At 63.5% G+C, this 162,182-nt stretch carries 163 protein-coding genes, 1 tRNA gene, 1 other RNA gene, 2 pseudogenes and 1 riboswitch (1 of these 168 cut by a window edge); of the genes and pseudogenes, 99 read left to right on the top strand and 68 right to left on the bottom strand.

Annotated elements, in window-relative coordinates; all coding sequences use genetic code 11:
- From BLS48_RS15625 to BLS48_RS15585, 8 genes are all read left to right on the top strand, one after another.
- A partial coding sequence (locus BLS48_RS15625) for an efflux transporter outer membrane subunit (RefSeq protein ID WP_143019434.1) occupies nucleotides 1-917 on the top strand: 917 nt, incomplete at its 5' end.
- 32 nt (nucleotides 918-949) lie between these two features.
- Complete coding sequence (locus tag BLS48_RS15620; RefSeq protein ID WP_091578912.1) at nucleotides 950-1,423, top strand: Ros/MucR family transcriptional regulator; 474 nt, start codon at nucleotides 950-952, stop codon at nucleotides 1,421-1,423.
- A gap of 190 nt (nucleotides 1,424-1,613) precedes the next feature.
- Complete coding sequence (locus BLS48_RS15615) at nucleotides 1,614-2,828, top strand: patatin-like phospholipase family protein (RefSeq protein ID WP_091578910.1); 1,215 nt, start codon at nucleotides 1,614-1,616, stop codon at nucleotides 2,826-2,828.
- Nucleotides 2,829-3,173: 345 nt separating this feature from the next.
- The gene (locus tag BLS48_RS15610) at nucleotides 3,174-4,694 is read left to right on the top strand and encodes a type II and III secretion system protein family protein (RefSeq protein WP_091578909.1); all 1,521 of its coding nucleotides are present in this window, start codon (nucleotides 3,174-3,176) and stop codon (nucleotides 4,692-4,694) included.
- A gap of 412 nt (nucleotides 4,695-5,106) precedes the next feature.
- Nucleotides 5,107-5,583, top strand: coding sequence for an invasion associated locus B family protein (locus BLS48_RS15605; protein WP_167365093.1), 477 nt, complete (start codon nucleotides 5,107-5,109; stop codon nucleotides 5,581-5,583).
- Between the two features lie 369 nt (nucleotides 5,584-5,952).
- A complete protein-coding gene (locus tag BLS48_RS15600; RefSeq protein WP_091578906.1) occupies nucleotides 5,953-6,486 on the top strand; it encodes a Ros/MucR family transcriptional regulator in 534 nt (177 codons plus the stop codon).
- Nucleotides 6,487-7,442: 956 nt separating this feature from the next.
- On the top strand, nucleotides 7,443-8,237 hold the full coding sequence (locus tag BLS48_RS35940; RefSeq protein WP_208604622.1) for an antitoxin Xre/MbcA/ParS-like domain-containing protein: 795 nt from the start codon (nucleotides 7,443-7,445) through the stop codon (nucleotides 8,235-8,237).
- Nucleotides 8,238-9,050: 813 nt separating this feature from the next.
- Nucleotides 9,051-10,151: a porin gene (locus tag BLS48_RS15585; RefSeq protein ID WP_091578903.1), complete on the top strand. Its 1,101-nt coding sequence runs from the start codon at nucleotides 9,051-9,053 to the stop codon at nucleotides 10,149-10,151.
- 382 nt (nucleotides 10,152-10,533) lie between these two features.
- Here the strand turns inward: BLS48_RS15585 and BLS48_RS15575 are convergent.
- Nucleotides 10,534-10,623: transfer RNA gene (locus tag BLS48_RS15575), tRNA-Ser, on the bottom strand.
- Nucleotides 10,624-11,085: 462 nt separating this feature from the next.
- On the opposite strand from BLS48_RS15575, the gene BLS48_RS15570 reads away from it, so the two are divergent.
- The 4 genes from BLS48_RS15570 (at nucleotide 11,086) to BLS48_RS15555 (ending at nucleotide 13,367) form a co-directional block, all read left to right on the top strand.
- Complete coding sequence (locus BLS48_RS15570) at nucleotides 11,086-11,745, top strand: 50S ribosomal protein L21 (protein WP_091578961.1); 660 nt, start codon at nucleotides 11,086-11,088, stop codon at nucleotides 11,743-11,745.
- A gap of 96 nt (nucleotides 11,746-11,841) precedes the next feature.
- Nucleotides 11,842-12,111 carry a 50S ribosomal protein L27 gene (gene rpmA, locus BLS48_RS15565; RefSeq protein WP_091578900.1) on the top strand — a complete coding sequence of 90 codons (270 nt, stop codon included), beginning with the start codon at nucleotides 11,842-11,844 and terminating at the stop codon, nucleotides 12,109-12,111.
- A gap of 120 nt (nucleotides 12,112-12,231) precedes the next feature.
- Entirely contained in the window at nucleotides 12,232-12,819 is a 588-nt protein-coding gene (locus tag BLS48_RS15560) for a GNAT family N-acetyltransferase (protein ID WP_167365092.1), read from the top strand.
- Nucleotides 12,820-12,839: 20 nt separating this feature from the next.
- Nucleotides 12,840-13,367, top strand: coding sequence for a GNAT family N-acetyltransferase (locus BLS48_RS15555; RefSeq protein ID WP_091578897.1), 528 nt, complete (start codon nucleotides 12,840-12,842; stop codon nucleotides 13,365-13,367).
- A 7-nt stretch (nucleotides 13,368-13,374) separates the two neighbouring features.
- Here the strand turns inward: BLS48_RS15555 and BLS48_RS15550 are convergent, their stop codons facing one another.
- Nucleotides 13,375-14,244 carry an endonuclease/exonuclease/phosphatase family protein gene (locus BLS48_RS15550; protein ID WP_091578895.1) on the bottom strand — a complete coding sequence of 290 codons (870 nt, stop codon included), beginning with the start codon at nucleotides 14,242-14,244 and terminating at the stop codon, nucleotides 13,375-13,377.
- 131 nt (nucleotides 14,245-14,375) lie between these two features.
- Between BLS48_RS15550 and obgE the strand changes: the two genes are divergently transcribed.
- From obgE to BLS48_RS15525, 5 genes are all read left to right on the top strand, one after another.
- A complete protein-coding gene (gene obgE, locus BLS48_RS15545; RefSeq protein WP_091578893.1) occupies nucleotides 14,376-15,407 on the top strand; it encodes a GTPase ObgE in 1,032 nt (343 codons plus the stop codon).
- Nucleotides 15,408-15,410: 3 nt separating this feature from the next.
- Nucleotides 15,411-16,586, top strand: coding sequence for a glutamate 5-kinase (gene proB / locus BLS48_RS15540; protein WP_091578891.1), 1,176 nt, complete (start codon nucleotides 15,411-15,413; stop codon nucleotides 16,584-16,586).
- 3 nt (nucleotides 16,587-16,589) lie between these two features.
- Nucleotides 16,590-17,876 (top strand): glutamate-5-semialdehyde dehydrogenase, encoded by a 1,287-nt coding sequence (locus BLS48_RS15535; RefSeq protein ID WP_091578889.1) that lies wholly within the window; start codon nucleotides 16,590-16,592, stop codon nucleotides 17,874-17,876.
- Nucleotides 17,877-18,075: 199 nt separating this feature from the next.
- Nucleotides 18,076-18,663: a nicotinate-nucleotide adenylyltransferase gene (locus BLS48_RS15530; RefSeq protein ID WP_091578887.1), complete on the top strand. Its 588-nt coding sequence runs from the start codon at nucleotides 18,076-18,078 to the stop codon at nucleotides 18,661-18,663.
- Between the two features lie 103 nt (nucleotides 18,664-18,766).
- Nucleotides 18,767-20,056 carry an MFS transporter gene (locus tag BLS48_RS15525; protein ID WP_091578885.1) on the top strand — a complete coding sequence of 430 codons (1,290 nt, stop codon included), beginning with the start codon at nucleotides 18,767-18,769 and terminating at the stop codon, nucleotides 20,054-20,056.
- Here BLS48_RS15525 and BLS48_RS15520 read toward each other — a convergent pair whose 3' ends face one another.
- Nucleotides 20,057-20,908 carry a mechanosensitive ion channel family protein gene (locus BLS48_RS15520; protein ID WP_091578884.1) on the bottom strand — a complete coding sequence of 284 codons (852 nt, stop codon included), beginning with the start codon at nucleotides 20,906-20,908 and terminating at the stop codon, nucleotides 20,057-20,059.
- Between the two features lie 242 nt (nucleotides 20,909-21,150).
- On the opposite strand from BLS48_RS15520, the gene rsfS reads away from it, so the two are divergent.
- From rsfS to BLS48_RS15465, 10 genes are all read left to right on the top strand, one after another.
- Nucleotides 21,151-21,528, top strand: a complete 378-nt coding sequence (rsfS, locus tag BLS48_RS15515) for a ribosome silencing factor (protein WP_091578959.1) — start codon at nucleotides 21,151-21,153, stop codon at nucleotides 21,526-21,528.
- Between the two features lie 85 nt (nucleotides 21,529-21,613).
- Entirely contained in the window at nucleotides 21,614-22,096 is a 483-nt protein-coding gene (gene rlmH, locus BLS48_RS15505; RefSeq protein WP_091578882.1) for a 23S rRNA (pseudouridine(1915)-N(3))-methyltransferase RlmH, read from the top strand.
- A 125-nt stretch (nucleotides 22,097-22,221) separates the two neighbouring features.
- Entirely contained in the window at nucleotides 22,222-23,559 is a 1,338-nt protein-coding gene (locus tag BLS48_RS15500; RefSeq protein ID WP_091578881.1) for a murein hydrolase activator EnvC family protein, read from the top strand.
- Nucleotides 23,560-24,891, top strand: coding sequence for a S41 family peptidase (locus BLS48_RS15495; protein WP_167365099.1), 1,332 nt, complete (start codon nucleotides 23,560-23,562; stop codon nucleotides 24,889-24,891).
- A gap of 276 nt (nucleotides 24,892-25,167) precedes the next feature.
- Nucleotides 25,168-26,349 carry a divergent polysaccharide deacetylase family protein gene (locus BLS48_RS15490; RefSeq protein WP_091578958.1) on the top strand — a complete coding sequence of 394 codons (1,182 nt, stop codon included), beginning with the start codon at nucleotides 25,168-25,170 and terminating at the stop codon, nucleotides 26,347-26,349.
- A gap of 38 nt (nucleotides 26,350-26,387) precedes the next feature.
- The gene (locus BLS48_RS15485; protein ID WP_091578877.1) at nucleotides 26,388-26,909 is read left to right on the top strand and encodes an RNA pyrophosphohydrolase; all 522 of its coding nucleotides are present in this window, start codon (nucleotides 26,388-26,390) and stop codon (nucleotides 26,907-26,909) included.
- A gap of 191 nt (nucleotides 26,910-27,100) precedes the next feature.
- Entirely contained in the window at nucleotides 27,101-28,240 is a 1,140-nt protein-coding gene (gene alr / locus BLS48_RS15480; protein WP_091578876.1) for an alanine racemase, read from the top strand.
- Between the two features lie 274 nt (nucleotides 28,241-28,514).
- Nucleotides 28,515-28,937, top strand: coding sequence for a nucleoside diphosphate kinase regulator (gene rnk / locus BLS48_RS15475; protein ID WP_091578956.1), 423 nt, complete (start codon nucleotides 28,515-28,517; stop codon nucleotides 28,935-28,937).
- A gap of 14 nt (nucleotides 28,938-28,951) precedes the next feature.
- Complete coding sequence (locus tag BLS48_RS15470) at nucleotides 28,952-29,494, top strand: GreA/GreB family elongation factor (protein WP_167365091.1); 543 nt, start codon at nucleotides 28,952-28,954, stop codon at nucleotides 29,492-29,494.
- Nucleotides 29,495-29,615: 121 nt separating this feature from the next.
- Nucleotides 29,616-30,872 carry a D-amino acid dehydrogenase gene (locus BLS48_RS15465; protein WP_091578954.1) on the top strand — a complete coding sequence of 419 codons (1,257 nt, stop codon included), beginning with the start codon at nucleotides 29,616-29,618 and terminating at the stop codon, nucleotides 30,870-30,872.
- 22 nt (nucleotides 30,873-30,894) lie between these two features.
- Here the strand turns inward: BLS48_RS15465 and BLS48_RS15460 are convergent, their stop codons facing one another.
- The 3 genes from BLS48_RS15460 to BLS48_RS15450 form a co-directional block, all read right to left on the bottom strand.
- Nucleotides 30,895-33,051 carry a phospholipase D-like domain-containing protein gene (locus tag BLS48_RS15460; protein ID WP_091578873.1) on the bottom strand — a complete coding sequence of 719 codons (2,157 nt, stop codon included), beginning with the start codon at nucleotides 33,049-33,051 and terminating at the stop codon, nucleotides 30,895-30,897.
- Complete coding sequence (locus BLS48_RS15455; protein ID WP_091578871.1) at nucleotides 33,048-33,491, bottom strand: phospholipase A2 family protein; 444 nt, start codon at nucleotides 33,489-33,491, stop codon at nucleotides 33,048-33,050. The genes BLS48_RS15460 and BLS48_RS15455 overlap by 4 nt, the downstream gene beginning before the upstream one ends.
- A gap of 121 nt (nucleotides 33,492-33,612) precedes the next feature.
- Nucleotides 33,613-34,494 carry a LysR family transcriptional regulator gene (locus BLS48_RS15450; protein WP_091578870.1) on the bottom strand — a complete coding sequence of 294 codons (882 nt, stop codon included), beginning with the start codon at nucleotides 34,492-34,494 and terminating at the stop codon, nucleotides 33,613-33,615.
- Between the two features lie 194 nt (nucleotides 34,495-34,688).
- Here BLS48_RS15450 and BLS48_RS15445 point away from each other — a divergent pair, with 194 nt between their 5' ends.
- A complete protein-coding gene (locus tag BLS48_RS15445) occupies nucleotides 34,689-36,185 on the top strand; it encodes a CoA-acylating methylmalonate-semialdehyde dehydrogenase (RefSeq protein WP_091578868.1) in 1,497 nt (498 codons plus the stop codon).
- 66 nt (nucleotides 36,186-36,251) lie between these two features.
- On the opposite strand, the gene BLS48_RS15440 is transcribed toward BLS48_RS15445, so the two are convergent.
- Nucleotides 36,252-37,052 carry an SDR family oxidoreductase gene (locus tag BLS48_RS15440; protein WP_091578867.1) on the bottom strand — a complete coding sequence of 267 codons (801 nt, stop codon included), beginning with the start codon at nucleotides 37,050-37,052 and terminating at the stop codon, nucleotides 36,252-36,254.
- A complete protein-coding gene (locus BLS48_RS15435) occupies nucleotides 37,049-37,378 on the bottom strand; it encodes a nuclear transport factor 2 family protein (protein WP_091578953.1) in 330 nt (109 codons plus the stop codon). Before BLS48_RS15435 ends, BLS48_RS15440 begins: the two co-directional genes overlap by 4 nt.
- A gap of 78 nt (nucleotides 37,379-37,456) precedes the next feature.
- On the opposite strand from BLS48_RS15435, the gene BLS48_RS15430 reads away from it, so the two are divergent.
- Together BLS48_RS15430 and BLS48_RS15425 are read left to right on the top strand one after the other, a co-directional pair.
- Nucleotides 37,457-37,834 (top strand): winged helix-turn-helix transcriptional regulator, encoded by a 378-nt coding sequence (locus tag BLS48_RS15430; protein WP_091578865.1) that lies wholly within the window; start codon nucleotides 37,457-37,459, stop codon nucleotides 37,832-37,834.
- A gap of 230 nt (nucleotides 37,835-38,064) precedes the next feature.
- Nucleotides 38,065-38,382, top strand: coding sequence for a hypothetical protein (locus BLS48_RS15425; protein ID WP_091578863.1), 318 nt, complete (start codon nucleotides 38,065-38,067; stop codon nucleotides 38,380-38,382).
- Between the two features lie 9 nt (nucleotides 38,383-38,391).
- Here BLS48_RS15425 and BLS48_RS15420 read toward each other — a convergent pair whose 3' ends face one another.
- Nucleotides 38,392-39,042, bottom strand: a complete 651-nt coding sequence (locus tag BLS48_RS15420) for a GntR family transcriptional regulator (RefSeq protein ID WP_167365090.1) — start codon at nucleotides 39,040-39,042, stop codon at nucleotides 38,392-38,394.
- Nucleotides 39,043-39,153: 111 nt separating this feature from the next.
- Here BLS48_RS15420 and BLS48_RS15415 point away from each other — a divergent pair, with 111 nt between their 5' ends.
- The 3 genes from BLS48_RS15415 to BLS48_RS15405 all read left to right on the top strand — a co-directional run bounded on the left by BLS48_RS15415 (nucleotide 39,154) and on the right by BLS48_RS15405 (nucleotide 42,391).
- A complete protein-coding gene (locus BLS48_RS15415) occupies nucleotides 39,154-40,047 on the top strand; it encodes a dihydrodipicolinate synthase family protein (protein WP_091578860.1) in 894 nt (297 codons plus the stop codon).
- Nucleotides 40,048-40,115: 68 nt separating this feature from the next.
- Nucleotides 40,116-41,372, top strand: a complete 1,257-nt coding sequence (locus BLS48_RS15410; protein WP_091578859.1) for an NAD(P)/FAD-dependent oxidoreductase — start codon at nucleotides 40,116-40,118, stop codon at nucleotides 41,370-41,372.
- Nucleotides 41,373-41,389: 17 nt separating this feature from the next.
- Nucleotides 41,390-42,391, top strand: coding sequence for a 4-hydroxyproline epimerase (locus BLS48_RS15405; protein ID WP_091578857.1), 1,002 nt, complete (start codon nucleotides 41,390-41,392; stop codon nucleotides 42,389-42,391).
- A 10-nt stretch (nucleotides 42,392-42,401) separates the two neighbouring features.
- Here BLS48_RS15405 and BLS48_RS15400 read toward each other — a convergent pair whose 3' ends face one another.
- Nucleotides 42,402-43,301: a LysR substrate-binding domain-containing protein gene (locus BLS48_RS15400; RefSeq protein ID WP_091578856.1), complete on the bottom strand. Its 900-nt coding sequence runs from the start codon at nucleotides 43,299-43,301 to the stop codon at nucleotides 42,402-42,404.
- 127 nt (nucleotides 43,302-43,428) lie between these two features.
- On the opposite strand from BLS48_RS15400, the gene BLS48_RS15395 reads away from it, so the two are divergent.
- The 12 genes and pseudogenes from BLS48_RS15395 to BLS48_RS15340 all read left to right on the top strand — a co-directional run bounded on the left by BLS48_RS15395 (nucleotide 43,429) and on the right by BLS48_RS15340 (nucleotide 55,575).
- Nucleotides 43,429-43,815 carry an ectoine synthase gene (locus BLS48_RS15395; protein ID WP_091578951.1) on the top strand — a complete coding sequence of 129 codons (387 nt, stop codon included), beginning with the start codon at nucleotides 43,429-43,431 and terminating at the stop codon, nucleotides 43,813-43,815.
- A 12-nt stretch (nucleotides 43,816-43,827) separates the two neighbouring features.
- Nucleotides 43,828-43,926: pseudogene (locus tag BLS48_RS15390) on the top strand (proline racemase family protein); the annotation flags it as partial.
- A gap of 334 nt (nucleotides 43,927-44,260) precedes the next feature.
- Nucleotides 44,261-45,163, top strand: coding sequence for a branched-chain amino acid ABC transporter permease (locus BLS48_RS15385; RefSeq protein ID WP_091578854.1), 903 nt, complete (start codon nucleotides 44,261-44,263; stop codon nucleotides 45,161-45,163).
- Between the two features lie 4 nt (nucleotides 45,164-45,167).
- Complete coding sequence (gene livM, locus BLS48_RS15380) at nucleotides 45,168-46,562, top strand: high-affinity branched-chain amino acid ABC transporter permease LivM (protein WP_091578853.1); 1,395 nt, start codon at nucleotides 45,168-45,170, stop codon at nucleotides 46,560-46,562.
- On the top strand, nucleotides 46,562-48,103 hold the full coding sequence (locus BLS48_RS15375; RefSeq protein WP_091578851.1) for an ATP-binding cassette domain-containing protein: 1,542 nt from the start codon (nucleotides 46,562-46,564) through the stop codon (nucleotides 48,101-48,103). The genes livM and BLS48_RS15375 overlap by 1 nt, the downstream gene beginning before the upstream one ends.
- Nucleotides 48,103-48,831 carry an ABC transporter ATP-binding protein gene (locus BLS48_RS15370; RefSeq protein ID WP_091578849.1) on the top strand — a complete coding sequence of 243 codons (729 nt, stop codon included), beginning with the start codon at nucleotides 48,103-48,105 and terminating at the stop codon, nucleotides 48,829-48,831. The genes BLS48_RS15375 and BLS48_RS15370 overlap by 1 nt, the downstream gene beginning before the upstream one ends.
- Nucleotides 48,832-48,849: 18 nt before the next feature.
- A complete protein-coding gene (locus BLS48_RS15365) occupies nucleotides 48,850-49,197 on the top strand; it encodes a DUF6867 family protein (RefSeq protein ID WP_091578847.1) in 348 nt (115 codons plus the stop codon).
- Nucleotides 49,198-49,334: 137 nt separating this feature from the next.
- Nucleotides 49,335-50,453 (top strand): branched-chain amino acid ABC transporter substrate-binding protein, encoded by a 1,119-nt coding sequence (locus BLS48_RS15360; protein ID WP_091578846.1) that lies wholly within the window; start codon nucleotides 49,335-49,337, stop codon nucleotides 50,451-50,453.
- A 298-nt stretch (nucleotides 50,454-50,751) separates the two neighbouring features.
- Nucleotides 50,752-54,210 (top strand): pyruvate carboxylase, encoded by a 3,459-nt coding sequence (gene pyc / locus BLS48_RS15355; RefSeq protein ID WP_091578844.1) that lies wholly within the window; start codon nucleotides 50,752-50,754, stop codon nucleotides 54,208-54,210.
- A gap of 160 nt (nucleotides 54,211-54,370) precedes the next feature.
- On the top strand, nucleotides 54,371-54,631 hold the full coding sequence (locus BLS48_RS15350) for a DUF2312 domain-containing protein (RefSeq protein WP_027027312.1): 261 nt from the start codon (nucleotides 54,371-54,373) through the stop codon (nucleotides 54,629-54,631).
- A 196-nt stretch (nucleotides 54,632-54,827) separates the two neighbouring features.
- Nucleotides 54,828-55,268, top strand: coding sequence for a hypothetical protein (locus tag BLS48_RS15345; RefSeq protein ID WP_091578843.1), 441 nt, complete (start codon nucleotides 54,828-54,830; stop codon nucleotides 55,266-55,268).
- Between the two features lie 7 nt (nucleotides 55,269-55,275).
- A complete protein-coding gene (locus BLS48_RS15340; RefSeq protein ID WP_091578841.1) occupies nucleotides 55,276-55,575 on the top strand; it encodes a hypothetical protein in 300 nt (99 codons plus the stop codon).
- Nucleotides 55,576-55,654: 79 nt separating this feature from the next.
- On the opposite strand, the gene msrB is transcribed toward BLS48_RS15340, so the two are convergent.
- The 4 genes from msrB to BLS48_RS15320 form a co-directional block, all read right to left on the bottom strand.
- Nucleotides 55,655-56,059: a peptide-methionine (R)-S-oxide reductase MsrB gene (msrB, locus tag BLS48_RS15335; RefSeq protein WP_013529102.1), complete on the bottom strand. Its 405-nt coding sequence runs from the start codon at nucleotides 56,057-56,059 to the stop codon at nucleotides 55,655-55,657.
- Between the two features lie 98 nt (nucleotides 56,060-56,157).
- Nucleotides 56,158-57,348 carry a vWA domain-containing protein gene (locus tag BLS48_RS15330; RefSeq protein ID WP_091578839.1) on the bottom strand — a complete coding sequence of 397 codons (1,191 nt, stop codon included), beginning with the start codon at nucleotides 57,346-57,348 and terminating at the stop codon, nucleotides 56,158-56,160.
- Between the two features lie 7 nt (nucleotides 57,349-57,355).
- A complete protein-coding gene (locus tag BLS48_RS15325) occupies nucleotides 57,356-57,802 on the bottom strand; it encodes a GNAT family N-acetyltransferase (protein WP_091578838.1) in 447 nt (148 codons plus the stop codon).
- A gap of 77 nt (nucleotides 57,803-57,879) precedes the next feature.
- On the bottom strand, nucleotides 57,880-58,719 hold the full coding sequence (locus BLS48_RS15320) for an AAA family ATPase (RefSeq protein ID WP_091578836.1): 840 nt from the start codon (nucleotides 58,717-58,719) through the stop codon (nucleotides 57,880-57,882).
- A gap of 146 nt (nucleotides 58,720-58,865) precedes the next feature.
- On the opposite strand from BLS48_RS15320, the gene ssrS reads away from it, so the two are divergent.
- From ssrS to BLS48_RS15300, 4 genes are all read left to right on the top strand, one after another.
- Nucleotides 58,866-59,021, top strand: a non-coding RNA gene (gene ssrS, locus BLS48_RS15315) — 6S RNA.
- Between the two features lie 96 nt (nucleotides 59,022-59,117).
- Entirely contained in the window at nucleotides 59,118-59,705 is a 588-nt protein-coding gene (locus BLS48_RS15310; RefSeq protein ID WP_091578835.1) for a 5-formyltetrahydrofolate cyclo-ligase, read from the top strand.
- Between the two features lie 71 nt (nucleotides 59,706-59,776).
- On the top strand, nucleotides 59,777-60,601 hold the full coding sequence (locus BLS48_RS15305; protein WP_091578833.1) for a TIGR00282 family metallophosphoesterase: 825 nt from the start codon (nucleotides 59,777-59,779) through the stop codon (nucleotides 60,599-60,601).
- A 77-nt stretch (nucleotides 60,602-60,678) separates the two neighbouring features.
- Nucleotides 60,679-61,446 carry a TerC family protein gene (locus BLS48_RS15300; protein WP_091578831.1) on the top strand — a complete coding sequence of 256 codons (768 nt, stop codon included), beginning with the start codon at nucleotides 60,679-60,681 and terminating at the stop codon, nucleotides 61,444-61,446.
- 21 nt (nucleotides 61,447-61,467) lie between these two features.
- On the opposite strand, the gene BLS48_RS15295 is transcribed toward BLS48_RS15300, so the two are convergent.
- From BLS48_RS15295 to BLS48_RS15285, 3 genes are all read right to left on the bottom strand, one after another.
- Nucleotides 61,468-61,935 carry an SRPBCC family protein gene (locus BLS48_RS15295; protein WP_091578829.1) on the bottom strand — a complete coding sequence of 156 codons (468 nt, stop codon included), beginning with the start codon at nucleotides 61,933-61,935 and terminating at the stop codon, nucleotides 61,468-61,470.
- Nucleotides 61,936-62,015: 80 nt separating this feature from the next.
- The gene (locus tag BLS48_RS15290) at nucleotides 62,016-62,408 is read right to left on the bottom strand and encodes a VOC family protein (RefSeq protein WP_091578828.1); all 393 of its coding nucleotides are present in this window, start codon (nucleotides 62,406-62,408) and stop codon (nucleotides 62,016-62,018) included.
- A 17-nt stretch (nucleotides 62,409-62,425) separates the two neighbouring features.
- Entirely contained in the window at nucleotides 62,426-62,908 is a 483-nt protein-coding gene (locus BLS48_RS15285) for an SRPBCC domain-containing protein (RefSeq protein WP_091578826.1), read from the bottom strand.
- A gap of 51 nt (nucleotides 62,909-62,959) precedes the next feature.
- On the opposite strand from BLS48_RS15285, the gene BLS48_RS15280 reads away from it, so the two are divergent.
- The 3 genes from BLS48_RS15280 to BLS48_RS15270 all read left to right on the top strand — a co-directional run bounded on the left by BLS48_RS15280 (nucleotide 62,960) and on the right by BLS48_RS15270 (nucleotide 64,594).
- Nucleotides 62,960-63,283 carry an ArsR/SmtB family transcription factor gene (locus tag BLS48_RS15280; RefSeq protein ID WP_091578825.1) on the top strand — a complete coding sequence of 108 codons (324 nt, stop codon included), beginning with the start codon at nucleotides 62,960-62,962 and terminating at the stop codon, nucleotides 63,281-63,283.
- A gap of 211 nt (nucleotides 63,284-63,494) precedes the next feature.
- A complete protein-coding gene (locus BLS48_RS15275) occupies nucleotides 63,495-64,244 on the top strand; it encodes a YebC/PmpR family DNA-binding transcriptional regulator (RefSeq protein WP_091578823.1) in 750 nt (249 codons plus the stop codon).
- A gap of 17 nt (nucleotides 64,245-64,261) precedes the next feature.
- Nucleotides 64,262-64,594 (top strand): Rdx family protein, encoded by a 333-nt coding sequence (locus BLS48_RS15270; RefSeq protein WP_091578950.1) that lies wholly within the window; start codon nucleotides 64,262-64,264, stop codon nucleotides 64,592-64,594.
- 183 nt (nucleotides 64,595-64,777) lie between these two features.
- Here the strand turns inward: BLS48_RS15270 and BLS48_RS15265 are convergent, their stop codons facing one another.
- Nucleotides 64,778-65,257, bottom strand: a complete 480-nt coding sequence (locus tag BLS48_RS15265; protein WP_208604621.1) for an anthrone oxygenase family protein — start codon at nucleotides 65,255-65,257, stop codon at nucleotides 64,778-64,780.
- Between the two features lie 133 nt (nucleotides 65,258-65,390).
- Between BLS48_RS15265 and BLS48_RS15260 the strand changes: the two genes are divergently transcribed.
- Complete coding sequence (locus tag BLS48_RS15260; protein ID WP_091578821.1) at nucleotides 65,391-66,020, top strand: TetR/AcrR family transcriptional regulator; 630 nt, start codon at nucleotides 65,391-65,393, stop codon at nucleotides 66,018-66,020.
- Between the two features lie 143 nt (nucleotides 66,021-66,163).
- Here the strand turns inward: BLS48_RS15260 and rpmE are convergent, their stop codons facing one another.
- Nucleotides 66,164-66,385 carry a 50S ribosomal protein L31 gene (gene rpmE, locus BLS48_RS15255; RefSeq protein ID WP_006327661.1) on the bottom strand — a complete coding sequence of 74 codons (222 nt, stop codon included), beginning with the start codon at nucleotides 66,383-66,385 and terminating at the stop codon, nucleotides 66,164-66,166.
- 202 nt (nucleotides 66,386-66,587) lie between these two features.
- Here rpmE and BLS48_RS15250 point away from each other — a divergent pair, with 202 nt between their 5' ends.
- On the top strand, nucleotides 66,588-68,390 hold the full coding sequence (locus BLS48_RS15250; RefSeq protein WP_091578820.1) for an ABC transporter transmembrane domain-containing protein: 1,803 nt from the start codon (nucleotides 66,588-66,590) through the stop codon (nucleotides 68,388-68,390).
- 36 nt (nucleotides 68,391-68,426) lie between these two features.
- Here BLS48_RS15250 and BLS48_RS15245 read toward each other — a convergent pair whose 3' ends face one another.
- Entirely contained in the window at nucleotides 68,427-69,914 is a 1,488-nt protein-coding gene (locus tag BLS48_RS15245; RefSeq protein ID WP_091578818.1) for a carboxypeptidase M32, read from the bottom strand.
- A 141-nt stretch (nucleotides 69,915-70,055) separates the two neighbouring features.
- Between BLS48_RS15245 and BLS48_RS15240 the strand changes: the two genes are divergently transcribed.
- Nucleotides 70,056-70,409 (top strand): DUF1304 domain-containing protein, encoded by a 354-nt coding sequence (locus BLS48_RS15240; protein WP_091578816.1) that lies wholly within the window; start codon nucleotides 70,056-70,058, stop codon nucleotides 70,407-70,409.
- Nucleotides 70,410-70,570: 161 nt separating this feature from the next.
- On the opposite strand, the gene BLS48_RS15235 is transcribed toward BLS48_RS15240, so the two are convergent.
- The 7 genes from BLS48_RS15235 to BLS48_RS15205 all read right to left on the bottom strand — a co-directional run bounded on the left by BLS48_RS15235 (nucleotide 70,571) and on the right by BLS48_RS15205 (nucleotide 76,756).
- On the bottom strand, nucleotides 70,571-71,005 hold the full coding sequence (locus tag BLS48_RS15235) for a hypothetical protein (protein ID WP_091578814.1): 435 nt from the start codon (nucleotides 71,003-71,005) through the stop codon (nucleotides 70,571-70,573).
- Between the two features lie 239 nt (nucleotides 71,006-71,244).
- On the bottom strand, nucleotides 71,245-72,276 hold the full coding sequence (locus tag BLS48_RS15230) for a peptidoglycan -binding protein (RefSeq protein ID WP_091578812.1): 1,032 nt from the start codon (nucleotides 72,274-72,276) through the stop codon (nucleotides 71,245-71,247).
- A 1-nt stretch (nucleotide 72,277) separates the two neighbouring features.
- Nucleotides 72,278-73,303, bottom strand: coding sequence for a MotA/TolQ/ExbB proton channel family protein (locus BLS48_RS15225; protein WP_091578810.1), 1,026 nt, complete (start codon nucleotides 73,301-73,303; stop codon nucleotides 72,278-72,280).
- A gap of 160 nt (nucleotides 73,304-73,463) precedes the next feature.
- Nucleotides 73,464-74,150: a PAQR family membrane homeostasis protein TrhA gene (gene trhA / locus BLS48_RS15220; protein WP_091578808.1), complete on the bottom strand. Its 687-nt coding sequence runs from the start codon at nucleotides 74,148-74,150 to the stop codon at nucleotides 73,464-73,466.
- A gap of 104 nt (nucleotides 74,151-74,254) precedes the next feature.
- Nucleotides 74,255-75,055, bottom strand: coding sequence for an inositol monophosphatase family protein (locus BLS48_RS15215; RefSeq protein ID WP_091578806.1), 801 nt, complete (start codon nucleotides 75,053-75,055; stop codon nucleotides 74,255-74,257).
- A gap of 86 nt (nucleotides 75,056-75,141) precedes the next feature.
- Nucleotides 75,142-75,708: an elongation factor P gene (gene efp, locus BLS48_RS15210; protein WP_091578946.1), complete on the bottom strand. Its 567-nt coding sequence runs from the start codon at nucleotides 75,706-75,708 to the stop codon at nucleotides 75,142-75,144.
- Nucleotides 75,709-75,895: 187 nt separating this feature from the next.
- Nucleotides 75,896-76,756 carry a LysR family transcriptional regulator gene (locus BLS48_RS15205; protein WP_091578804.1) on the bottom strand — a complete coding sequence of 287 codons (861 nt, stop codon included), beginning with the start codon at nucleotides 76,754-76,756 and terminating at the stop codon, nucleotides 75,896-75,898.
- 101 nt (nucleotides 76,757-76,857) lie between these two features.
- Between BLS48_RS15205 and BLS48_RS15200 the strand changes: the two genes are divergently transcribed.
- Nucleotides 76,858-77,874, top strand: coding sequence for a zinc-dependent alcohol dehydrogenase family protein (locus BLS48_RS15200; RefSeq protein WP_091578802.1), 1,017 nt, complete (start codon nucleotides 76,858-76,860; stop codon nucleotides 77,872-77,874).
- 15 nt (nucleotides 77,875-77,889) lie between these two features.
- On the opposite strand, the gene BLS48_RS15195 is transcribed toward BLS48_RS15200, so the two are convergent.
- The 3 genes from BLS48_RS15195 to BLS48_RS15185 all read right to left on the bottom strand — a co-directional run bounded on the left by BLS48_RS15195 (nucleotide 77,890) and on the right by BLS48_RS15185 (nucleotide 80,618).
- Nucleotides 77,890-78,885 (bottom strand): tetratricopeptide repeat protein, encoded by a 996-nt coding sequence (locus BLS48_RS15195; RefSeq protein WP_425284691.1) that lies wholly within the window; start codon nucleotides 78,883-78,885, stop codon nucleotides 77,890-77,892.
- A gap of 46 nt (nucleotides 78,886-78,931) precedes the next feature.
- Complete coding sequence (locus tag BLS48_RS15190) at nucleotides 78,932-79,579, bottom strand: thiamine phosphate synthase (RefSeq protein ID WP_091578798.1); 648 nt, start codon at nucleotides 79,577-79,579, stop codon at nucleotides 78,932-78,934.
- A 133-nt stretch (nucleotides 79,580-79,712) separates the two neighbouring features.
- A complete protein-coding gene (locus BLS48_RS15185) occupies nucleotides 79,713-80,618 on the bottom strand; it encodes a DMT family transporter (protein ID WP_091578796.1) in 906 nt (301 codons plus the stop codon).
- Nucleotides 80,619-80,750: 132 nt separating this feature from the next.
- Between BLS48_RS15185 and BLS48_RS15180 the strand changes: the two genes are divergently transcribed.
- Together BLS48_RS15180 and BLS48_RS15175 are read left to right on the top strand one after the other, a co-directional pair.
- A complete protein-coding gene (locus BLS48_RS15180; protein WP_091578795.1) occupies nucleotides 80,751-81,230 on the top strand; it encodes an Lrp/AsnC family transcriptional regulator in 480 nt (159 codons plus the stop codon).
- Nucleotides 81,231-81,371: 141 nt separating this feature from the next.
- On the top strand, nucleotides 81,372-82,142 hold the full coding sequence (locus tag BLS48_RS15175; protein WP_091578793.1) for a sulfite exporter TauE/SafE family protein: 771 nt from the start codon (nucleotides 81,372-81,374) through the stop codon (nucleotides 82,140-82,142).
- Between the two features lie 43 nt (nucleotides 82,143-82,185).
- Here the strand turns inward: BLS48_RS15175 and BLS48_RS15170 are convergent, their stop codons facing one another.
- On the bottom strand, nucleotides 82,186-82,737 hold the full coding sequence (locus BLS48_RS15170; RefSeq protein WP_091578792.1) for a DUF2269 family protein: 552 nt from the start codon (nucleotides 82,735-82,737) through the stop codon (nucleotides 82,186-82,188).
- A gap of 334 nt (nucleotides 82,738-83,071) precedes the next feature.
- On the opposite strand from BLS48_RS15170, the gene BLS48_RS15165 reads away from it, so the two are divergent.
- The 6 genes and pseudogenes from BLS48_RS15165 to BLS48_RS36190 form a co-directional block, all read left to right on the top strand.
- A complete protein-coding gene (locus tag BLS48_RS15165) occupies nucleotides 83,072-83,452 on the top strand; it encodes a hypothetical protein (RefSeq protein ID WP_091578790.1) in 381 nt (126 codons plus the stop codon).
- Nucleotides 83,453-83,977: 525 nt separating this feature from the next.
- Nucleotides 83,978-84,511, top strand: coding sequence for a protease adaptor protein RcdA (gene rcdA / locus BLS48_RS15160; RefSeq protein WP_091578788.1), 534 nt, complete (start codon nucleotides 83,978-83,980; stop codon nucleotides 84,509-84,511).
- Nucleotides 84,512-84,728: 217 nt separating this feature from the next.
- Nucleotides 84,729-85,238, top strand: coding sequence for a crossover junction endodeoxyribonuclease RuvC (ruvC, locus tag BLS48_RS15155; protein ID WP_091578787.1), 510 nt, complete (start codon nucleotides 84,729-84,731; stop codon nucleotides 85,236-85,238).
- Nucleotides 85,239-85,251: 13 nt separating this feature from the next.
- Nucleotides 85,252-85,872: a Holliday junction branch migration protein RuvA gene (gene ruvA, locus BLS48_RS15150; protein WP_091578785.1), complete on the top strand. Its 621-nt coding sequence runs from the start codon at nucleotides 85,252-85,254 to the stop codon at nucleotides 85,870-85,872.
- A gap of 43 nt (nucleotides 85,873-85,915) precedes the next feature.
- A complete protein-coding gene (ruvB, locus tag BLS48_RS15145) occupies nucleotides 85,916-86,953 on the top strand; it encodes a Holliday junction branch migration DNA helicase RuvB (protein WP_091578944.1) in 1,038 nt (345 codons plus the stop codon).
- Between the two features lie 88 nt (nucleotides 86,954-87,041).
- Nucleotides 87,042-87,167 (top strand): annotated as a pseudogene (locus BLS48_RS36190) (metallophosphoesterase); the annotation flags it as partial.
- Between the two features lie 19 nt (nucleotides 87,168-87,186).
- On the opposite strand, the gene BLS48_RS15135 reads toward BLS48_RS36190, so the two are convergent.
- Nucleotides 87,187-88,437: a glycoside hydrolase family 5 protein gene (locus BLS48_RS15135; RefSeq protein ID WP_091578942.1), complete on the bottom strand. Its 1,251-nt coding sequence runs from the start codon at nucleotides 88,435-88,437 to the stop codon at nucleotides 87,187-87,189.
- 57 nt (nucleotides 88,438-88,494) lie between these two features.
- Here BLS48_RS15135 and ybgC point away from each other — a divergent pair, with 57 nt between their 5' ends.
- The 9 genes from ybgC to ftsH all read left to right on the top strand — a co-directional run bounded on the left by ybgC (nucleotide 88,495) and on the right by ftsH (nucleotide 98,504).
- Complete coding sequence (ybgC, locus tag BLS48_RS15130; protein WP_091578782.1) at nucleotides 88,495-88,965, top strand: tol-pal system-associated acyl-CoA thioesterase; 471 nt, start codon at nucleotides 88,495-88,497, stop codon at nucleotides 88,963-88,965.
- 318 nt (nucleotides 88,966-89,283) lie between these two features.
- A complete protein-coding gene (tolQ, locus tag BLS48_RS15125; RefSeq protein WP_091578781.1) occupies nucleotides 89,284-89,994 on the top strand; it encodes a protein TolQ in 711 nt (236 codons plus the stop codon).
- A 12-nt stretch (nucleotides 89,995-90,006) separates the two neighbouring features.
- Complete coding sequence (tolR, locus tag BLS48_RS15120; RefSeq protein WP_091578780.1) at nucleotides 90,007-90,459, top strand: protein TolR; 453 nt, start codon at nucleotides 90,007-90,009, stop codon at nucleotides 90,457-90,459.
- A gap of 7 nt (nucleotides 90,460-90,466) precedes the next feature.
- Entirely contained in the window at nucleotides 90,467-91,624 is a 1,158-nt protein-coding gene (locus tag BLS48_RS15115; protein ID WP_091578778.1) for an energy transducer TonB family protein, read from the top strand.
- Nucleotides 91,625-91,664: 40 nt separating this feature from the next.
- Complete coding sequence (gene tolB, locus BLS48_RS15110) at nucleotides 91,665-92,975, top strand: Tol-Pal system beta propeller repeat protein TolB (protein WP_091578777.1); 1,311 nt, start codon at nucleotides 91,665-91,667, stop codon at nucleotides 92,973-92,975.
- Nucleotides 92,976-93,219: 244 nt separating this feature from the next.
- The gene (pal, locus tag BLS48_RS15105) at nucleotides 93,220-93,726 is read left to right on the top strand and encodes a peptidoglycan-associated lipoprotein Pal (protein WP_091578775.1); all 507 of its coding nucleotides are present in this window, start codon (nucleotides 93,220-93,222) and stop codon (nucleotides 93,724-93,726) included.
- 224 nt (nucleotides 93,727-93,950) lie between these two features.
- Nucleotides 93,951-95,057: a tol-pal system protein YbgF gene (gene ybgF / locus BLS48_RS15100; RefSeq protein WP_091578774.1), complete on the top strand. Its 1,107-nt coding sequence runs from the start codon at nucleotides 93,951-93,953 to the stop codon at nucleotides 95,055-95,057.
- On the top strand, nucleotides 95,057-96,451 hold the full coding sequence (gene tilS / locus BLS48_RS15095) for a tRNA lysidine(34) synthetase TilS (RefSeq protein ID WP_091578772.1): 1,395 nt from the start codon (nucleotides 95,057-95,059) through the stop codon (nucleotides 96,449-96,451). The genes ybgF and tilS overlap by 1 nt, the downstream gene beginning before the upstream one ends.
- A 124-nt stretch (nucleotides 96,452-96,575) precedes the next feature.
- Entirely contained in the window at nucleotides 96,576-98,504 is a 1,929-nt protein-coding gene (gene ftsH, locus BLS48_RS15090; protein ID WP_091578771.1) for an ATP-dependent zinc metalloprotease FtsH, read from the top strand.
- A 440-nt stretch (nucleotides 98,505-98,944) separates the two neighbouring features.
- On the opposite strand, the gene BLS48_RS15085 is transcribed toward ftsH, so the two are convergent.
- Nucleotides 98,945-99,808 carry a hypothetical protein gene (locus tag BLS48_RS15085; RefSeq protein WP_091578769.1) on the bottom strand — a complete coding sequence of 288 codons (864 nt, stop codon included), beginning with the start codon at nucleotides 99,806-99,808 and terminating at the stop codon, nucleotides 98,945-98,947.
- Between the two features lie 367 nt (nucleotides 99,809-100,175).
- On the opposite strand from BLS48_RS15085, the gene glmM reads away from it, so the two are divergent.
- From glmM to serA, 5 genes are all read left to right on the top strand, one after another.
- A complete protein-coding gene (gene glmM, locus BLS48_RS15080) occupies nucleotides 100,176-101,528 on the top strand; it encodes a phosphoglucosamine mutase (RefSeq protein ID WP_091578768.1) in 1,353 nt (450 codons plus the stop codon).
- A gap of 238 nt (nucleotides 101,529-101,766) precedes the next feature.
- Complete coding sequence (locus BLS48_RS15075; RefSeq protein ID WP_091578766.1) at nucleotides 101,767-102,612, top strand: outer membrane protein; 846 nt, start codon at nucleotides 101,767-101,769, stop codon at nucleotides 102,610-102,612.
- A gap of 209 nt (nucleotides 102,613-102,821) precedes the next feature.
- On the top strand, nucleotides 102,822-103,589 hold the full coding sequence (locus tag BLS48_RS15070) for an outer membrane protein (RefSeq protein WP_091578764.1): 768 nt from the start codon (nucleotides 102,822-102,824) through the stop codon (nucleotides 103,587-103,589).
- 198 nt (nucleotides 103,590-103,787) lie between these two features.
- Complete coding sequence (locus BLS48_RS15065) at nucleotides 103,788-104,963, top strand: phosphoserine transaminase (protein WP_091578762.1); 1,176 nt, start codon at nucleotides 103,788-103,790, stop codon at nucleotides 104,961-104,963.
- A 70-nt stretch (nucleotides 104,964-105,033) separates the two neighbouring features.
- Entirely contained in the window at nucleotides 105,034-106,635 is a 1,602-nt protein-coding gene (gene serA / locus BLS48_RS15060) for a phosphoglycerate dehydrogenase (protein WP_091578941.1), read from the top strand.
- 55 nt (nucleotides 106,636-106,690) lie between these two features.
- Here serA and BLS48_RS15055 read toward each other — a convergent pair whose 3' ends face one another.
- Nucleotides 106,691-107,602 (bottom strand): DMT family transporter, encoded by a 912-nt coding sequence (locus BLS48_RS15055; protein WP_091578760.1) that lies wholly within the window; start codon nucleotides 107,600-107,602, stop codon nucleotides 106,691-106,693.
- Nucleotides 107,603-107,814: 212 nt separating this feature from the next.
- On the opposite strand from BLS48_RS15055, the gene BLS48_RS15050 reads away from it, so the two are divergent.
- Nucleotides 107,815-109,113, top strand: a complete 1,299-nt coding sequence (locus BLS48_RS15050) for an adenylosuccinate synthase (protein ID WP_091578758.1) — start codon at nucleotides 107,815-107,817, stop codon at nucleotides 109,111-109,113.
- 75 nt (nucleotides 109,114-109,188) lie between these two features.
- Nucleotides 109,189-110,844 (top strand): hypothetical protein, encoded by a 1,656-nt coding sequence (locus tag BLS48_RS15045; RefSeq protein ID WP_091578756.1) that lies wholly within the window; start codon nucleotides 109,189-109,191, stop codon nucleotides 110,842-110,844.
- Between the two features lie 76 nt (nucleotides 110,845-110,920).
- Here BLS48_RS15045 and BLS48_RS15040 read toward each other — a convergent pair whose 3' ends face one another.
- The 3 genes from BLS48_RS15040 to BLS48_RS15030 are packed head-to-tail and all read right to left on the bottom strand — an operon-like array spanning nucleotide 110,921 to nucleotide 113,685.
- Complete coding sequence (locus BLS48_RS15040; protein ID WP_091578754.1) at nucleotides 110,921-111,163, bottom strand: type II toxin-antitoxin system CcdA family antitoxin; 243 nt, start codon at nucleotides 111,161-111,163, stop codon at nucleotides 110,921-110,923.
- Between the two features lie 55 nt (nucleotides 111,164-111,218).
- Nucleotides 111,219-113,039: an ABC-F family ATP-binding cassette domain-containing protein gene (locus BLS48_RS15035; RefSeq protein WP_091578753.1), complete on the bottom strand. Its 1,821-nt coding sequence runs from the start codon at nucleotides 113,037-113,039 to the stop codon at nucleotides 111,219-111,221.
- 1 nt (nucleotide 113,040) lies between these two features.
- A complete protein-coding gene (locus BLS48_RS15030; protein WP_091578751.1) occupies nucleotides 113,041-113,685 on the bottom strand; it encodes a thiamine diphosphokinase in 645 nt (214 codons plus the stop codon).
- Between the two features lie 88 nt (nucleotides 113,686-113,773).
- Nucleotides 113,774-113,889: riboswitch (TPP riboswitch) on the top strand.
- Nucleotides 113,890-113,932: 43 nt separating this feature from the next.
- On the opposite strand from BLS48_RS15030, the gene thiB reads away from it, so the two are divergent.
- The 4 genes from thiB (at nucleotide 113,933) to BLS48_RS15010 (ending at nucleotide 119,212) form a co-directional block, all read left to right on the top strand.
- Complete coding sequence (gene thiB / locus BLS48_RS15025; RefSeq protein WP_091578749.1) at nucleotides 113,933-114,931, top strand: thiamine ABC transporter substrate binding subunit; 999 nt, start codon at nucleotides 113,933-113,935, stop codon at nucleotides 114,929-114,931.
- Nucleotides 114,932-115,112: 181 nt separating this feature from the next.
- Nucleotides 115,113-116,708 (top strand): thiamine/thiamine pyrophosphate ABC transporter permease, encoded by a 1,596-nt coding sequence (thiP, locus tag BLS48_RS15020; RefSeq protein WP_091578939.1) that lies wholly within the window; start codon nucleotides 115,113-115,115, stop codon nucleotides 116,706-116,708.
- On the top strand, nucleotides 116,701-117,483 hold the full coding sequence (gene thiQ / locus BLS48_RS15015) for a thiamine ABC transporter ATP-binding protein (protein ID WP_091578748.1): 783 nt from the start codon (nucleotides 116,701-116,703) through the stop codon (nucleotides 117,481-117,483). Before thiP ends, thiQ begins: the two co-directional genes overlap by 8 nt.
- A gap of 259 nt (nucleotides 117,484-117,742) precedes the next feature.
- Nucleotides 117,743-119,212, top strand: a complete 1,470-nt coding sequence (locus BLS48_RS15010) for a M48 family metalloprotease (protein WP_091578746.1) — start codon at nucleotides 117,743-117,745, stop codon at nucleotides 119,210-119,212.
- A gap of 43 nt (nucleotides 119,213-119,255) precedes the next feature.
- Here the strand turns inward: BLS48_RS15010 and BLS48_RS15005 are convergent, their stop codons facing one another.
- Entirely contained in the window at nucleotides 119,256-120,119 is an 864-nt protein-coding gene (locus BLS48_RS15005; RefSeq protein WP_091578744.1) for an RNA polymerase factor sigma-32, read from the bottom strand.
- A 327-nt stretch (nucleotides 120,120-120,446) separates the two neighbouring features.
- Here BLS48_RS15005 and BLS48_RS15000 point away from each other — a divergent pair, with 327 nt between their 5' ends.
- From BLS48_RS15000 to BLS48_RS14990, 3 genes are all read left to right on the top strand, one after another.
- Nucleotides 120,447-121,220, top strand: a complete 774-nt coding sequence (locus BLS48_RS15000; RefSeq protein ID WP_091578743.1) for an amino acid ABC transporter substrate-binding protein — start codon at nucleotides 120,447-120,449, stop codon at nucleotides 121,218-121,220.
- Between the two features lie 155 nt (nucleotides 121,221-121,375).
- Complete coding sequence (locus tag BLS48_RS14995) at nucleotides 121,376-122,056, top strand: amino acid ABC transporter permease (RefSeq protein ID WP_091578741.1); 681 nt, start codon at nucleotides 121,376-121,378, stop codon at nucleotides 122,054-122,056.
- On the top strand, nucleotides 122,053-122,826 hold the full coding sequence (locus tag BLS48_RS14990; protein WP_091578739.1) for an amino acid ABC transporter ATP-binding protein: 774 nt from the start codon (nucleotides 122,053-122,055) through the stop codon (nucleotides 122,824-122,826). The genes BLS48_RS14995 and BLS48_RS14990 overlap by 4 nt, the downstream gene beginning before the upstream one ends.
- 82 nt (nucleotides 122,827-122,908) lie before the next feature.
- On the opposite strand, the gene BLS48_RS14985 is transcribed toward BLS48_RS14990, so the two are convergent.
- The 7 genes from BLS48_RS14985 to BLS48_RS14960 form a co-directional block, all read right to left on the bottom strand.
- Entirely contained in the window at nucleotides 122,909-123,490 is a 582-nt protein-coding gene (locus tag BLS48_RS14985; RefSeq protein ID WP_006327799.1) for a CarD family transcriptional regulator, read from the bottom strand.
- 370 nt (nucleotides 123,491-123,860) lie between these two features.
- Nucleotides 123,861-124,199, bottom strand: coding sequence for a ferredoxin FdxA (gene fdxA / locus BLS48_RS14980; RefSeq protein ID WP_091578737.1), 339 nt, complete (start codon nucleotides 124,197-124,199; stop codon nucleotides 123,861-123,863).
- Nucleotides 124,196-124,432 (bottom strand): hypothetical protein, encoded by a 237-nt coding sequence (locus BLS48_RS34975; RefSeq protein ID WP_143019433.1) that lies wholly within the window; start codon nucleotides 124,430-124,432, stop codon nucleotides 124,196-124,198. Before BLS48_RS34975 ends, fdxA begins: the two co-directional genes overlap by 4 nt.
- A 3-nt stretch (nucleotides 124,433-124,435) precedes the next feature.
- Nucleotides 124,436-124,834, bottom strand: a complete 399-nt coding sequence (locus BLS48_RS14975; RefSeq protein ID WP_091578736.1) for an RNA-binding S4 domain-containing protein — start codon at nucleotides 124,832-124,834, stop codon at nucleotides 124,436-124,438.
- Nucleotides 124,835-124,849: 15 nt separating this feature from the next.
- Complete coding sequence (locus BLS48_RS14970) at nucleotides 124,850-128,269, bottom strand: helicase-related protein (protein WP_091578734.1); 3,420 nt, start codon at nucleotides 128,267-128,269, stop codon at nucleotides 124,850-124,852.
- A gap of 723 nt (nucleotides 128,270-128,992) precedes the next feature.
- Entirely contained in the window at nucleotides 128,993-129,718 is a 726-nt protein-coding gene (gene phbB, locus BLS48_RS14965; RefSeq protein WP_091578732.1) for an acetoacetyl-CoA reductase, read from the bottom strand.
- 193 nt (nucleotides 129,719-129,911) lie between these two features.
- Nucleotides 129,912-131,090, bottom strand: a complete 1,179-nt coding sequence (locus BLS48_RS14960; RefSeq protein WP_091578730.1) for an acetyl-CoA C-acetyltransferase — start codon at nucleotides 131,088-131,090, stop codon at nucleotides 129,912-129,914.
- Nucleotides 131,091-131,125: 35 nt separating this feature from the next.
- On the opposite strand from BLS48_RS14960, the gene BLS48_RS34970 reads away from it, so the two are divergent.
- Nucleotides 131,126-131,305, top strand: a complete 180-nt coding sequence (locus tag BLS48_RS34970; protein WP_143019432.1) for a hypothetical protein — start codon at nucleotides 131,126-131,128, stop codon at nucleotides 131,303-131,305.
- 83 nt (nucleotides 131,306-131,388) lie between these two features.
- Complete coding sequence (gene phaR, locus BLS48_RS14955) at nucleotides 131,389-132,000, top strand: polyhydroxyalkanoate synthesis repressor PhaR (protein WP_091578938.1); 612 nt, start codon at nucleotides 131,389-131,391, stop codon at nucleotides 131,998-132,000.
- A gap of 51 nt (nucleotides 132,001-132,051) precedes the next feature.
- Here phaR and BLS48_RS14950 read toward each other — a convergent pair whose 3' ends face one another.
- Nucleotides 132,052-133,191 (bottom strand): citrate synthase, encoded by a 1,140-nt coding sequence (locus BLS48_RS14950; protein ID WP_091578936.1) that lies wholly within the window; start codon nucleotides 133,189-133,191, stop codon nucleotides 132,052-132,054.
- A gap of 97 nt (nucleotides 133,192-133,288) precedes the next feature.
- Here BLS48_RS14950 and BLS48_RS14945 point away from each other — a divergent pair, with 97 nt between their 5' ends.
- The 3 genes from BLS48_RS14945 (at nucleotide 133,289) to BLS48_RS14935 (ending at nucleotide 136,606) form a co-directional block, all read left to right on the top strand.
- Nucleotides 133,289-134,377: a citrate synthase/methylcitrate synthase gene (locus BLS48_RS14945; RefSeq protein WP_091578729.1), complete on the top strand. Its 1,089-nt coding sequence runs from the start codon at nucleotides 133,289-133,291 to the stop codon at nucleotides 134,375-134,377.
- 225 nt (nucleotides 134,378-134,602) lie between these two features.
- Nucleotides 134,603-135,385: a 3-hydroxybutyrate dehydrogenase gene (locus tag BLS48_RS14940; RefSeq protein ID WP_091578727.1), complete on the top strand. Its 783-nt coding sequence runs from the start codon at nucleotides 134,603-134,605 to the stop codon at nucleotides 135,383-135,385.
- A gap of 90 nt (nucleotides 135,386-135,475) precedes the next feature.
- Nucleotides 135,476-136,606 (top strand): patatin-like phospholipase family protein, encoded by a 1,131-nt coding sequence (locus BLS48_RS14935; protein ID WP_091578726.1) that lies wholly within the window; start codon nucleotides 135,476-135,478, stop codon nucleotides 136,604-136,606.
- Between the two features lie 312 nt (nucleotides 136,607-136,918).
- Here the strand turns inward: BLS48_RS14935 and BLS48_RS34965 are convergent, their stop codons facing one another.
- Complete coding sequence (locus BLS48_RS34965; RefSeq protein WP_143019431.1) at nucleotides 136,919-137,311, bottom strand: hypothetical protein; 393 nt, start codon at nucleotides 137,309-137,311, stop codon at nucleotides 136,919-136,921.
- Nucleotides 137,312-137,402: 91 nt separating this feature from the next.
- On the opposite strand from BLS48_RS34965, the gene BLS48_RS14930 reads away from it, so the two are divergent.
- The 3 genes from BLS48_RS14930 to BLS48_RS14920 all read left to right on the top strand — a co-directional run bounded on the left by BLS48_RS14930 (nucleotide 137,403) and on the right by BLS48_RS14920 (nucleotide 142,111).
- The gene (locus tag BLS48_RS14930) at nucleotides 137,403-138,578 is read left to right on the top strand and encodes an efflux RND transporter periplasmic adaptor subunit (protein WP_091578724.1); all 1,176 of its coding nucleotides are present in this window, start codon (nucleotides 137,403-137,405) and stop codon (nucleotides 138,576-138,578) included.
- Between the two features lie 79 nt (nucleotides 138,579-138,657).
- Nucleotides 138,658-141,831: an efflux RND transporter permease subunit gene (locus BLS48_RS14925; protein WP_091578723.1), complete on the top strand. Its 3,174-nt coding sequence runs from the start codon at nucleotides 138,658-138,660 to the stop codon at nucleotides 141,829-141,831.
- A 121-nt stretch (nucleotides 141,832-141,952) separates the two neighbouring features.
- Nucleotides 141,953-142,111, top strand: a complete 159-nt coding sequence (locus BLS48_RS14920; RefSeq protein WP_091578721.1) for a DUF3309 family protein — start codon at nucleotides 141,953-141,955, stop codon at nucleotides 142,109-142,111.
- Between the two features lie 22 nt (nucleotides 142,112-142,133).
- On the opposite strand, the gene BLS48_RS14915 is transcribed toward BLS48_RS14920, so the two are convergent.
- Together BLS48_RS14915 and BLS48_RS14910 are read right to left on the bottom strand one after the other, a co-directional pair.
- On the bottom strand, nucleotides 142,134-143,093 hold the full coding sequence (locus tag BLS48_RS14915; protein WP_091578719.1) for an SDR family oxidoreductase: 960 nt from the start codon (nucleotides 143,091-143,093) through the stop codon (nucleotides 142,134-142,136).
- 67 nt (nucleotides 143,094-143,160) lie between these two features.
- Nucleotides 143,161-143,364 (bottom strand): DUF680 domain-containing protein, encoded by a 204-nt coding sequence (locus tag BLS48_RS14910; RefSeq protein WP_091578717.1) that lies wholly within the window; start codon nucleotides 143,362-143,364, stop codon nucleotides 143,161-143,163.
- 115 nt (nucleotides 143,365-143,479) lie between these two features.
- On the opposite strand from BLS48_RS14910, the gene BLS48_RS14905 reads away from it, so the two are divergent.
- Nucleotides 143,480-144,388 carry a LysR family transcriptional regulator gene (locus BLS48_RS14905; RefSeq protein ID WP_091578715.1) on the top strand — a complete coding sequence of 303 codons (909 nt, stop codon included), beginning with the start codon at nucleotides 143,480-143,482 and terminating at the stop codon, nucleotides 144,386-144,388.
- On the opposite strand, the gene BLS48_RS14900 is transcribed toward BLS48_RS14905, so the two are convergent.
- The 3 genes from BLS48_RS14900 to BLS48_RS14890 form a co-directional block, all read right to left on the bottom strand.
- Nucleotides 144,352-145,527, bottom strand: coding sequence for an MFS transporter (locus BLS48_RS14900; RefSeq protein WP_091578714.1), 1,176 nt, complete (start codon nucleotides 145,525-145,527; stop codon nucleotides 144,352-144,354). The two genes, BLS48_RS14905 and BLS48_RS14900, sit on opposite strands and share 37 nt — an antisense overlap.
- A 130-nt stretch (nucleotides 145,528-145,657) precedes the next feature.
- Nucleotides 145,658-145,966 carry a DUF1244 domain-containing protein gene (locus BLS48_RS14895; RefSeq protein ID WP_013529201.1) on the bottom strand — a complete coding sequence of 103 codons (309 nt, stop codon included), beginning with the start codon at nucleotides 145,964-145,966 and terminating at the stop codon, nucleotides 145,658-145,660.
- Between the two features lie 11 nt (nucleotides 145,967-145,977).
- Nucleotides 145,978-146,775, bottom strand: coding sequence for an N-formylglutamate amidohydrolase (locus BLS48_RS14890; RefSeq protein ID WP_091578712.1), 798 nt, complete (start codon nucleotides 146,773-146,775; stop codon nucleotides 145,978-145,980).
- 287 nt (nucleotides 146,776-147,062) lie between these two features.
- Here BLS48_RS14890 and BLS48_RS14885 point away from each other — a divergent pair, with 287 nt between their 5' ends.
- Complete coding sequence (locus BLS48_RS14885) at nucleotides 147,063-147,509, top strand: DUF1036 domain-containing protein (RefSeq protein WP_208604624.1); 447 nt, start codon at nucleotides 147,063-147,065, stop codon at nucleotides 147,507-147,509.
- Complete coding sequence (pyk, locus tag BLS48_RS14880; protein ID WP_091578710.1) at nucleotides 147,506-148,942, top strand: pyruvate kinase; 1,437 nt, start codon at nucleotides 147,506-147,508, stop codon at nucleotides 148,940-148,942. Before BLS48_RS14885 ends, pyk begins: the two co-directional genes overlap by 4 nt.
- Nucleotides 148,943-149,098: 156 nt before the next feature.
- Here the strand turns inward: pyk and BLS48_RS14875 are convergent, their stop codons facing one another.
- The 3 genes from BLS48_RS14875 to ykgO all read right to left on the bottom strand — a co-directional run bounded on the left by BLS48_RS14875 (nucleotide 149,099) and on the right by ykgO (nucleotide 151,141).
- A complete protein-coding gene (locus BLS48_RS14875) occupies nucleotides 149,099-150,166 on the bottom strand; it encodes an alpha/beta fold hydrolase (RefSeq protein WP_091578709.1) in 1,068 nt (355 codons plus the stop codon).
- 129 nt (nucleotides 150,167-150,295) lie between these two features.
- On the bottom strand, nucleotides 150,296-150,901 hold the full coding sequence (locus BLS48_RS14870) for a tetratricopeptide repeat protein (protein ID WP_091578707.1): 606 nt from the start codon (nucleotides 150,899-150,901) through the stop codon (nucleotides 150,296-150,298).
- Between the two features lie 114 nt (nucleotides 150,902-151,015).
- Complete coding sequence (gene ykgO / locus BLS48_RS14865) at nucleotides 151,016-151,141, bottom strand: type B 50S ribosomal protein L36 (protein ID WP_006327841.1); 126 nt, start codon at nucleotides 151,139-151,141, stop codon at nucleotides 151,016-151,018.
- Nucleotides 151,142-151,382: 241 nt separating this feature from the next.
- On the opposite strand from ykgO, the gene BLS48_RS14860 reads away from it, so the two are divergent.
- Complete coding sequence (locus BLS48_RS14860; protein WP_091578706.1) at nucleotides 151,383-151,796, top strand: lysozyme inhibitor LprI family protein; 414 nt, start codon at nucleotides 151,383-151,385, stop codon at nucleotides 151,794-151,796.
- Nucleotides 151,797-151,902: 106 nt separating this feature from the next.
- Here BLS48_RS14860 and BLS48_RS14855 read toward each other — a convergent pair whose 3' ends face one another.
- The 13 genes from BLS48_RS14855 to BLS48_RS14795 form a co-directional block, all read right to left on the bottom strand.
- Nucleotides 151,903-152,979, bottom strand: a complete 1,077-nt coding sequence (locus BLS48_RS14855; protein WP_091578704.1) for a 5-(carboxyamino)imidazole ribonucleotide synthase — start codon at nucleotides 152,977-152,979, stop codon at nucleotides 151,903-151,905.
- Entirely contained in the window at nucleotides 152,976-153,473 is a 498-nt protein-coding gene (gene purE, locus BLS48_RS14850) for a 5-(carboxyamino)imidazole ribonucleotide mutase (protein WP_091578703.1), read from the bottom strand. Before purE ends, BLS48_RS14855 begins: the two co-directional genes overlap by 4 nt.
- 101 nt (nucleotides 153,474-153,574) lie before the next feature.
- Nucleotides 153,575-154,474 carry a ribokinase gene (locus BLS48_RS14845; RefSeq protein ID WP_208604620.1) on the bottom strand — a complete coding sequence of 300 codons (900 nt, stop codon included), beginning with the start codon at nucleotides 154,472-154,474 and terminating at the stop codon, nucleotides 153,575-153,577.
- Complete coding sequence (locus tag BLS48_RS14840) at nucleotides 154,471-155,346, bottom strand: MurR/RpiR family transcriptional regulator (RefSeq protein WP_091578701.1); 876 nt, start codon at nucleotides 155,344-155,346, stop codon at nucleotides 154,471-154,473. The genes BLS48_RS14845 and BLS48_RS14840 overlap by 4 nt, the downstream gene beginning before the upstream one ends.
- Nucleotides 155,347-155,359: 13 nt before the next feature.
- The gene (locus BLS48_RS14835; RefSeq protein WP_091578700.1) at nucleotides 155,360-156,349 is read right to left on the bottom strand and encodes a sugar phosphate isomerase/epimerase family protein; all 990 of its coding nucleotides are present in this window, start codon (nucleotides 156,347-156,349) and stop codon (nucleotides 155,360-155,362) included.
- A gap of 192 nt (nucleotides 156,350-156,541) precedes the next feature.
- On the bottom strand, nucleotides 156,542-157,462 hold the full coding sequence (locus BLS48_RS14830; RefSeq protein ID WP_091578698.1) for an anti-sigma factor family protein: 921 nt from the start codon (nucleotides 157,460-157,462) through the stop codon (nucleotides 156,542-156,544).
- Nucleotides 157,459-157,998, bottom strand: coding sequence for a sigma-70 family RNA polymerase sigma factor (locus BLS48_RS14825; protein WP_091578697.1), 540 nt, complete (start codon nucleotides 157,996-157,998; stop codon nucleotides 157,459-157,461). The genes BLS48_RS14830 and BLS48_RS14825 overlap by 4 nt, the downstream gene beginning before the upstream one ends.
- A gap of 37 nt (nucleotides 157,999-158,035) precedes the next feature.
- Entirely contained in the window at nucleotides 158,036-158,260 is a 225-nt protein-coding gene (locus BLS48_RS14820; RefSeq protein WP_091578695.1) for a hypothetical protein, read from the bottom strand.
- Nucleotides 158,261-158,398: 138 nt separating this feature from the next.
- The gene (locus tag BLS48_RS14815; protein WP_091578694.1) at nucleotides 158,399-159,604 is read right to left on the bottom strand and encodes an aminotransferase class V-fold PLP-dependent enzyme; all 1,206 of its coding nucleotides are present in this window, start codon (nucleotides 159,602-159,604) and stop codon (nucleotides 158,399-158,401) included.
- Between the two features lie 25 nt (nucleotides 159,605-159,629).
- Nucleotides 159,630-160,091 (bottom strand): RidA family protein, encoded by a 462-nt coding sequence (locus BLS48_RS14810; protein WP_091578692.1) that lies wholly within the window; start codon nucleotides 160,089-160,091, stop codon nucleotides 159,630-159,632.
- 36 nt (nucleotides 160,092-160,127) lie between these two features.
- Nucleotides 160,128-160,925, bottom strand: a complete 798-nt coding sequence (locus tag BLS48_RS14805; protein WP_091578690.1) for an amino acid ABC transporter ATP-binding protein — start codon at nucleotides 160,923-160,925, stop codon at nucleotides 160,128-160,130.
- Between the two features lie 4 nt (nucleotides 160,926-160,929).
- Nucleotides 160,930-161,580, bottom strand: coding sequence for an amino acid ABC transporter permease (locus BLS48_RS14800; protein WP_091578689.1), 651 nt, complete (start codon nucleotides 161,578-161,580; stop codon nucleotides 160,930-160,932).
- Nucleotides 161,581-162,182: the 3' portion of an amino acid ABC transporter permease gene (locus BLS48_RS14795; RefSeq protein WP_091578687.1), read on the bottom strand. The gene runs 64 nt beyond the window's last position; 602 of the gene's 666 nt are visible here — the last part of the coding sequence; its start codon lies off the right edge, out of view; its stop codon occupies nucleotides 161,581-161,583. It lies immediately after the preceding gene.

Below are 162,182 nucleotides of genomic sequence, written 5' to 3'. Positions count from 1 at the left end.
TCGCGCTCGCCCGGCGCTCGGCCGCATCGCAAAGGCAGACCGCCGAACTCACCCGCACCATGGCGCAGGCCGGCACCGCGACGGCAGCCGATGTCGCGAAAGCCATGGGCCAGGCAAGCAGCACCGAAGCCGATATCCCGACGCTGGAAGCAAGCTATGCCGAGGCCGTGCATCGTCTCTCCGTGCTCACCGGCCGCTCGCCGGCGGCGCTGAGCGAGCGGCTGAAGCGCGGCGCGCCGATCCCGGCGCCGCGGCTGCCGATCCCGACCGGCATTCCCGCCGACATCCTCTTGGCGCGCCCCGACGTACGCATGGCGGAACGGCAATACGCGCAATACACCGCCAAGATCGGCCAGGCCGAGGCGGCGCGCTATCCCTCGGTCAGCCTGACGGGGGACATCAGCACTTCGGCCTACAAGCTCGGCGACCTCGGCAAGAATTCGTCGATCGGCTGGTCCTTCGGGCCGACGCTCAGCGTGCCGGTGTTCAATGCCGGGCAGCTGAAGGCCGCCGTCGAGGTCGCCCAGGCCCAGCGCGATCAGTATTTCATCGCCTACCGGTCATCGGTGCTGAGCGCGCTCGAGGATGTCGAGAATGCGCTCGTGCTCCTGTCGCAGGAGCGTATCCGGATCGGCAAGCTTGCCTCGTCGGCGAAATCCTACGGCGAGGCGGCACGCATCGAAGGCACGCTGTTCAAGGCCGGCGAGACGAGCCTTCTCGACGTGCTCGACGCCCAGCGCTCGCTCTACTCGGCGGAGGACTCGCTGCTGCAAAGCCGCGTCTTGCTGGCGACCAACTACATCGCCCTCAACAAGGCGCTCGGCGGCGGCTGGGACGGCGTCGTCGACACCACGACGCCCGAGATCATAGACGTCAAGACCGGCCCACGGCTGGTGTCGAAAGCCGTGGTGCAGTGAACAAAATGAACCGCCAATCAGAGGAGAGAGAAATGGCCGACAACGGCTCGAAAGACGCAATTATGAAACTCATGGCAGACGTGGTTTCCGCATATGTTTCGAACAACCTTGTTCCTGCAAGCGAACTTCCGTCCTTGATCAACCAGATCTACCAGTCCTTCGATTTGCTGCGATCCGATCATTCAACCCAGGCTGGGATAGAGCCGTTAAAGCCAGCGGTTCCGATCAGGAAATCCGTCACGCCGGATTTCATCATCTCGCTGGAGAGCGGCAAGAAGTTCAAATCCCTGAAGCGCCACCTGCGCGTGAGCTACGGCCTGTCGCCGGACGAGTATCGCGCAAGATGGGGCCTGCCCTCCGACTATCCGATGGTCGCTCCAAACTACGCGGCATCGCGCTCGCTCCTGGCAAAGAAATTCGGCCTGGGACTAAAGCCGCAGGAGGCGAAAAGACCCACGGCCAGGAGAACAAGAGAGCGCAAAACGAGCGTGGCCGAGAGGTTGTGACGAAGGCAAATTCCGTTCTGTGTCAGTCGCCGCTTTGGACCGACGATCTGGGCGCGGCATGATGTTCCGGTGGGTGCGGTCTCGACAAATCCCGGATGACGGTGCGCGCAAACGCGTGGATCGACCGGGACGACGGTCTCGTCATGACATCGAACAGACTGCTGGCGAACGCGACGCAAGTCCGCACGACATGGCCAGCGAGACGATTGTGGCCAAACCCGTTGGGCGTTCGTCGCACAACCGGCGTCGGGTCATCGGCATTCAGATCGTTCTACAGGTTCTGTTGTCCGTTGTGTTGATTGGCTGCGTGTCCAGTCAACGCATCCCCTATCGGGCCGAAGACGCAGGAACTGCCGAAATCAACGGCTTTCACCAGATACGCACGAACCTGGACACGCAATCCGACACGCTGGCCGAGCCGCCCCCGCGAAAGTCTTCTTCGTTGAAGACCGAGATGAACTATCTCGTCATTTCCGGTGGTGGATCAGGCGGAGCGTTCAGCGCTGGCGTGCTGAAAGCCTGGTCCAAGACCGGCAGGCGGCCGCAATTCGACATCGTAAGCGGCGTCAGCACCGGGGCTCTCATCGCACCCTATGCCTTTCTTGGATCTTCCTACGATGATGTTCTTGTCGATCTCTATACCAGCGGTGTCGCCAAGGACCTTGTCGATGCGAAGTGGCTGCCAAGCGGGCTCCTGGGAACGAGCCTTCTGAAACAGCAGCCGCTTCGCCGGCTGATTGAAACCCATATAACCGGGGATTTCCTGAAGGCTGTCGCCGCCGAGCACCGAAAGGGCCGCCGGCTGCTCGTGTTGACCTCTAATCTGGATTCCCAACGTGCGGTCGTCTGGGATATGGGCGCGATCGCGGACAGCGGCGAGCCCAATTCGCTGAGGCTGTTCCAGGATGTCCTGATAGCTTCGGCCAGCATTCCGGGGGTCTACCCCGCTGTTCTGATAAAGGCTCATTCCGGCAAGCGCACCTTTGAGGAAATGCACTCCGACGGTGGCTCAGGATCCCAGATCCTGACTGTCCCGGAAAGCCTCATGACGTCGGCAAAGCTGGCGAAAGCGCGACCAGGAATTCGGCTCAACATGTATGTGCTCGTCAACAATGCCTTGATGCCGGAGTTTTCCACCGTGACAAACAGTACGCTCTCGGTCATGGCGCGCGCCTACGCGATTCAAATCAAATCGCAAACGCGAAGCGCGCTGCTAGCAAGCTACATGTATGCGCAGCGTACCGGCATCCGTTTCCATGTGGCCTCGATCGACAGACAACTCAGCTACTCAGTGCTTGACCCCTTCAACACCGAGTACATGCGCGCAGTCTTCAACATCGGGTACTCGGAAATGATTGCGGGTACCTTGTGGAAGGACAAGCCGGTATTTTCACCCGCCGATTAGACAAATGCCACGGTTGTCGCGGCGTCCAACGCGCGCCAACCATTGCTGGCGGCATTGCGGCCTCCCGGTTGTCGCGCGGTTCCTGATTGTGCGGATCTGCTGGCTGGCCCCCCGCGTAAGCATCCTTGGACGGAACCGGAAACGCATCGTCACAAAAAACGGGGCGGCGGAAACATTCGGATACGTACAGAAATAACCGGGAAAATTTCATAAGCGAACCTAGGCATGGAATCACTTCGTCGCCTGTTCAGAAATTTCTGAATATCACGAAGCGGGGGACTCATGCGCTATCCGGGCAGAACATCCAGAGCTGCAAAAGATACTTTTCCTTTGCGGTCTGCGCGTATGACGCTTCCGTCAATGATCACGCTTGGTCTCGGATATCTATTTGTGGCGTCTGACCTGCCAAATGCTTATGCTGCGGATAACAAACCTGTGGAGAGGCATGTATCAAGCGGCGTCGAACGGGTAAAGCTTGGCCTCAACAAGGCTCTGGTTCTAGACATCCCGACGGACGCCAGTGACATTCTGGTTGGCAATCCATCCGTAGCGGATGCTGTCATGCGTACACCGCGGCGTGTGTATCTCTTTGGCAAGCAGGTTGGTGACACGAACATCTTCGTGTTCGACGCCAATCAGCAACAAGTCGCCAATATCAATCTGGTCGTCGAGCGGGATGTGACAGGATTGGAGTCTTATTTGAAGCGCTTCATTCCCAACTCGAAGATCACCGTCGAACTTCTGAACGACAATGTTGTTCTTAGCGGAACTGTCGAGACACCCTTGGACGCCTCCCGTGCCGTCAGTCTCGCAACGATATTTGTCAGCGGTGGCGAAGCGACAACCGGGCAATACTCACAGACCGCAGTCGGCGGGTCCGCGAATGGTGGAGCGACCATCAACAATCCGGACAGCGAGCGGCGAGAAAGCAAGATCGTGAACCTGCTCTCTATATCCGGCGAGGATCAAGTCACTCTGAAGGTGACGGTGGCAGAAGTCAGCCGCGCGGTGGTGAAGCAACTCGGCGTAAATCTAAGCGCTTCAGGCACCAGCAACGGTATCAGTTGGGGTGCAATTAGCGATAATCCCTATGGTCTTGGAAAATCTCTGTCCAGCTCGGGCTTCAGCATCAGCACCTCGGCATTGGACGCCTCGGTCAACGCGATGGAACAGGCTGGCGTCATGAGGACGCTCGCTGAACCCACGTTGACCGCGGTTTCAGGTGAAAAGGCGACCTTTCGGGTCGGCGGGGAGTACAATATTGTCAGCAATGCATCAACCAGCGATGGGAAGACCGACTACACTGTTGAAAAGGTCGAGTATGGCATCGGACTCGAATTTCAGCCTGTCGTGCTTTCCGCTGGCCGCATCAGCCTCAAGATCCGAACGCAGGTGTCCGAGCCGACGCTCGAGGGGTCTGTCTCGACCTCCGGGAGCAGTACCGTCGATGATAGCGGCAACAAAAGCTACACTCCAGGCTCAAACATTCTGTCCATTCGCAAACGCCTGGCCGATACGACGGTCGAACTACCGTCCGGTGGGTCCATGATGATTGCAGGCCTGGTGCGCGATGACGTTCGCCAAGCTCTGAGCGGATACCCCGGACTTTCAAAGATTCCGGTGCTTGGCACGCTGTTTCGCAGCCGGGACTTTGTGCGCAATGAAACAGAACTTGTGATTATCGTGACGCCGTACCTGGTGCGTCCAGTGCCTGCCAAAGACCTGTCAAAGCCAGATGACAATTTCAGCGCGGCAGGTGACACGGCCGCAATGTTCATGGGCGAGGTGAACAGACTATACGGTGGAGGAGATGCCAAGGTTCCTGATCAAAAATACCATGGAACGATCGGGTTCATCTACAAATGAAGGCCGGAACGGCGATAGTTGCCAAGGCACTGCGCGCGTGGCTTGTGGCGCGTTTGTGGCCCGGCATCGTTCCTGGGCGTCACATGCTGTGCTCATGGTCGGCTCGAACCAAGGAGCAGAAGCACCGGGGACGCCAGCAGATAGCGCTCCACACCAATAGTGTCAGACCAACAGTGTCAACTTCTCCAGGCCCGGTCCGGGCCAATCGTGGCCTCCCAGCAGGATTGCCGAAGTGATGTCGTGCCTTTGGCTGCCAAGATGCTTCTTGGCCTGTTGTGTGCTGCTTGCTGTTTCATGCCTGACCGTCTCCGCGCGGCAAAGCGGCACTGATGACGGCGAGAGACGCGACAGGGGTTGGTCTCTCGCTCAGGCGCCCAACAACAACCAACGCGGACCAGCAGTCCATCAGGACATGCCGGTGCCGCCGCAGGGCACTCCGGTGCTCCCAAATGGGGCCACGTCCATCTCCGAAGTCTACGGCGCCTGGACTGTTCAGTGCAGGATTATCAGGAACGAAAAGATTTGCACATTTAACCAGGTCCTGACGAACCAGGCTACTGAACAGGTTGGATTTGCAATAGACCTGCTCCCGTCAGGGGGCGGTGTGTTGGGCCATGTTCTGTTGCCCCTGGGGATACGGCTCGCGGATGGGCTCGTATTGCAGGTGGACACGCATGATCCTGCCGCAAAGCTTCAGTTCACCCATTGCGTCGCGACAGGATGCATTGCCGCCGTGCAATTCAACGACGCCAACATCAAGGCGCTGGAAGCAGGAACAAGGCTCGCCGCGCGGGTCACGGTCGAAACCAGCGGCCAGCCACTCACCTTTCAGATTTCACTTGCCGGTTTTGGGGCGGCATTGGCGCGTACGTCGCAATTGCAGCAGTAGGGATCTCTTCGACATTTCTTCGGCATGGCCGCCCCGCTGCTGCTTCATGCATCATGAAGCTCGCTCGGGACGCAAGAACCATTCCGGGGAAACTCGTCCGATCCGCTCGCCGTGCGAGACGTCGACGTGAAGGCCGCTGGAGGCTGCCCCGCTCCGCACAGTGGGCGATCGGGGAAAGCCAGGGGAAGTTCCTCGCTTCCCGACAGATCGGCAAGGTTATCCGCAGTCGATCAGAACCAGGAAAGCGAAGCTTACTCTTATAATGTTGCAACGAAATGTGGATTTTACAGGGAAAAGCACTATTTGTCATCGGCGGCATGGGGAAATCAAACTCGTTAGATTCGTCCGATACAATAAGAGGAAAACTGTATGACCACTGCTCCTGAACAACTCAGCCAATCGGATACCGTGTCGATAGCGGCCGACATTGTCGCCGCCTATGTGTCGAACAATCCCCTGCCGGTCGGCGAATTGCCGAAACTGATCGGTGATATCCATGCCGCCCTGCAAGGGCTCGGCACGCCGGTGATGGAACCCACGGCCAAGCAGGAACCGGCGGTATCGGTCAGGAAGTCGGTGACGCCAGACTTCATCATCTGCCTGGAGGATGGAAAGAAGTTCAAATCCCTGAAGCGCCATATCGGAGTTCACTACAATCTGAGCCCCGAGGAATACCGCCAGAAATGGAACCTGCCCGCAGATTATCCGATGGTCGCGCCGAACTACGCGGCCACGCGCTCGGCATTGGCAAAATCAATAGGGCTCGGGCGCAAGGCGGCGACGCCCACGCCCGTCGCGGCAGAAAAGCCAAAACGGGTTGCTCGCGCGGCGGCAGCGACGACAACTGCGGCGTCGATCAAGTCGCCGGCGAAGAAAGCGCGCAAGGCGCCCGCCAAAGCGTAGCGTGCCGCATCCGGCAGAGATGCCAGGCAGTGCCGAATCTGAACATGGCGAAGCCCGGCTTCTGGGGCAGGGCTTCGTGTCAGGCCGGATTGTTCGGGGCGCGGTGGGACTGCGCAAAGCGAAAACGGTCTTCGGTCAGGCCCGGCCCATTTGAGGACCCCGTGGGCATGGCTTGAACGAACAGACGGGAGCGGCCATGGTGGTGACCATGCCGGGCCACGTTAGCCGCCCAAAAACGCTTCGCTGCTCGACCGAAAGATTGTCGGTCCGCACCTCGACTATGAGGGCGGTGTTGGTTCCCTATCTCCTCAATGAGGTAGCAATGGAATGGCCCGACTTCCCGGATCTCCAGCAAGCCTCCATCGCATTCGGGCGGCACGGCAGGCAAACCGAGTGCATGCCAAGGACGGCGGCCACCAGGCTGGCAAACACCGTGGCGATTTCCTGTCAAATTGGATTGATGCAAGAGGTGTTGAGATCGAAGGAGAGGGCAGCCCCGACCCCCTTCGTCCTCCGCTGCATTGCCTGGTGATCCCGCTACGGTAACGCTTCCACCACCATGACTGGCCGTCCTGCGGGCAACTGATGCCCGGGCCAAGATGGGCAAGGAAACCCTTCGTTACAAAATTGGCGTCCGCAGAAACATTCAGAAAAACGCTGAAATACGGAGGAAACTTATCGCCGATATCGTGCGCTACTAATAGTTCGGTTTCTCTGTGGTATGCTAAAATGAAAATGATATATGACAGTATTGTTCCGAAAATATATTGTTTCGATTATTGGAATCGCCTTCCGTAGTTCTGTATGACGTTGCGAATTTCGAGCAAATCAATTCACTCCGACGTGGTCATTTCGCGGGGCGCGCCATGACTGCCGCAATGGATGGCTCAATGCTGATGGCCTTTCCGGACAGCTTCGGACGCGTCGGCAAATCGAATCAATAGCGGAGGGGTTTCGTGCAGGACTGCAAACTGATCGTGCTCAACAATGTTGAGACCGGACGCGAAGACGAATGCAACGACTGGTGCTCCGACGCGCGTCTCGACGACGCGCTGCAGGTTCCGGGAATTGTCAGTGCTCAACGTCTGCGTTGCGCCGAGCTCCAAGGAGATTTGGGCTCGCATCGATGGGCCTACATGGTGATCTATGAGTGCCAGGCCGAAGACATCAGGCAGGTTATCGACGGGTTGAAGGCGCGATCGGGCGCCGAGGGCAACAGCGCCACGCGCGAAGCACTCTATATCAGTTACTTCGAGCCCTCGACGGACTTGAAGCGGAAGACTGCACTTCTTCATGGTTCTGCAGTCAGGGGAGCCCAGCTTTCCGCGGAGAAGAGTCCACATTTGACGCCAGCGAATGCAGCCCGGAACTCCGAAGCTGATCTGACGCAGCAGCGACGGGTCGACCTTGGGTCGATGCGGGTAGAAGACTGGGCGGGTCCGGTTGCCGGGCCAACCTACCTCGAAGCAAACCTGCAGATTCCAAGATCTACGTTGCATCGCTGGCAGCGGCGCAACCAGGTCATTGCATTGCGCAAGGGCCTTGGCAGGCACGTATTCCCGCTGGCCCAGTTCGTTGACGGCAGGCCCGTCCCAGGAATATCTGACGTGCTTGCGCTGGCAAAGCACCCAAGGCTCGCGTGGTCGTGGCTCATATGCCCGTCACCTCATCTCGACGGTCGTATCCCCGTCGAATTGCTCAGAGAAGACATGGTCGCGGAAGTCCTGCAAGCCGCCCGCCTTTCTTGCTAGGCGAGGCCGTGCGCGTAGCCGCGCACGCGACCATCACCAGCGCGAAATCCCTCTCAAGAGACGGCTCGATGATCCGCGCCGGCGGGGGCAGGACCGGCAACCCCTCCAGACGGTCAAACGGACGCGCGATCCCAAGACGAGGTCGAGATAGGCCGCCTTGCCCGTGAGCTTCAGCGCCGTCGGCGAACCGAAGTTCCACCCAAGGCCGGTGCATGCCGATGCCATCCCCTTATCGACGGCGAGGCGGCGCGAGGACAACAAAGACGAGCAGCTTGGCCATCAGCGGGGTGATCCGCCCCACTCCTCGTGCATGAAGCCACGTCGGTAGTTTCTCCTCAGCGGTCAGGGCCATTCGCCCACAGCTCTGCTTTCTTGGCACTCGCATCTTGAAGCATACCAGCCTCTGATAAGATCCTTGGTCCAGCCTGATCTCAACACCATCCTGCTAGTCCCGGGAAAATTGTCTTGGAAGGAAGTTTGGATTTTCTGACGATATCTATGAAGAACTCGACAGCCGTTCATTCGAAATATCCGATCATTTGTGCCAAACGTCTCACATGTGCTATTTGCACAAGTAGTGCCACATGTATTGTATGTTTCATATGCATCATATTGTTATATAAGTGGTGACATTTAGGCAACATGTATGCGTGATATTTGTAAATCGCGCTCCATTGTCGCAAAGTATACATTGAAGAATCGCCCCTCATACGCAATTCCTTGTGAAGAGGCGGTGCGTCGTGCCGCTTCTAGGAGTGGGGATTGAGGCGAGAAATTCTGCCGGCCCCTTAAACTTTTGACTGGAGATCAAAAATGAACATCAAGAGCCTTCTTCTCGGCTCCGCTGCGGCCCTGATCGCAGTTTCCGGTGCGCGCGCCGCTGATGCCGTCGTCGTCGCCGAACCGGAACCCGCTCAATACGTCAAGATCTGCGACGTCTACGGCGCCGGCTACTTCTACATCCCCGGCACCGAAACCTGCCTGCGCATCGGCGGCTATGTCCGCTACGACATCGGCGTGGGTGATCGCGAGGGCGTGCAGAACGTCACCGATCACCAGGACGGCAGCAGCAACGACACCTACTGGAAGCAGGCTCGGTTCACGCTGAAGACCTGGACCGGCCAGGAAACCGAGCTCGGCACCTTGAAGACCTACACCGAGACCCGTTTCAATTTTGGCAACAGCAGCGGCGACTATTCCGACCAGACCTCGGACAACGCCGATCACTGGCAGGCTCGCAATTCAAGCGTCACCCTGAACTTCGCCTGGATCCAGCTCGGTGGTCTGCGCGTCGGCAAGGACGAATCGGCCTTTGATACCTTCATCGGCTACGCCGGCAACGTCATCGACGACACGATCGTCGGCTATGGCTCGTTCGACACCAACGCCATCGAGTACTATTTCGACGCGGGAAATGGCCTGTCATTCGTGGCCTCGTTGGAAGAAGGCTCGGGCGATTATACGATCGACAGCTATGTTCCGCATGTCGTCGGCGGTGTGAAGTACACGCAGGGCTGGGGCGCCATCACCGGCGTGCTTGGCTATGACAGCAACTACGAGGAAGTGGCCGGCAAGGTTCGCTTGGATGTGAACACCACCAACGAACTGGCGCTGTTCGTCATGGGCGGTTATGGCACCGACAACAACAGCGACACCAACTTCTACAAGCTGTGGGACGGCAACTGGGCGGTCTGGGGTGGCGGTACCTACAAGATCAACGAGAAAACCTCGTTCAACGTTCAGGCTTCGTATGATGAAGGCAAGACCTTGGGTCTGGTTGCCAACGTCGCCTACGACATCGTTCCGGGCCTCACCGTCACGGCCGAAGTCGACTACTACAACAAGGCAGACAGCATCTACCACGCCAGCGACGATGGCCTTGGCGGTATCCTTCGCTTTCAGCGTTCCTTCTAGGTTCAATTACCTTGTTCGGCATGGTCCGCAGCGCAAGCTGCGGACCACTTTCTTATGACTTGCTCAGCGCGACGTTGAGGGGCCTCGCCCTCCACGGCCAGAACGCTGCTGTCGGTGTGTGCCGTATCGAGCAGCTCCAATCCGCCGTCGGCTTCGAGGCGCAAGCCCCCGGAAGCGTGGGCTCCGTTATCCCGCGCCAGCCTGGCCAAGGCGACTTTCGGGAGGTTACCTACACATGTTCCGTGCCGTAGCGGACCTCTCGATGGGAAGCCGATATAGCGAGATTGAGGCTGAACAACTCAGAACGTTCGTGGTTTGTCGAGAGAGAGACCGGCGGCTTTTTGCGGTAACGCGTTCGCAAATACCACTATTTTCACGAAAATGGCGGAGAGGGAGGGATTCGAACCCCCGATGGGCTTGCACCCATGCCGCATTTCGAGTGCGGTGCATTCGACCACTCTGCCACCTCTCCGCGGTCATGGTCGGCCGTTGCCGGCGCGGCGCACTAGATAACGGCTGAACGGGCAGGTTACAAGGCCAAATCGGCCAGTTATTTGGCTCGCCTGACAGGCAGCGGATTCACGCCGGTGTTTACCGGTCGCGGGCACCGCACAGGCGGCCCCGGCGGTCATCGCCGCGACGCTTTTCTCCAGGACGCCATGGGCCTTGCCGTTGTTCTCGCCGGAAAGATCACTACCGAGGCAACACTGTGGGGGGCGTGCCGACACAGCCGGCCCGTGCCCGCCAATGACAGTCTCGGCAACGGCGCGGCCGTTTGCCTTGACTCGCAGTCAACCTTCGGTTAGGGACAGCGCGCAATCGGCGTGGAGGGTTCTTCCGCGCCGCTTGTTTTTTGAACCCGCAGACTGACAAAAAGACGGCCGAACCGCCAGAGGCGGTTCATCGAGGCCGACCGAACAGCGAAAGGCAAAAAATGTTCGCAGTCATCAAAACGGGCGGCAAGCAATATCGCGTCGCCGCCAACGATCTCCTGAAGATCGAAAAAGTCGAAGCCAGTGTCGGCGATATCGTCGAGATCGGCCACGTGCTCGCGCATGGCGAGGGCGAGAATGTCACGTTCGGCGCGCCGTTCGTCGAGGGCGCGGTGGTCACCGCCGAAGTCGTCGAACAGGGCAAGAACCGCACGGTCATCGCTTTCAAGAAGCGCCGCCGGCAGAACTCGCGCCGCAAGATCGGCCATCGCCAGCTTTTGACCACCGTGCGGATCTCCGAGATCCTGCTGGGTGGCGCCAAGCCGGCAAAGAAGGCCGCCGCCAAGGCGGAAGTGAAGGCAGAGGCCGCCACCGAAGCGAAGGCGGAAGCCGCGCCGAAGAAGGAAGCCAAGGCCAAGGCAGCCGAGACCGCGGCAGCACCGCTGTTCAAGGCGCCGAAGGGCGAGCCGGACGACCTGACCGTGATCAAGGGCATCGGCCCGGTCGCCGCCAAGGATCTCAACGAGCAGGGCATCATCACCTTCGCCCAGCTCGCCAAGCTGACCGACAAGGATGTCGCCAAGATCGACGAGCACATGCCCTTCAGCGCCGACCAGATCAGGGACTGGCGCGAGCAGGCCAAGGAATTGGCGGCGAAGTAATTTCTGGCGAAACATCAGCCGGATCGGACTTGAAACGGAACGCGAACGCGTTCATAAGGCCTTTTAGGCGCCTTGCGGCGCAACGGAGTTAGTTAGATGGCACACAAGAAAGCTGGCGGCTCGTCGCGCAACGGTCGCGACTCGCATTCCAAGCGTCTGGGCGTGAAGAAGTTTGGCGGCGAAGCCGTCATCCCGGGCAACATCATCATTCGTCAACGCGGCACCACGTGGCATCCCGGCGTCAATGTCGGCATCGGCACGGACCATACCCTTTTTGCGCTCGAAGCCGGCGCAGTGATGTTCAACAAGAAAGCCAACGGCCGAACCTACGTATCGGTCAACCCGATTACCAAAGCCGCGGAGTAGCCGGTTCCGCACCAGAACACCGGCGCCCATCTCGGGAACCGGTGTCTGGCAAAGCCAGGAAAAGGATCAGGGGAGATGGGTTTCCATCTCCCCTTTTTCTTGTGCCTGGAGGACTTTCAAATGGTTGCCGAAGCGGAAGACTCAGAAGACGAAAGTTACGCGATAGACTGCCCGGTCCTGGTTACCGAACGGCTGGTGATGCGGGCGCCGCACGAAGGCGATATCGCGCAACTGGTCGAGCTTGCCGAAAACCGTCATGTCGCCGAAATGCTGGCCCGCATGCCGCACCCCTATGGCGAAGCCGAGGCGCGCGCCTTCCTGGCCATGACCAAGTCGCGCCGGGCCGGCATCGCCTATGCCTTGACGCTGGCCGGCACCGACACCTTTGTCGGCTGCGCCGGTCTCAACACCACCGACCGCGGGCTGGAGCTCGGTTACTGGATCGGCGAGCCTCACTGGAAGCGCGGCTATGCGACGGAAGCCGCCCACGCGCTGGTCGACCTCGCTTTCCAGAGGACCTCGATCCAGGTGCTGCACGCCTCCACACGGGTCATCAATCCGGCCTCGCGCCGGGTGATCCACAAATGCGGCTTCCAGTATGCCGGCCAGGGCATGCTGAATTCGATCGTCGCCGGCCAGGTGCCGGTCGAGCGCTACCGGCTCGACAGGAAGACATGGACGAGCCTGCGCAACTGGGTGCACTTTTGAGGGATGGCGCGGTCGAGCCAATGGTCGATGATAGCAACGGTATCGAAACGATCGCGCCGATAACGCCGGGTGACATCGAAAGCTTTCATCGTGCGCTTGATCTCGTTGCGCGCGAGCGGAAGTACCTGTCCTTCCTCGAGGCGCCACCGCTGGATCAAACCCGGCGATTCGCATTGGACCGTATCGCGAAAGGCGATCCGGGGTTCGTGGCCGTCATTCGTGGCGAGGTCGTCGGTTGGTGTGACATCACCCGCCATGACCGGCTCATCCATGCCCATCGTGGCAGCCTCGGAATGGGGATTGTTGCCTCCCATCGCGGGCGTGGCCTTGGATTGCGGCTTATCAATGCCACCTTGGCGCAGGCACGCAAGACCGGCTTTGTCCGCGTCGAGCTGTCCGTACACGCTGACAATGCCCGCGCCATCGCTCTTTACGACAAGGTCGGGTTTGTCAGGGAGGGTGTGCAGCGCGACGCTATCTGTATCGACGGGCAGTACGGCGATACGATCATGATGGCGATCGTCGAACTCGAAAACGCAGCCGGGTGAAGAGTCGTCAGCCCAGTTCGACCCACACGGGCAGGTGGTCCGAACCCGCTGCTTTTCGGTCGACCCACAGGTGCTTCAGCGACCGGGCAAGCGAGGCGCTGGTGAAGACATAGTCGATGCGCTTGTGGCGGCTGGCATTGGCAGGGTCCTTGGGGTCGACCCAGCTGACGAGATCGTCGCCGGCGACATCAAGGCGCACGGCGGCATCGACCGCGAAGTCGGCGGTCAGCGGCATGCCGAACTCATGGTCCGGCCGGCCGGCGAGTTCGACATATTCGGGCGAGGCGGCCAGCATGTTGAAATCGCCCATGGCCACAAAGGCCTCGGGATGCGGCAGTTCCGGCAGGCCGATCTCGGCGACGCCGGATAGCGCGCCGCCTTCGAGCGCGTAGTTCAACAGGCGCCGGCGCAGGAACTGGATCTGGCTTGCGCGTTCCACGGGGCTGCGATGATCGAGATGGATGGAATAGAAACGGATGAAACCAAGCGACGTCTCGATCAGCGCCTCCAGCGCGCCGCGCTGGAAGTTCATCATCTCGAAGCTGCGGCTGCGCGGCAAAAGCAGGTTGCGCGACAGATGAATGGGCGTCTTGGACAACATCATATTGCCGAGCTGGAAGGTCGTGGTGATGGCGCGGCCGTTTTCGATGCGCGAACCGATATTGGCCTCGAAATTGCTGCCATAGACGGCGAAATAGTCGGGCAGCGCCTCGCCGATCTCGGCGACCATGTCGCGGCTGCCATTCCTGGGATTGTTGCGAGTGACCTCCTGCAGCGCGATCACGTCGGCGCCGCGTACCGCGTCGGCAATACGCGCGACATCGTAGTGCCCGTCAAGACCGATGCCGTACTGGATGTTGTAGGTTACAAGCTTCATCCGACATCACTCCGGCCGATCTCGCGCGGTTCCTGTCGCAAAACGTCCTCGCCCTTCGCCGCGCCTTGGTTTAGAGCAAGGCCCAAGGTTTAGAGCAATGCCGCAAGGCCAATAAAAGAAACTGCAGTCCGATGAAATTTCTCGATCAAGCCAAGGTCTATGTCCGCTCCGGTGACGGGGGCGCCGGTTCGGTGTCGTTCCGGCGCGAGAAGTTCATCGAATTCGGCGGACCCGATGGCGGTGACGGCGGCCGCGGCGGCGATGTCTGGCTGGAGGCGGTCGACGGACTGAACACGCTGATCGACTATCGCTACCAGCAGCATTTCAAGGCCAAGACCGGCGTCCATGGCATGGGGCGCAACATGACGGGCGCCAAGGGCGCCGACGTCACGCTCAAGGTGCCGGTGGGGACCCAGGTCTTCGAGGAGGACAACGAGACGCTGATCTGCGACCTGACCGTGGTCGGCCAGCGTTTTCTGCTCGCTAAGGGGGGCAATGGCGGCTTCGGCAACCAGCATTTCAAGACCTCCACCAACCAGGCGCCGCGCCGCGCCAATCCCGGCCTGCCGGGCGTGGAGCTCAACATCTGGCTGCGGCTGAAGTTGATCGCCGATGCCGGGCTGGTCGGGCTGCCCAATGCCGGCAAGTCGACTTTCCTGGCCGCCGTCACCGCGGCCAAGCCGAAGATCGCCGACTATCCGTTCACGACGCTGCATCCCGGTCTTGGCGTCGCCCGCATCGACGGGCGCGAATTCGTCATCGCCGACATTCCGGGCCTTATCGAAGGCGCGCATCAGGGTGTCGGCATCGGCGACCGCTTCCTCGGCCATGTCGAACGCACGCGCGTGCTGCTGCATCTGGTTTCGGCGCAGGAGGAAAATCCCGGCAAGGCGTACAAGACCGTGCGCGCGGAGCTCGATGCCTATGGCAATGGCCTGACCGACAAGGTCGAGATCCTGGCGCTCAGCCAGGTCGATACGCTCGACGCCGATGCGCGCAAGAAGAAGGTCGCCTCGCTGAAGCGCGCCGCCGGCCGCGCCCCGATGCTGTTGTCCGCCGTCACCGGCGAAGGTGTCGAAGCCGTGTTGCGGGCGCTGATGGCGGTGATTGCCGAGGCGCGCGCGAAAGCTGCTCCCGTGGTCGAGACGCGCTGGGAAAAGTAGGCCATGCAGTCGCTGAAGAAATACCGGCGCATCACCGTCAAGATCGGCTCGGCGCTGCTCGTCGATCGCACGACGGGCCTGAAGCGCGACTGGCTGGCCTCGCTCGCCGACGATGTTGCGGTACTCGCCCAGGGCGGCGCCGAGATCCTCGTCGTGTCGTCCGGCGCCATCGCGCTCGGCCGCACCATTCTCGGCCTTGGCAAGCGCGCCCTGAAGCTCGAGGAGAGTCAGGCAGCAGCCGCCGTCGGGCAGATCGCGCTGGCCGGCGCCTGGTCGGAGGCGCTCGGCAAGGGCAGCCTGAAATCGGGCCAGATCCTGCTGACGCTCGGCGACACCGAGGAACGCCGCCGCTACCTCAACGCGCGGGCGACGATCTCGACGCTGCTCAAGATGAAGGCGGTGCCGGTCATCAACGAGAACGACACGGTGGCGACCTCCGAAATCCGCTATGGCGACAATGACCGGTTGGCCGCGCGCGTGGCGACGATGATGGGCGCCGACCTGTTGGTGCTGCTTTCCGACATTGACGGGCTCTACACGGCGCCACCGGCGCGCGACCCGCAAGCCAAATTCATTCCCGTCGTCGATCGCATCACGCCGGACATCGAGGCGATGGCGGGAGCGGCGGCTTCCGAGCTGTCGCGCGGTGGGATGCGGACCAAACTCGACGCGGGCAAGATCGCCACCGCCGCCGGCACGGCGATGATCATCACATCAGGCACAAGGCTGTCGCCGCTGATGGCGATCGAACGCGGCGAACGCGCCACCTTCTTCCGGCCGAGCACCAATCCGGTCAAGGGCTACAAGACCTGGATCGCCGGCCAGCTCGAACCGGCCGGCCGGCTCACGGTCGATGCCGGCGCCATCGGTGCGCTGCTGTCGGGCAAGTCGCTTCTGCCGGCCGGCGTCAAGCTGGTCAGCGGCAATTTCTCGCGTGGCGACACGGTGGCGATCCTGTCGCCCGAAGGCCGCGAGATCGCGCGCGGGCTGGTTGCCTATGATGCCGCCGATGCCGTAAGGATCGCTGGTCTGAAAACGGCCGAGATCGAAACCGTGCTCGGTTACGAAGCGCGTTCGGCGATGATCCACCGCGACGACCTCGTGGTGAGCCATGCGGCTGACCACGCACGGGTTGCCGACCAGGTACGGACCGGTGACCAAGTATCGAGCGGAGGGTGAGCCATGCTGAAGCTGCATGAAAAATCCCGGGATGACACCGTGGCGCTGATGGCCGATATCGGCCGCCGAGCCCGCGCTGCCGCCCGACCGCTGGCCATCGCCACGACCGCCGCCAAGAACGCCGCGCTCGCCGCCATGGCCGAGACCATCCTGCGTCGTGAACGAGACATCCTCGACGCCAACGCCATCGATGTCTCGAATGGCGAGGAATCAGGGCTCTCCGCTTCGTTCATGGACCGGCTGAAGCTCAACCCGGCGCGCATCCGCGCCATGGCTGAAGGTATCGGTGAGATTGCGGCACTGCGCGATCCGGTCGGCGACGTCATCGCTGAATGGGACCGGCCGAACGGCCTGCATATCGAGCGCGTGCGCACGCCGCTCGGCGTCGTCGGCGTCATCTATGAGAGCCGTCCGAACGTGACGGCGGATGCCGGCGCGCTGTGCCTCAAGGCCGGCAATCCGGTGATCCTGCGCGGCGGTTCGGATTCGCTCAACTCGTCAGCCGCCATCCATGCCTGCCTGGTCGAGGGGCTGAGGGCCGCCGGACTGCCGGAAGACGCCATCCAGTTGGTGCCGACCACCGACCGCGCCGCTGTCGGCGAGATGCTGAAGGGCCTCGGCGGTACGCTCGACGTCATCATACCGCGCGGAGGAAAAAGCCTTGTCGGGCGGGTGCAGAACGAGGCGCGAGTGCCGGTCTTCGCCCATCTCGAAGGCATCTGCCATCTCTACATCGACCGTTCCGCCAGGCTCGAGATGGCAGTTGAGATCGCCGTCAACGCCAAGATGCGGCGCACCGGCGTGTGCGGTGCCGCCGAGACGCTGCTGGTCGACCGTGCTGTCGCGTCCACCCATCTGGTGCCGATCCTTGACGCCCTGCGCGCCGCAGGCTGTGAGATACATGCCGATGCCGAAGTGCTGAAAGTGTTCTTCGATGCCAAGCCGGCGACCGACGCCGACTGGGTGACCGAATATCTCGACGCCATCATCGCGGTGAAGCTGGTCGACGGAATCGGTGGTGCGATCGAGCACATCGAGAATTTCTCCTCGCACCACACCGAGGCGATCGTCGCCGAGGATGCGCAGGCGGTGGAGCGGTTCTTCAACGAGATCGATTCGGCGATCCTGCTGCACAATGCCTCGACGCAGTTCGCCGACGGTGGCGAGTTCGGCATGGGCGCCGAGATCGGCATCGCCACCGGCAAGATGCATGCGCGCGGGCCGGTCGGCGTCGAGCAGTTGACCTCCTTCAAATACCGCGTGCGCGGGTCGGGACAGGTGAGGCCTTGAGCGCTGGTCTTACCCGCTCCCTTGTGGGGAGGGTGGCGAGCGCAGCGAGCCGGGTGGGGGTACAACGCTGAATTCCACGATACCCCCACCCCGCTCCGCTTCGCGGATCGACCGACCTGGGCAAGCCACGGGTCTTGGCCGTCCTTTGGACCCCCACGAGGGGGAGGGTAAGGACATCGTTCCCTCCCGCTATCTCAAAATGCCGCATGCCGAAAAGGGATTGGCCGTCGGCCTGTTCGGCGGCTCGTTCAATCCGCCACATGCGGGCCATGCCCTGGTCGCCGAAATCGCGCTCAGGCGCCTGGCGCTGGACCAGTTGTGGTGGATGGTGACGCCCGGCAATCCGTTGAAGAGCGCGCGGGAACTGGCGCCACTGGCCGAGCGGCTGCAATTGTCCGAGCGGATCGCCAAGAACCCCAAGGTCAAGGTCACCGCGTTCGAGGCGGCCCATCATGTCCGCTACACCGCCGATGCGCTGGCGCTGGTCAAGGCGCGCAATCCCGGTGTCGATTTCGTCTGGATCATGGGCGCAGACAGCTTGCGCGACTTCCATCGCTGGCAGCGCTGGCGCGAGATCGTGATGACTTTCCCGATCGCGGTCATCGACCGCCCGGGTGCGACGCTGTCGTTCCTGTCGTCGGTGGTCGCCAAGACCTTCGACTATGCCCGCATCGACGAGGGGGACGCGCCTCGCCTGGCCCGCATGAAGGCGCCGGCCTGGACCTTCATCCATGGCCCGCGCTCCTCGCTGTCGTCGAGCGCGATCCGCAAACTGGCGAAAGGCTGAGCATCCTGGCCCGTCGGAAGCGGCGAAAGGGAGATTTCCACCCGTCCGGCCATGTCGCTTTTATCGCTCCCTTTGCCTGTTTCATGGGCAATCCTGGGCAGACATGCCGATTCTCGAAAAAAACCGCACCGACGCCGCGCAGGGCGAAGAGCCGCCGCTGATCGCGATTGCCAGCGTCATCGTGTCGATGGCGCTGATCGCTGTCGGCAATGGGCTGATGTTTGCCTATATACCGGTCCGCCTCGGCGTCGAGGGCTTTGATCCGACATGGGCCGGGCTGATCATCACCGGCCTTTCAGCCGGCGGTCTCGCCGGCTGTATCCGGACGGGGCCGCTGGTGCGAAGGGTTGGCCATGCGCGTGCGTTCATGGTGCTGTCGGCGCTGATTGCACTGGCCAATGCCGCCGTCGGCGCCGGGCCGCACCCGATCGTGTGGATTGCCGCTCGCGCGCTCTACGGCTTTGCCATCTGCGGCCTGTTCATCGTTGCCCAGAGCTGGCTCAACGATGCCATCGCCAACGCCATACGCGGCAGGGTGATGGCTTTCTTCTACGTTGCCTATGTCGCCGGGCTTGGCGTCGGTTACGCGACGCTGGCGCTGGTCGATATCAGGACGGCGGATGCGCCCTTGATAGGCATCGTCTTCACCGCCTTGTCGATCCTCCCCGTCGGGATGACGCGGCTGGCCCAGCCGCCGGCGCCGCAAGCGGCCTCGGTGGCGCTTGGGCGGGCCTGGCGAATTTCACCGGTCGGCGTCGCCGGCATGCTGGCGGTTGGTGGCCTGTCGATGTCGATTGCCGGCTTTGCGCCGATCCACGCCACGGCCAAGGGCTACAGCCAGGCCGATGTGGCTCTGCTGCTTTCGGCAATGCCCGTCGGCACGCTGATCCTGCAGGTACCGCTTGGCTGGATTTCCGACCGTACCGACCGCCGCTATGTGCTGGTCGCGGCATCCGCGCTTGCCGCGGCCGCGGGCCTGTTCGCGCTCGGTTTCGATGGTGGTGCGCTGGCGGCGCTGGTGGTGATCTACATCATCTGGGACGGCGCGTCGGAATCGATCTATTCGCTGGCCAGCGCGCATGCCGCCGACCGCGCCAGCAAGGATGACATGGTGGCGCTGTCCAGCTCGCTGTTGTTTGCCTGGTCGCTTTCGGGCTTCATCGTGCCGGGCATCGTGACAGCGCTGTCGGCGGTCTTCGGCACGCAGGCCTTCATCTATGTGGCGATCGTCATCGCCTGCGCCTTCTGCCTGTTCGTGCTGTTGCGCGTGTTTACGACGCGGCCGGTTCCCGCCGCGGAAACCGGCAGCTTCGCGCCGATGACGGCGCAGGCGCCGCTGCCGGTGGAACTCGCCTTTGCGCCGGACGAGCAGGACCGCCACAGAAGTAGCTGATTATTGCCTGCGGGCTTCCGGCGCTGGTGTTTCGGGTGGCGGCAGCGGGATGGAAATGCCTTCGCTGTCGAATTCCTGCTTGGCGCGCTTGGTGAGATCGGTCTGGGTGGCGAAGAAATTCGCCGACGATGTCCAGTAGCGCAGCGAAATCGAGACCGTGCTTTCGCCAAGGGTCGCCACGAAGGCGATCGGCGCCGGATCGTGCTTGACCCGGCGCTCGGCAGCGGCAATGGCGAGCAGCGTCTTCTGGGCGCGGTCGATGTCGTTCCAGGAACCGATGCTGAGCGTGATGTCGCTGCGGCGCACGCCATTGCGGGTGAAGTTGCGCACCGGCTGGTTCCATAGGGTCGAATTGGGCGCGAGAACATAGATGCCTTCGGCGGTCCGCAGCTTCGTCGCGAACAGCCCGATTTCCTCGATCGTGCCGGCAATGGACCCGACCTCGACCGATTCGCCGATGCGGAATGGCCGCAGCGCCAGGAGCATGATGCCGGCGGCGATGTTCTGCAGCGTGCCTTGCAGCGCCAGGCCGATAGCGAGGCCGATGGCACCGATCGCGGCGATGATCGACGCCGTCTGCACGCCGAACTGGCCGAGCACCATGATCGTGACGAGGATCAGGATGGCATAACGGACGATCCTGGAGAAGAAATGCCGCAGCGTCGCGTCGAAGCCATGGATATGGCCGAGGCCGGCGAATATGGAACGCTCGGCTAGGCCGGCGACGACGTGGCCGACGACCAGCAGTATGACGGCGCCGATGGCCGAGAAAGAATAGGAAACGATCAGCGTGCTTAGCTGGGCGAGGCCGGCCTGGACGGTGAGAAAGGCATTTTGCGGGTCGGTTGGCATGGCGGGATTCCGGTTTGTCGGTCAGCCCATAACCCCCCGCAGGACGCCTGGGTTCCGATCTTTGCGCGTCGCGTGGAACAATCTGGCCCTCAATGAGTTCGCCCGCAATTGGGGCTCCGTCTTGAAACTGCAACGGAACTCTGCCTATCTAAGGGGTGTCACCTGCTTTTGGGGGTGATTTGGTTGTTCTTGCTGCGAAAGGAAATACACTGAGAACAGCACTGCGGAAGAAGGCCGATATCGTGCCTTCGCCGGCCGGGATCAGCGTAAACGACGCCGTGTCCCGCGCCATCAAGACAGTCCTTGCCAGTCTGGAAGACTCCAAGGCCGAAAACATCGTCTCAATCGACATCCAGGGGAAATCGAGCCTCGGCGACTATATGGTCGTCGCCTCGGGCCGATCGCACCGTCATGTCTCGGCTGTCGCCGATCACCTGCTCAAGGCGCTCAAGGATGCCGGTCTCGGCACGGCGCGCGTCGAGGGGTTGGCCGGCGCCGACTGGGTCCTGATCGATTCGGGCGACATCATCGTCCATGTCTTCCGCCCCGAAGTCCGCGAATTCTACAATCTCGAAAAGATGTGGCAGGCGCCGGATCTCGAGGAAGAAACCCTCCACTAAGCCGCCTTTGTTTTGATGCATGTCGTTGCCCCAAAACCGGTTTCCACCCTTGGGTGACATGCATTAGCGGCCTATAGGGGCGAGGATGAAGATATCAGTTCATGCCGTGGGCCGGATGAAAGCCGGCCCCGAGAAGCAGCTCGCCGACCGCTATTTCGAGCGCTTCGCCAAGAGCGGCCCGACGGTGGGGCTCGAATTTGCCGGCGTGACCGAGATCGCCGAGGGGCGCGCGCAGACCGCCAATGAGCGACGACGCGAGGAAGGCCAGAGGCTGCAGACGCAGTTGCAGCCGGGCATGGCGCTGATCCTGCTCGACGAACGTGGCAAGGACTTTTCCTCGGAAGAATTCGCCGGACGCATCGGACTGCTGCGCGATGGCGGCCGCAAGGCGCTGGTCATCGCCATTGGCGGCGCCGACGGCCACGATCAGTCGCTGCGCGACCAAGCCGACCTGGTGGTCTCGTTTGGCGCACTGACCTGGCCACACCAGCTGGTGCGCGTGATGCTCGGCGAGCAGCTCTACAGGGTCGCCACGATCCTGTCCGGCCATCCCTATCACCGTTCATAAACCGGGGGATTGGCGCGACCTGCCCGGATTTCCGCCCCATTGCCGCGCAAGATTGCATCAACAAGCGGGCCCTCCAAACATGGTTGATGGTTCGTTAACGAAGCCGCAGATAGAGTCGACACCGAATGTCTGAAGGCTGGAAATCGAGAACGGGCTCATGGCGCGCGCGCTGCGGCATCGCGGCGGCGGCGCTTGTCCTGTCGTTCCATGCCGGGCGGGCCGAGAATACGCTCGACATGGCTCCCGATCCGGATCAGAGCCGGGCTGAATACGAACGGGTTTCGAAGGAGATCACGCTGTCGTCGGAGCGGCTGGCCAAGCTTTCCGCCGACATCGCGACGATCAAGAAGGATCACGCTTCGATCACCGCCGCCCTGATCCAGTCGGCAATGACCGAGCAGAAGCTCGGCCAGGACATCGAGGATATCGGCGCCAGGCTGGAAGGGCTGAAGGGCCAGGAACAGAAGATCCGCGCCTCGCTGGCGGCGCGACGCGACGTCCTGGCCGAAGTGCTGGGCGCGCTGCAGCGCATGGGGCTCAACCCGCCGCCGGCGATCCTGGTCAAGCCGGAGGACGCGCTGTCGTCGGTGCGCAGCGCCATCCTGCTCGGCGCCGTGGTGCCGGAACTGCGACAGCAGACGGATATCCTGCTGGCCGATCTCAAGGAGCAGTCGCGGGTAACGGCCTCGATCGAGGCCGAACGAGCGCGGCTGACGGCGGCGGTCGGGGACCAGGCGGCGGAAAAGAAGCGGCTGGGCATGCTGCTTGAGGCCAAGCAGAAGCTCGAAGCCGACACGCAAACGGAAATGGCCGCTGAAAAGCAGCGATCCGAGGCGCTCGCCGCCAAGGCCGGCAGCCTGAAGGAGCTGATCGCCTCGCTCGAAGCGCAGGCCGACAAGACCCGCAAGGCGGCGGATTCGGCCAAGGCCGCCGAGCAGAAGACCGCGGACGGTGACAAGACATCGGCGCCGGCGGAACTGGCGTCGCTGCCTGTTCCGGAAGGCAATCAACTTGCCGCGGCGGCACCCTTTTCGGCACTTCAGGGACAGATCGCGCTGCCGGTGACCGGCCGTATCAAACGGCGATTCGGCGCCGATGACGGTAACGGCGCGGTGATGCTTGGCGACATGGTTGCGACACAATCGGGAGCCATCGTCACCGCGCCGGCGGATGGGAATGTGCTTTATGCGGGGCCGTTTCGCTCCTATGGTCAACTCTTGATCCTGAACGCTGGCGACGGTTATCATGTCGTTTTGGCGGGGATGAGCAGAATCAGCGTCGTGACTGGCCAATCAGTGCTCGCAGGAGAGCCGGTCGGTGCGATGGGAGAAGCCCGGGTGGCGAGCACCTCGGTTTCGAAGAATGGAAATGCCACGCCGGAACTCTATGTCGAGTTCCGCAAGGATGGAAAACCCGTCGATCCGGCCCCATGGTGGGCGGACCGTTTTTCTGGAAGGACGTGAATAATGCGGAAATTGTCGCTTCTGTTTGCCGGTGCGCTGATGGGCGCGTCCGCCATGAGCCTTGTCTATGGCACGCCCGGCTCGGCGGCGAACGCTGCAGGGTCGGAGACCTACAAGCAACTGGCGATCTTCGGCGACATCTTCGAGCGGGTGCGGGCACAGTATGTGACACCGCCCGACGACAAGTCGCTGGTCGAGAACGCCATCAACGGCATGCTTGCCTCGCTTGACCCGCACTCCTCCTACATGAACGCCGAACAGGCGCAGGACATGCGCGTCCAGACCAAGGGCGAGTTTGGCGGCCTTGGCATCGAGGTCACCATGGAGAATGACCTGGTCAAGGTGATCACGCCGATCGACGATACGCCGGCCGCCAAGGCAGGCGTGCTCGCCGGCGACTATATCGCCAAGATCGATGGCGAAGAGGTTCGCGGCCTGACCCTCAATGACGCGGTCGAGAAGATGCGCGGCCTGGTCAACACGCCGATCAAGCTCACCATCCTGCGCCAGGGCGCCGACAAGCCGATCGAACTGACGGTCGTGCGCGACATCATCAAGGTCAAGGCGGTCAAGTTCCGGGTCGAGAACGATATCGGCTACATGAAGATCACCTCGTTCACCGAAAAGACCTATGACGACCTCGAGAACGCCATCGACACCATCAAGAAGCAGGTGCCGAACGACAAGCTCAAGGGCTATGTGCTCGATCTGCGCCTCAATCCGGGTGGTCTGCTCGACCAGGCGGTGAGCGTGTCCGATGCCTTCCTCAACCGTGGCGAGATCGTCTCGACGCGCGGCCGCGATCCGAAGGACGTCACCCGCTTCGACGCCAAGCCAAAGCAGGTTGACGACATCAACGGCAAGCCGATGATCGTTCTCGTCAATGGCGGCTCGGCCAGTGCGTCGGAAATCGTCGCTGGCGCGCTGCAGGATCTGCGCCGCGTCACGGTGGTGGGCACGCAATCCTTTGGCAAGGGTTCGGTGCAGACCATCATTCCGCTCGGCGAGAATGGTGCGCTGCGGCTGACGACGGCGCTCTATTACACGCCGTCCGGCAAATCGATTCAGGGCAAGGGCATCACGCCCGACATCAAGGTCGACCAGCCACTGCCGCCTGAACTGCAGGGCAGGGACCTGACGCGCGGCGAATCCGACCTCAAGGGCCATATCAAGGGTGCCGACGAGAGCTCGACCGGCTCGGGCTCGGCAGCCTATGTGCCGCCGGATCCGAAGGACGACCTGCAGCTCATCTATGCCGAGCAGCTGCTGCGCGGCCAGAAGACCGACCCGGCCTTCCCGCCCAATCCGGAAAAGGCCGTGCTCAACCAGTAACGGTCCAGAGCGGCGCACGCGCCGCTCTATCTTTTTGTTTGAGCATCGGATTTTCCCAAAAACCTTTTGGGTCCGATGCTCCCGGGCCGGGGCAATCAGCTCTGGCCGCCTGAACGAAGCGATGCGATGCTGCCGGGACCGAAAGGTCCCGGCAGTTTGATTCGGGGAACAGGGCGCCTCGTGGTACGGCGCCAGAGCGTGCCGACATTGATGAATGCGCATATGTCTTTTTCGAAAGGTTCCCGTTTTCGGGACGGTGCGCACCGGGGATATGGCTTGGCTGACATAGGCAAGGACATCGAACGCCCGCTCGGACAGACCGTCCGGTCGCCGCGCGCCGCCGGCAAGGTCAGCTCGGGCGCGGTCATGGCGTCCGTTGTCGTGCTCGCGGTGGTCGGCGTGTCCGGTGCGATCGCGCTCCGGGAAAAGCCGTTTCGAAAGCCGCAAGAGGTTGCCGTTTCGACACCGAAAGTGACCGCGGCCGCCGAATCCGCCGCAGCGCCGGCCGCGTTGGCCCCGGTCGCCGCGCCAAAGGCGCAGACGCCGACAAAGACGGGCGGGCCGCAGATCATTCATGTGCAGACGGAAGAGGGCGATAGCCCGCCCAAGGCGTCCATCGTCATCCACGATCCGTCGACCATCGGCCAGAACCTGAAGATCGCACATATTCCAGACAAGGCGCTGATCGAAGCCAGCGACAGCGGGCCGTTGCCCGTGCGCGCCGCCGATGGCCGGCGGCCGTTCGACGTCTATGCGCGGCCCTGGTCCGGCGCGCGCGGCGCACGCGTGGCGATCGTCATCGGCGGACTCGCGGTTTCGCAGACCGGCACCCAGGCGGCCATCGCCAGGCTGCCGCCGGAAGTGACGCTGGCCTTCGCGCCGCAGGGCAACAGCATCGGCCGCTGGATGCAGGCGGCGCGGCAGGGCGGCCACGAGATCGTCATGCAGGTGCCGCTCGAACCGTTCGATTATCCGAACGTCAACCCGGGCCGCAACACGCTGACGGTGGCGGCGAGCGCGGACGAGAATCTGAAGAACCTGCACTGGGCGCTGTCGCGGACGACAAACTACACCGGCGTCATGAACTACATGGGCGCGCGCTTTTCCGCCGACGCGGCGGCGATGGAGCCGTTCATGGCCGAACTCGGCAAACGCGGGCTCGCCTATATCGATGATGGTTCGTCGGCGCGCAGCCTCGCACCGGACCTGGCGCTGAAGGACGGCGTGCCCTTCGTTTCCGGCGACACTGCGATCGATGCCGTCCAGGATCGTGGCGCCATCCTGAAGAAACTGGACAGTCTCGAAGCGACCGCGCGGGCCAAGGGCTCCGCCGTCGGCATCGGCTCGGCCTTCGACCTGACGGTCGACACGGTGTCGTCCTGGGTGGTCGAAGCCAAGAAACGCGGCATCGAGATCGTGCCGATTTCGGCGGTGGCGATCGATCCGCAAAAAGGCTAGCGACAGCCTGATCGCAAGACGGTTGGAAAGACTGACTGATGCCAAAGAAGAAAAAGATTGATCGCGAAACGCTGCCCTACCGTCCTTGTGTCGGGCTGACGATCCTCAATGCCGATGGCCTGGTCTGGGTCGGGCATCGCATTGCCGAACCGGACAGCGAGTTTGCCGGCGCGACGCAGCTCTGGCAGATGCCGCAAGGCGGCATCGACAAGGGCGAGGTGCCGTTGCGGGCGGCGGAGCGCGAGCTCTATGAAGAGACCGGCATGCGCAGCGTCTCGCTGCTGGCCGAGGCGCCGGGCTGGATCAACTACGATTTGCCGGATGAGCTCGTCGGCGTTGCCTACAAGGGGCGGTATCGCGGCCAGACGCAGAAATGGTTCGCCTTCCGCTTCCACGGCGATGTCAGCGAGATCCAGATCAATCCACCGCCGGGCAACCACACCGCCGAATTCGACAAATGGTCATGGCGGCCGATGCAGGATCTTCCCGACCTGATCGTGCCGTTCAAGCGTCATGTCTATGAAGAGGTGGTGGCGGCGTTCCGGCATCTGGTGCGATAGCCATGCGTTCGGCGGCGGTTGAAACGGCCGCAGTTGCCGCGCTGACCCGACGGTCCTATTGATGTCTATCCGCCACTAAAGCGCGTCGCGCCGATACGGAGTCAGGCGCCGCGCTTTAGTCCCTGTTTGTATGCATGTCGTTGTCCCAAAGCCGAAGCCACTTTTGGGCGACATGCATTAGAAGGGTCGCCATGAACGACGCCCCCAACAAGTCGCCGTCCGAGGACGTCACCGCCATAAGCAAAGCGGCGGCTGGGGCCGTCCTGACCATCGACCTTGGCGCGATCCGTGAAAACTACCGGCGGCTCAAAGTGCAACTGGGCGGCGTGCGCTGCGCCGGCGTGGTCAAGGCCGACGGGTACGGGCTAGGCGCGAGCCAGGTGGCGGCGGCGCTGCTGCGCGAAGGCTGCGAGGTCTTCTTCGTCGCGCTTCTGGGCGAAGGTATCGCCTTGCGCCGTTCGCTTGGGCCGGGGCCCGCCATTTTCGTGTTGAACGGCGTTCCGCCCGGTGCCGAGCCGGATGCCGTGGCGGCAGACCTTTCCGCCGTCGTCAACAGCCTCGCGCAACTGGCGGCCTGGCGCGAGACGGCCAGCCGTGCCGGCCGGAAGCTGCCGGCGGCAATCCAGGTCGACAGCGGCATGTCGCGGCTTGGCATGCCGCCACGGGACGTCGAGCGGATTGCTCTCGATCCGCGCGCCTTTGATGGCATCGACATCCGCTTCGTGATGAGCCATCTGGCCTGCGCCGACGAGCCGGAGCATCCGGCCAATGAGCGGCAGCGACTGGCGTTCGAGCGGCTGCGCGTGTTGCTGCCGACGGCGCCGGCCTCGCTCACCAATTCGTCCGGCATCTTTCTCGGGCAGCGCTTTCACTACGATCTCGCCCGGCCTGGCGCGGCGCTCTACGGCATCAATCCGACGCCGGCCAGGCCGAACCCGATGCTGCCGGTGGTGCGGCTGGAGGCCAAGGTCGTCCAGACACGGATGCTGGAGCCCGGCGTTGGTGTCGGCTACGGCCACACGTACCAAACAACGGCCCCTCTCGCCGCCGCGACGATCTCGCTGGGCTATGCCGATGGCTGGCATCGACGCGCGGCGTCCGCGGCTTGGTTCGAAGGCGTGCGGTTGCCCTTCCTCGGGCGGGTGTCGATGGATTCGATCATTCTCGACATATCCGCGTTGCCGTCCGGCAAGCTGCGCGATGGCGACCTCGTCGAGCTGCTCGGCCCTTCGCAAAGCGTCGACGACGCGGCCGGCCATGCCGGCACCATCGGCTATGAAATCCTGACCAGCCTCGGCCCGCGCTTTCATCGGGACTATGTCGGCGGTTGAGCGCTTTGGCCGCGCTTGACAAGCGGACGCCTGTCGGCAAGGTTCGGGGCATGAGCAACCTCGCCCATATCAGAACCTTGTTCAGGGTCTGCCCGATCGCGGGATCGTAGCCCCGGCGCGGCCGCCTTTTGGCGCCCGTCCGAACCGGGGCATCTCTACCTGACATCACCATCCTCAAGCCAGACGGTCTCGCGGCTGTCGGCTTTTCATCAAGCCGCCATCGGCACGGCGGCAAGCGCGCATCTGTTCGATGCGCCAATCCATGAGGTTTGCCATGCAACATGCAACAGGACTGCACCCACAGAGCCAGCTGCTGGTCAGCGATGCCGACCATGACAGGCTGACGGGCCTGGCGAGGGCGTTTCTCGACCGCGCGCCCGAGACGGCCGAAGATCTGCTTTCGGAAATGGATCGGGCCGTCGTCACGGACGCCGCGGCAATGCCGGCCGACGTGGTGCGAATGGGCTCCACAGTGACAATCACCGGCGAAGGCGGAAACACGCAGCGCATCACGCTGGTCTATCCGGGTGAGGCCGACATTGCCGAAAACAGGATCTCGGTGCTGACGCCGATGGGGACGGCGCTCATCGGTGCGACCGTCGGGCAGGTGGTGTGCTGGAGCAGCCGTGGCGGCCGGGAACTGTCGGTGACCGTCGAAGCCGTCGACATGCCCGCCTCCGGCCAGCAGCGGTCGTGAGCGTGGAGACGGGGATGACAAGCACGAATTGCCGTCTGACGACGAAGGACTTCGCCGTCCTTGAAGTCATGCTGGAGCGCCGGCGGGCATTCGCGGATCCGATCACGCACATGATCGAGCACAAGCTTTCAACCGCCGATGTCGTCCCAATCGATTCGGTCGGACCCGATGTCGTCACGCTGAACAGCAGAGTGGTGTTTCGTATCGATGCCGGCCCCGCCGAGACGCGAACCCTGGTGCAGAACGAGGTCCGCGGACCGGTCGGCTCCAGCCTTTCGGTCGCAACGCGGCGCGGGCTCTGCATGCTCGGCATGGCGGGAGGCCAGACGACGTCGATCGAACATCCCGACGGCAGGCGGGAGTCGATCCTGATCAAGGCCGTGCTCTACCAGCCGGAGGCCGCGCGGCGGGCCGTCCAGGAGAAATCCCGCGCCGGGGTCAGGCGACCGCATGGGCTCATCCTCGTCGACAGCGCCGCAGCCGACAGGCAGCCTCTTGGCGAGAGAGCCGGAATGCGGCAGACAGAGGACGACGACCCCGGTCCCTCGGCGGCGTGAATGGGCAACGGCGCATGGTCTCGAAAATCGGCATCGATTTTCGCAAGGGATCATGCGCAAATCGGAAATGCGGCCGCGTCCATCGGCGTCCTGAAGGACGCGGCGCGGCAAGGAGTGAATGATGAAAATCATGGTGCTGGGCAGTGGCGTGATCGGCGTGACCACGGCGTATTATCTCGCCGAGGCCGGCCACGAGGTGACGGTGATCGACCGCCAGAAAGGCCCGGCGCTGGAAACCAGCTTCGCCAATGCCGGCGAGATTTCGCCCGGCTATGCCTCGCCCTGGGCGGGGCCGGGCATTCCGCTGAAGGCGATCAAATGGCTGCTGATGAAGCATGGCCCGCTGGTGGTGCGGCCGGCCTTCGACCCGCATATGTGGACATGGCTGGTCAAGATGCTGCGCAACTGCACGGCCGAGCGCTACGCGATCAACAAATCGCGCATGGTGCCGCTGGCCGAGTACAGCCGCGACACGCTGAAGGCGCTGCGCGAAGCCACCGGCATCGCTTATGACGAGCGGACCCAGGGCACGCTGCAGCTGTTCCGCACGCAAAAGCAGCTCGATGGCACAGCCGGCGATGTCGAGGTGCTGAAGAAATATGGCGTGCCCTACGAGATCCTCGACCAGGACGGCTGCATCGGGGCGGAGCCGGCGCTGGCCGGGGTGCGCGAGAAATTCGTCGGCGGCCTCAGGCTGCCGGGCGACGAGACCGGCGATTGCAAGATGTTCACCGACAGGCTGACCGAGCTTTGCGTGGCGCGCGGCGTCAAGTTCGAATACGACGTGACGATCTGGCGCGTCATCCGCAGCCGTAACCGCATCGCCAATCTCTCTACCAGCAAGGGCTGGAAAGCCGCCGACGCCTATGTGATGGCATTGGGCAGTTACTCGGCGGCGTTCATGCGTCGGGTGAAGCGGCCGATCCCGGTCTATCCGGTCAAGGGTTATTCGATCACCGTGCCGATCCAGGATGCCGCCGCGGCCCCGGTGTCGACGGTGATGGACGAGACCTACAAGGTGGCGATCACCCGGCTCGGCGACCGTATCCGGGTCGGCGGCACGGCCGAAATTTCCGGCTTCGATCTCAGGCTGCACGAATCGCGGCGGCACACGCTGGAATACTCGGTCGGCGATCTCTTTCCGGGCGCCGGCGCCATGCGGGAGGCGACGTTCTGGTGCGGGCTGCGGCCAATGACGCCCGACGGCCCGCCGCTGATCGGCCGCACCGAGCTTTCCAACCTCTATCTCAACACCGGCCATGGCACGCTCGGCTGGACCATGGCCTGCGGCTCGGGCAAGGTTTTGGCCGACATCATCTCCAGCCGGGTACCGGACATTGATGTCCGCGCCTTGGCGCAGGAGCGTTATCTGCGATAAGGCGCGCCGTCGCTCAAACTCGTCAGAACGCCTGCTTGACCCAGTCCTGGTCGAACAGCAGGCGATAGGCCCACGGTATCGTCACCTTGGTGGCGACCGGGTTCGAGTGGGCGAGATAGTCATCATAAATCGGCTTCATCCTGGCGTAGAAGGCCGGGTCCAGGACCATCATGCCGTTCTCCGAGTCGTGGAAGAAGCTGCGGTTGTTGAGATTGACCGACGAGATGGCGACCAGCCGTTCATCGATCATCATGATCTTGGAATGCAGCACGACATCGGGCGCCTTGAACTCGCGGATGTTGATGCGGTCGCCATATTCCTCGACGAACAGCTTGTTGAGCGCGGTGAGGAATTTGCCGCCGATATCGCCCTTGAGATCGATGCGGCCGACAATGTCGATCCTGACGCCACGGGCCAGCGCCCGGTCGAAGGCGAGGCCAAGCTTCGGCGTCAGGTTGAGGTAGGGATTGACGATCTGGATATGGTGCTGGGCGGCGTCGACCAGTTCGACGAAGTAATCCTCCAGCGCATGGCCGTCCTCGTAGGGCACGGAAATGAAGTGCCGCGCCGTGCCCGACGGGCGGCGGCCATCGGAACGGACCGGAATGGAGAAGGGGCGCGCGATGTTGGTGTCGGCGTCGCGCAACCACAATGTCGACAGATGCGCCGCGAGCGTCTCAACCATGGCCGGGTCGGCGAACTCGATGTCGAAGTCGCTCCAGTTCGAATAGTAGTTCAGCGAAAACCCGTCGGTCTTGCCGTATTGCTGCAGGTCCGGATAGCGCGACAGATCGATCGGCTGGTGGAACAGGAAGCCGTCATGGATGTTGCGGCCGCCGATGATGACGCGCGAGCGGCCAGGGTCCCGCGCCAGCGTGGCCAGCATCTTGACATGGTGGGTCTTGTGCAATTGCGACAGCTGCTCGTCGATCGGGGCGCCCCGGTCCGCCCGCCAGCGATATTCCTGTAACTCGACATTGGGAAATTCGGCCGCCAGTCGATGCAGCAGGGCGTCGTCCTTGTCGCGCTCCAGCACGTCGGTGACCAGGATGCGCACCTTGGTGCCAAGGGCGGCATGGTGGCGGATCAGCCGTTCCATGATGCGGCCGGAAAAGTCCGCCTTGAACTCCAGCGACGACAAATAGATCAGCTTGAGCTTTGGTGCCTTCGAGAAGTCGAGAGGCAGCTCCGGATCGCCCTTGTCGATGGCGCTGTCGGATAGCGGCGCTCCCATCAGCGCCTCGACCTTGGCATTGAAGCCGTCACGCGACTTGCGCAGCAGGCGCGGCTTGCCGATCGGCAAGGCACAGGTCTGCGACAGCCAGCGACTGGCGTAGAAGGCACGGCCAAGGGGGTCGAGACCGGCGGCGTCGGGCGTCGGGCAGCGTTGGTAGCGACTGTCGAAGGCGGCGAGCGCCGGGTCGGCGACCTCTTCGCGCAGGATGGTGAGCGGAGCGCCGGTCGGGGCCAGGTTGGAGCGGATGCCGAGGTTGCAGCGGTTCAGGGTCTCGCTCGGGAACAGGCTGACCGTGTCGTCCTCGCCGGACAAGCGAAAGCGGAATGCCGTGCCCATGGTGATGGTGCGTGAACCGCCGCCGGCATGGATCGCCAACGCGCCGTCGCATGTGCCTTCGATGTCGGCCGGCTGTGTGCCAGCCTGGCGCAGCACGATCTCGACGCTGCGCGCCTGCAGGCCTGAAAACTCGAAAATCTTTGGCGCCGAGGGCCGCGCAGCCGCGTCGATGTAGAGGGTCTGCCGCGACACCCGCCAGCGTCCTTCGAAATGGCCCTCGCCGCTGTCGCTACCGGCCGGTGGCAGGTGCGTTTCGGCAACCGGCCCGGCCAGTTGCCGCAGCGTCCGGTAGGTCGCCTGGAAGTTGCCGTTGCGGATGTCATGATAGTCGTGACCGAAAGGACCGGTGCCATTGGCGCGATCCATGGCACCGACCTGGTTGTGGGCGAGCAGCGCCAGGAACCGCTTCTCGTAATCGCTGGCGCCGGTGTCGCCGAAGAATTGCGTGGCGGGCGGTCCGAATGTGCCAGCCGACAGCGAAGGGCGCGCGCAGGCTTTTTGGCCTTGCAGGACGTCGCAGGCATCGCGGCCTGCGCTGGTGCAGCCGGCAAGCACCGTGAGCGCCAAGCCAAACAGGGCGAGGGCGATGGATGCTCGGCCGTTCACCCAGTCGCTCCGGCCTTCAGGGCGTTCAATTGCACCGGGTCGCGCGGCGGCATGAAGCCCTGCGGGAAGACCTTGCAAACGGGAATGGCAAAGGTGGCGATCAGGAGTTCCGCCTCGCCGCGCATTTTGCGCGGCGCCGTCTTGTCGTCGCGGATCGCTTTGGCCGAGGCGACGAGGGTGCCGTCGCAGTCGCAATGGTTGTGGCGGGCGATGTAGCAGGCGTCATGGGTCCGGCAAGCCGCATCAAGGCGGTCGACCGGCCGGGCCGACAGATCGCCGGTGCGGGTGCCGGGGCCGCAATAATTGCCGAAGACGAGAGGCGAGGGCCGGGCCATCGCAGTACGGATCGGCTTGGGCAGTTCGGCTTCCGGCACCTTCGTCCACGGATTGGCGCAAGCCGAAAAGAAGAGCAGCGGCAGGATGGCAAGAACGGCTCGCATATCTATCCGGCAGCTTTCTGAATGTCCCCACCCCATGGCGCGAAATTCCACCGGGCGACCGGCAGAATTGCGCGCCCGGTGTCACAGTCATCGATTTTGTGGCGAGGAAAAGGCGGTATGTCTAAACGAACAAGTTTCGCTCGCGCTCGACCGCCTTGGTAATGAAGCTGGCGACGATCTGGACGCGGCGCAGCGGCCTGACCGATTCGTGGTAGACCAGCCAGTAGGCACGGCGGATGGGCGCCACGACGTCGACGGACAGCAGTTCCGGCATCGAGCGGGCGATGAAGGTGTGCAGGATGCCGATGCCGGCGCCTGAGCGCACCGCTTCGGCTTGGCCGAGCGCCGAGGAGATGGCAAAGCTGGTGCGCCAGTCGGCGCTGAACTCGGCCGCGTAGTCGAGCGAGGGGCTGACGATGAGGTCCGGCACATAGCCGATGAGGGTGTGCTGGCCAAGCTCGGCGGCTGTCTTGGGCAAGCCGTGCGCTTGCGCATAGGCGCGCGAGGCAAACAGTCCGAGCGAGTAGTCGACCAGCTTTCCCGCCACCAGCCGGCCCTCGGTCGGCCGCTCGACCGTGATGGCGATGTCGGCCTCGCGGCGCGACAAGGAGAAGGAGCGCGGCACCGGCACGAGCTGGATCGTCAGTTCGCGGTGCAGCGCGGTCAGCGCGCCGAGACGCTTGGCCAGGAAGGCGACGCCAAACCCGTCCGGGGCACCGATGCGCACCGTGCCGGAGACATCGTCGCCTTCGCCCGCGACGGTCGAGCGTGCGGCGATCATGTCGCCTTCCATGCGCTCGGCAATGTCGAGGAAGCGCTCGCCGGCGGGTGTCAGTTCGCTGCCGGTGGTCAGCCGGCGAAACAGCTTTGTCCTCAGCGCATCCTCGAGCGCGGCGATGCGGCGCGAGACGGTGGCGTGGTTGAGTTCCAGCCGCTTGGCGGCGCCAAGGATCTGGCCGGCGCGGGCCACCGCCAGGAAAATGCGGACGTCATCCCAGTTCATGGGGAAGGTCCCGGGGGGTGAAGGAACTCAATCTCTCAATCCGTGCTGCAGAATTTACATCCCATCATTTGCGAGAATTGATGCTCCTCCGTCAACTGCTATCTATTTTCCGCACAACGGTTGCGTTCTGGCTCGCGTTGCCATTGGCCCCGCAAAGGCGGACAATGCGCCATCACAAACAAGGGAGAGAAATCATGATCGAATACGGTCATTTCATCGGCGGCAAGCATGTCGCCGGCACCAGCGGCCGCAAGCAGGATGTCATGCAGCCGATGGACGGCTCGGTGCGTGGCACGGTGGCGCTGGCTTCGCAAGCGGAACTGCGCGCGGCGGTCGAGAACGCCAAGGCGGCACAGCCAAAATGGGCGGCCACCAACCCGCAGCGCCGTGTGCGCGTGCTGATGAAGTTCCTCGAACTCGTCGCCCGCGACTATGACGAACTGGCCGATATCCTGGCCCGCGAGCACGGCAAGACAATCGCCGACGCCAAGGGCGACATCCAGCGCGGCCTCGAAGTGGTCGAGGTCTGCATCGGCGCCCCGCACATGATGAAGGGTGAATTCACCGACGGTGCCGGCCCCGGCATCGACGTCTATTCGATGCGTCAGCCGCTCGGCGTCGTCGCCGGCATCACGCCGTTCAACTTCCCGGCGATGATCCCGTTGTGGAAGATCGCGCCGGCCATCGCTTGCGGCAATGCCTTCATCCTGAAGCCGTCGGAGCGTGATCCGGGCGTGCCGATGCGCATCGCAGAACTGTTCCTCGAGGCCGGCCTGCCGGCCGGCATCCTCAACGTCGTCAACGGCGACAAGGACGTCGTCGACGCGATCCTCGACGATCCCGACATCAAGGCCATCGGCTTCGTCGGCTCGACGCCGATCGCCCATTACATCTATTCGCGCGGCACCGCCGCCGGCAAGCGCGTGCAGTGCTTCGGCGGCGCCAAGAACCACATGATCATCATGCCCGATGCCGACATGGACCAGACCGTCGACGCGCTGATCGGCGCCGGCTACGGCTCGGCCGGCGAGCGCTGCATGGCGATCTCGGTGGCCGTCCCGGTCGGCAACGATACCGCCAACCGGCTGATGGAAAAGCTGATCCCGCGCGTCGAGAGCCTGAAGGTCGGCCCGTCGACGGATTCGTCCGCCGATTTCGGCCCACTGGTGACGGCGCAGGCGCTTGAACGCGTCAAGGGCTATGTCGACACCGGCGTCAAGGAAGGCGCCAAGCTTGTCGTCGACGGGCGTGGCTTCTCCATGCAGGGCTACGAGGACGGCTACTACATGGGCGGCTGCCTGTTCGACAATGTGACGGCCGACATGCGCATCTACAAGGAAGAGATCTTTGGGCCGGTGCTCTCGGTGGTGCGGGCGCCGACCTATGAGAGCGCGATCAAGCTCGCCAACGACCACGAGATGGGCAATGGCGTCGCCATCTTCACCCGCGACGGTGACGCCGCGCGCGACTTCGCCTCGCGGGTCCAGGTCGGCATGGTCGGCGTCAACGTGCCGATCCCGGTGCCGATCGCCTACTACACCTTCGGCGGCTGGAAGGCATCGTCCTTCGGCGACCTCAACCAGCATGGGCCGGATGCGTTCCGCTTCTACACCAAGACCAAGACGGTGACCTCGCGCTGGCCGTCCGGCATCAAGGATGGTGCCGAGTTCGTCATCCCGACGATGAACTGAGGTCTGACATCTACTTCCACCGAGTTGAGGGCGCGGCTTTGTCGCGCCCTTTCCTTTTGCATGGCACTACACGGTCGGAACGGTGCCGCCATCGATGACGTATTCGGCGCCGTGGATCGCCGAGGCGCGCTCCGAGACAAGGAATGCTACCAACTCGGCGACCTCGTGCGGCCGTGCCGGCCGGCCGATCGGGATGCCGCCCAGCGCATCCATGATGCCCTGGCGGGCGGTTTCCTCGTCCGAACCGGAATGGGTAGCCAGCCGCTTAACCATCGCCTCAGACGCGGTGGTGTGGATCCAGCCCGGCGCCACTGTGTTGACCCGAATGCCTTTCGGGCCGAGTTCCTTGGACAGCGCCTTGCTGTAGGTTGAAAGGGCTGCCTTCGCCGCTGCGTAGGCGATGGTGGATTCATGCAATGGCAGGCGGCGCTGGATCGACGAAATGTGGACGATCGCGCCTGAGCCTTGCTCGACCATATGCGGTACAAGCATGCGGTCGAGCCGCACCGCGGCGAGCAGGTTGAGGCTGAGTTCCTCCTGCCAGGTCTGCTCCGTCAGTCCGGCAAATCCGCCACCGGGACTCTTCGAACCGCCGACGCTGTGCACGATGATGTCGATGCCACCAAGCTGTTCCATGACACCCGCGGCCACTGTTTCGGTGCCCGCCAAGGTACTTACATCGGCCTGCACGAACAGCGTCCGCGATAGCGCTTCGGTCGCTGAGCGAGCGGTTGTGACCACCATCGCACCCGCCGCAGAAAGCCGGTGGACGATGGCTTCGCCGGCACCCTTGGTGCCGCCGGTGACCAGAACGCGCTTGCCGGCAAATTCCTGATCGTCGACCGTGAATTTCCCGGGGACGATCATGCGCCGATCTCCAGCCGCCTAATCCGATCATCGGCCAGCGTGAAGTTGTAGTGGAGCGTCGCCGGGCTGCCGGGGAAATTGCCCGAGACGATGCCGGCGATCCGCCATGCATTGCCATTGGCGGTCGCGTCGGCGACCTCGACCGTCACCTGGTATTTGCGTGTCGTTGCCTCCATCCAGTCGCGGATGGCGATCGAGCCCCGATGGGTTTCGCCTTCGTCCTTGGCCGTGGCGTCCGACGAGAAGGGGATTAGCATGGCGTCGATATCGTGCCTGTTCTTGGCAGCGAAATAGTCGATCAGCGGCTGCGGAAGTTTTACGGTCATGGTTTCATCTCCGGTTTCTGCCGTCGACTTGAAGTCCACGGCGCTTGTCCGGTTCCTAAAATGCGATATGCTGAAAAAATGACAAGAACCGACGAAAAAGTAAGGTACTTACCAGGAGGTAAGGTTGAGGCGCTGACGCCGCTGTCCGCGGCGAGCGGTGTGGAGAATGTGCTGCGCATCCTCGAGGGCCGCTGGAAGCTGGTGATCCTGTTTCACCTGTTCGGCGGCAAGGTGCTGCGCTTCTCCGATCTCGAACGGGCGATCCCGGCGATCTCGCAGAAGATGCTGATCCAGCAGCTGAGACAGATGGAGGGCGACGGCATCGTGCGCCGCATCGTGCACCATCAGGTGCCGCCGAAGGTCGAATACTGCCTGACCGACTGGGGGCAGGCGCTATGCCCGGCCCTCGATGCCCTGCTGAAATGGGCGGCACTTCGCGAACCTGCCGAAACCTGACGCGGATCGCCGGCCCGCAGCACGCCGCAAGGGCCGAAATGGTGCTTGTTTTCGAATCGGGACCTCACCATATCGAATTCAGGGAATGCGATGGAAATTTCCAGACTACAGACCGGAAACCAGAAGGAGTGACGTGATGAAGACGTCGGACCCGGCCTGGAACGCTCCGGCATATTGAGGCTACCCCTCTGCCTCCCTTTGCCGGACCGTGAAGGCGAAGGAGGTGCCAAATGGCACACACATTTTCGTTTCGATGGATCAGGCTAGCCGCGACCGGCGCCGCGCTGGCGCTGGCGCTGTCGACGCTGTCCGCACAGGCGCAATTCGTCTGCGGCGGCCACAGTGATCTTGTCGCGGGACTGGCGAAGGCCTTTCAACAAAAGCAGATCGGCTACGGTGTGGTCGGGCAAGCTGCGATTGTCGAGGTCTATGTCTCGGCAAGTGGGACATGGTCCATGCTGGTAACCGACGTGCAGGGCCGGAGCTGCATCTTCGCGACCGGTGACGGATGGGAGAATACCGTCACCGTACCGGCGCAAGGGATCTGAACCGCTTGATCAGCGCGTTGCAGCAACCTCGGCATGGCCGCGCAGCAGCGCCATCAGGCGCTTGGCGTCCTTGGCGGCTGCCTCCTCGTCGCCGTCGAGAATCGAGCGGATCAACGCGACATGATGTTCGGCGGATTCGGCAAGGCCAGTGTCGGCCTTGTAGCGGAACCAGAAGCGGCGGCTGTGGGTCTGCAGAGGGGCGGCCAGCCGGGCGGCGAACGGGTTGTCGGCGGCGAGCGCCAGCGCCTCGTCGAGCGCCTTGTCGGCCTGGATGAAGGCGAGCACATTGCCCGAGATCACCGCCTTCTGCATGGCAAGGGCGGCTTCATGAAAAAGGTCGGCGGCTTCGCGGGTGACGAAGCGGGCGGCCGAACGGGCCAGGACCACCTCGACGCCGCGGCGCGCGTCGAGCACGCGCAGCCAGTCGCCGGGATGGAGCGGCGCGATCGCGATGCCGGCGCGGGGCCGCACGTCAAGCAGCCCTTCCCAGGCCAGCCGCTGGATCGCCTCGCGCACCGGCGTGCGGCCAAGCGCCAGCCTCTCGATCAGGGTGCCCTCGGTGACAAAGCTCGCCGGGGCCAGCTCCAGCGTGACGATCATGTGCTCCAGCACACGGTAGGCTTTGGCCGCTGCCGGCTCGGATGCGATGCTTGCTTCCATGGATATCAAACGCGCTCTATTGATATATTTTAGATATATCACAGGAGAATCCGCATTGACAGAAGGTTTCTTAACAGATATACGGCTGATATATCAGATGGAGCAATGACCATGTGGACCGGAGTTTTCCCCGCCGTTACGACGAAATTCACCGCGGACGACCGCCTCGACCATGCCGAGATGGAGCGCTGCTTTGGCCTGCAGATGGAGGCCGGCTGCGACGGCATCATCGTCTGCGGATCGCTTGGCGAGGGGCCGATGCTTTCCCATGACGAGAAGATCGAGGTTCTGAAGACCGCGCAGAAGGTCGCCGGCAAGAAGCCGGTGCTGCTGACGGTCAACGAGGCCGGCACGCGTGAGGCCGCCAGCATCGCTCGGCGCGCCGCCAAAGAGGGCGCCAATGGCCTGATGGTGGTGCCGAGCCCGATCTACCACACCAATGCGGAAGAGACGGTCGCGGCCCTGCGCGCCGTCGCCGAGGCCGGCGACCTGCCCGTCATGATCTATTCCAACCGGCTCGCCTACCGCGTCGACGTCACCGTCGACCAGATGGAGGAACTGGCATCGGACAAGCGCTTCGTCGCCATCAAGGAATCCTCCGACGACATCCGCCGCTCGACCGAGATCATCAATCGCCTCGGCAGCCGCTACGATCTGTTCACCGGCGTCGACAATCTCGCCTTCGAGGCTTTGTCGGTCGGCGCCATCGGCTGGGTGGCCGGGCTGGTCACCGCCTTCCCGCGCGAAACCGTCGCCATCTACCAGCTTATGCAGCAGGGCCGTCGCGAGGAGGCGCTCGCCATCTACCGCTGGTTCCGGCCGCTGCTCGATCTCGACGTCTCGACCTATCTGGTGCAGAACATCAAGCTTGCCGAAGTGTTCGCCATTCAAACCAACGATCGCGTGCGCATGCCGCGCCAGCCGCTGTCGGGCGAGCGCCGCAAGGCGGTCGAAAAGATCATCAAGGACGCGCTCGCGGTGCGGCCGACGCTGCCGAAGTTTTGAGGCTGTAGTCCTGGCGTTCGCATAGGGTTCATTCATATGCTCCCTCACCACAAGATGGGTGGCCGCACGTGAGCAGCGAAAGCGGCACCCAACTCGACGTTGCCATCATCGGTGGCGGCATCATCGGCATCTGCGCCGCGGCCTTCCTCGCCGAGGCGGGGCGCAAGGTCACCATCTTCGATCGGACGGGCATCTGCGAGGAGACGAGCTCCGGCAATGCCGCTGCCTTTGCCTTCTCCGACGTGCTGCCGCTGGCGCACAAGGGCATGATCCGGCAGCTGCCGAAATGGCTGGCCGATCCGCTCGGACCACTCAGCGTCCCGCCAGCCTATCTACCCAGGCTTCTGCCCTGGCTGATCCGCTTCTGGCGCGCCGGTGCGCCGGAAAAATACGAGGCGGGCCTCGCCGCTCAGGCTGGCATGATGAAGCTCGCCGAGGCGGAATGGATGGGCCTGCTCGATCGCTCCGGCACGCGGCCGATGCTGCGCGAGGACGGCTCGCTCGAACTCTACGAAAGCGAAGCCGAGTTCCGCGCCTCGCTGCCGGGCTGGGCGGCACGCGCGCGTTTCGACATCGGCTTTCGCCATGTCGAGGGCGAAGACATTGCGACCTTGCAACCGGGACTTTCGCCGCGCTTCGTCAAGGGCACCTTCGTGCCGGGATGGAAGACGGTCGCCGATCCGAAACTGCTGGGCAAGGCGGTGTGGGCCTATGCACAGGCCAAGGGCGCACGCTTTGAAATGGCCCGCATCGATCGCGTCGCGGCGAACCAGGACGAAGCTGCGCTGACGCTGGCGGATGGCACGACCCGGCGAGCCAGGCACCTCGTCGTCGCCGCCGGCGCATGGTCGCATCTGCTGGCGAGGCAGCTCGGTGATCGCATTCCGCTCGAAACCGAACGCGGCTACAACACGACGCTGCCGAAGGGCGCCTTCGACGTGAAGCGGCAGCTGATCTTCTCCGGACATGGCTTCGTCATCACACCGCTCGAAACGGGCCTGCGTGTCGGCGGCGCCGTCGAACTGGGCGGCATCGAACGGCCGCCCAATTACGACCGCTCGAAAGCGCTGCTGCAGAAGGCGCAGAAATTCCTGCCGGGGCTCGATCCGGTCGGCGGGCGCGAATGGATGGGGTTCCGTCCCTCGCTGCCGGATTCGGTGCCCGTCATAGGCCGTGCGCCAGGAGGCCGGTCGGTGGTCTATGCCTTCGGCCACGGCCATCTCGGCCTGACCCAGGCGGCGGCAACCGGGCGGTTGATCCGCGGACTCGTCCTGGGGCAGACTCCACCGATCGATCTGGCCCCCTTCAGTCCACTACGGTTTTGATTTTTTCGAGGAGCGTCATGGCCAAGAAATCTTTCTTCTGCATAGACGGCCACACCTGCGGCAATCCGGTGCGGCTGGTCGCCGGCGGCGGCCCGCTGCTGCAGGGGTCGACGATGATGGAGCGGCGGGCGCATTTTCTGGCCGAATATGACTGGATCCGCACCGGGCTGATGTTCGAGCCGCGTGGCCATGACGTGATGTCCGGCTCGATCCTCTATCCGCCGACGCGCGACGACTGCGACATCGCCATCCTGTTCATCGAAACCTCGGGCTGCCTGCCGATGTGCGGCCACGGCACCATCGGCACGGTGACGATGGCCATCGAGCACGGTCTGATCAAGCCGAAGACGCCGGGCGTGCTCAGGCTCGACACGCCGGCCGGTCTGGTGATCGCCGAATACAAGCAGGTCGGCGACTATGTCGAGGAGGTGCGCATCACCAACGTGCCGTCCTTCCTCTATGCCGAAGGGTTGACGGTCGAATGCCCGCAACTCGGCGAAATCACGGTCGACGTCGCCTATGGCGGCAATTTCTACGCCATTGTCGAGCCGCAGAAGAACTACCGCGACATGGCCGATTATTCGGCCGGCGACTTCATCGCCTGGAGCCCGGTGGTGCGGCAACGGCTCAACGAAAAGTACTCCTTCGTGCATCCGGAAAACCCTGATATCAACCGGCTGTCGCACATGCTGTGGACCGGGAAGCCCACGGTGGGGGGAACCGACGCTCGCAATGCCGTCTTCTACGGCGACAAGGCGATCGACCGCTCACCTTGCGGCACCGGCACCTCGGCGCGCATGGCGCAGCTTCACGCCAAGGGCAAACTGAAGGCCGGCGACAGTTTCGTCCATGAATCGATCATCGGTTCGCTGTTCAAGGGCAAGGTCGAAAAGGACGCCACCGTTGCCGGCAAACCGGCCATCATTCCCTCGATCGGCGGCTGGGCGCGGATGACCGGATTGAACACCATCTTCATCGACGACCGCGATCCGTTCGCGCATGGTTTTGTGGTCAAGTGATACCGCACGTTCAGACCTGCTGATCGTCTGTCCCGGCATCGACCGAGACCGCCTGGCGGAACCATTCGGCGAAGGTAAGCGCGGCGGGCGAGGCGTCCACCGACATCGTCAGGAAGTAGCCCTTGTCGCGGTTGGTTGCGACCTGCGACAAGACGATCAGGTCGCCGCGCTTCAACTCGTCACGAAAAACGTCGACTGGACAAAGCGCCACACCGTGACCGGCGATGACCGCCGTTGCAAGAATGTTGAAGTCGGCGAAGACGGGTCCGTTGCCTACATCGAAATTGGGTAGTCCGGCCTCGGAGAACCACTCCCGCCAGCCTTCGCGGTTCTCGTCATGCAGCAGGTCCGCGCCAGCGATCCCGGCAGGTGTTCGCAGATAGTCGTTGCCGGCGAAGTACTGGGGGCTGCACACCGGCCGGTTCAGGCGAGAAAAGAGCTTGAGACTGGTAACGCCGGGCGTCGGATCGGCTCCAAGCGTGATCAGCACATCGCTCTCACCATCGCCGAGCCTCTCCTCTGCCCGGGCGTAAGCGACCCGCATGCCGATATCGGGATGGCTGGCACTGAAGTCCGGCAGGCGGGGCACGAGCCAGCGGCTGGCAATGGAAGGTATGCACCCCACGGACACGGTCGCCACAGCTGCATTACGCCGAATGCGCCGGCACGTGGCGCCGAGTTCGGCAAGTGCCCCGCTCGCCGTTGCCTGAAGGATCATCCCGGCATCCGTCAGTCGTACCTTGCGCGCATCCCGGTGGAAGAGGGACACGCCCAGCCACTCCTCCAGCCGCCTTATCTGGTGGCTGATCGCCGGGTGCGTGACATGAAGTTCCTCGCCGGCAGCGGAGAAACTCAAATGGCGCGCAGCGGCCTCGAAAGCACGGACGGCGTTGAGCGGGACATATTCCATGTGTAAAATTTACTAACATATCAGGTGAGAAGCAATCATTTGAAAGCCTGCATGCGTTGCGGCACTCCTGCAGCCCGATCCTGGGGGCATTCAGCACTCCAGATCCATGGCCGCAGCGGGAGAGATCATGTTTACAAGACAATTGGTTGATGTAGAAAAATCTGACTTCTTCGTTGATTGGGGCAATGGCACCAGCCATCGCCTGCTGACACAAAAGGACGGCATGGGGTTTACTGTCTGTCATACCGTCGTGCGGGCAGGCAGCGAATCACGTCTCCACTATCGGCGGCATTTGGAGGCCTGCTACTGCGTCGCCGGCTCCGGTGAAGTCGAAGACATGTCCGGTGAAGTGCATCGTATCGAACCGGGCACGATCTATGTGCTCAATGAACATGACGATCACTATCTGCGTGCCGACGCTGCCGGCGATATGATCCTAGTCAGCGTATTCAACCCTCCCCTTAATGGCACCGAGCGGCATGTCCTGAGCGAGAATGGCGGGTCTGCCTACTGAGCCGGAGGAGTCATCGTCCCCTCGATCGGCGGCTGGGCGCGGATGACCGGATTGAACACCATCTTCATCGACGACCGCGATCCGTTCGCGCACGGTTTTGTGGTCAAGTAAAGGGAATCCTGACCCTGCGGAAAGCAGTGCAGCGAAAAAACGGATCGTGTCAGGAACGCAACGATTCCTCTCATCACCTAATTTTGACGGCGATTTCTTCGAAACGGAGCGCATGATGCGGTCGAATCGTCAAAGACATTGCGTTATGCCAATGCTAGGGTCCGCGATAGTCCAGGAGCCGGATGGGAAAAAAGGGCAATCGGATGGCGTGCCGCCAAAACACGCATGACGGTTGAAAAATCACGTTGCAATCCGGGCTCGAAACTTTACGACTAGGGGAAATACGAAAAGGAATGCGTCTGCATGGGCGACATTCCAGGGGAGCCATGTACACATGCAGTACTTTGTCCAGCAGCTTATCAATGGGCTGACGCTGGGATCGATCTATGGGCTGATCGCAATCGGCTACACGATGGTCTACGGCATCATCGGCATGATCAATTTCGCCCATGGCGATATCTTCATGGTCGGCGCCTTCACCGCCCTCATCGTTTTCCTCGTCCTCGGCGCGTTGTTCTATTCGGTGCCGATCGTCGTCGCGCTGCTGATCATGATGGTCGTCGCGATGCTGCTCACCAGCCTCTACAACTGGACGATCGAGAAGGTGGCGTACCGGCCGCTGCGCGGGTCGTTCCGGCTGGCGCCGCTGATCACCGCCATCGGCATGTCGATCGCGCTGTCCAACTTCGTCCAGGTGACGCAGGGCCCGCGCAACAAGCCGGTCCCGCCGATGGTGTCCAAGGTCTACGACATCGCTGGCGTCAGCGTGTCGCTGAAGCAGATCATCATCGTCGTGGTCACCGCGATCCTGCTGGCGATCTTCTGGTACCTGGTCAACAAGACCGCGCTCGGTCGAGCGCAGCGCGCCTGTGAACAGGACCGCAAGATGGCGGCGTTGCTCGGCATCGACGTCGACCGCACCATCTCGATCACCTTCATCATGGGCGCCGCGCTGGCCGCCGTGGCCGGCACGCTGTTCCTGATGTACTACGGCGTGGTGGTGTTTTCCGACGGCTTCACGCCGGGTGTCAAAGCGTTCACCGCGGCCGTTCTCGGCGGCATCGGTTCGCTGCCGGGCGCCGTGCTCGGCGGGCTCCTGATCGGCTTCATCGAGAGCATGTGGTCGGCCTATTTCTCGATCGACTACAAGGACGTCGCCGCCTTCTCCATCCTGGCGATCGTGCTGATCTTCCTGCCTTCCGGCATTCTGGGCCGGCCAGAAGTCGAAAAGGTCTGAGATCATGGCGGTTACCGTTACTCCGGAGCGCGACGTCGTCGCCACGCCCATTCAACGCGCCCTTCGCGAGGCGTTCTATGCCGGCGCCATTTCGCTTGGCCTGTTCGTGCTGTTCATCGGCCTGAAGACCGATCAGAACATTTCGAACGAGCTGATCCTGGTGCAGCGCTGGGGCCTACTTGCCGCGGTGGTCATCCTCACCGCCGTCGGCCGCTTCCTCTATGTCGGCTTCGCGCAGCCGGCGATGGAGCGGGCGAAGGCGGAAAAGGCTCAGGCTCCCGCCGCCGCCGTGACGGCGCCCGGCTTCCTGCGCCGGAACTTCAACAAGATCGGCGTCGCCGTGCTTCTGGTGTATCCGATCGTGATCGTTCTGCTGGTCGGCTTTCAAGGCTCGTTGAAGTGGGTCGATAATTTCGGCATCCAGATCCTGATCTACGTGATGCTGGCCTGGGGCCTGAACATCGTCATCGGCCTCGCCGGCCTGCTCGACCTCGGCTACGTCGCGTTCTACGCGGTCGGCGCCTACGCCTATGCGCTGCTCGGCACGCATTTCGGACTGTCGTTCTGGATCCTGCTGCCGGCCGCCGGCATGATGGCGGCGTTCTGGGGCGTGATGCTCGGCTTTCCGGTGCTGCGCCTGCGCGGTGACTATCTGGCGATCGTCACACTGGCCTTCGGCGAGATCATCCGCCTGGTGCTGATCAACTGGCGCGAAGTGACCAACGGCTCGGCCGGCATTTCCGGCATCCCCAAGGTCACCTTCTTCGGCCTGATGTCGTTCAACGTCTCGGACCCGAACTACATCGCCAAAGTGCTCGGCATCGCCCAGTCGGGCGCCTACTACAAGATCTTCCTCTATTACCTGATCCTGGGGCTCTGCTTCCTCACCGCGTTCGTCACCATCAGGCTGCGTCGCCTGCCGGTCGGGCGCGCCTGGGAGGCCCTGCGCGAGGACGAGATCGCCTGCCGCTCGCTCGGCATCAACACCACCACCACCAAGCTGACCGCCTTTGCCACCGGCGCCATGTTTGGCGGCTTTGCCGGTTCGTTCTTTGCCGCACGGCAAGGTTTCGTCAGCCCGGAATCCTTCGTCTTCCTGGAATCGGCGATCATCCTTGCCATCGTCGTGCTGGGCGGCATGGGCTCGCTGGGCGGCATCGCCGTTGCGGCGCTGGTGATGATCGGTGGCACCGAAATCCTGCGCGAGCTGGACTTCCTCAAGGCGATCTTCGGCCCTGATTTCACCCCGGAGCTTTATCGCATGCTGTTGTTCGGCATAGCCATGGTCGTGGTCATGCTGTGGAAGCCGCGTGGCTTCGTCGGCAGCCGCGAGCCGACAGCCTTCCTCAAGGAGCGAAGGGCCGTCTCGGGCTCCTTCACCAAGGAGGGACACGGCTGATGAATACGAACCCGATTCAGAAGGCCAACCCGGGCATGAACGAAGCCATCCTGCAGGTCGAGCATCTGTCGATGAAGTTCGGTGGCCTGGTCGCCATCGGCGACCTGTCCTTCCAGGCCCGACGCGGCGAGATCACCGCCTTGATCGGCCCGAACGGCGCCGGCAAGACCACGGTGTTCAACTGTATCACCGGCTTCTACAAACCGTCGGAAGGCATGATCACGCTCAACCGGGCCGATGGTTCGAGCTTCATGCTCGAACGTTTGCCAAACCATGAGATTCCAGCGCGCGCCAAGGTGGCGCGCACCTTCCAGAACATCCGCCTGTTCTCGGGCATGACGCTGCTCGAGAACCTGCTGGTCGCCCAGCATAACAAGCTGATGAAGGCGTCGGGCTATACGCTGCTCGGCCTGTTCGGCTTCCCGAGCTACCGCAAGGCATCTGCCGAATCGATCGATCTGGCCAGGCATTGGCTGGAGAAGGCCAATCTCGTCGATCGGGCCGACGATCCGGCCGGCGACCTGCCCTATGGCGCGCAGCGGCGCCTGGAGATTGCGCGTGCCATGTGCACCGGGCCAGAACTTCTCTGCCTCGACGAGCCGGCCGCCGGTCTCAACCCGAAGGAATCGGCAGCACTCAACGAGCTGCTGATGGACATCAAGAACAACACCGGCACCTCGATCTTGCTGATCGAGCACGACATGTCGGTTGTCATGCAAATCTCCGACCATGTCGTGGTGCTCGAATATGGCCGCAAGATCTCCGACGGCAGTCCGCAATCGGTGCGCACCGATCCGCGCGTCATCGCCGCCTATCTCGGTGTCGACGACGAGGAGGTCGAGACGGTGCTGACCGAGGTCGGCGACGAAGACGTCATCGAACAGCTGGATACCGGTCCCGACTCCGCGCACGGCCCCGGCACCTCGGCTTCATATCTCGCCGGACCGGTGAGCGACACGATCGGCCACAGCGAGGGCGAGCGCGTCACGGTGTCGAAGGGCGCTTCCAAGGCGGCGCAGATCGATGCGCGCGCGGCGAGCGTTGCCACCAGACCCGCTGCTGCAAAGTCCGCTTCGCCGGCAAAACCGGCTGCGGCAAAGCCGGCGGCGAAGAAAGCGGCCGCCAAGGCGCCCGCGGCGCAGGCCGAAGGCATTTCGAACCGCCTGGCTGCCCCTCGGGCGGGCAAGGCCGACAATCTGACCCGCATCAAGGGCATCGGCACGGTCAACGAGAAGAAGCTCAACGAACACGGCATTTTCCACTTCGACCAGATCGGCGCCTGGAAGAAGGCCGATGTCGAGGCCGCTGAAGCCTATCTCGCCTTTGACGGGCGCATTGCACGTGAGGAATGGGTCAAGCAGGCCAAGCTTCTCAGCCAGGGCAAGGGCACGGAATTCTCGCGCCGCGTCGATGCCGGCAAGGCGGCGACCAGCCATGCTTCGGGAAAGACTGCCAATGCAGCTTCCGGGGAGACCGCTGGCGCGGCTTCCGGAAAGGCCGCGGCCAAGCCTGTCGCGGGCAAGCGCGGAGGACGCAAATAATGGCCGGCCCAACATTGCTCGATATCAAGGGCGTCCAGACCTTTTACGGCAACATACGGGCGCTGAACGGCGTCGACGTCACCGTCAACGAAGGCGAGATCGTCGCGCTGATCGGTGCCAACGGCGCCGGCAAGTCGACGCTGATGATGACCATCTTTGGCGCCCCACGCGCTCGCGCGGGCACAATCACCTTCGCCGGCACCGACATCACCCAGATGCCGACGCACGAGATCGCGCGCATGCGCATCGCCCAGTCACCCGAGGGCCGGCGCATCTTCCCGCGCATGACGGTGATGGAAAACCTCCAGATGGGTGCCAGCCTCGACAACCTCAAGCACTATGACGAGGACGTCGAGAAGGTGTTCACGCTGTTTCCACGGCTCAAGGAGCGCATCGCTCAGCGCGGCGGCACGCTGTCCGGTGGCGAGCAGCAGATGCTGTCGATCGGACGCGCGCTGATGGCACGGCCGAAGCTGCTTTTGCTCGACGAACCGTCGCTGGGTCTGGCGCCACTGATCGTCAAGCAGATCTTCGATGCCATCCGCGAACTGAACCGCACGCAGGGTCTGACTGTGTTCCTGGTCGAGCAGAACGCCTTCGGCGCGCTCAAGCTCGCCACGCGCGCCTATGTCATGGTCAACGGCAACGTGACGATGAGCGGCACCGGCAAGGAACTGCTCGCCAATCCGGAAGTGCGCGCCGCCTATCTCGAAGGCGGCCATCACTGAGCCTAGGAGACATCAATCATGCAGGGCATTCTCTACGAGGAACCCTCGATCTGGCAGTTCTTTTTCGTCACCTGTCTGCTTGGCGGCTGGGCGGCGTGGATGACGGGCAAGGCCAGCGCCCAGACATGGCGCAGCTTCCTGCAACTGTTCGCCTATATGCTGGGCCTCGGCATCGGCATACGCTTCATCCATCACGCGCTGTTCGGCGGCACGATGTTCTCGCTGCATTACTACATCGTCGACACCATCGTGCTGATGATACTTGGGTTCATCGGCTATCAATACACGCGCACCAACCAGATGGTTACGCAGTATAATTGGCTCTATGAAAGAGCATCGCTTTTGAGCTGGAAGCCGAAAGGCTAACGTTCATGATTAACGCCGTTTCGGGGATGAATCGGCGTGACAAGTGCCTGAAAATCGGCAAACTGTGCTTTCTGCGATAAGGGTGGGCATCGCATGAAAGTATCATCCACGCCCACTCCGTAAATGGGAGCGTTTATATGAAAAAGTCACTCTTGTCCGCCGTCGCACTGACCGCGCTTGTCGCGTTCAGCGGCAGCGCGTGGGCTGACATTCTGATCGGCGTTGCCGGTCCGATCACCGGCCCGAACGCAGCCTTCGGCGCGCAGCTGCAGAAGGGCGCCGAGCAGGCTGCCGCCGACATCAACGCGGCGGGCGGCATCAACGGCCAGCAGATCAAGCTCGAAGTCGGTGACGACGTCTCGGATCCGAAGCAGGGCATCTCGGTCGCCAACAAGTTCGTCGCCGACGGCGTCAAGTATGTCATCGGCCACTTCAACTCGGGCGTCACCATTCCGGCGTCGGATGTCTATGCCGAGAACGGCATTCTCGTCATCACGCCTTCGGCGACCAACCCGCAACTGACCGAGCGCGGCCTGTGGAACACGTTCCGCACCTGCGGACGCGACGACCAGCAGGGCAAGGTTGCCGGCGACTATCTCGCCAAGAACTTCAAGGACGCCAAGATCGCCGTCGTCCACGACAAGACGCCTTATGGCCAGGGTCTCGCCGACGAAACCAAGAAGGCGCTCAACGCCGACGGCGTCACCGAAGCCATGTATGAAGGCATCAATGTCGGCGACAAGGACTTCTCGGCTCTCATCGCCAAGATGAAGGAAGCCGGCGTCAGCGTCGTCTACTACGGTGGCCTGCATACGGAAGCCGGCCTGATCATGCGCCAGCTCGCGGACCAGGGCCTCAAGGCCCAGTTCATGTCGGGCGACGGCATCGTGTCGAACGAGCTGGCCTCGATCGCCGGTGACGCCGTCAACGGCACGCTGATGACGTTCGCTCCCGATCCGCGCAAGAACCCGAACGCCAAGGAACTCGTCGAGAAGTTCCGTGCCGCCGGTTTCGAGCCTGAAGCCTATACGCTCTACTCCTACGCCGCCATGCAGATCGTCGCCGCCGCCGCCGCTAAGGTCGGCTCGGCCGACGACGCGCAGAAGGTTGCAGCAGAGATCAAGGCGAGCGGCCCCTGGAAGACCGCGATCGGCGACATCGGCTATGATGCGAAGGGCGACATTACCCGCCCCGACTACGTCCTCTACACCTGGAAGAAGGGTGACGACGGCAAGTACACCTACTTCGAACAATAAGCCGACAAACGCCTGAAATCGGAAAATGCCCGGCGCAACGCGTCGGGCATTTTTCTTTTGAGAGTGTTTCCCTGGGACGCGCCGGCAGGCCGCCGAGGACGGCCGTTAGTCGGAAAATGATCTTGGCCTGAACGGCAATGCCGGCGCTTTCTTGCGCGTCCGCGCGAATGCGACGGTCTTTGCTGCAAAGATTCGATTTAAATCGGTTTAAATTCGCGTGGATTTTGTTTGCACTGCAGCATTTTCGCGCTAATCATGGCGCCGATTTCTCTTCCCTTCCGCTGCTGGAGCCCAGTCCTTGGCCATCACGAAGATCCTTGTCGCCAACCGGTCCGAAATCGCCATTCGCGTCTTTCGCGCGGCCAACGAACTTGGCCTTAAAACCGTGGCGATCTGGGCGGAGGAGGACAAATACTCGCTGCACCGCTTCAAGGCCGACGAAAGCTACCAGGTCGGGCGTGGGCCACATCTGACCAGGGATATGGGGCCGATCGAAAGCTATCTGTCGATCGAGGAAGTGATCCGCGTCGCCAGGCTTTCGGGCGCCGATGCCATCCATCCGGGTTACGGGCTTTTGTCGGAAAGCCCTGAATTCGCCGAGGCCTGTGCCGAAGCCGGCATCACCTTCATCGGACCGAAGCCGGACACGATGCGCCGGCTCGGCAACAAGGTTGCCGCACGCAATCTCGCCATCGAGGTCGGCGTGCCGGTGATCCCCGCCACCGACCCGTTGCCGGACGACATGGACACGGTCAAGAAACTGGCCAAGGAGATCGGCTATCCGGTGATGCTGAAGGCATCGTGGGGCGGCGGCGGGCGCGGCATGCGCGCCATCCGCTCCGAAGCCGATCTTGCCCGCGAGGTCATGGAAGGCAAGCGCGAGGCGAAAGCCGCCTTCGGCAAGGATGAGGTCTATCTCGAAAAGCTGATCGAGCGCGCCCGCCATGTCGAGGTGCAGGTGCTTGGCGACACACATGGCAATGTCGTGCACCTGTTCGAGCGCGACTGCTCGATCCAGCGCCGCAACCAGAAGGTCGTCGAGCGCGCGCCGGCGCCCTATCTCGAAATGTCGCAACGCGAGGAGCTTTGCGGCCATGCGCTGAAGATCGCCTGCGAGACCAGCTATATCGGCGCCGGAACGGTCGAGTTCCTGCAGGATGCCGACAGCGGAAAATTCTATTTCATCGAGGTCAATCCGCGCATCCAGGTCGAACACACCGTCACCGAGCAGGTGACCGGCATCGATATCGTCAAGGCGCAGATCCACATCCTCGATGGCTTCGCCATCGGTACGCCGGAATCGGGCGTGCCGGCGCAGAAGGACATCAGGCTGAACGGCCATGCCCTGCAGTGCCGCATCACCACGGAAGACCCCGAGCACAATTTCATCCCGGACTATGGCCGCATCACCGCCTATCGCGGCGCGACGGGCTTCGGCATCCGCCTCGATGGCGGCACCGCCTATTCCGGCGCGGTCATCACCCGCTTCTACGATCCACTGCTGGAGAAGGTGACGGCCTGGGCGCCGACGCCGGCCGAAACCATCGCCCGCATGAACCGGGCGCTGCGCGAGTTCCGCATCCGCGGCGTCGCCACCAACCTGACCTTCCTCGAAGCGATCATCAATCACCCGAGCTTCGCCGACAATTCCTACACGACCAAGTTCATCGACACGACGCCGGAGCTGTTCCAGCAGGTCAAGCGCCAGGACCGCGCCACCAAGCTCATCAACTATCTGGCCGACGTGTCGGTCAACGGTCATCCCGAGACGCGTGGTCGGCCGCAACCGAAGGCCGATGCCGCGGCTCCGATCGTGCCCTACCTCAACGGTAATGTGCCAAGCGGCAGCAAGCAGAAGCTGGATGTGCTGGGACCGGAGAAATTCGCTGCCTGGATGCGCGAGCAAAGGCAAGTGCTGGTCACCGACACGACGATGCGCGACGGTCATCAGTCGCTGCTGGCGACGCGCGTACGCACGCATGATATCGCCGGCATCGCCGGCACCTATGCGCGCGCGCTGCCGCAGTTGCTGTCGCTCGAATGCTGGGGCGGCGCTACCTTTGACGTCGCCATGCGCTTCCTCACCGAAGATCCGTGGGAGCGGCTGTCGCTGGTGCGCGAGGCAGCACCCAACCTGTTGCTGCAGATGCTGCTGCGTGGCGCCAATGGCGTCGGCTACACCAACTATCCCGACAATGTCGTGCAGCATTTCGTCCGCCAGGCCGCTGCCGGCGGCATCGACCTGTTCCGTGTCTTCGACTGCCTGAACTGGGTCGAGAACATGCGCGTCGCCATGGACGCCGTCGGCGCCGAGGGCAAGCTCATCGAAGCGGCGATCTGCTACACCGGCGACATTCTCGATCCGGCGCGGGCCAAGTACGACCTGAAATATTATGTCGGGCTGGCCAAGGAGTTGCAGGCTGCCGGCGCGCACATCATCGCGGTCAAGGACATGGCCGGCCTGTTGAAGCCGGCCGCGGCGCGGGTGCTGTTCAAGGCGCTGCGCGAGGCGACCGACCTGCCGATCCATTTCCACACCCACGACACGTCGGGCCTGTCGGCGGCGACGGTGCTGGCGGCGGTGGAAAGCGGCGTCGACGCCATCGACGCGGCGATGGATGCCTTCTCCGGCAACACATCGCAGCCTTGCCTCGGTTCGATCGTCGAGGCGCTGAAGGGCACCGAACGCGATCCGGGCCTCGACCCGCAATGGATCAGGAAAATCTCCTTCTACTGGGAAGCGGTGCGCAACCAGTACGCCGCCTTCGAAAGCGATCTCAAGGGGCCGGCCTCGGAAGTCTATCTGCACGAAATGCCGGGCGGGCAGTTCACCAACCTCAAGGAGCAGGCGCGCTCGCTTGGCCTGGAGACGCGCTGGCACGAGGTGGCGCAGACCTATCACGACGTCAATCTGATGTTCGGCGACATCGTCAAGGTGACGCCGTCGTCCAAGGTTGTCGGCGACATGGCGCTGATGATGGTCAGCCAGGACCTGACCGTTGCCGATGTCGAGAATCCGGCCAGGGACATCGCCTTCCCGGACTCGGTCGTCTCGATGCTGCGCGGCGATCTCGGCCAGTCGCCCGGCGGTTGGCCGGAAGCGCTGCAGAAGAAGGCGCTGAAGGGCGACAAGCCGATCACGGCGCGGCCAGGTTCGCTCCTGAAGGCAGCCGATCTCAAGGCCAGCCGCAAGGAGATCGAAGACAAGCTCGAACGCAAGCTCAGCGAATTCGAATTCGCCTCGTGGCTGATGTACCCGAAGGTGTTTTCCGACTTCGCCGGCGCGCAGGAAACCTACGGCCCGGTCAGCGTGCTGCCGACGCCGACCTATTTCTACGGCATGAAGCCGGAAGACGAGATCTTCGTCGACATCGAGAAGGGCAAGACGCTGGTGGTGCGGTGCCTGGCGATCGGCGATGTCGACGACAAGGGCATGGTCACCGTGTTCTTCGAACTCAACGGCCAGCCGCGCCGCGTCAAGGTGCCGGACCGCGCGCATGGCGCGTCCGCCGCCAAGGCCCGCCGCAAGGCCGAGCCCGGCAACGAGGCGCATGTCGGCGCGCCGATGCCGGGTGTCGTCTCGGCGCTTTCGGTTGCCGCCGGCCAGGTGGTGAAGGCCGGCGACGTGCTGCTTTCCATCGAAGCGATGAAGATGGAGACGGCCCTGCATGCCGAGCGCGACGGCACGGTCGCCGAGGTGCTGGTCAAGGCCGGCGACCAGATCGATGCCAAGGATCTGCTGATCGCTTTCGGGTGAAAGAAACGGCTGTCGAGCCTGGGTTGTCCGCACCTGGCGGCAACCTTTCATGCCGCGTCGATAACGGCTTGACCCGCCGCCCCCGGTCGGGCATCGAACCGCTGAAATCAGCCGCGGCATGCTTTCCGAGTCGCGGCGTAGAAACGATGTGGAGAAAAACATGGCCGACGATATCACCGAGACCAGCCAGACTGTTGCCGCCGGCCAGCTGCGTGCCTTCATCGAGCGCATAGAGCGGCTCGAGGAAGAGAAGAAGACCATTTCCGACGACATCAAGGAAGTGTTCGCCGAGGCCAAGGGCACCGGCTTCGACACCAAGGCGATGCGCACCATCATCCGGCTGCGCAAGAAGGATCAGGCCGAGCGCCAGGAGGAGGAAACCATCCTCGATCTGTACAAGGCCGCGCTCGGCATGGTGTAAGAGACTGTCTGGAAATTCTACTCCGGCGGCCATCTGACGGCGTTTTCTGCGCTTCCGGTGCTCACGGATCCGAAAGTCCGCTGCGCTCCGGTTCTCGAAACCACCACCATATGACTCGCCAGAGCGAATTTCGAAACAGTCTCTGAAAGGCCGGCAACAGCCAGCCTGGGCGTGATGCTGGAACGGGCATCGAACCATGAGCGAATTCGACTTCGGCGCCCGCCGCGCTTCTGAATTCCGCCATCGCGGCTTCTGGACGCTGTTCGACGAACGGCATCCCGAGGAAAGGGCTCTGATGGCGAGGCGCGGACCCTGGTTCTGGCAGCGCGGGATGCCCGACTTCGCCTTGGTCCTTTCCATGTATGTCGCGCCGGCGCAGAACCATGTCGGCGTTTTCTTCGGCCGCAACGAGAAGTTCGGTGCCACGCAAACCTGGTCGCGGTTGAAGCCGTTCCAGCCGGCGATCGAGGACAGGCTGAAGCTCAGGCCGGAACAAAGCTGCGAGGGCCTCGGCATCAATTCGATGTGGCGGGTGAACTGTTTTGCCGAGGACAACTGGCCGGCCATGACCGACTGGCTGGTGACGGAATGTTCGCGCATCGAGCGCGCCGTCACCGACGTCCTGGGACAGGGGTAGATATCAGGTGCTAGCGGATTTCTTCCGCTCGCGCTGGCTTGGCCAGGTGCCGCTCGACCGTCTGTTCTGGCGCGACATGGTGCTCGTTGGCACGGCGATCAGCATTGCATCGTCGGTGGCTGCGCTCATTCTGCTCGCACTGAATCTGCCGCTCGAGGCCGTCCTCGCGGTGCATTTCGCGCCGGTGCCTTATAGCATCTTCCTGATGTCGGCCGTCTGGCGGACCGCCGAGAAAATTGGCGGCGCCAAGGCTTCAATGATGATGCTCTGTGCCGCGCTGTGGCTGATCCTGACGATCGTTATCTGACCAGGGCTCTCGATTGTTCAGCCAATGAAAAAGGCGGCCGAAGCCGCCTTCCCAAAAACCTGCCAATCGGGCCTGCCGCTCAGGCGGCCGGCTCGAATTTCAGAGCCACGCCGTTGATGCAATAGCGCAGGCCGGTCGGCGGCGGGCCGTCCTCGAAGACGTGGCCGAGATGGCTGCCGCAGCGGGCGCAGTGGCATTCGGTGCGCACCATGCCGTAGCTGCGGTCGACGGTGTTTTCGACCGAGCCGGGGACCGGATCGTTAAAGCTCGGCCAGCCGGTGCCGCTCTCGAACTTCAGCTTGGATTCGAACAGCGGCTGATCGCAGCCGACGCAGGAAAAAGTGCCGGCGCGCTTCTCGTAGAGCAAAGCGCAGCTTCCCGGCCGCTCGGTGCCGTGGCCGCGCATGACCGCATATTGCTCCGGCGTCAGCCGGGCGCGCCATTCGGCGTCGGTGCGGGTTACGGGGTAGGTGTGGGTGTCCATTTGATCTCCTCAGCCTTGCCGGCTCGTTGTTGATTGCAACCGGATATTCGCACCAAGATAGGCATTTGTTACGCGTCTGCCCAGTATCGACACCCTGACTAATGCTTCCTCGACAGCTGCTTCGTCGCGCCTTCCAGCCCGTCCAGCGTCAGCGGGAACATGCGGCCGCCGAAGATGTCGCGGATGATAGTGATGGAATGGGTAAAGCCCCAGTTCTTCTGGTCTTCCGGGTTGAGCCACACCGCGTTCGGCCATTGCTGCAGCAGGCGGCCGAGCCAGACGGCCCCAGCCTCGGGATTCCAGTGCTCGACCGAGCCGCCGGGGTGGGCAATCTCGTAAGGGCTCATCGAGGCGTCGCCGACGACGATCACCTTGTAGTCCGGGCCGTATTTGTGGATGAGGTCGAAGGTCGGAATCACTTCGGCATGGCGGCGGCGATTGTCCTTCCACACGCCCTCGTAGAGGCAGTTGTGGAAGTAGAAATATTCGAGCTGGCGGAATTCGGCGCGGGCGGCCGAAAACAGCTCCTCGACGCTTTTGATGTGATCGTCCATCGAGCCGCCGACATCGAAGAACATCAAGAGTTTCACGGCGTTGCGCCGTTCGGGCCGCGTCCGCACATCGAGGTAGCCGTGCTCGGCGGTGGCATGGATGGTGCCGGGCAGGTCGAATTCTTCCTCGGCGCCTTCGCGTACCCAGCGGCGCAGGCGTTTCAGCGCGATCTTGATGTTGCGGGTGCCAAGCTCGACGGCGTCGTCGAAATTCCTGAACTCGCGCTTGTCCCAGACCTTCACAGCGCGGCGATTGCGGCTTTCATGCTGGCCGATGCGCACACCTTCGGGATTGTAGCCATAGGCGCCGAAAGGCGAGGTGCCGCCGGTGCCGATCCATTTCGAGCCGCCCTGGTGGCGGCCCTTCTGCTCCTCGAGCCGCTGCTTCAGCGTCTCCATCAGCTTTTCGAAGCCGCCGAGCGCCTCGACCAGTTTTTTCTCCTCGTCGGTCAGGTGCTTTTCGGCGAGGCGGCGCAGCCACTCTTCCGGCAGGTTCGCGACGTCGATGGCATCGGGCCCGCCCAGCGCCTCAACGCCCTTGAAGACATGCGCGAACACCTGGTCGAAGCGATCGATGTGGCGCTCGTCCTTCACCAGCGCGGTGCGGGCCAAATAGTAAAAACCCTCGACGTCGTAGTCGACCAGCCCGGCTTCCAGTCCCTCCAACAGCGACAGATATTCCCGCAGCGAAACGGGAACACGTGCGGCCTTCAGTTCGAGGAAGAAGGGGATGAACATGGTCTATCTACAGCAAATCATACTCGATGAAGCCGGTTCGCCGCGCGACATGGTCGTAGAGCTTGCGCGCCGTCGCGTTGGTCTCGTGCGTCATCCAGTAGACGTTCTTGACGCCGGTTTTTGCCGCTTCCTGTTTCACGGCCTCGATCAGGGCCGCACCGATGCCCTTGCCGCGCACGTCGGGGTCGGCGAACAGGTCCTGCAGATAGCAGTTGTTCTGCTCCGCCCAGCAGGAGCGATGGTAGAGATAGTGGGTGAGGCCGACAGCCTTGCCGTCGAGGGTGGCGATGAAGCCTTTCGGCTCGAACTCACCCGTCGTGAACAGTCGCTTCCAGGTGACGGCGTAGACCTCTTCCGGCAGCTTGGTTTCGTAGAAGGTAAGGTAATCGGTCCACAGGCGGCGCCAGTCGGCATGGTCGGGCTGCGCAAGCGGGCGGACGGTGATCTCGGTCATTTCATTTCCTCCGGAGGTTCTTGCCGAAGCTGCCTCCCTGTTCGACTGCCGGCAACGGTCCACAGCAGGGAAAAGCGCTACCCCTGCCTTCGCGCCATGAAGGCCAGCCGCTCGAACAGATGCACGTCCTGCTCGTTCTTCAGCAGCGCGCCATGCAGCTTCGGCAATGCGTTCTTCGGATCGGCGCGCAGGTCCTCCGGCGCGATGTCGTCGGCGACCAGCAGCCTTATCCAGTCGAGGGCTTCGGAGGTCGACGGCTTCTTCTTCAGGCCGGGCACGTCGCGAATTTCGTAGAACTGGGTGAGCGCCGCGCGCACCAGGCTCTGCTTGATGCCGGGATAGTGCACGTCGACGATCCTGTGCAGCGTGTCGACGTCGGGAAAGCGGATGTAGTGGAAGAAGCAGCGGCGCAGGAAGGCGTCCGGCAGCTCCTTCTCGTTGTTGGAGGTGATGATGACGATCGGCCGGACGGCCGCGCGGATGGTCTCGCCGGTCTCGTAGACGAAGAACTCCATCCGATCGAGTTCCTGCAAAAGGTCGTTGGGGAACTCGATGTCGGCCTTGTCGATCTCGTCGATCAGAAGCACGATCTTCTTGCCGGCGGCGAACGCCTCCCACAATTTGCCGCGCTTGATGTAATTCCTGATGTCGTTGAACCTGATATCGCCGAGCTGGCTGTCACGCAGCCGCGAGACGGCGTCATACTCGTAAAGACCCTGCTGCGCCCTGGTGGTCGACTTGACGTGCCATTCGATGAGATCGAGGCCAAGGGCCGCCGCCACTTGCCTGGCAAGTTCCGTCTTGCCGGTTCCGGGCTCGCCCTTGACCAGCAAGGGCCGCTCCAACGCGATCGCCGCGTTGACCGCCACCGTCAGATCCTTGTCGGCGACATAGGCCGCCGTGCCTTCGAAACGCATTTTCGCTCCCTGGTTCACTCCTGGCGACCGTAAGGAGGTGGCCTGGTCCGCGCAAGGGTGAGGTTGGCTGCGGCGATGGCGCGAACCAGCACTGAAAGAACGCCATCTCTCTGGCGCTTGGGTTGCCATCGGCCTATATTGAGGATGACGGTCTGTGCTTCCCGGCAGGAGAACATTTTCCCCGGGGCCTTAACGATCCTTAGGGAGCTGTCCCTGGGAAGACCCGTGGGTTTTCTCACACGGCGCCCACCTACTTTGTAGGCACCCGGGATCGCTCTCTCCACCGGTTGTGTGGATCGTCACTTATTTCGAGGCATCCACGCATTTCGGTGGATGACGCGGTGGAAAACGTCGCTCCCGAGACTCCATCCAGATCTGCCCTTTTCTATCCTGGCCGCATGACCTCTCCCAAAGAATTGAAAAAGCAGCTGCGTCGTGAGGCACTCGGGCGCCGTGACGCCCTTGATGCGTTGTGGCGGGTGGAGATCGCGCTTGAAATGGCCGAGACGGCGCGCGACCACCTCGGCGTCGAGCCGGGCCAGATCGTCTCCGGCTTTTGGCCGATGCGGTCGGAAGTGGACGTTCGGCCACTGATGTTCGCCTTGCGCGAGAAGGGGGCGAGGCTTTGCCTGCCTGCCATCCTCGACAAGACCACCATCGTCTTTCGCGAACTGGTGCGTGGTGCGCCGATGGTCGAGATGGGCTTCGGCACGGTCGGCCCGCACGAAGAAGCCGAGGTGCTCGATCCCTCGGTGATGCTGGTGCCGCTCGCCGCCTTCGACGCGCGCGGCCATCGCATCGGCTATGGCGCCGGCTATTATGACCGTGCGATCGCCAAGCTGGTCGACAAGGGAAAACCACCGCGATTGATCGGCATCGCCTTCGACTGCCAGGAAGTGGCGCTGGTGCCGGATGAGGACCACGACGTCATCATCACGGAAATACTCACAGAGAGCGGGTTGCGCCGCTTCGCGCCAAAATTGTAGATAAATGGACGCATGATCTTTTCGCAGACGTCATGCAGCTTTTGCTTCGTTGACCTTCGGTGCGGGATCATATGAGACTTCTCTTCCTCGGTGACATGGTGGGAAAAACGGGCCGCACGGCGGTGTGGGAACAATTGCCTGGACTGATTTCGGACTTCAGGCTCGATTTCGTCATCGTCAACGGCGAGAATGCCGCCGGTGGCTTCGGCATCACCGAAGAGATCTTTCGCGAGACGATCGCGGCCGGCGCCGATGTCGTCACCACCGGCAACCACGTCTGGGACCAGCGCGATGCGCTCGCCTTTGCGCCGCGCGAAGAGCGGTTCCTGCGGCCGTCCAATTTTCCCAAGGGCACGCCCGGGCGCGGCTCCGGCGTCTACATCGCCAGGAGCGGCGCGCGCGTGCTGGTCGCCAACATCATGGGCAGGGTCTTCATGCATCCCGAGCTCGACGATCCATTCCAGGCCGGAGAGCGCGAGCTTGCCGCCTGTCCGCTCGGCGAGCAGGCGGATGCCGTGGTCATCGACTTCCACGCCGAGGCAACGTCTGAAAAGATGTGCTTCGCGCATTTCGTCGATGGCCGCGCCAGTCTCGTCGTCGGCACCCACACGCACCAGCCGACCGGCGATCATCAGATCCTCAACGGCGGTACCGGCTACATCTCCGACGCCGGCATGTGCGGCGATTACGATTCATCGCTTGGCATGGACAAGGAGGAACCGCTCAACCGATTCCTGTCGAAGGTGCCGAAAGGGCGTTTCGAGGCAGCGACTGGACCGGCGACATTGTGCGGCGTCGGCGTCGATATTTCCGACCGCACCGGGCTGGCCGAGAAGATCGCGCCGTTTCGTCGCGGCCCGCGGCTGGAGGAAACCGCGCCGTCCTTCTGGTCGTGACATTGATATAGGCGTGTGCAGTACCTAACTGCCGGCGACACTGCTCTAGATCGTTACAAGAGGGGACAACGACCTCCATGCAGCTTATCGGATTTTTCGCGCCGCATTTTCAATTCGTTTCCGACCCGACGGCCTGGGTCGCGCTGCTGACGCTGGTGGTGCTGGAGATCGTGCTCGGCATCGACAATCTGATCTTCATCTCGATCCTGACCAACAAATTGCCGGAGGCGCAACGCGCCCGAGCCCGCCGGCTCGGCATCTCGGCGGCGCTGATCATGCGGCTGGTGCTGCTCGCCACCATCTCGGTCATCGTCCAACTGACGATGCCGGTATTCACTGCGTTCGGCCACGGTTTTTCCTGGCGCGACCTGATCCTGATCGCCGGCGGCCTGTTCCTGGTCTGGAAGGCGACCAAGGAAATCCATCACACGGTCGATCCCGACGACCACAAGGACACGATGCTGGGCGAGACGCTGCAGATCAGCCTTGCCGGCGCGATCTTTCAGATCCTGTTGCTCGACCTCGTCTTCTCGATCGATTCGATCATCACCGCCGTCGGCATGACCGACGAGATCGCCATCATGTATATCGCGGTGATCGTCGCGGTCAGCGTGATGATGCTGGCGGCGGGGCCGCTGGCGGACTTCATTGCCAGGAATCCGAGCATCGTCATGCTGGCGCTGGGCTTCCTTTTGATGATCGGCATGACGCTGATCGCCGACGGCATGGGCTATCACGTGCCCAAGGGCTACATATACGCGGCCATGGGTTTCTCGGCGCTGGTCGAGGGGCTCAACATGCTGGCGCGACAGCGCAGGAAGGCGAAGTCCGGCGACGGACATTGAGGCTGGTCCGCCAGGGCAAACCTAATGCCCCGGCACACCCTTCGGGTGGCGGTCGCCGATCAGGCCCAGCGTCAGACCCTGCTCCAGCCAGGCCTTGGCGCCGGCCAGCACGAGCGAGAAGCCACCGGTTGAACCGATGGCCTCTTTCACCTGCTCGTCGCCATTGCCGGCGAAGCCGAAGTTGCGAACCTCGAGAAAGGTCGCTTCGCCTGGCATTTTGGTGAAGGTCCAGACCACGGTGGTCGGCGGATCGCTCCATTGCATGACGATCTTTTCGTTCGCGACGATGTCGCTGACAACGACCGTCGTCGAGACGTCGTACATGCGCCATTCCCACCGAACGTCCTTGCCGCTATCCAGCCGGCCGCTGCCGTGGGTGAACCAGAATTTCGTGGTGACGGCCGGATCGACGATGGCCTCGAACACGTCGGCGACAGGCCGCCGGATCAGCATGCCGGCTTCGGCGGTCGGCGTTTCGTGGATTTCCATGGCAACTTCCTTCGATAGACAGTCCCTGGTTTGTCCGGCGGTCAGCCCCCGTGCTTACCGGCCTCCTGCTGTCCAGCTCGCTATGCCAGGTTGACCTGCCAGGAGACGCCGAACTTGTCGTTGAGCCATGCAAAACGGCGGCTGAAGCCGTAGTTGTCGGGCGGCATCAGGAACCCGCCATCCTTTGCCAGCGTCTCGACAATGCGGTTCAGCTCCTCTTCGGAGGAACAGTCCACATACAACGAGACCGACGGCGTGAACGTGAAGGCATGGTGTACGGGGCTGTTGTAGACCATGACTTCCAGGCCAGCGATGGAGACACGCGCCAGCTTGACCGTTCCTTGCGGGCCGTCTTCGCCGGGGCCGTAACGCGTGACGTCAAGGACGCTGCTGTCGGGAATGGTCTCGCAATAGAGGGTCATTGCCTCCTCGGCCTTGCCCTCGAACATCAGGAATGGCGTCACTTTCTTCATCGCTTTACCTCCGTCACTCAGATGTTGGTCTCGTTGGCGGGTTCGCCCTTCATCTCGCTGCGGTAATAGCCGTCGCGCAAATTGATACCGTATTCGACATAGGCCTTCATGCAGGCCAGCATCTGCGACCAGCCTTCGCAGTTGAGGTAGGATTTCTTCAGCCCGGCCGCGCCTTCCTGCCACCCGCTCTCGGCGATGGTGACGAAGGTGCCGCCATCGTCGAGCGGCTCGAAATTCATCTCGATGCGCGTCTTGTAGGCCGGCTTACCGTCGGCGTCGGTGGCATCCCAGCGCAGCACGATGCGGCTGTCCTTGACCACTTCGTCGACCTCGACCGGTACTTTGCCCCACCAGACGACTCCGGCGCCGACCTCCAGTGGCGCGCTGGCGCCGCCGATGGTGGTGAAATAGCCGCTGAGCTTCTTCGGGTTGACGACGGCGTCGAAGACTTCGGCGACCGGCCTGCCGATGCGTCCGGAAACCCTGAATCCGAGTGACATATCCACAGCTCCTTCCTTGCTCCATCGAACGATATGTTATAGAAATATAACATGTCAAGCCGATCGCAAGACGACAATGTTTTCAAGGCGCTGGCCCACCCACGCCGGCGCGAAATACTGGATCAGCTGAAGGACACGGCGAAGACCACCGGCATGCTGTGCGACGCCTTCCCCGATATCGATCGCTGCACCGTCATGCTGCATCTCAAGGTGCTGGAAGAGGCTGATCTGATTGTCGTGCGCCGCGACGGGCGCGAGCGCTGGAACCATCTCAACGCGCTGCCGATCAAGCGGATCCACGACCGTTGGATCAGTCAGTATGCCGGCCATGCGCTCAGCATCATCGACCGGCTGAAGTCCGATCTGGAGGCGTGAGCGACTGGAGCAGCCCCTGTCATGCGCCCTGTGCGCGGTGCGGCTGGACGAATTGAGCCGATTTATCTATAAGCCGGCCATTCCGACAGAGAGCGCCATACGTCCTCGGGACGCATCAAGGACGCTTTGAAATTTGAATTCGAGCATTTTGCAAAAGGCGAGGTGATCTACCTGGCTGCGGGATGCTCTAGCCGAACACGACAGGGGTGCCATGGCTGGCCATTCACAGTTCAAGAACATCATGCACCGCAAGGGCCGTCAGGACGCGGTGCGGTCGAAAATGTTTTCCAAGCTGGCGCGCGAAATCACCGTTGCCGCCAAGAGCGGCACGCCCGATCCATCGATGAACCCGCGCCTGCGCCTTGCCGTGCAGAACGCCAAGGCGGTGTCGATGCCGAAGGACAACATCCAGCGCGCCATCAACAAGGCCTCGATGGGTGATGCCGAGAATTACGAAGCCGTGCGCTACGAGGGCTACGGTCCGGGTGGCGTCGCCGTCATCGTCGAAGCTTTGACCGACAACCGCAACCGCTCGGCGTCGAACGTCCGCGCCGCCTTCACCAAGGCCGGCGGCGCGCTCGGCGAAACCGGTTCGGTGTCGTTCATGTGGGACCGTGCCGGCGAGATCTATTATCCGGCATCGGCCGGCAGCGCCGACAAGGTGATGGACGCGGCGATCGAAGCCGGTGCCGACGATGTGGAGTCGGATGAAGAAGGCCACACGATCTATTGCGCCTTCGAAAATCTCGGCGAGGTGTCGAAGGCGCTTGAAGGCGCGCTCGGCGAGGCTGAATCGGTGAAGCCGATCTGGAGGCCGCAGAACAATGTTCCGGTCGACGAAGAGCGGGCACAATCGCTGATGAAGCTGGTCGCCACGCTCGAGGACGACGACGACGTCCAGAGCGTCTACGCCAACTTCGAAGTCGACGACGAGACAATGGCCAAGCTCAGCGCGGCATGAGCGAAGCTGAGCCAGGCATGGGCGACGTTCAGTCCGGCGCAGTCGAAAAGCGGTTGCCCGCCATCCGCATCACCTATTGCACGCAGTGCCAGTGGCTGTTGCGCGCTGGCTGGATGGCGCAGGAACTGCTCTCAACCTTCGGCACGGATCTCGGCGAAGTGACGCTGGTGCCCGGCACCGGCGGCATCTTCACCATTTCCTGCAACGACGTGCTGGTCTGGGACCGCAAGCGTGACGGCGGTTTCCCGGACGCGGCCAAGCTCAAGCAGCTGGTCCGCGATGTCATCGACCCGGATCGCGATCTCGGCCATTCCGACCGCAAGGGTCACAAGTCAAAAGATCCCGCCTAAGGTGTATTGATATTCAGGTGAGGCCGGTCTGCAAACGGTGCTTTCCTGCGCTTCCGGTGCTCACGTACTTTAAGTACGCTCCGCTCCGGTTCTCGGAAATCGCCGCTTTCGACTCGGCCTGACCTGAATCTCAACACACCTTTCAAGCGTGAGAGAACGGGGTTTTGGCTTCGATGGTGATGCTCACCGCCATGCGAAGATGAAGCAGCCAAGAGCCACGATGGCAGTGACGGCGCGGACGTGGTTCCACATGACCCAATCCCTGAGATAAGTAGTCCAGACAGTGGCGCCATTGCTGCTGGCGGGATCGACTGCCGCCAGCGCATCGTTGAGCGGCACGTTGAAGACCATGGTCACGATCGGGTTGCCGACGAGGTAGATCAGGGCGCCGGCGAGCAGCCAGAACGAGCCCTGCTGGCTCCAGCCGAGGATCGCGCCGGCGATAAGCACGAGGCAGACCAGGCCGGTGCCGAACAGCGCGGTCATGAATGTCGGCGTGAAGACGGTGATGTTGATCGAATTCATCGCGGCGATGCCGCCCGCCGCCGGCAGGCGGGCGAGCGCCGGCATGACGAAATTGGAGAATGCGAAGAACACGCCGCCGACGACGCCCGCGCCGATTGCGGCGAAAAAGATCAGGGTGGGGAGAAGTTTCGTGATCACGTCAGTTGCTCCAGTTTCAGGTTCCCGCGCTTTAAAATATGAGTAATCCTCACATTTGCAAAACGTGATAAACCCTCGTATTTTTCCCGTCAAGCCATTTTCCGGATGATGGGCGCGTTTGTTGGAGACAGTCATGGAAGGCGCACCGGCCAACGAGCAGATCGCTTCACCGCGCCGGGCGCCGAGCCAGCAGCGCAGCCGCGAACGGGTCGAGCGCATGCTGGCGGCTGCCTCGCAGTTGATCGCCGAGCAAGGCAGCGATGCCATGCGCATGGGTGAAGTGGCGGAACGGGCGGGGGTGTCGATCGGTTCGCTCTACCAGTTCTTTCCCGACAAGCGGGCGATCATCTGGGCGCTGGCCGAACGCCACACCACCGAGGGCCAGGCCTGTATTTCAGCGGCGCTTGCTGATGTCCGCGACGCCGAAGGCCTTGGCCAAGCGTTTTCGGAGCTGGTCGATATCTACTACCGGCTGTTCCTGGCCGAGCCGGTGATGCGCGATATCTGGTCGGGCACGCAGGCCGACAAGGCGCTGCGCCAGCTCGAGCTTGCCGACAGCCGGGCCAATGCCGAGTTCCTCACCGCCGTGCTGAAGCGGCTGCGGCCGGCGGCCGATCCGGTGGCGCTGGAAACCATGGCATTTCTCGTCTGGCAAATGGGCGAGGCCGCCATGCGGCTGGCGGTCTCCGTCGAGCGGCAAGAGGGCGACAGGCTCGTCGCCGCCTACAAGCGCATGGCGCTGCGGGAATTGCTGACCGAGTAGGGAAAGGCCGAGCCTCCGGCGGCAGACAAAAAAACCCGCCACGAGGCGGGTTTTTGATCTGCGACAAGGCCGGAGTGGCTTAGGTTCTTACATTGTGCAAGTCGTTATCCCAAAACCGCTTCGCACTTTTGGACGACATGCGCTTAGAGGCCGAAACCTTCGAAGCGCTTCTTGAACTTGGACAGGCGGCCGCCGCGGTCGAGCAGGGTCTGCTGGCCGCCGGTCCAGGCCGGGTGGGTGGTCGGGTCGATATCGAGGTTCATCGTATCGCCTTCCTTGCCCCAGGTCGAACGGGTCATGTATTCGGTGCCATCGGTCATGACGACCTTGATGGTGTGGTAGTCGGGGTGGATGTCGGTCTTCATGGCTTTGTTCCTGGCTGCCGGCGCTGCTGACGGGCAAAAGCCTGCGTCGATGCGCCCCTTTTTAAAACTCGAAGCCGCAGCTATTGAGGAGCCACGGCTTCTAAAACGGTCGGCGAGCCTATACATCAGCCGGAATTGAATCACAAGGCCGCGGCAGGCGCATATTGGTGGCGCAATGCAAAAGGGGCCAGAGGAAACGGTCATGGCGGATATCAGTGGCGATGCAGACGAGCGCCGACGCTCGCTCAAGCCGCTCAGGCGCCTGTTCCCCTATCTCACCCGCTACCGGAAAATGGTCATTGGCGCGGTCATCTCGCTAGCCGTTGCGGCGGCGACGACGCTGGCCTTGCCGCTGGCGGTGAGGCGGATGATCGACCACGGCTTTTCGGCGTCGGATTCCAGTTTCATCGCCGAATATTTCGGCATGCTGGTGGTGATGGCCGCTGTGCTGGCGGCTGCGTCGGCCTGCCGTTACTATTTCGTCATTACGCTCGGCGAGCGCGTTGTCGCCGACATCCGCAGCGACGTGTTCAGCCATGTGACGACCCTGTCGCCATCCTTCTTCGACACCGCGCAATCGGGAGAGATCGTGTCGCGGCTCGCCGCCGACACGACGCAAATCAAGTCGGCTGTGGGGGCGACCGCTTCGGTGGCGCTGCGCAACGTCATCCTCGGCCTTGGCGCCGTGGCGATGATGGTCTTCACCAGCCCGAAGCTGTCGGGCCTGGTCATCGCCGCGATCCCGGTCATCGTGTTGCCGCTGGTCGCCTTCGGTCGCTCGGTGCGGCGCAAATCACGGCTGGCGCAGGACACGCTGGCCAATGCGACAGCCTATGCCAGCGAGCAGATCGGCGCGGTGCGCACGCTGCAGGCCTTCACCAATGAAAGACTGGTCACCGGCCGCTTTTCGTCCGCCGTGGAGGCCGCATTCGAGGCGGCTCGGGCCTCGATCTTTGCCCGCTCGTTCCTCACCTTCTTCGCCATCTTCATGATCTTTTCCTCTGTCGTGGCGGTGCTGTGGTTCGGCTCGCGCGACGTGCTCGAAGGCACGCTGTCGCCGGGCACGCTCGGCCAGTTCCTGCTCTATTCGGTGTTCGCCGCCGGCGCGCTCGGCGCGCTGTCGGAAGTGTGGGGCGAACTCGCCCAGGCAGCGGGTGCCGCCGAACGGCTGACCGAGATCCTGGCCGAGAAGCCGGCGATCCTGGCGCCGGCCGTTCCGCAGCCACTGCCGGCGAAGGCGAGAGGCGCGATCAGTTTCGACGATGTGTCGTTCTCGTATCCGGCCAGGCCCGACCGCGCCGCCGTCCACGGCCTGAGCTTTCAGGTGAAGCCCGGCGAGACGGTGGCGATCGTCGGTCCGTCGGGGGCCGGCAAGAGCACCGTGTTTTCACTGATCCTGCGCTTCTACGATCCCGAGACCGGCAGGATCGTGATCGACGGTGTCGACGTGCGCGAGGCCGATCCCATCGCCGTCAGGCAACGTATCGCCATCGTGCCGCAGGATGTCACCATCTTCGCGGCGAGCGCGCGCGACAATATCGGCTTCGGCCGGCCGGGGGCCAGCGAGGCCGAGATCGAGGCGGCGGCCAAGGATGCGCTGGCCGACGAGTTCATCCTCAAGCTTGAAAAAGGCTACGACAGCCAGGTCGGCGAGCGCGGCGTGACGCTGTCAGGCGGCCAGCGCCAGCGGGTGGCGATCGCCCGCGCCATCCTGCGCGACGCACCGATCCTGCTGCTCGACGAGGCGACTTCGGCGCTCGACGCCGAAAGCGAGACGCTGGTGCAGATGGCGCTGGAGCGGCTGATGCAGGGCCGCACCACCATCGTCATCGCGCATCGCCTGGCAACGGTGCTGAAAGCCGACAGGATCCTGGTCATGGACGGCGGCAGCATTGTCGAGGAGGGCACGCACAAGAGCCTCGTCGCCAAGGGCGGCATCTATGCGCGGCTGGCAAAGCTGCAGTTCGAAACCGGTGCAAGCGCGTTCAGGGGCGCGGCGGAGTAGGCAGGCGCAATTGGCCTGGCGGTTCCACCCATAGGCTCACGCGTTTCCATACCGTTTGCGCAGATGATCGGTGAAATACGTGGCGTTGAGCTTTTCACCGGTGGCGCGTTCGAGCAGGTCCGGCGTCGACCAGCGCGAGCCTTGCGACCAGATCCTCCCGCGCCGCCAGGCGTTGATCGCCTCGAAATCTCCCTTGGCGAGGTCGCCATCAGCGGACGGATGGTCCCTTGTCAGCGCCGCCCATTGCTGGGCCGCCATCATCGCGCCCAGCGTATAGGAGGGGAAGTAGCCGAAGGCGGCACCCGGCCAGTGCACGTCCTGCATCGGTCCGTCGGCGGGATTGTCGATGGTGGAAAGCCCGAGATAGTCGCGCATCTTGGCGTCCCAGGCTTCAGGCAGGTCAGCCACCTCCAGCCTGCCCGAGACGAGCTCCTGCTCCAGCTCGTAGCGCAGGATGACATGCAGCGGATAGGTCACCTCGTCGGCGTCGACACGGATCAGGCCGCGTTCGACGCGATGCACATGCGGCAGGATGTCGTCGAGTGACCAGGCTTCGCCGAGATGCCTTTCGACCACCGGCAGCGCCCAGCGCCAGAAGGCAGGGTTGCGGCCGATCTGCTTTTCGACGAACAGGCTCTGGCTTTCATGCACGGCCATGCCGCGCGCCTTGCCGAGCGGCCAGTGCGACCATGCCTTCGGCAGGTTCTGTTCGTAGAGCGCATGGCCGGTCTCGTGCAGCACGCCCATCAGCGCCGACAGGAAGTCGGAGGTCTTGTAGCGGGTGGTGATGCGCACGTCGCTCGGCACGCCGCCGCAGAAGGGATGGTGCGATACCGACAGCGAACCGTGTGTCAGATCGAAGCCGACCGCCGCCATCATGGCAAGGCCGAGCTCGCGCTGCCGGTCGATCGCATAGGTCCCCGAAAGCGGCTTCAGCGGGTGTTTGCGCAACCGTGCTTCCTGCATCGCCAGCGCCTCGGGCACGAAACCCCTGAGGAAAGTTTTCAGGTCGGTGAAGACAGGAGTGATGTCGGCGGCGCGGTTGCCGGGGTCGTACTGCTCCATGAGCGCGTCATAGGGGGCGAGACCGAGCACGTCGGCGCGCAAGGCGGCCTCCTCGCGCACCAGCGCCACCACGCCCTCGAGCGCCGGCTGGAAGCCGGCCCAATCGTTCTTGGCGCGCAGGTCGCGCCACAATTGCTCGCAACGCATGCGCGCCGTCGTCTGCCGTTCGACGAACTCGACCGGCAGGCAGGTCAGGTTGGTGTATTGCCGCCGCAATTCGGCGAGAGCCGCCCGTTGCTCTTCGCCGAGCGTCTCGCCTTCGGCGGCGACGATCCAGTCGGCGATTTCCGGCGCCGTCGCCCTGGTGTGATACATGCCGGCAAGTGCCGCCATTGCCTCAGCGCGCTTCTCGCCGCCGCCGACGGCCATATGGGTCGCTTCATCGGCGCCGAGGATGGCCAGCGCATGCTCGAGCGCTTCGAGTTTGTGGCCGAGGTCATCGAGTTTTTGAAAGGACATGGCGGCTTCCGTGATTGGGGACGGCGCGAAAAGATACCAACGCAAAGACGTTTGCAACCCTGCGGCCCGTGCGGCGGATGCATCTTGCGCAGGTGAGGCCGCGCGTGAAATGCTGCCGGCGACACATCAAGGGGGAACAAGATGATCGGCAACATCCTGGTCGGGCTGGTGGCCTTGATCCATGTCTACATCGTCTATCTCGAGATGGTGCTGTGGGACACGCCGAGCGGACACAAGGCATTCAATCTGGCGCCGGAATTCGCCAGCGCTTCGAAGGTGCTCGCCGCCAATCAGGGGCTCTACAACGGCTTCCTCGCCGCCGGCCTGATCTGGGGGCTCTACCTTGGCGCGGGTGGCTTCCAGGTCAAGGCTTTCTTCCTGTTGTGCGTGGCCATTGCCGGCCTCTTTGGCGCGGCGACGGTTGGTCGCAAGATCCTGTTCATCCAGACCGTGCCGGCGGTGCTTGCCCTGATCGCGGTCTGGCTCGGCTGGTAGGGAAAAAGGACGCCCGCGGGATTGGGGTCCCGAAGGCGCCAGGTGGTCCCTTCCTGGTGCATGGACCGAAATCGGAACCGATTTCGGTCGGATCATGCGCAATATCGAAGTGCCGCAGGCCCGCGGCACATCGGCAGGAATGCGCGCTGCAACAGCCGGTCTCAGCCGTTCGGGTAGTTTCCGCCGTCGGAACCATCGCCGATCATGAAGCCGCTACCGGTCCCGACCATCAGCCGTTGGTCGACATTGTCGAGCCGGCGCAGCAGGTCACGGTATTGCGCGGCCGGTATCCTGCCGTGATCCGATGCCGCGATCTTCTCGGCCGCCTGACTGATGCGGGCCGTGCGCATTTCCAGGCGTTGCGCCATCGACGGCGTGATGGTGTTGGCCTGCCTGGCGTCGACTATGCCCTGATGGACGCCTTGAACCTGTCCGATGAGACCTTCGACGCGCGGGCCGATAAAGTCGGTCGGTGCGGTCTCGTCGAGAGCGCCTTTGTGATGGCCCGCCGCATAGGCGCCGGCAAGCGGAACGGCGATGAGGAACGCCGTGAGTGCTGCAGTTCCGAGCGAGGTCCTGGGAGCAAAAGAGCGCATCGTCGCGTCTCCTCTTGAAGAGGAAGGTGGCGGTTGTTCCGACAGCCTTCCGGCCGCGGGCCGTCCGGTTCCGTCGCGTCACGATGGGAGGATTCATCGCCGGCGGTTCTCGGCCCAGGCGGCAAGCTAGGACCGCACTGACACGATGTGTAATTAAAAAATGATAATCTTTTCAGGCCTTGCCGGCCCACGGCTGCGCTCTAGCGTTGAGCCGGCGAACAAATTCGCGTGATGCGGGATCACCGTTCGGTGAGCTTCAGTTCAATACGGCGGTTCTTGTTGCGCGCCTCTTCGGTGTCGGCCGGGTCGAGCGGCTGGAACTCGCCGAAGCCGGCGGCTACCAACCGGTTGGCCGGTACGCCGTTCTCGATCAGGAACTTCACCACCGAGGTCGAACGCGCCGTCGACAGCTCCCAGTTGTCACGGTAGCGGCCGGTGCCGGAGAGCGGCTTGTTGTCGGTATGGCCGTCGACGCGCAGCACCCAGTTGATCTCCGGGGGAATTTCCTTCTGCAACTCGATGATGGCGTCGGCGAGTTTCTTCATCTCGACCTTGCCGGCATCGTTGATCTCTTCGGAGCCGGTCGGGAACAGCACTTCCGACTGGAAGACGAAGCGGTCGCCGACGATGCGGATGTTCTCTCGGTCGGCGAGGATTTCGCGCAAGCGTCCGAAGAAGTCGGAGCGGTAGCGGTTCAGTTCCTGCACGCGCTGTGCAAGTGCCACGTTCAGGCGGCGGCCGAGATCGGCGATCTTGGTGTTGGAATCGCGGTCGCGCGTTTCGGACACGTTGAGCGCATCCTCGAGCGCCCCGATCTGCTTGCGCAGCGCCGCGATCTGCTGGTTGAGGATTTCGACCTGGCTCAGCGCCTGCTGACTGATCTGGCGCTGGTTGTCGAGTTCGCCGCCCAGTTCTGCCGCACGCTGGTTGGCGGCGTCCCCGGCGCCCGCACCCTGCGCCAGCAATTGTTCGAGCCGACTTTTCTCGGCTACCGCCGCCGACAGCGATGCCTGCAGATTGGCCAGCGAATCATCCTTGTCCTGCGCCGTCGAGCGCTCCAGCGCCAGAAGCTGGGTCAGTTCGTTGATCTGCGAATTGAGACGCGAGAGCGCCGTATCCTTGCCTGAGATTTCGCGGCCGAGCAGGAATTGCGCGAGCACGAAGACCGTGAGCAGGAACATGATGGCCAGAAGCAGCGTCGACAGCGCGTCGACGAAGCCCGGCCAATAGTCGATGCGGCGATCGGTGCGCCGGCCCCTGGCGAGCGCCACGTCAGTGCACCCCGGGCTTCTTCAGGGCGTCGGCGATCTTCTCCAGCGTGTTGCGCATCGCCTTCTGCTCGTCGGACTGGGCCTCGACCCAGTCGCGCATAATCTGCTGTTCCGAGCGCATGTTCTTGACCAGGCCGGAAATGCCGTCGGCGAGGTTGGCCATGGCGGTGGCGACCCGCGGATTGGAGCCGCCGCCATTCTCCTGCATGCTGCGCAGCCGTTCGGACAGCACACGAATCTCATCCGAGGATTCGGTCTTGGCCGGGTCGGAAACGACGATGTCGGACGACAGGTCGGTGACCGAGGACAGCCAGTTTTCGAGCTCGGTGTAGAAACGCGTCTGGGCGCGGCCGGCCTGCAGGTCGAGGAAGCCGAGCACCAGCGAGCCCGACAGGCCGAACAGCGAGGACGAGAAGGCGGTGCCCATGCCGGCCAGCGGCGCGGAAAGCCCCTGCTTGAGCGAATCGAGCACCGCGGCGGCGTCGCCCGTGCCCGGGTCGAGCGATTCGATGGTCTCGCGGATCGAGCCGATGGTGTTCAAGAGGCCCCAGAAGGTGCCGAGCAGGCCGAGGAACACCAGCAGGCCGACGAGATAGCGCGAGGTGTCGCGGCTTTCATCCAGGCGCGTGGCGATGGAATCGAGCATGGTGCGCATCGAACTGGTCGAAAAAGCCATCGACGACGAGCGGCTGAGCATCGCCTTCATCGGCGCCAGCAGCACAGGTTCGGTGGTTTCCGAGCCTGCGCGGAAGGAGTTGACCCAGCGCACTTCGCGAAACAGCCGTCCGACCTGGGCGAAGGCCAGCAGGATGCCAACCACCAGCACGCCGACGATCAGGCCGTTGAGGCCGGGATTGCTGCCGAAGGCCGTCGAGATCTGGCGGGTCAGGATCGCGGCAATGAACGCCACGATGGCCAGGAAGATCACCATGGTCAGCAGGAAGACCTGGGGACTCGACAGTTTATGCGGGTCGTAGATCAGGACATCAGAACGTCTGCCCACGCCGAAGGATTTGAGAAAAGCCATCCGTGCCCCGTTTCCGATGCCGCCGCCGATCAGGTTGAACGCGACTCTAAACGGAATTGTGACCAAATTGAATGGCGCTTGGCAATATTGCCGGCCGTGTGAGACGCGCGTTCGATCGGACCCTGGAAACCGAAATCGGTTTCCAGGGTCGTGCGCCGGGTCAGAAGCGGTTGATGACCAGGCAATCGACCATGGCGGCCAGATGCAGGCCGGCGCCAGTGACGACGAAGCCGTGCCACAGCGCATTGTGGAAGCGCAGCCCCTTCCAGGCGAAGAAGATGACGCCGCAGGAATAGACGATGCCGCCAGCGACGATGAGCGCGATCGATGTCGTCGGCAGCGTCTGGACAATCGGCTTTGCCAGGATGATGCCGCTCCAGCCGATGGCGAGATAGAAGACGATGGCCAGCCGGTCGAACCGGCCGGGAAAGAACACCTTGATGGTGATGCCCAGCGCCGCGGCGCACCAGACGAGGACAATCATCCAGCCTGCCAGCGGCGAGCCGTCGAGCTGGGCCAGGAAAGGCGTATAGGTTCCGGCGATCAACAGATAGATCGCGGCGTGATCGAAGCGCCGCAGGACCCATTTCTTCGGCGATGACACCGGCCACAGATTGTAGGTCAGCGACACCGACAGCACGGTGAGCAGCGAAACCACATAGAAGGCGGCGGCGATGTACTCACCCGGCCCGACACGAAAGGCCGCAAGCGCCAGCAATGCCGAACCGGCCGCTATCGCCAGCACGATGCCGACGGCATGGACGATACCGTCGGCGATCATCTCGGCGCGCGAATAGTGCCAGCGTCCGATGAACGGGATGTCGTGGTGGGGCTTGACGTCTTTCACACTGCCGGGTTCCTGCGCCGTGCCCCAATCTGGGCGGTCGGCAGGCAGTATTTCAAGTCTTGTTGGCGGTTTTACGACTGCGGCGCTTCAGCGCGGCGTGCCTGTCAGCGCGGCGTGAACGGCTTCTTCACGACCTTGAGCAAGGCGCGCTGGATGACCTCGTTGCCGGCGACCACCGAGCCATTGTCGAGCATGTCCTGTCCGCCATCCATGTCCGAAACGAAACCGCCCGCCTCGCGGATCAGCAGAAGGCCGGCGGCGATGTCCCAGGCCGACAGGCCGGTTTCCCAGAAGCCATCCATGCGGCCGGCGGCGACATAGGCAAGATCGAGCGAGGCGGAGCCGAGGCGGCGGACGCCGGAGACCTCGGCCATGACGTTGCGCAATTCGACAAGGAAATTGCCGTGGTGGCCGCGTCCCAGATGCGGCATGCCGCAGCCGATGACCGTGTCGACCAGCTTGATGCGGCCGGCGACCCGCAGGCGGCGGTCGTTCATGAAGGCGCCGCCGCCGCGTTCGGCGGTGTAGAGCTCGTCCATCGCCGGATTGTAGATGACGCCGGCAACGATCTGGCCTTGGCGTTCCAAGGCGATCGAGACGGCAAAGAGCGGGATGCCGTGGAGGAAATTGGTGGTGCCGTCGAGCGGGTCGACAATCCAGCGGTGCTGAGCGTCATCGCCTTCCACCGTGCCGCGTTCCTCCATCAGGAAGGAATAGCCCGGCCGCGCCTTCGACAGCTCGGCAAAGACAATATCCTCGGCCTTGCGGTCGGCCTGGCTGACATAGTCGCCGGGGCCCTTCATCGAGACCTGCAGGTTCTGCACCTCGCCGAAGTCGCGCGACAGCGAGCGGCCGGCCTTCATGGCGGCCTGAACCATGACGTTGAGAAGTGCGGAGCGTGCCATCGTGCCTCTTCCTGCTGCTGCGCTTTAAACTCTGTCCTGATGCATGTCGGCGACCCAAAACCGGGGCCACTTTTGGGCGACACGCATCAGTCGGCGCGGCGCACGTAAGTGATTTCGTTGGTGTCGACGATGATGCGCTCGCCGGCGCCGATGAATGGCGGTACGAGCACGCGGATGCCGTTCTCCAATACCGCCGGCTTGTAGGATGAAGCCGCCGTCTGGCCCTTCACTACCGGGTCCGCTTCGGTGATGGTCAGCGTCACATAGTCAGGCAAGGAGATGCCGATCGGCCGGTCCTCGTAGAGTTGGACCGTCACCATCATGCCGTCCTGCAGGAAGGCGGCGCGATCGCCGACGAAGTCCTTGTTCAGTTCGAGTTGCTCGTAGCTCTGGGTATCCATGAACACCAGCGCGTCTTCCTGCGCGTAGAGGAAGGAAAAATCCTTGAGGTCGAGCCTGATCTGCTCGACCGTTTCGGCCGAGCGAAAGCGCTCGTTGAGCTTGGTGCCGTTGATCAGGTTCTTCAGCTCGACCTGGTTGTAGGCGCCGCCCTTGCCAGGCTTGACGGTGTTGGTCCTGACCGCCACCCAGAGGCCGCCATCGTGTTCGATGACGAAGCCGGGACGGATTTCGTTGCCATTGATCTTGGCCATGATGCGGTGATCCGGGATGCTACCAACGGCCAAGCCGTTGGTATGGGATGTTCGCTGGGAAAGCGATTTCGGGCTCCCAAGACCACAAATCGCCAGAAGAGGCAAGGGAGCGGGCAGGTTGCGGCGAAGCAGCAGCGACGACATGCCCGGGTCGGGGTTCGCAGATGGGATGCCTTCGCCGGCTTGGTCAGGCGTTCCGATTGACAACAACGCCAACCGCCTCGGCGATGGCATCGGCGACCTTTGTCAGTCGGTGGATATGTGGCGACCGCATGACGACCACGTGCATGGACAGGTCGAGTTTTTCCGCTTCGACGAGCGTAACGCCCTCCGGCATATGCTGGCGGAGGAGGCGCATCGGCATCAGGCTAAGTCCGTGACCCCGGCGCACCCATTCCATCTGCATGGCCGGGTCCTGGATTTCCGCGGCGATGGACAGCTTCCTCCCGTCATCGCCGAAGACGGCGATCAGCCGTTGGCGCGCGTCGCATGGCGCGAGGCTGAGGACCCATGCCGCGTTTGCCGGATCGGGCGCCTGGCCGAGCTGCAGGCCGGCCACAATGCCGAGACGTTCGGTGCCGATGACGTCTCCGCTGCGGTCACCGCCACTTGCCCGCAGCACGATGGCGATATCGAGCTGCCCGCGACCAAACTGATCGACGAGCTCGGCGCTCCAGCCGGTTTTGAGGCGCAGCGAAACCTTCGCAAACGGCGCGGCGGCGTTGGCGACGGCCGCTGCCACGTCCCGGTCGGAGAGGCCGTGGGCAAGGCCAAGGCGAAGCACACCTTCCGGCTCGGCACTGCCGGCGAAGGCTTTCAGCGCCTCGACCGAAGCGAGGATGTCGCGGCCGCGGGCCAGCACGTCCAGGCCTGCCTGGGTCAGTCGCGGCGGCTTCTGCCGCCGGTCGAGCAGTGTGGTGGCGAGCATGTCTTCCAGCCGCTGGATCTGCCTCGTCACTGCCGGCTGCGTCAAAGGCAGACGCCGGGCCACTTTCTGGATCGAGCCTTCCTCGGCGAACAGGACAAGCGTGCGCAGTTCCTCGAGCATTTATCTCAACTATGTTCTAAAGGCATAATCATTTTGATTATTATGAATTTGAAATCCGATGCCTGGCAAGCGATTTTCCTTTCAACAGAAAGGATAACGACATGAAAGCGATCGAATTGCAGAACCCGGGCGGCATCGACAATCTCAGGCAGGTCGAACGGCCAATGCCGGAGCCGGGCCGCCAGGAAATGATCATCAGGGTCAAGGCGACAGCGCTCAACTACCGCGACGTGGAAATCGTGCGCGGCAATTATCACACGACGTTCCCACTGCCGCTGGTGCCGCTCTCGGACGGGGTCGGCGAAGTCGTGGCCGTCGGCCCAGAGGTCAGCCGCTTCAAGATCGGCGACCGTGTTTGCGGCACGTTCTGGCAGCGTTGGGTCGGTGGCAGCTTTGCCATGGCCGAGCCGTCCTATCAGCGCGGCGGTCCCGTCGACGGGCTGCTCAGCGAGTTCGCCCGGCTGGACGAACAGGCTGCCGTGCCCGCCCCGGCGCATTTGAGCGACATCGAGGCGGCGACGCTGCCTTGCGCTGCCGTTACCGCCTGGCATGCGCTGTTCACCGAAGGCCATCTTAAGCCGGGCGAAACCGTGCTCAGCCTCGGCACAGGCGGCGTGTCGCTGTTTGCGGTACAGTTCGCCGCCGCTGCCGGCGCGCGCGTCATCGTCACGTCGAGCAGCGACGCGAAGCTCGCGCGGGCAAGGCAACTCGGCGCCCATGACGGCGTCAACTACAGAAACGACCCGGATTGGTCGTCAGCGGTGCTGGCGCTGACCGATGGCCGTGGCGTCGACTACATCATCGAAGTCGGTGGACCGCAAAGCTTCGCGCAGTCGCTCAAGGCCGCGGCGCGCGGGGCCCAGATCAACGTCATTGGCTATCTCGGCGGCAGCGAGGGGTCGGTCAATCCGCTCGATATCTTTCGTCGCCAGGTGAGGGCACGCGGCATACCGGTCGGCTCACGCGAATCCTTCGAGGCCATGAACAGGGCAATTGCCGTCAACCGGTTGCGGCCGGTGATCGACCGGGTCTTCCCATGGGGTCAGGCGGCAGCGGCCTTTCGCCATCTCGAGCATGGCTCGCCCTTCGGCAAGGTCGTCCTCGATCACACGCAGTGATTTTGCGCACGCCCGTCAAGGCAGGCGGTTCGCCTTCTGCAATGCCTGCTTGGTCTCGTCGTCGCTCAGCCCCTGCAGGAAATCGTCCATCTGCGGATCGATGAGACCGGCGCGGCGGGCGACGATGTACCAGGCGCCGGCAAGGACAAGGTCCGGATCGGTGCCGATGCCTTGCATATAGAGTTTGGCAAGGCGATTCTGGGCGGCGACATTGCCGCCCTCCGCCGCTTGCCTCATCCAGCCGAAGGCGGATTTCAGGTCGCGCGCACCACCGCGGCCCTCGATCATCCAGGCGGCGAGATCGATCTGCGCGGTGTCGTAGTTCTGTCGCGCGGCCTGCGCCAGCAGGCGCCTGGCCTGTGCATCGTCGCGCGGCTTGCCGCCGACGCCGTTGGCATAGACCTGGGACATGGCATATTGCGCGTCGGCGAGGCCGGTCGCGGCAGCGCGCTCATAGTAGGATACCGCCTTGGCGATGCCGGCGTCGCCGGGGTCCTGCTGGACCAGCATCTGCGCGAAATTGAACTGCGCGAGCCGGTTGCCGGCTTCGGCGGCGGCCTGCATCAACGCATAGGCCCCCTTCTCGTCCTTCTTGACGTAGCGGCCATCGAGCAGCATCAGCGCATACTGGAACTGCGATTCCGGCACGCCCTGCTCGGCGGCAAGCGCATACCATTTGGCCGCTTCCGCGGTGTTCAGCGGCACACCCAGCCCGCGCGACAGGATCTCGGCCACCAGCGTCTGCGCCGCCGGGTCGCCATTTTGGGCGCGGATCAGCGCGAGGTTGTAGGCCGTCTTGTAAAGCCCGCGCTGGAAGGCGCCATAGGCGGCGTCGGCCGGCTTGGCCCCGAAGCGGTCAGGATTGATGGCATCGGCCGACGGCAGCGGAGCCGGCTCGGTCGTGGTGGCGGGCTGCGGCAGCGGCTTGTCGATCGGTTTGTCGGTGTGCACGCCGACTTCCGGCTTGGGCTGCGGCAAGGGAATCGTTTCGGCAGCGGCGGCCTGGATCATGACCGCCGCAAGCAGGGCCTGAAAGGGAAGCCTCGCCAGAGCCACGTCAATCCTCGAAACGCGGCGCGGTTTCGTCGAGCAGCGCGTTGGCTTGTGCGACCGCTGTTTTCGGGTCGACGCCGTCGGCGAACACCGCGCTCGACAGCGCGACGAACTCGGCACCGGTGGCGGCCACGGTTTCGACGGAAGCAAGATCGGATCCCGCCATGACGATGCAAGGGATCTGGATCATCTGCGCCCACCATTCACCCAGCGACAGGTTGCGCGGATGCGGGTCCGGCTTGTTGTCGTAGCCGAAGCGGCCGAAGAAGATGTAGTCAGGCCGTGTCTCGCCGAGTTCCAGTGCGTCGTCGCGCTTCTTGGCGCCACCGGCACCGACCATCATCTTTTCCTGGAAATGCTCGATCGTCTCGGCGAGTTCGGCCTTGGAAACCTCGACATGGATGCCATCGGCCTGGACACGCCCCGCGATGCGGGTGTCGCCGGCGATGATGACGGCCACGCCTGCGGCCTGCGCGGCCGGCACGACCTGTTCGGCAAAGGCCTGGAATGAAGCTTCGTCCATGCCGTTCTCGGGCAGGATCAGCGAGGCGACGTCGCCACCGTCGAATGCGGCCGCGATACGGGCAGCCGGCACACCGGGCGGCGCGATCAGCACGATGCGGCAGCGATTGGGGGGCGTGGCGTCATTCATGGTTCTTCGATCCCGGGTTTCGCCTATGCCGGGCGAAGATGGTTGGATTGCGGCATAGAGCAAAGTGCCCGCTTTGAACAGGCGGGCAGACGGGATCGCGCGGCTCTGACCGCCAGATAGCCGGCGGGTCGCTTTACCTGACGGGGTGCGGGCTCGCGACCGGCGTTTTTGATCTCCACAGCGTCCAGCCGAGATTCATGCCTGCCGCGGCGATCAGGATGGCGCCGGCGCCGGCGATCTGGCTCAGATGCAGCCGATGGCCGAAGGCGGTGACATCGACCAGAATGGCGACGACGGGATAGATGAAGGACAGCGACCCCTGCAGATACGTCGGCAGCTTCTGGATGGCGCCATACATCAGGATATACATCAGCCCGGTGTGGACGATGCCGAGCGTCGCCAGCATGGCCCAACTCCATGGGTCGGCTGGAAGATGCGCAAGATTGGCGAAGGGCGCCAGCATGACGACGCCGACACAGACCTGGATGAGTGCGATCAGGTGCGGCGGCGTGCCCTTGAGCTTCTTGGTGACGATGGCGGCGACGGCCCAGAAGAAGGCCGCGCCCAGCGCCATGACGATGCCGGCGAAATAGTTCGTGCCGACATCGCCGGGGTCAGGAGCGGCCTGCACGATCAGCACCATGCCGGCGAAGGCGATGGCGAGCCATGTCAGCTTCGTCAGGGTCAGCCGCTCGGCGAAGAAGAGCGCGCCGAAGCCGACCAGCATGAAGGGCTGCGTGTTGTAGACGGCGGTGGCGATCGAAATCGACGCGCGCGAAAACGCACTGAAAAGCAGGAGCCAGTTGACGACGATGGCGACGCCGCCGAGCGCGGCGAAGCCGATGACGCGTAGCGATAGCCGGTTGCGCAGCAAGCCGAGGCCGGCGCAGATGATGAGCAGCGTCAGCGCGCCGAAGGCGCAACGCCAGAACACCACATCCATGATCGGCTGGCCTGACAGGACGACGAACCATCCGATCGTTCCCAGGATCGCCATTGCGGCCGACATTTCGGCCGTGCCGCGTACCGTATCGTTCACAACAAACCTCCGAACCAGTTGAGCCGGTATGATCTCATGCGGTGCCGGAGCTTTCCATCTCATATGATAGGTGACATGGCCGATAAACCTAATTATATTAGGCTATGGCTACGAAATTGTGAGGAATGTAAAATGCTGGACGATCTTGACCGACGTCTGCTCGAAATCCTGGTCAAGGATGCGCGAACCTCCTTGAAGGAACTGGCTGCCCAAGTCGGGCTGTCGTCGCCAAGCGTTTCGGAACGGCTTCGCCGGCTTGAGGAGCGCGGCGTCATCCGGGCATTCACCGTCGAGATCGATCCGCTGGCGCTCGGCTATACCTTGCAGGCGATCGTGCGCATCCGGCCCCTGCCGGGCAAGCTGCATATCGTCCAGAAGCTGATCGAGGAGATCCCGGAGTTCGGCGAATGCGACAAGGTGACGGGCGATGACTGCTTTGTCGCGCGGCTGTTCGTGCGCTCAATCGGTGACCTCGACGGGATTCTTGACCGCATCGCCGACAAGGCCGAGACAAGCACCGCTATCATCAAGGCGCAGCCGATCCGACGGCGGCCGCCACCGCTTGCTGCTGCTTCACCGCGTGACCGGGCAGGGGTGTTGCCGGCATCCTGAGGCGGCAGAACGCTGTTCCGGCTGCCGAGCGAGCCTTCGCAACCACGACGCTGCGGCTGTGCACATATTTGCTGTCGCCCAGTGCAGAATTCTGGGTTATTCAAGCGTTGACGCGCCTTCCCTCCAGCCCAGCCCTTCCCCATGTCAGGCCTGCTTCTCGATCCGTGGTTCTACGCGGCCGCCATTCCGGCGGTCATTCTGGTCGGCCTGTCCAAGGGTGGTTTTGGCGGTGCTGTCGGTTTTATCGGCGTGCCGCTGATGGCGCTGACCATGCCGCCGGTGCAGGCGGCGGCCATCCTGCTGCCGATCCTGTGCCTGATGGACATCGTGTCGGTATGGACATGGTGGGGCGTCTACGATCGCAAGATGCTGGTCGACATGATGCCGGGCGCCGTCATTGGTATCGGCCTCGGCTGGCTGACAGCCGCACTCGTCACCGAAGAGGCGGTGCGGCTGATCGTCGGCGCCGTCGCCATCATCTTCGTCCTGCGCTGGCTCTATTTGCAGTTTCGTCATGGCGCCGACCATGCGGTCGCGCCCAACCGCGCGGCCGCCGCGGTCTGGGGTATCGTGGCCGGCTTCACCAGCTTCGTCGCCCATGTCGGCGGCCCGCCCTTCCAGGTTTACGCCTTGCCGATCCGGCTCGACCCCAAGGTGTTGTCGGGCACCGCCGCGATCTTCTTTGCCGCCACCAATGCGCTGAAGCTCATTCCCTATTTCGCGCTTGGCCAGTTCGACACCGCCAATCTGACGGCGTCGGCGGTGCTGATGCCGCTGGCGCCGCTGTCGACCATCGCAGGGGCGTGGCTGGTGCGGCGGATGCGGCCGGAAACCTTCTATCCCTTCACCTACGCGACCGTGGCGGTCGTGGCGGTGAAGCTGTTGTGGGACGGCATTGCCGGCCTGATGTAAAAGGTGAGGCGGCTGCACAGCCGCCCCAACCATCACGGCGCCGTCAGGCGGCGCTCGGCACGAGGCGACGGTTGCCGCCGAAGGCCAGCATGGCGCCCACCACGACGACCAGCACCATGCCGGCAAGGATGCCGATGTCATGCGCGGTCGGCTTGAGCACCATGTCGGCGATGATCACCAGCATCACTGCATAGTCGAAGCGCGCCGCGCTCATCATGCGCTGGCCGATGGCAAGGACCGCGGGCGTGATGCCCTCCTTGGCGATCATCGCGCCCATGCGTTCGCCGGTCGGCTTGAAGATCAACATGCCGATCGAAAAGGTTGTCGCGTAGCCGACAAGGCCGATGACGATCCACAGATCGGAGAAGCCGACCCAGAAGCCGCACATGATGAGGCCGAAGATCAGGGTCAGCATCGACATCGGCGCGAAGAACCTGCCGCCCAGCTGCCCGCTGGCGCGCATCGCCTGCAACTTTTCCTCGATATTGCCCGCGCGCTCGGCAAGCACGCCGAGGAGGAACAGCACGAAACCGCCCCCGACCCACAGAATGGCCGAGACGACGTGGAGGAATTTGACGATGGAATACCAATCCATGGGTTGCTCCTGGGGTGTTCTGGTGGGTTGCGGCGGGGCACGATTTGCACCTGCCATCAGAGGAGCGGGCGTTTAGCGCCGCCCCTGTTTCGGAACGATGTCGCGAAAAAGCCGGCTCTGTTTCAGATCCCCGCCCGGCGAACGAAGCCGCCGAGATAGCAAATGCGTTGCCAGGTTTTCTGCTAATACATGAAGTGTCGGGAGGGGTTGGCGCGACATCGTCCGGAAACATTGCCGATGCTAGTGCGCCGATGCCGGGAGCCCGGTGGCGAAAACAATCGCCTGACGATCAACCCATTCCCGCAGACGGGAAAAGGCAATTCGGGGGAACATTATGCAAGGGGTAGCACGAAATTTCTTCACGCTGGCCATCATCTATGCGCTGTGCGGAATGGCGCTCGGCCTGCACATGGCGATCAGCCATGATCATGGCCAGATGCCGACCCACGCTCACACGATGGTCGCCGGATGGCTGATGTCGGCGGTATTCGCCTTCTTCTACCATCTGTTTCCGGCGATCGGGCAAAAGACGCTCGCCGTCATCCATTTCTGGCTGACCGCAATCAGCGGCATCGGCCTGTTGATCGGCCTGTATTTCCTGCTCGCGGGCAATGCCGCGATCGAACCGCTGGTGGCGGCCTCTTCGATGGGCTTCTACGCGGCCATGCTGCTGTTTGCCTTCATCGCCTTGCCGGCGGTCTGGAAGAAGGCCTGAGCCGAGAGCCTGTTTGGAAACTCTACTCTGGCGGCCATCTGATGGCGTTTTCTGCGTTTCCGGTGCTCGCGGACTTAAATATCCGCTCCGCTCCGGTTCTCGAAACCACCATCACATGACTCGCCACAGCGACTTCCGAAACAGGCTCTGGGCCTGAAACAGGATCCGGTTCTATGCTGTTACGGCACAGAGCGGCGGGGTTCGGTCGAAAAACAATCGCACGGTTAAGGCTTCATTAGGCTTTACAGGTGTTTACTATGTTCATCCAGTGATCTGGATTCTTACCGAGTGGTTGGAGCCACTTTGTTTGACGCCTCCCTGTTAAACTCCTGAGAGCCGCCTTATCCGCGGCTCTTTTTTTGTCCGCGTTCCAGGGACGTCCGGCATCGGGTCGCCGTTAACCTTCTGTTAAACATGTGCTTGCCTTCACCGGTGACGAAGCGCATTTTCAAGCTTCACTCATCAGGGTGCCGGGGGTATCGGCAGTAAGCCGAATCGGCCGGTTGCAAGTGCAGGGGCGTAGCGATGAACGAGCCTTCGAAGGGCAGTGCGAAAACCGTCAAATTGGCGGAGCGCCGGGTTTTCTCGCAATCCTTCAAGCCGCTCTACCAGGAAGGCATGGGCCTGGTCGAGCAAGCGGCCGAATATCTCGACGGCAAGGGCCGGGCCGAAGCGAAGAAACTGTCCAGGCTGGCGGCCACGCTCTATGCGGCCGAATCGATGCGGCTGACCACCAGGCTGATGCAGGTTGCGTCCTGGCTGCTTTTGCAGCGCGCGGCGAATTCCGGCGAGATGACCCGCGATCAGGTTGCTTCCGAAAAGTCCAAGGTTCGTCTCGATACCGCTTCAGCCCACGACGAAGCCGCCGGCTGGGCCGAACTGCCCAAGGATTTCCTCGATCTCGTCAACCGCTCGCTTCGCCTGCAGGCACTGGTGCGCCGCATGGACGAGGAGATCTATGGCGATGGCGCCGTGGTCGACATGCAACCGATGGGACGCCGCCCCAACCCGGTTTCCGACCAGATCAGCCTGCTGAACACGGCTTTCGCCCGCGGCTGATAGCCTGCATGACAAGTCTGCTCTGACGGACACCTGACCGGGCTTTTCTCGCATCCGGTGCATACGGACTTCAGCTCCGCTTAGGATCTCGAAAACCACCCCATCTGTCTCCTCGGAGCAAGTTCTCGAACACCCTGTGGGGCTGTTGCAAGAGTTGTTGTTTCTGGTTTGTTCACATTTCGCTGGCATCGCTGTCCGCCGGAGGTAAAGTTGGCGGATGGGGGAAGCGATTCGCATCATCGGTATTGATCCGGGGCTCAGGCGCACCGGCTGGGGCATCGTCGAGAGCCTCGGCAATTCATTGCGCTTCGTCGCCTCGGGCACCGTGCGTTCCGACGACAAGGCGGCGCTGGCGACACGGCTGTGCCAGCTGCATGACGGGCTCGCCGAAATCCTGCACAGCGCGATGCCGCACGAAGCGGCCGTCGAGCAGACCTTCGTCAACAAGGACGCGGTGGCAACGCTGAAGCTCGGCCAGGCGCGCGGCGTAGCCATGCTGGTGCCGGCGCGTGCCGGCCTTGTTGTTGCCGAATATGCTCCCAACGCCGTCAAGAAGGCGGTGATTGGCGTCGGCCACGGCGACAAGAAGCAGATCCACATGATGGTGAAAGTGCTGTTGCCGAAAGCCACTTTCGATACCGAACATGCCGCCGACGCGCTGGCCATCGCCATCTGCCATGCGCATCACCGGCAGAGCGTGGCCTACCGGATGGCAATGCTGGCGTGAGGGGTCATCAAGCATGATCGGCAAGCTCAAGGGCACGCTGGACGAGATCGACGAGGACCACTGCCTCGTCGATATCCATGGCGTCGGCTACGTGGCCTATTGCTCGGCACGCACGCTGGCGGCGCTGCCGGCGCCGGGCGAAGCGGTGGTGCTGTTCATCGAGACCTATGTGCGCGAGGACATGCTGCGCCTCTACGGCTTCCAGTCGCAGCTGGAGCGCGAGTGGTTCCGGTTGCTGATGAGCAATGTGCAAGGGGTCGGCGCCAAGGTGGCGCTGGCCATCCTGTCGACGCTGGCGCCGGCCGATCTCGCCAATGCCATTGCACTGCGTGATATCGCCATGGTTTCCCGCGCGCCCGGCGTCGGCAAGAAGGTCGCCGAGCGCATCGTCACCGAATTGAAGAACAAGGCGCCGGCCTATGCTGGCTCCGCCTCGGGCACCATCGGCCTGAAGCAGGAGCTCGGCGAAGGCGTCGCATCGGCGCCGATCACCGATGCCGTGTCGGCCCTGGTCAATCTCGGCTATTCGCGCGACACTGCGGCCAATGCGGTGGCGGCGGCACTGAAGACGGCGGGCGAGGATGCCGATGCGCCGAAGCTGATCCGCTTCGGGCTGAAGGAACTGGCGCGGTGAGAGCTCGCTTGTCCGGCTCCCTGCCATGTGCAAGGAAGGCAGCATGAGCCTGTCGCCCCGCCTGGTTGCGCCCGAAAAACGCGGCGAGGATGCCGAGCAGACCTTGCGGCCGCAGACGCTCGACGATTTCGTTGGCCAAGCGGCGGTGCGGGCCAATCTCAAAGTGTTCATCGAGGCCGCCAAGGGCCGCAACGAGGCGCTCGACCATGTGCTGTTCGTCGGACCACCCGGTCTCGGCAAGACGACGCTGGCGCAGATCATGGCGCGCGAGCTCGGCGTCAATTTCCGCTCGACCTCCGGCCCGGTCATCGCCAAGGCCGGCGATCTCGCCGCACTGCTCACCAATCTCGAAGAGGGCGATGTGCTGTTCATCGACGAGATCCATCGGCTGAGCCCGGCGGTGGAGGAAATCCTCTATCCGGCGATGGAGGATTTCCAGCTCGACCTGATCATCGGCGAGGGACCGGCTGCGCGTTCGGTCAAGATCGACCTGGCCCGCTTCACTCTCGTCGCCGCCACCACGCGGCTCGGCCTGCTGACCAATCCGCTGCGCGACCGTTTCGGGATTCCGGTACGGCTCAACTTCTACTCGGTCGAGGAACTGGAGCAGATCGTGCGGCGCGGTGCCCGCATCCTGCAAATGCCGCTCGGCGACGACGGCGCACTGGAGATCGCGCGGCGCGCGCGCGGCACGCCACGCATCGCCGGCCGGCTGCTGCGCCGCGTGCGCGATTTCGCGTCCGTCGCTGGCGATGGCCATGTCAACCGCCAGATCGCCGACGAGGCCTTGACCCGGCTGGAGGTCGATGCGCTCGGCCTCGACGCACTCGACCGCCGCTACCTGTCGATGATCGCCCGCAATTTCGGCGGTGGGCCCGTTGGCATCGAGACGATCGCCGCCGGCCTGTCCGAGCCGCGCGACGCCATCGAGGACATCATCGAGCCCTATCTGATCCAGCAAGGGTTCATCCAGCGCACGCCGCGCGGTCGCATGCTGACGGCCAATGCCTGGCGGCATCTCGGCCTCGACGCGCCGAAGGATCTGGCGCAGCAGCAGATCAACCTATTCCAGGAAGAGTAGCGGCCCGAGCGATCGGGCACAGGTTCACTCTTCGTCTCTATGCATGTCGTTGCCTCAAAATCGGAGCCCTGTTGAGCGGCATGCTTTAGGCCGGTGTGCTTACGGTCATGTCGTCGCAAATAACCGCAACCCGATCGTCTCGGGCGGGCTCGGCTTCAGCATATTGCCGGTGCGTTTCGGCGTTCGCCCTGAAATCCTGTCGATCGACCTCGGCCGACCCGGGGTCCGAGCTTTCAGGGCAGGCTTCGGATCACGTCCATCACGTTCGGCTCGGCCTTGTCGCCGTTGAAGGCGTCGACAATGCCGAACGCGCCGCCAAAGCTCCACACTGACCATGAGAAGCCGTGCGCTTCGGCGCGCGCGATCATATCCCTGACATAGGCGGCCCGGTATTCGGCGGGCATCACATAGGCGTTGCCATATTCCTGGCGGATCATGCCGAACTCGCCGAGCGTGATGTTTTCCGGCTTGATGCCGTTGAGCTTCGCCCATGCCTCGACCTTCTTGAACGGCGCGTCCATCAGGCCAAGCAGCTTGTCGGGACTGTCCATGCTGGCGACCTGTTCGTCGAGATAGGCAAGCAGGCCGCTCTGCCGTGTCCATGGCGCCTCGGCCTTGATCCTGGCGCGGATGGTGTCGAGCGTCACGTCGAGTTGTGCCTGCGGCACAGCGGTCAGCGGATAGGGCAGGCCGGTTACATAGGGAATGAAATCACCAGCCCAGGTGGCGCCCTGATGGGTGAGCAGGAACGGATCGTAGGAGTGGAAGGTCCAGATGACATTGTCGTCGGGGATAGCCTTCGGGTCGATCTTTTCCAGGGAGCTGGCGGCGGAGTAGCAGGCGCCGGTCAGCACGAGGGTCAGCTTCGTGGCCGAGGAGCGCGCCGCCGCGAACAGTTTACGCTGACGGTCCGGCCACAGGCTGGTGCCGTTGCTGTCGCAGTCGAGGATCGGTTCGTTCATCGGTTCGAAGGCAACCTGGCTGGGATCTTCGCCGGCCAGCGTGCGTGCCATCCTGCGCGCCACGTCGACATAGAGGTCGAAGGTTTGCGGGTCGTCCATCACCTGCGCCATGCCGATCTTGCGGCTGTCGCCGGCCGGAATCAGATGCATGTCGACGATCACCTTCAAGCCGGCGCGGTTGATCATGCGCACCGAATCCAGCACGGTGGCATAGAGGTCGTCACGCAAGGCCACCGTCTGGGCGGAGAGGAAAGGCGACGGGTCGACCGGCATGCGCAGGAAATCGAAGCCGGCGTCCTTCAGCGCCCTGAGATCATCGTCCTTGAGGAATTTGCGCCACTCCGGATAGGGCAGGATGGCCTTGGCATCGCCCCATCGATCCTCGTCCGGCCAGGTCGTCCATTGGTCGAGGTTGAGGCCGCGCTTCATCGAGAAGGTTGCCGCCTGGCCCGGCAGCGCCAGAGCCACCAGCACGAACAGCGCCGCCATCAAGGTCTTGATCATCGCCGTCAACAGTGCCATCCGATGCGGTGTCTCGCGGGGAACAGGTGCCTTGTCGGCACTGAAAAAGGAAGCGCAATGGGCGATCATGGTGAATCGGCGACATTGCTGGCAGGGCTTTCCGGCGCGCTGACGGCGTTCGGCCACCGGCTGATGGCGCGGGTCTACTACGCCGACACCGATTTCTCCGGCGTCGTCTACCACGCACGCTACCTCGAATTCTTCGAACGCGGCCGCTCCGACTATCTCAGGCTGACCGGCGTGCATCATACCGAGCTTGCCGACGGCAAGCATGGCGAGAAGATCGTCTGGGTGGTGCGTCGCATGGAGATAGATTTTCGCGGCCCCGCCCGCATCGACGACATCCTGACCATCGACACCCGCACCGAGGACATTTCCGGCGCGCGCATCTCCATGGCTCAGCAGCTCAAACGCGGCGACGAAGTGCTGGTGGAGGCAAGGGTCGAAGCCGCGATCATCGGCGAGAATGGCCGGCCAAGGCGCTTTCCCAGGGAATGGGTGGCAGCGTTCATGCCCAAGGTGTGCTGATATTCAGGTGATGCCGGTCTGACCTGAACCCCAACCCACCTTTTGAACGGCGGATGAGTTGGCGCAGGCTGGTTCGGTGCCTGACGGGCGCGGCAATGCGCCGCGCCTTATTCACTAACCCATCCTTAACCATAACGGTTCATGAAGAGATTGGTGAAGATTGGCGGGATTCAGCGCCTTCCTTTCACCAATATTTGCCCCGAAAAGGCCGCGGACGGCGCAGTTTGGGGTTGTTCCGGTAGCTTCGTGCGAACCGACCACAAGGGATGCCCATGGGCCAGCCGCCAGCTTTGCCCGGAAAATCTTAAGGACGTTACCATGGAAAATATCGCACTCGCCGAACCGGGCGCGCAATTGTCGATTTGGGCGCTGTTCATGCAGGCCAGCTGGGTGGTCAAGCTGGTCATGATCGGCTTGCTCTGCGCCTCGGTCTGGACCTGGGCGATCATTGTCGACAAGCTCGTTTCCTATGCCCGCATGCGGCTGGCGCTCAACCGTTTCGAGCAGGTGTTCTGGTCGGGGCAGTCGCTGGAGGAGCTTTATCGGACACTTGCCGACCGCAAGACCACCGGTATGGGCGCCATTTTCGTGGCTGCGATGCGCGAGTGGAAGAAGAGCTTCGAGAAGGGCGCGAAAACGCCACTCGGGCTGCAGACCCGCATCGACAAGGCGATGGACCTGGCGCTGACCCGCGAAATGGAAAAGCTGGAGGGGCGCCTCGGCTTCCTCGCCACCACCGGCTCGGCGGCACCCTTCATCGGCCTGTTCGGCACCGTCATCGGTATCATGACATCGTTCCAGGCGATCGCCGGGTCCAAGAACACCAGCCTCGCGGTGGTCGCGCCCGGCATTGCCGAAGCGTTGCTGGCGACGGCCATCGGCCTGCTCGCCGCCATCCCGGCCGTCATCGCCTACAACAAGCTGTCGTCCGACGCGAGCAAGATCGCGGTGCGCATGGAAGGGTTCTCCGACGAGTTCTCCGCCATACTCTCGCGCCAAATCGATGAAAAAGTCGCGCCTAAGGCCTGAGGAGCACGAAAGATGGGTATGTCCGTAGGCATGGCGGGGCGCGGCGGGCGCGGCCACAGGCGGCGCGGCCGTCACCATGCATTGATGTCGGAAATCAACGTCACGCCGATGGTCGACGTGATGCTGGTTCTGCTGATCATCTTCATGGTCGCGGCGCCAATGTTGACGGTCGGCGTGCCGATCGACCTGCCGGACACGCAGGCCAAGGCAATGAACGCCGACACGCAGCCGATCACCGTTTCGATCAACGCCGCTGGCCAGATCTATCTCCAGGAAACCGAAATTCCGATCGAGGAGCTGGTGGCGAAGCTGCAGGCCATCTCGAAGACTGGTTACGAAGAGCGCATCTTCATCCGCGGTGACAAGTCCACCGACTATGGCACGGCGATGAAGGTGATGGCCCGCATTTCGGCCGCTGGCTACAAGAATATCGGCCTGGTTTCACTGCAGGAACAGGATCAGTAGACGAAAAATGAGGACCGGCCTCACCACTTCGGTGATCTTGCATGCGGCGGTGCTGGCCTTCGGCCTGCTCACGCTGTCGGCACCGGCTGCGCTTCCGACCGCCGACGTCGAGTCGGTCTCGGTCGACATCGTGCCGATGGAGGCTGTCGCGCAGACGTTGCAGGGCGACAAGAAGGCCGTGATGCATGAAAAGCCGGCCCCTCTGCCGACCCAGCGCCCGGACATTGTGCCGGACGCCCAGAAGGTCGGTGAGAACACAGTCGACACCGAAAAGCCGATAACGCCCGAGGCCAAGCCGAAGCCCGTCGACATGACGTCGGCTCCGCCGCCGGCGCCGACCCCGGTCGAGAAGCCGAAGACCGAGGACGTGCCGAAGCCGCAGGAAAAGCCCAAGCCCATTCCGGCGACGGAAGTGGCGCCGGCGCCGACGCCCAAGGAAGAGGTCAAGCCCGAGCCGGTCAAGCAGACGGACCCCAAGCCGACACCGGCCAAGCAGCCGGCGCCGACACCGCCGCAGGACAAGACCGCGGCGATTGACCCGACGCCCGAGGTCAAGCCGGATGCCGTCGCCGAGGCCATAGCGAAGGATCCACCCACCGAAGAGACACAACTGCCGAACTCGGCGCCCGCGCCGGAAGCGCGGCCGAAACCGCAGCCGGCGCAGGCCGAAAGCGCCAAGGCGCCGGAGCGCAAGGATGCCGACAAGCCTGTCAAGGAAGCGTCATCCAAGCCCAAGTCGGACGACAAGCAGTTCAACGCCGACGAGATTTCGGCCCTGCTGGACAAGCAGAAGCCGTCTGGCGGCGGCGCCAAGCGCTCGACCCAGCAGTCATCGCTCGGCGGGGACAAGGATCAGGGCCAGAAGCTTTCGAAATCGGAGCAGGGGGCCTTGGAAAGTCAGTTGGGTGGTTGCTGGACCTTGCCGGCCGGTCTGGAGGGCTCGGAGAATTTCATCGTCGTGGTCCGCTTCAATCTGAACACCTCCGGCAAGCTTGACGGCCGCCCGTCCGTCGAAAAATCGAGCGGCAACCGGCAGTTCGATGAAAGCGCGGTGCGCGCGGTTCAGAAATGCGACATGGCCGGCCTGCAGGTTCCCGCCGGAAAACAAGACATCTGGTCCGACATCCGGGTCACGTTCGATCCAAGGGAAATGCTCGGCCTCTAGGCCTGGCGTCCAAACAGTCAATGAAGAGAAGCGAGAAGATATGAGATCTTTCCTCAAGCCGCTCCTGACGATTGCAGCGATGGCGGTGGGCATGACGGCAGTAGTTCCCATGCCGGCATGGGCGCTCGTCGAACTCAACGTCAACAAGGGCAATGTCGAGCCGCTACCGATCGCCATCACGGATTTCCAGGGTGGCGATGCGCTTGGCGCCCAGATTTCCCAGATCGTCACTGCTGACCTCAAGCGCTCGGGTCTGTTCGCGCCGATCGACAAGAGCGCCTTCATCGAAAAGATCACCAATCCGGATGCGGCGCCGCGTTTCGAAGACTGGAAGGTCATCAACGCGCAGGCGCTGGTCACCGGCAGCGTCAGCAAGGAAGCGGACGGCCGTATCCGCGCCCAGTACCGGCTGTGGGACACCTTTGCCGGCCAGCAGATGGCCGGCGAGCAGTTCTTCGCCAACGACGCCAACCAGCGGCGGGTCGCCCATATCATCGCCGACGCCATCTACGAACGGCTGACCGGTGAAAAGGGCTATTTCGACACCCGCGTCGTCTTTATCGACGAATCCGGGGCCAAGAACGCGCGCAAGAAGCGCCTTGCCATCATGGACCAGGACGGCGCCAATGTCCGCTATCTCTCGGACGGCAAGTCGATCGTGCTGACGCCGCGCTTCTCGCCGAACCGGCAGGAAATCACCTACATGTCCTATGAGAGCGGCCAGCCGCGGGTCTACCTGCTGCAGATCGAGACCGGCCAGCGCGAACTGGTCGGCAATTTCCCGGGCATGACCTTTGCGCCGCGCTTCTCGCCCGATGGCCAGAAGGTGATCATGAGCCTGCTGCGCGACGACGGCAATTCCAACATCTTCGCCATGGACCTCAGAAGTCGCTCGACGACGCGGTTGACCAACTCGATCGCCATCGACACGTCGCCATCCTATTCCCCTGACGGCAGCAAGGTGGTGTTCACCTCCGACCGTGGCGGCCGCGCGCAGATCTACGTGATGGGCGCCGACGGTTCGGGCCAGACCCGCATCTCCTTCGGCGACGGCGTCTATTCAACGCCGGTGTGGTCGCCGCGCGGCGATCTCATCGCCTTCACCAAGCAGACTGGTGGCGAATTCCAGATCGGCGTCATGAAGACCGATGGCTCGGGCGAGCGTATCCTGTCTTCGGGCTTCCAGCAGGAAGGGCCGACCTGGGCGCCGAACGGCCGGGTGCTGATGTTCTTCCGTGATTCCGCCGGTGGCCCCAAACTGGTTTCGGTCGATCTCACCGGCCGCAACGAGCAATCGATCCCGACGGCGAATTTCGCTTCGGACCCGGCATGGTCGCCGTTGCTGGAATAGGTTCGGCTGAATTGCCACACATGCTGAAAAGGGGCCGTTTCGGCCCCTTTTCCATGCATTGGTCGCGTTTTGGCCGCATTTCCGCCTAGGGTCCGCGCCAACTGTGGCCCGGATCAAGAGGTTGCGGACGGGCAGCCTAAGCCAGCCTAAACCAAAATTTAACCGTGTTTCTTGAATGCCGGTTAACCCAAACGTGGTTACTGGGTGATCAACGAAATCACTCGAAATACGAAGGAGAGGCGGCATGGGCCGTATCGCAGCACTTACCAGAAACCCGGTCATGATCGCACTGGTGGCGATGCTCGCCATCGCCGGTTGCGCGTCGAAGAAGACGCCGAACAGCGCCGCTGATCTTGGCCTCAACGGCGCTGGCGCGGCAACGCCCGGTTCGGCGCAGGATTTCACCGTCAACATCGGCGACCGCATCTTCTTCGATACGGACTCGACCTCGATCCGTGCCGACGCACAGACGACGCTTTCGCGCCAGGCGCAGTGGCTGAACCAGTACAAGCAGTATGCCATCGTCATCGAAGGCCATGCCGACGAACGCGGCACGCGCGAATACAATCTGGCGCTTGGCGCCCGCCGCGCCGCCGCCACCCGCGACTTCCTCGTCGCCAAGGGTGTCTCGGCCAGCCGCCTCAAGACCATCTCCTACGGCAAGGAGCGTCCGGTCGCGGTCTGCGACGACATCTCCTGCTGGTCGCAGAACCGCCGCGCGGTCACCACGCTCAGCGGCGCCGGTTCCTGAGGCATCGCGAGCCTTGCCGGCGCGTCAAGAGAACGCGCGGCGGCGTAGCGGCAAAAATGCAACATACCCATGCGAAAGGCGGCCTTTGGGCCGCCTTTTTCGTATCTGGCCGCCCGAAACAAAATTTGGCCGAAGTCTCGGGTCCTGCTATGAGCCGAGGGCGCTTGGCCGGTCCCACTTTGATTGGAAGCGCGAACAAGCTAACGATTCACGGCGAGAGGCACATGCATTTGAGATCGGTTCTGAGCGGCACGCTTGCGCTGCTGCTCCTATCAGGCGTCACCGCACTGGCAAGCGGCACAGGGCAATCAACCGACAGCGGCTTTTCCTTTCACCTGCCGACGATCGAGTTGCCCGGCATTTTTGGCGAAAAGAAGCAGCCGGATCAGGTGCAGCTGGCTCAGCAGAGCGGCACCGGTGTGACCGCGCTCGAAGAGCAACTGCGCCAGATGAACGGCAAGATCGAGGAACTCAATTTCCAGGTCCTGCAAATGCAGGAGCAGATCCGCAAGCAGCAGGAAGACAATGAGTTCCGCTTCCAGCAGCTTGAAGGCGGCTCACAAGGTGGCGCGCAGGGCGGACAGCCTCCGGCTCAGAAGAAATCGGACGCCGCCACCGATACCAACACCGACGTGGCGGCGGCTCCGGCAATCCAGGCGCCGGCCGATGCCGGCACCGCGCCCGGCAATAATCAGTCCACAGGGGGCAAGACGGTCGAGGACGTCATCGTCGAATCACCCGATGGTGACCCCGGCAAGGTTATTCCCGGCACGGGAGCGCCGGAAAAGACCTTCGGCAGCATCACCGTCGACAAGAATGGCAATGTGATCGATGCCGGCGGCAACACCCAGGCGGCGGCGCCGGCGCAAGACGCCGCCCCGGCCACCAGCGCCCCGGCCAAGGCCGGTAAGTCCGACGGCACGGTGGTCGCGGCACTGCCCTCCACCAACGATCCCGAAGAACTCTACCGCAACTCCTATCAGTTCATCCTGTCTGGCGATTACAGCACCGCCGAGCAGGGCTTTCGCGACCATATCGCCCGCTTCCCCCGGGATGCGAAGGCGGCTGATGCGCATTACTGGCTGGGCGAATCGCTGCTTGGCCAGCAGAAGTACCGCGACGCTGCCGAGACCTTCCTCGCCGCCAGCAAGGACTACCCGAAGGCCAAGAAGGCTCCCGACATGTTGCTGAAGCTCGGCGTGTCACTGGTCGGCCTCAAGCAGCATGACGTGGCCTGCGCCACCTTCAGCGAGATCGGCAAACGCTATCCCGATATTTCCGGTGCGCTCAAGGAACGCGTCAAGCAGGAGAAGGCTCTGGCTGCCTGCTGATGCTCGACATCGAGCCTGATCTTTCGACCAACCTTTTTTCGCATATCGATTTTACCAGCGGCGCCGTTGCGGCCGTGTCCGGCGGCAGCGACTCGACCGCCCTGCTCCTCCTTCTCAAACAACATCTCGATCGTGTCGCGCCGGCAACGAAGCTGCTGGCGGTGACGATCGATCACGATCTGCGACCTGGTTCGGCGGCGGAAGCGCAGGCGGTGTCGAGGCTGTGCACCACATATGCAATTCCGCATCGCATCCTGACATGGTCGGGACGCAAGCCGTCGGCCGGTCTGCCCGCCGCGGCGCGGGAAGCGCGCTACCGGCTGCTGGCCGAGGCCGCGCAGGCGGAAGGCATCGGCCTGATCCTGACCGGCCATACCGCCGACGACCAGGCGGAAACGGTGCTGATGCGGCAAGCACGCGAGGAAGGACTGGCCCTTGACGAGGGCCGAGGCCATGCCGACACGGCTGGCCGGGGGCTTGCCGGCATGGCGCCGGCCACCCTGTATGACTGGCGCACCTGGATCGTGCGGCCGCTTCTCGGGGTTCGGCGCGAGGCACTGCGCGATGTCCTGCGGCATCGACGCGTCGGCTGGGCCGACGACCCGACCAATGCCAACGAGGCTTTCGAGCGGCCGCGCATGCGGGCGGCGCTCAAGGATGGGAACGGTGCGCAACGCGTCGACGCTGCCCTGGCGCTGGCCGCCCGTGAAGGCAGCGCGCGCACCCAGCTTGGTCTCGACGCCGCGGACTTGATTCGTGATCTCGCAACCCAGCCGGCGGCTGGGCTCATCCGCCTTGACCCGGGCCTGCTGAAGGCCGGCAAGGACCGGGCTGCCGTCTATGCGTTGCGCCTTCTGCTGGCGACGACCGGCGGGGCTGCCTTCCTGCCGGATCAGGCCCGCGGCGAGGCGCTGTTCGACCGGCTGAAGGCCGGATTTCTTTGCGCCACATTGTCGCGGACGGTTGTCGATTACCGGCGCGCCGGCCTCTTCCTGCGCCGCGAGGCGCGTGGCTTGCCGGCCGCCGCCGCAGCTACCGGCAGCGTCGTCTGGGATGGCCGCCGCTGCATTACGTTGAACGACGGCAGCGGCGCATTGTTGATCGCCCCGTTCGGGGCGGCAGCAGCCAAGCGGCTGGCCGTTGGCGAAGGCGAAACCCCGCCAAGCCTGATGCGCGCCGCGTTCGCCGCCGAGCCGGCCTTGTGGCGACCCGGTGAATGCCCTGGTTCGCCGGGGGATGGCCGGGCGCTCACGGTGGTTGAGGCCCGACCAATCGTGGCGCCTTTTGCACGGTTCCTGCCGTCCTTCGATTTGGCGCCGGCGCGGGCTGTTGCCGGGCTGATCGGCGCGGCGCCGCTTCCCGCCCTGCCTTTCAGCGGCCACAGTGCCGGTTGATGATGGGCGAAAGCTTAACCCAGACGTGCTGTTCTGCTTGGCAAGGGGAGGCGCTCTCCCTATGTTAGGCCCAAGTTTCCTCTCATGACGCGTGTCCGCCCTGCGGACGCCAACGGGACAATTGATGAATCCGAATTATCGCAACCTCGCGCTCTGGGCGATCATAGCGGTCCTGCTCATTGCCCTGTTCAATCTGTTCCAGACGCCGCAGACGCGTGGGGCTTCGAGCGATGTGCCTTATTCGCAGTTCCTGCAGGATGTCGCGGCGGGCCGTGTCAAGACGGTGACCATTGCGGGCGCCCGCATCACCGGCACCTACTCGGACAATGCCAGCGGCTTCCAGACCTATTCGCCGGGCGATCCGTCGCTGGTCTCGCGGCTGCAGGACAAGAACGTCACCATCAATGCGCGGCCTGAGACCGACGGTTCCAATTCGCTGTTCGGCTATCTCATCTCATGGCTGCCGATGATCCTCATCCTTGGCGTCTGGATATTCTTCATGCGCCAGATGCAATCCGGCTCGGGACGCGCCATGGGCTTCGGCAAGTCGAAAGCCAAGCTTTTGACCGAGGCGCATGGCCGCGTCACCTTCCAGGACGTTGCCGGCGTCGATGAAGCCAAGGAAGACCTCGAGGAGATCGTCGAGTTCCTGCGCGATCCGCAGAAGTTCCAGCGGCTCGGTGGCAAGATTCCGCGTGGCGTGCTGCTCGTCGGCCCGCCGGGAACCGGCAAGACGCTGCTCGCCCGCTCGGTTGCCGGCGAAGCCAATGTGCCGTTCTTCACCATTTCCGGTTCGGACTTCGTCGAGATGTTCGTCGGCGTCGGCGCCAGCCGCGTCCGTGACATGTTCGATCAAGCCAAGAAGAATGCGCCCTGCATCATCTTTATCGACGAAATCGACGCGGTCGGCCGCCATCGCGGCGCCGGCCTCGGCGGCGGCAATGATGAACGCGAGCAGACGCTGAACCAGTTGCTGGTCGAGATGGACGGCTTCGAATCCAACGAGAGCATCATCCTGATCGCCGCCACCAATCGGCCCGACGTGCTCGACCCGGCGCTGCTGCGTCCGGGCCGCTTCGACCGCCAGGTGGTGGTGCCGAACCCCGACATCGTCGGCCGCGAGAAGATCCTCAAGGTGCATGTGCGCAACGTGCCGCTGGCGCCCAATGTCGACCTCAAGGTTGTCGCCCGTGGCACGCCCGGGTTCTCCGGCGCGGACCTGATGAACCTCGTCAACGAATCGGCGCTGATGGCCGCCCGGCGCAACAAGCGCCTCGTGACCATGGCGGAGTTCGAGGACGCCAAGGACAAGATCATGATGGGCGCCGAGCGCCGCTCGTCGGCCATGACCCAGGCCGAGAAGGCGTTGACCGCCTACCACGAAGCCGGTCATGCCATCCTCGCGCTCAACGTGCCGTCGGCCGATCCGCTGCACAAGGCCACCATCATCCCGCGTGGCCGGGCGCTCGGCATGGTCATGCAGTTGCCGGAAGGCGACCGCTATTCGATGAGCTACAAATACATGATCTCGCGCCTCGCCATCATGATGGGTGGCCGCGTCGCCGAGGAGTTCAAGTTCGGCAAGGAGAACATCACCTCCGGCGCCTCCTCGGACATCGAGCAGGCGACCAAGCTGGCGCGCGCCATGGTCACGCGCTGGGGCTTCTCTGACAAGCTCGGCCATGTCGCCTATGGCGACAACCAGGAAGAGGTATTCCTCGGCCATTCGGTGGCGCGTACGCAGAATGTCTCGGAAGAGACGGCGCAGATCATCGATGCCGAGGTGCGCCGCCTGATCGACGAGGCCTATTCGACGGCGAAGTCCATCCTGACGAAGAAGAAGAAGGAATGGATCGCGCTGGCGGAAGGGCTGCTCGAATACGAGACGCTCTCCGGCGAAGAGATCAAACAGCTGATCGCCGGCCACAAGCCTTCCCGCGACCTCGGCGACGATACGCCGCCCAGCCGTGGCTCGGCCGTGCCGAAGTCCGGCGGCCGCCGCAAGAAGGGGCCCGAGCCCGAAGGCGGCATGGAACCGCAGCCATCGAGCTGAGTTGGGCCAAGAGGCTGATTCGCAGGAAACGCCGCGGCTTTTGTCCGCGGCGTTTTTTTTTCATGAAGGCTTTTGCTGACGGTCTATCCTGCTTCAATGCCTGTCAATTGTTGACGCCGCCGCCGCCCTCATTGCCCCGCCGGGCGTTCGTCACTCGAAAAGCCAAGCAATTGGCTTTTCGTCCGCTTCGCGGACCGCTCCTCAACCCCCCGTATAGTGACGGGGAGAAGGGGCTGGTCGCAACCTTGGTGCCCTTCTTGCACCGCTTGCGATTGGCGAAACCATCGATGACAGCGCCCCTCTCCCCGTCTACGGGGAGAGGATGCCGGCAGGCAGGGGCGGCGCCACCGAGGGCGGAATGGCTCGCTCGGCAGTTGACAAGAAAAAGCCCGCGAACCTTGCGGTTCGCGGGCTTTGCGTTGTTCAGATGTCGTTGTCGCTCAGCCCTTCAGCTTGGCATTGCACAGGCTGTAGAAGCCGCCGCCCTTCTGGATCCACTTCAGGCCGCCAAGCGCGTTTGCGTCCTTGAGGGCATAGTACTGGTCGAGGCAAGTATGCATGCGGCCCTTTCCGGGGGTCTCGCTGGCATATTTCGGGGAGATCGCGGACGGGAACGTGACGCCCTTGGGCGCAACCGTCGTCGGCTTTGCCGGCTCCTTGGTGTAATTCGCCTCGCTGGGCGCAGGCACGGTATCGTCATCGGATGCGCTGGCGCCGCATTCCGTCTTGCGGAAGTCGTTCCACTTCATGCCCTTCAGCGTATTCGCCGTCTTGGCCGCCTGGTACTTGGTGCTGCATTCAGCCATGGTCAGACCCTTGCCGCCATTGTCGGCAGGAGCAGCCGCGGCCTTGGTGGTTGCCGGCTTGGTGTCAGCGGCGGCGGATGCGCCGGCGGCGCATTCGGCCTTGCGGAAGTCGTTCCACTTCATGCCGTTCAGCGTACCGGCGGCCTTTGCCGCCTGGTACTTGGCGCTGCATTCCTTCGCCGTCAGGCCCTTGGCCGTGCTGTCGGCCGCCGCGGCGGTGGCCGCCTTGGTCGTCTTGGCCGGCTTCGTTTCAGCTGCCTTCTTGGTGTCTGTTGCCTTCTTGGTGTCTGCTGCCTTGGTATCGGTGGTGGCCGCGGCGTCGGTGCCGCACTGAGCCTTGCGGAACTGGTTCCAGGTCTGCCCGGCGAGTGTCCCCGCGTCCTTGGCGGCGTTGTACTTCGTGCTGCACTCGGCCATCGTCAGCGCGTTGGCTGGCGCAGCCAGGAACAACGTTACGACGGCGAGGCCGGTCAGAGTGGCAAGTCGGTGGATGAGCATAGCGTTTCTCCGTTGCAGCAGCCCATGATACGTCCCGGCAAATCAATAACGCTCAACGGCCGGTTGCGCCAGATGCTAAGTTGCGTATATATCGCCGAAAGTCGGCTCCTCTCTATAAGGTGATGAAATTGTTGGACGTTGCCGGCTTCCGAGCAAGATTTTCCAGGTGCATCTGTGCTGAAGGGCTCGCATAACTGGTATACTGAACTGCCGCAGTCCAGCATGTTGGCGTGAGGCCATATTGTGCGCAGTGCACAACAATGATTTTCTAAGGATTGGTAACATATAATCACACAATGTGATCATAACGCCCTGGCCAATTGTGGCATGACGTGCCGGGGAAGAACTGTCGAGGAAACTGGTTAGCATGGCAGGAAATTACTTCGGCACGGACGGTATTCGCGGGCGTGCCAACAAGTTTCCAATGACGGCGGAGATCGCCATGCGGGTCGGCATGGCCGCCGGCCTTTCGTTCCAACGCGGCAACCATCGTCACCGCGTCGTGCTGGGCAAGGATACCAGGCTTTCAGGCTACATGATCGAGAACGCGATGGTGTCGGGCCTGTGCGCCGCGGGCATGGACGTGTTCCTGCTCGGCCCGATCCCGACGCCGGCGGTCGCCATGCTGGTGCGTTCGCTGCGCGCCGACATCGGCGTCATGATCTCGGCCTCGCACAATCCCTACTACGACAACGGCATCAAGCTGTTCGGCCCCGACGGCTACAAGCTCTCCGACGAGATCGAGGAGCGCATCGAGGGCATGCTCGACAAGGATATCGAACTGTCACTCGCCGATTCCGACGGGCTTGGCCGCGCCAAGCGCGTCGACGGCGTCCATGACCGCTATATCGAATTCGCCAAGCGCACCTTGCCGCGCTCGATGTCGCTTTCGGGCCTCAGGATCGTTGTCGATTGCGCCAATGGCGCGGCCTACAAGGTGGCGCCCGAGGCGCTGTGGGAACTCGGCGCCGAAGTGGTCGCCATCAATGTCGAACCCAACGGCTTCAACATCAATAAGGAGTGCGGCTCGACCCACCCCGCCGGCCTGCAGAAGAAAGTGCACGAGGTGCGCGCCGATATCGGCATAGCGCTCGATGGCGATGCCGACCGTGTCGTCATTGTCGACGAGAACGGCGCGATCGTCGATGGCGACCAGATCATGGCGCTGATCGCCGAATCCTGGCAGCAGAGCGGGCGGCTTGCCGGTGGCGGCGTCGTCTCGACCGTCATGTCCAACCTCGGCCTCGAACGTTTCCTTGGCGACATGAACCTGCAATTGCACCGCACCAAGGTCGGTGACCGCTATGTCGTGGAGCATATGCGCGCGCACGGGCTGAACGTTGGCGGTGAGCAGTCGGGCCATATCGTGCTGTCGGATTTCTCGACCACCGGCGACGGCCTCGTTTCGGCGCTGCAGGTGCTGGCCTGTATCAAGCGGCAGGGGCGGCCGGTCAGCGAGCTGTCGAAGAAATTCGAGCCGGTGCCGCAACTGCTGAAGAACGTCCGTATTTCCGGCGGCAAGCCGCTCGAGGAAGCGCCGGTCAAGGCAGCCATTGAAGATGCCCGTCACCGCCTCGGCAAGGCCGGGCGCCTGGTCATCCGGCCATCCGGCACCGAGCCGCTGATCCGCGTCATGGCCGAGGGCGACGACCCACAACTCGTCGAGGCCGTCGTTAACGAAATCGTCGACATCATTTCGGAAACACGTAGCGCCGCCTGATCCCCATCGCGCCCCGGCACCTTCACCTGTTTCAAGCCCGCCATCCGGCGGGCTTTTTATTGGCCGCCGGTCACTCCCGCGCCTCGAAAATCAAGACTTGATTCCTCGAATTTTCGAGATTCGTGGTTAAGCAACAGGGTTAAACGCCTTTTAACCTTTGCAATTCATTATCCACGACAGAAAGCCAAATTGCATTTCGGACACGATCGCCGTTCCGAACTTCTCAGGGGTGACAAGCATGTTCAATACAGCAAGAAGGGCCTTGTTCGCCGCGCTGTTCGCGGGCGTGGCAGGACCGGTGTTCGCAGCCGATCTAGCGGAGCCGCCGGTGGTCGAAGAGGCTCCGCCGCAGGCGGTCTACGAGCAGCCGGCTCAGGAGTATGGTGGCTGGTACATTCGCGGCGACGTCGACTATCACTGGTCGAAGTTCGGAGGCGCCGACTACATCACTTACGGAACGACGCCGAGTACCGGCACCTTCGCGACGGGCACACTGAAAAGTGCCTTCTCGGCCGGCGCCGGTGTCGGTTACCAGATCAACCAGCACTTCCGCACCGACCTCACAGCCGACTGGCTGAGCAGTTCGAATTTCCGTGGCTCGACCAACGGTTTCTGCGGAGTGGCACAGACCCCCTGTACTTCGACCGACACGTCGTCGTATTCGGCCTTGCTGTTGCTTGCCAACGCCTATGTCGACATTGGCACCTGGCATGGGGTGACGCCTTATGTCGGCGCCGGCATCGGCGGCGCCTGGATGAAATGGGATACGTTGCACAACAGCGATAGCGATGGTGACTTCTTCCATAACGGCGGCAAGGGCTGGCGTTTTGCCTACGCGCTGATGGCCGGCGCGTCCTACTGTCTGACCGACCGCGTCAAGCTCGATGTCGGCTACCGCTATAGCCACATCAACGGCGGCAAGATGTTCGACTACGACTCAGCCAGCAATGTCGGACCCGGCTATGACAACGGCATCAACGTGCACGAAGTGCGCGGTGGCCTGCGCTACCAGTTCGGCAGGTCGGACTGCGCTCCGCCGCCGGAACCCTATGTGCCCGAGCCGGAGCCGGTCTACACCAAGTAGTCGCTTCGAATATCCAGGAATTCGTCGACCGCCCGGCATCTGCCGGGCGGTTTTCGTTTGCGTTGTCTCGAATGAAATCCTGGCCGAAATCAATTCGCTAACGCTCTGTTAGCCTTAACCGGGACTTAACCACTATGGTTAACAATGGCTCTTGAAACGATGGCTGCTGTCCTGATTGCGGGCTGCGCCAAATTCGGGAGTCGGGGACCATGAAATTCACATCGCGTATGGCGCTTGCCGCACTCGGCCTCATGCCGCTGACGCCCGCGCTCGCTGCCGACTATGATCCGCCGATCTATGTCGACCAGGCGCCAGACTATGTGCCGGTCGAGGTAGGCTCCGGATGGTATCTGCGCGGCGATGTCTCCTATCTGGTGCAGAAGAGCTTCAAGAATGGGGATTTTACCTTCCCGTCGGCGATCAACAACGAAAACTTTAGCGAGAGCGAAGACGCATATTTTGCGAGCGTCGGCTTCGGATATCATTTCAATGACTATCTCCGCGCCGACCTTAACCTCGGCTACTTTCCTGGCAACAAAGTTAACTTCAGCTATGATGATACGGCAACCGCGACGCCGTCGATCGTGGCATCGGGAAATCTCAAGAATTACGCGATCGCAGGCATACTCAACGGCTATGTCGATCTTGGCACATATGTCGGCATCACGCCTTATCTCGGCGCCGGCATCGGTATCGTCCGCAGCACGCGCAAACTGTCAGCGAGCTACACCGACCTCAATGACTCCGCCAACAGTTTCGCCGTGCAGGATAACAAGTCTCAGTATTCGCTGGCATATACGCTCAATGCAGGTCTTGCCTATCAAGTGTCCAAGAATGTCTCGGTCGACCTGGGCTATCAGTATTTTTCCGCTCCGAGCGCGGAGTATGTGACGGCCGAAAGCCTGACCTCCTTCCCGGTCAAGAAGGGGATCAGCAATCATCAGGTCAAGCTGGGACTGCGCTACGATCTCTGGTAGGCTGGCCCCAACCAAGAACTTTGGCGGCGGATCTCTCGGTCCGCCGTTTGCGTTTGAAGGCGACATCCTGATCACGGAACGCCGGTATCCTGCCAACGACAAAAACTTTCCTCTTGACGCCCGAGGCCTGAACGCATATCGCCGTCCGTGGGCCACCCCTCCCCAACGAGGGGCCACTATCTGGAAGGATAGACCACGATGACGTCGCATACGAAGCCCGGACTCCGTCCGGCAAATCCCAATTTTTCCTCAGGTCCCTGCGCAAAGCGCCCCGGCTGGTCGGTCGAGACGCTGAAGGCCGCCGCGCTCGGCCGTTCCCATCGCGCCAAGATCGGCAAGACCAAGCTCGAGCAGGCGATCACGCTGACGCGGGAGATTCTCCAGGTCCCGGCGGACTACCGCATCGGCATCGTTCCGGCATCGGACACCGGCGCGGTCGAGATGGCGCTGTGGTCGCTGCTGGGCGAACGCGGTGTCGACATGGTCGCCTGGGAGAGCTTTGGCTCCGGCTGGGTCACCGATGTGGTCAAGCAGCTGAAACTCGCCGATGTCCGCAAGATCGAAGCCGACTACGGCCGATTGCCGGACCTTGCGAAAATCGATTTCGACCGTGACGTGGTCTTCACCTGGAACGGCACCACCTCAGGCGTGCGCGTGCCGAACGGCGATTTCATCCCGGCGGACCGCAAGGGTCTGACGATCTGTGACGCCACCTCGGCGGCGTTCGCGCAAAGACTTGATTTCAGCAAACTCGACGTCGTGACCTTCTCCTGGCAGAAAGTGCTGGGCGGCGAGGGCGCGCACGGCATGCTGATCCTGTCGCCGCGCGCCGTCGAGCGGCTGGAGAGCTACAAGCCGGCCTGGCCGCTGCCGAAGATCTTCCGCCTGACTTCGGGTGGCAAACTGATCGAAGGCATCTTCAAGGGCGAAACCATCAACACGCCGTCGATGCTGTGCGTCGAGGATTATATCGACGCGCTGCACTGGGCGAAGTCGATCGGCGGCCTCGACGCGCTGGTCGCCAGAGCGGATGCCAATGCGGCCGTCCTCGATGGCTTTGTCGGCAAGTCCTCATGGCTTGGTCATCTCGCCGTCGAGCCGGCGACGCGGTCGAACACCTCCGTCTGCCTGTCCTTCACCGATCCGGATGTGGCGGCGCTCGACGCCGACGGACAGGCGGCTTTCGCCAAGGGGCTGGTGTCGGTGCTCGACAAGGAAGGTGTCGCCTACGACATCGGCGCCTATCGCGATGCGCCGCCAGGCCTGCGCATCTGGTGTGGCGCGACGGTCGAAACGTCGGATCTCGAAGCACTGCTGCCCTGGCTCGACTGGGCCTTTGCCGCGCAGAAGGCATCGCTGAAAGCAGCGGCCTGAGATCATTCGCGGCGGCCTTCGGGCCGCCGATCCCCCTAACGGACAAAATCCCATTTTGAAGGAGGCCGCCATGGCGCCCCGCGTTCTCGTCTCGGATAAACTCTCTCCTACCGCCGTGCAGATCTTCAAGGATCGCGGCGTCGAGGTCGACTACCTGCCCGATCTCGGCAAGGACAAGGAAAAGCTGCTCGAAGTGATCGGCCAGTATGATGGCCTTGCCATCCGCTCGGCGACGAAAGTCACCGAGAAGCTGATCAACGCAGCCACCAAGCTCAAGGTCATCGGCCGCGCCGGCATCGGCGTCGACAATGTCGATATCCCGGCGGCGAGCCGCAAGGGTATCATCGTCATGAACACGCCCTTCGGCAATTCGATCACCACCGCCGAACATGCGGTCGCGATGATCTTCGCGCTCGCCCGCCAGATCCCGGAAGCCAATGCCTCGACCCATGCCGGCAAGTGGGAGAAGAACCGCTTCATGGGCGTCGAGATCACCGGCAAGACGCTGGGCGTCATCGGCTGCGGCAACATCGGCTCGATCGTCGCAACGCGCGGCGTCGGCCTGAAGATGCACGTCATCGCCTTCGACCCGTTCCTGTCGGACAAGCGTGCCGAGGAGCTCGGTGTCGACAAGGTGGAATTGGAGGAGCTCTTTGCCCGCGCGGACTTCATCACGCTGCACACGCCGTTGACCGACAAGACGCGCAACATCATCGATGCCGCGGCAATCGCCAAGATGAAGAACGGCGTGCGCATCATCAACTGCGCCCGTGGCGGGCTGATCGTCGAGGCCGACCTGGTCGCGGCGCTGAAGAGCGGCAAGGTGGCGGGCGCCGGCATCGACGTGTTCGAGGTCGAGCCGGCCGAGAACAATGAATTGTTCGGCATGGAAAATGTGGTGGCGACACCGCATCTCGGCGCCTCGACCGCCGAGGCGCAAGAGAATGTCGCGCTGCAGGTCGCCGAGCAGATGGCCGACTATCTGATCAAGGGCGCTGTCTCCAACGCCATCAACATGCCGTCGATCACCGCCGAGGAAGCGCCGCGGCTCAAACCCTTCGTCAAGCTCGCCGAAGTGCTCGGCGCCTTTGTCGGCCAGGTCACCGAAGATCCGATCAAGGAGGTGGAGATCCTGTTCGACGGGTCGACCGCGACGATGAACACGCGCGCTCTGATCAGCGCCGCCCTTGCCGGACTGATCCGGCCGCAGGTCTCCGACGTCAACATGGTTTCGGCGCCGATCATGGTGAAGGAGCGCGGCATCATCGTCGCCGAGGTCAAGCGCGACAAATCGGGCGTGTTCGACGGCTACATCAAGCTGACGGTCACGACCGAGCACATGACGCGCTCGATCGCCGGCACCTGCTTCTCCGATGGCAAGCCGCGCTTCATCCAGATCAAGGGCATCAATCTCGACGCCGAGGTTGGCCAGCACATGCTCTACACCACCAATGCTGACGCCCCCGGCATCATCGGCCTGCTGGGCACGGTCTGCGGTGAGAACGGCGTCAACATCGCCAACTTCCAGCTTGGCCGCAACCGGCCGGGCGGCGACGCCATCGCGTTGCTCTATCTCGACGCACCGTTCCCGGAGAAGGTGCTGGAGCAGGTGAAGGCGCACAAGTCGATCGACTCGGCCAAGCGGCTGCAGTTCGACGTCAACGCGATGTGACCGGACTTGCCATGAAGGATCGAAAGGCGCGGCGTGGTCCGCGCCTTTTTGGCGTTCAGCGTGTTCTGGCCGATGCCAGGTAGGCCATCTTCCGGCCGCTGTATTCGGCAAGCCCGATACCGCCCAGCACGAGCACCAGCGCCAATGCCTGATAGAGCTGAAACGTCTCGCCGACGATCAGCACGGAAAGCAGCGTGCCGAAGATCGGCACCAGATTGATGAACAGGCCGGCGCGGTTGGCGCCGATCAGTTCGTTGCCCCTGATGTAGAAGATCTGCGAGATGACCGAGGCGCCGATCGCGGTATAGACGATGACTGTCCAGCCGCGCGCGTCGGGCACGATGACCTTGCCGGCGGCGATCTCCCACAGGAAGAAGGGCAGCGAGGTGATGAGCGCGGCGACCGACATGGCCAGCATCAGGCTCTGCCAGTGCATCACCGGCTTCAGCCGCAACCCGACCGAATAGCCGCTGTAGAGAAGCACGGCGACCAGCATGATGGCGTCGCCGAAGTTGAGCTCCAGCGTCAGCAGCCGGCGCGGATCGCCGTGGCAGGCGGTCAGGATCACGCCGGCGATGGTCAGCACGACGCCGGCGATCTGCGCCCAGTTCACGCGCAAACGGAAGAAGACGAAATTGGCGATGATGATCAGGATCGGCATCGCCGCCTGCTCGATCGAGACGTTGATCGCCGTCGTGTAGTTGAGCGCCGTGTAGAAAATGGTGTTGAACAAGGTGAAGCCGCTGGCGCCAAGCGCGGACAGGACGAACCAGTGCTTGCGCACCACCGGCCAGTCCTTCCGTATCGTCTGAAAGCCGATCGGCAGCATGATCAGCACGGCCAGCACCCAGCGCAGGAAGACGAGCGTCATCGGCGAGACGTGGTCGACCGCCAGCTTGCCGGCCACCGAATTGCCGCCCCACAGCAAGGTGGTCAACAGCAGGAATATGTAGGCGCTTCGATGCATCGCGGGGTTCCGGCCGCGGGAGATGATCTGCGGTCTTGCCGACCTATTGCCCCCGTTCGCCCAAGTAAATGATGTCAAAGCCGAAAATTGTTGTGCCTCAGGGCAATTTCGGCGGCAAAGAAAGGTCGCGCTCGCGAGGTGTTGACGTTATAGAGGCCTGTCGTTTTGAACAGTCTTCCAGCCGCCGCGCGGCGTCTCAAGGGAAAAGAAACATGGCCAATGTGGTGGTCGTCGGCTCGCAATGGGGCGACGAAGGCAAGGGCAAGATCGTCGACTGGCTGTCGGAGCGTGCCGATGTCGTGGTGCGTTTTCAAGGCGGTCACAATGCCGGCCACACGCTGGTCGTCGACGGCAAGGTCTACAAGCTGTCGCTGTTGCCGTCGGGCGTGGTGCGCCAGGGCAAGCTGTCCATCATCGGCAATGGCGTCGTCTTCGACCCGCACGCTTTCGTCGCCGAAGTGGCGAAGCTCAAGGCACAAGGTGTCGAAGTGACGCCGGATCGCCTGAAAATAGCCGAAAACACAGCGCTTATCCTGTCGCTGCACCGGGAGCTGGACGGATTCCGCGAGGACGCCGCCTCCAATTCCGGAACGAAGATTGGCACGACCCGCCGCGGCATCGGTCCCGCCTACGAGGACAAGGTGGGACGGCGCGCGGTCAGGGTGATGGATCTGGCGGATTTGGAAACACTGCCCTTGAAGGTCGACAGGCTGCTGACGCACCACAATGCGCTGCGCCGGGGGCTCGGCCATGCCGAAGTTACGCATGACGCGATCATGCATGAGCTGACCTCGGTCGCGGCCGAGATCCTGCCCTATATGGACCGCGTCTGGAAGATTCTCGACGACAAGCGCCGGGCCGGCGAGCGCATCCTGTTCGAAGGCGCGCAGGGCACGCTGCTCGACATCGACCACGGCACCTATCCCTTTGTCACTTCATCCAACACAGTCGCCGGCCAGGCGGCCGCCGGCTCCGGCGTCGGTCCGAGCGCCATCGGCTATGTGCTCGGCATCACCAAGGCCTACACGACGCGCGTCGGCGAAGGTCCGTTTCCGACCGAGCAGAAAAACGAGATCGGCGAGTTCCTCGGCACGCGCGGCCATGAATTCGGCGTCGTCACCGGCCGCAAGCGCCGCTGCGGCTGGTTCGACGCGGTGCTGGTGCGCCAGGCCGTCGCCGTCAACGGCATCAAGGGCATCGCGCTGACCAAGCTCGACGTGCTCGACGGGCTGGACGAGATCAAGGTCTGCACCGGCTACCGCCTCGACGGCGAGATGATCGACTATCTGCCGGCCAGCCAGGGTGCGCAGGCGCGCGTCGAGCCGGTCTACGAGACGCTGGAGGGCTGGAAAGGCACCACCGCCGGCGCGCGCAGCTGGAACGATCTGCCGGCCCAGGCCGTCAAATATGTCCGTTACATCGAGGAGCTGATCGGCGCACCCGTCGCGCTCCTGTCCACCAGCCCGGAACGGGACGACACGATACTTGTGACCGATCCGTTTCAAGACTAGTTTCTGAAGCCTTTCCGGGCATCGCGGCTGATTTGCGGGGGCTGGCGCGGAAACAAAATACAGGTCGACTGAAGCATGGCAGATTTCGTTGCTGTTCTGAAAAAGGCGCTCGACAAGTACGGCGATCCGACGCCCGAAACGCGCACGCGGACCTACGATGGCGCTCGTTCCGCGCTCGTCAAGAAACTTGCGGAGTTTTCGCCACCGCTGTCCGCCGAGGTCATAGCCAAGCAGAAGCGCTCCCTGGAAGATGCTATCACGAGTGTCGAGCGGGACTATGCCAAGGGCGTGCCGGAGACGGATCCGCTCGCCGAGCTGGAACACATCTTTTCTTCCATCGACCGCAACAAGAACCAGCCGAGCCACGCGCGCCAGCCGGTGAAGGCGGAGCCTGCGTGGCCGGCGCCTCCCGCCCCCAAACCAGAGCCTTACCGGCCAGCGCCGCCGCCCGCAGCTAAGGCCGAGCCAAGCTGGCCAAAGCCGACGCCGGCCCCTTCCGTGCCTTCCCGCGCCGACGCGACCCATGCGGGGATGGACGGTGAGGCGGATGACGACGAGGTCGATGTCTTTGCCAGCAACGAAGAGCCGGTGTCGGACACCTTCCAGCGCCTGCGCCCCGCCGAACGGAAGCGCAGCTATGGCGGGCTGATCGCCGCCGTCGCTGTCTTGCTGGTCGTTGCCGGCGGTGGCTACGGCATCTGGCTCAACAAGGATGCCTTCAGCAAGATGCTGGGGCTTGACGGTACCAAGGTCGCGAAGACCGAACCGGTCAAACCGGCGCCGGCCAAACCAGCGACCGACGCCGCCGCTCCGGCGCCCGCGGCGGGCGGCACCGAAGCCGAAGGCACGAAGTTCACCCAACGGCTGACGCCGCAGGGCAGTGAAGTCGACCCCGGCCCGGCCGCTGGACAGAGCGGCATAGGCGAGGGTGAATCGGTTGCCGCGTTGACCACGCCGCCATCGGCGACGAACGCGCCGGCGATTCCCGCACCTGCCGCCGACACCCCAGCCGCTGCCGCACCGGCTGCGACGACGCCGCCTGCGGCGGGCGCCGCGCCTGCGACACCGCCTGCCAACGGAGCCGCACCAGCGGCGCCGGCCGATGCCGCCGCCCCGCCAGCACCGGCGGGTGCCGCGCCAACGGCGCCGGCGGCCGCGCCGGCGCAGGCCGCGTTGCCGGTCGGCCAGAAGGCGATCTTCTATGAAGAGCGCACCAGCACCGCCCAGGGGTCGGCGGAGCCGGGCAATATCGTGTGGTCGCTGGTGCAGGAATCGCCCGGCGGCGACCTGCCACCCGAGCCAGCGATCCGCGCCGAGGCAACCATTCCCGGCAAGGACATCCAGTTGCGCATGACCATCCGGCGCAACACCGACCAGACCCTGCCGGCCAGCCATATCATCGAGATGATCTTCCTGACGCCCGACGGCTTCGAGGGCGGCGGCGTCGACAACATCCTGCGCGTCGCCATGAAAAGCTCCGAACAGGATGCCGGCAGTCCGCTGATCGGCATTCCGGCCAAGATCGCCGACGGCTTCTTCCTCGTCGCGCTCAACGACACCAAGGCCGATGAGGATGCCAATCTGACCTTGCTGCGTGGCCAGGACTGGATCGACGTGCCGGTGGTCTACAAGACCGGACGGCGGGCGCTGCTGACCATGGAAAAGGGCATTCCCGGCGAGAAGGTGTTCGACGAAGCGATCAAGGCCTGGCAGGCGAAGACGGCGGGCTGAGAAGGCCTTTTGGTGGATGCGGTTGGGTGCCCTCTCAGAAGCCGTCAGAGGGCTGGCCGGAGATTGCGGCGCGGCATTAAAACAGCCGATACTTGGCTAAGGGCAGTCCATTTCGACTGACATAGTCGTTCCAGCCTGCAATGGTGTCCTTGTTCTCTTCCTGCCATCGATGCGTCTTTTCCGCAGCAATCGCTTTCGCGATGCCCGCCTCGGCGGCGCGCGAGATGTCGATGCCCAAGGCTTTGGCATCTTCGATCAGCTGAGAACTGATTGGTATATTGACCGATCTTCGCAGTGGTTTCGATTTCGGCCGAAGCACGGAGTTTGCCTCCTCTTAAGCGTCCAATATTGACGCATAAAACTGGCGCACGCCACTACCCTTCCATTTCCTCGCGCAGCATCTCCAGCTCCAGCCATTCCTCCTCCAGCGCAGCCAGCGTCGCGCGCTCCTTGTCGAGGGCGGCGATGGTCTTCTGGAACGAGGCCGGATCGCGCTCGTAATAGGCTGGATCGGCGATGTTGTTTTCCAGTCGCGAGATCGAAGCGGTCACCGCCTCGATTTTCTTGGGCAGCGATTCCAAAGCGAATTTCTGCTTGAACGACAGTTTTTTCGCGAGTCCCTTTGGGGCGGCGGCCTCGCTCTTGCCCGCCGCCGGCGCATCGCCGGCCTCAGCCTTGGCACGGGCCTTGCGGTCGTCGAGCCTGGTGCCGCCGCGCTGCGCCAGCATGTCGGAATAGCCGCCGGCATATTCGATCCAGCGGCCGGCACCGTCGGGCGCGATGATGCTGGTGACGGTGCGGTCGAGGAAGTCGCGATCATGGCTGACCAGGATGACCGTGCCGGCAAAACCGGCGACCAGTTCCTGCAACAGTTCCAGCGTCTCCATGTCGAGATCGTTGGTCGGCTCATCGAGCACCAGAAGGTTTGCCGGTCGCGCCAGCACGCGCGCCAGCAGCAGGCGCGCCCGTTCGCCGCCGGAAAGCTCGCGCACCGGCGTGCGCGCCTGCTCCGGCTTGAACAGGAAATCCTTCATGTAGGAGACGACATGGCGCTGCTCGCCATTGATGACGAGGTTCTCGCCGCGCCCGTCGGTGAGATACTGCGCCAGCGTCTCCTGCGGGTCGACCGCCTCGCGCTTCTGGTCGAGCGTGGCGATCTCCAGATTGGTGCCGAGCCGCACGGAACCGGCATCCGGCTTCATCTCGCCGGTCAGCATCTTCAGCAGCGTCGTCTTGCCGGCGCCGTTCGGCCCGACCAGGCCGACGCGATCGCCGCGCTGGATGCGGGTCGAAAACCCCTTGACCACGGTCAGATCGCCAAAACTCTTCTCGATGTTCTTGGCTTCGATCACCAGCTTGCCGGACTCGGTGGCGTCGCTCGCCACCATCGTGGCCGAGCCTTCGGCGCCGCGATGGCCGCGGAAGCGCTGGCGCATGGTCTGCAGTTCGCCGAGCCGGCGCATGTTGCGCTTGCGCCGCGCCGTCACGCCATAGCGCAGCCAATGTTCTTCGCGCACGATCTGGCGGCCGAGCTTGTGCTGCTCGCGTTCCTCCTCTTCCAGCACCTGGTCGCGCCATTCCTCGAAGTGGCCAAAGCCCTTGTCCAGTCTGCGGGTCTGGCCGCGATCGAGCCAGATGGTGGCGCGAGATACGCGCTCGAGGAAGCGGCGGTCGTGCGAGATGACGACCAGTGCCGAGGAGGTGCGGACGAGCTCCTCTTCCAGCCATTCGATGACAGACAGGTCGAGATGGTTGGTAGGCTCGTCGAGCAGCAGAATGTCGGGCTCCGGCGCCATGACGCGGGCAAGGGCCGCGCGCCTGGCCTCGCCGCCGGAAAGATCGTTCGGCCGCTCCTCCCCCGTGAGACCGAGATGCTCCATCAAATAGCTGGCGCGGTAGGGATCGTCGGCAGGACCAAGCCCCGCCTCGACATAGGCGCGGACCGTCGCGAAACCCTCCATGTCGGGCATCTGCGGCAAATAGCGGACGGTCGCCGAAGGTTGGCGGAAAACCTCGCCGTCCTGCGGTTCGATCAGGCCGGCGGCGATCTTCAGCAGCGTCGACTTGCCGGAACCGTTGCGGCCGACCAGCGCGATCTTGTCGCCGGCCGAAGCCGTCAAGGCGGCACCATCGAGCAGCGGCGTGCCGCCGAAGGTCAGTTTTATCCCGTCGAGATTGAGAAGGGGCGGGGCCATGTCAGCTTTCGGGTAATGGATAGGGGTGAGCGAGCAGCATCGCACGACCATGGTCCAGGGCGATTCCGAGACGGCCCTTGACCTCGTTGGAAATCGTCAGCGACGAGCCGAACGCCACCTTCACGTGGTTCAGCGGCCATTTGGCGCCAGTGACGGTCAGGCCGGCAAGCTCGGAAAAGCCGAGCACCGAAAACAGCGTGCCGTCGGCATAGTCGAAGCCGGCCGTTCCGTGCAGCAGGGGGACAGCTTCCTGGGCGCCGCTGGTCAGAAGCACCTCGGTCCCGGCTTCGGCCAGCCGCAGGCCAAGCGCCAGATGCAGGAAAGCGTGGTCGGCACGCTTGCCGCCGAAAGCGCCGGCGAGCACAAGGCTGGTCGCGCCGCGTTCGAACGCGGCGGCGATGGCCAGTTCGCCATCGGTCTTGTCCTTCTCCGCCGGAAAGGTCCGGCGGGGCACTGCGGCGAGATCATCCGGCAGATTGGCCGGCACCGAATCGAAATCACCCACCCACAGTTCCGGGACAAGGCCGAGCAGCCGCGCATGACCGATGCCGGCGTCGGCGGCGATCACGCGGGAGCCCTCGACCTGGCGGTCGAGCCGGGGCGTGCGGATGAGATCGCCGCCAAGCAGGATGGTGAATGTGCTCATATCTTGTGGCCCTTACCAGCCCGGCAACGGAAACGGAAGGCCGGCAGACTCCCACTTGCGCGGTTCATCGGCCGGGCCTATGTGTCGAAACGCTCTAACGGGGTGCCGGACGCGATCTTTCGCGGACCGGCTGAGAGGCAGTCTCGCCAACCCGCTGAACCTGATCCGGTTTGTACCGGCGGAGGGATTAGACGTTTCGGATAGTCCGACGCCTCAATTCCTTTCAATTCGAACGAAGGAGGCGCCGATGCGCACGCTTTTATACTCTCTTGTCTCAGCAATGGCCGTTGTCCTGTCCGGGCCAGCCTTGGCCAAGGACAAGCTCACCATCTACACCTATGAGAGCTTCACCGCCGACTGGGGGCCCGGTCCGGTGGTGAAGAAGGAATTCGAAGCCGAATGCGGCTGCGATGTCGACTTCGTCTCGGTCGCCGATGGCGTGGCGCTGCTCAACCGGGTCAAGCTGGAAGGGGCATCGACCAAGGCCGACATCGTGCTTGGCCTCGACACCAATCTCACCGCCGATGCCAAGGCCACCGGCCTGTTCGCGCCGCATGGCGCGGTGGCGGACATCAACGTGCCGGGCGGCTGGAGCGACGACACTTTTGTCCCCTTTGACTACGGTTACTTCGCCGTCGTCTACGACACCGAGAAGCTAAAGACACCACCCAAGAGCCTGAAGGACCTGGTCGAGGGCAGCGCCGACGACAAGATCGTCATCCAGGATCCGCGCACCTCTACGCCGGGCCTTGGCCTGCTGTTGTGGGTGAAGTCGGTCTATGGCGACAAGGCGCCGGAAGCTTGGGCCAAGCTCAAGGCGAAGGTGCTGACCGTGACGCCGGGCTGGAGCGAAGCCTATGGCCTGTTCACCAAGGGCGAGGCGCCGATGGTGCTGTCCTACACCACTTCGCCGGCCTACCATATGGTCGCCGAGAATACCGAGCGCTACCAGGCCGCGTCCTTCGAGGAGGGCGAGTACCTGCAGATCGAGGTCGCCGGCATCACCACGACAGGCGCGAAAAATCCGCTTGCGGAGAAGTTCATGACCTTCATGACCGGACCGAAATTCCAGGACGCCATCCCCGAGACCAACTGGATGTTCCCGGCCGGCAAGACCGACAAGCCGCTCAATCCGGCCTTCGACAAACTGGTCAAGCCGACCAAGACCTTGCTGTTCAGCCCCGAGGAGGTCGCGGCCAACCGCAAGGCCTGGGTCGATGAATGGCTGGCGGTGATGAGCAAATGAGCGCGCTCTTCACCCTCCCTCTTGTGGGGAGGGTCGATCCGCGAAGCGGAGCGGGGTGGGGGTTGCGACGCTGAGCACGGCCTCACCCCCACCCCGGCTCGCGGACACCGCTTCGCGTCATCCGCGCTCCGACCCTCCCCACAAGGGGGAGGGTGGAAGGCGCGCGTCCTCTGATTTTCGCATCACCGCTGGCATTGTCGCACTTGCCGCAATCGCGCTGCTGATTGGCGGCGCGTTTGCCGGCCTGCTCTTCGAAGGCGCCCATGACTTTTCCGGCGCATGGGCAGCCTTCGATCCCTATCTCCTGCGCGTCGTGCGCTTCACGCTGTGGCAGGCGGCACTTTCGACGCTGCTTTCCGTCGGCCCGGCACTGTTCGTGGCGCGCGCCCTGTCGCGGCATCCACGTTTCCTCGGCCGCGCTTTCATCCTGCAGCTTTTCGCCGTGCCGTTGGCGCTGCCGGCCATCGTCGCGGCTCTCGGCATCCTCGCCCTCTATGGCCGCGCCGGCTATTTCGCCGGCTTTCTGAGCACGGTCGGCGGCCAGGGTTGGCCGGGCATCTATGGCTTGTCGGGCATTCTCGTCGCGCATGTCTTCTTCAACCTGCCGCTGGCGGCAAGGCTATTCCTCGAGGCGCTGCAGACCATACCGGCCGACCAATGGCGGCTGGCGAGCCAACTCGGCATGGGGGCCCGGCCGGCGTACCGGCTGATCGAATGGCCGACGCTGCGGGCATCCCTGCCAGGGGTTGCCGGGCTTGTCTTCATGCTCTGCATCACATCCTTCACGATCGTGCTGACGCTCGGCGGCGGGCCGGCCGCGACGACACTCGAGGTCGGCATCTATCAGGCGCTGCGCTTCGATTTCGATCCCGCGCGGGCCGTCACTCTGACATTGCTGCAGATCGCGTTGACCTTTGTCGTGGCGCTGGCGCTGACGCGGCTCGGCGCCAATGCCGTCGGCGACACCAGCCTGCCGGTCGCGCCGCGCCGCTATCTTTCCGTCAGTGGGACCGAGACCTCGCTGAACGTCGTGCTGATCCTGCTTGCGCTGGCGTTCGTTGTCGGGCCGATGGCGGCGACGGTGATGGCCGGGCTCGGCGCCGATCTCGGCCGGCTGGCCGGTGAGGCCGCCGTGCGACAGGCGACACTGACCAGTGTGGTGCTCGCTTTCCTGTCGGCACTGCTTTCGGTGATGCTGTCGCTGGCGCTGACCATGGCACGCCGGGCGCTGGCGCTCGCTCGCCGCGCCAGCGCAAGGACACTGCTCGAACATGCCACCGATACCGGCGCCGGTTTTGTCCTCGTCGTGCCCCCGATCGTCATCGGCGCCGGCTGGTTCCTGTTGCTGCGTCATATCGGCGACGTCTTCGCCATCGCCCCGGTCATGGTCGTCACCGTCAACGCCGTGATGGCAATGCCGTTCGCGCTGCGCGCTGTCCGTCCCGCCTATGATGCGGCGAGCGAGCGCCACGAACGGCTCTGTGAACAGCTCGGCATTGCGGGCTGGAACCGGCTCATTCTGGTCGACTGGCCGTCGCTGCGGCGGCCGCTTGCGACTGCTTTCGCTTTTGCCATGGCGCTGTCGCTCGGCGATCTCGGCGTCATCGCGCTGTTCGGCAGTGATTCCGTACAGACATTGCCCTACCTTCTCCTGGCGCGCATGGGCAGCTACCGCACCGAGGACGCCGCTGGTCTGGCGCTGCTGCTCGGCCTCGTCTGCCTCGCATTGATCATGGCGGCGCACTGGCTGGGAAGGGAGAAGTACCGGGATGCCTGACGGGGCGGCCAGCAGGCTTGAAAAGGGCGCTTCGGTGCGGCTGGACAAGGTGTCGTTCAGCTATGGCGAAGCGCCGCTTGTCTTCGATGTCGATTTCGCCGCGGCGAAAATCACCGCCATCATGGGGCCGAGCGGTTCCGGCAAGTCGACGCTGCTCAATCTGATCGCCGGGTTCGAGATGCCGCAGTCCGGCCGCGTGCTGATCGGCGGCGCCGATGTCAGTGCCGAGCCGCCTTCGGCGCGGCCGGTGTCGATGGTGTTCCAGGAAAACAACCTTTTCGCCCATCTTTCCGTCGAGCAGAATGTCGGGCTCGGCCGTTCGCCGTCCCTGCGGCTGACCGAGGCTGACCGGACCGCCATCGCCGCGGCGCTGGAGCGCACCGGCCTTGCCGGCAAGGAAAGGCGCCTGCCGCGCGAACTCTCCGGTGGTGAACGCCAGCGCGTCGCACTGGCTCGTGTGCTGGTGCGCGATCGTCCGGTGCTCCTGCTTGACGAACCCTTCGCTTCGCTCGGGCCGGCGCTTCGCGATGACATGCTCGACCTCATCGCCGCTGTGCACGCCGAACGCGGCATGACGGTGCTGTTCGTCACGCACCAGCCCGAAGATGCCCGTCGTATCAGCCAGCACGTGGTGTTCCTGGACAATGGCGTGGTAGCGGCAACCGGCAAGGCGGAAGATTTCTTTGCCGGGGCTGGTCCGGACGTGTTCCGGCGCTATGTCGGTGCAAGTGCCAGGGATGCCGTATCACGAGATATTGCCCGGAAGCGGACATAATTTACGGCCAAACCGGGTTCAGGCGATGTGGCGCTTGCTTGCCATGACTGGGGTAGTGTGGCTAGGTCCGCCCTACTGGTCCGGCACACGCCGTGATTTGCCTACAGCATCCGCCGCGCGTCCGGAAGGACGCACGACGGATGCTGTAGCAGTTTGTTTTTTGCGCGTGACACGTTCCGAAGATCGCCCCCGATTTTCGTGGTCATGCGCCGGGACCCGAAAGGAAGCCGTTCTGGCGATCGGCGTTGACAGACTACGAATGAACCCGCTGGCGCGCTTTCTGGCGCTGGCTGGCTTTGCCGTGGCGTTGGCAAGCTGCCAGATGTTCACGCCTCCGGAAGTCCAGGAATCCGGCTTCCAGCCATCAGACAAGCCGATCACCGTCGACAATGTCGGCGCCAACAACAAGCTCGCCGAACTGGCCAAGGCACAGCATCCGCGCATCCTGGCCACCTATGGCGGCGAATATTCCGACCCCAAGCTCGAGCGCATGGTCGCCAAGGTAGTCGGCAATTTGACCGTGGTGTCGGCCAATCCAACGCAGACCTATCGCATCACCATTCTGAATTCGCCCAACGTCAACGCTTTCGCGCTGCCGGGCGGCTATCTCTACATCACCCGTGGCTTGCTGGCGCTGGCCAATGATTCGGCCGAGCTTGCGGCGGTCATCGCCCATGAGATGGGCCACGTCACCGCCAACCACGGCTTGCAGCGCCAGCAGCTGGAGGCCGAGGAGGGCCTGGCGACCAAGGTCGTCTCGGACGTGCTCGGCGACAGCCCGACCGCCAAGGCGGCGCTGATCCGCGGCAAGCTGAGACTCGCGCAGTTCTCGCGCAACCAGGAGCTGGAGGCCGACGCCATCGGCATCAAGTCGATCGGCGAAGCCGGTTACGATCCTTTCGCCGCCGGCCGCTTCCTGCAGTCGATGTCGGCCTACACCGACTTCCGCTCGATCAGCGGTGCCACCGATGCCAGCCTCGACTTCCTGGCGACGCATCCCAACACGCCGCAGCGCATCGATCTGGCGCAGCGCCATGCCCGCCAGTTCGGCGCGCCCGGCGTCGGCACGCGCGACCGCGATTCCTTCCTCGCCGGCATAGACGGCCTGCTTTATGGCGACACACCCGAGGAAGGCTATGTGCGCGGCGAGACCTTCCTGCATCCGGGCCTCGGCGTGTCCTTCTCGGTACCCGAGGGCTTCATTATCGACAATTCGGCGGCCGCGGTGACGGCAACCGGGCCGGGCGACATTGCGATCCGCTTTGATGGCGTCTCGATCGACAAGAACCGCGCGCTGACCGACTATATCCGCAGCGGCTGGGTGGCCGGTCTCGACGACAGCAGCGTCAAGCAGGAAACGATCAACGGCAACGAGGCGGCGACCGCGCATGCCGGCGCCGAAGGCTGGCAGTTCGACATCGCGGTGATCCGTGCCGGCGGCCAGGTCTATCGACTGCTGACCGCGGCACCCTCGGCCAGCACCTCGCTGGACACCGTGGCGCGTTCGGTGAGCGGCTCGTTCCGTATCCTCAGTGCTGCCGAAAAGGCGGCGTTGAAGCCGCTGCATATCCGCGTCGTCACGGTCCAGCCGGGCCAGACGATGGGTTCGCTTTCGGCCCAGATGGTCGGCGTCGACCGCAAGCTCGACCTGTTCCGCGTGCTCAATGCGCTGTCGCCGGGCGCCGCGGTTTCGGCCGGCGACAAGGTCAAGATCGTCACTGACAAGTGAGCATTCGTTGCAAGCCGCCGGGCGCCGATGCGCCCGCACGGCCTCAAGCGGCTGTCGCCAGAAATTCAGGATTCTGCTTCACCAGCGCGATCTTTAGCTTTTCCATGGCGCGGGCCTCGATCTGGCGGACGCGCTCCTTGGAAATTCCGAGCGTCTCGCCGAGTGCCTCGAGCGTCGCCCCCTCGTCGCTCAGCCGGCGCTCCTCGATGATCCTCAGTTCGCGCGCGTTGAGCGCGCCAAGTGCTGCTTTCAGCCAGACCAAACGGCGCTCGACATCGATCGTGTCGCCGGCGACCTCGTCGGGCAGCGGATCGTCCGAGACCAGGAAATCCATGCGCTCGGTGGCACCCGCATCGTCGGCCAGCGGCATGTTGAGCGAGGAGTCGGGCGCCGACAGCCGTGAATCCATCATGGCGACATCGGCTTCGGAGACGCCGAGCGCGGCCGACACTTCCCGGTAGAGCGTTGCATTGGACAGCGGTTCGGCACCATTCGCCAGACGGGCACGCAAGCGCCGCAGATTGAAGAACAGCGCCTTCTGCGCCGAGCTGGTGCCGCCACGCACGATCGACCAGTTGCGCAGGATGTAGTCCTGCATCGAGGCGCGGATCCACCAGGTCGCGTAGGTCGAGAACCGCACTTCGCGCTCCGGCTCGAAGCGGGCCGCCGCTTCAAGCAGCCCGACATGACCTTCCTGGATCAGATCGCCAAGCGGCAGACCGTAGTGGCGGAATTTGGAGGCCATGGAAATGACCAACCGCATATGGGCAACGGTGATGCTGTGCAGCGCGTTCTGGTCGTTGTCCTGCTTCCAGCGCAATGCGAGCCGATGCTCCTCGTCACGTTCGAGATAGGGGGCCTTCATTGCCGCGCGGACCATGATCCGTCCTGCTGTGTCTTCCATCATGAGGCGCTCCCTGGCTCAGGCGATGCGGATGACTTTGCAAGTTTGACAGGCGCCGGGTTGAAATGGCGGCGTCGTGCCCTACAAACCCAGAACGTGCCATGTGCGGGAATGGTTCCGTGGCTGTTGCCCGGCGAATCGTGGTGCCTGAGAGGTGTCGGCGCTGACCGACAACGACGTCAATCGCCGCTGGAACATGCCATCTAGAGAATCTGGTTTCAGAAACCCATTGTTTTTGAAATCCTGTTCCTTATTTTTTCGTCTTGCATCTGTCAGTTTCCAGCGCTCACAACATGCCGGATATCAAGCCAAGGACGGGATCACAGAAAAATGAAATGGCTCAAGTCGCTCATCGTCGCCGGAACGCTGCAGGTTCTGGCTGTCACCGCTGGCCATGCCGGCGCCAATCTCGACCAAATCAAGCAGGCCGGGGTCATCAAGGTCGGCACGGAAGGTACCTATGCACCGTTCACCTATCATGATGCCGCCGGCGCGCTGGTCGGCTTCGACGTCGAGATCGCCAAGGCGATTGGCGAGAAGCTCGGCGTCAAGGTGGAGTTCCTCGAAGGCAAGTGGGACGGGCTGATAGCCGGCCTCGACGCCAATCGCTATGATGCCGTCATCAACGAAGTCGGCATCACCGACGCCCGCAAGGCCAAGTATGACTTCTCCGATCCCTATATCGCCTCCAAGGCGGTGCTGATCGTGCGCGGCGACAACACCGACATCAAGACCTTCGCCGATCTCAAGGGCAAGAAATCGGCGCAGTCGCTGACCTCGAACTTCGGCAAGCTGGCCGAGACGAACGGCGCCGAGCTCGTCGGCACCGATGGGTTCGACCAGTCGATCCAGCTGCTTTTGACCGGCCGCGCCGACGCCACCATCAATGACAGCCTGTCGTTCCTCGACTTCAAGAAGCACAAGCCGGATGCCAATGTGAAGATCGCGGCGCAGGAAGAAAACGCCGACTATTCCGGCGTCATCGTGCGCAAGGGCGATCCGGAGCTGGTTGCCGCTATCAACAAGGCGCTGGCCGACATCAAGGCCGACGGCACCTACAAGAAGATCGCCGACACCTATTTCGGTCAGGACGTGTCGAAGTAATTTCACGAGGCGGGCCGGTTTGCCGGCCCATGCAAGGATGCCTGGCGGCGGACCGTCTTTTGACGGCCCGCCGCCTTTGGCGTGATATGGCGCGTGTGTTCGCGCTTCGATGAAGCCGTCTCGCCTGGAACGGCAAATCGCAAGGAGGGGCCTTCGTGCCGCACTGGCTGCAACTGATGCTGGAGTCGCTGCCTTCGCTTTTGTGGGCGGCGCTGATCTTCACCGTGCCGTTGACACTGCTGTCTTTCGTGCTTGGCCTGACCGTCGGCCTGGGCGCGGCACTTGCCCGGCTGTTCGGCCCGAAGCCGCTGGTCGCGCTTGTGCGCTTCTATGTCTGGATCTTCCGTGGCACGCCGCTCTTGGTGCAACTGTTCCTCATCTTCTACGGCCTGCCCTCGGTCGGCATCCTGCTCGACGCCTTTCCGGCGGCGTTGATCGGCTTCACGCTCAACATCGGCGCCTACACGTCGGAAATCATTCGCGCCGCCATCGGCTCGGTGCCGAAGGGCCAGTGGGAAGCCGCTTATTCGATCGGCATGACATGGAGCCAGGCGATGCGGCGCACCATCCTGCCGCAGGCCGGCCGGGTCGCGGTGCCACCGCTCTCCAACACCTTCATCTCGCTGGTCAAGGACACGTCGCTGGCCGCCGCCATCACGGTGCCGGAGATGTTCCAGGCAGCGCAGCGCATCGTCGCCACCACCTATGAGCCGCTTATCCTCTATGTCGAGGCGGCGATCCTCTATTTGGCGCTTAGCTCGGTGTTGTCGGCCTTGCAGACGCGGCTGGAAACGCGGCTCAACCGCTATGGCGGCTTCCTGGAGGCGCGCTCATGATCGGCCTCACCAACATCGAAAAGCGCTTCGGCGACAATCTCGTGCTGAAGGGCGTGACGGTCACCATCGCCGAGGGCAGCGTCACCGCGCTGGTCGGTCCTTCGGGCGGCGGCAAGAGCACGCTGCTGCGCTGCATCAACCTGCTGGAGATACCGACCTCGGGCACGGTGCGCATCGGCGACGAGATGCTTGAGTTCCGCCCAGGTGGCAAGGTCCCGGCAAAGGACATCCAGCGCCTGCGCCTGCAGACCGGCATGGTGTTCCAAAACTTCCAGCTGTTCCCGCACCGCACCGCGATGGAGAATGTCATGGAAGGGCTGGTGACGGTGCTGAAATGGCCACCCGAGAGGGCACGCGAGCGGGCGCTCGCGCTGCTGGAGAAGGTCGGCATGGCGCACAAGGCCGACGCCTGGCCGGCGACGCTGTCGGGCGGCCAGCAGCAACGCGTGGCGATCGCCCGGGCGCTGGCGCCATCGCCGAAAGTGCTGCTGTGCGACGAGCCGACCTCGGCGCTCGATCCGGAGCTGGCGCAAGAGGTGGTCGACGTGCTTGGCAAGCTTGCCAGCGAAGGGACGACCATGGTGATGGCGACGCACGATTTGCGCCTCGCCTCCAAGATTGCGCAGGAAGTGGTGTTTCTCGATGCCGGCGTCATCGTCGAGAAGGGACCGGCCGCCGTGCTGTTCGGCAATCCCGAGCACCAGCGCACCAGGCGTTTCATCGCGACGCTGAAGCAGGAGGCGGAGAAGGGAGGTGGCGGCGAGGCATAGGCGCGGCCTTCACCTCGTCTTCCCAAAAAGCAAAAAACCCGGCGCGAGGCCGGGTTTTTCATGAACTCAAGGGCGAAGAAGCTCAGGCAGCTTCTTCCTGCTCGGCTTCCTCATTGTCGGCCTTGGCGCCGCGCTTGGGGCCCTTGTTGAGGTTGACCTCGATCAGGCGCACGGCTTCGGTTTCCGACATGCGGTTGACGGCCGCGATCTCGCGGGCCATGCGGTCGAGCGCCGCCTCGTAAAGCTGGCGTTCGGAATAGGACTGCTCCGGCTGGTTGTCGGCGCGGTAGAGGTCGCGCACAACTTCCGAGATCGAGATCAGGTCGCCGGAATTGATCTTCGCATCATATTCCTGGGCGCGGCGCGACCACATGGTGCGCTTGACGCGGGCGCGGCCCTGCACGACCTTCAGCGCGCGCTCGACATAGTCCTCTTCCGACAGCTTGCGCATGCCGATGGAGGTCGCCTTGGCGACCGGCACCTTCAGGCGCATCTTGTCCTTCTGGAAGTCGATGACAAACAGTTCCAGCTTGTGTCCAGCAACTTCCTGCTCGTCGATCGAGACGATCTGGCCGACGCCATGCGCCGGATAGACGATGTACTCGCCGGTCTTGAAACCGTGACGCGCAGCGGTGGACTTCTTCTGCGGGGTGATCGTTGCCATTACGCCCTGAACTCCTTGTTGTGGCGCCGGCGTCCTGCCGGCCCGAACTCGCGCGATCGGGGAAACCGATCGTTAGCCGCACAACAGACGAACCCACCGGAAAAGCCGGGACCGGCAAACCGCAGAGATTGCGACCGCCTGGCCCAGATCGCTCTGGTCCGGAATGGGATTTTCACCTTTCAGTGATTTGGGGCGTCTGCGCCATCAATCGACGTTGTGTCACCGGCATGTTTTGTTGATGTAGCACAAAAAGTCGGAAGAATCAAGGTTTTGCTGCATAAGCGAAGGCCATACGCAATCGCCGCCTGTCAAGGCGGTCAATGTGTCGTCCCTGTTACGCTGCGTAATACCGCTCTTTACGGCGGTGTTGTCAATCGCCTTCGCCTGGCTCGGCCGAGAAGTATTTCTCGAACTTGCCGGCCTCGCCGTCGAACGATTTGGCGTCGGCCGGCGGCTCCTTCTTGGCGGTGATGTTAGGCCATTTCTCGGCATATTCGGTGTTGATCTGCAGCCACTTGTCGAGGCCGGGCTCGGTGTCGGGCTTGATCGCGTCGGCCGGACATTCCGGCTCGCAGACGCCGCAGTCGATGCACTCGTCAGGATGGATGACGAGCATGTTCTCGCCTTCGTAGAAACAGTCGACCGGACAGACTTCGATGCAGTCCATGTATTTGCATTTGATGCAATTGTCGGTCACGACATAGGTCATCGGTCGGCTCCGGGACGTCCCATTTTTGTTGGGCTTTTTCCGTCAGGTAACGCCTTTGCCCGCCGCTTGCAAGGGCGGCCGTCGCCAGTGGCGCCAGGGTTTTCGGAATGGAATTCCAGACGGCCGGCGCGGCCGAGGCCCGACATGCCCGGCAGAGTGTCTCGTTTGCCGGGTCCGCTTTTTGTTTTGTGCATGTCGTTGGCCCAAAATCGCTGCGCGGCATTGGCCGGCATGCATCAGTCCTCGCCGAGCAAGTGGTCGGTCTGGCGGCGCTCCTTCTTGGTCGGGCGGCCGCTGCCGGCCTCGCGCAGTACCGGAATCGCGTCGGGAATGGCTTCACCCTTCGGCGCCGGCGGTGGCGACATATCCTCGTAGAGGGTGCGGGCTTCCTCGGCAGGGCCGCGCCGCGCACCGGCGCCAAGCACCTTCCAGATGAAGATGCGCCGCTCGAGCGTGATGGTGAGGACGTCGCCAGGCTTGACTAGATCGGAGGCCTGCGCTGCTTTGTCGCGATTGATGCGCACGCGGCCGGCGACCACCAGCTTCGCCGCCAGCGAGCGCGATTTCACGGCGCGCGAGAAGAACAGCCATTTGTCGATGCGCTGGCGGTCTCTCGCGGCGGTTGGGGCAACCATCGAAGCGCGCCGAGCCTACTTCTTCAGCTGGTCGCGCAACGCGGCGAGCTTGGCAAAGGGCGAGTCCGGATCGAAGCGCACCGGGCGCTCCTCGCGCGGCTTCGGCTGGAAGGCGGGCTTTCCGCCTTGCGGACCACCCTTGCCTTCCGGCCTGCCGCCCTTCCAGTCGGGCCGGCCTTCGCGGCGGTCGGGACGCTCGCCTTGCGGCCGGCCTTCACGCCGCTGTTCGCCTTCGCCCTGCGGCTTGGGTTTGAACTTCGAGCGGTCGAAGCGCGGCTTGCCGGCGCCGTCGCGCCGGCCTTCATGGGCAGGACGCTCTCCAGGCGTGGCTGCAGCCTGCGTTCCGCCGGCATCGGCCGGGGCATCGCTTCGGCCGCGCGCGGCTTGTCCGTTGCGCGGGCGATTGTTCCTGCGGTTGTCTTCGCGATGGCGCGGCCGCTGATCGAAACGGCCCTGACGCCACAACAGGATGGGCTTCGGCGCTTCCGCTTCTGGTGCGGATTCGCCGTCCGTGGGCTCCGCCACCGCAGGTTCCGCCGCGTCCGTCGCAGGCGCGGCATCCGACGCCAGCGCTGCCGGTGCGGCTTCCGCTGCCGGTGCGGCTTCAATCTCGGCAGCTTCGGGCTCTGCCCGCGGTTCAACCGGCGCGGGCTCGGCGGTTTCGGTCGCGGTCAAGGCTGCAGGCGCCTCGCCTTGCACGGTATCGACCGGAGCGCCCGCCTGTTCTTCCAAGGCAGGTTCTGCCACAGCGTCCGCAGTGGTCTCGGCTGCAATTTCAGTGGACGTTTCTGAAACGTCCACTGCGTCCGATGCCGGCTCTGAACCTTCGGCTGGCGTTTCGGCGGCGGCATGCGCCGCCGCGTCTTCCGCTGCCTTGGCGTGCTCCGCGCGTGCTGTCTCTTCCGCAGCCGCCTTCGCCGCCGCCGCCTCGCGCGCGGCATTGTCCTGCGCTTCGAGCCTGGCCTTCACTTCGGCCGGCGGCTTCGGCTCGGCGCGATAGCCGAGGCCTTTCAGGATTTCTTCCATGTCGTCGGCGGTGGCGCCGAGGATCGACATCATCGGCGGCGTCACCATGAAGGACTGGCCGTCATACGCACCGTCCGGCCGCTGGCCAAGACCGGGTTTCCAGTTGGTCGCCGGACGGATCAGGTCCGCCAGCCGCTCCAGAATGTCGATGCGCACGGCGCGGCGGCCGAGATTGCGGTAGCCGGCGAGCTTGTAGAACGTCTTGTCGAAGGTCGGGTCGATGACCACCGAGGTGCGGCCGGAAGCGAGCGCATGGACCACGTCGCCAAAGCCGGGCTTGTCCTTGCCGTCATTCTTCAGCGCCCACAGCAACGTCACCAGTCCGGCCGGTGCCGGCTTGATCAGCGCCGGCACGAAGACATGGTAGGCGCCGAAGCGCACGCCAAGCCGGCGAAGCGCGGCACGGCCTTCCTGGTCGAGCGACTTCATCTCCTCGGCGATGTCGCGGCGGTTGATGAGGCCGAAATTCTCGACGAGCTGGAAAGCAATGCCACGGCCTATGCCGGAAATCTGGTCGGCGTTCTTCAGGTCGACCAGCGGCTTCAGCAGCGTTTCGATCTGGAAATTGACGAAACGCTCGGCACGCGCCGCGACCTTGTCGCGCGCCGGGCCGGTCAGTTGTTCGTCTGCCAGCAGCACCAGGCGGGGCTTCAGCGCGTCTTCGCCAGCGACTAGCGTGCCGATCGGCGCGCCGATCCAGCGCAGCGTGCCATCCGAGCCGAGCGCGATGTCGCCATTGGCGCAGGCGCCGAAGCGTTCGGCACGCGCCTCGAATTCGGCGGCCAGCGCCTTCTGGGCGGCGGTGCGTACCGCCTTGGCGTCCTCGCCGCCGGCGCTCTGGTCGGCGGTGAAGCGGAACCCTTGCAACTCGCCGACATGATGGCCTTCGACGAGGACGGTTCCGGTTGGGCTTATTTCGGCTTCAGGCATGGTATTTTCTCTAAGGCGCCGCATGAGGACGGAAGTCCTGCGGTCTACGAAGCGTTTCGTCAACCGCTCATGCAGCGCATCCGACAATCTGTCTTCGATTTCGCGCGTCTTTTCCTGCCAGTGTGCCTGATCGGCCAGCCAGCCGGGCCGGTTCGACACGAATGTCCAGGTGCGGATCTGGGCGATGCGATGCGACAGCGTGTCGATGTCGCCCTCGGTTGTGTCGGCGCGGCGCACTTGCTCGGCCATGTAGTTCTCGTCGACATGGCCATGGCGGGCCAAGTCCATATAGATGGAGGCGATGAGGTCGGCATGCTGGGCCGGCGCGATCTTGCGGTAATCGGGCAGGGCACAGGCCTCCCACAGCAGCGCCACGCGTTTGGCATCGGTGGCAAGCGCGCGGATGTCTTCGTCGCGCGACAGATATTCAAGCGCCTGGGCATCGACCGCCGGCAGCGCGCGGGTCAGGCCTTCGACCGGGGCGTTGGTCTCGATCGAGCGCTTCAACGTATCGAGGCTGGCGAAGTCGAAATGCGCGGTACGCCACTGCAGCACCTTCACCGGGTCGAAATCATGGCCTTCGATCTTCTTGACCAGATCCTCGTCCAGCGGATCGACCTGGCCGGTGACGCCAAAGGTGCCGTCGCGCAGATGCCGTCCGGCGCGGCCGGCGATCTGGCCGAGCTCGGCCGCCGACAGGTTTCGGTATTGGAAACCGTCGAACTTGCGGTTCTGGGCGAAGGCGACGTGATCGAGATCGAGGTTGAGGCCCATGCCGATGGCGTCGGTGGCGATGAGATAGTCGACATCGCCGGACTGGAACAGCGCCACCTGCGCGTTGCGGGTGCGCGGGCTAAGCGCGCCGAGCACGACGGCGGCACCACCTTGCTGACGGCGGATCAGCTCGGCGATGGCGTAGACCTCGTCGGCGGAGAAGGCGACGATCGCCGTGCGGCGCGGCAGGCGCGTCAACTTCTTCGAGCCGGCATAGGCGAGGTGCGACAGCCTTGGCCGCGTCACCACCGATACGCCCTTCAGCAGCCGCTGGAGGATGCCTTGCATGGTGGCCGCGCCCAGTAGCAGCGTCTCCTGGCGGCCGCGCAGGTGCAGGATGCGGTCGGTGAAGATGTGGCCGCGCTCGAGGTCGCCGGCAAGCTGCACCTCGTCGATGGCGACGAAGGCGGCGTCGGTCTCGCGCGGCATCGCTTCGACGGTGCAGACCGAATATCTGGCGCCGGCCGGCTGGATCTTTTCCTCGCCGGTGATCAGCGCGACCTTGTGAGCGCCGACCTTTTCGCAGACGCGTGCATAAACTTCCCGCGCGAGCAGCCTGAGCGGCAGGCCGATGATGCCGCTCTCGTGCGCCACCATGCGCTCGATGGCGAGATGGGTCTTGCCGGTGTTGGTCGGCCCAAGCACGGCGGTCACGTCGCGTCCCGACAAGATCAGCGGCTCAGTGTGTTTCGGCTGGATGTTCATCGACCTGGAAATAAGGCTTTCTGGCCTCTCGTTGTCGGGAGCGTGCCTCGAGTGGCGCGTATGACAGCCGACACATAGGGATTTAGCGCGCGAAGCGAAAGCGGAATGTTCCGGCGAGGGCCCGAAGGCGGTCCTGTCAAGCTCTCAACCGGCCGCGGATTAACCGTTGGAACGAGTCTGGAACGAATCGGCGACGAATCAGTGACTCGTCCTGATTCAGGTTTTGTTCACGGCTATATGTGGATTTTGCGACCGCGACTCTTACCACATGCTGAATCGCCGAACTGGCCCGTTTCATGCAGGGCGAGCCTTGTCGTTAATTTTTGCCGGTGAACGACTGCAACGTTCTGGTTCGCCTCATCCAAGATAATGAAATTGTTGGTCTTTCTTAATTCGCGTTAAGGATCCGGCAGGCGATTCCGGCCGCTATCGTTAACGTTCCGCTCAAAGCCGGAACGAATCGGCGACGAATCAGCGATCGCGGAATATTCCTGTTTTGTTCACCACAATATCTTGTGTTGTGAACAGGTTATCCACCGAGAATCCACAGGTTTGCGGACGAGTTTCGCACAAGAGGTGTTACCGCCGTTAACCTTTGCGTGCCGGATTGGATCATCGCCCCGCAGCGGGGCCTTCACGGCAGCCGGGCTGCCTTAAAAAACGGACCGGTTTCCCGATCCGCCTGTCGCAGTGCGATTGCCTGTATGAGGCCGTTGTCCGGTTTCAAGCGAAGTACTGGCCGCCATTGGCTGAGATGGTCGAGCCGGTGATGAAGCCGGCATCGTCGGAAGCGAGGAAGACGACGCAGCGCGCAATCTCTTCCGGCTCGCCGAGGCGGCCGACCGGGATCTGCGGGATGATGCGCTCGTTGAGCACCTTCTCGTCGATTGCCTTGACCATCTCGGTGGCGATGTAACCGGGGCAGATGACATTGACGGTGATGCCGGCTCGAGCGCCTTCCTGTGCAAGCGCCTTCGAAAAGCCGATGTCGCCGGCCTTGGCGGCGGAATAGTTGACTTGGCCGGCCTGGCCCTTCTGGCCGTTGATCGACGAGATGGTGATGACGCGGCCGAACTTGCGGTCGCGCATGCCGCTCCACAGCGGATGCGTCATGTTGAAGACGCCCGACAGGTTGGTGTCGATGACCTCTTTCCACTGTTCGCGTGTGATCTTGTGGAACATGGCATCGCGGGTGATGCCGGCATTGTTGACCAGCACCGAGATTGGGCCGAGATCGGCCTCGACTTTCTTGATGCCGGCGGCACAGGCGTCGTAGTCGGCGACCGACCATCTGTAGACCGGAATGCCGGTCTCGGCCTTGAATTTCGCCGCCGCGTCGTCGTTGCCGGCGTAGTTCGCGGCAACCGAATAGCCGGCGTTCTTCAATGCGATCGAGATCGCCGCGCCAATGCCGCGCGACCCGCCCGTGACGATTGCAACCTTGCTCATGCGTTTCCCCTTCTTGATATCGCCCTGTTGTCGGGCTTGGCAGGCACTGGATATGGAACGGGCGGCCAAAGCGCGCAGCCTGAAGTAAATTCAGGCTGCGCGCTTTAGCTGTCTGTCTTCGTTCATGTCGTCTTCCCAAAACCGCTGCGCACTTTTTGGGCGACATGCATTCGCCGCCCGTTCAGTGATCTCGTCAGAGCGCTTCCACGCACATGGCGACGCCCATGCCGCCGCCGATGCATAGGGTGGCGAGGCCCTTCTTGGCGCCGCGGCGGCGCATCTCGAAGACCAGCGTGTTGAAGATGCGGGCACCAGAAGCGCCGATCGGATGGCCGATGGCAATGGCGCCGCCATTGACGTTGACGATCGAAGGATCCCAGCCCATGTCCTTGTTGACGGCGCAGGCCTGGGCGGCAAAAGCCTCGTTGGCCTCGATCAGGTCGAGATCGCCGACCGACCAGCCGGCCTTGGCCAGTGCCTTGCGTGAAGCCGGAATGGGACCTGTGCCCATGACCTGCGGATCGACGCCGGCGGTTGCCCAGGACACGATGCGCGCCAGCGGGGTGATGCCGCGCCTGGCCGCTTCCGCTTCGCTCATCAGCACCGCACCGGCGGCGCCGTCGTTGATGCCGGAGGCGTTGGCCGCGGTCACCGTACCGTCCTTGTCGAAAGCCGGCTTCAGCTTGGTCATGGCGTCGATCGTGGCGCCGTGGCGGATGTACTCGTCCTGGTCGACGATGGTGTCGCCCTTCTTGCCCTTGATGGTGACGGCGACGATCTCGTCCTTGAACTTGCCGGCCTTCTGCGCGGCCTCGGCCTTGTTCTGGGAGGCCAGCGCGAACTGGTCCTGATCGTCGCGGGTGATCTGGAACTGACGAGCGACGTTTTCGGCCGTGTTGCCCATGTGATAGCCGTTGAAGGCATCCCACAATCCGTCCTTGATCATGGTGTCGATCAGCTTGAAGTCGCCCATCTTGACGCCGGCGCGCAGGTGCTGGGCATGCGTCGAAAGCGACATCGATTCCTGGCCGCCAGCGATGATCACCTTGGCATCGCCGGTGGTGATCTGCTGCATGCCGAGCGCAATGGCGCGCAGGCCCGAGCCGCAAACCTGATTGAGGCCCCAGGCGGTGGTTTCCTTGGGCAGGCCGGCATTGATCGATGCCTGGCGGGCCGGGTTCTGCCCCTGGGCGGCGGTCAGCACCTGACCGAGGATGACCTCGTCGACTTCGGCTGGCTCGACGCCGGCACGCGACAACAGTTCCCTGATGACGACGGCACCGAGCTCATGCGCAGGGGTGGCGGCGAAGGCACCATTGAAGGAGCCGACCGGCGTGCGCGCGGCACTGGCAATGACGATGGAAGCGGACATTTTCTTCTCCAGACTTCAAGGGTGTTGTTCTGTCGTTGAAGACTTTTCTTGCCCTTTCCAGAACCCAAGTCAAACCGGAAATGGGCATGGCGCCCATGCGCCGCAAGCAGGTCGCGCATTGCCAAGGCGGCAATCTCTCCATTGCTGCGCAGCATATTTTGCCTGCTATGCAGCATTATATGATCCCGCACTGCACAAACTGCTTGGAATTATGAGGCTTTTGCGCATATCCTCGAAAAAGGCACAATCGTTACCGGCGGCTTACTCAGCGCGCGCCGGTGTCCCGGGGAGGATGCAGATGGCCGCGAAAGACGATCCGATCATCATCAAGAAATACGCCAATCGCCGCCTCTACAACACCGGCACCAGCACCTATGTGACGCTCGAGGACCTCGCCGAGATGGTCAAGAAGGGCGAGGAGTTCACCGTCCAGGACGCCAAGACCGGTGACGACATCACGCATCCGGTGCTGACCCAGATCATCTTCGAGCTGGAGAACAAGGATGGGCAGAACATGCTGCCGATCCCGTTCCTGCGCCAGTTGATTGCCTACTATGGCGACCAGATGCAGATGATCGTGCCGAGCTTCCTCGAACAGTCCATGCTGGCCTTCTCCAAGGAGCAGGAACGGTTTCGCGAGCAGATGAAGGGTGCGCTCGGCAAGTCGCCGCTGGACATGATGAAGATCACCACGCCGATCAAGGCGCTGGAAGAGCAGACGCGCCGCAACATGGAGATGTTCCAGAATGCCATGCGTCTGTTCACGCCGTTCCCGCCTGTGGGTCCCGGCTCTGCCGCCGCGCCAACGCCCGAGCCGGCCAGGAAGGAAACGCCGGAAAAGCCCGATGACCTTCAGGAATTGAAGGATCAGATCGCGGCCATGCAGCGCAAGCTCGACACCATGTCGTGAGACGTTGGATCGAAAGATCCGGTAGCTGGCGCGCGTAGCACTATCGCGACGCTACGGCAGCAGTCCCTCATAGCGGCCGCGCGGCCTGATGGCGCCTCCGCTTGTTACCTGTTCGACCGTGTGCGCGGCCCAGCCGACGCTGCGTCCGAGTGCAAACAGGCGGAACGGTGCATCGCGCGGCAAGCCGAGGCTGCGCGTCAACGCGGCGAGCGCAAAGTCAACGTTGGGATGTGCGCCGGTCGCGGCAATTGCGGCGGTTTTCAGCTGTTGTAGCGTTTCGTCGGCATCGATGGTCGCCAGCAGCGCTGCGGCCCGGGGATCGCCGTCGGGATAGAGCGGATGGCCGAACCCTGGCAGCGGCCGGTCGTGGCTGAGCCAGCGCCGGATCGTCGCATCGGCACCATGCCGCGCCCCGTCCTCGGCCAATTGCATCACCGCTTCGCCGGCGCCGCCATGGCGCGGGCCCGATAGCGTCGCGAACCCCGCGAGCAGGCAAGCGGCCAGCGGCGCGCCGGTGGACGCGGCGACGCGGGCGGCGAAAGTCGACGCGTTCAGCTCATGATCGGCGAGCAGGACAAGCGTGCGGCGGATCGCTTCCGCGCCGCCAGCATCCACGGACCAGCCTTGCGCCAACCGCCGATGGACCGGATCCGGTCCCGCCGGCGCGCCGAAGGCGCTGGCCAACACGCCGACCGCCTGCGCGGCATCGGCATGCAGCGAGGTGGCGCCGCGCCCGAGCGATGGACGCCCCTCGGCGGCAGCCAAGGCAAGCCGCGCGAAGGCGGCCGCCCTGCCGCCCCGATGCGGCGCGCCGGGCGGCGGGGACGCGAATACCGCCGGCTCTGACAGCTCCCACAGGACGGCGGCGGTTTCCTCCAGAGTGGCGTGCCCGGAGAGCGCAACGGCATCCCGGCCACGATAGATGAGGCGACCGTGCAAAACGGTCGAGATCGAGGTGGCGATCGACGGCTCGCCCCAGGCGATGGCGCTTTCGGCGATGGCCGACGGGCTGCGTCCGCGTGCCCGGCGGGTCGCCAGGGCGGCGATATCGTCGGCGCGATACTGGCTGCGGCGCGGATCGGCGCCGTCTGGCCGCATGCCGATGCGCCCACGACTGACATAGGCATAGAGCGTCTGTGCCCGCACCTTGAGGCGTTCAAGCGCTTCTTCCCTGGACAGCCACTCCGACAGGATCGAATCCTCCGATGCATTGATTCTATTGATCAAGATTGATGACCATGTTGACTACCCCTATCTGCGATGCGGAAACGGTTCAAGGAGACAGGCCATGGCAAATGGGCTCGATGACGTGGTGGCGGCGGAAACCGTCCTTTCCGATGTGGACGGTCTTGGTGGCCATCTGACCATCCGCGGTCATTCGCTGCCGGAACTGGCCGGCCGCTGGAACTATGTCCAGGTGGTTCGGCTGTTGCTGGATGGTTTCTTCGAAGACCTTCCCGGCGATGCGGAACTGGCGCAGAGGATCGGCCAGGCGCGCGTCGATGTGTTCGAGCGGCTTTTGCCCTCGCTGCCCCTGCTGGCATCGCTCGATGTCTACAGCGCGATGCGCGCCGGCATCGCCTTGCTGCCGGACGGCGAGGCCTTGGCCGACGCCCTGCGGCTGATCGCGGCGCCAGCAGTGCTGACGCCGGCCTTGCTGCGCCTGCAGCGCGGCGAGGAGCCATTCGCGCCGGACAAGGCGGCCGACCATGCCGGCGATATGTTGAGGATGCTCAACGGCACCGTCGCCTCGCCGGCGCTGGCGAAGGCGCTCGACACCTATCTGGTGACTGTCTGCGACCACGGCCTCAACGCCTCGACCTTTGCGACCCGCGTCGTCGCCTCGACCAAGGCGGGCCTGACTTCGGCGGTATTGGCGGGTCTCGGCGCGCTCAAGGGCCCGCTGCATGGCGGCGCGCCAGGCCCGGTCATCGAGATGCTGGATGCAATCGAGGCGCATGGCGACGCTGTTGGCTGGCTGCGCCACGAGATCGCGCATGGCGAGCGCATCATGGGGTTCGGCCACCGTATCTACCGGGTGCGCGACCCGCGCGCCGACGTGCTGAAGGCGGTGGTGCGCAAACTCGGCAGCGAGGGCGAAACCGGTCGCCGGCTGGCCTTCGCGGAAAGGGTGGAGCAAGCGGCGCTCGATGTGCTGCGCGTCGCCAAGCCGTCGCGCTCGCTGCAGACCAATGTCGAATTCTACACCGCGCTGCTGCTGGAGGCTGCCGGCTTCCCCAGGCAAGCGTTCAGCAACGTCTTCGCCGCCGGACGTGTCGCCGGCTGGATCGCCCATGCACGCGAGCAGCAGACGACCGGACGACTCATCCGTCCGCAGTCGCGCTATGTCGGGCCGGTGCCGGACCTCGTCGCCTGAGGCCATGTTGCGGCCCGAGGCCATGGACTCACCCTGCCGCAGGGTGAGCCGGCCGGGATTCGGCGCGCGCATCGTTGCTGGCCGTCTCCCAGCACTGGGCAGCCTCTTCGCATGACGAAAATTTCATGTCCTCTCGCAACGGAACCGCTGTTCTTGCGCCGATCAAGGCATATATGTTGCAGTGCAACATAGGCCTGTTCGTGCCGCAACCAGAGGATTCCGCCCTTGGCCATCAGAAAAACCGCCGTCGTCACCGGCTCCACATCGGGCATTGGCCTGGCCATAGCCCAAGCGCTGGCGGCCGAAGGCCATGATGTCATCGTCAATTCCTTCTCCGACACGGCCGCCGACCACGCCATCGCCGATGCGATCGCCAAACAGCACAAGGTGAAGACCGCCTACATCAAGGCCGACATGTCGAAACCGGCCGAATGCCGGGCGCTTGTCGCCAAGGCGGCCGAGGCATTCGGTTCGGTCGACATTCTCGTCAACAATGCAGGCATCCAGCATGTGGCGCCGGTGGAAGAGTTCCCGATCGAGAAATGGGATGCCATCATCGCCATCAACCTGTCGTCGGCGTTCCACACCATCGCAGCCGCGATCCCGCTGATGAAGAAGGCCGGTGGCGGCCGGATCGTCAACATCGCCTCGGCGCACGGCCTGGTCGCCTCGCCGTTCAAATCGGCCTACGTCGCGGCCAAGCACGGTATCATGGGGCTGACCAAGACCGTCGCGCTCGAACTCGCGCGTGAGAAAATCACCTGCAATGCCATCTGCCCGGGCTATGTGCTGACGCCGCTGGTCGAGGCTCAGATCCCCGACCAGATGAAAGCCAACAAGATGGATCGCGAGACGGTCATTCGCGAGGTCATGCTGGACAAGCAACCGACCAAGGAATTCGTCACGGTCGAGCAGATCGCGGCGGCAGCGGTGTTCCTGTGCTCGGACGCGGCGGCGCAGGTCAACGGCACGCATCTCTCGGTCGATGGCGGCTGGACGGCCGCATAAGTCCGGACATTTTCCCAGCTACCCACAGGGCCGGCCAAACAGAACCGACAAACGCGAAACAAGCCGGCTCGACAAATCAAGGACGACGCCATGACGAACAACGGCAAGGCGGAGGAGAAGAAGAAAATCAACATCGCGCTTCAGGGCGGCGGCTCGCACGGAGCCTTTTCCTGGGGCGTGCTCGACCGGCTGCTGGAGGATGGCAGGCTGGAGATATCAGCGGTGTCCGGCACCAGCGCCGGTGCGATGAATGCCGTGGCGCTGGCCGATGGCTTCGTGCGCGGCGGGGTCGACGGGGCGCGGCAAAAGCTCGAGGATTTCTGGCGCGCGGTGGCCGCGAAGGGCCGATTCAGCCCGGTGCAGCGCATGCCGTGGGATGTTGCCTGGGGCAACTGGTCGATCGAGAACACGCCGGGCTATGCTTTCTTCGACACCATGTCACGGGTGTTCTCGCCCTATGTCGCCAACCCGCTCGGCCTCAACCCGCTGCGCGACGTGGTTCAGCAGGAGATCGATTTCGCCAATGTGCGCGCCTGCAAGTCGATGGAACTGTTCATCTCCGCGACCAATGTCGAAACCGGGCAGTTGCGTGTCTTTTCCGATGGCGAGATCGACCTCGACACGGTGATGGCCTCAGCCTGCCTGCCGCAATTGTTCCGCGCCGTCGAGATCAAGGGCGTGCCCTATTGGGACGGCGGCTATGGCGGCAATCCGGCGTTGTTCCCGTTCTTCAAGACGGCGGCCACCGAGGACGTGCTTCTGGTGCAGATCAACCCGGTGGTGCGGGAAGGCACGCCAAGGAGCGCCAACGAAATCCAGAACCGCATCGACGAGATCACCTTCAACGCCGGGCTGCTGCGTGAATTCCGCTCGATCGCCTTCGTCAAGGAGCTGATCGCCGCTGGCCGTTTGCCGCATGGCGAATACCGCGACATCCGCATGCATCGCATCGATGCCGACGAGGCGTTCAAGGATTTGTCGGCGTCGTCGAAGGTCAATGCCGAATGGGCGTTCCTGGTCTATCTGCGCGATCTCGGCCGTACCGCCGCCAGCGACTGGCTGGAGGAGAACTACGACGCCGTCGGCAATCGCCCGACGCTCGACCTTTCCGGCGAACTCGATGACGGCTTCAAGCCGGTACATGGTCCCGCACCCGGCCGACGGGTGAAGGAATTCCTCGCGGTTCGCAAGAACCCGGAGGCGGTTCGCCGGCAGGCCTGAGGAGCGCTGGCGCTCGCCGGCGTCGGCAAGCCGACAACCGCCGCGTGTGACGATCGCCTCATCATCCTGACGCCTGCTGCCATGCTGTTTTCGGCGGCGCTGCCCAACCTCAGGAGCGCGCCAGAAACGATCCAGCGCGATGATCGGCACAGCCGCTCCGAATGGCACGGGATATGGGCGATGTTCTTGCTTCCACGCTTCACCGGAAATCATGTCGCGAACGGCAGGCTGCGCTGATCCAGTGCATCGGGACGCCTCTCGCGTTCGCGCCTGCAACGTTTGGCTCGACGCTGGCCGGCCAGGCTTCGGCAATCAGGGCCCGAGTTCGGCATCTCGCAATTTGTCTATTAATTTCAATTGATTGCTTGGACAGTCCGGTGCATGGGCTGGCATTTCTCGTTGCCCGCGCTTGTCTGGTACGATGAATTCCCGGTCGAAATCCGTATCCAGAGAGAGAAATCCGGCGCGTGTCGGCGGCTGCATGTTGACGGATGCGCACTGAATGTCGGCCGTGGACAGACCAGTCGTTCGAAGCTGGCCACCGGGGCCGATCGTGAGCCAGTTCGGAGCACGACGATAACCACCCACCAGGCAACCAGCCACCGGATGGCGGCGAGCATATCTTGTCCGGCGATGTAATGGTCTTGCAACTTTCAGACTATATTGCGGTGCAACTTTGATGTAAAAGCGCGCTTCGCCGATCACGGCAAATTGAACACGGCCTGGCGCGCACCCATATCGGCCACGCGCCCGCGTTACGAGGACGCTGGCCGAACCCGCAGTGGAAAAAATGACGATGCCGAGAATCAGGTTTCACAAGCTTGCAGCCGTTGTTGTGCTCATTGGTTTCGCGGCCTGGATGGCGACAGGCGAGTTCTCGTCCGTCGGCAGCGTAGCGGCGAACAAGGCCAAGGCAGCCGAGGCCGAGCAGGGCAAGGCGCCGGACACGAGCAAGCCGAAGACGGCGGAAGCCGAGCCAAAGGCACCGCTGCGCACCGTCGCGGTGGTGACGCCGCCGCGCCGCACCTATGCGCGCGCCATCCGCATTTCCGGGCTGACCGAAGCCGACAAGCGGGCTGTGCTGGCGACACGCGTCGCCGGTGTCATCGACAAGCTGCCGGTCAAGCAGGGCCAGCACGTCAAGACAGGCGATCTGGTGCTGATGCTGGCCGCCGAGGACAAGATCTCGACGGTCGACAATGCCAGGCAATTGCTGGTGCAGCGTCAGGCCGAGCTCGACGCTTCCGAGCGGCTGGCCAAGACCGGCAATCTGCCCAAGCTGCAGCTCGACACCGCCCGCTCCAACCTGACCGCGGCCCAGTCCATGCTGGAGACGGCTCAGGCCGAACTTGATCGCAACGAGGTGAAGGCGCCCTTCGACGGCGTCATCGACCGGGTGCCGGTGGAACTTGGCAGTTCCATCATGCAGGGCAGCGAGGTGGCAACCATCCTCAAGCTCGATCCGGTGATTGCCCGCGGCGAAGTCAGCGAGCGTGATCTCGGCTACCTCAAGATCGGCGACAAGGCCAGCGTAAGGCTGGTCAGCGGCCAGACCGTCGAAGGCACCGTGCGCTACATCAGCCGCGATGCGTCGTCGGCGACCCGGACCTTCCGCGTCGAGGTCGCGATCCCCAATGCCGATGGCTCCGTGCCGGCCGGCATGACGGCGGAAATCGCGCTCAGCGCTTTGCCGACCGACGCCATCATGCTGCCGCGCTCGGTGGTGACGCTCGGCGACAAGGGCGATCTCGGCATCCGTGCCGTCGACAAGGACAACAAGGTTGTGTTCTTCCCGATCGACCTGGTCGACGACACGCCGACCGGCCTCGTGCTCGGCGGCATTCCGGCCGACACGCGCATCATCGTCGCCGGCCAGGAACTGGTGAAGGAAGGCGATGAGGTCAAGCCGGTCGAGGCTGACCAGGCGACCATCCAGAAGCTGTTGGGCGAGGCGACCGCCGGGACGCAGTAGCGCGACTTGCGCCGGAAAGCCCTGGGCGGGGACAATCGGCTGCGACGCAGCTCCTGAAATTCAAAAACAGGCATTAGCCATGGATATCGTCAGACTCGCAATCAACAATGCCCGCCTGACCATCTCGGTGCTGGTCTTCCTTCTGCTCGCTGGCTGGGTCGCCTATCAGTCGACGCCGAAGGAAGCAGAACCCGACGTTCCGATTCCGATGATGTATGTCAGCCTGATCTATCAAGGCATTTCGCCGGAGGATTCGGAGCGCCTTCTGCTGCGGCCGATGGAAAGCAAGCTGAAGAGCCTGAAGGGCCTCAAGGAGATGCGCTCTGCCGCCTTCCAGGGCGGCGGCTATGTGTTGGTCGAGTTCCAGCCGCAGACCAACCTGGCGACGGCGCTGCAGGATACACGCAGCAAGGTGCAGGACGGCAAGGCCGACCTGCCGCAGGCGGCCGAGGAGCCCGTGGTCACCGAGGTCAACATTTCCGAATTCCCCGTGCTCGTCGTCACCCTGTCGGGCGAATTGCCCGAGCGCGTGCTGACCGCCGCGGCGCGCGAGTTGCGCGACCGTATCGAGGAAGTGCCCGGCGTGCTCGAAGGCTCGCTGCAAGGCTCTCGTGACGATCTCGTCGAAGTCGTCATCGATCCGATGAAACTGTCCTCCTACGGGCTGCAGCTCGACCAGCTGATCGGCGCCGTCGGCGCCTCCAACAGCCTGGTCGCCGCCGGCAACATCGAGGGCTCGCAGGGCAAATACGCGGTCAAGGTGCCGTCGCTGATCGAGACGCCGGAGGATGTGGCGGCGCTGCCCGTGGTCGCCGGTCCCAATGCCGTGGTGCAGGCCAAGGACATCGCGACGATCCGCTCGACCTTCGCCGATGCCGAGACGATCACCCGTCTCAACGGCAAGCCGGCCATCGCCATCGAAGTCAAGAAGCGTATCGGCGCCAATCTGATCGACACGCTGACCAAGGTGCGGGCGGTGTCCGACGCCTTCGTCAAGGCCATGCCGCAAGGCATGAACGTCACCTACACCCAGGACAAGTCGGTCTTCGTCAACCAGCTGCTCGGCGACCTGCAGAACCATGTGATGATCGCCGTGATCCTGGTGTTCATCGTCATCCTCTATGCGCTGTCCGGCCGCGCCTCGCTGCTCATTGGCCTCGCCATTCCGTCATCGTTCCTGATCGGCATCCTGCTCCTGGCGATGATGGGTTACACGATCAACATGATCGTGCTGTTCAGCCTCATCCTGGCGGTCGGCATGCTGGTCGATGACGCCATCATCGTCACCGAGTTCGCCGAACGGCGGATGAGCGAGGGCATGCCGAAGGCGGACGCGTTCGCGCTTGCCGCCAAGCGCATGGCCGGTCCGGTCATCGCGGCGACGATGACGCGCATTGCCGCCTTCTCGCCGTTGCTGTTCTGGCCGGGTATCATCGGCGACTTCATGAAATACATGCCGATCACGCTGATCGTCACGCTGTCGGCCTCGATGCTCTATGCGCTGGTGTTCGCGCCGACGCTCGGGGCGATCTTCGCCAAGGCGCCGCAGCACCACGAGGATGACAATCGCGACGGCTGGTACATGGCCATCGTCAAGCAGGCGGTACGGTTCCCGATCACCGTGGTCTTGCTGACCGTTGCGCTGCTGTTCGGCGTCGGCTTTGCCTATTCCAAATATGGCGCGGGTGTCGAGTTCTTCCCCAGTGTCGAACCCGACTACGGCCTGCTCTACGTGCACGCCCGCGGCAACCTTTCGCTGGCCGAAATGGATACCGCGACGAAGATCGCTGAAAACAGGCTGCTCGGATGGCCCGGCATCAAATCGGTCTATACCCGCGTCGGCAAGACGCAAGGCGGCGGCCAGGACGTTCCGGAGGACGTGGTCGGCGTCATCCAGTACGAATTCGTCGACTGGCGTGAGCGCAAATCGGCGAACCAGATCCTGAGCGATCTGCGCGGCGTCATGGCCGGCATTCCCGGCGTCGATGTCGAGGTGCGCGTGCCGGAGGCCGGCCCGCCGACCGGCAAGCCGATCCAGATCAGGCTTTCGGCCGTCGACCCCAAAGGGTTGGACGAGAAGGCCCGCGCCGTCGCGGCGCGTATTGCCAAGGTGCCCGGCGTCATCGACATTTCCGATGGCCTGCCGCCACCCGGCGTCGACTGGGCGCTCGAGGTCGACCGCGCCAAGGCGGCTCAATACGGCATCAGCCCGACCTCGGTTGGAACGGTGGTGCAGCTCGTCACCAACGGCCTGAAGCTCAGCGAATATCGACCGGCCGGCGCCGACAAGGCGGTCGATATCCGGCTGCGTCTGCCGGAGGACCGGCGCACGCTGTCGACGCTCGACGAACTCAGGGTGCAGACCGCGCAAGGCTCGGTGCCGATCTCGAACTTCGTCGTCCGCAAGGCGAAACCGAGCGTCGGCATCCTCAACCGCATCGACGGCGCGCGCACCGTGGTGGTGCAGGCCAACGTTGCCGCCGGGGCCCAGGTCGCCGCCGTGCAGCAGGAGGTTACCCAGGCTGTCGCCGACATGAATCTCGGCAGCGGCATCCGCTGGAAGCTGGCCGGCTCGAACGAGGACAGCGCCGAAGCCAGCGCTTTCCTCGGCAAGGCCTTCGGGGCGGCGATCTTCCTGATCTTCCTCGTGCTCCTGATGCAGTTCAACAAGTTCACTAGCGTGCTGATGGTGCTGTCCTGCGTGGTCATGGCGACGATCGGCGTGTTCCTGGGACTGCTTTTGACCGGAGAGGCATTCGGCATCGTCATGTCGGGCATCGGTGTCATCGCGCTGGCCGGCGTTGTGGTGAACAACAACATCGTGCTGATCGACACCTATGACAGGCTGCGCGAAGAAGGCTGGGACAAGATGGACGCGGTGCTGCAGACCTGCAGGGAACGCGCCCGCCCGGTTGTGCTGACGGCGGTGTCGGCGATCCTTGGCGTGTTGCCGATCGCCTTTGGTCTCGGCCTCGAGATCTTCCATCACGAGACGACGATCAACGCGCCGTCGACGCAATGGTGGATTTCGCTGTCCTCGGCAATCGTCTTCGGCCTGTCCTTTGCCACCCTGCTGACGCTGGTGGTGACGCCGTCGATGCTGATGATCTTCACACGCAGCAAGAACAGCCGCTTCTACGCGTTTTTCCGCCGGCTATTCCGGCGCGGCAAGGGAACGGTTTCGTCGACCGACACGCCGAGCCCGGACGTGGGCGACGAGCCGGCGATCGCCTTTCCAAAGGCGGCCGAATAAACCTGTCTGCGAATTCATGACGCAAAGGCCGCCCGGAACAACCGGGCGGCCTTTTGCATTGTCCCTTGGAGCAATGCCGAGCATTGCGCCGTAGCAGAACGTCAAATGCGGGGAATTTCTTATGCCGATCACCACCATCATCATCATCGTCCTGATCCTTGTCCTCATCGGCGCGGTGCCGGCCTGGCCGCATTCGCGCTCTTGGGGTTACGGGCCGTCGGGCATTGTCGGCGTGGTGCTGGTGGTGCTCCTGGCGTTGTTGTTGATGGGACGGCTCTGAGCTGCCGCCCTCAGTCTTCAGTTCAGGCAGCCTTTGACGTGGCGCTCACGGTGGCGATGCCGATATCGTTGAGCGCCTCCGCGACCGCCTGGTCCAGCGGCGTATGCGGGATTTCGCCGATGATGCCGGCAAGCCGCGTCGAGGTCAGCTGGTGCAGTTCGAAGCGCAGATAGGACATCGAGACGATTTCACGCCACATCGCCACGAACGGGCTACCGGCACGCAGCACCCACCAGGGCATCGAGGTCATCTTGAGCGGCCGGCCAACTGCCTTCTCGGCGGCGGCCTTGATCTGAAGGTCGGTGACCGCGTGGCCCGGAAAGTTCAGCGCTTCATAGGAGCCGAGCTTGTCGAGATTCTTGGCCAGCGCGACGAAGCCTACGGCGAAGTCCGGCAGGTAGGCCCATTCGTGCACCAGATCGACCGGGCCGGGCGCGGTGTAGATGCCCTTGCCGATCTTGGCGGCGACGACCAGGTCGAACCATGATCCGCTGCCGGTGCCGCCGAAGAAATCGCCGGCTCTGAGAATGATGGTGCGGACACGGCCGGCATCGGCCTCGCGGCGAAACAGTGCTTCCATGGCGGTGCGGATGCGGCCCTTCTCGGTCGTCGGATGAAAGGGTGTGTCTTCGGTGATCACCGCCGGCATTGGTGAGCCGTAATTGTAGACGGTGCCGGGGAAGAGATGCAGGGCGCCGTTCGCATGGCAGGCGGCCATGACGTTTTCGGCCATCGGCATGCATTTACCCCAGTCGGTGTAGATCGGGTTGAGGCCGTTGAAGATGATGTCGACGCCTTGCGTCGCCCGGATCAGTGCTTCGCGGTCGAGGGCGTCGCCGGCCATGGCCGTGGCACCCTTGAGTTCAGCCGGCACCTTGCCGCTGCGGGTAATGGCGCGGACATCATAGCCGGCGTCGATGAAGGCCCTGGCGACGACGCGGCCGAGGCGGCCATTGGCACCGAGGATTGCGATCTTGGTCATTGTTCGTCTCCTTGTTTGACGCGACGGGACAAGCCCGCCGCTTTCTGGATCTTCTGAAGACCGCCGTTCAGCGGCTGCCGAAGAGCTCGCGGTTGCTGCCCTGGGGCTTCTGACCGGTGGTCTCGGACGTCTCGATCGACGTGGTGATCGTGATGTCAGTGTTGACGACGGCCGGCTGGCTGGCGTCGTTCGAACCAAACTTGTCGCTGCCGGCAAAAGCGGTGCTAGCCGCGATGAGGAGGGCAGCGGTGGTGAGAGCGATCTTGGTCATTTTGAATTCTCCTGGTTGGTGGTTGCAGTCCGTATCAGTGTTTGCAGGGCGAATATGATTGCCTCATTGATGAATTGAAATTGACCATGGATGCATTGTTGATATTCATTATTGAATGGCAGACATCGATTGGAATCTGATCAAGAGCTTCGTCACGGTGGCGGAAACCGGCAGCCTGTCGGCCGCTGCGCGAAAACTGTCGGCCAGCCAGCCGACGCTTGGCCGCCACATCGGAGAGCTGGAACAGGCGCTCGGCGTCACGCTGTTCCGGCGTGGGCGCAGCGGCTATGCGCTGACGGAAGCCGGCGCCACGCTGTTTGAGCGCGGCAAGGCCGTCAGCGAGCAGGCGAGTGCGTTTTCACGGCTGGCACTTGGCTCGGTCGAGGCGATCGAAGGCACGGTGCGCATTGCCGCCAGCGAAGTGGTGGCTGCCTATGTGCTGCCCGGCATGATGGCACGGCTCGGCATCGAGGAGCCCGGCATCGAGGTCGAGATCGTCGCTTCGAACCAGGTCGAGAACCTGCTGCGGCGCGATGCCGATATCGCCATCCGCATGGTCAAGCCGGCACAGAACGAACTGGTGGCGCGCAAGGTCTGCGATATTCCCCTCTGCGCCTGCGCGGCCATTTCCTATCTCGACCGGCGCGGCCGCCCGCTCGGGCCGGCTGATCTCGTCAATCATGCCCTGGTCGGCTTCGATCGCAGCGACGAGATGATCCGAGGCTTCACGCAATCCGGAATCCCTGTCACCCGTGGCAGTTTCCGCTTCCGGACCGACAACCAGATCGTCTTGTGGGAGGCGGTGCGGGCGGGAAACGGCGTCGGCCTCGGCCAGGAGCCGCTGGCCGATCGTGATCCTCTGGTGGAGAAGGTGCTGCCTGGCCTGCCGCTACCGGTGCTGCCGGTGTGGCTGGCCATGCATCGCGATGTGCGCACCAGCGTGCGCATCCGTCGCGTGGCGGATTTCCTCCATGAAGAACTGAAGCGCTATTCGGCCGGCGCGGGCGCGAATTCGGCGCGGTGAGCGAGCCCGGCCATCAGCAACACGACGATCAGCAGCCCCGACATGGCAATGAAGATCGGGCCGAAGCTCGAATGCTCGGCAACGAAGCCGATCGCCGACGGTGCAACCAATATGCCGGAATAGCCCATGGTGGTGACCACGCTCATGCCGGTGCCCGACGACATGCCTTCCTGGTTGCCGCCGGCCGAAAAGATGATCGGCACCATGTTGGCGATGCCGAAGCCGCACAGGGCAAAGGCTGCGATAGCAAGCCAGGGCGAGGGTGACAGGCCGGCGATCAGCATGCCGGCCGCGGCGACGACCGCCGAGCCGCGCAGGGTCATGACCGCCCCGAAACGGTTGCGCACGCCGTCGCCGAAGAAACGCATGATCGCCATCACGCCTGAAAAGGCCGCATAGGCAAGACCGGCAATGGCAAGATCGGCACCGAGTTCCTGCCGCAGATACAGCGCCGCCCAGTCGAGCACGGCGCCTTCGGAGATCATCGTCAGCAGTGCCATCAAGCCGACGAGATAGACCAGCGGGTTTGCCGGCAACGCGAATTTATGGTGCCCGGCCGCCTGCGGCCTCTCCTCGGCGATCAGATGGCCGACCGCGGCGGCGATTACCGCGAAGGCGAGCGCCGTCACCACCGCGGCATGGGCGAGGTGGCCGTAGGTCTGGATGGCGAAGCCGCCAAGGGCTCCGCCGGCGAACCCGCCGAGGCTCCAGAAACCGTGCGAGGACGACATGATGGCGCGGGAGAGCCGTCGTTCCACCACCACCGCATTGGCATTCATGGCAACATCCATGCCGCCGATCGAGCCGCCGAAGATGAACATGGCGACGGCCGCCAGCGGCACGTTGGGTGCCAGCGCCACGACCAGCAGGCCGAGGCTGCCGCACAGCCCGAACCAGCGCAGCACGCTGCGCGAGCCATGTTTCGAGATCAGGTGGCCGCACCAGGTCATGGCGGTGACGGCGCCGGCGCCGAACAGCAGGATCAGCAGGCCAAGCGTGAACTTGGAAATGTCGAGCCGGGTCAGGAACACCGGGATCTGCGGCGCCCAGCTGCCGGTCAGGAAGCCGTTGGCGAGGAAAATGGCCGCAACGGCCCATCGTCCGCGAATGGCAGCCTGCATGGCGTCTGATGCGTTCATCGGGAATCCGGTCAGAAAATGGCTTCGCGCGGCAAATTAGATCGATTCAATTTGCAGTCAAGCACTCGTTACCGAAAGTTCTTGGACCAGAGACGGCGTTGAAAACGATCGAGGGGTACCGACGGTTGACCTAGTGGTCCTTGGGTCGCCTTGCCTCGAATTCGGCCTTCTTGGCGTCGGAGGCCTCGGTCTGGTTGAGTGCCTGCCATTGGGCATAGGGCATGCCGTAGACGATCTCGCGCGACTGGTCCTTGGTTAGGTCGACGCCCTCGGCATTGGCTGCCTCGCGATACCAGTTCGACAGGCAGTTGCGGCAGAAGCCAGCGAGATTCATCAGGTCGATGTTCTGCACGTCGTTGCGTTCACGCAGATGCTCGACCAACCGGCGGAAGGCGGCAGCCTCGAAATCGCGTTGCTGCTCGTCGCTGAGTTCGGTCATCGAAACCTCCGTCATATCGGCCCGGTGCGTGAGCCGAACATCTTCACGACATGTATATCGGGGCGGCGGTCGATCGCGTCAACGATAGGTGCCAGGCGATCGGCCCATGCAAGCGCGTCCTTGCCGCTGGCGATCAGGTCCTGGCGGATCTCGATCAGCGCATGGGCAAAGCCGTTGACGATGGCATGCCGGAACATGGTGTCGCCTCGTAGCGCACCGTCATAGGGTTCATTATCGCCAACGATAAGGGTCTTGTCTTCGGCCAGCATGTCGATCAGTGGTCGCGCCACCCGCTCGTCGCGGTCCCACAGGATGCCGACATGCCAGGGACGTTGGATCCCTTGCATGACCGGAGTGAAGGAATGCACCGAGAAAATGAACGGCGCCTTGGCGGAAGCCTGCGCGACCGAAGCGATCATGGCGCCGACCGCATCGTGATAGGGCCGGTAGAAACTGTCGAGCCGTCTCTCCCGTTCTTCCGGGGCAAGAGGGTAATTCCCGGGCACGACGGTGCCGTCATAAAGCTGGCGTATGAGCGTCGGATCGTCCTCGCCGCGATTGGGATCGATCAGCAGCCGCGAGAAATTGGCGAGCACCGCCGGCACGCCGAGCAGCGAGGCCAGTTCGCGCGTCACAGTTTCGACGCCGATGTCATAGGCGATGTGGCGGTCGAATTCCGCCGCCGGCAAGCCGAGGCTACCATAGTCGTCGGGCAAGTCGCGGCGGGCATGATCGGCCAGAAGCACGATGCCCCGCTTGCGGTCGCCCTCGACAATGTCGAACGGCGCGAAAACTGTGGATCGGGTCATTGGCGGGAAATGGTCTGTTCGCTGGCTTCCGGGGAGGGTGCTATCGTCATTCCACGAAGACGACGTTCGCGCAATGCCGTTGTTTGGCCAAGGTTTCCCGGGAAATCTGGCAGAAGTCGGCGAATTGTGCGCCGGAGCCTTTCTAAATCGATTGGAATTGGACAAAACGGCGCGTTGACATGCGCCCGGACTTTTCCGAAAAGGGGCGCAGAGAGATGCTGATGTGGTTCTTGAGGGGTTTCGGGATGAGTTCCGCCGGCGAGCAGCGCAGGCACTTTGCCTACGCCATGCCGCTCCTGACGCTCGCCGTGGGCCTGTCGGCGATGGTCGTGGCCTCGCCAGCCCGCGCCGATTTCCGCGTCTGCAACGCCACGCAGAATCTCGTCGGTGTCGGCATCGGCTACCGCGCCAAGGCCGGCTGGATCACCGAGGGCTGGTGGCACATCGAAGGATCGAGCTGCAAGACGCTGATCGAAGGGCCGCTGTCATCAAGGTTTTACTATCTTTATGCAGAAGACGCCGAGCGCGGCGGACGCTGGGACGGCCCGATCAACATGTGCGTGGCTGAAAAAGAGTTCAAGATCGCCGGCGTAACCGACTGCGTCGCCCGGGGCTTCCAGCGCGCAGGATTCCAGGAATATGACACGGGCGAACAGGCAAGCTGGATGGTCCAGCTGACCGATGAGCCTGCAACGGGAGGCGCTCCAGCCGCCCCGGGAACAAATAGTCAATGAGACGCAGCCGCAAGGTCAAGATCCTAGCCACCATCGGTCCGGCCTCTTCTTCGGAGGAGATGCTGAAGAAGCTGTTCGAAGCGGGCGCCGACGTGTTCCGCATCAACATGAGCCACACCGACCACGAGCTGATGCGCACGCTGGTCGGGCGCATCCGCGCCGTCGAGGAAGCTGTCGGCCGGCCGATCGGCATCCTGGCCGACTTGCAAGGGCCCAAGCTGCGCGTCGGCAAATTCGCCAATGGCAAGGAAGTGCTGACGCTGGGCCAGACCTTCACGCTCGACGACAATCCCGAGCCCGGCACCTCGACCAGGGTCTATCTGCCGCATCCCGAAATCCTGAGCTCGGTCGAGCCCGGCCATCGCCTGCTGATCGACGACGGCAAGCTCGAGCTGAAGGCGGTGAAAAGCGACGGCAAGTCGATCGTCTGCACCGTCATTGCCGGCACTACGATTTCCGACAAGAAGGGCGTCAGCCTGCCCGATACCGACCTGCCGGTCGGCGCGCTGACCGAGAAGGACCGCAAGGACCTCGATGCAGTGCTTGCCACCGGCGTCGACTGGGTGGCGCTGTCGTTCGTGCAGCGGCCTGAAGATCTGGCCGAAGCGCGCAAGATCGCGCGCGGCCGGGCGCTGATCATGGCCAAGATCGAGAAGCCGCAGGCCGTTGCCCGGTTGGCCGAGATCATCGAATTATCCGACGCGCTGATGGTCGCCCGTGGCGATCTTGGTGTCGAGATGCCGCTCGAGGCCGTGCCCGGCATCCAGAAGCAGATCACGCGCGCCGCGCGCCGCGCCGGCAAGCCGGTGGTGGTTGCGACGCAGATGCTGGAATCGATGATCACCGCCCCGGTGCCGACCCGCGCCGAGGTGTCCGACGTTTCGATCGCGGTCTTCGAAGGCGCCGACGCCATCATGCTGTCGGCGGAATCGGCGGCGGGTGCCTACCCGGTCGAGGCGGTGGCGATGATGAACCGCATTGCCACCAAGGTCGAAACCGATCCGACCTATGCCGGCATCATCAATGCGCAGCGCTCCGAGCCGGAAGCGACCGGCGCCGACGCCATTTCGCTGGCTGCCCGCGAAATCGCCGAGACGCTGAAACTGGCGGCCATCATCACCTACACGGCGTCCGGCAACACCGGCCTGCGCGCCGCCCGCGAGCGGCCGCAAGTGCCGATCATCGCGCTGTCGCCGATCGTCAACACGGCGCGTCGGCTGTCGCTGTTGTGGGGTACGCATTGCGTCGTGTCGCCCGATGCCATCGATCTCGACGACATGGTCGATCGTGCCTGCCGCATTGCCCTGGAAGAAGGGTTCGGCAAGCCGGGCGACCGCGTCATCATTACCGCCGGCGTGCCGCTGAGGACGCCAGGTTCGACCAACATGCTGCGCATCGCCTATGTCGGGTCGGATGGGCAGAGGAGCCGGTAGAGCCGGTTTAGAGCAATTCCAGGAAAAGTGTGAAACGGTTTTCCCGGGAAAAGCGCACAGCGCTTTCCCTTGGGAATTGCGTCAAAACAAAGAGTTAGAGCGGTTTGCCGTTTCCGTGAAACGGTGAACTGCTCTAGGCGCCACCGGTGTGGCCGCTCAGGTTGGCGCGAGCTCGGCTTCGGGCACTTTGATATCGGCGCATTTGCCGGCATCGTAGGCGTCGTTGGCGATCCTCGCCTCGACGGCCTTCGCCATTGCCTGCAGATCAACTGTCTTGCCGGCGACCCTCTCGACGGCGCCGACGACGAGGTCGGGCGCGATCCAGTCAGGCTTGTGGCCGAGATTATGCACCCAGACGAGCTCAGCGCCTGAAATATCGCGCTCAAGGCCGATCGAATGGATATGCGCATAGACGACCTTGTCGCGGTCGCCCGAGATGACCACCGTCGGCGCCTTGATCTCGCTGTAGTGCGGTGCGGCGCCAAGAGCATAGCGATAGAGCCCGGCGACATCAGCGGCGTTGTCGCGGAAGGCCGATGGCCGCAGCACCAGCGAAATCGACGCCGCGGCGAGATAATTGTCCGGCGCCTTGTTGGGTGAGAAGACGCAGGTCGTGGCATCAGCCATCCGCAGCGCTCCGGCCGGATAGGTCAGCGTCTCGGAAAACAACCAGCCGAGGACCGGAATGGTCGTCAGGTCGTAGTACCAGGAGGTTGCGCCGCCCGGCCAGGGATGGGTCGCTGGCGCCAGGAAGACCAGCCCAAGCGTCTTGTCGGGATGCTCGCGGCCAAGGGCCGTGGTCACCGCGCCGCCGAAGGAATGACCGACGATGACGGCCTTCTTGATGCCGAGACGGTCCATCAGCGCGGCGATGGTGTTGGCCTGGGCCGACGGATCCTCGTTGTTGCCCGGGCCGCGCTCCGACCAGCCAAAACCCGGCCGGTCGAAGAACAGCATTTCGGCGCGGCCCTCGAGCAGTGGCCGCAGCGGCAGCATCTGATCGCTGAGATTGGCGCTGGCGCCATGGATGAAGACGATCGGCGGCAGGTCCACATTGGCGGACGCTGGAACATGGACATAGTGGATGCGCGCGCCACCGATGTCGGCAAATTCGCCGATCGACGGATTGCGGCGCTCGATCAGCCATGAGCCGGCGCGGGTGACGCCGACGAGGCCGAAGACAAGCGCCATCAGGAAGGCGAGCATGGCATAGATCAGGTTCATGCGGGGAGATACGGGGGTGGAGGGGGATAAGTTCTAGGGGAATAGGGAATAGGCAGTAGGGCGTGTGTGTGTTCCGCGGTGCGATCTGCGCCTACTGCCCAATCCCTACTTCCTATTCCCTTAGCGCAATCAAATGCCTTCGCCGGCAAGCTCTTCCGAAAGCGTGGCGACCTGGTCCTGGGCGCTGCGCAGCATCGGATAGATGGCCAGCACCCTCTGCCAGGCCTCGAGCGCCGATTGCTTGTGGCCGGTCAGCGCCATGATCTGCGCCAAGCCGGACAGCGCGCCGAAATGGCGCGGCTCGAGCTGCAGCGTATGGTCGATGTCGGACATCGACTTGCCGTAGTTCTTCATCATGAAATGCACGGTGGCGCGCCGGTTCCAGCCTTCGGCATAGGTCGGCTGCAAGGTCACCACCTGATCGAGGAAATCGAGCGCGACGTCGAACTTCTGGCCCTCGATGGCCTTCTGCGACCATTGCATCATCAAGTCGATCGAGGCGCTGCCGGACTGGAACCATTCATTCCAGATGTTGCCGGCAATGCGCTCGGCCGCCCTTTCGTTGCGCTCGCGCTTCAGGTCGCTGAACAGCTGATCGAGACGGGCTTGTTTCGTCACTGCCACTGGCGGCGCGTCGGGGGCGGCCTGCGGCGCGACCGCGTCCTCCGCCCGTGCCGGCAGGCAAATGGCGCCGGAAAGAAGCAGGCTTGTGAAAACTGCAAAATGAATCCGCATCGCCGGACTCTAGTCCCAGGCGGCGGAACGTCAAACTGAATTTGGCGTGAAACGGCCGGCAGGGCCGGCGACAAGCATCAACTGGGCGGAGGCAACAAGCCTCCGGCCGAAAACTCAGCCCTGGCGTGCCTTGTAGCGCGGGGCGGTCTTGTTGATGATGTAGACGCGGCCCTTGCGGCGAACCAGCTGGTTGTCGCGATGACGCGCCTTCAGCGCCTTGAGCGAATTCTTGATCTTCATGGTCTTGCCTGTCGGTGTGGACCCGGTCCGGGTCGAAATTTTAAGGCGCGCCAGAAGACGCGCCTTTGAACTGTGGGTGGCTCATAAACGAGGAGCCTTGTCCGTGTCAACCGCAAGCATGCTCCATGGCGGGTGTGAACGATCCCTGTCATCAAATATCCGCCATCGATGCCCTGCGGCATTGCGTGGCCAGAGTCCGGCTGGGATGATGCGGCCGCCGTAAAGTGATTTGGGGACGATTATGCGCCGAATTTTCCTGTCTGCCTGCCTTGTCCTGCTGGCGGGAGCTTCGGCTGCCCGCGCCCAGGAGTGCGACCGCGGCGACGACAGCCAGCAGATGATGAACATCTGCGCCGCCGAGGATTATCAGGCAGCCGACGCCAAGCTCAACCAAGCCTATCAGGATCTCATCGGCTCCGATGATGCCGATGACAAGAAATTGCTGCAGGCGGCGCAACGCGCATGGATCAGTTTCCGCGACGCCGAGTGCGCGCACGCCACCGCGGCCAGGAGCGGTGGTTCGATCCATGCGATGGAGGTCTCGCAATGCCTGACCAGGCTGACCGACGATAGGATCAAGCAGCTTGCCGCAGCGGCCAACTGCCAGGAAGGCGATGCGAGTTGCGCCAGTCCCGACGAGGGCGACGTCCAGTAGGTTGCCGGCCTCTCTCTCTCTCTCTCTCTCTCTCTCTCTCTCTCTCTTGTTCTTGTTCTGACGCAATTCCGGACTGAAAGCCGCTTCACGCTTTTCCTGGAAATGCCTAATTGCGGCGGCTGATCCGGGTGAAATGGCCCATCTTGCGGCCTGGGCGCGCCTCGGCCTTGCCGTAGAGATGCAGCATCAGATCGGGCTCGGCCAGCAGCTCGGCAACGCGCAGCACGTCGTCGCCGATGAGATTTTCCATCACGCAATCGGAATGACGCCGGGGATCTCCCAGCGGCAGGCCGGCTACGGCACGGACGTGCTGCTCGAACTGCGAAACGATGCAGGCGGCCTCCGTCCAGTGGCCGGAATTGTGCACGCGCGGCGCGATCTCGTTGGCCAGCAGCGAGCCGTCGGCGAGCACGAAGAACTCGACGCCGATGACGCCGACATAGTCCAGCGCCGACAATATCCTCGCCGCCGCTGCCCGGGCAGCGGCGGCCGTCTCGGGTTTTATGCCGGCCGGCAAGGTCGATGTATGGAGAATGCCGTTGCGGTGGACATTCTCGGCCGGATCGTAGCTGGCGACGGCACCGTCCAGCCCACGCGCGGCGATCACCGAAATCTCGCGCTCGAAGGGCACGAAGCTTTCAAGGACCAGCGGCACATTGCCCATCGCCTCGCAGGTGCCGGCAAAGCCACCCGCCTCCATGTTGCGGAAGACGCGCTGGCCCTTGCCGTCATAGCCCATGCGCCGTGTCTTGAGGATGCCGCTGCCGCCAAATGCCTTCAGTGCCGCGGTCAGGTCGTCGTCATTGTCGACCGGGCGGAAATCGGCGGTGGCAATGCCGATGCCATTGAGGAACGTCTTCTCGGTGACGCGATCCTGCGCCACTTCCAGCGCTCGCGCCGGCGGATAGACCGAGGCCTTGTCCGCAAGCGCGCTGGCGGCCGCGACCGGAACGTTCTCGAATTCGTAGGTGATGACGGAACTCGCCGCCGCCAGTTCGGCAAGTGCCGCCGGGTCGTCATAGGCGGCTGTTATCTGTCGGTTGGCCACCTGTGCCGCCGGGCATTCCGGTTGCGGCTCGAGCACCACCGTGCGGTAGCCGAGGCGGGCGGCTGATATCGCCAGCATGCGGCCGAGCTGGCCGCCGCCAATGATGCCGATGGTCGATCCGGCGGGCAGGCTCACGGCGTATCCGTCGGTTCGGTCGCGACCTTGGCGGTCTGCGCGGCGCGCCAGGCATCCAGGCGCGCGGCAAGCTTGTCGTCGTGGAGCGCCAGCACGGCGGCGGCCAGAAGTGCTGCATTGGTCGCGCCGGCCTTGCCGATGGCCAGCGTTCCCACCGGAATGCCGGCCGGCATCTGGACGATGGACAGCAGCGAATCCTGGCCGGAGAGCGCCTTCGATTCAACCGGCACGCCGAACACCGGCAGTGGCGTCATCGCCGCCGTCATGCCGGGCAGATGCGCGGCACCGCCGGCACCGGCGATGATCACCTTGTAGCCGGCAGCCTTGGCACCCTTGGCGAAATCATAGAGCCGTTCGGGTGTGCGATGCGCGGAGACGATCAGCCGCTTGTGTGGGATGCCCAGGGTCTCCAGGGTTTCGGCGGCGTGGCGCATGGTCGCCCAGTCGGACTGGCTGCCCATGATGATGGCGACGTCGGCGCGTTGATCGTCCAAGTCCGTGCTCCCCGGCGACAAAGGCGCGCCTTAGCGGAATTCAGCATCGACGGCAAGGATAGGCGTGCATCTCCGCTGTCCGGCAAACGGAAACCAGCCCATTAGATGCCTTGACGCTCGGCCTCGGGTGTCGAGACCAGCAACGCCGAAGCGGCGTTGGCGGCGGTCACTGCCACCCGCATGGCGTCTCCACGGGCGAGCCCTGCGGCCAGCGCGCCGACGAATTCGTCGCCCGCGCCATGCGTGCTGACAACCTTCACCGGGATGGCTGGCAGCGCGAAGGCCTCGCCGGTCCGTTCGCAGCAGGCGACGCCTTTGCCGCCCGCCGTGACGATCGCGACCGGGCAGAGATCGACCAGCCGCCGAGCCGCTTGCGCGGCGCTGTCGAGCGTCTCGACCACCGCCACTCCGGCCAGGAATTCCGCCTCGATGGCATTGACGACGAGGATGTCGACCAGCGCGAGAAAGTCGTCGGAGAGTTTGCGGGCGGGTGCGGCGTTGAACACGACTCGGCCGCCCTTTGCCTTCACCGCGCGCGCTGCCGCAATGTTCGCGGCCTCCGGCACCTCGTTCTGCAGCAGCAGCACCGCTGTGCGTGCAACCACATCGGAAGCGGCCATAACGTCCGCCTCGCCAAGCGTGAGATTGCTGCCCGAAACGATCACGGCGCCATAGTCGCCGCCTGCGTCGAAGATCGCCACGCTGATGCCGGAGCCGGCACCCGAAGCCACCCGCACGAAGCGGCGGTCGACGCCGGCGCGATCGAGATTGGCCAGCAGCGCCCGCCCGAAATCATCGTCGCCGACGGCGCCGATCATCGCCGCGCGCACCCCGGCCCGTGCCGCCGAGACCGCCTGGTTGCCGCCCTTGCCGCCACATTTCGGGTGCCAGGCATGGCCGGTCACCGTCTCGCCCTTGCGCGGGCGGTCGGGGGCATCGACCATGATGTCGTAATGCAGGCTGCCAAACACGGTGACCAGCGGCGTTGTTGGCAGCGTCATGAGCCCCGGTCTTTTCGTTTCGATGTCACCGCCGACATGGTGCGGCCGAGATTGCGCTCCGCCGCCTGGTAGTCGCGCTGCGCCACCGCTACGAACAGCGCGTCGAGGATGTTGAGTTGGGCGATGCGCGCCGCAGCGTTCTCGCCCATCAATGGCGAGCCCTGCGCGGTCGAACACAGCACGATGTCGGCGATCTGGGCCAGCGGCGAGTTGTCGTAATTGGTGATGGCCAGCGTGCGGGCACCGTTCTTGCGGGCAAGCTGGATGGCGTCGATGACGGCCGACGTGTTGCCGGAATGCGAGAAGCCGACGGCAATGTCGTCCGCGCCAAGCAGCGAGGCCGACATCAGCATCATGTGCGAATCGTCGTAGACCGATGCGCGGATGCCGATGCGCAGGAATTTGTGCGAGACGTCGCGCGCTATCTGCGCCGAACCGCCGACGCCGTAGAAGTCACGATTCTTCGCGCGGAAAAGCAGTTCGGCGGCGCGGTCGAAATCCTCGATATCGAGGATGGCGAGCGTCTCTTCCAGAGCCTGGATCGAGGTGCGGAACACTTTTTGCACGATCTCGGCCGAGCTGTCGTCGGACGAAAGCTCCTGGTGCATCTCGGCGGTCGGCAGGCGGCTGTATTCGTAGACGGCGGTGCGAAAGTCGCGATAGCCGGAGAAGCCGAGCTTCTTGGCGATCTTGACCACCATCGCTTCGGACACGCCGGATTCCTCGGCGATCTGCTTCAGTTGGATGCTCTCGTCGAAGCCGCGCCGGCCGAAGACGGTCTCCACCACCTTCGCCTCCAGCGGGGTGAGATGGGGCATCATCATGCGGATGCGCGGTCCTACCGCTTTCAGGTCCAGCCTGCTCAAGGTCATCCACGCCCCCTCGTCACGCGTCCGGCCCGAGCATGATTTCCTGGATGATGGCCTGCGATGTCACCGCGTCCTGGCTGTTGATGGCGGTGGACAGGCGGTTGTCGCGGTCGATCCGGTCGACAACGCGCAGCATGCGCTTGACGGTGGCGATGTTGACTTCGCACTCATGCACCGGGTCGAGTCCGGTCATGTCCGGAAAGGTGTCGAAATAGATGGCACCGGCGTAGCCGTCGCGGCGGATCTGCCTGAGCAGTTCGATGGTCTGCAGCGTGTGCACGGCGCCGACCATCAGGCCGTCATCGCGCTTGGCGTAGCCATCGTTAAGGTGCACGCCGAGCAGCTTGCTGTGACGCGCCACCAGGGCGGCGGCGAAGGCCGGCTGTTCGTCGGCATAGAGCACATGCGCGAAGTCGAGGGTGACGCCGAGATTGGGCAGGCCGACATCGCGGATCGCCAACAGGGTCGTCGCCGCATCCGGCATCAGGCTGTAGGATCGCGGTTCGTTCGGTTTGTACTCCAAGCTGATCTGGCAGCTGGGGTCATGTGCCGCGACTTCACGAATCCCGTCGATTTCGTGTTGCCAGAGCGTCGCATAGTCGGCCTGGAAAGCGTAGTCGAAGCCGTCCTGGCCGAGCCACAGCGTCATCAGGCTGGCGCCCGCCTCGCGCACGGCGTCGATGCCGGCCTTGGTCATGTCGATGGCTTCGCGGCGAACCGCCGGATCAGGATTGGTGAAGGCGCCCAGCTTGAAGGCCGGATTGGAATAGTAGCGCATGGCGAAGCCATTGATGGAGAGGCCGAGATCGCCAAGCTTGCGGGTAATTTCGGCGGGGTTTTCGCCGACATGATCAGGGAAATTGAGATCGAGGTCGGTCAGCCCGGCAACCTTGGCGGCGCGCGCAGCCATCTGCATCAGCGACGGCTTGCCGGCGAGACCGGGCCATTCGGCCTGCGGCCGCGAGGCAAAGGAATTCAGGCGCGTGGCGAAGCGATTGGCTGTCATGGACGACCCTTCAATTATCATAACTTCACACAAACCAAAAAGTTTGTAAAGTTACTATTTGAAGGTTGCAGGAGCCGCCGGCCGCAGTTGCGGCCGGGCTGAGCCACGCAAACGCGAGCCGGCAGTTTCCGGCCGGCGTCGTAGGCTGGAGGATCCGTCAGGCGGTGGGATCAGTTGCCGAGCAAAACCGCCTCATACGGCCGCCTTGCGGAAGCGGGCGACGAAGTCGTCGAGTTCGGGCCGCTCCATGTCGGAGATCGCCCAGTAGGAGAAGGCGCCGTCGCTCCAATGCACCATCGAGAAGCCGCCCGACGAAAGATCTTCCGGCGCGGTGGTGCTGCCGCCCTGCTGCGGTTCGGCGACCAGCGTGATCAGGTGTTCGCGGTGACGGTAGACCAGTGCCGGCACCGGCCGGTCGGCGATCACCTCGACGCGGCCACCGATCAGTGCGTAACCGTCCTGTGCAAGGTCGGGCGCCGGCGGCGAAACGCCGATCCGGGCGTCGAGCCATGGCTTGACCGTATGGCGGTCGGACGAGACGATGTCGATCGGGCTGGCGGCAAGCAGGCTGCGGCGATGGCCGCTGGCGACCGCCGCAGCGAAGCCGTCGGACGCGCTGTTGAACATCACCCATTGCGTCGCCCCGCTGGCCAGCACCGCGCTGATCATGATCGACGCGGCCATGGCGCGCCAGTCGAACGAGCCGAAGCGGCGCGCCCTTGGCAGCGCCCGCGTCTGCGACGGCCTTGTCTGGGCCTCCTGCCTCGCGGTTCCGCGGAGTTGGCTTATCTGATCCGGTCGCGCCGACGGTATGTCCCGCCGCGGCTCCACCAGTTCGTCTCGCACCGGCTCTTCCTGTGTCGGCTGTGCCGTGGCTGTCACACCAAGTGCAGCGATACGCGCCCGAAAGGCGTCGCTGACATCGGGGCGTGGCAAGCGGGTGACCGCCGCCCGCAAGGCGACGATGCGGGCATGTTCGGCGGCAAGCCGCGGGTCGGCGGCAATGCGCCGCTCCAGCGCCAGCGCCGCCGCCGCATCGAGTTCGCCATCGATCAAAGCGTGGATCATCAACTTGATCCCTTCCGCGTCGTTGGGCAGTCCGTCGTCGCTCATGGCGCACTCCCAAGTTCAGACATAAGCAGGTTCCGTGCCCGCGCCAGCCGTGACATCACCGTGCCCATCGCCACGCCGAGCATGGCCGATATCTCGCGATAGCTGAGGCCGTTGATGTCGCGCAGCACCAGCGTCTCGCGAAACGGCTGCGGCAGCGCCGCTATCGCCGCTTCCAATGCCGCCGTATCGGCCTTGGCGATCAAGCTCGCCTCCGGGCCGTTCTCGTCCGGCAGGCTGGTGCCGTGTGCCGCCGCCATGTCGTCGAGATCGCCGAGGTCGCCGACGGCCATGATGCTGAGCGGCCGGTTGCGCGACATCCAGGTGTAGGAGGTGTTGCGCACGATGGTCAGCAGCCAGGCGCGGGAGTTGCCGCCGGCATAGCCTGATATGCCGGCATGTGCCTTGATGCAGGCATCTTGCACGACATCCTCCGCGTCGGCGGCATTGCCGGTCAGCCAGCGGGCAAGCGCCAGCGCGTCGCCGAGATGCGGCAGCACCACTTCGTTGAAGCGCTCGGCCAAGGCCTTCTCGCTCAAAGCAGCACCATGATCCGATACTCCGGGCCGTGCCGCTTCAAGATGTGATGGCGACCTTGCCCTGCTCGTAGGGGTAAAGCCCCCGGGAACAGGCAAAGCCGCCTGCCTTGCTGGAACTGAATTCATCTGCGTCACCGGTGTCAAGCGCTATGGCAGGGAAGGGCGCCATGGAGGAAGGACTGGCGACGATCATGCGCTTCAGCGCATGACGACGGCTGGCGCCGCGGCCATGTTCGCTGTCGTCTTCGCAATGAAGGGGCATGTCGGTCTCCTCAACGCCAGCAGTGGCGTATGTCGAGGAGACCCGGGACGGCGTTGGTTTATTCCCGCCGCGTGCAAATTCGCCCGTTCACAGTCGCGTGATCGATCGGTGCATTTCAGGTCAGTGGCCGCTTGACGCTCAGTCCGGCCAGCGCAACACGCCGGACGAATCCTTGCGGACAGGCTTCATCGCATCGGCAGGACGGTCCTTCGCGGTCAAAATGGCGCGCAGCCGTTCGGCGACGATCTCCGCCTCGCCGGGGTGAAGATTGCACGGGTCGAGGAAGAAATGGCCGCGCTCGACCTCGTGGTTGCGCACGATGATGGGTGGCGAGCCCGCCGCGAGTGCCGAGGTTAGACCTGCCGCCGTGAACCGGCTCTCGGGCGACACGAAGACCTGCAGGCGGTCGAGCGGATTGGCGGTCGGGTCGGGAATAATCTGCGCGACGATGCCCGGCAGTCCCTGCAGCGCGTCCTTCCACAGGTTGAGCGCTGCTTCCTCACGCCGGCGGATGCCTCCATGGTCGCGCTTTTCCCAGGCTTCGAGCGCGGCCATGGTGCCGGCGATGCTTTCCTTGCCGACCTTCATGGCGCGCGCGACACCACGATTCTGCAGATAGGCTGATCGCACCAGGTCCTTGCGCCCGGTAACGATGCCGCTGGTCGGTCCGCTGAGGAATTTATGGCCGCTGTAGACGACGATGTCGGCGCCGCGCGCCAGGAAACCGCGCAGATCGTATTCGGACGCCGCGTCGACGATCACCGGAACGTCCTTGGCGTGGCAGATCTCGCAGAATTCCTCGAGCGACAACATGCCGTACTGCACGGTGTGGTGGGCAACGACGTAGAGGCCGGCTGCGGTGCGGTCGTTGATCGCTTCGCGCACATGATAGTCCTGCGTCACGCTGACGGTCCCGGCGGGTACCACCTTGGCGCCGGCGACGCGCACCGACTGATCGATCGGGGCGCCGTAATTGACGATGTGGCCAAGCTGGATGACGACCTCCGACTTGAGGTCGCCTGTGTCATCGGGCAGACGCTCGATGGCGAGCAGGTTGGTTCCGGTCATCGCGCCGGCTACGGCCATGGTGATGCCGCTGGCGCAGCAGGCGGTGATGAAGCCGGCCTCGCCGCCGGTCAGGCGCGCGACGACCGTGCTTGCCGCACGCTGGAGATCGTCCATCTCCACCCATTGCGAGGCCATTTCGGACATGGCGCTGATCGCTTCGGGGACGATGATCGAGGCGCCCAGCGCGGTCATCGTGCCGGAGACGTTGATGATCGGGCGAAGACCGAGCCGTTCGCGGATTGTCGAGTTGGAGCCGCCGGCGGAAGTGGTTTTCATCTTTGTTGATCCCATTGAGGAGAAGTCAGGCGGCGATCTCGACGACCGCCTCGATTTCGACTGTGATGTTTCCGGGCAAGGAGCCGACGCCGATCGCCGAGCGTGCATGCCCGCCGATGCCGTCGAAGACGTCGGCGAAGAGGTCGGAACAGCCATTGACCACCTTCGGGTGATCGCTGAATGTCGGTATCGCGTTGACGAAGCCGAGCAGCTTGACGATGCGCACGATGCGGCCGAGGTCGCCAGCGGCCGCGTGCATGACGGCGAGCAGATTAAGGCCGGTGAGGCGGGCATGGCCGTAGGCCTCCTCGACCGTGACGTCATCTCCCACCTTGCCGGTGAAGAGCGTGCCGTCGGCCCGCAGCGGCCCCTGGCCGGACAGGAAGATCAACCGTCCGCTTTCAGCGTGAGTGACGAAGTTGGCGATGGGCGTCGGCGGTTCGGGCAGCGTCAGGCCCAATTCGGCGAGCCGGATGTAAGGCGTCATGAAAAGGCTCCTTGCGACAGCTTTCGCCGTCTGGTGTCAGAAATGCGAGGCGCGGAAGCGTGCCAGGAAGTTGCGCAGGCGCTCATTATCGGTGTCCGCCGCAAGAATTTCGGCGGGTGGGCCGGCCGCGCTGACGCCGCCGTCGGCCATGAAGACGATGCGGCTCGAAGCATCGCGGGCAAAGGCCATCTCATGCGTGACCATCACCATCGTCATGCCTTCCTCGGCCAGGCTGCGCACGACCTCGAGCACCTCACCGACCAGTTCGGGGTCGAGAGCGGAGGTTATCTCGTCGAGCAGCAGGATCTTCGGTCCCATCGCCACGGCACGGGCAATGCCGACACGTTGCTGCTGGCCGCCGGACAGTTCGGCGGGAAGGCTGTCGGCCTTGTGGGCAAGGCCGACCCGGCCGAGCCAGTGTTCGGCGATGCTGCGTGCTTCCGCGCTGCTCTTGCCGCGCACCTTGCGCAGACCAAGCATGATGTTGCCAGCCGCTGTCAGATGCGGAAAGAGGTTGAAGCTCTGGAACACCATGCCGGTTTCGGCGCGCATCGCGGCGAGGTCGCGTTCGCTGCGGCGCTGCCGGGTCCCGGTGTCGCGAAAGCCGACCTCCTTGCCGTCGATGCGGATCGAACCGCTGTCGTAGCTTTCCAGGAAGTTGACGCAACGCAGCAGCGTGGTCTTGCCGCTGCCCGAGGGGCCAATGACCGTCACCACTTCGCCGCGCGCCACCTGCAGGCTGACCGAGCGCAGCACTTCGACGGAGCCGAAGGACTTGGAAACATTGGCGACGTCGAGAAGGGCCGGGGTGTCGATCTTGGAACTGGTGGACATCGTGCTATTCCCGGATGAAGGAGAAGCGCTTCTCGAGCCGCCGGCTGGCGAGCGAGAGTGCGTAGTTGACGGCGAAGTAGATGAGCGCGCCGAGAATGTAGAGCGGCATGGCCTCGTAGGTGCGGCCGATGACCTGGTTGATGGCCTGCATCAGGTCGGTGATGCCGAGCAATGACACCAGCGCGCTGCCCTTGACCGCATCGGTGACGCCGTTGATCCAGGGCGGCAGGAAGCGCCTGAATGCCTGCGGGAAGATGACGTAGGCCAGGCGCTGGCGAAAGGTCAGTCCGATCGCCATTGCCGCCTCGGATTGCCCCTTCGGAATGGAACCGACCGCCCCCCTGAGATATTCGATGACCTGCGCCGTCTTGAACAGGGTGAGCGCCAGCACGGCGGCCCAGAAGGACGGCAGATGAAGCCCGACGGCAGGCAGGCCGTAATAGACAAAGAAGATCAGCACCAGGATCGGTATGCCGCGGATGGTGTCGCTGAAGATGCGCACCACCCAACGCAGCGGGGCGGGACCATAGACCAGGCCGACCCCCATGATCACGCCGGCGACCAGCGAGAACACCACGACCAGCAGTGATACCCACAGCGTCAGGGCAAGACCCTGGGCGAGGAAAGGTAAGGCATAGGCGATCTGGCCGATCATCTAATGCGCCGCCCTGAACCAGCGTTCGAGAAGCCTCAGCGCATAGAGAAGCGCATAGCCCGTGAGCAGGTACATCGCCGTTACCACGAGATAGACCTCGACGATCCGGAACGTGTTGAAGTTGATCCATTGGGCGCCGTAGGTCAGTTCGGGCACCGAAATGACCGACGCCACGGACGTATCCTTGAAAAGCGAAATGAACGTGTTGGAAAGCGCAGGCAGCGTTATGCGCAGCATCGTCGGCAGGCGCACATGCAGCAACCTTTGCCACGGTGTCAGGCCGATCGCCTTGCCGGCATCGATCTGTCCGCGCGGCACGGCCTCCAGCCCGGACCTAAACACTTCGACGAGATAGGCACCGCTGTAGAGCGCCAGCGTCGCGACGAACGAGGTCTGGGCGCTGTAGGCGATATCGACCACCGTCGGCAGGCCGTAAAAGACGAGGTAGACGAGCAGGATCAGCGGCACGTTGCGGATGAACTCCACGTAGGCAGCGATAATCGTGCGCACCACACGTCCGGCCGAAACGTACCAGACCGCCAGAACCAGCCCGATGACGATGCCGATGGCGATCGAGATGACGGCAAGTTCGAGACTGAGCA

It is taken from the genome of Mesorhizobium qingshengii, from assembly GCF_900103325.1.
Taxonomy (GTDB): Bacteria; Pseudomonadota; Alphaproteobacteria; order Rhizobiales; family Rhizobiaceae; genus Mesorhizobium; species Mesorhizobium qingshengii.
The sequence above is the reverse complement of the archived record's forward strand: the minus strand, read 5'-3'. Positions and strand labels throughout refer to the sequence as shown.

Bases quoted from the DNA above. Each gene is read 5' to 3' on its own strand.
- BLS48_RS15620 (WP_091578912.1), top strand. From the start codon at position 950: ATGGCCGACAACGGCTCGAAAGACGCAATTATGAAACTCATGGCAGAC.
- BLS48_RS15615 (WP_091578910.1), top strand. From the start codon at position 1,614: ATGGCCAGCGAGACGATTGTGGCCAAACCCGTTGGGCGTTCGTCGCAC.
- BLS48_RS15610 (WP_091578909.1), top strand. From the start codon at position 3,174: ATGACGCTTCCGTCAATGATCACGCTTGGTCTCGGATATCTATTTGTG.
- BLS48_RS15605 (WP_167365093.1), top strand. From the start codon at position 5,107: ATGCCGGTGCCGCCGCAGGGCACTCCGGTGCTCCCAAATGGGGCCACG.
- BLS48_RS15600 (WP_091578906.1), top strand. From the start codon at position 5,953: ATGACCACTGCTCCTGAACAACTCAGCCAATCGGATACCGTGTCGATA.
- BLS48_RS15585 (WP_091578903.1), top strand. From the start codon at position 9,051: ATGAACATCAAGAGCCTTCTTCTCGGCTCCGCTGCGGCCCTGATCGCA.
- BLS48_RS15570 (WP_091578961.1), top strand. From the start codon at position 11,086: ATGTTCGCAGTCATCAAAACGGGCGGCAAGCAATATCGCGTCGCCGCC.
- rpmA (WP_091578900.1), top strand. From the start codon at position 11,842: ATGGCACACAAGAAAGCTGGCGGCTCGTCGCGCAACGGTCGCGACTCG.
- BLS48_RS15560 (WP_167365092.1), top strand. From the start codon at position 12,232: ATGGTTGCCGAAGCGGAAGACTCAGAAGACGAAAGTTACGCGATAGAC.
- BLS48_RS15555 (WP_091578897.1), top strand. From the start codon at position 12,840: ATGGTCGATGATAGCAACGGTATCGAAACGATCGCGCCGATAACGCCG.
- BLS48_RS15550 (WP_091578895.1), bottom strand. From the start codon at position 14,244: ATGAAGCTTGTAACCTACAACATCCAGTACGGCATCGGTCTTGACGGG.
- obgE (WP_091578893.1), top strand. From the start codon at position 14,376: ATGAAATTTCTCGATCAAGCCAAGGTCTATGTCCGCTCCGGTGACGGG.
- proB (WP_091578891.1), top strand. From the start codon at position 15,411: ATGCAGTCGCTGAAGAAATACCGGCGCATCACCGTCAAGATCGGCTCG.
- BLS48_RS15535 (WP_091578889.1), top strand. From the start codon at position 16,590: ATGCTGAAGCTGCATGAAAAATCCCGGGATGACACCGTGGCGCTGATG.
- BLS48_RS15530 (WP_091578887.1), top strand. From the start codon at position 18,076: ATGCCGCATGCCGAAAAGGGATTGGCCGTCGGCCTGTTCGGCGGCTCG.
- BLS48_RS15525 (WP_091578885.1), top strand. From the start codon at position 18,767: ATGCCGATTCTCGAAAAAAACCGCACCGACGCCGCGCAGGGCGAAGAG.
- BLS48_RS15520 (WP_091578884.1), bottom strand. From the start codon at position 20,908: ATGCCAACCGACCCGCAAAATGCCTTTCTCACCGTCCAGGCCGGCCTC.
- rlmH (WP_091578882.1), top strand. From the start codon at position 21,614: ATGAAGATATCAGTTCATGCCGTGGGCCGGATGAAAGCCGGCCCCGAG.
- BLS48_RS15500 (WP_091578881.1), top strand. From the start codon at position 22,222: ATGTCTGAAGGCTGGAAATCGAGAACGGGCTCATGGCGCGCGCGCTGC.
- BLS48_RS15485 (WP_091578877.1), top strand. From the start codon at position 26,388: ATGCCAAAGAAGAAAAAGATTGATCGCGAAACGCTGCCCTACCGTCCT.
- alr (WP_091578876.1), top strand. From the start codon at position 27,101: ATGAACGACGCCCCCAACAAGTCGCCGTCCGAGGACGTCACCGCCATA.
- rnk (WP_091578956.1), top strand. From the start codon at position 28,515: ATGCAACATGCAACAGGACTGCACCCACAGAGCCAGCTGCTGGTCAGC.
- BLS48_RS15470 (WP_167365091.1), top strand. From the start codon at position 28,952: ATGACAAGCACGAATTGCCGTCTGACGACGAAGGACTTCGCCGTCCTT.
- BLS48_RS15465 (WP_091578954.1), top strand. From the start codon at position 29,616: ATGAAAATCATGGTGCTGGGCAGTGGCGTGATCGGCGTGACCACGGCG.
- BLS48_RS15455 (WP_091578871.1), bottom strand. From the start codon at position 33,491: ATGCGAGCCGTTCTTGCCATCCTGCCGCTGCTCTTCTTTTCGGCTTGC.
- BLS48_RS15450 (WP_091578870.1), bottom strand. From the start codon at position 34,494: ATGAACTGGGATGACGTCCGCATTTTCCTGGCGGTGGCCCGCGCCGGC.
- BLS48_RS15445 (WP_091578868.1), top strand. From the start codon at position 34,689: ATGATCGAATACGGTCATTTCATCGGCGGCAAGCATGTCGCCGGCACC.
- BLS48_RS15440 (WP_091578867.1), bottom strand. From the start codon at position 37,052: ATGATCGTCCCCGGGAAATTCACGGTCGACGATCAGGAATTTGCCGGC.
- BLS48_RS15435 (WP_091578953.1), bottom strand. From the start codon at position 37,378: ATGACCGTAAAACTTCCGCAGCCGCTGATCGACTATTTCGCTGCCAAG.
- BLS48_RS15430 (WP_091578865.1), top strand. From the start codon at position 37,457: ATGACAAGAACCGACGAAAAAGTAAGGTACTTACCAGGAGGTAAGGTT.
- BLS48_RS15425 (WP_091578863.1), top strand. From the start codon at position 38,065: ATGGCACACACATTTTCGTTTCGATGGATCAGGCTAGCCGCGACCGGC.
- BLS48_RS15420 (WP_167365090.1), bottom strand. From the start codon at position 39,042: ATGGAAGCAAGCATCGCATCCGAGCCGGCAGCGGCCAAAGCCTACCGT.
- BLS48_RS15415 (WP_091578860.1), top strand. From the start codon at position 39,154: ATGTGGACCGGAGTTTTCCCCGCCGTTACGACGAAATTCACCGCGGAC.
- BLS48_RS15405 (WP_091578857.1), top strand. From the start codon at position 41,390: ATGGCCAAGAAATCTTTCTTCTGCATAGACGGCCACACCTGCGGCAAT.
- BLS48_RS15400 (WP_091578856.1), bottom strand. From the start codon at position 43,301: ATGGAATATGTCCCGCTCAACGCCGTCCGTGCTTTCGAGGCCGCTGCG.
- BLS48_RS15395 (WP_091578951.1), top strand. From the start codon at position 43,429: ATGTTTACAAGACAATTGGTTGATGTAGAAAAATCTGACTTCTTCGTT.
- BLS48_RS15385 (WP_091578854.1), top strand. From the start codon at position 44,261: ATGCAGTACTTTGTCCAGCAGCTTATCAATGGGCTGACGCTGGGATCG.
- livM (WP_091578853.1), top strand. From the start codon at position 45,168: ATGGCGGTTACCGTTACTCCGGAGCGCGACGTCGTCGCCACGCCCATT.
- BLS48_RS15375 (WP_091578851.1), top strand. From the start codon at position 46,562: ATGAATACGAACCCGATTCAGAAGGCCAACCCGGGCATGAACGAAGCC.
- BLS48_RS15370 (WP_091578849.1), top strand. From the start codon at position 48,103: ATGGCCGGCCCAACATTGCTCGATATCAAGGGCGTCCAGACCTTTTAC.
- BLS48_RS15365 (WP_091578847.1), top strand. From the start codon at position 48,850: ATGCAGGGCATTCTCTACGAGGAACCCTCGATCTGGCAGTTCTTTTTC.
- BLS48_RS15360 (WP_091578846.1), top strand. From the start codon at position 49,335: ATGAAAAAGTCACTCTTGTCCGCCGTCGCACTGACCGCGCTTGTCGCG.
- BLS48_RS15350 (WP_027027312.1), top strand. From the start codon at position 54,371: ATGGCCGACGATATCACCGAGACCAGCCAGACTGTTGCCGCCGGCCAG.
- BLS48_RS15345 (WP_091578843.1), top strand. From the start codon at position 54,828: ATGAGCGAATTCGACTTCGGCGCCCGCCGCGCTTCTGAATTCCGCCAT.
- msrB (WP_013529102.1), bottom strand. From the start codon at position 56,059: ATGGACACCCACACCTACCCCGTAACCCGCACCGACGCCGAATGGCGC.
- BLS48_RS15330 (WP_091578839.1), bottom strand. From the start codon at position 57,348: ATGTTCATCCCCTTCTTCCTCGAACTGAAGGCCGCACGTGTTCCCGTT.
- BLS48_RS15325 (WP_091578838.1), bottom strand. From the start codon at position 57,802: ATGACCGAGATCACCGTCCGCCCGCTTGCGCAGCCCGACCATGCCGAC.
- BLS48_RS15320 (WP_091578836.1), bottom strand. From the start codon at position 58,719: ATGCGTTTCGAAGGCACGGCGGCCTATGTCGCCGACAAGGATCTGACG.
- BLS48_RS15310 (WP_091578835.1), top strand. From the start codon at position 59,118: ATGACCTCTCCCAAAGAATTGAAAAAGCAGCTGCGTCGTGAGGCACTC.
- BLS48_RS15305 (WP_091578833.1), top strand. From the start codon at position 59,777: ATGAGACTTCTCTTCCTCGGTGACATGGTGGGAAAAACGGGCCGCACG.
- BLS48_RS15300 (WP_091578831.1), top strand. From the start codon at position 60,679: ATGCAGCTTATCGGATTTTTCGCGCCGCATTTTCAATTCGTTTCCGAC.
- BLS48_RS15295 (WP_091578829.1), bottom strand. From the start codon at position 61,935: ATGGAAATCCACGAAACGCCGACCGCCGAAGCCGGCATGCTGATCCGG.
- BLS48_RS15290 (WP_091578828.1), bottom strand. From the start codon at position 62,408: ATGAAGAAAGTGACGCCATTCCTGATGTTCGAGGGCAAGGCCGAGGAG.
- BLS48_RS15285 (WP_091578826.1), bottom strand. From the start codon at position 62,908: ATGTCACTCGGATTCAGGGTTTCCGGACGCATCGGCAGGCCGGTCGCC.
- BLS48_RS15280 (WP_091578825.1), top strand. From the start codon at position 62,960: ATGTCAAGCCGATCGCAAGACGACAATGTTTTCAAGGCGCTGGCCCAC.
- BLS48_RS15275 (WP_091578823.1), top strand. From the start codon at position 63,495: ATGGCTGGCCATTCACAGTTCAAGAACATCATGCACCGCAAGGGCCGT.
- BLS48_RS15270 (WP_091578950.1), top strand. From the start codon at position 64,262: ATGGGCGACGTTCAGTCCGGCGCAGTCGAAAAGCGGTTGCCCGCCATC.
- BLS48_RS15260 (WP_091578821.1), top strand. From the start codon at position 65,391: ATGGAAGGCGCACCGGCCAACGAGCAGATCGCTTCACCGCGCCGGGCG.
- rpmE (WP_006327661.1), bottom strand. From the start codon at position 66,385: ATGAAGACCGACATCCACCCCGACTACCACACCATCAAGGTCGTCATG.
- BLS48_RS15250 (WP_091578820.1), top strand. From the start codon at position 66,588: ATGGCGGATATCAGTGGCGATGCAGACGAGCGCCGACGCTCGCTCAAG.
- BLS48_RS15245 (WP_091578818.1), bottom strand. From the start codon at position 69,914: ATGTCCTTTCAAAAACTCGATGACCTCGGCCACAAACTCGAAGCGCTC.
- BLS48_RS15240 (WP_091578816.1), top strand. From the start codon at position 70,056: ATGATCGGCAACATCCTGGTCGGGCTGGTGGCCTTGATCCATGTCTAC.
- BLS48_RS15235 (WP_091578814.1), bottom strand. From the start codon at position 71,005: ATGCGCTCTTTTGCTCCCAGGACCTCGCTCGGAACTGCAGCACTCACG.
- BLS48_RS15225 (WP_091578810.1), bottom strand. From the start codon at position 73,303: ATGGCTTTTCTCAAATCCTTCGGCGTGGGCAGACGTTCTGATGTCCTG.
- BLS48_RS15215 (WP_091578806.1), bottom strand. From the start codon at position 75,055: ATGGCACGCTCCGCACTTCTCAACGTCATGGTTCAGGCCGCCATGAAG.
- efp (WP_091578946.1), bottom strand. From the start codon at position 75,708: ATGGCCAAGATCAATGGCAACGAAATCCGTCCCGGCTTCGTCATCGAA.
- BLS48_RS15205 (WP_091578804.1), bottom strand. From the start codon at position 76,756: ATGCTCGAGGAACTGCGCACGCTTGTCCTGTTCGCCGAGGAAGGCTCG.
- BLS48_RS15200 (WP_091578802.1), top strand. From the start codon at position 76,858: ATGAAAGCGATCGAATTGCAGAACCCGGGCGGCATCGACAATCTCAGG.
- BLS48_RS15195 (WP_425284691.1), bottom strand. From the start codon at position 78,885: ATGATCCAGGCCGCCGCTGCCGAAACGATTCCCTTGCCGCAGCCCAAG.
- BLS48_RS15190 (WP_091578798.1), bottom strand. From the start codon at position 79,579: ATGAATGACGCCACGCCCCCCAATCGCTGCCGCATCGTGCTGATCGCG.
- BLS48_RS15180 (WP_091578795.1), top strand. From the start codon at position 80,751: ATGCTGGACGATCTTGACCGACGTCTGCTCGAAATCCTGGTCAAGGAT.
- BLS48_RS15175 (WP_091578793.1), top strand. From the start codon at position 81,372: ATGTCAGGCCTGCTTCTCGATCCGTGGTTCTACGCGGCCGCCATTCCG.
- BLS48_RS15170 (WP_091578792.1), bottom strand. From the start codon at position 82,737: ATGGATTGGTATTCCATCGTCAAATTCCTCCACGTCGTCTCGGCCATT.
- BLS48_RS15165 (WP_091578790.1), top strand. From the start codon at position 83,072: ATGCAAGGGGTAGCACGAAATTTCTTCACGCTGGCCATCATCTATGCG.
- rcdA (WP_091578788.1), top strand. From the start codon at position 83,978: ATGAACGAGCCTTCGAAGGGCAGTGCGAAAACCGTCAAATTGGCGGAG.
- ruvC (WP_091578787.1), top strand. From the start codon at position 84,729: ATGGGGGAAGCGATTCGCATCATCGGTATTGATCCGGGGCTCAGGCGC.
- ruvA (WP_091578785.1), top strand. From the start codon at position 85,252: ATGATCGGCAAGCTCAAGGGCACGCTGGACGAGATCGACGAGGACCAC.
- ruvB (WP_091578944.1), top strand. From the start codon at position 85,916: ATGAGCCTGTCGCCCCGCCTGGTTGCGCCCGAAAAACGCGGCGAGGAT.
- BLS48_RS15135 (WP_091578942.1), bottom strand. From the start codon at position 88,437: ATGGCACTGTTGACGGCGATGATCAAGACCTTGATGGCGGCGCTGTTC.
- ybgC (WP_091578782.1), top strand. From the start codon at position 88,495: ATGGGCGATCATGGTGAATCGGCGACATTGCTGGCAGGGCTTTCCGGC.
- tolQ (WP_091578781.1), top strand. From the start codon at position 89,284: ATGGAAAATATCGCACTCGCCGAACCGGGCGCGCAATTGTCGATTTGG.
- tolR (WP_091578780.1), top strand. From the start codon at position 90,007: ATGGGTATGTCCGTAGGCATGGCGGGGCGCGGCGGGCGCGGCCACAGG.
- BLS48_RS15115 (WP_091578778.1), top strand. From the start codon at position 90,467: ATGAGGACCGGCCTCACCACTTCGGTGATCTTGCATGCGGCGGTGCTG.
- tolB (WP_091578777.1), top strand. From the start codon at position 91,665: ATGAGATCTTTCCTCAAGCCGCTCCTGACGATTGCAGCGATGGCGGTG.
- pal (WP_091578775.1), top strand. From the start codon at position 93,220: ATGGGCCGTATCGCAGCACTTACCAGAAACCCGGTCATGATCGCACTG.
- ybgF (WP_091578774.1), top strand. From the start codon at position 93,951: ATGCATTTGAGATCGGTTCTGAGCGGCACGCTTGCGCTGCTGCTCCTA.
- tilS (WP_091578772.1), top strand. From the start codon at position 95,057: ATGCTCGACATCGAGCCTGATCTTTCGACCAACCTTTTTTCGCATATC.
- ftsH (WP_091578771.1), top strand. From the start codon at position 96,576: ATGAATCCGAATTATCGCAACCTCGCGCTCTGGGCGATCATAGCGGTC.
- BLS48_RS15085 (WP_091578769.1), bottom strand. From the start codon at position 99,808: ATGCTCATCCACCGACTTGCCACTCTGACCGGCCTCGCCGTCGTAACG.
- glmM (WP_091578768.1), top strand. From the start codon at position 100,176: ATGGCAGGAAATTACTTCGGCACGGACGGTATTCGCGGGCGTGCCAAC.
- BLS48_RS15075 (WP_091578766.1), top strand. From the start codon at position 101,767: ATGTTCAATACAGCAAGAAGGGCCTTGTTCGCCGCGCTGTTCGCGGGC.
- BLS48_RS15070 (WP_091578764.1), top strand. From the start codon at position 102,822: ATGAAATTCACATCGCGTATGGCGCTTGCCGCACTCGGCCTCATGCCG.
- BLS48_RS15065 (WP_091578762.1), top strand. From the start codon at position 103,788: ATGACGTCGCATACGAAGCCCGGACTCCGTCCGGCAAATCCCAATTTT.
- serA (WP_091578941.1), top strand. From the start codon at position 105,034: ATGGCGCCCCGCGTTCTCGTCTCGGATAAACTCTCTCCTACCGCCGTG.
- BLS48_RS15055 (WP_091578760.1), bottom strand. From the start codon at position 107,602: ATGCATCGAAGCGCCTACATATTCCTGCTGTTGACCACCTTGCTGTGG.
- BLS48_RS15050 (WP_091578758.1), top strand. From the start codon at position 107,815: ATGGCCAATGTGGTGGTCGTCGGCTCGCAATGGGGCGACGAAGGCAAG.
- BLS48_RS15045 (WP_091578756.1), top strand. From the start codon at position 109,189: ATGGCAGATTTCGTTGCTGTTCTGAAAAAGGCGCTCGACAAGTACGGC.
- BLS48_RS15035 (WP_091578753.1), bottom strand. From the start codon at position 113,039: ATGGCCCCGCCCCTTCTCAATCTCGACGGGATAAAACTGACCTTCGGC.
- BLS48_RS15030 (WP_091578751.1), bottom strand. From the start codon at position 113,685: ATGAGCACATTCACCATCCTGCTTGGCGGCGATCTCATCCGCACGCCC.
- thiB (WP_091578749.1), top strand. From the start codon at position 113,933: ATGCGCACGCTTTTATACTCTCTTGTCTCAGCAATGGCCGTTGTCCTG.
- thiQ (WP_091578748.1), top strand. From the start codon at position 116,701: ATGCCTGACGGGGCGGCCAGCAGGCTTGAAAAGGGCGCTTCGGTGCGG.
- BLS48_RS15010 (WP_091578746.1), top strand. From the start codon at position 117,743: ATGAACCCGCTGGCGCGCTTTCTGGCGCTGGCTGGCTTTGCCGTGGCG.
- BLS48_RS15005 (WP_091578744.1), bottom strand. From the start codon at position 120,119: ATGATGGAAGACACAGCAGGACGGATCATGGTCCGCGCGGCAATGAAG.
- BLS48_RS15000 (WP_091578743.1), top strand. From the start codon at position 120,447: ATGAAATGGCTCAAGTCGCTCATCGTCGCCGGAACGCTGCAGGTTCTG.
- BLS48_RS14990 (WP_091578739.1), top strand. From the start codon at position 122,053: ATGATCGGCCTCACCAACATCGAAAAGCGCTTCGGCGACAATCTCGTG.
- BLS48_RS14985 (WP_006327799.1), bottom strand. From the start codon at position 123,490: ATGGCAACGATCACCCCGCAGAAGAAGTCCACCGCTGCGCGTCACGGT.
- fdxA (WP_091578737.1), bottom strand. From the start codon at position 124,199: ATGACCTATGTCGTGACCGACAATTGCATCAAATGCAAATACATGGAC.
- BLS48_RS34975 (WP_143019433.1), bottom strand. From the start codon at position 124,432: ATGCCGGCCAATGCCGCGCAGCGATTTTGGGCCAACGACATGCACAAA.
- BLS48_RS14975 (WP_091578736.1), bottom strand. From the start codon at position 124,834: ATGGTTGCCCCAACCGCCGCGAGAGACCGCCAGCGCATCGACAAATGG.
- BLS48_RS14970 (WP_091578734.1), bottom strand. From the start codon at position 128,269: ATGAACATCCAGCCGAAACACACTGAGCCGCTGATCTTGTCGGGACGC.
- phbB (WP_091578732.1), bottom strand. From the start codon at position 129,718: ATGAGCAAGGTTGCAATCGTCACGGGCGGGTCGCGCGGCATTGGCGCG.
- BLS48_RS14960 (WP_091578730.1), bottom strand. From the start codon at position 131,090: ATGTCCGCTTCCATCGTCATTGCCAGTGCCGCGCGCACGCCGGTCGGC.
- phaR (WP_091578938.1), top strand. From the start codon at position 131,389: ATGGCCGCGAAAGACGATCCGATCATCATCAAGAAATACGCCAATCGC.
- BLS48_RS14945 (WP_091578729.1), top strand. From the start codon at position 133,289: ATGGCAAATGGGCTCGATGACGTGGTGGCGGCGGAAACCGTCCTTTCC.
- BLS48_RS14935 (WP_091578726.1), top strand. From the start codon at position 135,476: ATGACGAACAACGGCAAGGCGGAGGAGAAGAAGAAAATCAACATCGCG.
- BLS48_RS14930 (WP_091578724.1), top strand. From the start codon at position 137,403: ATGCCGAGAATCAGGTTTCACAAGCTTGCAGCCGTTGTTGTGCTCATT.
- BLS48_RS14925 (WP_091578723.1), top strand. From the start codon at position 138,658: ATGGATATCGTCAGACTCGCAATCAACAATGCCCGCCTGACCATCTCG.
- BLS48_RS14920 (WP_091578721.1), top strand. From the start codon at position 141,953: ATGCCGATCACCACCATCATCATCATCGTCCTGATCCTTGTCCTCATC.
- BLS48_RS14915 (WP_091578719.1), bottom strand. From the start codon at position 143,093: ATGACCAAGATCGCAATCCTCGGTGCCAATGGCCGCCTCGGCCGCGTC.
- BLS48_RS14910 (WP_091578717.1), bottom strand. From the start codon at position 143,364: ATGACCAAGATCGCTCTCACCACCGCTGCCCTCCTCATCGCGGCTAGC.
- BLS48_RS14905 (WP_091578715.1), top strand. From the start codon at position 143,480: ATGGCAGACATCGATTGGAATCTGATCAAGAGCTTCGTCACGGTGGCG.
- BLS48_RS14900 (WP_091578714.1), bottom strand. From the start codon at position 145,527: ATGAACGCATCAGACGCCATGCAGGCTGCCATTCGCGGACGATGGGCC.
- BLS48_RS14895 (WP_013529201.1), bottom strand. From the start codon at position 145,966: ATGACCGAACTCAGCGACGAGCAGCAACGCGATTTCGAGGCTGCCGCC.
- BLS48_RS14890 (WP_091578712.1), bottom strand. From the start codon at position 146,775: ATGACCCGATCCACAGTTTTCGCGCCGTTCGACATTGTCGAGGGCGAC.
- BLS48_RS14885 (WP_208604624.1), top strand. From the start codon at position 147,063: ATGCCGCTCCTGACGCTCGCCGTGGGCCTGTCGGCGATGGTCGTGGCC.
- pyk (WP_091578710.1), top strand. From the start codon at position 147,506: ATGAGACGCAGCCGCAAGGTCAAGATCCTAGCCACCATCGGTCCGGCC.
- BLS48_RS14875 (WP_091578709.1), bottom strand. From the start codon at position 150,166: ATGAACCTGATCTATGCCATGCTCGCCTTCCTGATGGCGCTTGTCTTC.
- BLS48_RS14870 (WP_091578707.1), bottom strand. From the start codon at position 150,901: ATGCGGATTCATTTTGCAGTTTTCACAAGCCTGCTTCTTTCCGGCGCC.
- ykgO (WP_006327841.1), bottom strand. From the start codon at position 151,141: ATGAAGATCAAGAATTCGCTCAAGGCGCTGAAGGCGCGTCATCGCGAC.
- BLS48_RS14860 (WP_091578706.1), top strand. From the start codon at position 151,383: ATGCGCCGAATTTTCCTGTCTGCCTGCCTTGTCCTGCTGGCGGGAGCT.
- BLS48_RS14845 (WP_208604620.1), bottom strand. From the start codon at position 154,474: ATGACGCTGCCAACAACGCCGCTGGTCACCGTGTTTGGCAGCCTGCAT.
- BLS48_RS14840 (WP_091578701.1), bottom strand. From the start codon at position 155,346: ATGACCTTGAGCAGGCTGGACCTGAAAGCGGTAGGACCGCGCATCCGC.
- BLS48_RS14835 (WP_091578700.1), bottom strand. From the start codon at position 156,349: ATGACAGCCAATCGCTTCGCCACGCGCCTGAATTCCTTTGCCTCGCGG.
- BLS48_RS14830 (WP_091578698.1), bottom strand. From the start codon at position 157,462: ATGAGCGACGACGGACTGCCCAACGACGCGGAAGGGATCAAGTTGATG.
- BLS48_RS14820 (WP_091578695.1), bottom strand. From the start codon at position 158,260: ATGCCCCTTCATTGCGAAGACGACAGCGAACATGGCCGCGGCGCCAGC.
- BLS48_RS14815 (WP_091578694.1), bottom strand. From the start codon at position 159,604: ATGAAAACCACTTCCGCCGGCGGCTCCAACTCGACAATCCGCGAACGG.
- BLS48_RS14810 (WP_091578692.1), bottom strand. From the start codon at position 160,091: ATGACGCCTTACATCCGGCTCGCCGAATTGGGCCTGACGCTGCCCGAA.
- BLS48_RS14805 (WP_091578690.1), bottom strand. From the start codon at position 160,925: ATGTCCACCAGTTCCAAGATCGACACCCCGGCCCTTCTCGACGTCGCC.
- BLS48_RS14800 (WP_091578689.1), bottom strand. From the start codon at position 161,580: ATGATCGGCCAGATCGCCTATGCCTTACCTTTCCTCGCCCAGGGTCTT.